The 230686-nt window shown below is 41.8% G+C and carries 200 protein-coding genes, 2 tRNA genes and 1 pseudogene (1 of these 203 cut by a window edge); 136 read left to right on the top strand and 67 right to left on the bottom strand.

All coding sequences use genetic code 11. The features are described 5' to 3' along the window. The first annotated feature begins 9 nt into the window (after positions 1-9). The 6 genes from FLL45_RS22685 (at position 10) to FLL45_RS00025 (ending at position 16193) form a co-directional block, all read left to right on the top strand. The gene (locus FLL45_RS22685; protein ID WP_210247073.1) at positions 10-9417 is read left to right on the top strand and encodes a beta strand repeat-containing protein; all 9408 of its coding nucleotides are present in this window, start codon (positions 10-12) and stop codon (positions 9415-9417) included. Between the two features lie 133 nt (positions 9418-9550). Continuing rightward, on the top strand, positions 9551-11473 hold the full coding sequence (locus FLL45_RS00005; protein ID WP_185964268.1) for a ShlB/FhaC/HecB family hemolysin secretion/activation protein: 1923 nt from the start codon (positions 9551-9553) through the stop codon (positions 11471-11473). Between the two features lie 503 nt (positions 11474-11976). After that, the gene (locus FLL45_RS00010) at positions 11977-12408 is read left to right on the top strand and encodes a DUF6795 domain-containing protein (protein ID WP_142887748.1); all 432 of its coding nucleotides are present in this window, start codon (positions 11977-11979) and stop codon (positions 12406-12408) included. A 5-nt stretch (positions 12409-12413) separates the two neighbouring features. Continuing rightward, positions 12414-13589 (top strand): lipase family protein, encoded by a 1176-nt coding sequence (locus FLL45_RS00015; RefSeq protein WP_142887749.1) that lies wholly within the window; start codon positions 12414-12416, stop codon positions 13587-13589. 209 nt (positions 13590-13798) lie between these two features. Then, complete coding sequence (locus FLL45_RS00020) at positions 13799-14281, top strand: Hcp family type VI secretion system effector (protein ID WP_142887750.1); 483 nt, start codon at positions 13799-13801, stop codon at positions 14279-14281. A 190-nt stretch (positions 14282-14471) separates the two neighbouring features. After that, on the top strand, positions 14472-16193 hold the full coding sequence (locus tag FLL45_RS00025; protein ID WP_142887751.1) for an ATP-binding response regulator: 1722 nt from the start codon (positions 14472-14474) through the stop codon (positions 16191-16193). A 16-nt stretch (positions 16194-16209) separates the two neighbouring features. Here the strand turns inward: FLL45_RS00025 and FLL45_RS00030 are convergent, their stop codons facing one another. Continuing rightward, the gene (locus tag FLL45_RS00030; protein WP_142887752.1) at positions 16210-16833 is read right to left on the bottom strand and encodes a LuxR C-terminal-related transcriptional regulator; all 624 of its coding nucleotides are present in this window, start codon (positions 16831-16833) and stop codon (positions 16210-16212) included. Positions 16834-17284: 451 nt separating this feature from the next. Between FLL45_RS00030 and FLL45_RS00035 the strand changes: the two genes are divergently transcribed. The 10 genes from FLL45_RS00035 (at position 17285) to FLL45_RS00080 (ending at position 27809) form a co-directional block, all read left to right on the top strand. Next, complete coding sequence (locus FLL45_RS00035; protein WP_142887753.1) at positions 17285-19339, top strand: type VI secretion system Vgr family protein; 2055 nt, start codon at positions 17285-17287, stop codon at positions 19337-19339. A gap of 32 nt (positions 19340-19371) precedes the next feature. After that, positions 19372-19953 carry a DUF6484 domain-containing protein gene (locus FLL45_RS00040; RefSeq protein ID WP_142887754.1) on the top strand — a complete coding sequence of 194 codons (582 nt, stop codon included), beginning with the start codon at positions 19372-19374 and terminating at the stop codon, positions 19951-19953. A 70-nt stretch (positions 19954-20023) separates the two neighbouring features. Next, the gene (locus FLL45_RS00045; protein ID WP_142887755.1) at positions 20024-21016 is read left to right on the top strand and encodes a DUF2169 family type VI secretion system accessory protein; all 993 of its coding nucleotides are present in this window, start codon (positions 20024-20026) and stop codon (positions 21014-21016) included. Between the two features lie 25 nt (positions 21017-21041). Continuing rightward, on the top strand, positions 21042-21425 hold the full coding sequence (locus FLL45_RS00050; RefSeq protein WP_142887756.1) for a DUF4150 domain-containing protein: 384 nt from the start codon (positions 21042-21044) through the stop codon (positions 21423-21425). A 14-nt stretch (positions 21426-21439) separates the two neighbouring features. Next, positions 21440-22717, top strand: a complete 1278-nt coding sequence (locus tag FLL45_RS00055; protein WP_142887757.1) for a TIGR02270 family protein — start codon at positions 21440-21442, stop codon at positions 22715-22717. Next, a complete protein-coding gene (locus tag FLL45_RS00060) occupies positions 22714-23772 on the top strand; it encodes a hypothetical protein (protein WP_142887758.1) in 1059 nt (352 codons plus the stop codon). The genes FLL45_RS00055 and FLL45_RS00060 overlap by 4 nt, the downstream gene beginning before the upstream one ends. Positions 23773-23795: 23 nt before the next feature. Beyond that, a complete protein-coding gene (locus FLL45_RS00065) occupies positions 23796-24593 on the top strand; it encodes a 3'-5' exonuclease family protein (RefSeq protein WP_142887759.1) in 798 nt (265 codons plus the stop codon). A gap of 19 nt (positions 24594-24612) precedes the next feature. Further along, a complete protein-coding gene (locus FLL45_RS00070) occupies positions 24613-25179 on the top strand; it encodes an imm11 family protein (RefSeq protein WP_142887760.1) in 567 nt (188 codons plus the stop codon). 200 nt (positions 25180-25379) lie between these two features. Further along, positions 25380-26066, top strand: a complete 687-nt coding sequence (locus FLL45_RS00075) for a hypothetical protein (RefSeq protein WP_142887761.1) — start codon at positions 25380-25382, stop codon at positions 26064-26066. Between the two features lie 324 nt (positions 26067-26390). Beyond that, positions 26391-27809 carry a type VI secretion system contractile sheath domain-containing protein gene (locus tag FLL45_RS00080; protein WP_142887762.1) on the top strand — a complete coding sequence of 473 codons (1419 nt, stop codon included), beginning with the start codon at positions 26391-26393 and terminating at the stop codon, positions 27807-27809. Positions 27810-27941: 132 nt separating this feature from the next. On the opposite strand, the gene FLL45_RS00085 is transcribed toward FLL45_RS00080, so the two are convergent. The 15 genes and pseudogenes from FLL45_RS00085 to tssA form a co-directional block, all read right to left on the bottom strand. After that, complete coding sequence (locus FLL45_RS00085; RefSeq protein ID WP_142887763.1) at positions 27942-28502, bottom strand: hypothetical protein; 561 nt, start codon at positions 28500-28502, stop codon at positions 27942-27944. 4 nt (positions 28503-28506) lie between these two features. Next, positions 28507-28869, bottom strand: coding sequence for a L,D-transpeptidase family protein (locus FLL45_RS00090; RefSeq protein ID WP_142887764.1), 363 nt, complete (start codon positions 28867-28869; stop codon positions 28507-28509). A gap of 2 nt (positions 28870-28871) precedes the next feature. Further along, complete coding sequence (locus tag FLL45_RS00095; RefSeq protein WP_142887765.1) at positions 28872-29225, bottom strand: hypothetical protein; 354 nt, start codon at positions 29223-29225, stop codon at positions 28872-28874. Positions 29226-29244: 19 nt separating this feature from the next. Beyond that, on the bottom strand, positions 29245-29868 hold the full coding sequence (locus FLL45_RS00100) for a tetratricopeptide repeat protein (RefSeq protein ID WP_142887766.1): 624 nt from the start codon (positions 29866-29868) through the stop codon (positions 29245-29247). 18 nt (positions 29869-29886) lie between these two features. After that, positions 29887-32685, bottom strand: coding sequence for a tetratricopeptide repeat protein (locus FLL45_RS00105; RefSeq protein ID WP_142887767.1), 2799 nt, complete (start codon positions 32683-32685; stop codon positions 29887-29889). A gap of 6 nt (positions 32686-32691) precedes the next feature. Beyond that, complete coding sequence (locus tag FLL45_RS00110) at positions 32692-34131, bottom strand: tetratricopeptide repeat protein (protein WP_142887768.1); 1440 nt, start codon at positions 34129-34131, stop codon at positions 32692-32694. 56 nt (positions 34132-34187) lie between these two features. After that, entirely contained in the window at positions 34188-36881 is a 2694-nt protein-coding gene (gene tssH / locus FLL45_RS00115) for a type VI secretion system ATPase TssH (RefSeq protein ID WP_142887769.1), read from the bottom strand. A gap of 107 nt (positions 36882-36988) precedes the next feature. Continuing rightward, positions 36989-38125, bottom strand: a complete 1137-nt coding sequence (gene tssG, locus FLL45_RS00120; protein ID WP_142887770.1) for a type VI secretion system baseplate subunit TssG — start codon at positions 38123-38125, stop codon at positions 36989-36991. Continuing rightward, positions 38089-39924, bottom strand: a complete 1836-nt coding sequence (gene tssF / locus FLL45_RS00125) for a type VI secretion system baseplate subunit TssF (protein ID WP_142887771.1) — start codon at positions 39922-39924, stop codon at positions 38089-38091. The genes tssG and tssF overlap by 37 nt, the downstream gene beginning before the upstream one ends. After that, entirely contained in the window at positions 39924-40415 is a 492-nt protein-coding gene (tssE, locus tag FLL45_RS00130) for a type VI secretion system baseplate subunit TssE (RefSeq protein WP_142887772.1), read from the bottom strand. Before tssE ends, tssF begins: the two co-directional genes overlap by 1 nt. Positions 40416-40431: 16 nt before the next feature. Next, complete coding sequence (locus tag FLL45_RS22940; RefSeq protein WP_281282188.1) at positions 40432-40785, bottom strand: hypothetical protein; 354 nt, start codon at positions 40783-40785, stop codon at positions 40432-40434. Between the two features lie 33 nt (positions 40786-40818). Beyond that, positions 40819-41943, bottom strand: a pseudogene (tssC, locus tag FLL45_RS22875) (type VI secretion system contractile sheath large subunit); the annotation flags it as partial. 62 nt (positions 41944-42005) lie between these two features. Continuing rightward, the gene (gene tssC, locus FLL45_RS00140; protein WP_142887773.1) at positions 42006-43496 is read right to left on the bottom strand and encodes a type VI secretion system contractile sheath large subunit; all 1491 of its coding nucleotides are present in this window, start codon (positions 43494-43496) and stop codon (positions 42006-42008) included. Further along, positions 43496-44020, bottom strand: coding sequence for a type VI secretion system contractile sheath small subunit (gene tssB / locus FLL45_RS00145; RefSeq protein WP_142887774.1), 525 nt, complete (start codon positions 44018-44020; stop codon positions 43496-43498). The genes tssC (FLL45_RS00140) and tssB overlap by 1 nt, the downstream gene beginning before the upstream one ends. 31 nt (positions 44021-44051) lie before the next feature. Continuing rightward, positions 44052-45167, bottom strand: a complete 1116-nt coding sequence (gene tssA / locus FLL45_RS00150) for a type VI secretion system protein TssA (RefSeq protein ID WP_142887775.1) — start codon at positions 45165-45167, stop codon at positions 44052-44054. A 1239-nt stretch (positions 45168-46406) separates the two neighbouring features. Here tssA and tagH point away from each other — a divergent pair. The 15 genes from tagH (at position 46407) to FLL45_RS00225 (ending at position 68789) form a co-directional block, all read left to right on the top strand. Beyond that, entirely contained in the window at positions 46407-48011 is a 1605-nt protein-coding gene (tagH, locus tag FLL45_RS00155; protein ID WP_142887776.1) for a type VI secretion system-associated FHA domain protein TagH, read from the top strand. Positions 48012-48035: 24 nt separating this feature from the next. Then, on the top strand, positions 48036-48524 hold the full coding sequence (tssJ, locus tag FLL45_RS00160) for a type VI secretion system lipoprotein TssJ (RefSeq protein WP_142887777.1): 489 nt from the start codon (positions 48036-48038) through the stop codon (positions 48522-48524). 53 nt (positions 48525-48577) lie between these two features. After that, entirely contained in the window at positions 48578-49912 is a 1335-nt protein-coding gene (tssK, locus tag FLL45_RS00165) for a type VI secretion system baseplate subunit TssK (protein ID WP_142887778.1), read from the top strand. A gap of 70 nt (positions 49913-49982) precedes the next feature. Beyond that, the gene (gene icmH / locus FLL45_RS00170) at positions 49983-50879 is read left to right on the top strand and encodes a type IVB secretion system protein IcmH/DotU (RefSeq protein ID WP_142887779.1); all 897 of its coding nucleotides are present in this window, start codon (positions 49983-49985) and stop codon (positions 50877-50879) included. 122 nt (positions 50880-51001) lie between these two features. Then, positions 51002-54583 carry a type VI secretion system membrane subunit TssM gene (gene tssM, locus FLL45_RS00175; RefSeq protein ID WP_142887780.1) on the top strand — a complete coding sequence of 1194 codons (3582 nt, stop codon included), beginning with the start codon at positions 51002-51004 and terminating at the stop codon, positions 54581-54583. Next, the gene (gene tagF / locus FLL45_RS00180; protein WP_142887781.1) at positions 54584-55324 is read left to right on the top strand and encodes a type VI secretion system-associated protein TagF; all 741 of its coding nucleotides are present in this window, start codon (positions 54584-54586) and stop codon (positions 55322-55324) included. Between the two features lie 119 nt (positions 55325-55443). After that, complete coding sequence (locus FLL45_RS00185; protein WP_142887782.1) at positions 55444-56235, top strand: PP2C family protein-serine/threonine phosphatase; 792 nt, start codon at positions 55444-55446, stop codon at positions 56233-56235. 14 nt (positions 56236-56249) lie between these two features. Next, positions 56250-59138 (top strand): protein kinase domain-containing protein, encoded by a 2889-nt coding sequence (locus FLL45_RS00190; protein WP_142887783.1) that lies wholly within the window; start codon positions 56250-56252, stop codon positions 59136-59138. A 195-nt stretch (positions 59139-59333) separates the two neighbouring features. Next, positions 59334-59957 carry a MotA/TolQ/ExbB proton channel family protein gene (locus tag FLL45_RS00195; protein WP_142887784.1) on the top strand — a complete coding sequence of 208 codons (624 nt, stop codon included), beginning with the start codon at positions 59334-59336 and terminating at the stop codon, positions 59955-59957. A gap of 9 nt (positions 59958-59966) precedes the next feature. Continuing rightward, complete coding sequence (locus FLL45_RS00200; RefSeq protein ID WP_142887785.1) at positions 59967-60545, top strand: ExbD/TolR family protein; 579 nt, start codon at positions 59967-59969, stop codon at positions 60543-60545. Continuing rightward, entirely contained in the window at positions 60545-61048 is a 504-nt protein-coding gene (locus tag FLL45_RS00205; RefSeq protein ID WP_142887786.1) for an ExbD/TolR family protein, read from the top strand. Before FLL45_RS00200 ends, FLL45_RS00205 begins: the two co-directional genes overlap by 1 nt. Then, positions 61049-62002: an AgmX/PglI C-terminal domain-containing protein gene (locus tag FLL45_RS00210; RefSeq protein ID WP_142887787.1), complete on the top strand. Its 954-nt coding sequence runs from the start codon at positions 61049-61051 to the stop codon at positions 62000-62002. It begins immediately after the preceding gene. Positions 62003-62288: 286 nt separating this feature from the next. Continuing rightward, entirely contained in the window at positions 62289-63638 is a 1350-nt protein-coding gene (locus tag FLL45_RS00215) for an SWIM zinc finger family protein (protein ID WP_142887788.1), read from the top strand. An 11-nt stretch (positions 63639-63649) separates the two neighbouring features. Next, positions 63650-66742: a DUF6493 family protein gene (locus FLL45_RS00220; protein WP_185964269.1), complete on the top strand. Its 3093-nt coding sequence runs from the start codon at positions 63650-63652 to the stop codon at positions 66740-66742. A 415-nt stretch (positions 66743-67157) separates the two neighbouring features. Further along, positions 67158-68789, top strand: coding sequence for a sigma 54-interacting transcriptional regulator (locus tag FLL45_RS00225; RefSeq protein WP_142887790.1), 1632 nt, complete (start codon positions 67158-67160; stop codon positions 68787-68789). Between the two features lie 133 nt (positions 68790-68922). On the opposite strand, the gene FLL45_RS00230 is transcribed toward FLL45_RS00225, so the two are convergent. The 3 genes from FLL45_RS00230 to FLL45_RS00240 all read right to left on the bottom strand — a co-directional run bounded on the left by FLL45_RS00230 (position 68923) and on the right by FLL45_RS00240 (position 70470). Then, positions 68923-69420 carry a hypothetical protein gene (locus FLL45_RS00230; protein WP_142887791.1) on the bottom strand — a complete coding sequence of 166 codons (498 nt, stop codon included), beginning with the start codon at positions 69418-69420 and terminating at the stop codon, positions 68923-68925. Positions 69421-69527: 107 nt separating this feature from the next. After that, positions 69528-69830, bottom strand: a complete 303-nt coding sequence (locus FLL45_RS00235) for a hypothetical protein (RefSeq protein ID WP_142887792.1) — start codon at positions 69828-69830, stop codon at positions 69528-69530. A gap of 55 nt (positions 69831-69885) precedes the next feature. Continuing rightward, a complete protein-coding gene (locus tag FLL45_RS00240; protein WP_142887793.1) occupies positions 69886-70470 on the bottom strand; it encodes an EndoU domain-containing protein in 585 nt (194 codons plus the stop codon). Between the two features lie 670 nt (positions 70471-71140). On the opposite strand from FLL45_RS00240, the gene FLL45_RS22880 reads away from it, so the two are divergent. The 9 genes from FLL45_RS22880 to FLL45_RS00285 all read left to right on the top strand — a co-directional run bounded on the left by FLL45_RS22880 (position 71141) and on the right by FLL45_RS00285 (position 77169). Beyond that, positions 71141-71503: a hypothetical protein gene (locus FLL45_RS22880; protein WP_210247075.1), complete on the top strand. Its 363-nt coding sequence runs from the start codon at positions 71141-71143 to the stop codon at positions 71501-71503. A gap of 138 nt (positions 71504-71641) precedes the next feature. Next, positions 71642-71959 carry a RebB family R body protein gene (locus tag FLL45_RS00250; RefSeq protein ID WP_142887794.1) on the top strand — a complete coding sequence of 106 codons (318 nt, stop codon included), beginning with the start codon at positions 71642-71644 and terminating at the stop codon, positions 71957-71959. A gap of 21 nt (positions 71960-71980) precedes the next feature. Beyond that, positions 71981-72292, top strand: a complete 312-nt coding sequence (locus FLL45_RS00255; protein ID WP_142887795.1) for a RebB family R body protein — start codon at positions 71981-71983, stop codon at positions 72290-72292. 16 nt (positions 72293-72308) lie between these two features. After that, positions 72309-72806, top strand: coding sequence for a hypothetical protein (locus FLL45_RS22885; RefSeq protein WP_210247076.1), 498 nt, complete (start codon positions 72309-72311; stop codon positions 72804-72806). Positions 72807-72866: 60 nt separating this feature from the next. Beyond that, the gene (locus FLL45_RS00265) at positions 72867-73223 is read left to right on the top strand and encodes a R body protein (RefSeq protein WP_142887796.1); all 357 of its coding nucleotides are present in this window, start codon (positions 72867-72869) and stop codon (positions 73221-73223) included. Between the two features lie 8 nt (positions 73224-73231). Continuing rightward, positions 73232-73507 (top strand): hypothetical protein, encoded by a 276-nt coding sequence (locus FLL45_RS00270; RefSeq protein WP_142887797.1) that lies wholly within the window; start codon positions 73232-73234, stop codon positions 73505-73507. 12 nt (positions 73508-73519) lie between these two features. Further along, a complete protein-coding gene (locus FLL45_RS00275; protein WP_142887798.1) occupies positions 73520-73726 on the top strand; it encodes a hypothetical protein in 207 nt (68 codons plus the stop codon). Positions 73727-73805: 79 nt separating this feature from the next. After that, positions 73806-74507: a hypothetical protein gene (locus tag FLL45_RS00280; RefSeq protein WP_142887799.1), complete on the top strand. Its 702-nt coding sequence runs from the start codon at positions 73806-73808 to the stop codon at positions 74505-74507. Between the two features lie 67 nt (positions 74508-74574). Then, complete coding sequence (locus FLL45_RS00285) at positions 74575-77169, top strand: serine/threonine-protein kinase (RefSeq protein WP_142887800.1); 2595 nt, start codon at positions 74575-74577, stop codon at positions 77167-77169. On the opposite strand, the gene FLL45_RS00290 is transcribed toward FLL45_RS00285, so the two are convergent. Together FLL45_RS00290 and FLL45_RS00295 are read right to left on the bottom strand one after the other, a co-directional pair. After that, entirely contained in the window at positions 77159-77647 is a 489-nt protein-coding gene (locus FLL45_RS00290) for a hypothetical protein (protein ID WP_142887801.1), read from the bottom strand. The two genes, FLL45_RS00285 and FLL45_RS00290, sit on opposite strands and share 11 nt — an antisense overlap. A 667-nt stretch (positions 77648-78314) precedes the next feature. Next, complete coding sequence (locus FLL45_RS00295) at positions 78315-79133, bottom strand: hypothetical protein (RefSeq protein ID WP_142887802.1); 819 nt, start codon at positions 79131-79133, stop codon at positions 78315-78317. A gap of 289 nt (positions 79134-79422) precedes the next feature. On the opposite strand from FLL45_RS00295, the gene FLL45_RS00300 reads away from it, so the two are divergent. Continuing rightward, positions 79423-80358 (top strand): hypothetical protein, encoded by a 936-nt coding sequence (locus tag FLL45_RS00300; RefSeq protein ID WP_142887803.1) that lies wholly within the window; start codon positions 79423-79425, stop codon positions 80356-80358. Between the two features lie 147 nt (positions 80359-80505). On the opposite strand, the gene FLL45_RS00305 is transcribed toward FLL45_RS00300, so the two are convergent. Then, a complete protein-coding gene (locus FLL45_RS00305; protein ID WP_142887804.1) occupies positions 80506-81441 on the bottom strand; it encodes a hypothetical protein in 936 nt (311 codons plus the stop codon). A 377-nt stretch (positions 81442-81818) separates the two neighbouring features. Here FLL45_RS00305 and FLL45_RS00310 point away from each other — a divergent pair, with 377 nt between their 5' ends. From FLL45_RS00310 to FLL45_RS00330, 5 genes are all read left to right on the top strand, one after another. After that, entirely contained in the window at positions 81819-83162 is a 1344-nt protein-coding gene (locus FLL45_RS00310; RefSeq protein ID WP_142887805.1) for an ATP-binding protein, read from the top strand. A 2-nt stretch (positions 83163-83164) separates the two neighbouring features. Continuing rightward, positions 83165-83578 carry a hypothetical protein gene (locus FLL45_RS00315; RefSeq protein ID WP_142887806.1) on the top strand — a complete coding sequence of 138 codons (414 nt, stop codon included), beginning with the start codon at positions 83165-83167 and terminating at the stop codon, positions 83576-83578. Further along, entirely contained in the window at positions 83578-84498 is a 921-nt protein-coding gene (locus tag FLL45_RS00320; protein ID WP_142887807.1) for a tetratricopeptide repeat protein, read from the top strand. The genes FLL45_RS00315 and FLL45_RS00320 overlap by 1 nt, the downstream gene beginning before the upstream one ends. A 213-nt stretch (positions 84499-84711) precedes the next feature. Beyond that, positions 84712-86031, top strand: a complete 1320-nt coding sequence (locus tag FLL45_RS00325; protein ID WP_142887808.1) for an AAA family ATPase — start codon at positions 84712-84714, stop codon at positions 86029-86031. Positions 86032-86055: 24 nt separating this feature from the next. Next, a complete protein-coding gene (locus FLL45_RS00330) occupies positions 86056-86946 on the top strand; it encodes a tetratricopeptide repeat protein (RefSeq protein WP_142887809.1) in 891 nt (296 codons plus the stop codon). A gap of 39 nt (positions 86947-86985) precedes the next feature. On the opposite strand, the gene FLL45_RS00335 is transcribed toward FLL45_RS00330, so the two are convergent. After that, complete coding sequence (locus FLL45_RS00335) at positions 86986-87714, bottom strand: 1-acylglycerol-3-phosphate O-acyltransferase (RefSeq protein WP_142887810.1); 729 nt, start codon at positions 87712-87714, stop codon at positions 86986-86988. 863 nt (positions 87715-88577) lie between these two features. Between FLL45_RS00335 and FLL45_RS00340 the strand changes: the two genes are divergently transcribed. From FLL45_RS00340 to FLL45_RS00390, 11 genes are all read left to right on the top strand, one after another. Beyond that, positions 88578-88922 carry a hypothetical protein gene (locus FLL45_RS00340; RefSeq protein WP_142887811.1) on the top strand — a complete coding sequence of 115 codons (345 nt, stop codon included), beginning with the start codon at positions 88578-88580 and terminating at the stop codon, positions 88920-88922. 63 nt (positions 88923-88985) lie between these two features. Further along, complete coding sequence (locus FLL45_RS00345) at positions 88986-89342, top strand: hypothetical protein (RefSeq protein ID WP_142887812.1); 357 nt, start codon at positions 88986-88988, stop codon at positions 89340-89342. Positions 89343-89415: 73 nt separating this feature from the next. Continuing rightward, positions 89416-89766, top strand: coding sequence for a hypothetical protein (locus tag FLL45_RS00350; RefSeq protein WP_185964270.1), 351 nt, complete (start codon positions 89416-89418; stop codon positions 89764-89766). A gap of 68 nt (positions 89767-89834) precedes the next feature. Continuing rightward, a complete protein-coding gene (locus FLL45_RS00355; protein WP_185964271.1) occupies positions 89835-90179 on the top strand; it encodes a hypothetical protein in 345 nt (114 codons plus the stop codon). Positions 90180-90257: 78 nt separating this feature from the next. Then, on the top strand, positions 90258-94208 hold the full coding sequence (locus tag FLL45_RS00360) for an RHS repeat domain-containing protein (RefSeq protein ID WP_142887814.1): 3951 nt from the start codon (positions 90258-90260) through the stop codon (positions 94206-94208). Between the two features lie 14 nt (positions 94209-94222). Then, positions 94223-95440, top strand: coding sequence for an RHS repeat domain-containing protein (locus FLL45_RS00365; RefSeq protein WP_142887815.1), 1218 nt, complete (start codon positions 94223-94225; stop codon positions 95438-95440). Between the two features lie 3 nt (positions 95441-95443). Continuing rightward, positions 95444-95839, top strand: coding sequence for a hypothetical protein (locus FLL45_RS00370; protein ID WP_142887816.1), 396 nt, complete (start codon positions 95444-95446; stop codon positions 95837-95839). 331 nt (positions 95840-96170) lie between these two features. Then, on the top strand, positions 96171-96506 hold the full coding sequence (locus FLL45_RS00375) for a hypothetical protein (protein ID WP_142887817.1): 336 nt from the start codon (positions 96171-96173) through the stop codon (positions 96504-96506). 159 nt (positions 96507-96665) lie between these two features. After that, complete coding sequence (locus FLL45_RS00380; protein ID WP_142887818.1) at positions 96666-97007, top strand: hypothetical protein; 342 nt, start codon at positions 96666-96668, stop codon at positions 97005-97007. Between the two features lie 190 nt (positions 97008-97197). Beyond that, the gene (locus tag FLL45_RS00385) at positions 97198-97545 is read left to right on the top strand and encodes a hypothetical protein (RefSeq protein ID WP_142887819.1); all 348 of its coding nucleotides are present in this window, start codon (positions 97198-97200) and stop codon (positions 97543-97545) included. 71 nt (positions 97546-97616) lie between these two features. Then, entirely contained in the window at positions 97617-97958 is a 342-nt protein-coding gene (locus FLL45_RS00390) for a hypothetical protein (protein WP_142887820.1), read from the top strand. A 401-nt stretch (positions 97959-98359) separates the two neighbouring features. On the opposite strand, the gene FLL45_RS00395 is transcribed toward FLL45_RS00390, so the two are convergent. After that, positions 98360-98436 (bottom strand) — tRNA-Met (locus FLL45_RS00395). 341 nt (positions 98437-98777) lie between these two features. On the opposite strand from FLL45_RS00395, the gene FLL45_RS00400 reads away from it, so the two are divergent. Then, entirely contained in the window at positions 98778-99953 is a 1176-nt protein-coding gene (locus FLL45_RS00400) for a tetratricopeptide repeat protein (protein ID WP_142887821.1), read from the top strand. A 148-nt stretch (positions 99954-100101) separates the two neighbouring features. On the opposite strand, the gene FLL45_RS00405 is transcribed toward FLL45_RS00400, so the two are convergent. Then, entirely contained in the window at positions 100102-101115 is a 1014-nt protein-coding gene (locus tag FLL45_RS00405; RefSeq protein ID WP_142887822.1) for a class I fructose-bisphosphate aldolase, read from the bottom strand. 264 nt (positions 101116-101379) lie between these two features. On the opposite strand from FLL45_RS00405, the gene FLL45_RS00410 reads away from it, so the two are divergent. The 4 genes from FLL45_RS00410 to FLL45_RS00425 are packed head-to-tail and all read left to right on the top strand — an operon-like array spanning position 101380 to position 105950. Next, on the top strand, positions 101380-102654 hold the full coding sequence (locus FLL45_RS00410; RefSeq protein ID WP_142887823.1) for an efflux RND transporter periplasmic adaptor subunit: 1275 nt from the start codon (positions 101380-101382) through the stop codon (positions 102652-102654). A gap of 30 nt (positions 102655-102684) precedes the next feature. Continuing rightward, positions 102685-103401, top strand: a complete 717-nt coding sequence (locus tag FLL45_RS00415; RefSeq protein ID WP_142887824.1) for an ABC transporter ATP-binding protein — start codon at positions 102685-102687, stop codon at positions 103399-103401. Between the two features lie 13 nt (positions 103402-103414). Next, a complete protein-coding gene (locus tag FLL45_RS00420; RefSeq protein ID WP_142887825.1) occupies positions 103415-104728 on the top strand; it encodes an ABC transporter permease in 1314 nt (437 codons plus the stop codon). Between the two features lie 10 nt (positions 104729-104738). Next, entirely contained in the window at positions 104739-105950 is a 1212-nt protein-coding gene (locus FLL45_RS00425; RefSeq protein WP_142887826.1) for an ABC transporter permease, read from the top strand. A 133-nt stretch (positions 105951-106083) separates the two neighbouring features. Here FLL45_RS00425 and FLL45_RS00430 read toward each other — a convergent pair whose 3' ends face one another. The 9 genes from FLL45_RS00430 to FLL45_RS00470 all read right to left on the bottom strand — a co-directional run bounded on the left by FLL45_RS00430 (position 106084) and on the right by FLL45_RS00470 (position 117469). Beyond that, entirely contained in the window at positions 106084-109587 is a 3504-nt protein-coding gene (locus FLL45_RS00430) for a diguanylate cyclase (RefSeq protein ID WP_142887827.1), read from the bottom strand. Positions 109588-109883: 296 nt separating this feature from the next. Continuing rightward, a complete protein-coding gene (gene ychF, locus FLL45_RS00435; protein ID WP_142887828.1) occupies positions 109884-110975 on the bottom strand; it encodes a redox-regulated ATPase YchF in 1092 nt (363 codons plus the stop codon). An 82-nt stretch (positions 110976-111057) separates the two neighbouring features. Beyond that, entirely contained in the window at positions 111058-111642 is a 585-nt protein-coding gene (pth, locus tag FLL45_RS00440) for an aminoacyl-tRNA hydrolase (RefSeq protein ID WP_142887829.1), read from the bottom strand. 36 nt (positions 111643-111678) lie between these two features. Beyond that, complete coding sequence (locus FLL45_RS00445; protein ID WP_142887830.1) at positions 111679-112317, bottom strand: 50S ribosomal protein L25/general stress protein Ctc; 639 nt, start codon at positions 112315-112317, stop codon at positions 111679-111681. Between the two features lie 382 nt (positions 112318-112699). Further along, positions 112700-113647 (bottom strand): ribose-phosphate pyrophosphokinase, encoded by a 948-nt coding sequence (locus FLL45_RS00450; protein WP_142887831.1) that lies wholly within the window; start codon positions 113645-113647, stop codon positions 112700-112702. A 174-nt stretch (positions 113648-113821) separates the two neighbouring features. Then, a tRNA-Gln gene (locus tag FLL45_RS00455) sits at positions 113822-113896 on the bottom strand. 7 nt (positions 113897-113903) lie between these two features. Then, positions 113904-114872, bottom strand: a complete 969-nt coding sequence (gene ispE, locus FLL45_RS00460; protein ID WP_246075719.1) for a 4-(cytidine 5'-diphospho)-2-C-methyl-D-erythritol kinase — start codon at positions 114870-114872, stop codon at positions 113904-113906. Then, a complete protein-coding gene (gene lolB, locus FLL45_RS00465; RefSeq protein ID WP_142887832.1) occupies positions 114848-115453 on the bottom strand; it encodes a lipoprotein insertase outer membrane protein LolB in 606 nt (201 codons plus the stop codon). The genes ispE and lolB overlap by 25 nt, the downstream gene beginning before the upstream one ends. 54 nt (positions 115454-115507) lie before the next feature. After that, the gene (locus tag FLL45_RS00470; RefSeq protein WP_185964272.1) at positions 115508-117469 is read right to left on the bottom strand and encodes a tetratricopeptide repeat protein; all 1962 of its coding nucleotides are present in this window, start codon (positions 117467-117469) and stop codon (positions 115508-115510) included. 472 nt (positions 117470-117941) lie between these two features. Here FLL45_RS00470 and FLL45_RS00475 point away from each other — a divergent pair, with 472 nt between their 5' ends. Genes FLL45_RS00475 through FLL45_RS00500 form a run of 6 tightly spaced genes read left to right on the top strand, consistent with a single transcriptional unit; the run spans position 117942 to position 123117 of the window. Further along, complete coding sequence (locus FLL45_RS00475; RefSeq protein ID WP_142887834.1) at positions 117942-118169, top strand: hypothetical protein; 228 nt, start codon at positions 117942-117944, stop codon at positions 118167-118169. A 12-nt stretch (positions 118170-118181) separates the two neighbouring features. Continuing rightward, on the top strand, positions 118182-119489 hold the full coding sequence (hemA, locus tag FLL45_RS00480) for a glutamyl-tRNA reductase (RefSeq protein ID WP_142887835.1): 1308 nt from the start codon (positions 118182-118184) through the stop codon (positions 119487-119489). Positions 119490-119525: 36 nt separating this feature from the next. Further along, a complete protein-coding gene (gene prfA, locus FLL45_RS00485) occupies positions 119526-120614 on the top strand; it encodes a peptide chain release factor 1 (protein ID WP_142887836.1) in 1089 nt (362 codons plus the stop codon). A gap of 9 nt (positions 120615-120623) precedes the next feature. Beyond that, positions 120624-121523, top strand: a complete 900-nt coding sequence (locus FLL45_RS00490) for an aspartoacylase (RefSeq protein ID WP_142887837.1) — start codon at positions 120624-120626, stop codon at positions 121521-121523. A gap of 5 nt (positions 121524-121528) precedes the next feature. Continuing rightward, positions 121529-122362: a peptide chain release factor N(5)-glutamine methyltransferase gene (gene prmC / locus FLL45_RS00495; protein WP_142887838.1), complete on the top strand. Its 834-nt coding sequence runs from the start codon at positions 121529-121531 to the stop codon at positions 122360-122362. Further along, the gene (locus FLL45_RS00500; protein WP_246075721.1) at positions 122350-123117 is read left to right on the top strand and encodes a HesA/MoeB/ThiF family protein; all 768 of its coding nucleotides are present in this window, start codon (positions 122350-122352) and stop codon (positions 123115-123117) included. Before prmC ends, FLL45_RS00500 begins: the two co-directional genes overlap by 13 nt. A gap of 38 nt (positions 123118-123155) precedes the next feature. Here FLL45_RS00500 and FLL45_RS00505 read toward each other — a convergent pair whose 3' ends face one another. Together FLL45_RS00505 and FLL45_RS00510 are read right to left on the bottom strand one after the other, a co-directional pair. Then, the gene (locus tag FLL45_RS00505) at positions 123156-124199 is read right to left on the bottom strand and encodes a hypothetical protein (protein WP_142887839.1); all 1044 of its coding nucleotides are present in this window, start codon (positions 124197-124199) and stop codon (positions 123156-123158) included. 223 nt (positions 124200-124422) lie between these two features. Continuing rightward, positions 124423-126285 (bottom strand): DUF1631 family protein, encoded by a 1863-nt coding sequence (locus FLL45_RS00510; protein ID WP_142887840.1) that lies wholly within the window; start codon positions 126283-126285, stop codon positions 124423-124425. A gap of 498 nt (positions 126286-126783) precedes the next feature. Here FLL45_RS00510 and accA point away from each other — a divergent pair, with 498 nt between their 5' ends. Together accA and tilS are read left to right on the top strand one after the other, a co-directional pair. Continuing rightward, positions 126784-127749 (top strand): acetyl-CoA carboxylase carboxyl transferase subunit alpha, encoded by a 966-nt coding sequence (gene accA, locus FLL45_RS00515; RefSeq protein WP_425456665.1) that lies wholly within the window; start codon positions 126784-126786, stop codon positions 127747-127749. Between the two features lie 42 nt (positions 127750-127791). After that, on the top strand, positions 127792-129168 hold the full coding sequence (tilS, locus tag FLL45_RS00520) for a tRNA lysidine(34) synthetase TilS (protein ID WP_142887842.1): 1377 nt from the start codon (positions 127792-127794) through the stop codon (positions 129166-129168). Between the two features lie 282 nt (positions 129169-129450). Here tilS and FLL45_RS00525 read toward each other — a convergent pair whose 3' ends face one another. The 4 genes from FLL45_RS00525 to FLL45_RS00540 all read right to left on the bottom strand — a co-directional run bounded on the left by FLL45_RS00525 (position 129451) and on the right by FLL45_RS00540 (position 134470). Beyond that, complete coding sequence (locus FLL45_RS00525) at positions 129451-130749, bottom strand: PstS family phosphate ABC transporter substrate-binding protein (RefSeq protein WP_142887843.1); 1299 nt, start codon at positions 130747-130749, stop codon at positions 129451-129453. 139 nt (positions 130750-130888) lie between these two features. After that, complete coding sequence (locus tag FLL45_RS00530) at positions 130889-132040, bottom strand: patatin-like phospholipase family protein (RefSeq protein WP_142887844.1); 1152 nt, start codon at positions 132038-132040, stop codon at positions 130889-130891. 79 nt (positions 132041-132119) lie between these two features. After that, the gene (locus FLL45_RS00535; protein ID WP_142887845.1) at positions 132120-132713 is read right to left on the bottom strand and encodes a transglycosylase SLT domain-containing protein; all 594 of its coding nucleotides are present in this window, start codon (positions 132711-132713) and stop codon (positions 132120-132122) included. 44 nt (positions 132714-132757) lie between these two features. Then, on the bottom strand, positions 132758-134470 hold the full coding sequence (locus FLL45_RS00540) for a proline--tRNA ligase (protein ID WP_142887846.1): 1713 nt from the start codon (positions 134468-134470) through the stop codon (positions 132758-132760). Positions 134471-134723: 253 nt separating this feature from the next. Here FLL45_RS00540 and FLL45_RS00545 point away from each other — a divergent pair, with 253 nt between their 5' ends. The 3 genes from FLL45_RS00545 (at position 134724) to waaA (ending at position 136982) form a co-directional block, all read left to right on the top strand. Then, on the top strand, positions 134724-134969 hold the full coding sequence (locus FLL45_RS00545) for an FmdB family zinc ribbon protein (protein ID WP_142887847.1): 246 nt from the start codon (positions 134724-134726) through the stop codon (positions 134967-134969). Between the two features lie 236 nt (positions 134970-135205). Then, a complete protein-coding gene (locus FLL45_RS00550; RefSeq protein ID WP_142887848.1) occupies positions 135206-135664 on the top strand; it encodes an OsmC family protein in 459 nt (152 codons plus the stop codon). Between the two features lie 46 nt (positions 135665-135710). Continuing rightward, positions 135711-136982 (top strand): lipid IV(A) 3-deoxy-D-manno-octulosonic acid transferase, encoded by a 1272-nt coding sequence (gene waaA, locus FLL45_RS00555; RefSeq protein ID WP_142887849.1) that lies wholly within the window; start codon positions 135711-135713, stop codon positions 136980-136982. A gap of 130 nt (positions 136983-137112) precedes the next feature. Here the strand turns inward: waaA and FLL45_RS00560 are convergent, their stop codons facing one another. Beyond that, positions 137113-137859, bottom strand: a complete 747-nt coding sequence (locus FLL45_RS00560) for a 3-deoxy-D-manno-octulosonic acid kinase (protein WP_210247077.1) — start codon at positions 137857-137859, stop codon at positions 137113-137115. Between the two features lie 129 nt (positions 137860-137988). Between FLL45_RS00560 and FLL45_RS00565 the strand changes: the two genes are divergently transcribed. From FLL45_RS00565 to FLL45_RS00615, 11 genes are all read left to right on the top strand, one after another. Beyond that, the gene (locus FLL45_RS00565; protein ID WP_142887850.1) at positions 137989-139068 is read left to right on the top strand and encodes a glycosyltransferase family 9 protein; all 1080 of its coding nucleotides are present in this window, start codon (positions 137989-137991) and stop codon (positions 139066-139068) included. A gap of 272 nt (positions 139069-139340) precedes the next feature. Further along, the gene (locus FLL45_RS00570; RefSeq protein WP_142887851.1) at positions 139341-140291 is read left to right on the top strand and encodes a hypothetical protein; all 951 of its coding nucleotides are present in this window, start codon (positions 139341-139343) and stop codon (positions 140289-140291) included. Between the two features lie 24 nt (positions 140292-140315). After that, positions 140316-141212, top strand: a complete 897-nt coding sequence (locus FLL45_RS00575; protein ID WP_142887852.1) for a DUF350 domain-containing protein — start codon at positions 140316-140318, stop codon at positions 141210-141212. Positions 141213-141308: 96 nt separating this feature from the next. After that, positions 141309-143057, top strand: a complete 1749-nt coding sequence (locus tag FLL45_RS00580; protein ID WP_210247078.1) for a polyamine aminopropyltransferase — start codon at positions 141309-141311, stop codon at positions 143055-143057. A 100-nt stretch (positions 143058-143157) separates the two neighbouring features. Continuing rightward, positions 143158-143574: a DUF2170 family protein gene (locus FLL45_RS00585; protein WP_142887853.1), complete on the top strand. Its 417-nt coding sequence runs from the start codon at positions 143158-143160 to the stop codon at positions 143572-143574. Positions 143575-143592: 18 nt separating this feature from the next. Next, positions 143593-144276, top strand: a complete 684-nt coding sequence (locus tag FLL45_RS00590; RefSeq protein WP_142887854.1) for a PspA/IM30 family protein — start codon at positions 143593-143595, stop codon at positions 144274-144276. Between the two features lie 56 nt (positions 144277-144332). Beyond that, positions 144333-144971 carry a hypothetical protein gene (locus FLL45_RS00595; protein ID WP_142887855.1) on the top strand — a complete coding sequence of 213 codons (639 nt, stop codon included), beginning with the start codon at positions 144333-144335 and terminating at the stop codon, positions 144969-144971. A 4-nt stretch (positions 144972-144975) separates the two neighbouring features. Next, the gene (locus FLL45_RS00600; protein WP_142887856.1) at positions 144976-145302 is read left to right on the top strand and encodes a hypothetical protein; all 327 of its coding nucleotides are present in this window, start codon (positions 144976-144978) and stop codon (positions 145300-145302) included. Positions 145303-145741: 439 nt separating this feature from the next. Then, on the top strand, positions 145742-145990 hold the full coding sequence (locus FLL45_RS00605; protein ID WP_142887857.1) for a DUF2164 domain-containing protein: 249 nt from the start codon (positions 145742-145744) through the stop codon (positions 145988-145990). Beyond that, on the top strand, positions 145987-146520 hold the full coding sequence (locus FLL45_RS00610) for a GNAT family N-acetyltransferase (RefSeq protein ID WP_210247079.1): 534 nt from the start codon (positions 145987-145989) through the stop codon (positions 146518-146520). Before FLL45_RS00605 ends, FLL45_RS00610 begins: the two co-directional genes overlap by 4 nt. Before the next feature lie 8 nt (positions 146521-146528). Then, entirely contained in the window at positions 146529-146936 is a 408-nt protein-coding gene (locus tag FLL45_RS00615; RefSeq protein ID WP_142887858.1) for a hypothetical protein, read from the top strand. Positions 146937-146944: 8 nt separating this feature from the next. On the opposite strand, the gene FLL45_RS00620 is transcribed toward FLL45_RS00615, so the two are convergent. Beyond that, positions 146945-147973 (bottom strand): CDP-glycerol--glycerophosphate glycerophosphotransferase, encoded by a 1029-nt coding sequence (locus FLL45_RS00620; RefSeq protein WP_142887859.1) that lies wholly within the window; start codon positions 147971-147973, stop codon positions 146945-146947. 333 nt (positions 147974-148306) lie between these two features. On the opposite strand from FLL45_RS00620, the gene FLL45_RS00625 reads away from it, so the two are divergent. The 9 genes from FLL45_RS00625 to FLL45_RS00665 all read left to right on the top strand — a co-directional run bounded on the left by FLL45_RS00625 (position 148307) and on the right by FLL45_RS00665 (position 154851). Next, positions 148307-148654, top strand: coding sequence for a DUF2956 domain-containing protein (locus FLL45_RS00625; RefSeq protein ID WP_142887860.1), 348 nt, complete (start codon positions 148307-148309; stop codon positions 148652-148654). A 6-nt stretch (positions 148655-148660) separates the two neighbouring features. Further along, positions 148661-149353: a hypothetical protein gene (locus FLL45_RS00630; RefSeq protein WP_142887861.1), complete on the top strand. Its 693-nt coding sequence runs from the start codon at positions 148661-148663 to the stop codon at positions 149351-149353. Between the two features lie 74 nt (positions 149354-149427). Continuing rightward, positions 149428-149832, top strand: a complete 405-nt coding sequence (locus FLL45_RS00635; protein ID WP_142887862.1) for an NUDIX domain-containing protein — start codon at positions 149428-149430, stop codon at positions 149830-149832. Positions 149833-149841: 9 nt separating this feature from the next. After that, positions 149842-150249 (top strand): response regulator transcription factor, encoded by a 408-nt coding sequence (locus FLL45_RS00640; protein WP_142887863.1) that lies wholly within the window; start codon positions 149842-149844, stop codon positions 150247-150249. A gap of 87 nt (positions 150250-150336) precedes the next feature. Further along, positions 150337-150867, top strand: coding sequence for a DUF4199 domain-containing protein (locus FLL45_RS00645; protein WP_142887864.1), 531 nt, complete (start codon positions 150337-150339; stop codon positions 150865-150867). A 14-nt stretch (positions 150868-150881) separates the two neighbouring features. After that, entirely contained in the window at positions 150882-151256 is a 375-nt protein-coding gene (locus FLL45_RS00650) for a VOC family protein (RefSeq protein WP_142887865.1), read from the top strand. Positions 151257-151474: 218 nt separating this feature from the next. Further along, positions 151475-152434, top strand: a complete 960-nt coding sequence (locus FLL45_RS00655) for a threo-3-hydroxy-L-aspartate ammonia-lyase (RefSeq protein WP_142887866.1) — start codon at positions 151475-151477, stop codon at positions 152432-152434. Between the two features lie 79 nt (positions 152435-152513). Then, complete coding sequence (locus FLL45_RS00660) at positions 152514-154325, top strand: hypothetical protein (RefSeq protein WP_142887867.1); 1812 nt, start codon at positions 152514-152516, stop codon at positions 154323-154325. Positions 154326-154485: 160 nt separating this feature from the next. Then, the gene (locus tag FLL45_RS00665; protein WP_210247080.1) at positions 154486-154851 is read left to right on the top strand and encodes a DUF5329 family protein; all 366 of its coding nucleotides are present in this window, start codon (positions 154486-154488) and stop codon (positions 154849-154851) included. 30 nt (positions 154852-154881) lie between these two features. Here FLL45_RS00665 and FLL45_RS00670 read toward each other — a convergent pair whose 3' ends face one another. Then, a complete protein-coding gene (locus FLL45_RS00670) occupies positions 154882-156549 on the bottom strand; it encodes an amidohydrolase (protein ID WP_185964273.1) in 1668 nt (555 codons plus the stop codon). A 339-nt stretch (positions 156550-156888) separates the two neighbouring features. Between FLL45_RS00670 and FLL45_RS00675 the strand changes: the two genes are divergently transcribed. The 4 genes from FLL45_RS00675 to FLL45_RS00690 all read left to right on the top strand — a co-directional run bounded on the left by FLL45_RS00675 (position 156889) and on the right by FLL45_RS00690 (position 161634). After that, positions 156889-157593: a DUF3667 domain-containing protein gene (locus FLL45_RS00675; protein WP_142887869.1), complete on the top strand. Its 705-nt coding sequence runs from the start codon at positions 156889-156891 to the stop codon at positions 157591-157593. A gap of 10 nt (positions 157594-157603) precedes the next feature. Further along, entirely contained in the window at positions 157604-158890 is a 1287-nt protein-coding gene (gene bioA, locus FLL45_RS00680; protein WP_142887870.1) for an adenosylmethionine--8-amino-7-oxononanoate transaminase, read from the top strand. Positions 158891-159085: 195 nt separating this feature from the next. Then, on the top strand, positions 159086-160987 hold the full coding sequence (locus FLL45_RS00685) for a serine/threonine-protein kinase (protein WP_142887871.1): 1902 nt from the start codon (positions 159086-159088) through the stop codon (positions 160985-160987). A gap of 14 nt (positions 160988-161001) precedes the next feature. After that, a complete protein-coding gene (locus tag FLL45_RS00690) occupies positions 161002-161634 on the top strand; it encodes a hypothetical protein (protein ID WP_142887872.1) in 633 nt (210 codons plus the stop codon). Between the two features lie 146 nt (positions 161635-161780). Here the strand turns inward: FLL45_RS00690 and FLL45_RS00695 are convergent, their stop codons facing one another. The 3 genes from FLL45_RS00695 to FLL45_RS00705 all read right to left on the bottom strand — a co-directional run bounded on the left by FLL45_RS00695 (position 161781) and on the right by FLL45_RS00705 (position 166886). Further along, positions 161781-164291 carry a DUF305 domain-containing protein gene (locus FLL45_RS00695; RefSeq protein WP_142887873.1) on the bottom strand — a complete coding sequence of 837 codons (2511 nt, stop codon included), beginning with the start codon at positions 164289-164291 and terminating at the stop codon, positions 161781-161783. A gap of 342 nt (positions 164292-164633) precedes the next feature. Beyond that, positions 164634-166088 (bottom strand): capsule assembly Wzi family protein, encoded by a 1455-nt coding sequence (locus tag FLL45_RS00700; protein WP_142887874.1) that lies wholly within the window; start codon positions 166086-166088, stop codon positions 164634-164636. A 36-nt stretch (positions 166089-166124) separates the two neighbouring features. Then, a complete protein-coding gene (locus FLL45_RS00705; RefSeq protein WP_142887875.1) occupies positions 166125-166886 on the bottom strand; it encodes a glycosyltransferase family 25 protein in 762 nt (253 codons plus the stop codon). Positions 166887-167267: 381 nt separating this feature from the next. Here FLL45_RS00705 and rpsF point away from each other — a divergent pair, with 381 nt between their 5' ends. From rpsF to FLL45_RS00740, 7 genes are all read left to right on the top strand, one after another. Further along, the gene (rpsF, locus tag FLL45_RS00710; RefSeq protein ID WP_142887876.1) at positions 167268-167705 is read left to right on the top strand and encodes a 30S ribosomal protein S6; all 438 of its coding nucleotides are present in this window, start codon (positions 167268-167270) and stop codon (positions 167703-167705) included. Positions 167706-167719: 14 nt separating this feature from the next. Continuing rightward, the gene (gene rpsR, locus FLL45_RS00715; protein ID WP_142887877.1) at positions 167720-167947 is read left to right on the top strand and encodes a 30S ribosomal protein S18; all 228 of its coding nucleotides are present in this window, start codon (positions 167720-167722) and stop codon (positions 167945-167947) included. 29 nt (positions 167948-167976) lie between these two features. After that, entirely contained in the window at positions 167977-168429 is a 453-nt protein-coding gene (gene rplI, locus FLL45_RS00720) for a 50S ribosomal protein L9 (RefSeq protein WP_142887878.1), read from the top strand. Positions 168430-168702: 273 nt separating this feature from the next. Then, positions 168703-170070, top strand: coding sequence for a replicative DNA helicase (dnaB, locus tag FLL45_RS00725; protein WP_142887879.1), 1368 nt, complete (start codon positions 168703-168705; stop codon positions 170068-170070). 6 nt (positions 170071-170076) lie between these two features. Next, positions 170077-171150, top strand: coding sequence for an alanine racemase (gene alr / locus FLL45_RS00730; RefSeq protein WP_142887880.1), 1074 nt, complete (start codon positions 170077-170079; stop codon positions 171148-171150). Continuing rightward, positions 171138-171551: a secondary thiamine-phosphate synthase enzyme YjbQ gene (locus tag FLL45_RS00735; protein WP_142887881.1), complete on the top strand. Its 414-nt coding sequence runs from the start codon at positions 171138-171140 to the stop codon at positions 171549-171551. The genes alr and FLL45_RS00735 overlap by 13 nt, the downstream gene beginning before the upstream one ends. A 255-nt stretch (positions 171552-171806) precedes the next feature. After that, a complete protein-coding gene (locus FLL45_RS00740; RefSeq protein ID WP_185964274.1) occupies positions 171807-173810 on the top strand; it encodes a methyl-accepting chemotaxis protein in 2004 nt (667 codons plus the stop codon). 769 nt (positions 173811-174579) lie between these two features. Here the strand turns inward: FLL45_RS00740 and FLL45_RS00745 are convergent. Further along, positions 174580-175008: a DUF3718 domain-containing protein gene (locus tag FLL45_RS00745; protein ID WP_142887883.1), complete on the bottom strand. Its 429-nt coding sequence runs from the start codon at positions 175006-175008 to the stop codon at positions 174580-174582. Positions 175009-175539: 531 nt separating this feature from the next. Between FLL45_RS00745 and dusA the strand changes: the two genes are divergently transcribed. The 8 genes from dusA (at position 175540) to FLL45_RS00785 (ending at position 183437) form a co-directional block, all read left to right on the top strand. After that, a complete protein-coding gene (gene dusA, locus FLL45_RS00750; RefSeq protein WP_142887884.1) occupies positions 175540-176511 on the top strand; it encodes a tRNA dihydrouridine(20/20a) synthase DusA in 972 nt (323 codons plus the stop codon). Positions 176512-176748: 237 nt separating this feature from the next. Continuing rightward, on the top strand, positions 176749-177414 hold the full coding sequence (pspA, locus tag FLL45_RS00755; protein ID WP_142887885.1) for a phage shock protein PspA: 666 nt from the start codon (positions 176749-176751) through the stop codon (positions 177412-177414). Between the two features lie 90 nt (positions 177415-177504). Then, on the top strand, positions 177505-177711 hold the full coding sequence (locus tag FLL45_RS00760) for a PspC domain-containing protein (RefSeq protein ID WP_142887886.1): 207 nt from the start codon (positions 177505-177507) through the stop codon (positions 177709-177711). A 223-nt stretch (positions 177712-177934) separates the two neighbouring features. Continuing rightward, positions 177935-178369: a copper chaperone PCu(A)C gene (locus FLL45_RS00765; RefSeq protein WP_142887887.1), complete on the top strand. Its 435-nt coding sequence runs from the start codon at positions 177935-177937 to the stop codon at positions 178367-178369. A 44-nt stretch (positions 178370-178413) separates the two neighbouring features. Beyond that, a complete protein-coding gene (locus FLL45_RS00770; protein WP_142887888.1) occupies positions 178414-179415 on the top strand; it encodes a DUF2333 family protein in 1002 nt (333 codons plus the stop codon). A 495-nt stretch (positions 179416-179910) separates the two neighbouring features. Beyond that, positions 179911-180345: a hypothetical protein gene (locus FLL45_RS00775; protein WP_142887889.1), complete on the top strand. Its 435-nt coding sequence runs from the start codon at positions 179911-179913 to the stop codon at positions 180343-180345. A gap of 13 nt (positions 180346-180358) precedes the next feature. Then, a complete protein-coding gene (locus tag FLL45_RS00780; protein ID WP_142887890.1) occupies positions 180359-181252 on the top strand; it encodes a DUF4097 family beta strand repeat-containing protein in 894 nt (297 codons plus the stop codon). Positions 181253-181316: 64 nt separating this feature from the next. Further along, on the top strand, positions 181317-183437 hold the full coding sequence (locus tag FLL45_RS00785; RefSeq protein ID WP_142887891.1) for a tetratricopeptide repeat protein: 2121 nt from the start codon (positions 181317-181319) through the stop codon (positions 183435-183437). A 133-nt stretch (positions 183438-183570) separates the two neighbouring features. Here the strand turns inward: FLL45_RS00785 and ppa are convergent, their stop codons facing one another. Continuing rightward, positions 183571-184119 (bottom strand): inorganic diphosphatase, encoded by a 549-nt coding sequence (gene ppa, locus FLL45_RS00790; RefSeq protein ID WP_142887892.1) that lies wholly within the window; start codon positions 184117-184119, stop codon positions 183571-183573. Positions 184120-184488: 369 nt separating this feature from the next. Here ppa and FLL45_RS00795 point away from each other — a divergent pair, with 369 nt between their 5' ends. The 3 genes from FLL45_RS00795 (at position 184489) to FLL45_RS00805 (ending at position 188655) form a co-directional block, all read left to right on the top strand. Further along, positions 184489-186516, top strand: a complete 2028-nt coding sequence (locus FLL45_RS00795; RefSeq protein WP_142887893.1) for a sodium-translocating pyrophosphatase — start codon at positions 184489-184491, stop codon at positions 186514-186516. Positions 186517-186717: 201 nt separating this feature from the next. After that, positions 186718-187794 (top strand): Hpt domain-containing protein, encoded by a 1077-nt coding sequence (locus FLL45_RS00800; RefSeq protein ID WP_142887894.1) that lies wholly within the window; start codon positions 186718-186720, stop codon positions 187792-187794. Between the two features lie 234 nt (positions 187795-188028). Beyond that, positions 188029-188655: a TonB family protein gene (locus FLL45_RS00805; protein ID WP_185964275.1), complete on the top strand. Its 627-nt coding sequence runs from the start codon at positions 188029-188031 to the stop codon at positions 188653-188655. A gap of 110 nt (positions 188656-188765) precedes the next feature. Here the strand turns inward: FLL45_RS00805 and FLL45_RS00810 are convergent, their stop codons facing one another. Next, on the bottom strand, positions 188766-190037 hold the full coding sequence (locus FLL45_RS00810; RefSeq protein WP_142887896.1) for a 6-phosphofructokinase: 1272 nt from the start codon (positions 190035-190037) through the stop codon (positions 188766-188768). Positions 190038-190395: 358 nt separating this feature from the next. On the opposite strand from FLL45_RS00810, the gene FLL45_RS00815 reads away from it, so the two are divergent. The 5 genes from FLL45_RS00815 (at position 190396) to FLL45_RS00835 (ending at position 195404) form a co-directional block, all read left to right on the top strand. Continuing rightward, complete coding sequence (locus FLL45_RS00815) at positions 190396-191517, top strand: beta-ketoacyl-ACP synthase III (RefSeq protein WP_142887897.1); 1122 nt, start codon at positions 190396-190398, stop codon at positions 191515-191517. Between the two features lie 103 nt (positions 191518-191620). Beyond that, complete coding sequence (gene mpl, locus FLL45_RS00820; RefSeq protein WP_142887898.1) at positions 191621-192988, top strand: UDP-N-acetylmuramate:L-alanyl-gamma-D-glutamyl-meso-diaminopimelate ligase; 1368 nt, start codon at positions 191621-191623, stop codon at positions 192986-192988. Positions 192989-193032: 44 nt separating this feature from the next. Beyond that, a complete protein-coding gene (locus FLL45_RS00825; protein WP_142887899.1) occupies positions 193033-193647 on the top strand; it encodes a flavin prenyltransferase UbiX in 615 nt (204 codons plus the stop codon). Between the two features lie 28 nt (positions 193648-193675). After that, positions 193676-194599, top strand: a complete 924-nt coding sequence (locus FLL45_RS00830; RefSeq protein ID WP_142887900.1) for an ABC transporter ATP-binding protein — start codon at positions 193676-193678, stop codon at positions 194597-194599. Between the two features lie 31 nt (positions 194600-194630). Further along, a complete protein-coding gene (locus FLL45_RS00835; protein WP_142887901.1) occupies positions 194631-195404 on the top strand; it encodes an ABC transporter permease in 774 nt (257 codons plus the stop codon). Here the strand turns inward: FLL45_RS00835 and FLL45_RS00840 are convergent. Continuing rightward, positions 195401-196057, bottom strand: a complete 657-nt coding sequence (locus tag FLL45_RS00840) for a TIGR01621 family pseudouridine synthase (RefSeq protein WP_142887902.1) — start codon at positions 196055-196057, stop codon at positions 195401-195403. The two genes, FLL45_RS00835 and FLL45_RS00840, sit on opposite strands and share 4 nt — an antisense overlap. A 571-nt stretch (positions 196058-196628) precedes the next feature. On the opposite strand from FLL45_RS00840, the gene FLL45_RS00845 reads away from it, so the two are divergent. Continuing rightward, entirely contained in the window at positions 196629-197009 is a 381-nt protein-coding gene (locus FLL45_RS00845) for a response regulator (protein ID WP_142887903.1), read from the top strand. Between the two features lie 6 nt (positions 197010-197015). Here FLL45_RS00845 and FLL45_RS00850 read toward each other — a convergent pair whose 3' ends face one another. The 9 genes from FLL45_RS00850 to pheA all read right to left on the bottom strand — a co-directional run bounded on the left by FLL45_RS00850 (position 197016) and on the right by pheA (position 206868). Beyond that, entirely contained in the window at positions 197016-198035 is a 1020-nt protein-coding gene (locus tag FLL45_RS00850) for a GGDEF domain-containing protein (RefSeq protein WP_142887904.1), read from the bottom strand. Positions 198036-198259: 224 nt separating this feature from the next. Next, a complete protein-coding gene (locus tag FLL45_RS00855; RefSeq protein ID WP_142887905.1) occupies positions 198260-199606 on the bottom strand; it encodes a hypothetical protein in 1347 nt (448 codons plus the stop codon). Positions 199607-199638: 32 nt separating this feature from the next. Then, positions 199639-200943, bottom strand: a complete 1305-nt coding sequence (locus tag FLL45_RS00860) for a M20/M25/M40 family metallo-hydrolase (protein ID WP_142887906.1) — start codon at positions 200941-200943, stop codon at positions 199639-199641. Between the two features lie 52 nt (positions 200944-200995). Then, positions 200996-202237 carry a cyclic di-GMP phosphodiesterase gene (locus FLL45_RS00865; protein WP_142887907.1) on the bottom strand — a complete coding sequence of 414 codons (1242 nt, stop codon included), beginning with the start codon at positions 202235-202237 and terminating at the stop codon, positions 200996-200998. Positions 202238-202328: 91 nt separating this feature from the next. Next, positions 202329-203120, bottom strand: coding sequence for an LOG family protein (locus FLL45_RS00870; RefSeq protein ID WP_142887908.1), 792 nt, complete (start codon positions 203118-203120; stop codon positions 202329-202331). 70 nt (positions 203121-203190) lie between these two features. Then, on the bottom strand, positions 203191-203697 hold the full coding sequence (locus FLL45_RS00875; protein WP_185964276.1) for an RDD family protein: 507 nt from the start codon (positions 203695-203697) through the stop codon (positions 203191-203193). A gap of 187 nt (positions 203698-203884) precedes the next feature. Further along, the gene (locus FLL45_RS00880) at positions 203885-204634 is read right to left on the bottom strand and encodes an SDR family oxidoreductase (protein ID WP_142887910.1); all 750 of its coding nucleotides are present in this window, start codon (positions 204632-204634) and stop codon (positions 203885-203887) included. 100 nt (positions 204635-204734) lie between these two features. Then, positions 204735-205514: a substrate-binding periplasmic protein gene (locus FLL45_RS00885; RefSeq protein ID WP_185964277.1), complete on the bottom strand. Its 780-nt coding sequence runs from the start codon at positions 205512-205514 to the stop codon at positions 204735-204737. A gap of 121 nt (positions 205515-205635) precedes the next feature. Beyond that, on the bottom strand, positions 205636-206868 hold the full coding sequence (gene pheA, locus FLL45_RS00890; protein ID WP_142887912.1) for a prephenate dehydratase: 1233 nt from the start codon (positions 206866-206868) through the stop codon (positions 205636-205638). Between the two features lie 313 nt (positions 206869-207181). Here pheA and FLL45_RS00895 point away from each other — a divergent pair, with 313 nt between their 5' ends. The 5 genes from FLL45_RS00895 (at position 207182) to FLL45_RS00915 (ending at position 212018) form a co-directional block, all read left to right on the top strand. Beyond that, complete coding sequence (locus FLL45_RS00895; RefSeq protein WP_142887913.1) at positions 207182-208399, top strand: tryptophan--tRNA ligase; 1218 nt, start codon at positions 207182-207184, stop codon at positions 208397-208399. A gap of 33 nt (positions 208400-208432) precedes the next feature. After that, on the top strand, positions 208433-209443 hold the full coding sequence (locus FLL45_RS00900; protein ID WP_185964278.1) for a segregation and condensation protein A: 1011 nt from the start codon (positions 208433-208435) through the stop codon (positions 209441-209443). Positions 209444-209535: 92 nt separating this feature from the next. After that, positions 209536-210606: an SMC-Scp complex subunit ScpB gene (gene scpB, locus FLL45_RS00905; protein ID WP_246075724.1), complete on the top strand. Its 1071-nt coding sequence runs from the start codon at positions 209536-209538 to the stop codon at positions 210604-210606. A gap of 12 nt (positions 210607-210618) precedes the next feature. Next, a complete protein-coding gene (gene rluB, locus FLL45_RS00910; protein WP_142887914.1) occupies positions 210619-211446 on the top strand; it encodes a 23S rRNA pseudouridine(2605) synthase RluB in 828 nt (275 codons plus the stop codon). Further along, the gene (locus FLL45_RS00915; RefSeq protein WP_142887915.1) at positions 211443-212018 is read left to right on the top strand and encodes a hypothetical protein; all 576 of its coding nucleotides are present in this window, start codon (positions 211443-211445) and stop codon (positions 212016-212018) included. The genes rluB and FLL45_RS00915 overlap by 4 nt, the downstream gene beginning before the upstream one ends. 65 nt (positions 212019-212083) lie before the next feature. Here FLL45_RS00915 and FLL45_RS00920 read toward each other — a convergent pair whose 3' ends face one another. Continuing rightward, positions 212084-213004 (bottom strand): 6-carboxytetrahydropterin synthase, encoded by a 921-nt coding sequence (locus FLL45_RS00920; protein WP_210247082.1) that lies wholly within the window; start codon positions 213002-213004, stop codon positions 212084-212086. A gap of 157 nt (positions 213005-213161) precedes the next feature. Here FLL45_RS00920 and FLL45_RS00925 point away from each other — a divergent pair, with 157 nt between their 5' ends. The 4 genes from FLL45_RS00925 to prmB are packed head-to-tail and all read left to right on the top strand — an operon-like array spanning position 213162 to position 216342. After that, the gene (locus FLL45_RS00925; protein ID WP_142887916.1) at positions 213162-214169 is read left to right on the top strand and encodes an adenosine kinase; all 1008 of its coding nucleotides are present in this window, start codon (positions 213162-213164) and stop codon (positions 214167-214169) included. A 24-nt stretch (positions 214170-214193) separates the two neighbouring features. Continuing rightward, entirely contained in the window at positions 214194-214649 is a 456-nt protein-coding gene (gene sixA / locus FLL45_RS00930) for a phosphohistidine phosphatase SixA (protein WP_142887917.1), read from the top strand. 24 nt (positions 214650-214673) lie between these two features. Then, positions 214674-215423, top strand: a complete 750-nt coding sequence (locus tag FLL45_RS00935; RefSeq protein WP_142887918.1) for a lysophospholipid acyltransferase family protein — start codon at positions 214674-214676, stop codon at positions 215421-215423. Position 215424: 1 nt separating this feature from the next. After that, positions 215425-216342 (top strand): 50S ribosomal protein L3 N(5)-glutamine methyltransferase, encoded by a 918-nt coding sequence (gene prmB / locus FLL45_RS00940; protein ID WP_142887919.1) that lies wholly within the window; start codon positions 215425-215427, stop codon positions 216340-216342. A gap of 85 nt (positions 216343-216427) precedes the next feature. Here the strand turns inward: prmB and FLL45_RS00945 are convergent, their stop codons facing one another. From FLL45_RS00945 to FLL45_RS00960, 4 genes are all read right to left on the bottom strand, one after another. Further along, positions 216428-217684 (bottom strand): acyltransferase family protein, encoded by a 1257-nt coding sequence (locus FLL45_RS00945; RefSeq protein WP_142887920.1) that lies wholly within the window; start codon positions 217682-217684, stop codon positions 216428-216430. A gap of 72 nt (positions 217685-217756) precedes the next feature. After that, positions 217757-218431, bottom strand: coding sequence for a hypothetical protein (locus FLL45_RS00950; protein ID WP_142887921.1), 675 nt, complete (start codon positions 218429-218431; stop codon positions 217757-217759). Then, positions 218428-219384, bottom strand: coding sequence for an ABC transporter ATP-binding protein (locus FLL45_RS00955; RefSeq protein WP_142887922.1), 957 nt, complete (start codon positions 219382-219384; stop codon positions 218428-218430). Before FLL45_RS00955 ends, FLL45_RS00950 begins: the two co-directional genes overlap by 4 nt. A gap of 17 nt (positions 219385-219401) precedes the next feature. Beyond that, positions 219402-219806, bottom strand: a complete 405-nt coding sequence (locus FLL45_RS00960) for a GntR family transcriptional regulator (RefSeq protein WP_210247083.1) — start codon at positions 219804-219806, stop codon at positions 219402-219404. A 559-nt stretch (positions 219807-220365) separates the two neighbouring features. Here FLL45_RS00960 and FLL45_RS00965 point away from each other — a divergent pair. Further along, a complete protein-coding gene (locus tag FLL45_RS00965; RefSeq protein ID WP_142887923.1) occupies positions 220366-221631 on the top strand; it encodes a DUF2235 domain-containing protein in 1266 nt (421 codons plus the stop codon). A gap of 76 nt (positions 221632-221707) precedes the next feature. Here FLL45_RS00965 and FLL45_RS00970 read toward each other — a convergent pair whose 3' ends face one another. Next, positions 221708-222682: a DMT family transporter gene (locus FLL45_RS00970; RefSeq protein WP_142887924.1), complete on the bottom strand. Its 975-nt coding sequence runs from the start codon at positions 222680-222682 to the stop codon at positions 221708-221710. Positions 222683-222904: 222 nt separating this feature from the next. On the opposite strand from FLL45_RS00970, the gene FLL45_RS00975 reads away from it, so the two are divergent. Beyond that, complete coding sequence (locus FLL45_RS00975; protein ID WP_142887925.1) at positions 222905-224347, top strand: aminotransferase-like domain-containing protein; 1443 nt, start codon at positions 222905-222907, stop codon at positions 224345-224347. Positions 224348-224507: 160 nt separating this feature from the next. Beyond that, positions 224508-225371 (top strand): CPBP family intramembrane glutamic endopeptidase, encoded by an 864-nt coding sequence (locus FLL45_RS00980; RefSeq protein ID WP_142887926.1) that lies wholly within the window; start codon positions 224508-224510, stop codon positions 225369-225371. Positions 225372-225396: 25 nt separating this feature from the next. Here FLL45_RS00980 and FLL45_RS00985 read toward each other — a convergent pair whose 3' ends face one another. Next, on the bottom strand, positions 225397-226866 hold the full coding sequence (locus FLL45_RS00985; protein ID WP_210247084.1) for a serine hydrolase: 1470 nt from the start codon (positions 226864-226866) through the stop codon (positions 225397-225399). Between the two features lie 359 nt (positions 226867-227225). Between FLL45_RS00985 and FLL45_RS00990 the strand changes: the two genes are divergently transcribed. Together FLL45_RS00990 and FLL45_RS00995 are read left to right on the top strand one after the other, a co-directional pair. Continuing rightward, the gene (locus FLL45_RS00990; protein ID WP_142887927.1) at positions 227226-227669 is read left to right on the top strand and encodes a zinc ribbon domain-containing protein; all 444 of its coding nucleotides are present in this window, start codon (positions 227226-227228) and stop codon (positions 227667-227669) included. Positions 227670-227876: 207 nt separating this feature from the next. Then, positions 227877-228848, top strand: a complete 972-nt coding sequence (locus FLL45_RS00995) for an NAD(P)-dependent alcohol dehydrogenase (protein WP_142887928.1) — start codon at positions 227877-227879, stop codon at positions 228846-228848. A 160-nt stretch (positions 228849-229008) separates the two neighbouring features. Here FLL45_RS00995 and FLL45_RS01000 read toward each other — a convergent pair whose 3' ends face one another. Further along, positions 229009-230160 carry an acyl-CoA desaturase gene (locus FLL45_RS01000; RefSeq protein ID WP_142887929.1) on the bottom strand — a complete coding sequence of 384 codons (1152 nt, stop codon included), beginning with the start codon at positions 230158-230160 and terminating at the stop codon, positions 229009-229011. Between the two features lie 253 nt (positions 230161-230413). Between FLL45_RS01000 and fabR the strand changes: the two genes are divergently transcribed. Then, on the top strand, positions 230414-230686 hold the beginning of the coding sequence (fabR, locus tag FLL45_RS01005) for an HTH-type transcriptional repressor FabR (protein WP_142887930.1). It continues 348 nt past the right edge of the window; only the first 273 of its 621 coding nucleotides appear in the window; the start codon lies at positions 230414-230416; its stop codon lies off the right edge, out of view.

Consider the following 230686-nt stretch of genomic DNA (forward strand, 5'->3'; position numbering starts at 1 on the left):
TTTAGTGGTATGGAAAACCTGGTTGGTAACGATGCGAGTGATGACTTTACGGTTGCTGATGGGGCGAGAATATCGGGTCTGATTAATGGCGGTAATGGCAGCAATAGTTTAACCAGCAACAACAGCCTGGCGAATAGTTGGATCTTAACCGCACTTTATGCCGGGACCCTAAATGGTGATGCGTTCAGTAATATCCAAAGTCTAGTGGGTAACAGTGGTGTTAGCGATACCTTAACCGGGATCAACCAAGCGAATGATTGGCAAATCACGGGAACCAATGCGGGTACTGTTGGCGAAGATGGTGTTGGGACTTCGATTGCCTTCAGCGGTATGGAAAACCTAGTAGGTAATGAGGGTAATGATCGCTTTACTTTAAATGCTCAAATAGACAGTCTGAATGCCGGTAATGGCGACAATACGATCACCGTTAATAATGCAGGCACAGTGGTAGGTGCGATTACCGCAGGTACTGGTATCGATACGGTGACGTTTAATGGTGCTGGTACGGCGGGTTCATTATCAACCGGGGCGGGTGATGATGTTATTACCATTGTAGATAACAGCTCGGTAAGCGGCTTAATTGATGGTGGCGCCGATAATGATTCGGTAACGATTACCGGAAGTGATGTGACGATTACCCTCGGTACCGATGTCGCGAATACCGAAACGCTGACCGCGGGTGGTGGCACTAATACCTTGGTTGGTGCGGATAATGGGGGCAATACCTGGTTGGTTGATGCAACCAACTCAGTGAACGACGGCACTACGACAACTGTCTTTAGCAATTTTTCAATATTAACCGCTGGTAATGGCGGTGATGACTTCACCGTTAATGTTGCCGGTATTGATACGATTAATGGGGATACGGGTAATGACGTATTTACCCTGGACACAGCAGGTTTAGTCAACACGATTAATGGCGGTAATGGCGACGATAGATTATCGATTGTCAATGGCAATAGTATTTGGACCGTTGACCTTGCCGATGATGGCAGTGTTGCTGTTGACGGCTCGCCTTTAGTGGTTACCAATTTTACTTCGATTGAAACTCGAGAAGGAAGTTTAGCGGGTACCGACAGTATAGATTTAACCAGTTTCGGCAATGCCATTATTCAATTAGCCAATTATTTGAACTTCGATTTAATTATCGGCAACGTGTTAGGCACGTTGCAGGGCTTGGATGGTCAGCAAAACGATTGGGATATTACTGGCGCGAATGTCGGAACGGTTACGGTTGGTGCGACGACCTATGGGTTTAGCGGATTTGGTAACTTGTTGGGCGGCAGTGCAATCGATAACTTCGTTTTACAAAACGGTGGGTCGATATCAGGACTAATTGACGGTGGTTTGGGTAACAACAGTTTAACCAGCAATAACAGCTTGGCTAACAGCTGGGTTTTAACCGCACTTTATGCCGGTACCTTAAATGGTGATGCGTTCAGTAACATCCAAAGCATTGTGGGTAACAGTGGCGTTAGCGATACCTTAACCGGTATCAATCAAGCCAATGACTGGCAAATAACTGGCGTTGATAGTGGTACTGTTGGCGAAGATGGTGTCGGGACGTCGATTGCCTTTAGTGGCATGGAAAACCTCACGGGTAATGATGGTAGTGACGATTTTACGGTTGCTGATGGGGCGAGAATATCGGGTCTGATTAATGGTGGTAATGGCAGCAATAGTTTGACCAGCAATAATAGCCTGGCGAACAGTTGGATCTTAACCGCACTTTATGCGGGCACCTTAAATGGTGATGCGTTCAGTAACATCCAAAGTCTTGTGGGTAACAGTGGTGTTAGCGATACCTTAAGCGGGATCAATCAAGCGAATGATTGGCAAATTACTGGGGTTGATAGTGGTACTGTTGGCGAAGATGGTGTCGGGACTTCGATAGCCTTTAGTGGTATGGAAAACCTGGTTGGTAACGATGCGAGTGATGACTTTACGGTTGCTGATGGGGCGAGAATATCGGGCTTAATTAATGGCGGTAATGGCAGCAATAGCTTAACCAGCAACAATAGCCTGGCGAATAGTTGGATCTTAACCGCACTTTATGCCGGGACCCTAAATGGTGATGCGTTCAGTAACATCCAAAGTCTAGTGGGTAACAGTGGTGTTAGCGATACCTTAACCGGGATCAACCAAGCGAATGATTGGCAAATCACGGGGACTAATACGGGTACTGTTGGCGAAGATGGTGTTGGGACTTCGATTGCCTTCAGCGGTATGGAAAATTTAGTTGGTAATGCCAATGATGATAATTTCCAATTTGTTCCTGGTGGTTCAATATCTGGGTCCATCGATGGCGGCGCTCACATTAACGCCGACACCCTTGATTACTCGCTGTTAGCTTCGGTTGACATTGACCTTAATACCGATCTTGCGAACGTCAGCAATATCGAACAAATACAAGGTAACAACACTGCAAGTTCGTTGACTGGTAGAAACGTTAGCAACACTTGGTTAATCTCCGGTGCGAATATCGTTGATATTGATGGCATTACCTTTAGCGGCTTTAATAATCTAGTTGGTGGCTCCGTTGCTGATTTGTTTGTGGTCGCGGAAGGCGGTTCAATCAGTGGATTGATCGATGGTGGACTTGGCACTAACACCCTTCAACGAACCAATACGAGTGGCAGTAATCTTTGGGAGATAACAGGGCAACATCAAGGTACCTTGAATGGAAACGCATTCAGTAATATTCAATCTTTAATCGGTAGTGCCGACGCGGTTGATACTTTAACGGGGCGCAACCAAGATAATAACTGGGATATTTCAGGAACTAACTCGGGCAGCGTTTCTGAGACTGGTAGTTCACCCACTGATTTAATTTCATTTAGCGAAATGGAAAATCTTAATGGTGGTAACGCTGATGATAGATTCAGGTTTGCTACTTCCGGTTCGGTTACCGGATTAATCGACGGTGGTGATCATGTCAATGGCGATATTGTTGATTACTCGTTACAGACAGACGTCAATATTACCTTGGCGAATGCGTTCAATGGCGTGCAAAACGCAGAAATTATTCAAGGAAATAATGTCAATAGCACGTTAACTGGAGATGACGCCGCCAACACTTGGCTTATAACCGGTGAGAATGAAGGCTCGGTCGCTAGCATTACTTTTATCGGCTTTAACAACTTGATTGGTGGTAATGGCAACGATCTCTTTAATTTAGCTCAAGGTGGATCAATCACTGGATTAATAAACGGGGGAGGTGGAAGTAATACCTTGCAACGTTCAAATACCAGTGGCGATAACACTTGGGTAATTACTGGGCAGCATGCAGGAACCATTAACGGAAATTCGTTTAGTAACATGCAAACGTTGACCGGTAGCGCGAGCGTTACCGACACCTTAATTGGGCGTGATCAAGATAATGATTGGGACATCACCGGTAATGACTCTGGAACTGTCGCTGAGGCAGTGGTTGGTCCGAGTGATTTAATCAGTTTTAGTGAGATGGAAAATTTAACGGGGGGAAGCGGTGATGACCGATTCCGCTTTGCTACTGCCGGAGCGATCTCTGGAATCGTCGATGCGGGCGGTCATGTTAGCGGCGATATCGTAGACTATTCACTGCAAGCGGTAGTCGATATTACTGTCTCAAATGCATTTAATGGCGTTCTCAACGCTGAGTTTGTTCAAGGCAATAATACCAACAGTACGTTGACTGCCAATAACGTAGACAATACATGGTTGATTACCGGGGTTAATGATGGCTCGGTTGCAGGTATCAATTTTATTGATTTCAACAACTTGGTTGGTGGCTCTGCTGACGACTTGTTTAATTTAGCAGAGGGCGGTGCTATAACAGGAATTATCAATGGCTCGGGTGGCGCAAATACACTGCAACGTAGCAACACGACTGGCGATAATGTTTGGGTAATTACGGGCCAATACAGCGGAACGTTGAACGGCGGTAGTTTCTTGAATATTCAAACCCTCACTGGAAGCGCTAATGCCAATGATACTTTGACCGGACGCGACCAAGACAATAACTGGGATATTAGTAATACCAACTCTGGGACAGTCGCTGCCGCGGTCGTTACGCCGACCGATTTGATTACTTTTAGTGAAATGGAAAACCTTAATGGCGGCAGCGGAGATGATAGATTCCGTTTTGCACCCAATGGGTTGATAACCGGTTTAATTGATGCCGGCGCTCATGTTAACGGTGACATCGTTGATTATTCGCTCCAAGCCCAAGTAAATGTCAATATCGCTAATGCCTTAAACGGTGTACAAAATGCAGAGATTGTACAAGGTAATAACTTTGACAGTACCTTGACCGCAAGTGATGTGTCGAATACTTGGATCATTACCGGTGAAAATGATGGCAGTGTCGCGGGCATTACTTTTATCGATTTTAATATTCTCATTGGTGGCTCTGCTGATGATTTGTTTAATTTAACCGAAGGCGGTTTTATTACCGGTCTGATTAATGGTGGTGCAGGGACCAATACCTTGCAACGAACCAACACGACCGGAAATAACGAATGGATTTTAACCTCTCAGCACAGCGGTACAATAAACGGTGATGCTTTCAGTAACATCCAAAACATCATTGGAAGTAGCAGTGTTGTTGACACATTGACTGCTCGTAATCAAAACAATAACTGGATGATTTCCGGTACAGATTCTGGTTCTGTGTCAGATTCAAGTGACACGCCATTAGACACAATCACTTTTTCTGATATCGAAAACCTCAATGGTGGGACTGGTGATGACCGATTCATCTTTACAGATGCTGGGTCGATTTCAGGCGCCATCGATGCCGGCGCTCACACGACAGGGGATGTTGTTGACTACTCGTTACGAACCTCAGTTGATGTTGATTTGACGAATGGTATTAACGGCATTCAAAACGCGGAGATTGTAGTAGGGAATAATCTAGCAAGTACATTAACTGCAGCTGACGTCGATAATACTTGGCTAATCACTGGCGAGAATGATGGCAGCGTTGGCGGTATCAGTTTTGTTGACTTTAATATCCTTAATGGTGGCTCGGCGAATGATTTGTTTAATTTAGCTCAAGGTGGTTCGGTTACTGGTGCCATCAACGGCGGAGCTGGAGCAAATACGCTGCAACGTAGTAACACGTCGGGCACTAATGAATGGATCATTACAGGGCAATACCAAGGTACGCTGAATGGCGGTGACTTTGTCAACATTCAAACCCTAGTTGGAAGTGCAAATGCAATCGATACATTGAGCGGCCGAGACCAAAACAACAATTGGGATTTAAATGGGGTCAACTCTGGAACGGTTGCCGAAGCAGTGAGCTCTCCGAGTGATCTGATTACCTTTAGCGAAATGGAGAATCTAATCGGTGGAAGTGGCGATGACAGATTCCGCTTCGCTGCTGGCGGTTCAGTGACGGGTTCTATTGATGCCGGTGATCATATCAATGGCGATATCGTCGATTATTCGCTACAAACTGTGGTAAATGTCTCTTTGGATGACGCATTTAATAGCGTGCAAAATGCAGAAATAATCCAAGGTAACAATACCGACAGTACTTTAAATGGTGCTGATATTACCAATAGTTGGCTAATTACTGGTGAAAACACAGGAACTATCGCCGGGATAACTTTTATCGGCTTTAACAACCTTCTCGGTGGCTCAGCGGATGACCTGTTTAATTTAGCAGAAGGTGGTTTTGTTACTGGCACTATCGATGGCGGCGCAGGAAACAACACTTTACAACGTAGCAATACTAGCGGCAGTAACTTGTGGGTTATTTCTGCGACCCACAGTGGGACCATTAATGGCAATGCGTTTGCTAATATCCAAAACTTGGTTGGTAGCGACACTGCGGTTGATACTTTAGTCGGAAGGGACCAGAACAATAACTGGTTAATCACGGGGACAGATTTGGGCTCGGTAAGCGAGGCTATTGATTCGCCAACCGATCTCATTAATTTTTCATCGATGGAAAATTTAACCGGTGGCAATGGAGATGATCGATTCAGTTTTATGACTGGCGCATTGATTTCTGGAATTATTGATGCTGGCGACCATATCAATGGAGATATCGTTGACTATAGTCTGCAAGATACTGTGTCTCTGACCCTAGCGGATGCTTTCAATGGGGTTCAAAATGCCGAGATTGTTCAAGGTAATAATGTTGACAGTACGTTAATCGGTGACAACATCGCTAATAGCTGGTTAATCACCGGGGAAAATGATGGTACTGTTAATGGCATAGTCTTTATTGATTTCAATAATATCACCGGCGGAACTAACGTTGATGTGTTTACCATTCAAGATGGCGGTACCATCACTGGAATTATCAATGGTGGTAGTGGCGCCGGTGTGATCGACATTCTAGATTTAACTGCGTTGACCACGGGTGTCACGGTTGGTGTTGATGAATCGATCAACGCTGACTTTACTATTTTAGGTATTGAACAATTAGATGCCAATGCTAACGACACTGTCGTCAATACCATCATCGCGAGTAACACCAGCAACATTTGGAACATCGATGGGACCAATGCCGGCACTTTAAATTTACCGACGCAAAGTATTTCGTTTTCTGGCTTTGCTAATTTAACTGGTGGCACATCCGCAGATATCTTTAATTTAAACAATGCCGATCATATTACTGGTCTTATTGATGGCGGCGGCGGTGTCGGTGATGAACTCAATATGTTGGGGCTAGGTAGAGATATTATTGTGCAACTGGGGGCTGTTGCTGGCGTCAGTTCGAGCGATACGCTTTACGTGAATAATATCGAAACTATTCTTGCCAACTCAAGTAGAAACAATACGATTAACGGTTTGGATGTCGCGAGTCGTTGGGCAATTGATACCACCGGTTTGAGTACTGTAGAAAGCGCTTTGACACCATCACCGGATTCAACGGTTGCTTTTAGTGGTTTTAGTGTCATCTCGGGCGGCATCGCAGATGATACATTTGAAATCATCGACGCGACCGGAATCGTTCAAATAAATGGTGGCGAAGGCTCTGGAATCGATTCAATTGATTACTCTAATACGATGGCTGATGTTAATGTTGTCATTGGTGATTCAATAGTGCCTGATACCGTTAATATCACTGGCATTGAAGGGTTAATCGGCAATGGTGATGGAACCAGCGGTTTTAACAGCACGATTTCTGTTATTGACGGCGATAACGTTTGGACCATTTCGGACTTCGATGGAGCGGGCATGGCTGATGGTATCAATGATGGTCAGTTCCAAGATGCCGACGGAAATATCATTTCATTTATTGATTTCAATATCATCCAAGGTGGCAGCGGGAATGACTTCTTCGATATTCAAAATGGTGGCAGCGTTACCGGATACATTCATGGTGGTGCGGGTAATGATGAATTGCGTTTGTCGTTTAATACGTCAGGTCAGGTAAGTTTTATCGGCGGCGAAGGCGATGATTCGGTTCTCTTGTCTGGCGGAGGAGACGACTTTGATGCGACCTACACCTCTAATGTTAATGGCGCAGAAGTACTAAATTATCAAAACACCAGTGGTGTAACTTACGCTTTCAGTTTTGATGAAGTTGAGTCGGTTGTTGATAATGTTGAAGCGGTTAATTTCACCATCTTTGGTTCTACTGGGGCTGATTTAATTGATATCAGTACGGGGAATGTAACCGTCAACGGCGGTACAACTGTTCAGTTTAATAACAGAACGAACTTGATATTGTCCGGAGAAAGTAATGACACATTTGATTTAGTTGGCGATCTTGATTTAGGTAACGGCAACTTAACGCTGCTCAATTCGCTGTTAACCAATTCATCGGGGTCATTATTATCAGCTGATGCGCTAGTACTTGACTCAGTTGCCGGAGCCGGGACTCAAGGGAGTCGTATCAATACGGATATTAACACGCTGTCCATAACAAATGCGGTCGGTGATGTTTATCTGGCGGAGGCCGACTCAATTGTACTCGATTCAATTGATACTTCAGGTGTTTTTGATTTAGTTGCTAATGGCGCTGTATCACAACTGGCCGGTACTGTTTTAACTAGCAGTAATAATTTTGCAGTTAGCACCACTGGAAGCATTGATTTGGATAACTCAAATCAATTATCAGGTGCGGTTAGTTTGAGCACAGATGGTGACATCACTTTTAGAAACGCCGTTGCTACAGATTTTGCAGCAATCAATGCGCGAAACTTCAATTTGAATGTTGTTGGAGATATTACCGATAGTGGAACGATTATCGTCACTGAAACATTGACCATAGAGGCAAACGGTAACGATATCATTTTGGACAACGCAACCAATAATTTTAATATTATTAATGTTACTTCTGCGAATAATGCCACTTTCAGCGATATCGAAAGTTTAGTGTTAAATGACATCAATGTTGATAATTTGCTTCAAGTCAACGCTGAGAATCTTTCGACTGCAGCGGATATTTCAGTCGGTGCAATTACGATTAACGCTACTGGTGACGTGCAAATTAATAATAACCTGCAAAGTTTGCTAGGTAACATTGTAATTAATGCAGGCGACTTTGTTCAAAACGCCAACATTGAGAGTGTCGCTGATATTACTTTAGTTTCTGAACAATCGATCACCATGGCGAGTAGTACCAGTAGTACAGCCAATGCGGGTAATATTTCTTACACAGCAAATGGTAATGTAGACCTCGCTTTGTTAACGACTTCTGGAGGCACCGTCAATGTTACCAGTTCAACTGGTGAAATTGTTGACAATAATGATGATGTCGACAATATCGTTGCCAATCGAGCCGAATTGATTGCACAGAATGGAATCGGTGCCGATAATGCTTTAGAAACTCAATTAGCGAATCTGTTTGCCGAAAATGGTCAAGGGCAAATTCGAATTGATAATCGGGGTAACATTATCCTAGAGCGTCTCGCGACTAGTGGCGATATTACCTTCAATAATGCAGACTTTGAGGGAAGTGATATCAGCTTTATGCCCGGTAGCGTCGACGCAGGATATGATGTGGGCTCCCTGGTTATGACGACCGAAGGTGGTAGTTTCCTCGGAATTGGTGAAACCCCTGATTTTGAAAATGCCGATATCGTTGCGCGCGATGCAGCCTTTTTAGATTCAACCCTGTCAGGAACTTTCGGGTCAATTACTCGACCTTTAGTGCTTCGAATTCGAGACTCGGTGTTAATTACTGTACGTACAAGTTTAAATCCACAATTTGCGCAACCGTTACCTGAAATTGATGACAGTGGATCGCTGTTTAGATTTAGCTCTTTTGATGCGGTATCAGCTATTGCTGGTGGTCAGCTAGTTGAAGTCGAAGAGCTAGTAGAAGTCGATCCAGCCATTTTTACGGATTTAACGAATTACTATTCTGACGAAGTTGCAGTTCGCCTTCCTCGTGATCAGTTATATGAAGAGGATGATGAAGAGGAGGATGAATATCCACTTATTGAGGCGGATGCTGCTGCGGGAATGTAATGGGTAAGTCGGCGCATGTCGCCGGCTTAACTTGATTAGAAGAATAAAAATGCTGTCATTTAGCCATTCTAAGTTTATTATCCCAGAGCGTCATTTATTGAATTGATAACGTTTAAGTTGTTTATGTATGTTTATGTTTGAGTTGAGTTTTAAAAATCGTTTTTACATTTTAGCTTTAGGCCTGTTGCTTGCGCGCTTTGACGCGTCAGCAGGCGAAGTCGATTTGCCACAAATTACAGAAGTACCCGATTTAAAAAGAGAAACATTGTTAAAAGATATTGATATCCCGTCAGTTAGAGAAAGGGATCCTGATCCAAATGCTGGGCCCAGATTATCGGTCACAGAGTTTCGTTTGCAAGGAATTGTAGAGTATCCGGAGCTGGGGATTACTCGAGCCGAAATCAGTAAAATCGTAGAAGATATTCGATTTGACATGATGGGCGAAGGCAAGCTTTTAGAGTCGGGTTACACGCTAGACGAGCTTGGCGAACTGTCAAACTTGTTGGTTAACATTGAAAAAGATGTTCAAGGGCGCCATGTCGGCGCGTTGGAAGTTCAAAGGCTTGTTTGGTTAGTGAGGGACCAGCAGCTAAAGCGCGGTATCACACTAGGGATGATCGAAACGGTCGCCGACAGAATAACAACTTACTATCGAGAACATGGATTTATTTTAGCGAAAGCCTATATTCCCGAACAACAAGTTCGCGACGGTGTAGTCAATTTGACATTACTACTTGGCGTACTCGGCGAAACTAAGGTCAATGATAGTGAACTTTATGATGATGAGATCATCAGTTCTGTGTTCGATGACATGATGACCAAACCAGTAACGAGCGCTGTAGTCGAAGAAAAGCTCTATTTAATTAATGACCTACCTGGACTTAGTACCCAAGGCTTTTTTGAAGCGGGATCGCAAGTAGGTGATACTCGCCTCAACATTAATGTGAAAAATCAAAACTCATTTGTTACTAATTTCCGTGTTGATAATCATGGCACGGAAGAAACCGGTGAGAATCGTTTGTACAGTGAGTTTTTCTGGAACAACATGACAGGGACTGCCGATCAACTTCAGGTCGCAGTTTTAGGCGCAACCAGTCCCGCAAATACTGCATATGGTCAGGTACGGTATAATACCAATTACTTTGGACCGCGCTTTAAAATCTCGTTAGGTTACGCCCAAAATGCGTTTGTATTGGGGAGAGGAAGCTCAGAAGCCATCAACGCATTGAACCTGGAAGGCGATACCACGATAAACGACATTAGTTTTTCTTATAAGCACAAACGCAGCCGAGTAGAAAACTACTCATATAGCTTAAGTTATGAAAACGTCGACTCGCGGATTCGGTTAACCTCTTTCGTGAATGATGGCGGTCGAATTCTTGATGATGAAGTCAACAACGCTGTGATTAGTTTTAACTACGATATTTTGCAAGAAACTAACAAGATGCTCCACAAAGGTAACGTCAGACTGACTCAAGGGGAGTTTGTTTTCGGAAAACAAGAAAATCAAGATGAAAACTTTACCATTCTAAATTCTGAATATTCTTTACTGTCGTTCTGGAATTTTCCTTTTACCGATGTGGAAACGCGCTCAATTGTGCGTGGTGCACTGCAGTATTCCGAATCGTCCTTGTCTTCGATTAATCAATTCTCGCTGGGTGGGCCCTCTAGAACTCGTGGGTTTGAGGCAAAAGAATTTTCTGCCGACCAAGCGATATATCTTGGTGCAGACTTATTTTTTAACTTACCAGAATTTCTTGATGTTGAAATGGGGAGCACTTCGCTTGCTAACGTGATCTCACCCTTTGTGTTTATGGATGCAGGTTTTGGTCGCTCCTACACAACTACCGACGATGGCAGTTTTTTTGAGTCAACGTTAGTTAACCTAGGTGTGGGTCTTCAGTTTTCTTATTCTGATAACATGAGTGGGACATTGCAGTTTGCTTATCCTGTTGAGAATAAGTATTCATCGCCAACAACGGATGGCATTGTGGATACTGAAGATGATTTTGACAAAGACGTTAAGATACTTTTTGACTTTCAGTATATATTGTAATTCTATTTCAAACCTCGAAGATCTTTTTAATTTAAGCCTGAGCATTAATCAATAGCTGAGGCTTAAACAATTGAGTTGGTTCTCTTTAAAAGACCAGATATTAAAGACTATATTAAAAAGTCCACTAAAAAATATTAAAAAGTTAAATGCATAATTGCACTGCGACTCAATCGTTTTGGTGGCTTTTAAGTTTTAGCATTCATCACAGGAAAATTCTCTCCTTTGACCTCTCTCCATTGACGGGCTTATGGTATAGTTGAGGAGATAATATTTATCACATATTTAAGATATCTCAATAAAGTGAGAAGAAGATTAAATATTCAATAAAATACCTAAATTTAGTTATGTATCCAACTATTGATTAATAGTAGATTATCTGGTGACTCTAGCGTTTATCTCTAGAATTTGATTTCCAGATCAGGTAATCGGGAGAAATAAAAATAAAATACTTTAAAAAATCCTTAATTGTTTTAATTGCGTTTTTTTCGTTAGGAGCTTGTGAAATGGCAATATCTGATGTCGGAAAGGTTTGTTTGTTTTCGAATATCTCTGGTGTGATTTTAATCGACGGTAAACCCGCCGCAAATGCACTAGTTGTTCGAAGAGCTAATTTAAACAAAGAGTTGAAAGACGAGGTTACCACTGATGAAAATGGCTACTTTGAAATGCCTGCAGTGTTCACCAATACGGTAACTAAATACCTGCCCCAAGAGTTTGCACCGAAACAAAATATTGATGTTATTTTCAATGGTACTGAATATGCAATCTGGTCCGCAGTGAAATCCGGTCCAGAAGAAAATACCGAGTCGAAGGGTAAGCCCTTAGTAGTCACTTGCGAGTTAAATAGTGAAAATACAACAATAGTGGTAGATGGTGCTTTTATATACAGCCGCTGTACTTGGGACGTTGAACCGGATCCTAAAATGGAGTTTTAAGCTTTATGTTACAGTTGAGCCCAGTTTTTTCTTCTAACCTAGCCAAAGATGTTTATCAGCTCACCAAAACTGATTCGCTTGAGCAAGCAGTCAGCGCGCTTAAAGCCAAATATGGTGATATCTTAACCGTTGCCGACAAAAACATGATTACCGGTAAGACCGGTGGGCCGGGAATAATCAAATCTAAGACCGCATTTGGCTTTGTCATGTTAGGCAAAGGAAAATACGATAAACATGCCTTTATTCTATTTCGCGGTACCCAATATTTAGGAGATTGGTTAACCAATTTTAATATTGGTACCTCTCGCTCATATTTCGCACAACCCGTTCATGATGGCTTTAATACGTCATTCAAATCAATGCTGCCGAAAGTTAAAGAGTTTGTAAATGGACTTGGAAAAGATATCATTGCAGTGCATTGTATCGGCCACTCTCTAGGTGGCGCGTTAGCAACGATTTGCGCAGAATGGATTAAGAGCTCGACAAGTCGGAGCCCTTATTTATATAGCTTCGGTAGTCCAAGAGTCGGATTTCACGGTTTTGCGGATAAGTGTACTAAGAATTTAGGCGCAGAAAGAATATTCCGAGCCTACCATAAAACCGATATCGTACCCTGTATTCCATTTTGGCCATTTGTTCACACGCCCAACGCAGGAGTTGATTACTATCTTCCGTCACCAGGTGCAGTACCTGCGGCAAAATATCACGATATGGATGAGTATATTAAGTCGGTGAAAGATAAAACATGGCCTCAATTATCTAAACTAAAGGAACCTAAGAACAATGCCAGTATTGAGAGGTGGCTTAAAAAAGGTGGACCAGTCGGTTTTACCATGGCAGCCCTAGAATGGCTTAATGATGCGCTTTTGTATGTTCTCAAGAAGTGCTTAGATGTGATTAAAGGGACGCTCTGCTTAGCCTTGTCTAGTGGTTTAACCCTTATGGATCAACTCGCCTATATTTTCAAAAAAGGTATCGATATTTCTGAAAAGGTTTCTGGCTGGGTGGTTTACCTTATTCGCAAGATTATGAGCTTTTTAGGCTTAAGCAAAGTCGTGCAGGCGGCCGATATGACAACAAGCTTTATTCGCAACATATTCCACGAGTTATCTAGACGAGTTGGAGAGTTTTGCCAGCGGACGCTCGATAGCGTGTTGGTTGATGGTCGCGGGCTTAGCTAAACTTTTGGCAAGCGAGTTTAAAACTTTTTGTTTAAAAACGCGAAAATACCCAAGATTGGTTATGTAATCACAAAATGTAGGTTGTTATAGTACATACCATGATGATTGAGGAAGGCAACAGAGTGGTTAGAGTTGTTTTCTAAGACTCGAAAGATAAACTTTAACTTTTTATTTAAGATATTAATTAAACACAGAAAGGAGCATTAACAATGGCGATTTATTTAGAAATTCCAGGTATTAAAGGTAACGTTACCGCTGATGGTTACAAGGATCAAATTCAGCTAGACTCTGTTAGTTTCGGCGTATCTCGTGGCATCACTATGACACCAGGTGCTATGTCTAATCGTGAAGCGACTCGTCCTTCTCTTAGTGAAGTGTCTATCTCTAAAACTTGTGATTCATCGGTTATTAACTTGTTTAAAGAAGCATCAGTCGGTTCTAACGGTAAAGATGTGAAAATTCACTTCGTCCGTACTGGTGCTGATAAAGTAGTTGAGTACATGACTTACGAGTTGTTTGATTGCCTAATTAGCAGTTACTCAATGTCTTGTCCTGGTGAAGGCGAAGCTATGGAAAATCTTACTTTAAGTTACTCTAAAGTTGAAATCTCTTACACTAATACCGATAAGGATAACGCTAACGGAACGGCACAACGAGTTAGCTACGACCTTACTCAGGCTAGAGGCGGTTAGTTCTAGTCTACTTAAAGTCGAATATAAAGGCCCAAGATATTTTATCCTGGGCTTTTTCTTTTTATACCATTTCTTATTTTACCCCTTTGTATTTATCTCAGGTTTATTTCTCTTGTCTTAACCATTAAACTATTTGTTAAAGTGGGTGCGTAAATAAGAGCCTGATTGATTTGTGTTTAAAGAGCCATAATTGAGTCCTGAGAATCTAAAAAATAAAGTCGAAGTTAATATTCTTAGGCAGTTTTTCAATAACTTGCCTTTTATCGCTATCGGTGGGTTGTTACTTGTTATTGTTTTTTCAATAGGAATAAGCGAAGAGTTACCATCCAGTTACCTTGTTATTTGGGGAGCTCTCGCAATCATAACAAGTGGTTTTTTTCTGGTTTTTGGCTATTTTTTTAAAAAGATAACCGATATTAACGACAAATTAGTTCGGACTTGGCGGATCATTATCTTGGCTAACTTTTTGTTAGTTGGCCTATCTTGGGGGGTTGCAATTAGCTATTTTAACGCCCTACTTCCTGCAGAGTATAAATCACATCTTCTTCTGACAATTGTGATCGTAATGTCGGTTTACTTTCCGGTTTTGATGAATTACTTCAAGTTCTACAGTGCTTTAGCCTTTTCAATTATGGTTCCAGGAGCTTCGACTGTTTTGTATTCAGCTGGTAGCGGTGCCATTTTTTGGGGCTTTGTTTTGTTTGGATATTTATGTTTAATGTTGATGTTTGCTAGTTGGTCCACTAGAAAAGAGTATGAACGAATCCAGCTTCAATTCGAACTTTTTGAGCAAAATCAAAAGGTTAAGGAGGCAAATGATAGCAAGTCACGTTTCTTGGCCTCGGCAAGCCATGATTTGAGACAGCCTTTACAAGCGTTGGGTTTTTACATTGTTACCTTATCTGACTTTTTGAGAGAACCTCATAAAAAGTCGATATTTGATAAAACGTTGAAAGCCTATCAAGCACTCGAAAATCTATTAAACCAGCTGCTTAATGTCTCGAAGCTCAATGCTAACCTGATTGAGATCGTTCACTCTGACTTTTCTATGAAAGAGCTATTTAACAAGCTCAAAAACGATTATGAAATGCGCGCTATCGATAGAGGTTTGTCGATAGACTTTACAACACAAGATCTCTATGCCCACAGTGATATCGTAAGCGTGGAGCGAATTCTACGAAATTTATTAGAAAACGCGCTTCGTTATACGAAAGAAGGGTTTATTTTAGCCAGATGTTTTGAAGAAAATGATCACTTAGTGGTTCAGGTCAGTGATACCGGGATTGGAATTGATCAAGAACATGTGAATAAAATATTTGATGAATTCTATCAAGTTAAAAACCCAGAAAGAGATCGAAATAAAGGCTTTGGTTTAGGCTTGTACGCGGTAGAAAAACTCGCTAATTTATTGGATACATCGATTAAAGTCGATTCAACCCTGGGTAAAGGAAGTACTTTTTCGATCGTTTTACCAATAGGTAAACAGCCTTCTGAGAATACTACCGTAACAATAGAACGAAGTGTTGAAGACGATGTTTTAGTCGACAGAACAGTATTACTCGTTGACGATGATGATGTTGTTTTGGATAGTATTAGTCAGTTGTTCTTTTCTTGGGGATGCCAGGTGCTGACGGCGAGTAACTACCAAGAAGCGGTTAATATTGTTACTGTAGAGGAGATTATTCCTGAATTATTGGTTGTCGATTATCGATTACCACAACATAAAACAGGCGTTGATCTAATTAGAGAAATTCGTGAACTGAGCGAAACTTCAATACCGAGTATTATATTAACAGGCGACACTGGTGAAGAGAGCTTAAGTCACATAAATAGCTCTGGTTTATCTTTTATCCATAAGCCTGCCAACCCAGAGCGGTTGAAACGGAAAGTAAAGCAGTTCTTGAGCGATTAACACTGCCGGTTTAAGCTCAAACCAAACCGTATTTTATGGCAATAAACCCAGCTTCAGTGCGATTGGCTGCATTGAGTATTTTCAGTATATTTTTTACATGAACGGTGATGGTGTTTCCGGAAATATTCAGTCTATCCGCAATTTCTTGATTACTTATGCCTTGCGCCATTAACGCCAAGACTTGCTTCTGCCTGTCAGTTAAGCTGTCGAATGAAGGGGTACCTTCTTCTTCGGAGCGTTTTATTTCTTCAGCGACACCTGGCGGCAAATATGGCTTACCCCCTAAGACTAGTTTAATCGCTTCGACAAACTCATTATTTTCGATACTTTTAGGGACATAGGCTTTTACCCCGTAATTAAGAATGTTGCGAATAAACTCTGGTCTTTCTTCGCCAGAAATAACCGTGATCGGCACTTTGGGGTAACGACTTTTGATACTCTTAATATTCTCGTGAGGAGATGATTCTTGAAGATGAAGATCGAGAAGAATCATCTCAATATCGGGATGTTCTTTTAATTGTTGTAGTGCAAGAAATAAGTCAGGCGCCTGCAATATTTCGACATCTGGCCGAGCTTTAGCCAACAACATCGAAATCCCATCACGAAACATTTCATGGTCATCTACGAGCAGTATTTTCAATGAGGTTTCTCTTTATTCGCCGTATTCTTTGATAGACATAGATTATCACCTATGCGGTTAAAATTGAATGACAAAAGTGCTTTAAAAACCGTGATTTAAGATTAACCTACCATAATATCTCGGATCGGCGCTTTTATGTGTTCTAGGTCTCAAAATATTGGACTTAAGATACCAGAAATAACTATTTATGAGTATTGTTTTGAGTGTCAAACGACGATAACATCTTGTTAATATACTGTTTCTACTATTAACCGCTATGGCAAAAGAAGCGTTATAATATTAAACGCGCAAAATGTGGTCGCAAGGGAAGTAAAATAGTCAACAAAAGTAATACGGGCGCAAGATATCGGGTGCCGTTATTGGGTTTTAACGGTGTGGGTTTATGCTGCTATCAGACGCATGCTAGTAATGGACACAAGTGCTAATTGATTAGCCAAATGCAGAGTATGTTATGAGTCAAATCACTCAAGATAATCACATAATGTCAATTTCCGACTTTTCATTAGGGAAGGACACATTTTTGTTAACCAGTTTTCAGGGCGATGAACATATTTCTAAATTGTTCAACTTTCATATCGAAGTGCTATCTGAAAACCATGATGTGTCTGCCGATGATGTTGTTGGAAAGTCTGGAACTATAACCATTCAAAACGAGCATAAACGTAAATTCAATGGTTATATAAGCCAGTTCTGGGAAGGTGAGCCGGAAGCAAATAATCTACGACGATATAAAATGACCATGGTTCCTTGGTTGTGGTTTTTGCAGAAGACCAACAATCATAGAATTTTCCAAGAGAAAAATACCAAGGATATCGTCTCGCAAGTTTTTAGTGATTTAGGTTTTAATGATTTTGATTTCAAAGCCAGTGGCGGAGAAAAGCGAGAGTATTGCATTCAGCACAATGAAAGCGATTTTGACTTTGTATCTCGTTTGTTGGAAGAAGAAGGCATTGCTTATTATTTCAAACATCAAGACGGTAAACATATGCTTCAACTGGTTGATAAAAAGAATGCATATGAAGTTTGTGATGAAACGGATTTAGATTATAGCCAAGGGCAAAACCCGAATTCCCAAATTACCAGTTGGGAAAGAATCCATGAATTTCGCAAAGGCCAATGGAGCCTAAACGATTATAATTTTAAAGAACCCACAAACTCGCTTTTAGCTGGCGAAAAAACTACCAGCAAGTTTGCTAAAAATAAAAATTTTGAACACTATGAATACCCTGGATTGTATAAAGCTGGTATTGGTAGCAACTTAGTCAAAGTTCGCCTTGATGCTGAAGAAGTTCAGCGCGATACGGCCGAAGGAGCGAGCAATTGCAGTTCGTTTTATGCGGGCGGTCGTTTTAATGTCAAACGTCACAGTCATAAAAATGAAAAAGGTGAATATATACTGACCGATGTACATCATAGTGCGACTGATGAAAGTTATTACAACGACGATAATCCAACTGTTGCTTATAGTAATTTCTTCGCCTGTATTCCATCTTCAGTTCATTTTAGACCGCTTTTGGAACATAAGCGTCCCGTAATGAGAGGACCGCAATCTGCAGTGGTTGTTGGACCGAGTGGTGAAGAGATTTATGTTGATGAGTTTGGCCGAATAAAAGTTCAATTTATTTGGGACAGAGAGGGCAAGAAGGATGAAAATAGTTCTTGCTGGATTCGTGTCTCACAGAGTTGGGCGGGCAATCAATGGGGAGCTTCCTTTATTCCTCGAATAGGGCACGAAGTGATTGTCAGCTTTATGGATGGCGATCCCGATCGTCCGATAGTTACCGGCTGTGTCTACAACGGAAAAAACAAGCCCCCTTATACCTCAAAAACGCAAAGCGGTATTAAAACGCGTTCGACCAAAGGTGGTAATGCGCAAAATTATAATGAGCTACGCTTTGATGATAAAAAAGATAGCGAACAAATATATATCCATGCTGAAAAGAATATGGATACGCAAATTGAAAATGACGAAACCCTAACGGTTGATAACGATCGAACTAAGCATGTTAAACATGATGAAAACTCGACAATTGATAATAATCGAAATAAAACCGTTGGCAAGAATCAATCTGAAAACATTGGTGATAATAAAACCATAAGCGTTGGTAAAAATCACTCTGAGTCAATTGGAAAAAATTCCACTATTGACGTGGGTGAAAATCATACAGAGAGTGTCGGCAAGAATGTCAACTATAGCGTTGGTAAAAATATAGATATCAGTATCGCCGAAAATCACAGCGAAAGTGTCGGCAAAAACATGACTATCACGGTTGACAAAGATTTGGATGAAACGGTCAAAGGAAAATATACCGAAGATGTCACCAAAGAGTATGGGTTGAAAGCCAAAAGTATTACCATGCAAGCTGATGATCAAATTACCTTAAAAACAGGATCAGCCAAAATCGTCATGAAGAAAAATGGCGATATCACTATCAGTGGTAAAAATATTAATGTCAAAGGTTCTGGGAATGTAGTGCTTAAGGGAAGTAAAGTCACTCAGAACTAATTGATTTATGCAGAATAGGAATAGAGTAAATTATGGATAATAAAACAAACGATTTTTTGAGCGAGCAATCGTCATCGGTTATTGAACAGTCAATTGCACCTGGCGAAGTAATTATTGGGCAATTTCTAGGCTTTAATTCTGATGGTGAACCACTGGTCAACCATGTTGCCTCTGACTCGCCAGTGATTGCTATGTCAACGGTTGCGATCACCCATGAGAATGTTGGTCGACAGGTAGCCTTGCTATTTGCTAATGGTGATTTTAAAAAGCCGGTAATAATGGGTTTTATTTATAGTCCACTCATGGACATTTTAAACAATGCGGAAGTTATTCCTGAGGAAAGTAGCCAGCCTCATGTTGTCGAAGCTGTTAACCTTGAAGACGATCGGCTAGAAGAGCCACAAAAAGCTGAAACGGTCGAGTCTGAAGTTAGTACCGCTTTAGTCGATGGCAATAGAGTGGTGCTTGAAGGCAAAGATGAAATTGTCTTAAAGTGTGGAGAGGCAAGTATTACATTAACTAAATCGGGAAAAATTTTAATCCGAGGGAAATACTTGTTGAACCGTTCCAGTGGCGTCAATCGTATTATGGGCGGCTCGGTACAGGTCAATTAGATGCAAATGAACAGCCGCCGGCTTCTCAGCAATTTTATTTTTATTAGTAATGTAATTTTTAAATAACATTATGCTACAGCTAAAGAACGCAACGCCTTTCGCCGCTGAGATTGCGGTTTTTCCTAATGAAAAAGGAATAGATACGCTTTACTCGATCGTAAAAGCCACATTCCTTTTGCAAAATGCTTGGGTTTTGGCTGATGAACAAGCGCCACCTCAAAAGGAAGACGAATACTGGGGTGAACCTGGGTTGTCGAGCATAAAAGTCGCGTCGGATTTTCATATAGGGAAAAGCTCCACTGATATCGTCATGATTGGTGCTGCATGTGCACCAAACCAAACTCCAGTTCATTCTCTCGATGTTCAATTAAATGTCGGTCAGGTAAACAAGACGGTTCGAGTGACCGGTGATCGCGTATGGATGGATGGTCGCGTGAGCGCGCCAAAGCCATTTACTTCAATGCCTATCGTCTATGAGAAGGCATTTGGTGGCCGCCATCAAATTACCGAAGATCAATACATGGCTGAAGAGAAAAACCCTGTCGGTTGCAGTTTTAAAGGTAAACAAAGTTCGAGCGATTTGAACAAAACACCACTGCCAAACATTGAGGATCCAAGTGATCCTATCCAATATATCGGCGATAGTCCTAATCCAGCAGGATTTGGTTTTTGTTCACCTGATTGGCTTCCCAGAAGAATGTATGCGGGCACCTATGATGAGAACTGGCAAAAAAATCGAGCGCCTTATTTGCCAGCTGATTTCGACAGGAAATTTTTAAATGCAGCTCATCCAGATTTAATTTATCCTGGTTACCTCCAAGGAGGGGAGCCCTTATTTATCAGCAATATGCATCCAGACGGTGAAATCCGTGCTCAGCTTCCGCAGGTGAGCATTAAATGTGATATCAATTTAAAGGGCAGCACGCACTCGCCGCAAATGAATCTAGAAACGTTAATTCTTGAACCTAATCAGAGACAGTTAGCAATGGTCTGGCGATCGGAATTTGAGTGTGACAAGCAAGTATTAGACATTAATGAAGTTGTTTTAAAGTTAACTCGATAAAAACGAGACAATATAGGGTATTTTCATGGGACAAACTACATTTGCAAACTCAAGAGGGATTGCTCACAAGGGCAGTGGCGGAATGAGCCCCGTTTTTCCCGACGTGTGTAAAACACCTACGCCAGGTGGCCCTGTGCCAATCCCATACCCTAACATCGGGATGTCTTCTAATACTGATAAGGGACCGAAGTCAGTTAAAACAGACAAGAAAATGCCTATGGTAAAAGGTGCTGTCTACACGATGAGTACCGGAGACGAAGCTGGAACAGCTGGTGGCGGAGTTGTAAGCGGAAAAACAAAAGGCGAATGTGAATACATGATGTACTCATTTGATGTTAAATTTGAAGGGAAAAATGTTTGTAGAATGGGGGATCCACTCTTTCATAATAAGAAAAATATAATGGGATAATATAATTACTCAGTATGGACATAATAAAAAGACTGACTACCAAAACCCAAACCATTCCAGAGAATGCGTTTCGGGAGGTTTACGAGCAGTATGTTACAGAAGCCTCTTTTTTGTGGGTTTTACGCTCAATTGGTGTTCGCCAGCCACACTATGATCTTGATGATATCGCTGACCTAGAAAAAAGAATAGAGGCTAATTTAGATGGTTTAATGACATCGCTTGATTTAGCATGGGAGCTCTGTTTAGAAGCACTTTCGATTGGTCAACCGGGAGAGATTTTTACCGTCGCTGTAGTTGCCTTTAGGAGCCGCGATGTTGAAAAAATAAAAACGGTTGTTTTAGAGGCGTTGCAAGAAGAAGAAAACACTAAAGCGCTAGTTTCAGCGATTGCCTGGCTTCCCGAAAAATTAGTCCGCGACTGGATTACCAAGTTCTTGAGTAGTAAAAACTTAGAGCATAAGTTTTTAGCAATCGCAGCATGTAGTGCACGAGGTGAAGCGCCTGGAGAAATTCTCGGTAGTTTGCTTAAAAGAGAAGATTGCTTAAACCATAAAAAACTGAGGGCGAGAGCGCTCAGATTAATCGGTGAGCTTAAACTCCAAGACTATCGATGGGCAATTGATGATGCTTATTCTGATGAGGATCCTGAAGTTAAATTCTGGGTTAATTGGTCAACAATAATGTTAGGCGATCCAACGGCTGTTCGTCAGTTGGAAACTTACGTGCAGGAACCTGGCGACCTCCAAAGAAAAGCCGTTGATGTTGCGTTTCGTGTTTTACCAATCGATCAAGCCAGAGCATGGATCTCAAAATTATCTTCTCAGCCAGAAAATGTAAGAATTGTAATTGAAGCGGTTGGTATTCTTGGTGATCCGCATGCGGTCCCCTGGTTAATTGAAAAAATGCGTCATATGGAGACAGCTAAACTAGCCGGACAATCTTTTACATTGATTACTGGAATCGATCTGGAAAAGTATGAGTTGAATATTGAAGCACCAGAAGAAATTACCGCAATTCCGAACGATGATCCACAAGATACTGATGTCAGTTTGGATGAAGATGAGAACCTACCTTTTCCAGATGTCGATAAAGTTGCCTCGACCTGGCAAAAACATGGCCACAAATATTTACCAGGTCGAAGATATTTTATGGGGGCCGAGATTTCCGAAGCCACATTGCAAGATAAGTTGCTAAACGGCTTGCAGCGACAGCGCAGTGCTGCCGCAATCGAGTTAGCCATTAAATCTCCCCAATCGCCGCTAATCAATGTTGCAGCAAGGAGCTTCACTTGAGTAAACAAGATAAATTGTATATCGCTGCGACTGGAATGATTACGCCGGTAGGTATGAATACTGATATGACTTTAGCTTCGGTAAAAGCAGGTATCAACGTTTATCAAAACTCGAGCTTTATCAACAAAGATCAATATCGGATGAAATTGGCACAGGTTCCTGACGAAGCTTTTGTTGAACTAAATGAAAACATCAATGCTGCTGCAATGAGTGGGCAAGAAAAAAGAATGTTATGCCTTGCTTCTTCTGCCGTATCACAAGTTTACGAGTTGTTTTCTCCTTCCAAACCCATTCCACTATTCCTCGCTGCACCAGAATCAATTCCGGGTAAAGATATTAAAGTTTCTGAGCACTTTATTGAGAATTTACAACGTCAAACAGGTGTTGCTTTTGATCAAGCAAATAGTGTGATTGTTAATGAAGGAAGAGCGGCAGGTTTAAAAGCACTCGATTTGATTTTTAACTATATGGAAAATAGTGAGAGCAAGTACGCTTTGTTAGTCGGTGTTGATAGTTATGTTGACGCCTCCTTATTGAGTGCTCTGGATGAGGAAAACCGAGTCCTAACAGAAGTCAGTACGAATGGATTTGCGCCGGGTGAAGCGGCTACGGCAATTTTGTTAATTCACCAAAGAGTGCTCGAAAAATCACCTGATGCAATTGCTGCGGTCGCTCGACCTGGAGTAGCTGAAGAGAAAGGACATCGATACAGCCAAGAACCTATGCTAGGTGATGGTTTGGCCGATGCGGTAAGAGGAGCAATCGATGGTAGCAATAATATAAAAATAGACTCGATTTATTCTTCCTTTAATGGAGAATCGTTTCATAGTAAAGAATATGGCGTTGCAATGATGAGAAATAGTGCCTCGCTGGTCGAAGGGTATAAACACGAACACCCTGCGGATTGTTTTGGAGACCTAGGCGCAGCTTTTGCGCCGACTTTAATGGCGATAGCTGCGCGCACCATCGAAGCAGATAACAGTGATTATGCAAGTTTAGTGTTTTGCGCTTCAGAAAAATCACTCCGCGGTGCTATTTGTTTAAATAAAATTTAGGGAGGCCTTAGGGAAGTACAACGATGACCCAGATAGGTGAGTTAATAGCGATTTCAAACATTGCCGATGACAAAGTGAAGTGTCCTTTTTGTCCGGATAAAAATTTGGATGATTGTAAATCCAAAGAAGATGAAAAATTAGACTTAAAAGTTAAGAGTAAACCGAGCCAGTTGAACGTTACCCGACTCAGTCCTAAAGGCGATTTTGATTACACAACGGCACAACATCATTTAATTTCGGCGAAACAATGTTACGCCAAGTTAAAGCGGTTAGTACGAATGGGCGCAATAGCCAAATATGATATCAATGATCCGCCAAATGGAATTGCGCTACCAACGGTTGCCAATAATCTCAGATACACAGTAGGTAACTCAACTAAGAAAAAATATGGCGGTCTATCACCAGCCGAGAAAAAGACAGTTGCGTTTTCTGTGATGCAAACGGAAGGCGCTCAGTGGCACGTAGGACACCATGCAGTCACCGTTGAATTACATGAAAATTGGGCCAATGAAGAAGAAGACACGCCCTGGCGTCGTGGACATTTGGTCTCTTATGATAATGAAGTGATCAACAAACTATTAAAGTTACTCGCTAAATTTGAGCCAGAAGGTCACTGTGATGAAGAGAAACCAGACAATTTTAAAAAGGAAATGGATGCGCTAAGTAAGGAAATTAAGGGCAAACTAGAAAAATTTAAGACTAAACGTCCTGGTGATAGCTCGCCATTTTTTGTTTCGCAGCTTGCTGCAGATTATGCGAAAAGCACAGAAACTGTACCTCAAGTTAACGTTAATCAACGCAGTAGATCAAAGAAAAAATGATTGAATTGGAGTTTATAAATTGAAATATTACATTATGAGGCAGTACACCTTAATTGAAGGAAGTCCTGCTATAGACGGCGTACCTGATAATGTCGATTCTCTTGAATGGATTCAAGGCAAAGCAATGACAAACCCTTCAGATGAGGGGCCATTAATATTAGATCTTGCCTTAGAGAGCGGAGATTATCGAGGAGATATTATTGACGGATTTCTAACGTTGTATTCTGACGAGTTAAAAGACGCGCTTGAGAAATTCGGCATTGACAACGTTAAATTCTATCCAGTTCGACTAAGGGATCAAGACACGAATGAAACTGAAGGTGGATATTGGCTAGCAAACATACTAGGTTTACTGGATTGCGTTGATTTAAATAAGAGCAAAGTCAAACCATGGACAACGGGCATTGGTTATGATTTTTTATCAATGGTAATTGACGAGTCTAAAACTAATGGGTTGAAAATATTTCGGCTAAAAGATGACCCGACTAAAGTGATAATTAGCGAAGAAGTAAAAGCTCATCTTGAAAGTTCTGACTGTCTTTATGGCGTTGAGTTAACTTTAACCGAAGATTATTCGGATTGGTAAAGCGACTTGGTATGAGAGATATACCTGTTTGAGTCAAAGCTGGTTTACCGAGATACTTATAAATGGGTATTGAGAATCGTTCAGGGTTTGTGGACAATACCGTCAAAACCGACGCATAGAATATTCTGTCTGTGTGTCGAAAATCGATATAACAATCATGGAAATGAGCTTAAGCACAGTATTAAGACGAGGAGAATTCAATGACAACTAAGAGAGTACTGGCAACTAATGATCATGGAGGGCCAATAAAGCTATCTCCAGGTGATACTATTTATGCCAACCATACTGGCGCAAACTTGAAAGTACTTAAGACATTGACGGTTAATTTACAAGAGTGGCCGCATTTGTCACAAGAAGTTTTGGCCAAATATGAACAAGCCGTTATAAAAGATCCAAATTTGAGTGGTGTACCAGCTGAAATCCGTGACCATCCTGTGCACGGTATGACTTATCAATTTCCACTTAATGAGTCAAAATATATCGAGGGGTTCGATATTTCAAAGGGTGGACGAGCTTTCACAATGTATCCTCGATTAGCCAATTCTACCACTAACCAACTTGAACGCTTTATTCAAGGAACGGCGTTGAGAGGCTCAACAGGAGATATGCGAGAAAATCATGTGCAACATTCGCATATTCATCCGAAAGGACTACCACACAAAGTCCATATAAGTGCTCACAAACATTTTGTTTTTCCTAATGGCGCAAAAATCGAGCGAATGCAAGTTGCTCAAATTGTGCAAAAAGCTGTAGAGCTTGGCCTCATTTACCCTCCTGGCTATGAGTCTACACTTGTGGGCAGAGATATTCAGAAAAACCCAAGATTGGGGAATGCTCAACGTGGTTCTTATGAGCAAAAGTTGATGGCTAGTATTATTATTCAATAACCAATGAGTGAAGAAAGGTTATTTTATCTAGTATTTAATTGATTTTTTAGTATTAGATTAATGACACCAAGTTTCACTGCTCTTATGAAAGCCTAGCTCGGAATAGCTGGGCTTTTTTATTGTGAATGCTCTTACAAGGCGAAACCACAAGCCTAGGCGCAACTGATAATCAAGTCAAAGCGATTATCTCTCTTTATAAAATAATAAAAGCAAAGTTTATTATTTTAAATCATGGATTTAACCCGTAGCAATCAGTGAGTCGCTGCGCTAATATGAAACAACTCATCATCATTCAATTTTAAAGAACGAGGTCGAAAAACTATTATGAGCAGAGATAATAAATGCCATATCTTGATCCTTGGGGATTTTAGTGGTCGAGATAACCTTAGTTTGAATGACGTTCAGTCTTTAAAAACGAGAAAGGTATTTGAAGTCGACAGAGACAATATCGATGAAATTTTTCAGCGAATGTCAGTTAAATACCATTCACCTCTCGCAGAGGAGGAGCTCGTATTTAAGGAAATGGATGATTTACATCCTGATTTTATTTACGAGAATGTAGAATTATTTAGTCGTCTGCGAGTTTTGAAAAGAAAATTAAATAATCCGCAAACTTTCAATGCGGCCGCCGATGAGATCTATCAATGGTCTCAGCAAAAAGAGACTCAGCCTGACGATAAATCGTCGAGTATTGTTGCCCAGCAAAATGAAGCCAACCAAGGAGAGGGCTCTATCCTTGAGAATGTATTGAGTAATAGTCAGACGAGTAATGACAATTCCGCTTTTGATATTCAGGCGCTTATTAAAGATATCGTCGCGCCTTATGTACAGCCCAAACCCGACCCGAGATTAGAGGAACTGTTAGCAACGATAGACGACGCTACCAGCAACTTAATGAGACAACTGCTACACGATGGTGCGTTTCAAAATATTGAGTCTGTATGGCAAAGTCTAAATTTGCTAGTAAGGCGAATTGAAACGACCAACTCGATGAAGATCTTTATCGCAGATGTTAGTCAGAAAGAGCTTATCGAAGATAGCGTTAATGACTTTGAACAAAGTGGTTTATATCAACTTATCGTATCAAGCCGAAGCTCAATCGGTGATACACCATATAATCTGGTCATGCACACTGACCGATTCGGGCAGGATATCAAAGATATTGAAGCTTTGCAGCACCTCAGTAAGGTTGCTTCAAAAGGTAGTGCTGTCGCAGTTACCTCGGTAACCGAACGGCTTGCGGGCTGTGAAAGCCTGGCGCTTACCCCTGACCTTCAAGAATGGGGCTATACGCAGAATCAAAAAGAACGAGAGCTATGGGAAGCGTTCAGAAAAACGCCAGAAGCAGCACATTTAATCGCTGTTGCTCCAAGATATTTAAGCCGAATGCCTTATGGTCAGAAAAGCATGCCAATAGAAAGTTTTCGCTTTGAGGAGCTTGATGTTGATAATCGGCAATCGGGTTATTTGTGGAGCAGTGGGGCTTGGTTAGTCGTTTTACTTATGGCTCAAAACTTCAGCACACGGGATAGTTTACTGGCGATCCGTCAATGTGAGGTCGATAATTTACCGTTGCATGTTTACGATGAAGATGGTGAGTCAATGGTAACTCCGTGTGCAGAAGTTAATATGTCTGATAAGGTATTTGAAGCACTTAAAGAAGTCGGAATCTGTTGTATTCGTTCAATAAAAAACAAAGATAGCGTGTTGATTCCTGGAATTAATACGGTTGGTTATAAGTAGGCTGTTAAACAATCAAAAAAGACGAATGAAAAACAACTAATATAACAATAGCCTCGCGGGCCACTTACTTTTTTATCTGCGTAATTAAAAGCTGTTTTTCTAATAGGACGAAACTAGAATTCAATTTTGCGCTTAATTGAAGTGCTTTAAACAGCGGTTCGAGTTTTCTGGGGTTAGTTCGCGGGAAAAAATCGGTTGATTATCTTGTAAAAAATCATTCCGGTTAATCTTTTGTTGATCTTCAAAACTAAAATAAGCATTTAATCGCGAACAGTTGGCATCAATTAAAAAAGGGGACTGCTCTAAGACCACTAAGAATGCTTTTCTATTTTTTAAGTACAGGGGCAATAAATCAGTAGCTAAATACTCTTGAAAAGCGGCAGAGTTTCTTTCTTTTGCGTAAAACGCGAAGAACATAATAGCCTTTAAATTTTTCTCACTAAGTTGACCATTGGCGTCTTTCATTTCAATATTTTTAATATAGATAGACTCTAGTGCTTTGAACTCTTTAAGCTCGTCAAATTTTTGATTACCTTCTGCATCGGTATAGGTAAAGCGTTTTTTATTGTCATCGACTAATGCACTAAGCAGTATCTCGTAATCATTAAGTTGACTTTGATTCGTCTCGGAGACTGGGTTATTTTTGCACGCTGTTGTGAGTAATAAAGCGAAAAGTAAGAATACGCCCTTCATAGGATTATCCTGTGACTGTTACGGTAACATTCCGTCCATCTTTCGGTGTGATTAAATTATATATTTCAATCATCTTTGCTTCATCGATAACGATACAGCCATCGGACCATTTCTGATAAGGCACCTTACCCATATGAATAAAAATCCCAGAGAATCCGGGAACGCCAGGAATAAATACGGCTTCACGAGGATCGCCCTTAGAGTTTTTCTTTCTCGACATTCTAGTTGCCGAGCAGTCTTTATAAGTTTTTGCTGGTATTTTCTTATCTTTATTCCAATAGCACTTAGTGGTGATAGTCTTGTTTGCACCAGTAAAAGTTAGTACACCGCTATCTTGCGACCGATTGACATTGATAAGGTAAGTCATTATCACTCCTGTGTTTGATTGTCCGTTTTCAAATCGAGATTAAATTCCGATGGTTTCATCGGGTCAAATAAATCACCATATAGACTATGCAAAACCAAACGTTGTTGGCTTTTGCTGCCTTTTTTCTTTTTAGGGTCTTGCCATGGGACGATAAATAGTACTTTAGGTAACTCTTTATTACCTTGTATTGTAAGTGTTTTAAGCTTGATATTGTCTTTATTATCTCGATTTTTACTTTGATTTTCTTGTATATCGGTATTGTCAGATGATTCTGCGAGGACAAAACTCGAGCCACAAATTGATAATGTAACCATTAGCAATAAGCTGATATATCTTAGATTCGTTAAATTAAACATAATACTTTTACTGTTTCTGTTATCGCAAAGTCGCTTCCAATTGTTCGAGCCAATTGAGCGTTTCTTCGTCGGTGTTTTGAGTGAGTTCAGAATATTTTCGATAATGTAAAGCCGCTTTATTTATATCTTGTAAGTAAATATCGTACAACAATGCTAAGTTATAATGCGCATTCGAATAAGTATCATCGATATCAATAGCTTGCTTAAAGTAACTTTCAGCCTCAGCCAATTGTCTGTCATGAATCGCGATAAGTCCCAATAAATTAAGTGCTTTGGTTAGTTTTGGATTGAGCTCCAAAGATCTTGTTAATAGCTTCTCGGCTTCGTCAGGCTTTTTCTGAATCAGTTTGATAAGCCCAAGGTTAGCCCATGGGCCAGAGAGTTCGGGGTTACTTTGGTTTAGGTCTTTCAATATGAACTCAGCCTTGGCATAGTCTTTCTTATCAAGCGCAGTCAATGCTTCATTATAAGCTTCTTTTTGTTGTGCTGTTGGGCCTAACTTCTCAGGGGTGCCTTGACTTGCTTGCGATTCAGTCAAAGTCTTATTTGCACTACAGCCGCTCAAAATTAACATAGTTATCAAAGATAACCTTACTAGTGCTGCTCTTAGAACCATCAACTTTGTACTTTTTATCTCATTCATTTCGATACACTTAAAAACTTATTCTAATGTTTCAATATATCCGTCAATTTTACTCTTTCTCCCATATTTTACAGGAAACAATGTTTTTAGCTCTGACAGACTTTTACTTACCCAGTCATCAAAAATATTATTCTTAATACGAGATAAGTTGACTTCATAAAATTCAATCGCTTTATCTTCAAACGGAAACGCCTGGTCTTCTAACAAAATATTGTATTGTTCCAGTTCTTCACCTTGTAAACTCTTAGGTCTTTCGGAGTTTAGCAAGGCTTGACTAAAGTCTTGATAGATTCTTGCGATTGCATAGGTAGATTCGGTTGTCGCATCAGGAATACCATAAGAAGACGCTCGCCCAAAGAGCTTTACTGCAGACTGCATGGCATTTTTCTTACGTCGCAAATTCACTTTAAAGGGGGCGACAAGTTTGTGACTGCGGAACTCATTATTTTTGTCTCTTGCCATCTGCAGTGCTGTCATGGATGCAATATAGTTCGTCCTGTCGGTTCTATCTTCTTTGGATGAGCTTTTATCTGCTTTTAGAATTCGACTTTGCCACTTGGATACATTTTTTGAATTTTTTGATAATGCAAAAAGCTCGACTAACTTTGACATCGCTTCCATATTTTGCGCGTAGGGCTGTCGATAAGTGTCTGCATATTTTGAATAAGAACGGATAGCAGATGCAATATCACCCTTAGATTCGTAAAGCTCTGCGGCTTGCCATAAAGCAGTCATTTGTATGTCTCGACTCTTTTCGAAGCTAGAAATCTTTTCAAACTGCTCTGCGGCTTTGATTTTTTGATCGGAATTTAAATACGCAATTGATAGTTTTTTGGTTAAATCTTGATTGTATTTACTTTTGGGATAAAGCTTTTGGAATCGTTGAATTGAGCTAACAGTTTGTTCCCATTGTTGAGTATTTACCATTAGCGATATGCCATCATACATACCCGTTGCGGCTATTTCTGATGTGTTTGCGATATCGGAAATTCGCATGAAATGATGGATCGCTTCACCTTTATCGGTATCTTGTATTTTAGTCCCTTGTCGATAAATAGATAGCGCAAGTCTGTTGGTAAACTCTTTTTTAGTTTTCGACGTAATTTGAGGGTAAGTGAGTAACGATTTATATGCTGACTCGGCCTCTGCATATTGGTCGAGTCTGAAATAAGCCTGTGCTTTTAGAGTATGGATTTTATAAGCATCTTGGCTGTTACTGATTTCGTTCTTTAGTAAACTGGCTAATTTAATGGTACTTTCAAATTGCGAATTGGTATAGGCGAGTTGCGTCGCATTGGCGATAATATTACTAATGCGATTATCTTCTGGGTATAGCTCTGCGAAACGCTCAACGTATCTCAGATGTTTATTTAAAATCACGCCCTTTTCAGCTGACTTAGTTGTTTTGTAAAGTTTATCGGTTAAGGTAATCGTCAGATATGAGGATTGTTTATCGAGTATCAGTTCATCGTCATAGGCAGCTAACTCATAATAATTTAGTGCCTTAGTTAGGTTACTGTTCTGACGTAACAGTTCTGCGAAGTTAAAATAAACTTTATCTTGACGAGCATAGGACTCATAGTCGTTTAAGTAGCGTTGATACCAAGTTGCAGCTTTAGTATAGTTTTCTGTTAATTCATTCTTTTGGTAGCGAGAATGATAATACTCAGACATGAGTAACACATATTCTTTTATCGATTGGTGAATTCGCTTCTTCTTATTCACATCATCAAAATTTTTCCAATAGGTATTGTTGACATGATACTTCTGATATAGCGCTTCTATCGCACTAAATAAATTCTTCGAGAATCCTCCTGCTTGCCAGTTGTTGACGATTTTTAATTGTGCAGAGGGCAGATGTATCGATTGAGGATATTGTTTAATAAACTCGTTTAAAACGTTCACGGAATCTGAATACCTTTCTTGCTTCAGATAAATATCACTTAAAACCGAATAGGTGTGATACAAATATTGATTATCAGGTTTATCTTGAAAAAACTCATGGAGGTAACTTGCACCACCTAGGTTGGCAACGGTTAGTGCTATTGCTCTAAAGTATTCATCAAAACGCTCTCGCTCTGATTTATTTAGAGTCTCGATTTCCCCAAAATTATGATAGGTTAAAGCCTGAGAATAATCGTCGATCGCGTCTTCATAATAGGCTTGCTTAAACCGCGACCAGCCACGCTTAAAAAGGGCTTTTTCGTAAAAAATTTCATTTTTAGGCGCAATGATGACTTCGGTATATGCGCCTTCCGCTGCATCGTAATCCGTAAGACTAAAGTAGTGCTCAGCTATTCTAAACTGAGTTTCAATGTAATAACGTGAATTCGGATACTCCGTAGATAATTGTAATAATTTGGAAAATGATTTTTCACTTTGGCCTAGTTGATCATAGGCTTTCGCGAGTTGATAAAGGATTTTATCGTTGCCTTTTGCTTTTGGGTAGTCGCGTAATGATAGAGTATATAATTCCACCGACTTTTTTATTTGCTGAGTATATCGCTCGTCTTCCAGTTGTTCAGCATCAGAAGGCTGCTCTTCAGATTGCGAAAGTGAAATTCGATTACTTACATCAAACTCGAGCTCGGCTAAACGCTCTAGCGCCAATTTACGCGATTTGTCGGACTTCGGGGTAGTTGATAGATATCTTTGGTAAGCTTTTCGAATTTCGTCCGCAGACTTGGGCGCGGTGGCCTGGTTTTTAAGAAGACTGGGATTTGCGACTTTATCTACAGAGCGAAGTGTCGGTCTGATTTCTTGTGAAGTACAAGCCGATAAAAGCACGCTGAAAAATAGTATTCGGGTAAATTTCATTAAAGGTTACTCAGGCTCTTTATCGTATAGTTGAGCAACACCGAAATGTGCTTGACTTAAATAACTTTGGACAGCGTCTATTCTATGCTGAATAGTTTTGTTGAAAATCTCGACTAATAGTTCGGACTGCTTTTTTTCGAGTATATCTAGCTTTTTAGAAACAGTGCTAACCTGACTGAGTTTGCGTAACTTTTTAGTTTCAGCAAAATTTGAAAAAAAGTAACTTGGATAGTGTTCACTCAGATTGTAATCGATTCCACCGATAGTTAACTTGCCGGAGACTGGCTCAACAAGATGGTCATTCAATATTGCTTGACTGTTATCCATTAGCTGTCGCAATACACTAAGTTTATTTTGATAATGATTTATTGCCAGCGTATAGCTGGAGTTCGCTGTCTCATATTGCTCTAAGTTTTTATAAATATGTGGCAACAGTAGGTATGATTCTTCAACGACAAGCTCTTGAGTCTCTTTTTTATTTAAAATGGAAGCCGCATTGAGCGCTCCGAGACTATCTTCTTGACCGATAGCCGCTAAGCTAATTCCCAGCAAAGCCATACTCGCATATTGACTATCCAGGCTGATATTTCTAAACGACTCTCTGGATTCACGATAATACTCTTTATTCAGCAGTGAAAACCCCAATATTAATGATAATCGGTTAACTAATTCCTCGTTATTAGTAATTGCAGGCTGCTTTAACAAACGTTTAATCAGAATATGGGCATCAGTCCACCAATCTTGTCTAATGTAAGCCAGTGCAGTATTGAGCTGGGCTAGCGGGAAGTGTGTCGAGCTTTCAGGAATGTTTTCGTAAGATTTAATCGCTTTTCGGTGCTGTTTTTGTTTTTGCAGTGCGATACCAACAAGCAGAGCGGCACGGTGAGCGTTTTCAGGGGTCAATTCTTCGAAATCAATATCAAGTGAGGATAGTACCTGTTGCCATTGGTTTCTATGATCGTAATAGTCAGCAAAAATTAAGCCGAGATTTGAAACATAGTACTGCTCTCCAACTGAATCAATAATCCCTTTAAGTCTAATTGCCGTTTGGTAATCATGATTATCGAGTAGTGTTTTAATGACTTGTAGAATGACATCATCATTAATGTTTAATTCGAGCATATTCAAGTTGGCGTGGATAAAGGAAACCGCTTCGACATTATCTTGGCGAGCAACCATCGCGGAAAAGGTTGATGAAAAAGTCTCGAAATTTTGCGCTAAGTTTTTTTCTGAGATCATCGCCCTAGCTTGGTGATTGTAAAACTCGGTGATTAAGCTTTTAAACTCAGCATCTAACTGACTGATTTTTTCGGCCGTTTCATCTGACGCATTTAAATTAAGCGAGTAAAACGAGAGGCATACTAGCTGAAAAATGAATAACAGTCTTAGCGTAAAAATATTGTTGGGACGACAAACAGAAAAAGTCATACAGGTTATAGGATTCATGCTTTTGAAAGTAACCGATTTGGCCCTCGCTTAGAGAAGCGAGGGCTTTTTTTAGCTTAACTAATTTCGTAGTTAAACGCACCTTCTTCAGTTGCAGTTATATGGATATGGCTAATCGAATCGCCGTTGGCCATTTTTGACAAACACTCGCTAGCCAAAGCAGGTAACACAGTTCTGGTCAGTATATTTTCGATATTTCTTGCCCCTGTATCAACTTCCTGACTTCTGGCAACAATGTGAAGTAATACATCATCATCATAGGTGAAGTCCGCATCATAATGATTGCGAACACGTTTTTTGATTTTAGACATATTAATTTTGCAAATTTTCAATAGATTTTCATCGGAAAGCGGATAGTACGGAATCACCGTTGAACGCCCGAGGAAAGCTGGCTTGAAATACTTAAGCAATTGCGGTCTAAAGTTGTCCAACAGAATTTCTGGTTCTGGCAACTCTTCACCTGCAGCACAAATCGCACGAATATGCTCTTCACCTGCATTAGAGGTCATAATGATCACCGTATTTCTGAAATCAATGTCGCGACCTTCACCATCTTTAATGGTACCTTTATCAAACAGATTGTAGAAAATATCTTGTACGCCTGGATGTGCTTTTTCCATCTCATCTAAAAGCACAACGCTATAAGGTTTTCTGCGTACTGCTTCGGTTAGCACGCCACCTTCACCATAACCGACGTAGCCTGGAGGAGAACCAAGGAGCATTGAGACTTTATGTTCTTCTTTGAATTCTGACATATTAATGGTAGTGATGTTTTGCTCTCCACCGTACAACATGTCAGCCAAAGCCAGCGCAGTCTCGGTCTTACCGACACCACTTGATCCCACCATAAAAAAGACACCAATCGGCTTTCTTGGATCTGTTAAGCCAGCTCTTGAAGTACGAATGCTCTCTGCAATCGCATTCAGTGCGTGGTCTTGACCGATAACGCGCTCTTGTAATTTTTCACTTAAATTCAGAATAGAGTTTATTTCGTCTGAAACCATTTTACCGACAGGAATACCGGTCCAATTTGCGACGACTTCAGCGATGGCTTGGCTGCCAACGTTCACTTGAATCATTGGATCTTCGCCTTGCGTTTCTTCCAACTTAGACATCAAATCATGTAAGTCTGACTTAATTTTTTCTCGATCGGCTTCTTCGAGTAAATTGGGGGCATCTTCTTTAGCTAACTCTTCTTCAGAAAGCTTCTGCGCGTGAAAATCTTCTTCAATTTGTTTTTGCAATTCATGAATATTGTTAACGATATTATTTTCTTCTTCCCACTGGGCTTCCTGAACTTTTAAAAATGCTTCTAACTCTTTTTGCTCTTCTTTAAGCGCATCAATGCGTTCGTCATTATTGCCTAAGGTCGCATTTTCTCTTTCCAGAGATGTGATAGTGGTGCCGCATTGAGTGATACGTCTTCTGGTGTCATCGATAGCAGCAGGTGTTGCGCTTTGACTCAGCGCGACACGCGCACAAGCGGTATCAAGCAAGCTAACTGATTTATCGGGTAGTTGTCGTGCAGTAATATAACGGGCAGAAAGTTTAACCGAATCGACGATAGCTTCGTCCATGATGCGCACCCCATGATGAGCTTGGAGCATTTCCGAAATCGAGCGCATCATGTTGATCGCTTTATCTTCCGAAGGTTCTTCTATCTTAACCACTTGGAAACGTCGTGTTAGTGCAGGGTCACGCTCAAAATATTTCTTGTATTCAGCCCAGGTAGTTGCGGCTATGGTACGCAATTCGCCTCGAGCTAGCGCCGGTTTCAGTAGATTAGCTGCATCACCTTGACCTTCTTTTCCACCTGCGCCTATCAAGGTATGGGCTTCGTCGATGAACATGATGATAGGTTCTGGTGAGCTTTTAACTTCTGCAATAACTGATTTTAAACGGTTTTCAAACTCGCCTTTGACACTTGCGCCCGCTTGAAGAAGGCCCAAATCTAGTGAGCGAACAGTGACACCTTTTAAAGGCGTCGGGACGTCACCGGAGGCAATCCGCAGGGCAAAGCCTTCGACAACAGCTGTCTTACCGACACCCGCTTCCCCGGTTAAAATTGGGTTGTTTTGTCTGCGTCGAATCAAGATATCGATTATTTGTCTGATTTCCTCATCTCGACCTAAAATTGGGTCGATTTCGCCGTTTTTAGCTTGTTGGGTGAGGTTGGTGGTAAATTTGTCTAGCGAAGGGGTTTGGCTAGCAACGCTCGGTGCGCCAGCTTGATTTGGTGCACTACTATCGGCTGTTGCTAATGCAGCAGCGGACTCTTCGGTGGATCCGACTATTGATCTTACAAGCTCGCGAATAGATTCTGGTGGGATTTTACTCAGTTCTTTTGAAGTAACATCAGTCGAGCGACGGAGACCGTCATCGAGTAACAAGGCGGCCAGTATATGGACTGATGTCGCCACACCGTGCCCATATTCGACAGAGGCTAAAACCCAGGCGTTCTTCGCTAGGTCGACAATTGTCGGTGAGAGTGCTGGGGCGCGAGAATTACCCGACTTAATCTTGTCGAGCTCTTTGTTGAGCTCTTGCTTTAGTTTACCGGGGTCTACCTCAAATTTACTTAAAACCGCATTGATATCACTGTTGGGAATTTCCAGTAACTTTAAAAGCCAATGTTCAACCTCGACATTGTAGTGGGTTCTCGCCATACATAAGCCTGCGGCTCCTTCGAGCGCCTGTCGGCAAGGTTCATTAAGCTTGTTGACTAGCGATTTTAAGTCTATTGAAACCATAGTATTCCCTTGTATTTATATTTCTAATGAGCCTAAAAATTTTACTCTCATTTGTATTAAAAGATAATGTCGTTAACTAATTTTTTGAGATATTCTTTGCTAATTATTTAAATAAATTGTCTCGATGAAACCGCAATATCGAGTGTTTCTTTTTCCGCATACTCTTGCTTGGACTTACTCACTAACCAAGTATTCCAGCCAATAACCGGTGGTTGTTTTGGATCTAGCTGCGCTTTATCTAAAGTTTCCCGGCGAGTGATTCGAATAATAAAGTCATAATCGTATTCCATCCGAACATACAGTTTAACGATTTCATCTAACGCGAGCAAAGCTTTGGTGCCTGGCCGGAAAGTTTGCGCTTGTTGTTTGTTGAGCGGCCCCAAAATGATGCGAAACTTGCCTTGGGCATGCCAGCCTTTCTTGCCTAGCATGGTTGACTTACCCAATGCATTATTTTGACCTTTTGGGTTAGAACTGCTCGGCAACCTGCTCCTCACGTCATCAATTAAGTCCTGCCATTGACCAACAAACTCTTCTATTTTCACCGGGATATTAAAATGACGCTTTATTATTTGTTGTAATCCGCTTGCAGTTCTGATTTGGTGGGTCAGTAAACCGCTATAAAAAAGTAGAGACTCATCTCGTGTATAGAGTCGGTTGTTTAAAGTCTCGGTTCCTAGGCCGATTAATGACAGCAAAACTTGGGTCGAGGTATCTCGCTTAGCAAACTGTGGTGGATTAAGCTTTTTTCGCTCATACTCAATCGGCAAGTGGTATTTGCTTGATGCTTGGTAAAACAATGAAATGATACGATGATTAAATAAATCTAAAAAATTCTTTAAAGATTCATCTTTCATTTTTAAGCGCTGCAGTATCAATTCAGTGTAGTGATAGGGCAGAACGCCTTGAGTACCGGTTAATCCCATAAAGTTAATGACAACTTGCCACTGGTCGATTCCGTGCTCATCATTTTTATTCAGTTGCTTGGTAATTTTGTTGATTTCGGCCGAAGAAAATCTCAGGGTTTGGCTAGTACGAAAACGCACCGCCTCGGTACAAGGTTGAAAAAAACGTGCTACCGGAAAACCTTTAGTTGATCTCTCTGTAGGCGTTTTACCCTCGGTTTGATTAAATTTTGTTACGCGCTCGAGTAAGCGTACAGCTTGGCTAAAGCTGTATTTGTGGGGTGATGAGGCAAGATCTTGGCTTACAGCAGTATTTTTTCGCCGGCGCGTGGTGGACATTTTTTTAAATAACCTTCTTTACCTTTTAATTTAACTAAAAGGCGAGTAAACGAATTAATAGAGCAGTAAAGTGCAAAAAAGTGCTCTAACACCATTGCAAAAAGATAGCTACTACTACCAGTTAAGTGGGTTCCATCAAGTTCTATTTCGACCTCAACACCTCGGCACATGGTTGCACGTCCGTCGATATTTAACGGGGCGCTGATGGGCTGGGCTGTTACTTTTAGGATCGCCGAGATTAATCCTTGGGTAACCGATGACTCTTTAAAGTCATATAACCTCAAGATTTCTTTTAACGCATTAGTCGGGTCATCGCGACCGGTTAGTGACAGATGATTTAAATTTAAATGAGAGATGAGCCGCCAACGTGCTTGATTTCTTAATGGAGCTCTTACTGTTGAGCTTGGTTGAGTGATACATCTTATTTTTGAACAAGGAGGAGCACTATCCACACCTTGTAATTTGGGTTGATCAAGGTTGTAGGGCAGTCGACTGGGTAAATCTCGATTACTACAAGTGGTTTCCACGGTTAAGGTGTAGTCTTCTGGCAAATTAGGGTTAAAGTGCAAGTCGACCAAGTTTAAAAATACATTGGTGCCTTCGTCTCTTTCGTCGCTACTGAATTTAGCACTGCGCCGATTGGCAAACCAAAAAGCCTCCGAATCGGAGTCTTGGACTTCATGGTTGAGGCCATAAAACGGATAAAATTCTTTAGGGTCACCCGTAGAAGTAGAGCCTGTAACTTTATCAATCGAATAAACTTCATAGCCCATAGGACGCCGATTATCGGCTGTTACTTGGTATTCTATTTCACGATGATCGAGTTTGATCGGTTCTGCTAGATGCTGAAACAAATTAACTACGGGTGTGCAACCCATAGCAAAGGTTTGCTCGGTAATACTATGTTCCAGTTCCACATCTGAAGACTTTAAATAAATATACAGTTCAAGCTGTGATTCTGCATTCTCGCTAATAAAATCGGCGAGGCCTTCGATATCAATAAACATGAATTTCTCAGGAAAGACGAAAAACTCCGTAAGTAATCGGTATCCTTTAAAAGAAGACTCAGGGTAGGGAAGTAAGTTGTCTTCTGGCTCAAACCCGACTGGCTTTATGACATCTTTACCTAAAAATACGCCATGAGTATCTTCTTCACTTAAAGTCATCACTACTTCTAAGCAATCATTTAACAGTAACTCATAAAGTGGGTTAACATGTTGTGATTGACCTTTTAGATAAAAGCGAAATTTATTCGGTTTTAATTCCGAAAAGGTAATCGCATCTGAGAAAGTTTTAAGGGTTAATTTGAGTACTCCGCCTGCACCACGAATATCAGTTGAGCCTGGTGTAGTAAAAGGTCGTCCCATTAAGCTTGCGGCGGATACTTCAATCGGTAACAGCTCAGAATCATAGCAAGTTGAGAAGCGACAGGTTTCCCCTTGAAAAGATTCCGTTTCAATAAGCGTGTCTTTGGAGACCGTATAAGAAGCGTCCAGCTGCTCTGGATCGGGTGTAAATTGTACGATAGACATCGATGGAATAGGGCGCTGATAATGCGGAAACAAAACGCTTAACATTCCGTCACTAAGCTCTGGAAAATCATCATCCAGTTTATGTTGTACCCGAGCGTTTAAATAGGCAAAGCTCTCTATCAGTCTCGATACATGCGGGTCTTCGATGGTATCGGTGCTAACGCCCAGTCGACTCGCAATTTTAGGATGCTCTTTAGAAAACTCCGCGCCCAACTGGCGAATAAAAGCAAGTTCTTTTTCGTAATAGGGGAGTAATTCGTCTGCCATTATCTTACTTCTTCAACATTGACTATTCTGGTAACGGGTTCTAGTAAAGAATCAAAAACAATTTTCTCGGGATGCGGATCCGCATAAACAGTTGCTTCAATACTAAACCTAAGTGTTCGATCTGCGTTATTCTGGTTCTCAACAAATTTAACATTGACAGACTTAAATCGAGGTTCGAAGTCTTTTAATAGCTTCTCTAGGCTTTTTGTGAATTCATTTTTCTTTTGCAAGTCTAAGGTGTTTACTGTTGCCAAATCTGGTAGTCCGTAGTTCAACAGTGACAGTTCCAGTTGTTCCAGCTCTTCTGGTGGCTCTACAACTCGGTAACGAGTATTGAGTAATTTTTCCAAATCGCGTCTGACACTATTTCTTAGTTGCGCTAATTTTTGTTCTCTTCCAGTATCGATTTCCGATTGATTATATGGGTCATCGTCGATCAAACGGTCGAGAATAGAAGGTCGCAGTTTTTTATTTTTATTAATATATGCCATTGATAGTTTTTATATGCTATGTTTTCTGGGTGAGTTCCGTGACTAATTCAAGTTCAGAAATCATTTGATCGAGTTGATAATGCGGTCGTAAATAAATTGAGCAAAAATATTGTCCTGGTTTCTCAGGGTGTTCTTTCACTCTCACGGCAGCTTCATTGAGCGGGTACCTTGCTTGCTCTTCCCAGTCCATTCCCTGATTTCCGGTTGTATATTTGTTAATCCAATTAGTTAAAAAAAACTCACAGTCATCCGCGCTTAAAAACGAGCCGACCTTGTCCCGTATAATCAATTTAATATAGTGTGCAAATCGAGACGCACATAACATATGTTGCAACATAGCTGACAACTTTGCGTTAACATTCGCTTCCATTGTCGCAAGTGATTTTGGTTTTTGTACCGATTGATTACTAAAAAAAGATGCATAGGGTGTATCATAACACTGGCAGAGTGGCATGAAACCTAAATCGCTTAATTCTCTTTCATAAGAATCTGTTATCACGATTTCAGCAAAGGGCTTGTGAATAAGCCCTTCGGCATCTGTTTTAAAATAATCGGCGGTTAACTCGGAAACTAGGCCTCCACCTACATGATTTCTCGGAACTCCACGAATATGACCAAACTAACCAACATTGTTAAACTCCCGAATTAGAATGCCGCCAAAGGCATAACAGGCGTTTCCCCATAAATAATTCTCATTGTTCGGTGTTGCTGATTTTTCATAGAAATACAATCCTTTGTAGCTACCTGGCTTGGTTCGATAAGGCAGGCGCATCATCATCCTCGGCATTGTTAACCCGATAAACCTTGAGTCGACTTTGTCGCGAAATGATCGCCATTGGATGTATTCTTTTTGGCCAAAAATGGTCTCAAGATTTAGTGGTGGTCTTAGTGCGGCAAAATCATCGAGACCGAATAATTCGCAAGAAGCTGATGCAATAAAAGGTGAAAACGCAGCGGCAGCCACCTCAGAAATTGATTGCAATGTTGTAATATCATCGTGTGGGTGACGAGCAGAAGGGCGATGGCTAATTTCATAATCACCGAGAATAACGCCGTATGGCTCGCCACCCGGGGTTCCGTATTCTTCGCTGTAAATTTTGTCAAACAGTTGGCTTTGGTCAAATTCTATGGCGCGTGACATATCCTTGACCACTTCACTCCACTTAATATCAAGGAGTTTAATTTTGACATTTTTAGAGTCTGCAGACTGCTTGACCAAATACTTTAAGCCGCGCCATGAAGCTTCCAATTGTTGAAATCGTCGATGATGAATAATGAGATTGAGTTGCTCATTGATTAATTCATCAATCGTAGAAATCGATTCTTGAATTGCAAAAATGATATCACGAGAGTGCTTTATTCTTTCTTTATTGACATACTCGCTTAGCCAGTAAATTAGTGAATTCTTATCGTTAGTCTCGGTTAGGAAGCTTTCAAGGTTAGTAATATAAGGCGATCGAAGATATAGACTATCAATATCAATTTTTGACTGCGACGGTTTTCCCGTTGATTGTGAAGAAGAAGACATTGATTGCACAAATTAATCCATAATTTGATTGAAAAGGGAGGGCAAAGCCCTCCCTCTAATGCTTATCCTGCTGACGGAATGTTAGCTACAAGTCTTAAGGAAGCTGTCAACTCTTCCATTTGTAACCAAGGGCGTAAATAAGCGACTGCATTATAAACACCGGGTTGGCCTGGGACTTCTTTAACTTCCACTCGAGCATCAGCAAGCGGATAACGCGCTTTCATCTCGGGGCTGGCGCCGGGTGTTCCGTTGACATACTTCTGAACCCAATCGTTTAGCCAACGCTCAGCATCGTCTACTTCCATAAAAGAGCCAATTTTATCTCTCGCCATCACTTTTAAGAAGTGGGCTATTCGCGAGGTGGCCATAATGTAGGGTAGGCGAGCCGAAATTTCCGCGTTTGCTGACGCGTCTGGGTCATCAAATGATTGGGGTTTCTGTGTAGTTTGTCCACCGAAAAATACCGCGTAATCGGTATTTTTATAATGACATAATGGTAAGAAGCCTAATTTACTTAATTCAGCTTCACGGCGATCAGTAATTCCGACTTCTGTCGGACACTTTTGATCCATATCACCATCATCACTGACAAAAACATGGCTAGGTAAACCTTCAACCTTACCACCACCTTCTGCGCCGCGAATACTAGTGCACCAGCCGTACTCTGCAAATGCTTTGGTAAGAGTGGTACCCATAGTATATGCCGCATTCATCCAGCAATAAGAGTCATGAGTACCTTCTAGGTGCTCGCCCTTATCAGTTAAGTTAGCTTCTTCATAATTAAAAGCTTCAACCGGCTTGGTAGACGAACCATAAGGTAAACGCGCTAAAACGCGCGGCATAGTTAGAGAGACGAACCGAGAGTCTTCACTCTCTCTGAAGCTGCGCCATTTAATGTATTCGGCAGAATCGAATATTTTTTCTAGGTCGCGTGGTTTAGAAAGCTCCGTAAAACCATCAAAACCGAACATTTGTGGTGCTGCTGCGGATATAAAGGGACAAAAGCCCGCTGCCGCGATATTAGACATATTGGATAACATATCAATGTCATCCGGGTGAGCAGAAAACTCGTAATCACCAATTAGAGCCGCGTAAGGCTCACCACCAGCAATGCCAAATTCGCTTTCGTAGATTTTTTTGAAAGTTTGGCTTTGGTCGAACTCAACAGCTTTAGCAAGGTCTTTGGAAAGCTCTTTTTTGGTGATATTCATCATGCGAATCTTAAGACCAGTACCGGTTTCAGAATTATGCACCAAGTGATGAAGTCCTCGCCAAGAGCCCTCAAGCTTTTGGAATTTTTCATCTTGCATAATCGCAGCGACTTGTTTTGATAATGTTTGATCAATCGCTTTGATTGCAGCATTGATAGTCACAGTGAGGTTTTTATCCCATTTAACTGTGCCTTCCATTGCTTGCTGCGTAAGATTTTTTAACAACTCTTGTGTTTCATCACGCTCAGTTTGCTTGGTTGCACCGATCGCTTGCTCAAGAAAACTCGCTTCTTGTGCTTCGGCCGCTTCTTGGCCTTCAACTTGTTCTTCGGAATTTGCCATTATTCATCACCCTTATCTTCTGAGTCTTTACCAACGCCTAACTCTTCACTTAATGAAGCTAATGCATCAGTATTACTTAATACTTCTTCAAGAACGCTTTCGAGTTCATCTGAACGATCTGCTTTAGTTAAGAGATCACGCAATTTATTACGTGTTTCCATTAACTTTTTCAGTGGTTCGACGTTCTCAACAACTTTTTGTGGTTCGAAGTCTTCCATATTATTGAACTTAAGATCAACGGAAAGTTCACTGCCATCGCCTTCCAGCGTGTTCTCGACTTTCATATTGACGCCAGGTTCAATTTTATCCATTACTTCGTTAAAATTGTCACGATCGATTTGAGAAAATTTTCTATCCTTAAGCGGCTTTTTGTTTTCGGTATTGTCACCAGAGTAATCTCCCATGACACCCATAACAAATGGAATTTCCTTCTCTGAAACGGCACCATTTGTCTCAACATCATAGGTGATATGGACTCGCGGTTTGCGCACTCGTTTTAATTTATCATGAATACTTTCAGCCATTGTTTTTCCTCTGTTTTTGCATAGTTAAAAATTAATCGTCTTGACTCTTTACGCCAGTTAAATGTGAGTAATGTTGGCGCGAGCTACCATCTGGAATAAGTTCGCTAATAAGTTCGGTTAAAGACATGTCACCCCATTTAATGACTTTATCTAAGGTGTATGATATTGGGGAGTGCGGTTCTGTCTTTAAAAAATATTCTGAAATAACTTTAAGCTGCTTGAAAGCATGCTCTCTTGATTGAATTGGTCCCGCGACACCTTGTGGTTGTTGCACTGGAGTGCTGGCTGAGGAATCTCCCTCTGATTCGCCGCCTTCTTCAGCAGTTGTTTCCTCTAACTCGACTGGGAACTTATCTTGTCCAAGATGTTTAACTGCCCCTAAACATTGTTGCAGGGTATTAATTATGTTGTTTACTGATGGCGCTTCTTGCGCTCCACACAGCTCATCAAGTTTTTTACCTACTTCACGGTAAGTGTTGATCGCTTCTTCAAGGTCGTCGCGCTGGTTGATAAAAAACTCTTGACTTGATTGAGCGACAGCCTTTTCTATATCTTCTATTCCAAAGCCATTGGACTGAACCTTTGACTCCCTTTCATTTTCATCAACAATTTTTTGGACATCTAGTGCTTGATGATACTGCCAAAATCCAAAGGGACCGGGGTCATCTGCATCGGTAATTGGTACCCTTCGAATTGGCGCGATAAGCACGCCTTCTGAGCCTTGACCATTCAAACCAGAAAGCGGTGCGACTGTTGTCTCGATACCGTCTTCATCTGGTAATGGGTAAATATTTTCCCAATACTGCTCGATTAATTGTTGCAGTAAGTTAAATCCATCACGTAGTCCACCGAAACCTTTCAGCCGAATCAAAGCTTCGATATACCAACTGGTAATTTCTAAATCTTTTGCATCTTTTTTTAATATTTTCGGCGCGACTTCTAATACGGTTCTCCAGCAATCATTGGCTTCTTTACTGAATTCGAACATGCTGCTTCGTTCATGTGCGCGTGCCGAATTTCGAGCATCTTTAATTTTATAATAAGGCGAGTCTGCGGATGCGTTTTCGCGAATATCTGTGCCTGTCGGTTGCTCTTCTGAAATGGGAGCAAGTAATGCGTCTATATCGAATACTGCCGGTGAAGCCATTGGTATTTAGTCCCTTATTTTATCACTGCTTTATACTTTCAAGTGCGTGATTATTATTGTAAACCTCAGAAATAGGAATTAAGTGCGCATATCGCTAACAATTTTTATAACAGTCTTTTTTATAATGACCCTGCATTTTATAAGTGTTTAAGTTGTTTAAAGTAAAACACATTAACGTAGCGATAGGCTCATTTTGCCGAAATTAGCCGGTAAGTCAATTAGGCATTACAAGAATAATTCGAATATCTCATTTTAAACCTATTTATGCATTCTTACCCAATATATACATAAGATTATTTACAGCATAGTTGGTTTTGCTTGACTGAGTCTCATTTTCTCGTTTAAAGAGTCCGTTTTTTAGTCAATAATTTGATTTCAAAGCGATTCTTCGGCTGTTCAATCGTGAAGTGAACAGGTTGCAGACAACAGATAATAGGTAATAGATTGGTGCTAGAACTTATTTTGGGAAGCTTTGAAACTTAATAGTCAGGTATAAAACCGGTTTATCAATCTGATTAGGTGTCTATGGTTTAGTACTAAGACATGTGCTAATACATAATGTTGAGTTTTAGCGCTCAATTGTTTTATCTCGCTCTGAACCACTTATTACAAAACGAGCTGTTTGGTTTGTGAATAATGACAATGAGTTTTCAGTAAACTAATGAAAGTATTGCTAATTGAGATAATGTTTTTGGGTTGGCAGCATAACCCAAACTCATCATTTGGTTAAATTATTGGTTTATTTAGACTCAGTTTATAAAATAAAAAGAAGATGCAGAGTTTAACGGGATTTGGTATTTTTCTATGAGGGCTTCACAAATTGGTAAACTCTAGACTGTAACCTTAATAATCAAAACCTTAGGTAGTTATTTATCTTTATCGTTTGGGTGTTAATTGTACAGTAAATCTTTAATTGCGATTTAATTAATAATTTTAAAAGTATTTTCTAGCAGCTTATCGATTTAGTCATTTAAACTTCTGGTTTATAAATAGTTCACATTCTGACGCTGAAAGGCCTGTTTTCTCTTCCAAAAACAATGATGTCGTTTGGATCGAAAAACTCAATGGGTTATATTCCCACAGTTAACGCTATTTAAACCCAAGCGTTAAAGTGAGCAGACAATAATTACTAGAGGGTAAAAAGTAATCAACAACACAGCGAGTTCTATGCAAAACATAGAGTTAAACGCGATGAAAGGAATATATGCTTCATTTTAAAAACACAAGGATTATGCGGTAATGTCGATTGTAGTCTCTATTTTAGAGTATCCAGAAGGAGTCGAGCTAGCTCAATCAAGTATGACTTTTAGCGATCAAGGCGGAACCCTGGGTCGTGGACAAGATAACACTTGGGTACTGAGCGACCCTGAACGTTTTTTATCCGGTTGCCACAGCCAAATTGTTTTTGAAAACGGCAATTACTACCTCATAGATACCAGTACCAATGGCACCTATGTGAATAACTCCGGTGAACCGCTCGGAAAAGGGAACAAAGTCCAACTAAAAGATGGCGACCTTTTTGAGCTCAGTGACTATAAATTCCAAGTCAACATCACCGCTGCCGCCGCTAGCGCGGCTGATCCAAATCTCGGTTTTTCAAGCGCACCGCCGAGCAATATTGATATTGACGATCCTTTTGGCGCGCCACCAATGCCGGCAGCGGCAGAGCCTGCGCCCATTGCTGCCGATCCGTTTGCGGCGTCGTTTGGATCGTCTCAACCTTCGACTGATTTACCGTTTAACACTGAGCTGGAGGAAACTGATCCTCTGGCCGCACTCGACAAATCGAGAGACTCGCTTACCAGTGAACCGACGCCGGAAACTTTTGCGAGTAGTTATTCTGATAATGCAGCGGCGACTGGGCAAGCAGTATCCTTTCCGAGCCCAGAACCGTCTCATGGCTTAATTCCGGAAGATTGGGACGATGATCTTCTCGAAGACCCTGCGCCGGTGGCTCCAGTGCCTAATGTGGCTCAATCTCCAGTGCCTATTCCTGCAGAACCTACACCTGTAGAACCTGTGCCTGCAGCTCCTGTTTCTGTGCCGCCACAACCGGCCGATGCAAAGCCGACGGCGGAACCCCTGGCTGCCGAAACGCCGGCTACAGTCTCTTCTGACGCTGAAGCGATTAGCGTCTCTGAGTCCGAAGCGCGTCGTAAAGCGCTTGAGCAAGCCTACAAAAAGTTAAAAGCGGAAAACGCAAAGTTAAAAAAACACGCACAAGCGCTGAAAAAACGTTCGTCCTCCGGAGTCGACAGCAGCATCGTTGATGGTTTTGGTTTTGCAGAGAAGAATCTAGACAATGATAAAATCGCTGAAATAAATGAAGTATCCGGCAAATTTATTCGTTTGGTTGTAGAAGGAATGATGCAAACTTTAGCATCACGAAATAATATTAAAAACACCTTCAGAATGAATATGACCACCATCCAGCCGGTTGAAAATAACCCGCTCAAGTTTTCGGCCAATGTAGATGATGCGCTCGAAAATATGTTTTTGAGAGAGGGCAATTCATACAAAAAACCATTGGAGTCAGCGCAAGAGAGTTTTGAAAGTATTGCTGACCACCAAGTCGCAATTTTAGCGGGAATTCGATCCGCTTTTAAAAGTATTGTAGAACGATTTGAACCGGCTGTTTTAGAAGCTAGGTTCGAAAAACAACAAAAACGAAGCCTAATCCCACTCAATGAAAAAGCTAAATACTGGGATGCTTACAGCGAATATTATGCTGAGTTGTTTGAAGATTTAGACAAATCATTTCAATATGTATTTGGGGATGAGTTTTCGATGGCTTATGAAGAGCAACTCCAGAAGTTGTCAATGGCGAGAAAGACGAAAAATTAACTACAATTTAGGGACCTTGTGAACATGATAACACTCAACAATAAAATCGTTAGCTTAGTAGTCATTTTATCCGTCAGTATAATGCTGTCTGGTTGTCAAACTGTTGGTAAAACGTTAAACCTCGATACCGACGTTTTGTTAACCTTTGATGTACAAGCCGACGTAAATCCAGACGACACTAAAACGCCATCGCCACTGTTTGTGCGATTCTATGAGCTCAAGTCAAATAGTGTTTTTGAGAAAGCGGAATTTATTGATTTGTATGAGAGAGATAAAGAAGTTTTGGGACCTGACTTGATCGCCAAACAAGAGCTTAAAAGACTCACTCCGGGTGAAAAAAGAGAGCAAACTTTCGTTCTCAACCCCGAAACACAATATATCGGTTTATTTGCAGAATTTTACGACTATGCCGACTCCAAATATCGTTTAGTCGTGCCGGTTAAAGTCAATAATATTTTTGAGGACGAAGTTCTAATCAGTATTAGCGGCAACACTATTAGCCTCAAGGAATAAGCTGAAGCTTTCGCGATACGCAACTGATAAGAATAATTGATTAGGTAAACAATATGTCACTAGATAGTAAGGTCGTTTGGGGAGAAGGGATGTTTTTAAACCCCCAGCATTTCCAGCAACAAGAGCGATATTTTGAACGTTATATTGACGGTAAATGTTCGGCATTTGGCGCTTATGGTTGGGGAGTTCATAGTTTAGAGGTTGATAAACAACTTTTAAAACTCGGTAAAATCTCCATCGTTAAATCGAAAGGCGTGTTCCCTGATGGCACGCCTTTTGACTTTCCAGAGATTGACAATGCACCGCCGGTGCTTGAATTACCTGAGTCTGTTCACAACCGTACAATTTACTTAGCGATTCCCGTGAGACGCGCCGGAGCGGTTGATGTATTACCTGAGGCTACTTCACAAGGGCTTGCTCGCTACTACATGGCAGAGCAACCAGTAAGAGATGTTACTGTTGAAGGCAGTGACAATTTAAAACTCAATATTGGAAAATTGCGAATTCGAATCCTAACGGATGAAGATGATCTCAGCGGATATGCTTGTATTGGGGTTTTACGTGTCGCAGAAACGCGCGAAGATAAAAATATTTTACTCGATGATCAATTTATTCCCACTTGTATCGATTGCAATGCCTCGATAAAGCTGAAGAACTTTCTCTCTGAACTTAATGGTTTGTTGCATCATCGCGCCGAAGCGATCGCCGGAAGACTTGCCGACACAAGACGAGGAGGAACGGCTGAAATTGCCGACTATATGTTACTCCAATTAATCAATCGGTTAGAGCCGCTGACTAATCATTTACTCAACATCGATTGCTTACACCCACTGGACTTATATCGAGAAGTCGCTCAAATGCTCGGTGAGCTGTCGACATTTTTCGCAAAAAACAAACGAGCACCGAGTTTGCCCACTTATTTGCATCATGACCTGGAAAGTACATTTACACCAGTTATGGCCAGCTTGCGTCAATGCTTGAGTATGGTATACGAACAAACTGCAATTGGCCTAGAGTTGGTTGAAAAGAAATATGGTATTCGAGTCGCGCAAATTACTGACCGCAGTTTGATAGATTCAGCGGTATTTGTATTAGCTGCACGAGCCGACTTAGCGGATGACCATTTAAGAACCCATCTCCCTGCACATATTAAGATCGCTTCCGTAGAGCGAATTCGCCAGCTGGTTAATGCGGCTATGCCCGGAATCGCGTTAAAGCCATTGCCAGTTTCACCGCGCGAAATTCCGTTCCGCTCCGGATACCATTATTTTGAATTAGAAAAACATAGTGAGTTTTGGAATGAGTTAAAAACATCGGGGGGTATTGCGCTTCATATCGGCGGTGACTTCCCTGGACTTGAATTGGAATTCTGGGCGATAAGGCAGTAAATCGCTTAGAACCTGTGCCATTTATAAATATGTGCCAGTAAATATTAATTGAAAAGAGGCTCGATTTGATATGAGTTCTGATAACGATAAAACGGTTTTCCGACCCCGGGCTGCGAATAATCCTGACAGTACGATTTTACGCCCGACACCGGGTCGCAGAGGTGGTGGACAGCGCGAAGCCCGTCCGGCACCACCGCAACCATCAAGTTATGAACCTGCGCCAAGGACAGATGTAGAGCCTAGTTATTTTAGGCACTCTAATGGTTTGAATCCTCTCGTAAATGCGGCTTCAACCTTAATTGCTGTTATTGAAAAAACTCGCAATACCGCAACTCACCCGGATATTGCAGGGCTTCATCAACGGTTAATTAATGAAATCAATGCTTTTCAGAAGCGTGTTCAGGAAATTGGCATTAAGTCAGAGATTTGTTTGGCTGGCCGATATTTGTTGTGTTCTGCTCTCGACGAGATGATATTGAACACGCCTTGGGGAGCGGAAAGTCAATGGCCACAAAAAACATTGTTAAGTGTTTTTCACAATGAAACGTCAGGTGGTGAAAAGTTTTTTCAAATTTTAGACCGCATGCGCCAAACACCCTCAGAAAATTTAGATATGCTCGAACTGATCTACATCCTGTTAAGCTTAGGGTTTGAAGGCCGCTATCGGTTTGCGAATCGAGGCAGAGACGCGTTAGAGCAGTTGCGTGACGAACTTTTCTCTATCATTCGCAGGCATCGCGGCGAATACGACAGAACGCTATCGTTAAAATGGCAAGGGCTAGGAAAGTCGAGAAGCAGTCTCACTCAATATTTACCCATGTGGGTGGTTGCGAGCGTCGTCGCAGCGATTTTGGTGGTGAGTTATTCGGGATTTCGCTATTGGCTTTACGATGCCTCGGCTCCAGTAGTTTCGCAATTAAATGAAATAGTCGAAGCTGATAAAAAAGAAAAAGAACCAAAACCATAAGCTCTGTAATACCCATCGCTCTTCATGGGTTGCTCAGTTATATAAGAGCCAAGTTGCACACGTCCAGGAGTTAAGAGACGTCTGTTAAAACAATTAGATACTAATTAATAAACGAATTAATCATGAAAAAAATTATCAATTTTTTTAAGAATAAAATTGTAATATCGATTTTTGGGCTTATTGCTCTGTGCGTATTAATTTGGTTTGTTGGACCAAGCATTAAGTTTGGAGAAGATAATACCGCCCCCTTGAGTAGTTTAGTTGGTCGGTTGATCGCTATCATCATAGTTGTCGTTATTTGGGGGTTGAATAACCTGAGAATTCAGCTCCAGAACAAAAAGAATAATGATGAGTTTGTTGAAGAGCTTGAGAAAAATCAACAGCAAGTTGACAGTGGTGCTAACGAGCAAAGTAGCAAAGAAGTTGAGCAAATTAGTGAGCGGTTTAGTCAAGCATTAGCAACGTTAAAAAAGACCAAATTTAATTCTGGCGATTCTAACAAAGCGCTTTATGAACTTCCTTGGTATATCATTATTGGACCACCAGGCTCGGGTAAAACGACTGCATTGGTTAACTCATCGCTTGATTTTCCCTTAGCAAAACAGTTTGGAAAAAATGCTCTGCAAGGCGTTGGTGGTACTCGTAATTGTGATTGGTGGTTTACCGATGATGCCGTGTTAGTTGATACCGCTGGGAGGTATACCACTCAAGATAGTCATCGAGTCATTGATAGTACTGGATGGGAAGGCTTTCTCAACTTATTAAAGCGCAACCGTAAGCGACGCCCAATCAACGGTGCGATCATCGCAATTAGTCTACAAGATTTGTTAATTCAATCGGAAGAAGAACGAATTGTTAATGCCAAAACTATACGTACTCGAATTGATGAATTAATGGAAAAACTTGAAATAAGGTTCCCGATTTATCTGATGTTTACTAAGACTGATTTAGTATCGGGTTTTTCTGAATTTTTCGAAGATTTAAGCATTCAAGAGCGCGAGCAGGTTTGGGGGATTTCTCTACCGAGACAGTCGAAACCTTCTGAGAACCCCGATTTTGAGTTCTTCGAAGAAGAGTATGATGCTTTGGTGCAGCGACTGTATGACCGCGTTTTATGGCGTGTTCATCAAGAAAGAGATATCAATCGACGCGGCGTTATTCAAGGTTTTCCGTTGCAGATGGAAAATTTAAAGTCGATTGTTTGCGGCTTTATTCGCCAAACTTTTGTTAAGAACCGCTATCAGAATCAGCCGCACTTAAGAGGTATTTATTTTACCAGTGGGACCCAGGATGGCACGCCGATCGATAAATTAATGACGTCGGTAGCGTCTAGTTTCGGCTTCTCACGTGATGTCGCGCATATGCCTCATCAACAAGGTAAAAGTTATTTTATAGGTAACTTATTTAAACAAGTTATTTTTCCTGAATCTGAATTAGTGGGCTCCAATCAACGCTACGAAAAAATGTTGTATTGGGCACGTAAAGCGGGTTACGCCAGTATGGCGGCTGTTTTAGCTGGGCTGTTGTTTGTCTGGACCGGCAGTTTAACCCAACATGAAATTTATATGGCTGAAGTTGAGCAGAATGTTGCCGAATTTAACGCCGAAAACAAACGCCTCAATAGAATCAGCAAAGATTTGCGCGCTACTTTGCCCGTACTAAATACTTTACTCAATGCGAGTCTAGTGTATGACAAAGAAGAGCATCCTTGGCTTTCTGGGATGGGACTTTATGATGATGAAGTTGATGTTGCTGCTGACAAGGCTTATCACGCTAAACTGCAAAGTGTTCTTCAACCACGATTGCTTGATTACTTAAGTGCGTATCTAAAACAGGGCCATCGCGGAGGTGATCTTTACAATACATTTAGAGTTTATTTAATGTTTAATAAACTCGACAAAATGGATAAGGATATTGTTTTAAAGTGGTTTAAAGAAAGTCTTGACGAAAACTTACAAGGCGAAGCTTCAAAACGCCAACAAATTTTTAAGCACATTTCTAATCTTTTAGCATTAGAGCTAGAGCCAGCAAAATTAAATGAACGATTAGTGTCTTCAACTCGTAAAGTGCTTTTGAGAGTTCCGGTTTCACAGCGAATTTATTCGCGGATTAGAACTAATCCAGATTACACTCAAGAAGTCGATCTACTCAACATGTTCGGCGAATCGGTGCGTGATAGTTACAAGATAAACCCCACCGTTAGCGCTGCTTTAAATATTCCTTGGATGTTTACCATTGACGGATACAATAGTATCGACTTCTCAACTGACTCTGATGTGATTAAAGATGTCATGAGTGATCGCTGGGTGTTAACGGATTCAGATAAAGAGAAAGTTGACTTTATCGAAGAAGACTTTGAAGAAATCAGTCAGCAAGTTAAAGAGCACTATCTAGCTGAGTATATGCAGGTGTGGAAAGATGTCTTTAAATCACTAAAAATTGATGATTTTGACAACATGCGACACGCTGCAGAAATTTTGGCAAGCATGACTGATCCGGTTTATTCTCCGTTGCTTGCGATTTTACAAGTGACTAAAGAAAATACAGAGTTAACACCAATCCCTGACAATATTCCCGGTTCGCAGTTAGCGGGTAAATCAAAAGTTGCGGGGAAAGCAAGTAATGCTGCAGGAATGGTTGCGTCAAGTATTGGCTCTAAGTTTGATACCGTTGTAGACAAACAGTTTAAGACGCTAAATCTACTAACGCGTGATTCTCAACAAAGGGCTGCCCCGGTCTATCAGATTGTTCAAAATATTCAGCAGCTGCACGATTTTATCGATTCAATTTTGGTCGCTCCAGATCCATCAAAACAGGCTTTTGAAATCAGTAAGGCACGTTATAAGAACAACACCGTTAACGCGATTACAGCACTTGAGGCTTATGCGAAAAAAGTTCCTGAACCTGTCAAAGAATGGTTAGAAACACTAGCCGATCAAAGTTGGAAGGTGGTATTAAACTCTGGCCGACAACATTTAAATAATGAATGGCAAAATCAAGTATACAGTAGCTTTTCCAAAGGACTCGCCAATGGTTATCCTTTAAGGCGTAGTGCGCGATCGGAATTAGCGGTATTAGATTTTGCTGAGTTTTTTAAACCTAACGGCACCATCGATAAGTTTACTCAAGAACTCATCGCTCCGTTTGTTAACACGCGCACCTGGCAAAATAAAGCAGTTGCGGGTCGTCATATGAGTATCTCTAAAGAAGTACTTGCTCAACTAAGACGTGCACGTATGATTAGAGATGTATTCTTTAAGCTCAACCCTGAGTCTCCGAGTATTTCATTCCAAATGAAGCCTGATGTGATGAATAAGCAAGATGCTCGGTTTACTTTAGAGTTAGGGCAGGAGCGCATGAGCTATAGTCATGGTCCAAAATTTTGGAAAACCTTGACATGGTCCGGCGACAATGAGAACAACCGAGTAAGATTGGTCTTCGAAGACCTCAATGGTGACTTCCATACCAAGGTTTATGATGGCCCTTGGGCTTGGTTTAGATTACAAGATAGCGCCGAGCTTAAAGCAACGAATACGGCGAAAGTGTACAGCGCAAAGTTTTCCGTTGACCAAGAGCTCAAGGGTGATAGTGGTCGAAGTATGAAAATATCCCACTACATCACTTATCAGATTAAAGCGAAAAGCGTTAACAATCCGTTTAGCAAAAATTTACTCGGTGCATTTAATTGTCCGGAGTCAATTTAAGTGAGTAATTTAGTCACCGGTGTTTTTGGCAAGTTACCATTGCATGGAGACTTCGTATATCGGAATTTGCCCAGCAACTGCATGCAAAGTTGGGATGAGTGGCTGCAACGATTTGTAGCAGGCTCTCAAGAGCAACTAAGAGATGACTGGTTGAATATTTATTTAACCAGTCCTGTGTGGCGATATGGATTATCTGAGGGGATTCTTGACGAAAATGCGTGGCTTGGAATGTTTATGCCGAGCGTAGACAAAGTCGGTCGATATTTTCCGATTTCTGTTCTGACTCAAGTTCCAGCAAGTGTTAGCTTATTAGAATTTATGTTACTCCAAAATGATTGGTTTACGAGCATTGAAGAACTGATGTTCCAAGCATTAGATGCTGAGTTAGATGTTGATGAGTTAATGACAAGCGTTGAGCAAGTTGCACTCAATTATGATGCTAATTATTTTAAGCGGGAAACGCTCGGCCAATCGAGTGCCGTGATTAATTTAGAGTTTGAAGAGCAATCGCCAGCAATCGCATTTCCACATATGTTAGATAGCTTTTTAGCTAGCTCGTTAGCGAGCTATAGTGTGTGGACTACGCCGGGTTCCGAGTTAGTGGAGCCTTGTTTAACGGTTTTGCAAGGGTTACCAAAAATTGGCAATGTTGCGGCGATGCTCGATGGGCAATGGAGTCACTGGCAATGGCCTAAACCCTTTGAGTTAAACCCACTTGAATCAAGTGGTAGCGAATCATAATTAAAAGGATTTATTCAATTCTATTTGAGTGGCAAGCCTGTGGTGAGTTGGCTAGATATTAATGAACGATTTTTTATGATTCGAGAAGTGAAAGTGTTACAGGAAGAAAAACAGCGTTTATGAGTGACTCAACGATCCGCCGAAAAGTAAAATGGGAGAGCGCTGCCGATACCAATGTTGGCATGGTGCGGCAAGCAAATGAAGATTCGATATTGTCTCGACCCGAGGTAAACCTCTGGGCGGTTGCTGATGGAATGGGAGGCCACGCGGTCGGTGATGTCGCAAGCCGAATGATAAAGGAAGTGCTGGAGAGAGTGTCTTGTGAAGGTGCTCTTGATAAAGTCGTTGACGAAATTGAAGATGCACTGCTCACAGTAAACCAACAAATCCTACAGTATTCTCAGACCGTTTTAGATAATAAAGTTATCGGCAGTACGGTTGTTGCCATGATTATCGTGGGTAAAGTTGGGATATGTTTTTGGGTGGGAGATTCTCGACTCTATCGATATAGGAAAGGGGTGTTAGAACAATTAACTCGTGATCATAGTCGAGTAGAAGAACTTGTTCAACAAGGGGTACTTAAACCAGAAGAGGCTCAAAACCACGCAGAATCGAATGTCATTACCCGGGCGGTTGGCGTAGATGATGACTTCGTCGTTGACGTTCAAGCATTTGATGTACAAGTTAAAGATACTTTTTTGTTGTGCAGTGATGGTTTATATAACATGTTGACGAATGAAGAAATCGCGCTGCATTTAACGGAGCCTTTCTTGGAAGATAGGGTTCGTCATTTAATTGAAAATGCTTTAGATAATGGTGCGCCTGATAATGTATCTGCAATTGTCATTAAAGGTGGCTTTGAGAAATCAGTGACTAGAGAATTTGTGTTTGACAGTTCGCAGTTGTTTTAAAAGATGTTGTTAAAGTGAAAAATTCTGATCAAGATAAAAATAAGCCTGTGGTCGATTCGGCTGTTTCTGCGGATGAGTCAGCGGATAAGACTCGCATAGCACCTTCGGAGAAAAAGCGTGACTCTCAGTTATCCAACACGGAAAATTCCAATCAAATTCGAGACGATAAGACTCGAATAGCGAAAAATCCTAAAGTTCAAGGTGGAGCGGATGATAAAACTCGGTTCGCACCGGGCAAGTCAAGGCAAAGTCTTTCGGACGCCCAAGGTTCATCCGATATACACGATCAATCAATGACGCAAGACGACTCGAACAGTCAGGATTTATCGGATGATAAAACGCGCATAGCGCCCAATAAACCGTCGGACCCCGATGCGACACAATTCAGGCCGAGCGAGCGGCGAGGTTCTAAATCAAGTGCTGCTCGACATGAACCAGCGAAAGCCGACGAACCGTCCGCTAATGCGACACGTAACCGGCGTGCAAGTGACTCCGAACAAGAAGACGCCAGCCCACGACAAGGAAATCTTCTTAAAAAACGGTTTATATTGGAAAAAGTACTCGGTGCCGGTGGGATGGGGGTAGTTTATAAAGCCAAAGACTTAGTAAAAGTTGAGGCGGGTGATAAAGATCCTTATGTTGCCATCAAAGTTTTAACAGAAGAATTTAAAGAACATCCAGAAGCATTTGTCGCACTTCAGCGAGAATCAAGAAAGACCCAAAGAATCGCTCATCCAAACATCGTGAATGTCCATGACTTTGATAAAGACAAAAGTCAGGTATTCATGACAATGGAGTATCTAGAGGGAAAACCACTTGATCAATTGATTCGTCAATATAAATCCACCGGTTTGCCATCTGATGACTCGATTAATATTTTACGAGATTTGTGTCAGGCGCTTATCTATGCGCATGAGCAAAAAATAATCCACTCTGACTTTAAGCCGGGAAATATATTTGTTACCGATAAAGGGGTTACCAAAATATTTGATTTTGGAATCGCGCGCGCTGTTGCTAAGGCAGAGCACTATGAAGAGAACTTAGATGACAAAACTATCTTTGATGCGGGTGATCTTGGCGCTTTGACTCCCGCATATGCGAGCTTAGAAATGCTCGATGGTTTAGAGCCTGACGTGCGTGATGATATTTATGCGCTGGGATGTGTCGCCTATGAACTCTTTACAGGGACGCATCCATTCAACAAAATTCCTGCTGATGAAGCTCATAGGCAAAAGCTCAAACCGAAAAAAATTAACGGTATTTCTCGCCGCTTGTGGAAGGCAATTGAGAAATCATTGTCTTTTAAGCGAGAAGATCGATTAGCGTCAGCTGAGGAATTCCTTGAATTAATGAGTGAAGATAAATCTTCCTATAAAATTCCAATGATGATGCTTTTCACTTTAGTCGTTTTATTTGTGGTCTACTTTCAGTTTTTTAGGGAGCAAGCGCAAATTGCCGATGAGTCTGAAATAAGAAATGAACTTGAATATACCTTGCGAATTGAAAATTATCGAGATGCTCTCGAGGAGCTTCTAGTCACCCAGTCTTTCACCGAATCTTGGGAAACCGATTTGTGGACTGAGTTTGATGGTGTTAGTCAGCTATTAGGAAGTAGTGATACTTGGTTAGCCTCGAGTACTAATCAAGAGTTTATCCAATTTGTTGAGGGCAACAAAGCATGGCAGCTCTCGACGCGACAAACGATATACGCAAGTTATCTCGAAAAAATTCGTACAAGCTTAACAGATAAGTCTTTTGAACAAGCGGAATCATTGATCACTAATGCCTATCGATACGTTCAAGATACTGCGGAGCTTGATGCTGAACGAAAGCAACTAGATGAGTTACTTGCTCAGCAAAAAGAAATGTTAGCAGAAGAGCAGCGTAAAGCAGCGCTGGCTGCAGAACAAGAAAAGATACGTAAAGCCAATGAAGCCAAATTCGCTGCTGAAAACGCGGCGCGTCAAAAAGAAAAAGAAGCGGCCGCTAAGAAGCTTAGAGAATTTAATCTTGCCCTTAGTAATGTCGAAGAGCAGCTTCAATGTACTTCGACGAGTTTAACGATGCGTAATTTAACAACCGCTGTAGAAAAGTTACGCTCGGTTGATATGAATCGATATAAAAAGGCGGAAGCGAATTTAGTCAGTTCGCTAGCCAGTTGTATTGGTCAGATCGGCAAGACGCAACCTGAAAGAGCGACTGAATTAAAGAAGGGATCATTGCGCCTATTTAATCGCAACAAAGTTATCGCCGCTGTTGAAATTATACCTCGAGACCCTTGTGATAAATCGTTAGCTGGCCTTGGTGCGAGAGGAAAAAGAGCGACCTGTAAAGATCCGATTGCGAATCTAGGCAACGGACCGGATCTGGTTGTTATCCCTGCGCAACGAGGAATTAAAGCGTTTGCGATTGGTAAATATGAAGTCTCGGTGGCAGACCTGAACTTATTCTGTAAAGACTCTAAAAGCTGTCCAGAGGAAACGACTACCAATCCAGAAATGCCCGCAACCAATATTAACCTTAGCAAAGTGAATAGTTACTTAACCTGGCTGAGTGTAAAAACCGGTAAAAAATACCGCTTGCCCACTAAAAATGAATGGTTGTATGCCGCTAAGAGCAAGCGAGTTGCTCTCGATCCCAATCGAAATTGTCGTCTTAATACACGTGGCATTACTAAAGGTGATTCGCTGGTTCGCACTGATTTAGGACGACAAAATGGTTGGGGGTTAGTCAATTATGTCGGGAATGCCAGTGAGTGGGTGTATGACAAAGGTAGAAAATTAACCGCAATTGGCGGTTCATATAATATCTCAATGGAAAAGTGTAATATTTCTACCGCTGTAACACATAATGGTGAAGCCGACTCATATACCGGCTTTCGTGTATTAAGAGAATTAAAGTGATCCCCATGAATAGACCTGATTTGCTCGCCCAAGTGGAAAAGTTATCAAAGGATTATTACTTTAATCGCTTGTCCTTTTTCGAGTATAGAAAATTAAGAAGTGAGCTATTAAAAGAGATCGACAAAGCTTATAATTCGCAAAAATAGTCATTACTAAATAAGAATGAGATAACTACCCAAAGAGGTTTTACTAATTATGGAAATAGCGAAAATATTTCAGTCAGGTGGGCCATTTATGTACCCAATCCTGATTATTTTTGCGTTAGGTTTAGCAATCACCATTGAAAGGTTTTTGTTTTTATTGAGAACACATAGTCAAACCCAGAAAATGTGGTCGCAATTAACGCCCATGTTAAAGGCGAGTGATTACGAGCGAGCAAAAACGCTGACCCAAAATAATAAGACACCCTTAGCGGTTATCTTGAATTATGGCTTTGCCAGACAGAAACCAAATGTGAAACGCAAAACCGTCGAATTGGCGATGGAAGAGGGCATGATGGAGTCATTGCCGGCGCTGGAGGAACGAACTCATTATCTAGCGACATTCGCTAACATTGCAACCTTGCTTGGTCTACTCGGAACGATAGTAGGGCTTATCCAAGCATTCACCGCGGTAGCAAGTGCTGATCCCGCAGATAAAGCAAATTTACTCTCAGCGAGTATTTCGGTCGCAATGAATACCACCGCATTCGGCTTAATTGTCGCAATACCATTATTATTAACGCACTCTTACCTGTCGACGCGAACGGCGAAAATAGTTAGCAGCTTAGAAATGGCCACTGTTAAGTGTCTCAACTTAATGGGCTTGGATGAAGATTAGCAGGCAATTATGAAGTTTGTGCGCAGAAATTACATTCAAGAAGCCAAAGAGCTAAACATTACGGCTTTTATGAATTTGATGGTGATACTAGTACCCTTTTTACTAGTCACAGCGGTATTTTCTCGGCTAACCGTTTTGGAACTGAACCTTCCTGCGCTCGACGCGGCGGCAAAGCAACAAGAGAATGTGAAGCTTCAACTTCAATTGATTGTTCGTTCAGAAGAGATTGTTATTCAGGATGTTAATTTAGGGGTAATTCAGCGGCTAGCGCGCGATGATATTGAGCAGTCTAATTGGAAAAAGTTCAGTGATATTCTGCTAGAAATAAAGCGTCGGTTCCCCGCAGAGGATTCAATTACCTTGCTGTTTGAAAAGGATATCAGTTACAAAACACTCATCCAAATTATGGATTATGTACGTAGTACTGATGTGGTGCAGATTACTGAAGTGCAAACAGTGGAGTTATTTCCCAATATCTCTATCGGTGATGCCGAAGATATTCTAACTGATAGTCCTGCATCTGAGACAGTTCCTGATGGCGCGGCTCAAAACAGTAGCGATACAAATAATACGACGGAAGCGCAATAATGGAAATGTCAGCTAGAGCGAAAAGAATGCAGCGCTCCAACAAACTCCGCAAGCAACCGGCATTAAATTTAGTGTCATTGATGGATATCTTTACCATACTGGTTTTCTTTTTGTTGGTGACTTCTTCAAGTTCTCAACAGTTACCCAATACAAAAGATTTACGTCTACCGAATTCAACCGCAAAAAAAGCACCTGAAGAGACCTTGATAATTATGGTCACCGAGCGAAATATTTTGGTTCAAGGACGCAATGTCGCCAATCTTCAAGACGTCGTTGCAAGCGACGATAAAGTAATTGGCGGGCTTAAGAAAGAGCTCGAATTTCAGTCAAGTAATAAAACCCAGTTAACTAACGATGAAGACAGTGCCTCTGATGGATTTGCTGTAACTATTATGGGTGATGAAAATTTGCCATTCGAGGTGTTAAGTCGAATCTTAGCAACCTGCCGACAGGCTAACTATACCAAAATCGCATTTGCGGCAAACCAAAAAGCGAAACAGTAAATGGTTGCAAATCCAGACTATAACACGCTTGCGTATGATTGGAGGCCTCTCGGTAGGCAGGATAATCGATTCTTGATTATTCTGGTAAGCTCTTTGGTTTTCGCTTTAGTGATTGGCTTTGTACTCTCATCGATAGAAGTACCGGTCGAAGAGCGACAAAAACAGAAAGCCATTCCTGAGCGGATCGCAGATTTTATTTTAGAGAAAGAGAAAGAAAAGCCTAAAGTCGTTCCGCCCCCCAAGCCTGAGCCCAAGCCACTACCTAAACCTGAGCCTCGGGTAAAAAAGCAGCAGGAGCGTAAATCGGATAAGCCTTTAACTGAGGAACAAAAGAAAGCAAGAGAGAAAGCCCAAGATACCGGTTTACTCGCATTAACCAGCGAGCTAGCCGATCTGATAGATACATCAGAAATCGACAGTATGGTTGCCACATCCGTGAACAAACAGTCAGACCCAACCAAAGTGGCTGCTTTGGATAAATCGGTTTTGACGAGTGGTGTCGGCAAAGGTAGTGGCGGTGTTAACTCAGATAACTATGGCGACGCAACCATTGGCTCTAGTTCTTTGTCGCAAAAAGAAATTCTTGCCGTTCGCCAGTCGCTTTTAGCGAGTGATAAAGTGCAAGATGTCGCGGACTCAGATGATCAAAGCGAAACGTCTGGTAGTTATCGATCCGAAGAAGAAATTACATTAGTGTTCGATCAAAATAAAAGTAAACTGTATTCAATTTATAATCGAGAGAGACGTAAAAATCCTGGGCTCAAAGGCAAGGTTGTAATTGAGCTAACCATTTCTCCCGAAGGCAAAGTGGTTGATATCAACATTGTTTCTAGCGAACTGAATAACCCCAGATTGGAGCGCAGCCTTGTCGCACGAATAAAACTCTTCAAGTTTAGTGCAGATAAATCTCGAGAAATAACCGTAACTTACCCGATAGAGTTTTTGCCCTCTTAGTATTCAGAGTTCTTCATTGGTAGGACGCGTTTCTTGATTGATGCATAATAGGTTTGTTTAAGTAGACTGCTTACTCTTGAAAAAGAGACGACATTTTAACAAAAATACCAATCGTAGGCATTCGTTAGTTTCTAGCCGATATAAAGAATATAGCTCAGTTTACTACCCAGGTTTGATGAGTGCTGCTTGAGTAGAATTGTTCTCTATGATTTTTGGCTTGTTAGCGGGTAAATAAATTTCGTGAATTTACAATGTCATTGTGCCCAGTTTATCAAAGGAGTGGAATGTGTCTACCGCAATTGATTATACATACGAATATGCCTTTCCATCGGCAATACATACAAAAAATGCCACTCAGCAATTCGCGCTAGCAACGAGTAGTCCCAATCAGGTAAACCCTTACTTTTTCGAAGGGCGTGTGCGCTCTCCAAAAATATTTGGAGATATGTTGCTTACTTTAAGTGAGGTTGTAAGAACTCATTTCTTTCTACCAAGGCCTGCTCTACTTGATCCAGTATTAACCAGTAGTGAGAATTTACTGCGACTTGAAGGATTCAGTGGATGTTGTGGTGTTTATGCGAGAGTCGATTTGCCAAGCAATTTTTTTGATGGTGAATGTCTCGGAAGAGGAACAACTAACGTTGATTTTAATACGCCAATGAGAAATGCTCTGATGCGGCTAAGAGACTCAGAGAATGTTCAATTTGCTGTCGGGAAAGAAGAAGTGGCACTCACAAAAAGTGAAGAATCTATAATAGAAAAAAAAGTTAAACTTCCGTTGAGATGGATAAAAGGATTTAGTGAAGTACAAGCGTATCAACCCAGGTTAATGCCAAAAATGGAAGTGACCGCATTAGAGGGACTAAAGTTTATTAGAAGTCTCCCCAAGACGGCGGTACCAAAGCAGCCAAGTTATGCTATCAGTAGGGGCCGAAGCGTGCGCTTTAGTCAGAGACCGCAAACAGATGCCGTAAAGATAACCGGTACTCATCGAGTTAGGATTATTGAGCCTCTGCTATTGCGAGCTAAATCATTAAGAATTTGGACCGATGAAACAAATGAGACTAGTGCTTGGGAAGTTCGCTTCCCTGTAGGCTCATTTTTTCTCATGATTAGTCCTGAAGTATACCGAGGATTCTCTGGGGAGGGCCAGGTGCTTTCCGAATTGGCACAACCACCATCTGAGCAAGTTATCGCTCAAGTTAGAGCGCAGCTAAAATGGCAAGCGCAAATTCAAACTGCGGATATTGCCAACCAGCTTAATTTGTCAGTACCTGAAATTAATAAGGCTTTGTCAGTTCTTGGAAGCCGCGGTTTAGCTGGATTTGATGTTGTCAATGGGTATTACTTTCACAGAGAGCTCCCTTTTGAATTAGAAAGAGTTGAAGAAATGCAGCCTCGACTCAAAAATGCTCGTAAGCTCGTCGAAGCTGGGGGGATAACGGTTTTGTCTTCGAGCTGCGCTGAGTTTCGAGAGTATGAAGTACCTGGTAAAGAGGTTTTACATCGAGTTAAACTCACTGAAAGTAAAGATACATGCACTTGTGTTTGGTTCAGCAAACATCAAGGTAGCAGGGGACCGTGTAAACATATTTTAGCAGCACAAATAACAGAGGACTCGAGGGATTTAAGTTAAGGAATAAGATGATGACTCCAGAGAAACTCGAAACTTTGATATTTAACAACGACAGGGAAGATTTGTTCGTCTCTGCAGTATCACAACTTAGTGAAAAGGAAAGGAAAACACTCTCGACACACACGAATAAATTGAGAAATCAAATTACCTCTGGAAAAGCTAAAGCCGATGCCTCTAAGTTAGTTAAGCGATCTATTGAAAAACATTCTGCTAACTATTGGGGAACTCAAGCCTACTCAAACGTTCAGCTCGCAGTCTTGGCTTTTTGTCCATTATCGACAGTGAAGAGAGCAATTGATTTTTTTTCTTGGCGTGATAACTCGGCAGCGTTTCAAATCATATTAGATAGAAAACCAGCTTGGTTGGACGACTGGTTAGCTTTTAATCTTGATCAAGAGTTTGCTAATGTTCCTTTTGAATTAGTGCGTGGTTGGATGAAAGAGGGAATCTGTAATAAACCGACGGTCGAGGGGTATACTCGCCAGTTCGCGTGGAATTTGATGGCGATAAATCATAGAAAAGATCAAGCACCTAACAAGCCTATTAGCGAACGGCTAATAAATGAGCCTGATATGATAGACGACATTTGGCGTCTTTTTGAGGTCGAAAATCAAGCATTTAATACTGAAAGCTGGTTGACGAACAATGCGCCGGCGAACTATGAAACCTGGCCCGAAGCTCTTACTAAACTCGCCGATAAGGGGATCATTGATCGCGCTAAACTACTAGACGCTTCGCTGCAAGGGTTGAGTAATGATTTAAAACAGAATCAATTATCTGGTTTCCATAAATTTCATGAGCAGTTAGCACCAACCAAAACTGAAAGATCTCAACGAAGAGCTGAATATATGGCGTTGCTGTTTCATAAAACAGGCCATGTATTAAAGTTCTCGCTAAAAATGTTAAGTCAGCTGGAACGTGACAAATCCTTGGAGTTAACAAAGTTTTTGATTGATGTCGCGGCTGTATTTGCGCACGAGGCGAAAGGAAATGCTATCACGGCTCTAAAGCTTATTGCACGCATCCTAAAAAAGGAAAAGGATCGAGTTCCTTGTGCTTTACCTACCATGGCGGAAGCGCTGCGCCACCCTAATGCCGATGTACAGGCTTTAGCGATAGAATTGTTAACCACTTATAATGAACAAATGTCAGATGATTTTAAATCTGAATTATTGATCACAGCGGACTTTGTCGCTGATGCGAACAAACCGTTGTTAATGTCTCTTTTGGGAAAAACAAATAATACATTAGGTACAATTAGTGAGTTAAACAAAGTCGATTCGAGTGTGCTTAGTCGACAATTAAGCGAACTCTCCGTCTTGCAGAGAGAAACATTAGGCTTAGGAAATATTGATTTAGAAGATGACTTAAAAGGCGATATTCAGCCGTTGAAACCTGAAATAATTAAGGATAAGCATTTTCATATGCCTGATTTATTGGAGCCGATAACTGAGTTTGATGAACTGATTCAAGCGCTTTCACATGCTGTTGAAATTATTGATGAGCCCGAAGATGTAGAGCGAATTCTTGATGGAATCAGTCGTCTATGTGGTGAATACCCGAGAGAATTTGATAAAAAAACTTCGCCTTTGTTAAAAAGAATAAATGATGGTGGGAGTTTTGAGACAATGAAAGGCCTTCTCGGTTTTGGGGGTGGGTTACTCTTATCAATAACAGATTTAGTACTTACTTGGCTGACAGGTGAGTTCTATCAATCTAAAGATACAAGCTACTTTTCTCGGACGCCTTCGTTAGATCCGATGATAGTTAAGGTGAATAATATAAAGCGAAGAGTCTATGCAAAAAAACCTCAACAACTCCTTTCTTTTCCAACTCATAAAGGTGGATGGATCGATCCGGTTACTTGGGTAAATCGTTTGAATATAGCATTCGCGAATGATGCAGAGTTTGATAGAATGGACTTTAATCACTCAATGTTAAGATTGATGCCGTATGGCAGAAAAACGGCACTTCAGTTAGTAAGAAACTTACCTGAAAATATCGAAACAGTAGTCAAGTTTGTATTGGGCGAGAGTTTGACACCTGAATACAAGGATCGAAGAGATTATGATTTATGGATTAGTGCTTGTAGGTCATTAGATCCTAATCAAGATTGGTCAAGCTATTTATCGCCATTGAAGCTAAATGATAATTATCCAAATAGTATTAAACCAGCATACTATGAGTGGAACGCTTTAACCAAGGTCGAGAGAGGTTATAAATTTCCAGGCTTGAAAGTGACTGCTTTTGCGCAAAGTCTTATAGAACCTGATGCCGATATACAAAAAAATAAAACTGGGTTTCTGTCGAGTTTAGGCCGTAAACTCACTGGTGAAGTAACTGTTGATCGCAAATTAATACCGAGTGCCGGATTCAATGCTACTGAAAAGCTAAAGTATATCTGGTCTTGTGACTTAGGATGTTTATGGATTAATCAATGGTTGTCTACTCTATGGCCAACAAATCCAGATGCGTTTTACGTGTTGGCCGTTACACAACAAATCAGTAGAATCGATATGGATAGTAGTAGTTTTGAGCCTAATTTTGGGTTCTTAAGCGGCTTATTCGAACCAAATCGTGTTTGGTCAGAGCTTGCTCATTTAACACTATTCTTAGGGTTAGTTGGTAAGGACTCGGACTCACGAGCGCTGGCAGTAGACGCGTTTATAGAAGCGGTCGATAACGACTTGGCGTCACAAGAAATAATGGCAGGAATTTTAGTTAAATTAACTCAGGCTGGCTGGTTAAAGTTTAATAGGCTTGCCGAAGGATTAAAGCAAGTTACTCAAGTGTCGGCGACTCATCGATATTTTGTAAGTCGAATGCTACAGATTTGGTTGCCGCAGATTGATCTTAAATTACGAAACATTCATTTAGTTCTAGAGGTATTGCTTGATGTTCAAACTGCGTTGAATCAGAAGGTTTCCACTCATGTGTCAGAGTCGCTCAAAGATTTGAAAGGTAAAACTAAAGCCGCTATCACTGCCAGTCGTATTGTTAAAGCCGGCAGTGAAGCGAGCGAAATAGTTCGTCAGATCAAATTAAACTTAATCGCGTCTAGGTTGGCATTAGTGGAGGTAACTGAAGCTCAAGTACGTTGTTAGGTTTAGCAAACTGCCGAGTTTGCATTCGCTTTTCACCCGCAAAATTCATTGAACGTTTTTTCATTTCCAATGGTTAATTAAGTATCGCTATTTTTGTGCATGGTCGGCGCAGCTATTGACAAATGAAACGGATAGTTTTGCGCTAATGAATTCAATCAGTATCCGAGCTATTAAGGCAAGCTAGAGTAAGTTTCATACGCAAGTAATCCTTACTTTAGATTTTTAAATCGATCTCTCGTTCCTCTTCCTACTGGTTCTGTTGATACGCCTCAAGAATGAGTTGGTATAAAATCTGGCGTTAATTATCTCGTAACGAGGTTTTGTATATTCGCAAGCAAAAAAATGCTAATGTATAAACGTTTCTTGAAGTTTATTATGGAAGTACTGACGTCAACAAAAGGATTTGTTTTTAGACATGGAACCGAATCAAACAACACTTGAAACCAAAATGCAGGTTGCGAAAAGCTCGCTGCATGATCAGCACGGACTCGCGATTAGTATTATTTATCACACCGATCTTTCTCGAATTGGTGAACGACATTGGTTATCACCTCTCTCTGGAATCGGTCAGACAGAGATTTCTCGCTTATCGCCACATTTTTATCCTCCCCAAGATGAGCATTCCATTAACAAAGGTCGCGCCCTCGAAGATCCCTATATCAGTCGCAAACCGGTAAAAATTTACTTCGAACATGGCGGCATTAAAGTTGAAAGTAATCAAGAAGTATTCATAAATGGCGATAAAAATACAGGTAGTCTGATCAGTATAGGACAAGGCGTACTAATAAATATCGCTAACCGCGTTTTGTTGTTGATTCACACCCAAAAGCTAACGAAACATTCTAATAATCTTGCTCACGATTTTCTTGGATTCAGCGACAACGTGACTGAAGTAAGAGGACAAATACAAAAGGTGGCAAGTCTTGATGTGCCCGTGTTGATTCGTGGTGAGTCTGGAACAGGGAAAGAACTCATCGCGAAAGCAATCGCTCGCAATAGTCATCGAAATCAAATGCCTTTTGTGGTAGTTAATATGGCTGCAATCACAAGTTCGCTGGCGCCCGCCGAACTTTTTGGTACTGCGAAAGGTGCTTTTACGGGCGCGACTTCGAGCCGTAAAGGTTATTTTGAGATAGCAAATAATGGTACGCTATTCCTCGACGAGATAGGTGAAGCCGCAGAAGAAATACAAACCACACTTTTGAGAGCGCTCGAAACGGGCGAAATTCAAGCTGTCGGAAGTTCGTCGACCCGTAAAGTGAACGTCAGATTGATCTCAGCAACTGATGCAAACTTAGAAAGTAAGATTGAAAACGAATCATTTAAGAATCCGCTGTTACAACGAATTGCTGGCTATGAAATTATGCTCGCCCCGCTGCGTGAGAGAAAGGTAGATATCGGCCTACTCATGGCGCGATTCTTAACCCAAGAGCTCGACAATATTAATGAAAAGATTAAAAGTGAAACACCAGCGGAGGTCGAGAATTTGTGCCGTATTTTTGAAACTTTCGCATTGTATCATTGGCCTGGTAATGTGAGGGAACTCAAAAATTTAACCCGGCAGTTAGTTATCGATAATCGCGGTGAGGATTCGATTGTTCTCTCATCCAAATTGCGTAGTAAGTTACAAGTTGGTCGAATTCAGCGAGATAGAAAACGAGGTTTGGCTGACTCTATTAAAGACCTGATTAACGAAAACTCAGCTTCGATTCAAAAGCATTTAACTAGACGAAAACCAAATGCCGTCAGCAATGATGAACTACTCACAGCATTTCAAGAATGCGAATGGGATATTCAGGCGACAGCAAGACGTTTACGTATCTCACGAGCTTCTCTCTATAACCGAATTGATAAACATCCTGAACTTAGACGGGCAACAGATATTACTCAGGATGAATTAAAACAATCTTATGTTAATGCACAAGGTGATCTTGATCAGATGACGCAAGCACTTAGAGTGTCTAAAAGTGCAATAAAGCGTCGTCTTAACGAAATACCTGATTTAAAGTTAATTAAATTAACCCAAAGTGATAATGCTCGTTTTTAATCGCGATACGAAAACCAAGCTAGTGTAAACGAAACGCGTTAAGATTTATAACAATCAACCCTGTTGATATTGTCCGGTATAAACGAATGACGACAATCAATACTCTTACAGGTACAATGTTTATTTCGCTTAATTAATAATAACGACTTGGTGGAATAACTGGGTATACACCGCCATCAAATCGCATTGCGACTGTACCACTAATGCGACCATAAGCGCTGGCTGTAGCGTAAATGTTTTGTATCAACTTGTCGAATGATTCGGCAAAATCAAGTGTTGTTCTTTCGCTCTCTGTACAGGCATTAATGTATATAACTCCCGAATATTCACTTGGTAGCAAAGGGGTTAGTTTATCAAATAGCTGCTTTGGATTGAGTAAAATAGCCGAATCCTTTTGACAATCTCCTATCACCTCTCCATTTAAACATTCCTCAAAGTACACATTCTGAGAAGCAATAAAAATGTTCTCACTCATTTGAACTTTAGGGGGAGGGGGGGACTGGGAAAGTATATTATAGGTAAATCCATACTCCATCGGTTTATAATCGAATGAGTATTGAGCGAGTGATGCGAGTGAATAGTTTCCCTGGTTAAAGCGTTCAGAGCCGGGTTTACAAACAAGTAAGATCATAGATGGTCCTTAATGAATAGTTTGTTAAATGAAACTTCTGGTGTAATAGATTTTGCTTTTCTACGGTACGATTGTTTATCGACTGTATTGAAGCGTTTTAAAATCAGCTAGGTGTTCTTTATCAAGCGAATCCAATTGACAAGCTCATATTCGAATTGTTGTAGAGAGAGTGTAATTTGTGTCTCATCATATTCATCAAAAAGCGGTGAGATTTTTACATTGTCTTCGCTCATATAGAGCTCATAAGCATTCATCGACATTCTCCAATGACTTTGCTTTTTTTGCTTGATTAATCGTAATTGCTCATAGATGATATTTGCCCACTCTTCTTGCGTTTGAATATCCATAACAAAAAATGCTCTTAGGATCTTTCCTTCTTCGAACGAGAGGTTTCTTATATTCTTATCCATGCGTATACCGATACTGGTTTTAATAACCTCTGACTTAACAGAGGTTAGAATTATATTACCGAACAGGAAAACCTGTATTGACGTTGCCGTTAGCGGTTAAGCCCATAGCAACGGTAAGTCGACTCTCGTCATCACCTTCGCAATAAGGGCCTTGGGTTGGTAGTACCGGGTCGGGACGACTGTAGCCGCATACCGCCCAGTTTGGCGCCGCAGCTGGACATGCGATTTGATTGACCGCAGCATAGGAAATCGAGTTATCCACTTCTTCCTGGGTACAGCTGTCTGGAAACATTGTTGAAAACTTCTGTGCGGTCGCTCCATGGATATTAAGCGTGACGATTCCGCCATAAACGCCTGCTGCGTTGGGAGCTTGTGTAATGTTGAAATTGGTTACTGTCGCTGGGTTATCTCCGTCAGGTCTCGAGTGAAAGCCTTTAGCATTCCCATTTCGAATTTCACCACAAAAAACATGGTCATTGTTGACCTGCGGTGGATTAGGAAAGTTCGTCCATCCTATCCCAGGACAAGGGCCGACAGCTAAAACACTATTGGATTGGTCTCCCGATGGAGAACGATCGTATGTTGTGCAACCCAAAATCAAGATGGCGGATAGACAGCTGATTAAAATATGTTTAAACATAGTATGCTCCTTCTTTTAAGTTTAAGAATTATGTTGGTGTTTATTTGTGCTTAACAAATTAACAAGAGAGAGTCCTTTCAAAATTTTCCAACTTAAAAATCATTCATCATTGAAAAGTATTGTGTGCTCAATCATTAGAGTGAAATTTGTAAAGTCAGATCGCTCTCAGCAAGAAACGAACCAAAACAAAAAAATATCAATGAATAACAACTAAGAGTAATTAAATTTAAAAACTAAACGATAAAATTAATGAGTTTTTTATCTTGTGGGGCAACGTACATTTAAGCCAGCCGTAAATGAATACTCAATAGCATTCTGAGCTTGGTCGCATGCACTTCGATACGTTAGTAGCAAGTTATTCAGATTACGCTAATGGTCTCAGCAAGCTATTGAGAAAATAGAAACCAACCCAATTTTGTATTTCTTCTTTTGCAGAAACGATAAGTGGATTGATCCTTGCTTATCGCTCGACACAACCAAATATCTATTAATCGATATAAAAATTCATACGGTGACATGTCAGAAAAAAGTGGTGACATGTCAAAAAATGAATTTTCCTAGAATTCACCCTGGTCTTTGTCGAAAACACCCAAGAAGAAGCAGTTTTTTTAACCTGGCACGTAAGATGCACTAGCTCGATAAAGGACAATTAAGACACTGGAGAATAAAAATGGCCGATGAGTTACCACAAGATATCGTGCAATCTATTGCGATTTCTAATGCTAAATCTATTGGTGAGCAACCTGCGATACTTGCCAATCTCGCTTTAGCTGGCGAAATATTTAATTTGAATATGCAGCAGCAAGCTCAGATTGCACAACAACAGGCAATGAACCAGATAGCGGTTGCAACCGCAGCGACCACTATTCCTCATCAAAATGCCGGTAATACCGATGGTAGTACTGACGCTTTAGCGAAAATCTTTGAGCTTATGCAAGATGTACTCAAGCATAAAGATAGTACTAACGACAATAGCGATGAAAAATCAGATATCGATAACTCAACTAAACCTAGCGAAAACAAAAACAAATAGTTTGTTTTTTAAAAGGAATTATTAAGCGGATTGGTTTGAACAATTACCTAACTAATCAGCAACAACAAATAGTGAACTATTTTTCTGTTTGCCAGTGAAATAGCTCGTTATAACCAACCACTAACAGAGGAAAAAACTATGGCTGATAAATTACCAGAAGATATTATACAAAGTGTAGCAATCGGAAATTTGAAAAGTATTTCAGAGCAACCTGCGATGCTTTCAAATTTGGCTTATTCAAATACTGTGAACAACACTAATTTGAGTCAGCAAAATGCAGTTTCATTCCAGCAAGCGATGAATGATCTAACACTTTCTGTTGTCGCTAAAGCTTCAAATACGATATCTAACTTAACACCCTTGGAAGCTCGTTCTGCTGTCGATATTCTTAGCAACAATGAGCTAGCACAAACGATAGCTGATCTAAAATCAACAGTTCAAGCTTTCGCCAACTAAATTAATTAAAGGATTAAACAAATGGCACTTCCAGAAGATATTATTCAAAGTGTAGCGATTGGCAACCTAAAAAGTATTTCAGAGCAACCTGCGATGCTTTCTAATTTAGCTTATTCAAACACAGTAACCAATACGAATTTGTCACAACAAAATGCAGTTTCATTTCAGCAATCAATGAACGATCTAACGCTTGCGGTTACCGCTAAAGCGACTAATACGGTCTCTAACCTAACTCCACAAGAAGCGCGTTCTGCTGTGGATATTCTAAGCAACAATGAGTTAGCACAAACGATCGCCGATCTAAAAGCAACACTTAAAGCATTTAACAGTTAATTAAGGAGAATCACAAATGGCAGATTTACCTGATGAAATTATCGAAGGAGTGGCCATCGGTAATTTAAAAAGTATATCTGAGCAGCCAGCTATGTTGTCTAATTTGGCTTATTCAAACTCAGTCACAAACACCAACCTATCGCAACAAAATAGTGTAAGTAATCAGCAGTCGATGAATGATTTAGTACTCTCTAGTACGGCAAAAGCGAGTAATACTATTTCAAATCTGACACCGCTAGAAGCGCGTTCAGCGGTAGATATCTTAACCAATAATGAACTTGCGCAAACTATTGCGGATTTAAAGAGTACGCTTCAGGCATTTTCTGATACAACCGATCCATCGACGGGCGGTAGTAGTGGAACCAAACGAAACCCGATAGCAATCGATTTTGATCCGCCGATTGACTCTAAAAGCGTCAAGGTTGTTAAGGATGCTGGGTATAACTTAGTGCAGGTGCCGGATCCGAAAGATGCATCTAAGACTGTGGAGATACTTTTAGTACCAGCAAAGTAATAACACAGATTAATGGCTCCGGCGAGGAGCCATTCTTTAACACTGAATGGAGAAATTACCGTGGAAGTCGAACGTATCAAAATTGGAGAGCCGGACAATCCGCCGAACAAGCCCGAGGACGGTAGTGGTAGTATCAATATCTTAAAAACGATCGCTGAACAATCGTCGATGCTATCTAACCTCGCTATGTCTAATCTGATCAATAACAATAATCGATCTCAGCAGAACACATTGCAGAACCAGAGCTCAATCAATCAAGTGTTTATTTCAACCACATCAAACTCGGTTAATTTAGTTAATAACCTCAGTCCGTCTGAAGCAAGGTGTGCGACCGATGTAACGAGCAATAATGAAGTGGCACAATCGATTGCTGACCTCAGTGCAGCACTTAAAGTTAAACAAAAGGATAATAAATAGGCAATGTTATGGATAATACAAAGTCAGCAGAAAGCGCATATGATTTAACGTTACAGATTAGCGAAACGATCTCTCAATTAGGCGTCAGCGGCGATCCCGTTGTATTACAAGATAGGTTAACCGAATTGAATCGACAACAGATAGAAAACGTTAAAAAAACGGTTTTGCCAAGAATCCGCAATGGTGCGACAAAAGATAGATCACCGCAACAGTCGCCTGTCGAGGATGAGTCGCAAGTCTTTAAGGATCAAACTAACCTTTTAAAACGAATCTTTAACCGGTAATGAGGCAAGCAAATGGGTCCAACAGAAGCGCTGGCACAACCCGCTTATGAATTAACCAGTAAAATGTTAAATGATAAGCAACTTCCTTTGTCTATACCGTTAATAGCGATATCTCTTTCCGCGTATGGTATTGCACTAGCGCAATATCAACAAACGGTTATTGAGTCAAAACTAGCTTTTGCCACGGTAGACAAAGGGCAAATAGCACCGCCAACTTAATCTTTGCGAATCGCTTTAGGTTTAATCAGCTGCTCACGCAGGTCTAAAGCTGATTCAGTCTTGAGTTAATTCTATTCAAATGATGAATAATTTATCTTTCCCGAAAGTATCCCCCTTTACAGAGATTATCGCGTTACCCAATCCTGTCTTTATTCCGGCGTTTCTCGATGCCTTTACTTTCTCAGGGCAAAAATACACCGGAACCGTAGTTTTGGTGACTGGACCTTTAAAGCAAGTTAAGCAACTTTCGGTAACAACCCAAAGTTCTTGGATTCAAGTGACCGAGTTAAAGTGCAAGGTGAAGTATCTCAAAGCTTTTATTATTCATGTTATAAAAGGCAATAACTACGGTCCAACTCGCTCGGCTGAATTAGTACTGTCTGTGGGTAGCCAACAAGTGTCATCGGTTCCAGTTGTTCAAGCGGCAGGTGAATTGGTTAGCGAGACGATGACTAATTTAGTCAAAGCACCGATGGTAATGGAAGCAGAAATCTTAACGAAGTTCATCGCGAGTGAGGTCAAGAAGCTTCCTCCACCTATCAAAGCTATCGCAATACCAATTATTAATGGACTCTATGTCGTTGCGGCGTTGCTGCTAATAAGTATACGCTCAGCTTTCTTTTTAGTCCCGAACCCAACGGACTGGAAACGATTTGTTGATCCGTCTAAACCGGAAAACCAACTGTTATTAATCAGCCCTCTACCAACCTTTACCGACTATATTATCACCCAACAGAGTATTCGATTAATGGAATATTTTGATCAGCAAGTACTCAGTTAGCGAGCGTTTCCAATTCATAGTTAAACTGTGTACCATGGAATTAAATCATGAACTTTAAATTTCAAAGATGCTCGAGGCGAAAGTTTCTAAATTAGGTCCCTACCAAATACAAAGACAACTTGGCAGTGGCGGTATGGGTGAAGTCTTTTTAGCACGAGATCCACGATTAAATCGACAAGTCGCGATTAAATGTCTGAAGAATGACTCTCCTCAAGAACTTAAGCAGCGCCTCTCGACAGAAGCTGAAATCCTCGCTCAACTTGATAGTGAAAATATTGTTAAAATTTTTGATGTCTTCGAACAAGATGAGCGGCTTTATCTCGTCATGGAATATGTTGATGGCAAAACGTTAACTGAATGGTTAAAACAGAACCAACCAGACCTGCAAAAAATTTTAGATATTTCACAACAAATATTAAAAGCACTCCAAGTTGCCCATCACGCCGGTATTATCCATCGTGATCTAAAAGCAGATAATATTTTAGTTGCTCGCGGCGGGCAGATTAAACTGACTGATTTCGGTATTGCGAAGTCGCTCAACAGTGTGTATACGGACTATACAATGGCTGGCCGAGTTACGGGCAGTTATGCAGCGATGTCTCCTGAACAGGCCCTGAGAAAAGCGCTTGATCAGCGCACTGACTTTTTTTCCTTTGGGCTATTGCTCTATCGAATGCTTACGGCACAACATGCATTTGGTGACGGCGCTAGTCCTGCGTTAGTTGAGGGAACTAGTGCTGTCGGAGTTGAAGGGACTAGTGCTGTCGGAGTTGAAGGGACTAGTGCTGTCATAGTTGAAGACTCTAACCCTATCAAGATCATTGACCGCATTATCCATGATAAACCGACACCGATAACTCGTTATCGACCGGATTGTCCGATTAAATTGCGAAAGCTAATCCTTCAGTTACTGGAGAAGTCACCTGCAAGAAGACCACCAAATGCACAAGCAATAATGGATGCTTTAGCGGATTGCACAACAACAGAAACCAACGACTATGGGCGCGGCTTAGCTGAACAGACAACCAAAGAGTGGCGCAAACCTCAATCCATGGGGCATGCTGGTCGGCTTATTGTTAGCGGTGCTTTTATCTTTTTAATCGTTATTACCTATGTTGTCTTTAGGCCGTCAGCGAAGCTGCCTGCGTTATTGATTGAGCCTATTCAAATGCAGAGTTCAACACTCGAAAAGCAAGAGCTAGCCTTACTCAATATGGCGATACACACCTCGCTGAACGAATTAGCCATAGACAGTAATCGCTATGAGGTTGTTGAAAATCGTGATTGGTTACCGCTTGATGCGCAGTCAGATCGTGCCTATGCCGTAGATGCTGACCAAGTATTGAAGACCATGGCACATTGTAGTGAATACAATTGCGAATTAACCTTTAAACTCATCTCAACTCAAAATAGTCGCCTTATTCAAACATCGACGATTAATCTTCTATCAGATAATTTGTTGGCTTTTAAACAAAATCTGATGCAGTCAACCAATGAGATACTTCCCACAGCCAGTAAATCGCGAAACGCCAATTTGATCAGCAGTCAAATCTATCAGCAATTTTTGGAGATAGAACTCAAAGTAAAGCAGAGCGGCACCTCCGCTGCTTTGTTGGCGGAAGCGAAAATGCTTGTCGAGCAAGCTCCGTTTTTTGTACCTGGATACCTGAGTTATAGTCGGCTATGTCTCAACTACTTTTGGGACACCTTGAATAAGACTCACCTTGGGGAGTGTGAGGCCTCATTAAACCAAGCATTAAAGCTCGATGAAAACCACTACCAGTTAGCCATTGCGTATTTTGAGTTGATGCTCGCCAAGGGCGATTTTGTTGAAGCGAAAACTTGGTTGTCAAAATTACAAAAAAAATATAGTGGCAATAGCCGAGTATTGGTTGCTGAAGCGGAATGGTACTTTGAGCAAGGAGAGACTAATAAAGCGCTATCGCTAATTGATAAAGCCATCGCGAGCCGAGAAAATTGGATGGTATTGCTGAAGAAAGCCCGTTTCCTTTGGCAAACTAACGAGCTACCCGCTGCACTTGAAACCCTGAAACGATTGTTAGACCGTGTACCGGGTAATTTTACGGCCTTAAGAATGAAAGCCACTATTCATAGTTATTTAGGTGAATTCTCACAAGCGGCAGCTGATTTTCAATTATTACTCGATCACAATCAAATGAATTCCGCTTTACTGAATGATTTAGGCACTAACCTTATTTATAGTGGACAGTATTCGAAAGCAATAGCAGTGCTTGAGCAAGCTTATGAATTAGATAAGAACGACCCTTATGTCAGTTTAAACTTAGCCGATAGCCTCTCACTGAATAATCAGCCCGAGCGAGCGAAGTTTTGGTATGAGAAAACGCTAGAGCTGAGCAAAAATTCTCGCCAGGATTTTCGGCTGCATGCAATCAATGCGCAAGCGCATGCGCAATTAAATAATATCGCCGAAGCAATCCATGCAATCCAACAGTTTCAGAAACTAAATAGCAATGAGGCTGAATCTGCTTATTATTCCGCTCTCGTGTACACCTTAATTGGCGATAAGCATTCTGCGAAGGTCAATCGAGAGCGGGCGATTGAGCTTGGTATCAGCCCCAGCTGGTTTCAACTTTCTTGGTTTGAAACCAGCAGTGTCGATACCGATAATTCTACTGAATAGAGCGGGGTATTTTAAAAATAGGGTCCCAGTAAAACTCATAACCTTTGTACTGAAACAGTATCCGGTAGTCCCAACCTTTTTCACCCGTATCAACGTTATTGGCATAGGCAGTTAAAGTACGTCCGAGTATGATGATCGGTTTTTTGGGATCAAACACAATCTTACTCGGATCGGTGGCACCAACCCCGCGCATAAAAATATCTCCATCTGCATAGGCCTGAGAATCAAAACTAATTAAGCGGATTTCAACCATTTCGTCAGGATTTAATGGGGTCTCAAGGTTATATTGTCCTTCCAATTCTGGTTTAGGCAAATACTTGGGGCGCTCACTATTTGGAATATCATCGACCATTCTAACCGGTATTTCTGTTGCAACCTCTGTAAGATTAATCGAGACGTCTCGAGGTGGATTGTTCTCTCGTAAATAGCGATCGATAGGATTGGTTTGTATTGCGCAGAGTATAGTTACTTTTGACATTTTAATACCTTAATTATTATAGAAAATGTATTTGAAAAACCTATTTACAGGAAAATGAGTTTTGCTGACGTATCAAAACTATGCTGGTGCAAAATCTTACCAGAGTCCATCAAGATAGCTATGTTTAGTCACGCCTTTTTTAGCGATTGATTTGACGCTAATTTGATTCTGGCTACAAGAATGTCGTAAGCGCCACGATTAATCTTCTCTTGTACGTCGCATTAGATGATTTATTCGATGGTATTATCGAAAGCGTTTTCGATGTTACATTTGATTTAGCATTCGATACAGACACCATGGGTTCGCTCGGATTTAAGAGATATATTAATGCAAAGCGATTAAAAGCTTGAAGCGGATAGTTGGTGTGATGGTTCTATAATACAGGTAATATTAATTGAGATATTGCATTGTGAGATTTATAAAGAAAGATAAGTCTTGATGTAAAAAATGTACGCACTTCTCTATCAGACTTTTGACCATGACCCGACCTTTTAACCAGACAGTCCTTAAAGAAATGTCACTAATAGACAGTCTGGTTTTGTGAGACTAATAGACAGTCTGGTTTTGGGTCGCAAATAGGCTGGGCCGCAAGTAAACAATCGGGTAATTAGCCGGATTCACCTGCCAGAGTTTTTGCGCTTTTACGCTTGCCTGGCAAGCGTCATCGTCAACCACTAAAGTTTTTAAGGGAACGTACGTACAAGATATTCCCACGAGTCACAATAGTGGAAGCTGGCACATCTAAACTTATATTTTTATGGCCAATTGCAAATCGACGTTGAGTATTTCCGATTTCTAATACCAGTGTCTTGATACCTCTGCGTCCTTGACCGGCTGACACTGAAATTAACCCCGGACCTATTTTTTGTCTGTATTTGATACTAAACCCACCGTCGAGGGTATAAGATATTTTGATTGGTGAAAATGAATTTTGTACCGAGATACCGCCTTCCCAGGCAGGTCCTTTGTATAGTGATTTTCTTTTTCGCCAGTTATAGGCTAATTGACGATCGGCTTCAACCACGGCCGCTGCGAGTCTAATTAATTCTTTTTCTTTTTCGACAGATAGCCCATTACTGTAGCGGCTATATTGGAAACCGTAGAAGTTATAGAGTGCCGTAAACAAAGGGTACATAGAACTGGGATAGAGCAGTTTGAGATGTTTAGCATGAGTGAAATTTGCACTAGTAACTGCCAATAAAAGCCTATCTCGCGATTGATAGTACTTTTTAAGTTGAATATTCATCGATTGAGTCTTATTTTGCTGCTGATACCTAAAAAACTTTTCGCGGCTTGAAACAAGCTTGCTGTAATTATTAATGATTTTGTTTAAATCTTTCTCGATGTATTCAATCACGCCTTGCTCTTCAGCTGTTATTTTGCGTTCCGTCACCTTTGAGCTGGCAGCTTCCTTGTCACAACCAATAAGAAGAATTGTAATAAGTATTACGAAAAAATATCGGATATATTCTTTAGGATAGTGCATAACATAGCTCCTCTCTGTGAGTATTCAATGATTCTGTATATAGCCTCCTTTGGCTTATTAAGTCTTATGCCATAAGTTTTTAATGTCGACGTCGAACATGCGCTAAGCTATTGAAAATAAATAACTATAATGCGTATTCTTTATACTAGAGATATATTTAAAATAAAGCTAGGCGCTAAATTTTCCGGGAAAAAGTGTTTAAACTCTTCTTTGCTAGACTAAAGGCGAAAAATTATTTATAACAAGACTTGTTAAGGGCTCGTCATATTCAATACAGGGAAGGGAATCAATGAAAGGTGACAGAAAGACTAAGTTTGCGGATAAAATAATTCTAATTTCTTCGCTCGAAACACCTATTGCAAAAAAACTATTTAAAAAAGGTCGATTTAAAGAGTTTAAAAAGGATTCATTTTGTAGTGACGTACTTGGTGTGACCAAGGTGACAATCAATAACTGGATCCGTGATGGGGATGCGCCGGGATATAGCTTGAATCGTTTTGTCGAACGATTGAATCAACAGTTTTCTGAAATTGGAAACTGGAAAATTGAAGACTTTGATGATGCTTTTTCAACGTATCATTTTGCGGAAAGGCTGGGTTTAGAGTTTGAAGAAACTCAGCGACTTTTAGATTTTGAAAAAATTATTCAACGAAAAAACTATCCTTTTTTTATCCATGAATTAGAGGCGTCTAAATATAATGAGCAGTACAATGGACTCTATTACATGTTTCATATTTATCCAGGTACGGCCGGGGCGGATTTAGTCGTTCGCTCAACTTTGCGGGTCAGATATATGGTTGGTCAAGGGGAGCGTACTGCGATTCGCTGTAAGTTAAATGTCCCGATCTATGAAAGTGAGACACCCGCTAACTTGAATTATGATGGTTTTTTATCGCGTAAAGAGCAGTGCTTATTTTGGTTGTTTGAATCTCGAGTTCAGGGAGGCAATAAGATCAACGATTCGATTCAGTTTGCGACTAAACAGGCTTCTAAACAAAGCTCATTGATGCATGGCTTTTATATATCGGCATCAGAAAAATTTAATCTGTTCCTATCACCGGTTGTACTGCTGAAACACTCATCGCCTGATAATAACAACGCATCGGAAATTATTAATTTCATGCATAACCAGCAGAAAATTTATCCTGGTGGTGTTGAAGCGCTAGAAGATAAGTTTTCAGCGGTGAAGAATATCCTGAAAAGCGAAGTAAAAATAATTGAATAATAAAAACGCTGATAGCCTTGGTCGTTGTCAGAAAAAAAACAAGTAAGTATTGCTGTGTCACAATGCTTATTTGTTGTTAAGTATATACTTGTTTAAAGTTCTCAAAAGTACTGTCGCTTGGTTGATACAATTGCAACAGGGTTATTTTTAAAGACATTGATGGACGTAGATTTTATAAACTAGGCTTCCGTCCAAAATAAAGATTGTGTCACCTCTCGCACAAGCGAGATCGATCTGCTTTATATTCCCTAGAGTAATTCTGGATTGATATTTTGCAACGTTATTATCTGAAAGCTTAAATAGGTGGAGCGTGTCTCTATCATCATAACCACCTTTAAATAAGGCATAGTTTTGGTGAATTGCAAAAGTATCGCAACCACTCAGTGGGATATCCCAGTAATTGACAAGCTCATGATTCTTAATCTTTGCCAGTGGGAACTCGGTATAGTAGTAACACCAAGTGGTCGTAGCTGATTCGACATTTAATGCATAGCAGTCACACATAAAATCCAATCCTAGCCGCGGTTCAAAGGCGTATTGTTTTTCGCCTTTGTCATTCCAGGCGATTAACCCAGAAGAACCAACAGGTTCGTTCCACCCGTAATTACCAAAAATACCCTCGTCAAAATAACTCGTCCAAATGTCACCAGTTTTGGTTGTTTGAACATTTTGAATACCATCACCGAGTAAAATTTCATCAAGGAACTCACCTTGATGGGAGTAGATTCGACCATTTAAATCGTAGTCATTCTCACCTCTGTATAAACATCGACAACACACTAATAAAATTCGATAGTCGGGCAGGAGTTGAACGTCGTGGATATTTAAAAACTCATTATCAATATCTGTGAGGTGCACTATTTCATTATTGGTCGAATAGTAGATGCCATAGGTTTGACCTTCCTCGGATTTTATTTTTGGGAAGGTGCCACCAGGCCCAACATCGGTGTAGTCGAGTTTTTTCTTGGCAACCGCGAAAACTAACTCTCGGTTGTGAGTTGTGTTAAAAGCAATTAGCTCTCCGCGCACTAGGAATTCGGCGATATCAAAGCTTGCTTCCAGTTTTAGTTCTTTTTCTCTCATGTACGACTAAGTTTCAATGGTTCTAGCGGTTAGTTTACACCATATCTTAAGTCACTTTGTGAGTTTATTGATAGAAGTTAGATAGCTTTTGTGGGAGAAATGCTGATAGGAGCGGCGTCGAATGGCTAATGGTAAATAGTTACGGTCTGGAATTGTTTCTACGATTGGCGTCGAAATATTTGTGAAAGTACCTGACTAAAAGTGGCCGACAAATACTTGTCGAATATCCATTGAACAAAACACTTCGATCCATTACGATTTCCTCAGTATACCAATGACTGAGTTGGTACTTGAACCAATCTTGCATTGACTCGAACTAAAATAATCAAAAACAATCATTAACGCGACTGAACGTTATGAGTTAGAAGTTAGATAATATGGATAAAACAACCCTAGAAAACTTAGAGTTAGCCTATAAGGCTGCGCCTTCTGCCGAGCTTGCCAAAGTGATTATTAATACCAAGGCTGATTTAGGAGCGCTGTCAGACATCGAGGCTTATATCGAAAGCTGTAAGCATCTACTGTCCACTGAGGAGTTAATGACCTTTTGTAACAAGCTTTGTGATGATGGCGAGTATGAAATTCCGCTCTCTTTATTGGATGAGACCAATTCTGAACAAGCGACATTAAAAGCTCAGTGCTTCTATCAAATTGGTGAACAAGACAAAGCGAGAGATCTTTATCAAAAGTTGATAATCAATAACCAAGTTTCATCTAACGATGAATTTGTAAAGCAACTCGGTTTAGATGAGTCGACACCGCCGGAGTCGAATGAGCAACAAGGCGCTGAAAAGCCCAAGCTAAAACTCGTTGAAAAGACGGACGTGGCGGAAATAACGGATCTGATTCGATACAGAGAGGATACGACAGATTTTAACGATGTGGTCGGTCTCACCGATATAAAGAAACAGATAAACAAAAAGATCATCATGCCGTTTCAAAGACCGAGCTTATTTCAGCGTTTTAAAAAGAAAGTCGGTGGCGGTGTGCTACTTTATGGTCCGCCTGGGTGTGGTAAGACGCTACTGGCTCGAGCGACGGCTGGTGAATGTAATGCTTCTTTCTACAATGTTGAAATCTCTGACGTGCTCGATATGTACATTGGCGAGTCGGAGCAGAAACTGAGGGCTATTTTTGAAAAAGCTCGAGCAGAAACGCCTAGTGTGCTTTTTTTTGATGAAATTGAAGCTCTCGCGGGTAAGAGAGAGCATAGTAGAAATGCGACCTCTGCAAATTTAGTGAGCCAATTCTTAACGGAACTCGATGGTTTTTCACAAAACAATGAAGGTGTTTTAGTGCTCGCTTCAACCAATGTTCCATGGGCTGTTGACGCGGCGTTCTTGCGTCCCGGACGATTTGATCGAATGTTCTTTGTACCCCCACCTGATAGAACCGCAAGAGAAGCGATTTTAGTCCATCACATGAAAGATCGGCCGGGTGAGGGTACCATTGATTTCAAGTCGATTGCGGCTAAGGCAAGTGGTTATTCGGGCGCTGATTTATACAATCTAGTAGAAATGGCTGCAGACGAAGCAATTGATGATTCGATCGAGTCGGGGGAAGAGGCTTCAATTACTTATTCACATTTTGAATTAGCATTAAAAGGCGCGCGTTCAACGACCGTAGAGTGGCTTACCACTGCGAGAAACTATGCCAGATATGCCAATGATGGTGGTCGATACGATGATGTTTTGGATTTCTTAAAGAAACACGGAAAATAGTCATGAGTCGTTATCAAATTATTGATGAGCCCAAAGTGAGGGGCCGAGAACAACTTATCGTTAATCCAATAATCATCCTTTTTGTCGCGATATTTTTGCCTTTATTCTGGATGCCGCCTTACTTTGGACGTTGGTGGATGCCATTGGTTTGGCTGGGGATTAATGGCTATCTATTGGGAAGCTCAACCTTGAAGAAAGAGATTTTAACCTCGGTGATTGGTGTCCTGTTAATGCTTGGTTTGTTCTTTACCTTTATCTTCTTTAAAAGTGCTGAGCCTTTTAAGCAGTTTGATTCTTACTATCGATATATGCATATCATTCTTAACGGTCTATTTTTCTTAATACTTTATCTGGTTGTCTTTAGACAATCTGTAGCTTTTGAAATTTATTCTTACATCAAGGAAGGCCGATCGTAATGGATGATTATTTGTATTCACTTGCACAAGATTGCTTTGATCGTGGCCAGTATGATCGCGCCATTGACTATCTTAAAGAACTATTATCTGAAGATCCTAATGATGCTGAATGTCATGGGCTGTTAGCGGCATGTCTGTTAAATAGTAATCGATTATTTGCCGCTGAATATGAGCTAGGTATAGCCCTTCAGCAATCGCCTCAAAATCCATTTTTTCATTTATTGCTTGCGCAGATTAGTTTGTTAAAAAATGACGTTAAAAAAGCCCACGAGTCTTGTGATGAGGCATTAAGGCTTGAGCCGGAATATGTGAGTGCTTTTCTTTATAAAAGCGATATTTATCTTGTTCATAGAGAATACGAGCAAGCCAAGTCTTTTATCGACAAGGCTGCATCATTTGAGCCAGATTCGGCGAGAATTTTACAAGCTTATGGTAGTTTTTATTTTGCCAGAAATGATTTGGAACGCGCGGAAAGTTGTGCGCTAGAAGCGTTAAGTGTTGATCCCCAAGATGAGGAGTCAAATATCCTTATGGGTAAGATCCGGCTGAGACAAGGCAATATTAAGGAAGCCGAATATCATGCAAAATTTGTGATAAGAAACAATCCAGACAATTCGAGTGCTTTGTCGCTTTTTTGTGATATTAAGCTACGAAAGAATTTATTTATTGGTTTGTGGTGGAAGTTTAATTCGTGGATAGCGGGGATGTCACACTTAAGATCAGCGGTGGTTTTAATTTCAGGCTATCTAATCTTTACGCTCGCGGCGCAAGTATTGTCAGATTTGGACTTTAACTTTGCTTCTCAATTCACTTCCTATGCGTGGTTTGCGCTGGTGATTTATTCTTGGGTCGGTATTCCATACTATTATCGACAACTAAAGAAAGAGCTCTCCAAATTTGAGTTTAATCCAGATTTTTGATAGTCCGGTATTTGCTGAGTTGACCAATCGGGAAGTTCAAACTGACGCCAATAGTTACTCCTCTCTTATTGACTTTAAGTATAAAATAATTCCCATTTTGTGTATGATTCATCGCGCAGAGCAACAAAAAATGGATAATAAACGCAAAGTTTAGGCCGGATAAATAATGTTAGCTGCCGTTAATAAAAAGTAGGAAATTAAGGGAATCAGACAATGAGCGAAATACTAATCCAGACCTTGCTCCAGGGATTACAGAACAATCCTGATGATTTGGGATTGCTGACCAGTCTGGGAGATGCTTATCGATCACTACAAAACCACGAAGAAGCTTTAACTACCTATCAAAAAGCGGTTGCGATCGATAGTAGCAACACGGGCATAATTTTGAAGGTTATCGATTTGGCAAAACAACTGGATAAGCCTGAACTGATTACCGCGTATCAAGCGCTACTCAATGCAAATGGCGTAAAATCCAACTCGCCAAATGAAGTCGATGACGTCAAACCGCCTGAGGAGAATGCTTTTTCTCGTTCAAATGCGTCCGATGATTCAATTAAAATCGATTCGCCGCAAGTAGACCAAGACGATAGTGTAAAGCGAGTGAGAGGACAAAAGCTAAAGCTTGTCTCTGATCATGGCACGCTCAATACCGACGATATCATTGAGGCAGAAGACAGCAGTATCTATCTCGATGATGTCGGCGGAATGCACCAGGTTAAAAAACGCCTCAATCTGACATTTTTGGCGCCATTAAAAAATCCAGAGCTGGTTAAAAAATACGGAAAGAAAACTAGCAGCGGACTTATCCTTTATGGCCCGCCGGGATGTGGTAAAACTTTCATCGCTCGCGCGCTTGCCGGTGAAATTGGCGCTAAGTTCTTTACCGTCAGTCTTGCTGATATTCTTGATATGTATATCGGAGAAAGCGAAAAGAAGCTCCATGAAATATTTGAAACGGCGCGCCGAAATACCCCGGCGATTTTGTTTTTTGATGAACTTGATGCCATAGGTCAGAAAAGAAGCAACCTTAAAAATTCTGGCATGCGGACATTGGTTAATCAATTACTCAACGAGATGGATAGCGTAGAAGGCAACAATGAGGGCTTGTTTATTTTGGCGGCGACCAATTTACCTTGGGACATTGATAGTGCATTAAAACGCCCTGGTCGATTCGATCGCGTAGTGCCTGTTTTTCCACCTGATCAAGAAGCGCGAGAACATATATTACGCTACCATTTGCGCGATACGCCCTTTGAAGATGTCGATGTTGAAGCAATCGCTAAACAGACCGAACAATTCTCCGGTGCCGATCTGGCTCATTTAGTGCAATCCGCGATAGAAGTCGTGTTTGAAGAGTCATTAGAAACCGGTGAGGCTCGCGCGGTAAGCAATACTGATTTTGAGCAGCCACTAAAAGAAGTTAAGCCGAGCACGCGTCAGTGGTTTGAAAGCGCCCGCAATTATGCCATGTTCGCCAATCAATCAGGCGCGTATGACGACTTACTCGAATACATTCGTAACAATAAGCTCTAGCAGTTAGTCAGGGGTAGGTGATGTATGAGTGAACATGAAGCTGATCTCGGATTGGGGCAAACGCTAGAGCGGAACATTGAGTCTCGCATTGAGGCGTTGATCGATATTTCGCGTTATGAAGATGCTGAAAAGCTATCGCGAGAGGCATTAGCCAGTGAACCTGAAGACGCCTATTTGTTGTTCCTGCTTGCGCGCGCTCAATTTGGTCAATCCGCTTACGACCAGTGCGAAGCGACGCTTCACGCCTGTCTTGCAGCGGATCCAGAATTTTCCTGGGCATATTACCTGTTAAGTTTACTTCATCATATTGAGAAACGTTTCAATTCTGAAATCCAATGTGCTGAAAAAGCGGCCTCAATGGCGCCTCAAGAACCCACATTTATTCAGCGATTAGCCGAAGCCTATCTGACATCGGGCGAGGTCAAGCAAGCGAAAGCGGTGCTTCAACAACTTTTAGAAATTGAACCAGACTCAAAAGCTGCGCATCAATTAATGGGGGATATCGATTTTCGATTAACCAATTATGCGGCGGCAGAAACTCATTATCGTCAAGCGCTCACATTTGATCCTGAAAATATAGAACTGCTCAACGATCTCGCTCGCAGTTTGTATGGACAAAAAGGCAAGCATCAAGAAGCATTAGACATGTGGTTTAATATGGTTCAACTCGACCCAACTAATCCCGTACTCACCGACAATTTAATCTCGTCGATAAAAGATTGGCAAGGTGAGAAATCTGCTTCAGGAAAAGGAAAGAATCAGTTGTCTGATTTACCACAGGCGTTGCAGTATTTTTACGAAGATCATCAAAAGCGTCAGTCTTTTATGCAGAAGTGGGGATACATCGTTTGGCCGGTTATTTGGATAGTGGTATTGGCTGGCGTTAGTTTTTTATTTTCGCTTGCAGAGAAGTAGGCGGTTTGTTGCTATAAAACCGATAACTACGCTCGGGTACTAGCCTTTTTGACGATTGAGTTCCGCAACTTCAGCATCCAATTCTTCAATCTTTTGCAACATCTTATCGCGAGCAATTTTCGCTAATTCTTTCACCTGTGATTCGTTGAAATCGCTTGTTTCAATTGGCTCTAGGTAGTCAATGATGGCATAGCCATTATCCCAACGATTGATAGAAAATGAATTCAAGCTGCTCAATACAATGGGAAGCAATGGTACTTTCGCTTGTAAGGCAATGTGAAAGGCGCCCATTTTGAAAGGTAACAAACCACGGCCTTTACTGCGCGTCCCTTCAGGAAAAAACCAGATAGATAAGTTTCTTTTTTTCATATGCGCTAACAAATCAGTCATCGTTTGTTTCGCTCGAGACTTGTTGCTCCGATCGATGAAAATATTTCCGCTCAGCCAATATAACTGTCCGAACAACGGGACCCATTTAAGACTTTTCTTACCCACACTAACCACCCCAGGGGTGACTCCGCCTGACATGGTAATCACATCATAGTTACTTTGATGGTTAGCAATAATGACCTTTGGGGAGTCTGTTAAATGCTGAGGGACTCTAATGATTAACTTGATACCCACAAAGCGGGCGAGCTTTGAAAGCAGCCTAGCGACGAAATAAGTGTTGTTTCGATGGAATGGTCGGACCAGAGAGGTAAGCGTGCCAATAATACAAATGATAATAAATAAAGGAAAAACAAGTATCAGTCTTAACAATCCAAGCATGGAACCATTGCCAACAACAGCATGAGAAGGTGAGCATTATCGGCAAAGTCCACTCAAATGTATATAGGTAGCGGAGGTAAATGGTGACTGTCTAGTTTTGTTTGTAGGGCATTTGCTTAATTGTTTGTAAGAGTTAGGATGAATAGTGCCTCTCTGGAATTAATTGTTTTTTCAGACTTAAGTACTATTCCCGTACGTTGGAGTAGTCGCCACAACAGCGTCGGATGAATTAATCGATCTGGTGACGGTAATATTCGAAAACTGTTAACCAAAACATATCGAGGTTTTTGTCTCACCTCAACCACTTTTATTTTATCTGTGTTTTTAACGTGATCAATTAACAACCAACTGTAAACTTTGGTCTGCCTGAAAAAGCGACGCATAATTTTTTGTCTAACTTGGCCGGCGGAAAAATGTGCATAATTTCCTATTTTTTGTAACACGTTTCGGGCATTATCCACACCGCTAAAACTCGATGCGAGATTGTAAATGTTCGCGCGGGTGAATGATGCCAATGTTTATGGAGCTTTCCTTTAAAAGGATTTTTATATCGGTGAAACATTAAGTTTGCCGTGACCTTTTTCTTTGTAAGTCGCTCTTGTTAAACACTCTTGTTAATTTGTCATGTTGATTAATAAAGATCCAGTTTATGGGTTTTTAGGATGTTTTTTATACAAATATAACAAAATGTCCGATTTGTAATAGCTTTTGGCGGAAATGTGATAGTTGTTTTGGCTAAGAAACTGCCAAAATCGCGTCGTTGAAATAAACGGTTTATAGAACACTGAAAAAATAAACCGATTTGTAGGTTGGGGTGAGGTACGAACCCCAACAATTTAGGAAGCTGTATTAGGGGATAAAAGATGAAGAAGTTCGCAATAGCCATCTTTCTCAAACTGGCTATGTTCACATCGGGCAATATTCGAGCACAGTCTACAGGTAATGTCGCAATTACCAACATTGGTTGCCACAACCATGATGATACTTGTTTTGTTGAAATAGCCGGCCCTGCAGTTGGCCCAGAAAGCTGTAAGTCGAATTCGATAAGATGGCGCCGCACCGCTGACGCAAATGGGGAAGCGACTTTTTCGATGATTACTGCCGCTTACTTCGCTGGAAATAAGGTGAGAATCACTACTAGCGGTTCGTGTTTTTCCAGACAACCGAATTATCCAACTATTGCTTATATGTCAGTAGTCAAAAATTAAGAATTAATTGTAGGTTGGGGTGAGGCATGAACCCCAATAATTGAGATCCAGAGTATTAAGCTTATGAAAAACTATACGATTAAAGCCCTAATTCTACTTACAACTCTACTGGTAGCAATGCCAGCCTTAGGTGTAAACCGATACTGTAGCGGAAAAATTCAGCAAGTATGGGTCGACAGCTCTGGTGGAGTACTGATCCGTTCAACTTGGCGAAATGATCATACCCAGATTTGCGACATTGATAGCGAATGGAAAGGAGTGACTGCAGAAGTTTGTAAAACTTGGTTTTCTCTTATTCAAACGATTAGCGTTTCAGGAGAGGATGCAAAAGTCTATTACGCAGATGCTCCTACGTGTGACGCCTTGCCTACTTATAGAAACGCCCCGGCTCCAGGTTATGTAATGTTAAACCTTTACTGAGTATCGAATTAATTTTTTAGAGCGATACAAGCTCAGAAATGAATGAACTAAATATCAAAATTAAGAGAATCAAATGAACAAATTAAAAGCACTATTCCTACCAACCTTTGCGATTTTGGCCATTATTTTTTCTAGTGATGCTTTCGCAGGTTACAACGCAAATTTTGACGGTAAAGTGAAACGGGTGATTACTTACACCTACAGTACTCAAATTTTAATAGAAGTAGAGAATCAGCCAACTTCTCATCCTGAGTGTACTGTTTTTGGTCTTATGGTTATTGACCCAGACACACCAGATAATATTCGACAGTTGGTTTTAACCCGTTTAATGACAGCATATGCAACCGGTGAAGTAGTCACTATTGGTTATGACAATAAAGGCAGTTGCGTCAATGGAAGAATGAAAGTTTTTAGAGTCGGTTAGAACTCTAAGCTTCGAAAGTACGCAAATCTAAACAAGAAAAGAATTTAAATATTAAAAAGTAGAAAATGATGATTTATTTAAAAAGAGTTTTAATTTTATTGACTGTCGCTGTTGCGGTTACGTTTTCGGGCGAAGTTTTAGCGAATTGTAAAAATGGTCAGTGCACTAATGTGAAAATTACGCGAATGTATGTCACTCCCAGTGGTAAAACTGTTATCGGGACATCGGGCGACGAATCAAAACTTTTATGTGATGCTGGAAGCAGCGGTCACATCTCGATGGAACCTGAACAGAAAAATTATGAAGCGACTTATTCTTTAATCTTAATGGCGCACACAACTGACCATAACATAACTATTAGAACCTCAGAAAGTGGTTCGTGTTACGTGAAATATGTCGTTTCAGATAAATAGTGATGTAAGTTTGGGTAGGCACTATGCCCAAAAAAAGAAAAGAATTTAAATATTAAACAAAGAAACTGGAAGAAAATAATGAGAACTTTTAAAAGTTATTTATTAGGGATTTTAGGGATTTCTGGCTTGGTGTTATCGAAAAGTGCAGTATCAGGTATTGATCAAGAATTAACTTTACCTAGCACAGCTTGGCAAGTTGAAGTCAAAGGAGAGTTTACCGTCCTTGATGATTCACTTGGTGGCGAATCTATAGATTTTTCAAATGGCGGGTTATCTTTTCGTCATGTTGATGTAAGTATTCCCGGAAACAGTGGTCCAGCGATTGAGTTCGCTCGCAATTACCGCATTGATGGCATTGACTATTCTGGAAATGTTCTTGGAGGTTGGACTCCGGATATTCCATTCATTACTTACCGACTTGATAGAGATGTGAGTTCTAGTATTGATAATGGAACAAGCACTCCGGATACTTGTTTTATGGAAGTTTTGCCTAGGCTAGCAGGTGCCGCAGACGGTGTTGGACACAAAAAAATTTGGGGCAATATTCGAATGTCAATTCCCGGAGCAGGGATGAAAGTATTAGTCAAACCTGCAACCAACTCTGTAAACCATCCATATGATGATGATGTGACAACTTGGCTCAGCAAAACGGGAACTACCAGTGATAATTGGAAAATTTATTGTGGTGGCGCAATTAAAAATGTAACTGGTACTGGAATTATCGCTGTATCTCCTGAGGGAAGACAATTTCACTTCGACCAATTTACAAAACGTTATGCGGGATGGGAAAGCCATTTTGAATCGAATACACGTGGCGGCGGAGATGACTCTGATGCATTGCACTTTAACCACACCTTTCATCACTTGCTCTACGCGACTAAAGTAGTTGAACCTAATGGTAGTTATGTAGAGTATAACTTTGATAATTTTGGTTATTTAGCTTCAATAACTGCTAGCGATGGGCGACGAATTGATATTAATTATAATGCTCCTCTATTTGAATCTATTCCAGCTTCCACATATGATCTTGTCGCTGTTCCGTATGAAGCCGCGACAAAAACTATTAAAGAAGTTAAAGCAAATGGTCGTACTTGGAAATACGAATACGCAGCTTCAACTGACGCTAATTATCACACCGGCTACCAGCGTAACTTGAGATCTGTAGTACTACCGGATAACAGAAAGTGGACTTTTAACTTACCACTTCAAAACAATCGTGCTACAGAATACTACAATAGCTCCAGATGTTGGGAACCTGATAAGTACCAAGGACAAACTCACTATGGATCCTGGGTGAAACGTTTTCCTAGCACTATTTATGTAGAGCATCCTCATGGTGTTAGAGTGGACTATGAGCTTGAAATGATTAAAGATGCTGGCGGGAGAAAAAACACTTCTAACGCTCCGGAAACCGAAGTTGATGAAAATCTGAATGACCCTACTAAAAGTTGTGAGTCCAAATTCTCTAACTTCACATCCTCATTGGCAGTAATCAGTAAAAAAGTTAGAAATACTGATGGTTCTCAATATGAATGGAGCGCTAGTTATGACGAAAGCAATCAATGTCGCGCACCGTCTATTTCGACAATACCTACCAAGTTGCGCACGGTTATTGATCCCGAAGGTATAGAACGTCGCCAATATTATTATTGTGGTTCAGATCAATATGGACACGATGAACATGGGAAATTGGCAAGAGAAGATATTTACGAAGGTACTACGCTACTTGAACGGACTGATTATTCGTATGTTTCAGAGAGCTTTACTAAACCGTTTGGTTATGGTTTTCCAAATTCAGGTTTTGAACAAACCAACACTGTTCTTAGCCAAAAAATTATCAAAAGGGGGAGTGATGTTTATACAACGAGTTTAGCCTATGATCTTGACCCATCTAAAACTGAATATGATTTTGGATTACCAAAACAAGTTACCACTTCGAGCACATTACAATCAGGAAATCGAACAGCTATATACGATTATCGCTTTGATAAAACCAATTGGATATTGGGCGATATTTTAAGTATTAACAAAAATGGAAAGTTGTTTGACCAAGTTGTTTACGATGACATTGGTCGTCCAACTGAGCACCGTCGCTTTGGAGTGCGAGTCGCAAGCTATAAATATAGCACAGTTAATGGTACGCAACTCGGTACGCTAACCGAATACACAGATGCCTTGGGTAATAAAACAAAGTTTTCTAACTATCATCGGGGAGCAGCGAGAACTGTTATACGCCCTGATAATAAAACAGTTATTAGAACCGTGGATGATAATGGTTGGGTTACCTCAGTGACTAATGCACGAGGAGATCTCTTTAGCTATCAATATAATAATGTAGGTTGGTTAACTAACATCGACAGACCAACTCCATGGAACGACACACTAATCACATATTCAGGCTTGGGTAATGGGTTGATGCAATCGACAACACGGGGTGATCTACGCACAACTAAAATTTTTGACGGCTTTTTGAGGCCCGTTCTTGTTAAAAATGAAGCCGTATCTGGTGTTGGTATAAGTTCATACATTGCAACCCAGTTTGACAATAATGGTAGAGTTTCTTTCTCGTCGTTTCCATCGACAAACTCAAATCCGAGCGATGGCGTTAACAATACCTATGATGGTTTAGGTCGGCTCACTCAGGTTAAAGAAAATGTAGCGCCAAACGCAACTTCGACTTTCACTTTTTTGTCAAATAATCGAATTCGCGAAACTAACGCTAATGGTCACATAACAACAATGACTAAATCGGGGTATGGTCATCCTGATGATGGCCATGTGACATTAATCCAATCGCCTGAAAACACCAATACGGCGATGACGTACGATATCTATGGCAATATGCTTTCAGTACGCCAATATGGTACACACAATGGTGTAACTACAGATCAAACGCAGCTTTACTCTTATGACGCTCGAAACCGCTTATGTCGTCACTACGTGCCAGAAGTGAATAGCACTCTATATGCTTATAACAATGCAGACCAAATGATAGGTTATGCTGCTGGACAATCTGGGACTTCCGGTTGTGCCTCTTTGCCTGCCGCTGCCAAAATCGAGATGACCTATGACTCAATGGGTAACAATACTGCTGTTAATTTTCCAGATAGTACTACGAATATTACTAAGACATACGATGTTAGCGGCAACCTTGCTACTATAAATCGTGGAGGAGCAAACTGGTCTTATCAATACAATGCTCTCGATTTAATCACTCAAGAAAGCTTATCAATTGATGGTCGCAGTTTTTCCGTTGATTATGAATATGATTCATTAGGCCATTTGAAGTCGATCCTTTACCCATCTGGCAAAACTACCTCTGTAACGGTAAATGCGTTAGGTCAAATGACTAAAGTTGGTAACTATGTCACTGATGCTAATTACTTTGCTAATGGCAGCCTAAAAGATTTCACTTTTGGTAATGGAGCTACTTATAGTGCAACACAAAATAGCCGGTTGCTACCTACGGCAATGAAATTACATAACGGTGCAGGGACTCAGTTGGCCGCACAGCGATTTGAGTGGGACAGTAACCGAAATATTGATCGCATCCTTGATGATGTTGACTCTCAATACAATATCAATATGACCTACGATGGTCTTGATCGACTTGTAAACGCAAATGGATTCTGGGGAACCGGTACTATTTCTTACGATTCGCTTGGTAACATTCGTTCAAAAATCATGGGTTCTCAATCTTTAACATACAACTATGACAGTCTTAACCGCTTAAGTAATGTTAGTGGCGGCGTGACTAGAAGCTTCTCTTACGATTCTAGAGGCAATGTTATTAATAATGGCGTTAGAAGCTTTACTTATAACTTAGGCAATATTATGACTGATTCTGGAACACTCAATTATGTTTATGATGGTCATGATCGCAGAGTTTCGAAGACTAAAGATGGGAAAACAGAGTATTCGTTTTACAGCCAAAGTGGCACCTTAATGTATCGGCAAAAATCAAATGGTGATCATTCTGATTATATTCGTCTTGGCGATCGGTTAATCACTATTTTAGAAAGTCGATAAGGGAGGGCTTTAAAATGACTAATAATTTCGTGAAAACATTGATAACTAAATTTGCTCTATTTATCTTATTGAGCATTTGCTTTTCTAACGCGCTAGCTAACGAAGAACAAACGGGTAAGCAAGTCTTTGTTCCTATCTCAGTCGGTGATATAACGATATTTATTCCTATATTAAGTGCTCCTACGAATGTAGGTTACTCGCCTCAGCAAACTCCAGTTGGTGATGTTTATGACGTTAGCTGGAGCGCCAATAACGATGCTGCTTATTATCAAATTGAAATCATTGATGAGGAAGGTAATAAACGAATCATCACAACAACAAACCTAAGCTATTCATTGTCAGCACTACCCTTAGGTAATAGTACGGTTAATGTTTTAGCGTGTAATAGTCAAAACCAGTGCGGTGGTTCTTCACTAGTTGGAAACTTCACCACTAGTGAAAAAATACGGTATGTGCATACAGATATATTAGGTTCACCTATTGCTGAAATGGATTCTGCGGGTAATTTACTTAAAGAGTTTCACTACAAGCCTTTTGGGGATACTGAAGAGCAGAAAAATGAGGATTTAGGTTTTACCGGACATTTAGAAGATACCGATATCGGCTTAACTTATATGCAGGCTCGGTATTATGATCCTGCGATTGGACGCTTTTATTCTAATGACCCAGTACATATTGATGAACATTTAAGTAGTATTCAGGGGATTCAAGGGTTTAATAGGTATGCATACGCAAATAATAATCCGTACAAGTATGTTGATCCAGATGGGCGAGCTGTTTGGTTTTTGCTTTTCGCTCCTGAAATAGTTGCCTTAGGAAAAGCAGCGCTTTTTGTTGGGTCTGCTGGTGTCGCAGCATACGGGGTTCATGAAGCGACAAAGCCTGACGAAGATAGTGGTGATGAAGATAAGGGAAGTGAAGAGTCTAACGACCCGGTAGAAGATATATTAGACGGAGCTACAGAAGGTAATAAAACTAAAGGACGGACAAAAAATTATGATAAACCAGGTGGAATCGATCAAGCTAATGAGGATTTTGAAGAAGCTGTAGATCCAGATAGTGTCGCGCCAATTACTGACGGAAAAGGCGGCGAAGGTCGACGAGGTCTTGTAAATGATGGTAGTGGTCGTAAAATAAATGTCCGTCCTAATAGTAGTGATGGAAGGCCTACGGTTGAAATACAAGATGGAAAGAACAAAACGAAAATTAGGTACGATGAGGAGAGTAAGTAGACAATGAAAGAAAATATTTATTCGATATGGTCACCGTTAGATGGAGTAGAAGGAAGGGTTTATGTAGATCACATTATTGATGATGAAGAAGGATTGACTATTTATCTTTATCTATCAAGTAATGGAGGGGAAAAGAAGTTTAAAATGACTTTTGATCCATACATTGCTTACCGAAATATGGATGAGAGCTTTAGGAGTAAAGCTTTTTCTGAACATGGTGGATTTGACAATAGCTTAAATATTGTAAGCAATTCATCGTGGATTAGGTGGCTACAATCTGAGAGTCAAGGGTATTATCAGGAGGCTAAAATAGTTCATTACTGCATAATAACCGACGCAGACTTTATCGACGTTCTAGCTGAATTTCCGCCAGAAGTAGAGTGGGTTTATGGTTCTTAAAACTAACTAAATTAATTCAAGAAGCAGTTTGGTTGAGTTGGTATGTCGTGCTCGTGCAAGAAAAAAACAATGCATTAAGGTCGAAGCAATTTTTTATAGTTAGAAAATAGCCAAGTTATTGAAAATCTATTAATTACTGATTAATAGTTGGAAAAACTAAATAGAGGTAAGGACACTAGACCCTAAAAATTGTTTGTAAAGCTCGGTAGGTTGAGGTGAAAGCTCCAACAACACTGGTTGAATTATACGACAAATCATCGGGCGTAAACGAAAACTTTAAATACAACACGTTGGGGTTCGTACCTCACCCCAACCTACGAGATTTTATGATATGAAAAAATTAATACTGATTATTCTATTATTCGCACCACAACTCGCGATGGCGGCTAATCCAGGATGGCAGGGTTATATGAAACCTGTTGAACTATTGTTTGAAGGTAATGACGATGGTTCAAGAGTTTATGTAACGTTTTCAGAATCTCTCGCGTTAGCCGAGTGTTCTGGTGGTGGAGCTTATATCAGAGTGCATGGGAAAACAAAGCGGGGCGAATACATGATAAGTGTTATTCTCGCGGCGATTGCTGCTGGAAAAAATGTTAGCCCAAATATTAGCGGTTGTGACGATTGGAACCGACCAATACTTAAGGGTATTAGAATTGGTCGATAAAGCGATAAGCTTCAGACAGACCAATAGCTTGGTGTAAAAAAAACATTAACATTAGTTGGGTAAAACGACTGATTATCGGGCGCAAACGAAAACTTTAAATGCAACACGTTGGGGTTCGTGCCTCACCCCAACCTACGAGATAATATTTTGGGAACTAAAATGAAAAAATTTTTAATGATTTTATTAGCGACTTTAACGCTACCAACATTAGCTACAGACTGGGGTGGTAAGAGTGCGCCGATTGAAATTATGTATGTTTATCCAACGCGCGTTATTGTCGTCCAAGGTGATAACTATGCGGGAACAGCAAACTGCGAAAATAATAACAAGTGGAGTTTTGAATGGAACTCATTCGATGAGAAAACAGCCGAAAGAGTTTATAGCGCATTGTTAACCGCATATACCTCAAAAGCGCCAATTCGTCCAATATTCCATGCAACAGAATGCGGTCCGGAGAATGCGAAAAAATTTATCGGTAGTATTGTTTTTGAACGCCATTGAGGCTTGTCGAATTTAATCTGATAGCCCGGTAGGATGGGGTGAAATACCCAAAACGTTTCGCGGGGCAAGCTTACCCCAACGACATTGGTTGAATAAAACGACTAATTGTCTGGTGGAATCAAAACTTTAAATGCAACACGTTGGGGTTCTTACCTCACCCAACCTACGAGATAATATTTTGGGAACTAAAATGAAAAAAGTATCGATATTTATTTTACTTATGTTGTTTTCTAACACGGTTTTTTCAGCTGGGTTAGCTAACTGTGGAACTGTTTCAATTCAAAACCTTTATGTTCAAGGTGATCGTGGTGGCGATAACTCATTTCACGCTAACAAAATGCTTGTAATTATGGGACCAGAAAAGTTGGCTGCTTGTGACGATTTTACGTTCGCCTATTTGGAGAATACTGATGACGCGTATGAAAGTACGTTATCAATGGTTTTGGCTGCGTATATGGCTGGTAAGAAAATTAGAATTCAAATTGAAAACAACCCTGCACAAAATGCTTCTAAGCGAATCGCTTGGGTGAATTTTTAGTTTACTTACTGGTTTAATTAAACTCATTGGGATTTATACAGCGTCCCAACCTACAAAGAAGATGAATTAAAATGAAGAAACTATTTTTAATCGTATTACCTATTTTGTGCATATTTGCAAAAACTACCTTCGCGTCAGAGTCTGGGAGCATAACCAAAGTCGACAAGATCTACATCGCGACTAGTGGTACAAAACCTTTCATCTATTTTGGTGCTGATAGTCTGCCTGGCTGCCATGCTAATAGTGGTGCTTACTTACCGGTTGTTAATGAAGCTGTCTTTAGCCGAATATACTCTACAGTTCTTTCAGCACAAGCATCACAGAAACCGGTAAAGGTGTATTACAAAGTCAAGGAAGGACAAACTGGTTGGGGAATGTGTGATATAGAAGCTATTTTTCTTTATAGCAACTAGTTAAATATGGGAGCCGAGCGTACTAGATTAGCGATGAGTATGGCTTTAACTGCATTTACTGCAAACAAAGAGTGGGGCGTTGTTGTTGAACTGCCGTCTAAAGCTGATTCGAAATGCTTTGCTTTATCGACAGCTAGTCAGGGGGCAGGAATTCGGTAACAAGGCCGCCGAGAAATCTCGTAAGCTCGGAGGGATTTCCTGATAACTTTGGTTGAATTAAATGACTAATTATCGGCAATAAATGCAAACTTTCAACGCTATCAGATGGATTTCGTGCCTCACCCCAACCTACAGGGACTGAGAATTCAACGAAATTTACGAATTTGGTGACTATATGCTGACTAATTGGAATTGCAAAAACACAAAAGCCGCCATAAAGCGGCTTTTGTGATTGATTTATATGGTAGCAAGGAGTGGATTTGAACCACCGACCCCATCATTATGAGTGATGTGCTCTAACCAGCTGAGCTACCTTGCCACAGGTATCTTGAGAGCCTCAGAGAGTGAGGTGGTCAAGTCTCAAGAGGCGCGTATTTTGCTGATTTGAGCGGCTTTTGTCAATAACCTTATTCAAATTACTTAGTTTTCTTTGGCTACATTTCCATAGCGACTGGTTATAAAAGCATTGATGGCTAAGTAACTCGTTGATATTAAGGCGAATGTTAGTCAATCACAGGTTCCATTTGGTGGTTGATAAGAATACCGTTAATATAGGTTTTATCCTGTTTTAGGTTATGGAATAACTTAAACCAACACCGCCAGCCGCTCATCAGGTTTGGCGAACTAAAAAAACGAATAAATCCGTCCAAAGGGAACAAAATGATCAATCAATCCACACTGCGCCTTTTCATCCTTAGTCTCGCTTTAATCGCAATCAATGTATCGGCGCAACCCACCCGCTCAGGCGATCTCGATAAGCAAATTCAAAGCGTCGGAGAGCAATTTGCGCGAGCACTCAACCAGCAAGATATCCGGGCAATGAAAGTCATACTCGATGTCGACCCACTAGCGATCGAAACCTACCAACTCGTCTTTGGCGACAGCGACCAGTCGGGCAAAAATAGCTTTATCAAAGGCTTCAAAGATACCTTTTTTAGTAAATCCGTAAGCGCCTGGTTTCTATCATTGCAAAGAAGCGGCGGAGTTGCTGAGTACCAAAGGAACATTCGTGTCGACGGAACCACGCGCGCTCTTATCAGACTCAATTTAAATGCCGAAGGCGTCAATTACATGGAGTTGATCTTCGATAAGAACAACAAACGAGTGGTTGATATGTTTGTCCACACCACAGGAGAAAAGCTATCAGATACCATGATCTCGATAGTTGCACTTGCAGTGCCCAACAACGAAAACTTGCTAAGCCGGCTACTCGGCACCAAAAAGCTCGACAATCAAGTCATCAAAGCAATTGGCCAAGTCGTCGAATTCAACCGCACCGGCCAGTTTGCCAAAGCACATGAAACCTTAAACAACTTACCCAAAGAGGTTCAAAACAGCCGTTATGTCACAGTCATGAAAGTGACTTTATCATCCTCAGTTTCTGAAGACGCCTACTACAAAGAGCTCGAAAACTTGGCGAATCTCTATGGAAACGAATCAACATTGGGCTTTTTGTTAGTGGATTATTATTTCATTAAAGGACAATTTGATCGTTTAGTTCAAACAATTGAAACCGTAGAGAAAAGGATAGGCGTTGATTCCATTTTAGAATCCTTAAAAGCGAACGCCTACTTTATGGCTCAGCGGCATAATCTCGCCATGAAACACATAGAAAAAGCGATAGCCATGGAAGCCAGCAATCAAGAATTTTATTGGATCAAGGCTGAAGTCCTGAATAAACAAAAAAAGTTTCAAGGTTTGACCGACTTGTTTGATGATATGGCAACGAGGTTTTCGTTAACTTTTGATCCTTCAGTGTTTGAGGGCGAGCCAGAATACCTCGAGTTTGCAAAGTCAGCCGCCTTTAAAACTTGGGCAAAGCAGTATCGTCCTTAAGAACAATTTTAAAACCTGAGTTTAACCCTGATTTTAACCCTGGCGATAACGCTAAACGAATCACGCAATAGCCACAAAGGCGAGCATTGCTCGCCTTTATAATCCATCACCAATTGCCACTAATGACCAGCAATTACTAAAGAGACTTCTATTCCAGAGACGGGGAATATTCGCCTTGCCGGGCCAAACTATTCAGTCTAGCGCGTTTTAATAGCGCATCTTGCCCTGCAGCTTTATTCGCATTATCACCCGCCCAAGCCTGCAATACCGGCTGCTGCAAAGCTCTGCCATAGGAAATACTCAACTGCCACGGCGCATGATTCGCTAATTGATTGATGGCATTGAGATTTTCCGTCGCTTCCTCGGGTGATTGACCGCCCGAGAGAAAGTTAATACTCGGCACTGCCGCAGGTACCGTTCGATTAAACACCCTCAAGGTATACTCAGCCACTTGTTCGGGCGAAGCCTTGCTACTTTCAGAACCCGGGGTCACCATACTCGGTTTCAAAATCATCTGCTCTAAAATCACATGATGACGATGTAAGGCATAAAACACCTCCTGCAACACCGACTCAATCACCCTAGAAGCACGCTCAATATCATGATGGCCATCCATTAACACTTCTGGCTCAACAATCGGTACTATTCCTGATTGCTGACAAACCGCTGCATAGCGGGCCAACATCTCAGCGTTAGCGGTTAACCCGAGTTGGGTCGGGTTTTGCGCACTGATGGGATAGACTTCACGCCACTTGGCAAATCGAGCGCCTTGCACTTTATAGCCAGCTAACCGTTCGGCAAGGCCATCTAACCCATAGGTAATCATATCGCCAGGCGCGCCAGCCAGGGGACCTTTACCCTTATCAACTTTGATACCTGGGACGATTTTTTGCGACCAAGCCGCTTCGGGGATCGTTGCACCTTCATCCGTCGACTGAGTGAGCGTCTCCTCAAATAAAATCACGCCGCTAATGTATTTACCGAGACCAGGCGTTGTCATCAGCATTGAGCGATAAAAACGCCGGTTTTCTTCGCTGGATTCGACATTAATGCTTTTGAATCGCTTGGCAATCGTGGGCGCGCTCTCATCGGCGGCGAGGATACCTCGGGTGTCATCAACCATATCGTTAATGGTGTCTTGCAGTTCTGTGTTAACCGTCATAACAACCTCCTTATTGGGATATTGTTGCCCAACTGAGCAAGCCATTTATTGATCTGATCCCCGATTCATTTACATTTCGTTACTTCCTCAAAGCCAACTATTTTTTTACAGCCGTCGTCATAGGTCGTGTTAGCCCAGCAAATCGTCGGCAAAATCTAACCCATTTGCGACAGGCTGTGCTGGGGCGGGTTACCAAGTTAGGACCCTCTAATACCGCAAAAACGGTGAAGGAGGGAAGCAGAAAACGGGGATTGGGGAAATAAAGTGAAAATATCAGACACCTCTGGTCAGGATATCATTCTTGAAAAACCAGCCGGGCGCCGTCGGCTGTTTTATATTATTGGTTCGGTGGTACTTTTAGCAATTGTGATTACTTTTGCCGCTCCAGCGTTTTCACGTTGGACTTCGGCCGATCACAGTGTTGCCTACGAACGGATTCGCTTGGCCAAAGTGAGTCGCGGTGATTTTATTCGTGATGTTTCCGTGCAAGGTAAAATAGTTGCCGCGGTTAGTCCAACTTTATACGCGAGTGCACCAGGCACTATTTCATTTACCGTGACTGCGGGCGAGCAGGTTAAAGCGAAGCAACTACTCGGTTCAATTGACAGTCCGGAACTGACCAATCAATTGCAGCAAGAAGAAGCGACTTTGCAAAGCATGGTTATTGATAAAGATCGCCAACTCATCCAATCAAAAAAGCAAGCTCTTGAAAATCAAAAAGTAGTTGATTTGGCTAAAGTCACTTTAAATGCAGCAGACCGCGAAATGCGCCGAGCAGAAGCCGCGTATCAGCGAAACGCGATCAGCACTTTGGATTATGAAAAAGCCCAAGATGATTTGCAAAACGCCAAGCTTGCCCACCAACATGCCGTACAAGATGCCAACCTTAATAAAGAAAGCTTAGATTTCGAATTAAAAACAAAACGACTAGAAGTTCAACGCCAACAGTTACTCGTTGACGAGCTCAATCGTCAAGTCAAAGAGTTACAACTACTCTCTCCGGTTGATGGCATTGTGGGTCAGTTAGTGGTTGAAGAAAAAACCGCAATCGCTAAAAACCAAGCGGTTATTTCGGTGGTTGATTTAAGCCAGTTTGAAGTGGAAGTTGCGGTGCCAGAATCATATGCCGATGACTTAGGCTTAGGTATGGCGGCAGAGATCCGCGCGGGTAATCAACTCCATCAAGCGACCTTAGTTTCCATTTCACCCGAAATTCAAAACAATCAAGTATTAGGGCGTGTGCGCTTTACTCAAACGCCACCGGAAGGTTTGCGTCAAAACCAAAGACTGACCACCCGTATTCTTTTAGAGAAAAAAGAAAATGTCTTAATGGTCAAGCGCGGACAATTTCTTGACTCAGGTGCCGGCCGAGTCGCCTATCGAGTCAATGGTGATGTGGCTGAAAAAATAACCATTAAAACCGGCGCGCGAAGTTTGGCTGCAGTGGAAATACTCGAAGGGTTACAAGCAAACGATCAAATTATCATATCAAGTACCGATTCATTTCAGGGCGCGGAGAACGTGCTGATTAACCGGTAAACATTACCGATAAAACGCGAGGATAAATACATGTTAAAAATGAATAATATTAAAAAAGTTTTCCGTACTGAAGTTGTTGAAACGCATGCGCTCAGAGATTTCTCACTGAATGTTGACGAAGGAGAGTTTGTGGCGGTCACGGGTCCCTCTGGCTCGGGCAAAACAACATTCTTGAATATTGCTGGCTTATTAGAAACCTTTACTGGCGGAGAATATTTCTTAGATGGCGTTGATGTTAAGGGACTGAATGACAATCAACGCTCTAAACTGCGTAATGAAAAAATCGGTTTTATTTTCCAAAGCTTTAACTTAATCCCTGATCTTAATTTATTTGATAACGTCGATGTGCCATTGCGCTACCGGGCAATGAATGCCAAAGAGCGCAAAGAACGAATCGAAAATGCCTTGGAGACAGTTGGTCTTGCCAATCGAATGAAACATATCCCTTCGCAGTTATCGGGCGGTCAGCAACAGCGTGTAGCAATTGCGAGAGCTTTGGCAGGATCTCCCAGGTTTTTATTGGCGGATGAGCCTACCGGTAACTTAGATTCGGAAATGGCGGAGAGCGTAATGAGCCTGTTGGAAGATATTAATCAAAAAGGGACCACCATTATTATGGTCACCCATGATCCAAAACTAGCGTTACGCACACCGCGTTCGATCGCTGTTAAAGATGGTCTGGTTAGCGAAGTGGTGCGAAAGGAAGCTGTGAGTGAGGCCAATGAAAATGTCGCGGCATTTGCTTAATTAGGAGACCATTATGTTTGGATATTATTTACGTCTAGCGATGCTCTCCATTAAGCGCAACCCGATTTTAAGTGCGCTAATGGTTGCCGCAATCGCGGTTGGCATTGGTGCTTCAATGACGACCATTACGGTGAATTATGCGATGGGCAGTAACCCGATTCCGCATAAAAGTGAGCAACTGTTTGCGGTCCAACTAGATACTTGGGATCCAAATCAACCCTTTCGTGAACCGGATACTCCACCGGATCAAGTGACTTACTTGGATGCAACTGCCTTGATGAAAATGGCCCCTGCGGCCAAGCAAACGGCAATGACTAAGACCTTTCAAGTGATTGAGCCGCAAGGGGAAGATGTGATTCCTTTTGATGCTTTAGGTCGTGCTGCGTTTGGTGATTTCTTTTCAATGTTTGACACACCATTTTTATATGGTAACGGCTGGGATAGAGACAGCGATGATTCACTGGCGATGGTCACCGTGCTGAGCAAAGAAACCAATGAAAAAGTGTTTGGTGGCGAAAACTCGGTTGGCAAATTTATCCGTATCGGTGGTAAAGATTATCGCGTTGTTGGTGTTCTTGATGACTGGAATCCGATCCCAAAGTTTTATGATGTGACCAATGGACCCTTCAATGATTCGGAAGATTTTTATATCCCGTTTAATTTAGTGGCGAGTCTCGAGCTACCCCGATCAGGTAATACCAACTGTTGGAAACCGAGTAATGAAGACGGTTATCAAGGCTTCTTAAATTCGGAGTGCGTGTGGATTCAATTCTGGGCTGAGTTGCCAACAGAAAGTGAACAGGAAGAGTACTTAAACTTTTTAAATAGCTATGCGACGCAACAAAAAGAGCTGGGACGTTTTCCGCGCCCGCTGAATAATCGAATTAACAATGTTATGCAATGGATGGATCAACAAGGTGTTGTCCAAGATGGTGCGAAGGTCGTGATGTGGCTATCGATCATGTTCCTGTTGGTTTGCTTGCTTAACACGATTGGATTGTTGCTGACTAAATTTACCACTAAATCGGGTGAGATTGGTTTGCGACGGGCGTTGGGTGCTTCTAAATCAACCTTGTTTGTCCAGCATTTAATTGAAGCGGGCATTATCGGATTAATGGGCGGATTGCTTGGACTATTTTTAGCCATGGGCGGCTTACAGGGGATAGCCATGTTGTTTGGTAATGATGTCAAGGATTTAGTCTCATTAGATACCACTATGGTTGCGACTGCGATTGGCTTGGCAATTGTCTCTGCGTTATTGGCCGGGTTATATCCGACTTGGCGCGCTTGTAGTATTCAACCGGCTGTTCAATTAAAAACGCAATAAGGAGCCTCAGATGGAAATTAAACCAATACTAAGCGCCTTATCGCGCAACAAAACTGGCGCTCTGTTGATTGCCTTACAAATCGCTTTAACGATGACCATCATTGTTAACTCAGTCTTTATGATCCAGCATCGTCAAGGACAAATGGATCGTGAGTCAGGAATCAATGAAGCTGATACTTTTATTTTGTCTTACATGGGATTTGCAGAAGATTACAACGAGAAAACCCAACTAATTGAAGATCTCAATTTTATCCGCGAACTGCCTGGCGTAGTCGACGCAGTGCAAACGAATTCTGCGCCTTTGACGGGGGGCGGTTGGTCAATGAGTCTTGCGACTGAAACTGGCCCCGATGCGGATGACGTTGGCACAGCCATCTATTTTGTTGATGACCATGGGGTTAACGCTTTTGGTGTTAATCTTATCGCGGGCCGTAACTTTACCGCTGATGAAATTATTTGGCGGGAAAGAACTTCAACGAAATGGCCAGGTCAAGGTGTAATTACTAAGGCGTTAGCGGCAGATTTGTTTGAAGATGACTGGCAATCAGCACTGGGTAAAACCGTTTATATCAGTGAAACTCAACCTATCAACATTGTTGGTATCATCGACAAAATGCAAGCGCCTTGGAATGGCTGGAGTGGTGTCGAGCGAACTTTGCTTGTACCGAGTTACACTGAGTTTGGTGGCGCGCGAATTTTTATTCGTACCGAACCGGGCGAGCGCGATCGATTGATGACTGAGATTGAAGAGCAATTGGTTGCCAATTATAAAGGACGTTTAATTCGTCGCGTGCGAAGTATGGAAGAGGTGCGCACGGACAGTTATCGTTCGCATAATGGTATGAATACGATCTTGAAAACCTTGATCATCTGTTTAACCGTAGTAACTGCTTTGGGCATTGTTGGTTTAGCAAGCTTCAGCGTTAATCGTCGTAAAAAACAAATTGGAACTCGTCGCGCTTTGGGGGCTCGCAAACTCGACATTTTACGCTACTTTATGGTGGAAAATTTCTTGATTACCACTTTTGGCGTTGTGCTTGGTGCAGTGATGACCATTGGACTCAATATGGTTTTAGTCGACATGTTAGATTTACCGAAGATTGATTGGTACTACATTCCGGCGGGGATGGCGGTATTGTGGTTTATCGGTTTGATGGCAGTATTTGGGCCAGCGAAAAAAGCCTGTCAGATTTCACCGGCTCTGGCAACGCGAAGTGTTTAGTGAGAAGTTCTAGATGAAGTGCTAAGTGCTAGGTTCTAAGTGCTAGGTTCTAAGTGATAAGTATTCAACTTAGTCCTTAGTTCTTAGCTGGAGCGCCAGCCCGGTCTAGCTCTTAGTTCTTAGGATTTTATATTTAGCTCTTAGCACTTTCTTTCTCTGCGATTTTAATTTGATTTCGACCAGCGTGTTTTCCTTCGTATAAAGCACTGTCAGCCAAATCGATCAACTCTTCAATCGTCAGTCCTGGTGAGTACTCAACGACGCCAAATGTCGCGGTGACGTTAATGGATTCACCTTTCAAATCAAAAGTTTCTTTTGACAGTCTTTGTCTTATTTTATCTAACGCTACAGTTGCACCTTGTGCGTTGGTATTTGGGAGCATAAACACAAACTCTTCGCCGCCCCAGCGAGCCGTCATATCTTGACTACGTAAGGTTTCATCAAAAACCTTTGCGGTACGCTGGAGGACGAGATCGCCACTGTCGTGCCCATAAGTATCATTGAAGTCTTTAAAATGATCGATATCAGCAATGGCAAACGCGAGAGGTTGACCTGAACGATCGTCGATACGAATTTGATAGCGTGCCTTTTCTAGGAAGGCACGTCGATTCGGTAAATCAGTGAGGTAGTCGGTGTAAGAGGCCTTTTTAAGCTCGTTATGGGCAATCACATTATCCAACGCAATACTGGTGTAGTTGGCTATGGTTCGTATGAACTCAATATCTTCCGCCGAGAAAGCATTCACTTTAGACGATTGAATCGTAATACATCCCAATTTAGTTTCGTTACGAGAAATCACCGGAATGTAAACAATACTCTGCATTTTTTTACCAACACGATCTTTTTCTTTGATCGTCAAGTAACGTGATCGATCGGTATATCGACTAAGAATCACTTCTTTACCGTGCTGGATACACCAAGCAGCCAGCTCAGAGGTTGTATCCATCGTTTTGTAAAAACTGGGTAAGGGCTCTCCATCTTCATAGGTACGCTCAAATTTAATGCGTTGCTCGATTGGCTCGTAAGTTCCAATACCGACGACACTAACTTTTAATGAGCGATTTAAGTGGTTATATAAGTTTTCGGAAAGGTCTTCGATTTCTAAAATCGACGTGATATCTCTGCCAATATCAGCCAAGGTATTAATATCCCGAGTCCGTTGTTCAACCTGTTTTTCGAGTAACAGGTTATATTCTTTTATTTTGTAGACTCGGTAACGATACCAGCCGATTATCAGGCTGATAAATAGCAATACCACCAGTGTTTTAAACAACAGAGTTTCATAGAAGTAGGGTTTGAGTACGATGTTTAAGTGAGTTGGTTCGCTCGCTATCCCATAGGCACTTGTCGAATAAACCTCAAACGTATAATTGCCAGGCTCCAAATTAGTATAAGTTGCCCGGCGGTTAGTCGCGCCTGTTTCACTCCAACTTTCATTAAAACCGACGAGTCGATAAAAGAACACCGCATCTTCCGGCTGACTCATATAAGGTGTGGTAAATTCAACGGTAAAGTCGCGGTACTCAGCGGGCAGTGCAATGGACTGACGGTGTGCAACGATTGCTGCATCTGTGTCTTGTGCGGGAGGTAAAAGTTTGTCGACACTTTCTTGACGTAAACCCGTCGATCGAATGAGTACATCATTGATAATTAATCGGTTGGGAATACGGTTGGCGTTAATTGTCGACTGGTCAATGATAGAAATACCGGCAGGTCCCAAGAAATACATGCGTTGTTTGAGATCTTTGGTAAATTGGCCGATAGAATAGTTTGATAATGCACCGGCATCGGTATCATACTGAGTAAAGGATTCGTTAGTTGGATCAAAGCGAATTAATCCGTCGGTGCTCGAAAACCACAATTTGCTGTAGTTATCGTTGATAGGGCCGGTCAGCACATCCGTTGGTAAACCGTTGTCTGTCGTCCAAGCACGATACTCTGGCGATTTGAAGTCGGTTAACAACTCATGGATGCCGCCTGATGTGCCGACCCAGGTTCTATCTTTGGCATCTCGATAAAAGCCAGTGATATTGGCGTTGCGCATCCCGTTGGCGTTACTCGGATTATGTTGGGTTGTTTCGAATGTATTGATATCGACAAAGTAAGACGACTGCTGGGTGCCAAATACCATGGTTGATTCGTCAATTTGTTCGGCAAAGCCTGCGATTGAGGTTTGCATTCGGTGGATAACTTTTGAGAGCGATGGATCCATGCAAAAAATACCCGCCGTTCTCGAGCGCAACCAAAGTTGCCCTTTGGTATCAAAAGTTGCATCGTACCAGCTCAGATTTCTGATTTCTTCGGGAATGCCTATTTTGTCAACATCCGCGGAAGAGCGAATTCGATAGATATCTTTTGTGAGTAAATACAAAGTAGTGTCATTAGCATTCCAAATTGGAATGGAGCGATTTTTGGTGAGGTTGATAGGCAAAATATCGTATTTGGTCAGTTGATTCTTTTGGGTTTTCAATTGAAACAGGGTTCGATAATTTGAAAACCAGATGTCATCATCCTTACCTTTAATAATTCGTCTCAGGTTCTCGCCTGAGCCACTGAGTAATTTTCGGCTCAAAGTACCGATTTGAGTTTGGTTGGGATCATATTGGTGAAGCCCTTTTGACCAAGTGCCTACCCAAATAGACTCATTGCGGTCTTCATAAAAAGCGACAATACCTTCGCTGATCGATTCATTATTGAAGATGGGCAAGAATGTTCGCTGATCGATTTGGTAGATACTTAAACCGCCATCGGTACCTATCCAGATTTCCTTACCATTTTTAGGTAGCAATAAGGCTCGAATATAATTTGAAGGCAATCTGCCTGCGGTATTTTCTTGAGTAAAAGTGACCAGCTGTTTATTAACGGTGTTATACAGAAGCAGACCATTTTGCTCGGTACCTATCCAGACTTTATCTGGCGATTGAAAGAGTAAGCTAGTAATCACATGACGCGAATTCGCATCTTTATTAATCGGTTGAAAAAAACTCGCCACTGCATCATCAAGTAAAATAAAGATACCTTCTTGCGACGCAATCCATAATTCGCCGCTGTCGCTTTGCTTAATATCCATAATACTGACTGGTTTATCAGCGACTTCTGTTGACGCATTCAACGAAATTTTAGTAAAAGACTCACTGTTACTATCGAAGCGATAAAGTCCGTTCTGGGTACCAATCCACACGTTATCTTGTTGATCAATGAATATTGATTGGATGTAGTCGTTATCCAGACTCCCGTCTTTTTCATCGCTAACGAAGTTTCTGAAAGTCTCACTGGGCAAGTGATACCGGCTCAGTCCGGTTGCCGTGCCAATCCAGAGTGACTGTTGACTTGCTTGGTAAGCGACCTTAGTCACAAAATTGCCTGCAATTGAATTGCTGTTTTTGGTTGATTTCACAAAGCGTTTGGATTCGTAGGCGTCTAATCTGATGAGCCCATCCTGGGTCCCAATCCATAGAAAACCTTTGTCGTCAGAGACAATATCTGAATTAGTAAGATCAAGTCCACGGTGACCGCTGATGGGCGCAAATCGATACTTTAACGCGTCGAGGTGAAAGTCGGTGGTTTCGGTTGTTAAAGTTTGCGATGCGACAGCGCAGACGTTAAAAAGTAAGAGGAATGCCCAGCAAATTCTCAAGTTATTGTATTTGTTGTCGAATGGTTTGTTAAGTATCGAACAAATATGAGAATTTTCAAGTTGCTTAGGGGAAATGAGTCCTTGAAACGCAAAGCAAAATTCAGATTTGAGAACTTGGTAGTTTTTATGCCCATGAGTATGAGCTCAAGGCTAAGGGTTAAACGCTCGGAGCAAAGCGCTAAGAACTAGACCGGGCTGGCGTTCCAGCTAAGAACTAAGAACTAAGTTTAGAACCTAGAACCTAGAACCTAGAACTTAGCACTTAGTATTTAGTATTTAGTATGCTTATGTAGACACTAAACGTTAAAGCGGAAGTGAATGACGTCACCATCTTTAACGATATAGTCTTTACCCTCAAGTCGCCACTTACCGGCTTCCTTAGCGCCACTTTCACCGTTGAACTCGATGTAATCGTCATAGCTTACGGTTTCTGCACGGATAAAGCCGCGCTCAAAGTCAGTATGAATAACGCCTGCGGCTTGCGGCGCAGTGGCGCCCACTTTTACCGTCCAAGCTCTGACTTCTTTCACGCCAGCAGTAAAATAGGTTTGCAAATTAAGTAAATCATAGCCAGCTCGAATCACGCGGTTTAAGCCTGGTTCTTCCAATCCCATTTCGGCCAAAAACTCGGTTTGCTCTTCAGCATCAAGTCCGGCAAGTTCTGACTCTACAGACGCACAGACTGCTACCACACTGGCATTTTCAGCTTGGGCGAGTTCGGTCACTTTGTCGAGGTGAGGGTTGTTTTCAAAGCCGTCTTCGTCAACATTGGCAATATACATTGTTGGTTTGCTGGTAATAAATTGCATGCCTTTAATGGCTTTGGCTTCATCTTCATCCCAGTCGCCTGAACGAATCGGTAGGGCTTCTTCTAGCAGTGCCTTGCACTTTTCAAGAATTTCCAGCAAAGCCTTAGCTTCTTTGTCACCGCTTTTGGCGACTCGAACGTTCTTTTGAATACGTTTTTCAACTGATTCTAAGTCAGCAAGCGCTAACTCAGTATTAATCACTTCGATATCATCGAGTGGGTCGATCTTGTTTTCTACGTGAATGACATCTTCGTTTTCAAAGCAGCGAACCACATGCGCAATCGCATCAGTTTCGCGAATGTTCGCGAGGAATTGATTGCCCAGTCCTTCTCCTTTTGACGCGCCTTTGACCAGGCCTGCAATATCGACAAATTCCATTGTTGTCGGCAAGATCTTTTCCGGCGAAACAATTGCCGCCAGCTTATCTAGGCGTGTGTCTGGCACAGGAACGACACCGGTATTGGGTTCAATAGTACAGAACGGGTAGTTTTGCGCGTCGATGCCCGCATCGGTTAAAGCATTAAACAGGGTAGATTTGCCCACATTTGGTAAACCAACAATGCCACATTTAATTCCCATGGAAATATACTCCGTCAATCTAGCATTAAGCCGCAAGTTACAGGCTTGTTGCTGAAGAACTATTAGGTTATAAAATTCTCAATTACGCTTTAAATGCGTGCATTGACTGCATCACTTTATCGTGTTCACCACGAATAATATCGCCTGTGTGGCGGAGAGCTTCATCAATGCTTTCATCAATAGCGCGCTGTTGATCAGCCGGTGCTTTACCTAAAACAAAATTATGAACTTTGTTTTTATCACCGGGATGACCAATTCCAATTCTCAATCGGTAAAAGTCTCTGCAATTGGCGAGACTTTTAATAATATCTCTCAGTCCATTATGACCACCATGGCCACCAGACTTCTTTAATTTTACACATCCTGGATCAATATCGAGCTCATCGTGTGCAACTAAGATCTCATCCGGTAAGATTTTGTAGAAGGTTGCTATTGCGCCAACCGCCTTACCACTTAAATTCATAAAAGTATTGGGGATGAGGAGACGGCAGTCGTTGCCATCAATTAGACCGCGACCAACATGGCCAAAAAATTTGGTTTCTAAAGTAAGCGGGATCGAGTACGCCCTTGCCAGCTCTTCGACATACCATACGCCAGCATTGTGTCGGGTCTGAGAATATTGAGGGCCCGGATTACCGAGCCCTACAATGAGTCTGATTTTAGACATAAGTTAAAAGCTCAAGGAAAAAGAGCTTTTCAAAGATTACTCTGCAGAGTCTTCTGCAGCATCACCTTCTTCGTCGCTACCAGTAGAAGCAGCACTGCGGCTCTTGTGGATGGTAACGATTGCATGATCGTGATCTTCACCGTGAGTCAACTCAACGATTTCAACCCCTTTAGGGAGCTTGATATCTGATAAGTGAACAACTTGGTCCATTTCTAAATCAGCTAGATCAACTTCGATGAACTCTGGTAAATCTTTTGGTAAACAAGAGATTTCCAAAGTGGTGTATGCATGGCTTACTACGCCGCCAGCTTTAACGCCTGGGCATTTTTCTTCATTTAAGTAGTGAAGTGGCACAGAAGTTGTCAGTTTTTCGCCGGCTTTTACGCGCATGAAGTCAGCGTGAGTGACTTTTGGCTTGTAAGGGTGGCGTTGAAGATCTTTTAAGATAACTTTTTCAGTTTTCTTACCTGCTTTCAAAGTCAAGATATGTGAGTAGAAAGCTTCGTCTTCAAGATGCTTGATGATTTCTGGGTGGCTGATAGTGATTGGCTGAGGCTCTCTGCCACCACCATACACGATGCCTGGGATTTTGTCTTCTAGACGACGTAGGCGGCGGCTCGCACCTTTCCCCATGTCTTCACGAAGCTCAACATTCAATTCAAATGAATCGCTCATTGTTTAATTCTCCAAAATATTAGTGTTACCTTGACCGCGACCAGTTCAAGGTCTGGCTCATTACCCTTGAATTAACCCATAAAGCGTTAAATTCCGGGGCTTTGAGTCGTATACCCTCACAAAAAGGGCGGCGAATTATAGGCTAGAGGAGGGCGTCAAAGCAAGTGATTTATTAAAGCCGACTGGATTATTCACCTACCTGCAGAACATCAGCCTGCTACTGCCAGGTTTTAATCGAGTAGTTATTGGGATAAGTCACATTAAATCAATGGCTTAGTGCTAATTTAAAAACGCGATTTAGGCAATATAACTCATCAACAAAAAAAGGCGCATCGAATGCGCCTTTTGGATGAAGGTATTGATTTAGCGTTTGACTAAATACCTACCCCATAAACATGGAGCTCAATGATTCTTCCTCGTTGACACGGCGAATAGACTCAGCCAACATTTCAGACAGGGTCAAAACTTCAATTCTATCGCAGTTGAGCGCATCTTCTCGTAATGGAATGGTATCCGTCACAACCAATTTGTCGAGGGTAGAATTGTTAATGTTTTCAATCGCTTTACCCGAAAGGACTGGGTGAGAAGCGTAAGCTTTAACACTCTTCGCGCCGTTGGCCTTCAAGGCGCCTGCCGCGGTACATAATGTGCCCGCAGTGTCGACCATATCGTCAAGAATAATACAATCGCGGCCTGCAACATCACCGATAATATGCATGACTTCTGATTTGTTGGCTTCAGGGCGACGTTTATCGATAATCGCAAGTTCTGCGTCATTTAATAGTTTTGCAACAGCGCGAGCACGAACCACACCACCCACATCAGGCGAGACGACAATCTCGTCGCCAGAGGCATTTTGTTGAATATGGTCGATTAAAACTGGTGTCGCGTAAACATTGTCAACAGGGATATCGAAAAACCCTTGAATTTGATCAGCATGTAAATCGACAGTGAGTACTCGATTAATGCCCACAACAGCCATCATATCCGCAACGACTTTAGCCGTAATCGGTACCCGAGCACTGCGCACGCGACGATCTTGACGCGCATAGCCAAAGTAAGGCACAACCGCGGTGATTCGACCTGCAGAGGCTCTGCGGAGCGCATCAGCCATGACCACTAATTCCATCAGGCTCTCATTGGTTGGCGCGCAAGTTGATTGAATAATAAAGACGTCCATCCCACGAACGTTTTCAAGTATTTCCACGGCGACTTCACCGTCACTGAAGCGGGCAACTTTCGCTTTACCCAGTTCAACATCGAGTTGTGCTGCGATTTTGTCGGCGAGATCAGGTGTGGCATTACCACTGAAAAGCATCATATCAGACATAATTAGACCCCAATTGTCTTTGTGTGCGATGGTTTATTAGAATTTGGATGAAAGAATAATACATCAGGATGGCTGATTTCGCTTTGTTATTTTTAGAAAATTGCGCCATCGATTGATAGGAATCAGTAGTTAGCTATCAGTATTTTTATGGTTATCTTACGATTAACAAGAAAATGGCAGGGGTAGCTGGATTCGAACCAACGAATGACGGGATCAAAACCCGTTGCCTTACCGCTTGGCGATACCCCTGTAGCAGTTAATCAGGCTTAATAAAGCCTTCTAGCTTTCGATGAAGTGGTGATTGGTTCACCCCTTTGGCAACAAAGTGTGGCCATGAACATCGGGTCGCTATTTTACGCACTTCTTGCTCATTGTCAAAGGGAATAAACAAACAACTTCCACTCCCAGTCATTCTTGCATTAGAACTAAATTGGACAAGCCATTTTAGCACCTCTGCAACCGCTGGATAATCCCTACAGACAATGTCTTGCATGGTGTTGCGACCTTTAAAAGGAAGCCCCAGTGCGTTGAGGTCGCGTATTGTGATGGCTTTGCTATTTCTTGTCAACAGTGGATTTGAAAAAATTTTTGCGGTTGATACATGGCACTCCGGCTGAACCACCAAGTACCAGATTTCTGGCATCTCGGTTGGGGTGATTATTTCCCCAATACCTTCTACAAATGCCGTTTGACCCCGAACAAAAATCGGTACGTCGGCACCTAATTTGAGACCGATTTGGGCCAGCTGGTCGAGGCTGAGGCCTAGCTGCCACTGGTGATTTAGGGCGACCAAAGTCGTGGCGCAATTTGAGCTGCCACCGCCGACACCACCGCCAAATGGAAGCCGTTTTGTTAACCTTATTGAAGCGCCCATTGGAGCTTTATTAGGTGTGGCTTGGTTTGTGGCTTGTGCCACATACGCTTTGAGGGCTTCAGCAGCTTTGACGATTAAGTTATCAGTATTGCTCAGTTCAGCGACATCACAATGAAACTCAATCTCCTGGCTATCGTTGGTTTCAATCAGAATATCATCGCCAAAATCAATCAGCTGAAACAAACTTTGTAATCGGTGATAGCCATCGTCTCGTTGACCGATAAAATGCAAAAATAGGTTTAATTTGCAGGGGCTTGGCCATAATATTTTAGAATGTTTAAGCATGATGATTGGTAAATGCAGTTGCCAGTGTCGAAGAATCTCGTTTACTGGTTTGGCAAAAACTCCCACTCTTTAACCACGACTTTAAGTGACATTTGCGGATGAGTCGCTTTAACGATTCGAGGCATGGTGTATCCAGCGTATTGCTTGTAACGTTGAAACTCAATCTGCCAATCATTAAGTAAAACCTCTGCTAATTGACCCGCTTCGTTACGGGAAACGATTTCTCCGGGTTTATAAGAGGGTAATCCTTTGATCCAAAAGGATAGGGCTTCGATGGGGAAATCCCAGCCCAGTGATTGGTAAAGCAATTGTTGGGCATCTTGATGATAGAAAATTTTATCGTCAGGGAGCTTGAGCACTGCTTGATTAGGTTCCTGAATTAACTGCGCGTAAGTAACACCGAAAGTACCGTATAAATGAAAATCAAACGCTTGTGATTGAGTTTGCCAATCCAAGGTCGCATTAACACTGTCTTCAGGGGTTTTTATCGCGACTCGCGCTTTTAATTGCCAGTTTTGTTGGTCGGCTAGGTTGCCACTGGGCGTATATAACTTGGGTTGTGATAGACAACCAGTTAGCGAGATAACCAGTAAAAAAGTGATCAGCAAACTAACAAGCTTAGTGGCAGTAATCATAGCGTTGGGCATGGCAATATTGACACCGTTTTAAAAAGGTAGAGGTTCAATTGGGCGACTTTCTCATCAAAGACTGATTTTGAGCCGCTCGAGTGTTTTAAGCAACACACTGCTGTCTCTCTCAAGTTCCAGACCCTCTTGCCAGACTTTAATAGCGAGCTCTTTTTGGTCATTAACCCACAGTACTTCGCCCAAGTGAGCAGCAATATCCGCACTTGGTGCCATTTTAAAAGCGCGAGTAAGATACTGGATGGCTTCAGTCATTTTACCTAAACGAAAAGCTATCCAGCCTTTACTATCAATAACCGCTGGATTATTGGGTAAGCCTTGAAAAGCCGCATTAATTAGGCTGTTCGCATAGTCCAGTTCGCGATTGAGGTCAGCGAGCGTGTAGCCCAAGGCATTCTGTATATTTAAGTCCTCGGGATACAATTTGTGAAGATGTTTAAATTCATCCACCATCTCATCGTAAAGTCCTAAAGGCTCTTTATAGAGAGCACGAGTGTAGAGTAAATCTTTATCATCAGGGGTTTTCTCCAGCGCTTGATTGAGCCATTCAACCGCCAGTTGTGAGTGGTTGTGATTGTTGAGAAGTGCTGCAGCCGCAAGATTGAAATCAATTAAACGGTCATTTTCGTCAAAAACATCCCTAGCTTCAGTGAGTACCGTCATTAATTCATTGGGTTTGTCTTGTAACTCGAAGAGTTCAATTTTTTTCAGTAATAGCACTAAATTTTGCGGATATTCCGTTAGCGCTTCGCTCAGCTTAGCTTGCGCTTGTTCTCGAGAAAAATATTGCAACAACAAGTCGATTTCAGCATTGATGAGTTTTATTTGATCATTTTCATTGAAGTAGGGGTTGTTGGCTAAACTGGCAAGGGCTTTTTCAAGTTCACCTTTTTCAGCATATAACTTGGATAAAAAGACCTTTGCATGGGCCTGAAATCTGCCTTCGTTAACCATCTCAAAACATTGAATGGCTTGCTCGGTCTCTTCGACTTTCATGGCTGAGTCGCCACAATAAAAAGCGACTTTGTCTAGTCGGTATCCCGATTCTGCCAGCAGGACAAAATGCGGATAGCCTGACTCCACCTCACCAAGGGCGTAATAGCTGGCGGCCAGGTAAAAACGAGATTCTTGATCATTGGGTTTGTTCATAAGCCAATCAGTAAAGTGGGCAATACTGGCTTGGTAGTCTTGGAGATCATAAAGCAGTTGACCGAGCATCAAACTGATCTCCGTTGAAGTCGGATTGCGGTTAAATAAGTCGTTAAGATAATTACGCGCAGCATCATCGCGCCCTAGTTGAACCAGAACGTGGGATTTATTGCGAATTGCTGGGTAAAAAAGTGGATTGATTTCAAGTGCGTCCTCGGCGTGACTGAGGGCTTGAGTAAGAATGTTTTCCGGTTGTTTACTTTTTGCCGCCAGGCGCATGAACAGCTTACTGATACCGGTCGGAATCGCGACTTCTTTTGGCATTTGATTTTGCAATTCTCGCAACAAATTAAAGGCAATTCTCGGCTCCTGAGGAACGATGCTCATTTCAATCAACGAAAGCTTTTGCTCACTGGTTTCGAGCATCGCCATAAATTTTTTCGCGTTATCCAACGCAGAGACAGCATTTTGCTGGGCAAGCTGAGATTGCAATATCATGGATTGTGCGGAAAGATTGTCAGGCTCTTTTTGCAACCACATCAAGGTGGCTTGTTCTAATGCTAATGGGTCCTGGGCTGCTTGCGCGCTTGCGACGCTTTTTTTTATGAGTTCGATACTTTGTGAAGCATCTGCCGCGTATAGGTAGTAACTGGTGGCGGTTTGGAAATCTTGCTGATGTTCGGCAATATCGGCCGCAATAATGGCCTCATAAAGATCTGCTTTTTGACGATTGTCTAAATGACTGATATCGGCGAACTGATACTCATTATGGGGAGTATTGAGGCTATCTTGTTTGGTGGATACACAAGCGGCCAACAATCCGCTGACGCTGGCAGCGATGATTAAATTTTTAACTAAATACTTCTTCATTCTGGCTATTTTGCCTCTTAATACTGCAAGCTTAGGCTTGTTATTATCATAGTCGATGTCAAAATAAATCATTCTCAATAGAGTCTGATAGTTAATGACTCAGTGAGCAGGTAGACTATTTTAATCCCTTTGGTTAACGCATTGGTTGTCCGCTTTGAATGCGAGCTTTTGCGGGTTTTCCAAATCATTTCTGGTTTTTGCTGCTTTTCAAATATTTTTGTATTGGCACGTACTTTAGTCATTTGTGCGACTGAATGACCTTACTAACGCAATTGTGCTTGATTTTCGCCTATCTCAAAAGACTAATTTGCGAATTAATTGTTAACGTTTAAGAACCGGTTGTACAAAATATGCACAAGTGCATTCTGCCAGCTGATGTCTCTCGCACGTCTTTGGACAACATAAATCAAAAATAATGCGATTTGTTTATCGCCTCTGTTATAATCACTCCAATTAAGGGGAACCGAGGTTTTTGGCTGCGTCAAGCGATAGTCTTACATTAGTCGATAGCGTGAATTGCTTTAGCGATGCCCAGTATGCAAAATACGCAGCTGGCACAATCAGCACTTCTCTCGACGGCTGGTCGTCTACGTCAATTATGTTACCTATGCGCAACTTCGATAACAATCAATATGCCCATTCTGCTGTGACTTCGGCAGAGTTGCAACCTGTTGAATTAGTCTTGGCTTCTCGCCACTAGCTGTATTTTCCTATGCCTGTCTCGATTTTTGGAATTAACCATAAAACTGCGCCTGTCGAAATCCGAGAGAAAGTTGCGTTTTCGCCTGAAAGTATTTCAGACAGTCTTAATCGTATGCTCGATGGCGTCGGCTTAGAAGAGGTTGCGATTATTTCTACCTGTAATCGAATGGAAGTGGTTTATCGAGATAAATCGAGCCAGGGTCAAGCTCCCGACAAAGCGCAAGAAGCTAGCGAAAATCTAGCGGATAAAATTACCCAGTGGCTGGCCGATGAACATAAAATGTCTGGCGAAACGATAAGCGAATATGCCTATAGCTATTCTGGCGAAGAAGCCGTTAATCATATTATGCGGGTGGCTTGTGGCTTAGATTCGATGGTACTGGGCGAGCCCCAGATCCTTGGCCAAGTAAAAGATGCTTTTGGGTATGCTAAAAATGCGGGAACCATTGGCTTAGTGTTAAACAAGCTATTTCAGCAAACCTTCTCGCTTGCTAAGCAAGTGCGTACAGATACTCAGATTGGTGAGAGCGCTGTATCGGTTGCTTATGCTGCCGTAACTCTTGCGAAACGGATATTCGCCAATTTTGGTCCGGTTAAAGCGCTGTTTATTGGGGCCGGTGAGACGATCGAGTTAGCAGCTCGTCATTTGTCGCGTCAAGGGGTTGTTCAAATGAGTGTTGCAAATCGCACGGTTGAGCGGGCGCAAAAGCTTGCTGATGAATTTGGGGCAACAGCGTACGGTCTTTCTTCGTTGCCAGAGCTGGTCGCGAGCGCCGACATTATTATCAGCTCGACCGCAAGTCCTGTGCCAGTAATCGGTAAAGGGTTGATGGAAAAGGCGATCAAACAACGTCGCCATCGTCCGGTATTTATGGTGGATTTAGCGGTTCCGCGTGACATTGAACCGGAAGTTAGTGATTTAAATGATGTCTACCTGTATACCGTGGATGATATGCAGGATGTGATCAAAGAAAATATCAAAGTCCGCGAAGAAGCCGCGCTTGAGGCGCAGGATATTATTGCTGTTCACGGACAAAAGTATTTTAACTGGCTGCAATCCTTGTCATCAGTGTCACTAATGAAAGATTTTCGGACTCAATTTGATGACATTAAAAATAGTGAACTAGAGCGTTCATTGAGTAAACTGAGTGGTAACCAGGAAGCGCAAAAAGTCCTAGAGGAATTTGCCAATCGGCTGACTCAAAAGTTTATGCATTCTCCAAGCAAAATGATCCGTCAAGCGGGAGAATCCAATGAACAAAAAGTATTAGAAATTTTGGCTGAGGCTTTTGACCTCAAGAAACAAGATCGTGAATAGCGTCTTTAATAAATTAACAAATGGTTAAAGTTTGATATGAAAGATTCAATGATTAAAAAGCTGGAAGGTCTGGCTGAACGTCATGAAGAGGTTGGGCATTTACTGGGTGATCCAGAGACTATTTCTGACCAGAAAAAATTTAAAGAGCTTTCAAAAGAGTACGCTCAGCTTGAGGAGGTCGTCACCACTTTTGCGCAATATCAACAAGTGCTGGAAGATATTGAAACTGCCGAAGAAATGTTGAAGGATAGTGATCCTGATATGCGGGAAATGGCAGAAGAGGACTATAAGGAAAGTAAAAAACAAGTCGAGCCACTAGAAGTTGAACTGCAAAAGTTATTGTTGCCGCGTGACCCGAACGATGACAAGAATATTTTCTTGGAGATTAGAGCGGGCACTGGCGGTGATGAAGCGGCGATTTTTGTTGGTGATTTGTTTCGTATGTATAGCCGCTTTGCAGAAAAAAATCGCTGGCAGATCGAAGTAATGAATGAAAATGTAAGCGATCAAGGAGGCTACAAGGAAATTATCTGTAAAATTTCCGGTGACAGTGTTTACTCAAAGTTAAAGTTTGAGTCGGGTGCGCACCGAGTGCAACGAGTACCTGAGACAGAGTCACAAGGGCGTATTCATACTTCGGCGTGTACCGTTGCTATTATGCCTGAAGCCGATGAGCTTGATGAAATCGAATTGAATCCTGCTGATTTAAGAATTGATACCTTTAGGGCATCAGGTGCCGGTGGTCAGCACGTTAATAAAACCGATTCGGCAATTCGCATTACTCATTTACCGACGGGGACCGTCGTTGAGTGTCAGGATGCTCGCTCGCAACACAAAAATAAAGCGCAAGCGATGAGTGTGTTGAAGTCTCGATTGTTAGCTGCGCAAGAAGCAGCTGCGCACAGTGAGCAAGCTGAAGCAAGACGTAATTTAGTGGGGAGTGGTGATCGCTCGGAACGGATTAGGACTTACAATTTCCCACAAGGCCGTATGACTGACCATCGAATAAACCTGACGCTGTATAAGCTTGATGAAATTATGCAGGGTGATTTGGCTCAAGTCGTCGAACCGCTAGTCAGTGAATATCAAGCGGATCAGTTAGCGAGTTTAGCGGATAGCGAGTAGTTTAAATTAATGGCTATGATCGAAACGATTGTTATCGCTGGAGGCACTCACGGTAATGAACTTACCGGCGTAAACTTGGTGCGTCATTGGCGAGATAACCACTATGCCGTGAATCATCAGCCGTTAACCATCGAATTGCTACAAGCTAACCCTGCCGCAATTAATGCGAACAAAAGATACCTTGAAAAAGACTTAAATCGCTGTTTCAAGTTAAGCGAACTTGCCGATCCGAAAGCCAACAATCAAGAACAACAACTGGCCAAGCAAATTAATCAGCAGCTTGGTCCAAAGGGTGATGCCCGAGTTGATTTTATTATTGACTTGCATACTAGCACGGCAAACATGCAAACCAATATTGTGTTAATCAAAATGGACGATTTTCACCTCAAGCTTGCAGCTTATCTAAAACAACAATTGGCTAATGTCGTGATTACCTCAGAATCTCGATTAATGGATGACCACCACTTTCTGTGTTCTATTGCTGATAAAGGTATCGTGGTTGAAGTGGGACCTATCCCGCAGGGCGCGATCGAATATGACGCCTATCAAAAAACTGAATCGGCGGTCAAAAAAGCCATCGAATTTGCCGATCGCTATAATCGCCAACAGTTACCTGATTTAGGTGAGTCGCTCGAGGTAATGAGCTACTTTTCAAAAGTCTATTTTCCGACAACTCAAAATGACGAAATTAATGCTGCTGTGCATCCCGATTTAATTCACCAAGACTACTCCCAAATTACAACTGGAACGCCAATTTTTAAATCATTTGATGGTGAGGATATTTACTATCAAGGTGAAAATGCGCATATTGCCTTTGTGAATGAAGCGGCGTATTACGATCAAAAAATTGCCTTGTGTTTGTGCAATCCAATTCGTTATTGTCTGACAAGCTTAAAACCGTTGGGCTAGGTCAGATGAGAGTTGATCAAGCGATTCAGCAAGCTGTAACCAAAATTAACAGTGAGTCTGCTCGTCTGGACAGTGAAGTACTACTTGCTTTTATTTTAGAGAGAAATAAGACTTGGTTAAAAACTTGGCCAGACTATCAATTATCAACGGTTGAACAAGACGGTTTTGCGCAACTGGTTGAACGTCGAGCAAATGGCGAACCTGTCGCTTATTTAACCGGACAGAGAGATTTTTGGACACTTGATTTAGCAACCAATAACTCGACCTTGATCCCCAGACCAGAAACCGAATTGTTGGTCGAACAGGCGCTTCAATTTCTTGAAGATCAACCAGTCGCGAAAGTTTTAGATTTAGGAACAGGAACTGGCGCGATTGCTTTAGCAATCGCTTCTGAACGACCGCATGACCGTGTGATTGGTGCGGACTTTAACGCGTCGGCGGTTGAATTAGCGGTGAACAATTCACAGCGGAACAAGCTTTCAAATGCGGAATTTGTGTGTAGCGATTGGTTCACTGAAATTCCCCAAATGAAGTTTGACTTAATTGTTTCCAATCCACCTTATGTTGCAGCGGGCGATCCGCATCTTCAACAGGGTGATTTAGTTTTTGAGCCTGATTCAGCGCTGATTGCTGGTGATAATGGTTTTGCCGATATTGAGCATATTATTGACTTAGCACGACAGTTTTTAACTAATGGTGGCGCATTGATGTTTGAGCATGGCTATCAGCAGGCGAACAGAGTAACAGAACTGTTTGTCAAAAACGGCTATAGTCAAATAGAAACTATCAAAGACCTCAGCGGTCTTGACCGGGTTACTCAAGGAATATGGCGAGATTAACCATGTTATCTGATGAGCAATTATTGCAATACAGTCGACAAATCATGCTACCCCAAATCGATATTGAGGGGCAAAACAAGTTACTCAATGCACGAGTATTAGTGCTTGGTTTAGGTGGCTTGGGATCGCCGGTTGCGATGTATCTGGCGACAGCCGGGGTTGGCTCGTTAACTTTGGTTGATGATGACCAAGTTGATTTAACTAATTTGCAGCGCCAAGTTATCCATCGAATCGACTCTATCGAAAAACCAAAAGTCGACTCAGCAGCAGAAACCCTAAAAGCGCTCGCGCCTACTTGTCGATTGCAATGCTTTAACGAAAGGATGGCTGAGTCTGATTTAAGCAAGCTGGTCAGTCAGGTGGATTTAGTCGTTGATTGCTGTGACAACTTTGAAACTCGCTTTATGATTAACCGAGTGTGTTTTTCAAATAAGACGCCACTAGTGTCGGGAGCAGCAATCCGATGGGAAGGCCAGGTTTCGACTTTTACCATGCAAGCCAATACACCTTGCTATCGATGTGTCTACGAAGAAGATGTACATAGCGATCAATCCTGTGCCCACAATGGAGTAGTCGCGCCGTTGGTTGGTGTGATTGGCTCAATGCAAGCATTGGAAGCAGTTAAAGTGATAACAGGGGCTGGTGAGCCCGCTTCAGGAAAGCTCCTGTTATTCGATGGCTTAAGTATGGAATGGCGGACGATTAAGTTTAAGCCGCGCAAAGGTTGTCCGGTTTGCGGTGATCATTTACGGTGATCTATCGTGCTTGTTCAATACTCTTTAAGCGAAAGTGATTAATCGACCTCCGCAGTGAAAACACTCGCACATTGATTCGCTGGTTCAAAAACAAATTCAGGTTGTTGCACTTTTTGCGGGTTGCGTAGTTCGACCCAATCACCGACACGAATATTTTCTTCTGACAGATTAATCGGGTAGGCAATCGCCTTGTTATGCATTGTCTTAATAATTTTTAGTTGTCCTGCAGGTATATCCGCAACACCATTTTTTTTATGATTGTACAAGAGGTTGACTACTCGCCCTTGGACAAATGGCGCATGCTCACTTTGCAAATAAATACTTTGACCGTACTTTCTTGTTACGCTTCCCAACGTTGATTCCTGACTTAATCGATCAATCGCTTTTAGGAGTAAAAAGTTGGTTGCCGCGAGAAAGGTTTGCCCTGGTGTTGTGCTTAAATAACGTTTGCTTTGTTGGTTATTATTGAAAGCTGCCGTTGTCGGTTGTGGTATGGCATTTAGGTCGCAATTCGATAAAACAATTTCAACAGAATCCATCCAGGGCTTGAGCGGACGTTTCCCCCCTGTTAATTTTAAACTGGCTTTGATGTAGGTTTTCCCCGGGGTTTGTAGCCATCTATCTGTATCATCGTGTAGCGCTTGCCACCAGGTATCATCGGGAGCGTATTTAAAGGGTAATTTATAGCTATCGATAGTGAGTTGAATATTAAAGTCTTCTTCGCTTGCCACTGCTTCGAATAGCCGACTCGCTTCAAAAGTATCCACTAAGATATTTTGTACTTCTGCAGGCATATTCCCATGCAGGTAATATTGCGAGTCTTCTTCACGATGTTCGATAGGCATGCCGGTGAAGTTTTTAATTGGTGCAAACTTAACTTTATATTTGGGCGATAAGGTGCTCGGCCAAACCAGGTGGGTAAACTGAGTGGCATTTTGATATTCAAAGTATCTTTGATTATCCGTGGCTTTTGATGGTGCTGAGCTAGCCACAGCAATGATGAAAGCTAACAGTGGATAAAGCCAGCAATGTTTGCGGAAAGCAAAAAACGTATCTTGAGAGATCATGTTTTGATTGTTCATAATTTCTACCAGTAAAGCGCCTTTTGACCGCTTATTTTAAGGCTGAGAATACACTATAGTTCCTTATCGGCTCTGAAATAGTCGAACTTTAATCTAAAACGAAAAAATACGTTTTAATGGAGGAAATACGAATCCTTGATAGTTTTAATTTCGACAAGATGAAGCGAGTAATAGGGGGGGCGACAGGCTTAGCAACCGCAACCGCGCGAGCAAGCGATTACCGTTATTGGGACAATTTTTGACGGCGCTCTTTCACTAGCGACGAGAGAGAATCTCGATTGCTCCCCGCTTCGCGAACGACTTTAATGCGTAACTCGCCGATTAAATCGAGCAGTTCTTGTTTGGTGGGATCGATGACTTTATTACCACTAGCGTCGGTAAAAATATGCTTGTTAGTCGTTTTGGATACCAAAGATAAACTCGCCTCGGTCCATCGACCTTGATCATTTTTGTAGGCAATAACGACGCCTGGAGTGAGTTTCCTGTAGATACCTTTGATATGAAATCTTTGGCGCGCATCCATCTCTTCAAGACGTCTTTGCTCAGCGGCTTTTTCCTCTTGAATTCGCAACTCTTCTTGGCGTCTTAATATTTCCTGGCGTTTTTCTTCTTCGATTCTTTTTTGAATTGCTTCACGTGCGGCAATCTCGCGTTTGTGTTGTTCTTCTTTATCTCGAGCGCGCTTTTTGAGCAACAACTGATATTCTCTTTTCAAGATATCGAGGCGAGCCGTTAATTCTCTTAATAATGAATCGACAGCATGAGTGTAGGTGATAGTTTCTTCAAGCTGAATTTCAGACATATTGTTCGCTAGAAAGTGGGTATCTTCGAAACCAACGGTGACTACCAACTCACCTGATAGATTGACGAAATATATCTTCCGCGTCAGGTGATTGACCATTAACAATCGGCAGCGGTAAATTTCATTTTCATCTTTATTAGCTAATAAATACCAGCTTTCTTGTTTGAGCGAATCTACATCGAAAAACGAACCATCTTTTTCATCGTACCAATGAAGCAGATCATCTTTTTCATATTCTTCATCGGCAAAGATATCGGCTGAAATCATGACATCATATTGGATTCTTTGGCCTTGAAGTTTTTTGCTATGATAATCTTCTATTTCGATGAAAAACTCTTTCACATAGCTTGTTAGCACATCATTGTCGATAAACAGCTGATACATGCGTTTCATTGCCGGCGGAACGTCTGCTTCATAACGGTCGTTGTAATCTGGATCGCCATGGGAGCAGACGATACTCCACACTAGGGTATCCATATCGGTGAGCAGCTGTTGACACTGTTTGCTATTTACACCGTGTAGAGCGATTGTCTTGTGGAGCAATGGTTTGATGAGGTTTTCAAAGAAATCCAATAGAAATATCGGCATTTCTTCATTTTTGGTTTTACTGCTGATCAACTCTTGAGTGTATTGATTGGCCTGCTGTTCTCGGGATTGTTTTTCGATTTCAGAGAGTATTTTGTTAACGCTGGTTTCTGATTTTTGTTCGAATCCGTCAAGATACTCGTTCAGTTTAGATTCTGCGCGACGAAACACGTCGCTCGTGACCGATTCTCGATTTGCCAATCGATCAACCAGCAAAACGATGGCTTGACTGAAAAATTGAGCCCTTTTTCCCGCTTTCGGGTCGAAATGGTGGCCTAAACTGATCACTTTCTCTAAGAATCGTACTGCTACATGCTTGTAGTTATCGAGAAAACTCAAGTCATTGAGCGAGAGACGGGTGAAAGATAGCTGCAAGCTATTCATCACTTTGGTAAACGCTAAATCATAATGATTGTGCTCACGCAAGTAATTAAAAATGAGCTCAACGACTTGGAGCGCGTTTTTCTCAAAGGAATCCAACGGTCGACCCTTGAGGTCGTCGAGATCGTTGATCATCTTTAAAATGCTGATTTCGCTCGATTCACTCTCAAGAATACGGGTGGCAAGACGTGACAAAGCCTCTGATAGTTCTTTCGAACTTATCAGCTCTTCGCGCCAATCCGTTGCCCTTGTATCATAAAAGATTTTCTCTTCAAGGTTCCGGTTCTGCTTTAATAGGTTTCGAAGCTGTCTGGACATAGAGAAATGATTAAAAGAATCCTAAATGAAACTATAGAACATGGATTTAAATTTATGAAGAAAGGGTTCTCAATCTTAAACATTGCCCTGAGAAAAACCTCAGTAATGTGAACTAGGCACAATTTGGCCAAAAAATAGAAGTATTTCAATGGTCTAATGAGCAGATTAAGGCTTTTATCTAGAACGAAAAAACCGTTAAAATGCCGTGGTTGCGCCACTAAGCATTTTGCTGGGTGTCAAGAATAGGGGAAAAACGGTGAATGGACTTCAATTTTACCTTTCTAGCCCCATTGAAAAAGCGTTTAAATGAGTTGTCAGTGTTACGGTTATTGATAAGGCTCGCAATTAGTTTCTTTACGCGTTTACCGGTCTAAACTCGTGTTAGAATTAGTCGTTAAGGCATATTGAGAAGAGGTTGCCTGTATATCGCAGCCTCTAAGCTGATATCAGTAAGTACCAGTAAGATTTGAATAAAGTAGATAAGAGTAGTTAATTACGATGAATTTCTTGGAATTTGAAAGACCAATCGCAGAAATGGAAGCGCAAATAGAAGAGCTCCGTTTGGTTGGTAATGACAGTGAAATCAATATCGGCGAAGAAATCGACCGACTGAAAAAGAAAAGCAAAGAGCTCACCGAACAGATTTTCTCGAATTTAGACGCTTGGCAAATTGCGCAAATTGCGAGACATCCGATGCGTCCTTATACCATGGATTATATCAATCTAATATTCACCGATTTTGATGAACTGGCTGGGGATCGCGCTTTTGCGAACGATAAAGCGATTATTGGCGGACCTGCGCGACTCGATGGTAAACCCGTGATGGTCATCGGTCATCAAAAAGGCCGGGATACCAAAGAAAAAGTTGCTCGTAATTTTGGAATGCCAAGACCAGAAGGTTATCGTAAAGCATTACGATTGATGGAAATGGCGGAAAAGTTTAACTGGCCGATTATCACCTTTATAGATACACCTGGCGCTTATCCTGGCGTTGGAGCGGAAGAGCGAGGTCAGTCGGAAGCCATTGCGAGAAACTTAAAAGTAATGTCTCGTTTGAAAGTCCCTTCAGTATGCACCGTTATTGGAGAAGGTGGTTCGGGAGGCGCTTTAGCGATAGGGGTCGGCGACAGGGTGAACATGTTGCAATATAGTACTTATTCAGTCATTTCGCCGGAAGGTTGTGCGTCCATTCTATGGAAGAGTGCTGATAAAGCGGCTGATGCGGCCCACGCCATGGGTATTACCTCAAATCGTCTCAAAGAGCTCGACTTAATTAACTCAATCGTTCCGGAGCCTCAAGGCGGTGCCCACCGTGACCATCCAGCAATGGCGGCTAATTTAAAAGCGCAGATTGTCTCTGATCTTAAAGCGTTGGAGTCGTTATCAGAGGACGAGTTACTGGATGCCCGTTATGAAAGATTGATGTCTTTCGGGGTTCAAGAAGAATGGAAATCTATCTCTTAGAAATACCTAGTTATTGCGTTTTGAAGAATTGAGGAGTGAATCTTGAATTCTTCAGAGCGCAACCTTTCTGCAACCGAAACCCTTGTTTTAGAAGAGCTGAGAGCGTTTAATGCCACCAAACATATAACGGTCGCGTTAAGTGGTGGAATGGACTCAAAAGTTCTCTTGAACATATGTTGGCGCCTACGAGAACTGGGGTTCGTTAGTCATGTATCTGCGCTGCACGTTGATCATGGATTACAGCCTCACTCACAAGATTGGAGAATGCAATGCCTGCAAGACTGCGAGTTTTATCGGATTCCATTTTCATACGAAACGCTAAACTTAGCGCCGCAAGCTTCAGCTAATGTCGAGGCGTTAGCACGTGATGCACGCTATCAAGTGTTTGAATCATATTTAAATACCGCAAACTCTGAACCTACTGGCGACTCTCATTATTTATTACTGGCTCACCATGAAGATGATCAGGCTGAAACGCTATTATTCAGATTGATTCGAGGTTGCGGTATTGCTGGCGCGGCAGCAATGCCGGTTCAGCGAAAATTAGGTGATGGATTTTTATTACGCCCATTGTTAAAAGTGACCAAACGACAAATTGAAGAGTACGCCATTGCCAACCATTTACAATGGATAGAAGATCCGAGCAATAATTCTGAAGCTTTTTCGCGAAACTACCTGCGGCATCAAGTGATGACTAAGCTAACCGCAAAATGGCCTTCAGTGGCTCATTCGTTTGCGCGGTTTGCAAGTGTCGCCCGCGAACAAAATGAATTACTCAAAGCACTAGCGGAGGAAGATTCTCAACTGGTATTGACGCCTCATGGAGAGTTGTTGGTTGAACACTTATTGAAACTTTCGCGGGTTCGACAGCGAAATTTATTGCATCAATGGGGGGCAAGTCATTTGGCTTTTGCGCCAACCAATAATGAGGTGAATCAAGTTATCAAGCAATTGCCTGCGGCTTTAGAGGGTGCACAAATCAATATTGATTTTTCGAGTGGGCGTATCAGAAGTTACCTCGGTCGCCTTGTGCTAACTCAAAAACATGAACCGAGTAATGACTTTGACTCTCAACAGTGGCTCGATTTTAAAGTTCCTTTGCGCTTGGCCAATGGTATTGAATTGTTTGCTTCGGTTCAAAGTGCGCCGGGGTTGCGCTTGCCAAAAGTCCATGAAGTCGTTTCTGTGGGTGCCCGTAAAGGGGGCGAAAGGGTTTGCCCCGATTATCGTACAAAAACCACGAGTCTAAAAAAAGTTTATCAAGAGCTTGCAGTGCCACCTTGGCAGCGAGAGTGGTTGCCGATTGTTTTCTATAACGATCAAATCGTCGCTGTCCCTGGTGTTTTCGTAGAGAAGCGTTATCTTTGTTCTGATAGTGAGAAAGCACTTGATATTCGGCTAAGAAAAGCAACCGATTAGTTTTTAGATTTGCCGCATAGATTTTTAATAAATGTACCAACTGTCTCAATAAAAAAGCCTAAAACCTTTTCGAGTTTTAGGCCAGAATGTTGTTCTTATTAGTTTCGTTTGACAATATTAAGCGTCAAGCGTTATTGGGTTTTATCGGTCCTAAATATTTAGACTTATGAAACAAATTATCACACTAAATAATAACCACAATGGTTACGCTAATATTTTCAACTGGGTCCACAATAATCAACGCAGTGGTTTTAGAACTAGTCGCAGTGGTTTTAGAACTAGTCAAAGTACCCAGACTTCAATGCTTTCGCTTCGAAGTGGGGCGTAGTCCACGCGCATAGTATCGAGGACTGAAATCGCGTTGTCTTCTAATTTAGTTCTTATCTCCGCTAGTCTCGGTGAATTAGAAAAGTCGACTAAAACAATTTTCTTTCCTGGATTGTTAAAAGCAAAATTTTGTAATCTTTGTAAGTCTCGGCTTTCCTTAGACTCTTCCTCAGCTTTTACATCATTAGCAAAGTTAACGGTAATACGACGACCTGTCGCGGCAAGTTCTCGATATCGTAAAGGGGTTTGTTTGTCGAGATTTTTAGGTCGATACGAGGTGGGGTAGTAGGATATTAAACCAACATCATCGGCGAGTTTCTGTCCTTCATTTTGGGTAACAAACTCGATAAATTTAAGGGCCATTTCTGAACGCTTTGTCCCTGTTGTATAAAAATACAACTTACGAGAGAGGGCGTAATCTTCGGTGCCAATAGTATAACCTGAAGGTTGAGTTGCTGGACTTTTGTCGTTAGCGGCAACTTTTAATAATTTTGATTCGCCGACATAGGCAACACCAACAAATCCAACCGCGCCTTTATTACTAACGACACGGTTAACCAATTCCGCGCTCGATTCGAAACGCGCAGAGCGGTCGGAAAGTTTCACGTCGAAGGGCTTCAACACCAAGCTCTTAAAAGTATCCCAGGTACCCGAATTGTTATCTCGACTAAATAAGTAAATAGCTTGATCTTCCCCACCAAGTTGCGACCAATTGGAAATTTCACCAGAGAATATTTTTGCAATTTGCTCTATGGTCAATGCCTCGATGGGATTATCTTGATAAGTCACTATCGCCAAAGCATCAAGTGCGATCGGGTGCTCATCGACTTTTCCAAAAGTTGCCGTCAACGAGTCAAGCTCGCTGTTTTTTATTGAGCGCGAACTCATTGCGATCTCTGTTGACTGTTCAGTCAATGCTTTAAACCCTGTACTCGAGCCATGAGCGCGAATATCGATTTGTAATTTACGTTTTTGTCCCGGTAAAACGCCTTCGATTATTTTTTCAACAGGACTTTCAAGTTGAATCGTCTTAATTAAGGTCGCACCTTGGCTTTTCAAAAAATTAGTTGCCAGCTTTGGCGCGAAACTTTCTCCGACCGTATTTGATCCTTTTAAAGTGAGCGTTTCGATTAGATATTCTTGTTGCGGTGTATCTGCTGGATTATCATTGATTTTATTTTGGTTGAGAAAAAAATATCCAGCGACGGCTGCGGTAATTATTAGTAAAACGGCGACTACGAGATTACGGCTCATTTTTACAAATTTCCATAGGCTTCAAAATTTGGGCGAATTTTGCCGGTAGTTTGTGACGTCAATGTGACAAAATAACTAACGGCAATACAGTGAGAAATATTCACTGATTCACGCGTAAAAATATATCGGTTATGCGATTTTAACGGAAAAATGCTTTGATATTTGCTTTTTGTGCGAGCGCGTCTTGGTAGCCAAGTTCGATAAGTTCTTGAGTATAACTGGACTCAAATAATAAATAGCTTAAAACTGTTGAACCTTCATCAGAGCCAATACCTAATCGTCGAAAGAAAAACTGAATGAGGCGAGGGAGCTGCTTAAAATGTTTGCTGGCGAGTTCACTAAGATCTTTACTGGGCGATATGGTAAAGGTTTCGATTTGTCTTAAATTACTTTGTAAGTCCCGAACCGCTTCGGGAATTAAGTTAATGGTTTTGTTGATCCGGTTGATTCGCTCAATGTCACTGTCAAGACTATCGATGAACACGCTATCTAATACATGACCGGCAATATCGGCAACCGATGGATATTGAGTCGACTTGGTTCGTTTGACTTCCTGTTGAATTGGATCAACGCCGATGACTAAAACTCTATCCGCACCGAGATGTATCGCTGGACTAATTGGAGCAAGAAATCGAACCGAACCATCGCCAAAGAATTCACGGTTAATTTTGATCGCTGGAAAAACCAGCGGTATTGCGGCAGAGGCGAGTAAGTGATCGCGGTTAATGATTGTTCGAGTCCCACATCGTCTGTGACGACGCCAAGGAGTTAGGCTTTCATGGCCCTGAAAAAATGAGATCGATTGCCCTGAAGCATAACCAGAAGCGGTTACTGACAAGGCATGTAAATGACCAGAATCAATAGCTGCTTGGATATTTTCATAATGAATGACTCTGGCGAGTAACTGTCGGAGCGGCGTATTGTTGAGTAACCCTAAATGATGGTCTCGATGGTAACTGTTGGAAAATAGCGACCGAATCCACCGCCCCGTGTTTTGCATTACACCTAAAAAGTCACTCCGAAAAATTTGTTCAACACTAAAGTTTTCCCAGACCTTTTGTAAACTTCTCACCCCAAGCCTTGGTGAACGGGCATAAGCTGCCAGAACTGTTGCGTTAATTGCACCCGCTGAAGTACCGGCAATGATTTGGTAGGGGTTGCCATACTCGCTTTCGTATGTGACATCGGAAATTGCACGAAGAACGCCAACTTGATAGGCGGCTCTGGCACCACCACCGGTTAGAACCAGTCCGGTTTTTGGGGTAACCAATTTTTGTTTGATTCCTTTCATTGATATTGTTATTCGGAATAAGGTTTTTATTGTTTGCTTGATTAACTCATTGAAAAAAGTGTCACTAGCGCGACCAAATTCAGGGGTGCCAAATTCTTCGCATCGATTTATAAACGCGCATTGGGTACCAAGTTTGTCCCCGGCTGCCATTGTAGCGCGCGAGTGCACGGGTCGTATCAGATTTTTCTTTTTCTAAATACAGGCTTAAAATCGCGCAACCATAGCGCAAATTGGTTTCGATATTAAACAAACTATCTTGTTGTTTGCCGATAACGTCTTTCCAAAAAGGCATGACTTGCATCAGTCCTCTTGCGCCGGCACTGGATATCGCATACTGGTCAAAGTCACTTTCGACATCGATAACTGCTAAAACCAACATGGGATCTAAGTTGAAATTAGTCGCCTCTTGATGAACATGACGTAAAATAGTGAGGCGCTCATCTTCGGGAATGTGAGGCGCGGCTTTTGCCAGCCGAATTGATTGCTCCACCAGCCAAACTTCTGCATCGAATTTATCTTTAAAAGAGTCTGGCGCATTAGCAATCGCTTTTGCTAATTTCATGCGAAACTCTTTGCTTGGTTTCTCCTGAGTCGCCGCTAAGCTGTCAGGGGCCTGCATGCTGCCGGCCCCAAAAACCGAAAGGATAAATAGCTTGATAAGATACTTTGTCATGGCTTTTATTCTAAACCATTATTTTTAAAAAGAAAAAGCTAAGATTACGCTAATTTTTCTTTTAGAAACGTCAAAGCGTTATCAATTTCGACATCAATTTTATCGTTATGACGACGATGCTTGTATTCGTAGTTTCCTGCATCGATGCCGCGTTCACTAATGACGATTCGATGAGGTACACCGATAAGCTCAATATCGGCAAACATTACCCCAGGGCGTTCTTTACGGTCATCAAACAGCACTTCAAATCCTGCTTCAGTCAACGCTTGGTAAAGTTTTTCGGCATGTTCAGCCACTCGATGTGAGCGATGCATATTCATTGGAACAATAGCAACTTGGAATGGCGCTATCGCATCCGGCCAAATAATGCCGTAGTCATCATGATTTTGTTCAATGGCCGCAGCCACAATCCGTGACACGCCAATGCCATAACATCCCATGGTCAGGGTAACTGACTTCCCGTTTTCGCTGAGCACATTTGCTTTCATCGCTTCGCTGTACTTAGTTCCTAGCTGAAAGATGTGACCAACTTCAATACCGCGTTTGACTTCTAAAGTACCTTTGCCATCTGGACTGGTATCACCTTCAACGATGTTACGGCAGTCGAACACTTCGCCGATTGTTGCGTCGCGACCCCAATTAACACCGACAAAGTGAAAGCCATCTTCGTTTGCTCCACAGCTAAAGTCGGCCATAACAGCCGCGTCTCTATCCACTAACATTGGAATGTTTAAATTAACTGGTCCAATCGAACCTGGATTGGCGCCAGTGGTTTGCTTGATGATTTCATCGCTTGCCATTTCCAAAGGTGCAGCGACAAGCTCATGCTTTTCGACCTTCAATTCATTCAGCTCATGATCACCTCGCAAGCAGATTGCGACAACAGGTTGCGTTTCACTGCTACCTTTGACGATCAACGTTTTTAAACATTGAGTATTAGGCATGCCGAGTTGCTGACTCACTTGATCGATTGTTTTAGCATCCGGAGTGGCGATTTTTTCCATCTCTTGGCTTGCGTTAGGGACTGTTTCTGATGGCGCAATCGCTTCCGCTTTTTCGACATTTGCTGCGTAATCACTACCAGTGCTGAAAGCTATCGCATCTTCTCCAGAGTCCGCGAGTACATGAAATTCATGAGACGTACTGCCACCGATCGCACCAGTATCTGCAATAACGGCTCGGAATTCTAAACCCAAGCGATTAAAGATATTACTATAAGCTTGGTACATTACCTGATAGGTCTCTTCAAGTGACTCTTCACTGGTATGGAATGAGTAAGCATCTTTCATCAAGAACTCACGGGCTCGCATCACACCAAATCGAGGGCGAACTTCATCTCGAAACTTGCTTTGAATTTGATAATAAACCGCCGGACATTGTTTATAACTCCGAATTTCGTCGCGAATCATCGCCGTGATAACTTCTTCATGCGTTGGGCCGAGACAAAAATCTCGATGATGTCGGTCTTTAATTCTCAAAAGCTCTGGGCCAAAGTCGCCCCAACGCCCCGATTCTTCCCAGAGATCAGCCGATTGAACCATAGGCATTAATACTTCGCTTGCACCGGTTGCGTCCATCTCTTCGCGGACGATTTGCTCGACTTTCCGCAGTACCTTTAAGCCCGTCGGTAGCCAGGTATACAATCCAGAAGCTTGTTTACGGATTAATCCCGCGCGTAACATTAGCTTGTGGCTGATCAACTCAGCGTCACTTGGGTCTTCTCGCAAAGTAGCAAGTAGATATTGCGTTGTTCTCATGTAAGTATCTCTTATTGCTTAATTTTTACGGTAGTGCCGTGTACTACCAGCTTTTCAATTGGGTGGCGTATTTTAGCAGTCAATTGGCCTATCTCATATTGCCTAAATGTTATTTAGCGAAAAAAAACTATAAAATTATTATCTAAAGGTTTTATTTTTCATAAAAATCCTTATATTTACGGCCAAGAAAGCCAAACTGGCTGGAAAATAAACAATTCATGACATTGGTTTGTCAGTTAGTCGAGTTGATGCTATGCCCATATATGAATATAAATGTAACGCTTGTGACCACCGTTTAGAAAAGTTGCAACGAATGAGTGATGACCCATTGAGAGTCTGTCCAGATTGTGGCCAAGAAGAACTAACAAAATTAGTTTCTGCTGCGGGTTTTCGCCTAACGGGGACTGGTTGGTACGAAACCGATTTTAAGAATAAAGGTTCAAAACCAGATTCTGGTTCGTCCAGCGGTAGTTCTAGTGACAGTTCAAGTGATAGCTGAGGAAACGAGAGAGCCACTTCTTTTTGGGTGACTCGCTAGTCTCATAGGCGTATTTCTATTCTCTTGATAGCGGTCGAAATCATGTCGATTGATAAGGCCGCGCAGCCATCAGTAATGAGAGTTATAGCTACCTGATTACTCCCACCAATAGCCTCTAAATTATTGATATCAATAGCTTTTGAGGCTATGATTAGCGACCATTGTTCGTCAGTTTACATCCTGTTTAAGGAGACCTAATGTCGAGTTATTTTGCAGAAATCTATTGGCAGCGTAATTCGCAGGATTTTTTGGCGAATGAATACAGTCGCGGTCACGAATGGCGGTTTGATGGCGGCGTAACCGTGCCTGCTTCGGCTTCGCCTCACATTGTTCCTTTGCCTTGGTCTGTAGAGGAAAACGTTGATCCCGAGGAAGCATTTGCTGCCGCTTTATCCAGTTGCCACATGCTGTTTTTTCTTTCAATCGCAAGCAAAAGAAAAATTCAAGTCGAGAGTTATACCGATAAAGCGGAAGCGATAATGGAAAATAATAGTCAAGGCAAGATGGTGATTAGTAAAGTGATATTAAAACCGCAAATAGCTTTTTCTGGCGAAAAGATTCCAACTCAGGCTGAAGTTGACCGCTTGCATCACTTGGCACATGAAAGCTGCTTTCTTGCGAATTCTGTAAAATGCGAAGTTATTGTTGTCTCATGATGATAATCGGGCTGTTCAAAGCGACAAAATCCCGGATGCATTCTCAATGATTCGTTTTTGGTATTCATTGTTTTTCTATTCGATTTCACCATTAATATGGATCTATTTGCTCTTGCGCGCGATTAAAGCGCCTGAATATCGCGATGGGTTTTTACAGCGTTTGGGTATCGTTTCGTCGGATAAAAAAACTGGGGGCATTTTAGTCCACTGTGCTTCAGTTGGTGAGACTATTGCTGCGACTCCTCTGATTCAGCAGTTATTGGCAACCTATCCTGAAAAAATCATTACCGTTACTACGTCTACACCAACCGGTAAGAAGACGGTAACGGAGCGATTTGGAAACAAAGTGCAGCATCTTTATATGCCGGGCGATTGGTTGGGCGCCGTGAGACGCTTTTTAAACACGCTTGATCCGCAATTAATAATCTTAATGGAGACTGAATTGTGGTTTAACTTTTTAACCTGCTGCAACCAACAACGGAGACCGGTGCTGCTAGCCAATGCACGATTGTCTGAAAAATCGTTGAAGCAATATTTAAAGTTTCCCCGTTTCAGCAAGCAACTTTTTAATCGTTTAACTGTAATCGCGGCGCAATATTCGAACGATAAAAATAACTTTAAATCGGTTGGTGTGGAAGAATCTAAATTATTAGTTAGCGGAAGTATTAAATTTGATGTAAGCGTCTCCGAATCCCTTAAGCGAGCGCAAGTGTCTCTGAAAAATCAATGGGCAGGCGAGCGGCCGGTTTGGATTGCTGCAAGTATCCATCCTGGTGAATTTGAAGCGTTACTTAACACGCATCGAGAACTGTTAAAGTTAATTCCTAATTTACTGTTGATTGCCGTACCTCGACATCCTGAACAGTTTTCGGCATTTAAGAAGTCTTGTGAACAACATTCGCTTAGCTACGTCAATCGAAGTCGTCAGGAGAGCCCTGATGCCAATATTCAAGTGGTTGTTGGTGACACGATGGGAGAGATGATGCTGCTCTGCGGTGTTGCCGATATCGCTTATGTAGGCGGGAGTTTGATTGAACGAGGCGGCCACAACCCGCTGGAACCAGTTGCGTGTGGTATTCCTGTTGTGATGGGGCCACATGTGTATAACTTCTCTGAGATTACCGATAAGTTGCGTCATGCTGAAATTTTATCCATCGTTGGCGATGGAAAACAATTGACTCAGCAGCTAAGCGTTTTATTAACCGACGAGTCATTAAGGTTAAAGAAATCATCGCTATGCGAAAGTTTTATGGCTAAAAACCAGGGAACTGTTGAGCGAATCCTTGAGCAAATAAAAAGCTTAATCAATGCGCAGTAATTGATAATCAAATAGTAAAATACTCAAATTAAATATGCGGTACAAAACGAAGTCCGTTGACGCATTCCGCTAGACTTTTTGCAGGCTAATCGAGAGACGTTTGCGGATACTTGAAATAAATGCGGTGTAGTTAGAGTTTGAATTTTGTACCTGCGAATTGATTGTAACTTTGTAACAACCAGCGCCAGCTTTTATCGTCAAAATAAAATTTTTCGTGGATCAACGATTCTTTTTCAAATGATCGTTTGAGTCGTCTTAAATTGGCTAATTGCCATTTTTTTTGCGGGACTTTTTTACAACATTTATCAAAATCAATTAGCCAAAATTTAAACTCAGAATCGATTAAAATATTATGGGCATTTAAATCAGAGTGATAAATTCCAGCGAGATGAAATTTAGCAATCAATGAGCCAATAGCATGCCAGCCAGCTTCAGAGAGTTTTTCAGACTGTAGCCGAGCAACCAAGTCTTGTGCGTTGGGGATTTTTTCAATAAGAATATCGTTGCGATAAAAAAATCCCGATCTGGTCACTCGCCCGGCGATCGGTTTGGGGACAGGAAGGCCTTGCTGAAACATGGTCTCGAGTAAAACAAGCTCGGCGTAGCAGCGAGTATTTTCTAGACTGGTGAAAAAGTACTCATCTTTACTAAGCTTGGCAACAAGTCCCCCCCGGTAATAATGGCGTAATACCCATTCACCTTCTTGATGACCGATAAACCAAGTTATATTGCGGCCTTTTGATTGACCTGTTACAGCGCCTTTTAATTTCCATGTATCAATATCAAACCAATCAACAGACACGAGTTGACTCAGATGATGATTAAATTTTGGCAGAAGTATACTGTTTTCTTGGTGCTCGATTATCTCAATAGACAAAATCTAATTCCGAATATCATAGAGGCTAGCGCGATTTTACATTAGAATAGCGTCGAGAAAAACACTAAGCTGTTGTAGGCTGTGTGCAAACGGACTACAGCCTACCCAAGGAATCTTTTAGGAACACACATGGTCAGTCAGTTTTCTGAACCGCAATCAATCTGCATTTTACGGCTCTCGGCAATTGGTGACGTATGTCATGCCGTGGCAACTGTGCAAGCGATTCAAAAACAATGGCCTAACACAAAAATTACCTGGGTCATCGGTCGAGTAGAAAAAAAGCTTGTTAACGGGCTGAGTGGCGTAAATTTCGTTGAATTTGAAAAATACACGGGGCTCGCCGGTTTTGTTCGTTTTCGTAAACAAATTAAACATCTCAAATTTGATATTCTGCTCAATATGCAAGGGTCGTTTCGGGCAAGCCTTATCTCAACTCAGATAAATGCCGTCGAGAAGTGGGGGTTTAATAGAAAGAATACTCGAGAAGGACAGTGGCTATTTACAAATCGACAAATTCCTTTCTTGAAAACGCCACACGTGGCTGAGGGCTTTCTTGCTTTTGCCAAAGCGATCGGTGTCGGTGCTGATTATCAACTTAATTGGAAAATGCCTGTTTCGCCGACTGCCAGAAAATGGTGTGAAGAGCGTTTAGCGGGTGCCGGTCGATATATTATTATCTCGCCTTCAGCGAGCAAGCCCGAGCGTAACTGGCTCACTGAGCGATATGCGGAGATGGTGAAATATTCGCAAGAAAAAGGTTTTGCCGTGGTCATTTGCGGAGGGCCGTCACCTTTTGAAAGAGAATTAGCTGAAGAAATTGAGAAACAAAGTGGCAGCGCGATTATCAACTTAGTTGGAGAAACCGATTTGCAGCAAATGTTAGCTTTACTCGAAAAAGCTGAGTTGCTAATTGCCCCGGATACCGGACCTGCACACATGGCGGTAACGGTTCAAACCCCGGTAATAGGGCTCTACGTGCATAGTAACCCAGAACGAACGGGACCTTATTTATACCGGCACTATGTAGTGTCTCACTACGAGGCTTTATTAAAAGCACAAACAGGCAAGTCGGTAGCAGAAAATTCGTGGGGAGCGAGAGTTAAAGGGATAGGTTTGATGGAGCATATTACTGTCGAAGCGGTTAAATCCATGTTCGATAAAGTTATTGAAGACACAACCAATCAGTCACTGTCGATTCATCAAGCTTAAATTGAATAAGAACTGCACAGGGTCAACTCGATCTCGGGTTAGTTAAAAGAATTGGGCTAATCAAACCGGTAAATAGCGCTAAATAGAAAGCGCTTCAAATGAAATAAGTTCTTCAAATTAATCAATTTTTAGTCCTAACACGAGTTAGGCAAACTTAACAAAGCACTAATAATTTGAAATAAACCTATTGTGTTAATCGATTGGTGTAATAGAATCGCAAATCGGTTACCGCGCCAAAGAAGCGCGACCTTAAAGTTTCTAGGGGAGGATCAATGAAACACCCATGGATAATAATAGCCTTTCTATTTTTGGTTGCAGGGTGTACCAGTCGCAGTGAAGAACTGAATCATATGCTGAAACAGCGTTATAGTCAGATCGAGACTGCAATTAACCAACTGCAACTAAAACTCAACGCTAACCAAATTAGTAATGCCACTCGGCTTGGAATTTACTCGGATAAATTAGAGACGCTAAAGCCAGAGTATCAAGAACTAATTGATAGTTTGAGACGAAACGCGACAACCAGTGGACCACTATTTTTGGCCTTGGTTGATCGCTTTGAACAAGTGAAAAAGGCTCCCGGCGAGTCTGTTGCTCAGCTTGAAGAAAAATACATTGAAGCTTCCAACGTTTTAGAAGCGCTGCGCCCGGCAACCTTTAATGATGCATTGTCCGATACCGTGAATGTCATGGCGGATATTTCAGATGGCGAGCTGACAAGAGTCAATTCACTCAGTAAAGACTTAGAAGCAGCATCCAATAATTCGCAAGATTTTGGTGCTGGTTCTCAATATATTGGAAATCCGACCTATGGCCAATGGCGTACAGGAAGTGATGGACTGAGCTTTTGGGAATGGTATGGGATCTACGCGTTATTTGATAATTTAAGTGGTGGCAGGCGTCATTATTATCATAGCTGGTCTCGCTCGCGTCCTTATTCCTATTATCACGATTATGGGCGTTATCGTTATACCAGTCCCGCTAATTACAAGAAACAATCGCGTTTAGAAACGCGCACTCAAAAGTCTTTTAGAAGTCAGGGTAAGCGATTTAGCAGTCCTTACGCTAAGCAACGCGTAGGCGCAAGTCGACTCTCTAAGGAAAGCACTTCCCGACCTTCCTCTGGCAGCTTCAGGAAAGCATCAAGTTATCGAAATTCGGCGTCCAGCACTACCAGACGGGGCAGTTCCAGAACAAGCCGCGGGCCGAGCCGTGGTAAATAAGAATAATTGTGGGAGATTCAAAAAATGAACTTTAACGAAATAACAATCTGGGAATACCAAGTGCTGGCACTGGATTTGGTGGTTATTATTTTACTGTTAATAAGTATGCGGTTCTTAAAAGGCTTTTTCTCAAAAGTGCATACTTTGCAAGAGTTAAAAGAGCGTAACAATGCGGCATTTGGAATTAGTTATGCGGGTGGGATTCTGGCGCTCGCGATAATGCTAACAGGTGTTGCGTCAGGTGAAGTTGCTGACACGGTAATGAGTGAAGTCACCAGTGTTGCTGTATTTGGGTTACTTGGTTTAGTCATGATTATGGCTGGACGACAAATTCAGGATCGACTGGTACTACGTCAGCTCGACATTCATGGCGAGCTGGTGAAAGGCAACCTTGCTAGTGCGTTTGTCGATGTCGGTCACATGCTTGCGGTCGGTTTAATTGTGAGAGCCGCAATGCTTTGGATTCCCGTATCTGACTTTAGCATTATTCCAGTATTATTGGCGGCCTTCGTGCTGGCACAGGTGGTTATGATGGTAGCCAGCTTGTATCGAATTAAATTGTTCAAGGTTCGCAACCAGGGGGAGTTGAACTGCTTACAAACGGCGCTGGCTGCGGGCAACTCTGCACTTGCGTTGCGTTACGGTGCATTTATGGTTGGTGCTGCGCTTGCGGTAACCACCGCGACAGGATTAGCGCCATATAGTCTCGAAAATGTTTGGTTGTCGGTTGCTATTTGGTCTGCTGCTTCGTTGATTGCGATTGTCGCATTTGCTGTGATCGTTATGATAGTGCGTAAACTCGTATTGGCTGGCATTGATGTGGCAGAGGAAGTCGATCAAGAAAATAATGCTGGCGTTGCAGCGATTGAATCGGCGATTTTTGTCGGCATGGGGCTGATACTTGTTACGCTCTTTGGCTAAAACATCAGTATTATTTTTATCAGTTTGAGTCTCGAGAAAAATTTAACGAGGCTCAAGCTTGGTTTGATAGAACGTTGACCCACTCAAGAAACCATTTTGAAAACCGCGATTAATACCAACCGCTTTCGGCTCTTTGCTCATGATGCAATGTTAATTAGCATCATGGCGGTGCTAGCTGCTTGTGGATTGATCTATGAATATTTGCTGTCCCATTATGCAGGACGCGTGTTGGGGATTGTGGAAACCGCAATCTACACCATGATCGGTGTCATGATTGTCTCTATGGGCTTAGGGGCATTTGCTGCCAAAGCCTTAAAAAATCCGTTCAGCGCATTCGCGTGGTTGGAAGCGACGGTGGCTTTAATTGGTATGTCATCGGTGCTGGTCATTTCGGCAATCATCGGGCTTACCAGTGATTTACCGACAATTTTGACTGACGCTTTTAACTTGCCGCCTGACACCGTTCTTGAAGGCGGGATGCTCGAGCAAATTAAACTTTATGCGAGACACTTACCCTACATAGCCGGTTTTTTCTTGGGATTTTTTATTGGCATGGAAATCCCGCTCATTGCGAGAGTCCGAGAGCAAGTCTATGGTCGGCATCTAAAAAACAATGCAGGCACTATTTACGGTGCCGATTATATCGGTGCAGGCGTCGGCGCGTTTATCTGGGTTACCAGTATGCTGACAATGGATATCACCGCTGCTGCCGTTTGGACGGCTTTTTTTAATATCGTCGCAGGCTGCCTATTTTTATTTTGCTACTGGCAGGAAATTCGTCGAGCGGCCTGGCTCGTTGGATTCCATGTCTTCCTCCTAGTACTGCTATTTGTCATCGCTGATAGTGGTGCTTACTGGATGAAATCTTTTGCGAATGTGCTGTATAAAGATAACGTGATTTATCAGACGAACTCTAAATATCAAAACATTGTCTTTACCGAAAAAAAGATCGGTCATGACCAACAAATTATTGATATGTATTTGAACGGTAGGCTCCAGTTTAGCAGCGCTGATGAGCATATTTATCACTCAATGTTGACCTATCCTGCTTTATTGGCGAGCCGAAAAGCCGAGCGTGCCCTTGTCATCGGTGGCGGTGACGGGCTTGCTGTGCGTAATATTTTAGAGTGGGATCCTGATGAAGTTGTATTGATTGATCTTGACCGAGAGTTGGTTGGGCTATTTTCTGAAAAATACGCGCTAAAATCCGATGAAAAAACCGAAAACTTGAGAGCTCAGATGCTCACATTAAATCAAGGTGCTTTTGAAGATGAGCGAGTGTCGGTGATTTTTGGTGATGCGTTTATCGAAATAGAGCCATTATTGGCCCAGCAAAAACTATTCGATGTTATTGTGGTTGACTTGCCTGACCCCAGCCACCCAGATTTAAACAAGCTTTACTCCGATTACTTCTATGCTCGACTCAGGCAAATACTGAGTCCTGATGGCGCCATTGTCGTTCAGTCGACTTCACCTTATCATGCCCATAGTGCCTTTGTTAGCGTAGGCAAGACCATGAAACAGGCCGGCTATCAGCATGTAGAACAGTTTAGACAGAATGTTCCCAGCTTTGGTGAATGGGGCTGGACTATTGCGACTAAACAGGGAAGTACACCAAGCAGCCGGATCCGTGAGAAAACAGTCCTGCCGGTCAAAAATAATTATATTACTCATGATATCCTAATTGGCGCGTTTGCGATGCCTGCTAATTTTTATCAATCGATTGATGAGATTAAGGTGAATTATTTGGGTAGCGGTGTGCTTTATGACTACCATACTCGTGCCTGGCAAAAAGATGTTGGGGTGTTTACTAACCAATCAGCTAGCCGTATCGAAAACGAGTAAGTAAAAAGTTTTCCAATAAAAGGATTGACATTTTATGTCAGTCTTATTAACCTAACAGTGTCAATGACATTTTATGTCAAAAATATGAGGAACATCTAAAATGCAATTAAAGGACCTGGCAATTCAACTCAGTGGTTATATCCAAGACGGGTTTAAATTGGACGTACTGCCAATTCAAGAAAATGGCGACGGCGAAATTTCAGTCTTACAAGTAATCGTTGAGGGGTTTGACGAACTACCTATTTTTGTTACTGCGACAGATGAACAGATTCTTTGTGTCACTAACTTGTTTGTTCAAGATGAAGTGAAACCTGAGTTACTTCAAGAGTTGCATCAAACGATGTTGAGACTTTCGATAAATATTCCATTGAGTTCGCTGGGCTTAATTGATGATCAGTTCGTTTTGTTTGGTGCGATGAGTACTAATACCGTGTTAGATAACATTGCCCATGAATTGGTTACGCAATCAGAAAACGCGCTTGACTCACTGGAAGCATTAGAAGATTTTTTGAAATAGGTTAAAGGAGCACAAACTATGAGTATCTTAAAAAAGATTGTTACAGCCCTTCGTGGTGGTGCAAGAGAAGTTGGTGAGGCCGTTGTTGATGCCAATGCGATCCGAATTCTTGAACAGGAAATTAAAGACCAAGAAAACGCCATCGCTAAAGCCAAAGATTCCTTGACCGAGGTTATGGCTGACGAGTCTAAAACGGGCCGTCAGATCAATGCGATAAAAGATCGTATTGGTGAGCATGAAGGTTATACGCGTCAAGCATTGGAAAAAGGTGATGAAGCGTTAGCGCTTGAAATTGCTGAAAAAATTGCAGAGTATGAGAACGAATTAGCCGAATTACAGCCGGTATTAGAAGGTTACCGTTCGAGCGTTGCGATGCTGAAAGAGCAGATTCGAGGAGCTGAAAAGTCGGTACAGGAGCATAAGCGTGAATTATCAGTTGTAAAGACTACTGAAAGAGTCCAAAAAGCGCGAGTTTCTGTTAATTCATCTTTGTCTTCAGGGGTGTCAAAGTCATCAGCGGCACGCGATTCATTGAACCGAATAAAAGAGAGACAGCAACGTCTTGATGATAAAATAAAGGCTTCAGAAGAGTTAAATGCTGAAAACACGGATGCCAACCTGAAAGCTAAAATGGAAGCTGCGGGTATTGGCAATACCAAGTCGCAAGCCAGTGATATATTAGCGCGATTGAAAAACAAATAGTAAAGACAAATGCAACGGAGGAGCTATGCTCCTCCTTTTGCGTATAAGGAGCCTCAATGTTTAATAAATGGTTTGGGAAAAAGGAAGAGTCAGTTCGCAAACTTGAACAACCTGAAGATCTGATCCCTGGTGATATGTTTGATATGCAGGATTCATTTGGGCTTCCTCAAGCGGTTCGCGGTAAGACTTTTAAAGTTGTTAGTGTCAATACTTATGAGTATCAGTACGGCAAGGAAACTGAGTTTCTGCTCGAAGGTGAAAGTGGTGAGCCTTATCACATGACGGTTGATAATGAAGATGGAGAAAAGTACATCACTTTCGCAATGAAAATTGAACGCGACGAAGTTGAGTCACTATTTGATATGGCGGCTTTCTCTGAAATTTTCGAGGATGAACCTGGAAACGCGCCAATAGAAACGACCGCAAAACGCGATAATTATGAACGTTGGGTTGCTGAACGGTATAACCGAGACGGTGATTGGGTATCGGGATATTTTCACCAAGCAGATTTTCGTCATTCATCTTTCTCTCAGTTTGAAGACGATAAAGCTGAACCTTTTGAGGCTATTACATTGGTATCTGATGATGATATGTATTCTGTTGAGATTGAGGTTTGGCCGAACGGAGAGACCGACGTCAGTCTCTGTGTTTCTCGCCCCGTTGCTGATATAAAAGAACTCTACGGGAAGACTTAAGTCGATGAGTGATAAAAATACCAAGTGGAAAAAACAGGAAAAAGCGGCAAAAGCAACTCAAGTTGCGTTTGATGTCAGTGAATCGGTACACAAGTTCATTCAGAAAAGTTCCGTCGACGATAATTTAAAGTCCTCCGACTTTATTCGTAAGGTGCTTGGCCTCGAATATAAAGCCAAAAAAGTAAGACCTCGATTGACTTTAACTTTGAGCGATTCAGATTATGCGGTTTTAGGTAAAAGCTTTAACATTGACCCCAGCGATCATATTGCGATCAAACATGCGGTCACCAAATTACTCGTCGATTTAGCAAACAGTCATTCGAAAAAATAATTAATTATCAACATTCTCCTCTAACTCGATTCCCGTCGATCGGTTGCTGCAGTTGAACAACCTATTGGCGGAGAAGGGTATTACTGAAACACTCAAAATAACCTTCGTACTTACCTGTCAGCACGTCAACCCGTAAGTTGTGGAGAGATTTCATTGCTGCTGGAAGCGCAGCATCTTTCCTCAGTCAACATTTTCAAAAAAAGTTAATAGTCGACTTACGGTCCGACTTAAAGTAAATTGAGCCTCGATGGGAATGAGCTGAAGTCAATGAATACTCTAGCTATCTCGTTTAGCGAATATCAGCCCTTTTTTTAAAAGACTGTTTGCGGCAAGTGTTGTTTTACCAATGATGAGATATTGCTGGCGATGACCTTGTTTTAATCGAGAGATATCGCGAGCGTAGATAAATCGCTTTAATAGATAAAAGGTACTGAGAACTGTGACAGAGATTAAGTTTTCAAAGGAGCAGAAAGCGAGGCTGGTTCGAAGGATTCAACTTTATTTTCAGGAAGAGCTAGATCAGGAACTCGGACAATTTCCTGCTGAGTTTTTATTAGATTTTTTTACTGAAGAAATCGGTCCTAGCTTCTATAATCAAGGATTATATGATGCACAAGCTGTATTTGAATCTAAAATGGAAGGTATTGCTGAAGCAATTTATGAAATCGAGAAGACATCCGACTTATGAATGAGATTATCCAGGATCCTAAATTGGAAATCAGAGAAGTCACAAACATCTCTAGTATGCGAGAGCCACTGAATGAAGTTCTCATTGACTGTGTCGACAATGGCGCATCGATTGGTTTTTTACCGCCACTGAGTGAGGTTGACGCAGGACACTACTGGGCAGGTGTTAACGCAGACTTACAAGATCAAAATCGAATAATGTTAATTGCACTGGATAACCGCAGAATAGTTGGTTGTGTGCAACTTGCTCTGGTCTCTAAACCCAATGGAGACCATCGGTGTGATGTTGAAAAATTAATGGTCCATACCGCTGCGCGGGGAAAAGGAATTGGTCAACTACTGATGAAAGCGCTCGAAGAAAAAGCTAAGTCCTTACATCGAAAGTTACTTGTTCTTGACACTCGCTTGGGTGATGCAGCTTCTCACCTTTATCGAAAGCTCGGGTTTCTGGAAGCCGGTCAGATCCCCGACTTTGCAAAAAATGAAAAAGGTGGATTAGATCCGACGGTATTCTTCTACAAAAAACTATAGCCGATAGAATGTATTCAGAACTATTTCGCTCATACGCATCAGCTTTTACTGCAATGGACGTAAAAGCAATCGCGAGTTTTTACGACTTTCCAATGACCTTTTACTCAGAGACGGGAGAGAGCCTGCCGTTTGATGAAGATACCTTTAATCGAAATAGCGAATCGCTCGTTGACCTTTATAAAGACTTTCAAATTGCCACGGTAGACTTTGAATTAGAATCTCAAACGAATGTTTCTGATGTCTTAGAGCTAGTCTCTGTCATCTGGCATTTTAAAAAGGTTTCTGGGGAGTTAGTCTATTCGGCGGTTACCCGTTATTTAGTTGGCGTTAGTAACGGTCTATTAAAAATTAAGGCGGTTTTCGTTATCGATGAATCCGCTAAAATTCAACAGTTAAAATTATCGCTTCAAGCTTGAAAAGCGTTCTATCCTATTCTCCAATAGCCGAGTTTTTTTCGATGGATAAGATTATCGAAAAGGTTTAATGGTTTTCGCTGTGTTTGCGGAAGCTCGCCTTGTATTAACTTGTCTACCGCAAGTAGCACTCTCTCGCTCGATAAGCCATCTTTGTATGGATGAATTTCACGACAGCAAGTGTAAATTGCATTAAGGACTTCCGATGGTCTTGATAATGCATAGAGGATTGCTTGTTCTATCTGATGAGGTTGTTTGATATTAATTAAATATTGATCAGGTTTGGCATTATTATAACTAACAACAGGTTTAATGAGTTGCAGAAACTCACTGATTATCGAAGAAGTATCAGAAAGCATAACGTCAGCAGTGCGCAGCATTGGTAGTGTTTCAGCAATTTGGTCAACCATGACATTGTCAGAAGATAAGGTTTTAAACTTATCAGCCCAAATCGAATTCATTTGCTCGGGAAGTTTAATTAACCAGAAAAAATGTTTTTGTGCGGCCAAACTTTTAATCGTGCTAAAACAATCCTGAGCACTGGATAGGGCTGGGGAGGCCGAAGGTGCGTATAAAACTATCGGTAACTCGGTGTCTATATTTAATGATCGACATGAGTACAGAGGATCAAGTTTAGGCCAACCAGTTTCAACCACGTTGAAGTCCAAATGTTTTTTAGCGAGCTGATTAAAACCTAACGTACTAAACTTACCCTGGGTGCAATAAAGGTCAAAGGACTGACAAATCTCGAAAAATTTGGATTTTTTGAAATCAAGCCCATTGAAAATCTGTACTTTAAATCCCGGTATAAAACTGGGAAGGTTGTTTTGAGTGGCAAAAACGACATCGGGTTTAAATTGAATGGCTGAATAAATATCGGTGACATAGGATTCGTCTGGACCAAAAAGATTGGTATCGATAGTTTTGTTAGTGACAAACCAGCAGCAGTCGTCGCCGCGTTTGTAGATAGCATTCTGCAGGGGACGTAAAATTTCTACGGCAGTGTTTTGGCTTATATAGAATAAGTACTTTCTGGCCACGGGACGTCAATTTGTTATTTTTATCTGATTCTAAATCCTAATGTGGGAAAACTGAAGTGGCTTGCAGCACAATTTCTGGTTTCCTTCACTTTTGCTGAGTGATAGAAATACTGGATTTGAGAAAATACACTTTTCACCAAGTCTCGCAGTCGACATTATGCTAAACTCCGTTGCCTTCAGAATAAGCGGCTATGCGCTGAGACTGAGCGCCTTTTCCAATGACATCGCGCTGAAATAGCGTTGGCGTAGTGGTAGGAAACACAATTCTTTGGAAAGCACATGGCGTGCAAGTATTTTTGAATTTAGTTTTGATTGACGAGCAGTGTACATAAAATGAGCAAAAAGAAGAATATGCCCTCCAAGGAGACCATTCAAGAAGCCCATGCGATAGCGAAAGCGACGCAACGTCCAGGCCAAACTAAAGAGCAGACTAAGCTCATCGAAAAAGGAATACAAAAGGGGATAGCCGAATACAAGAAACGGCAAAAGTCTAAAGCGCGAGAATTAGATAAAAAGCTTAAACAATCTAGACGTGATCTAAACGCTACTAATGATAAGGAAACAAGCGGTTTTGCTGATAAGCCTCCTCAACAGCCACGGTCAATAAACGTATTGTTACCTTGGGCGCTGTTACTCGCTTCTTGGATCGGCTTCATCGGATTCATGATGTTTGAGGTCTAAACTGCGTTGACCGCTCTCTCATTGTTCAATATCGCGGGCACGATAAATTCACTGTTTGTACTGTTCAGTATCTATGGTGTATTTTTACAGCTTACATTGATCTGGCAGCGTGCCCAACAACATTGCAGCTCAACCACCGAACTTCTTTCTCTCAACCAATTTACCGTTACCTTTTTTGCTTATTTCTCTTTTTTTGTTTATGGCTACAGCGTCGAACCTTTCAACCACTATATGGTTTGGCCAAGATTAATGGCGTGCTGTTTAGTATTTCTTATACTGTTCGAAATGTTTAAAGATAGAAATCAATTGCGAGTAAGGATTGTCTTCGGGTTAGTCGGAATATCGCTCATTTTAGGACTGATAGGGCTGCTAGTAGGGCCGAAAGTGGCTGATGAAAGTCATCTTATATCGACGGTCTTGATTCTAACGGTAAGCGGTGCGTTGGCACAAGGGTACTGGCACCAGATTCGATTGATTGTCAAACATGGCAAGACCGGCGCCGTTAATATCAAAATGAATCAGTATATTTTAGCGATGGATTTTTCAACGTTATTTTTGGCCTACACTATGGGCTTTGAGAATAGTTGGCCAATGGTTGTACTCGCGACAGTTTCAGGTTTAACAAAAGCCATTATCATGTACCTTTTTCGGTGGGTTAGAATAAGTCCAATAGCGGCTTCACGGCGTCAAGTCGGTTAAATAGTTTTTTAAGCGGGTCATACCTGTTAAAGTAATTTACCCGTATGGTGCGCAAATACTGCTAGGGAAAAGTTTTGTCGAAATATCTTAAACTGGTTTCAGGTGTATTACAGCAAGCTGATAACGTACTTCTCGGATTGCGTAAAAATACAGAGTATTACTCTGGCTTTTGGGCATTTCCCTGCGGCCGTCTCGAATCAGGAGAAAATTTTGTTGATGCCTTGAGGCGTGAGCTTTTTGAAGAAACCGGTATTCAGATGATTGATGGTGAAAATTTGACTACGCTTTTTGATCATGAACAACAAATCGAACACGAGGTATTTCAAGTTACCGAGTGGCGGGGTGAGCCAATAAACAGGGAGCCGCAGCTTTGCCAAGAATTGCGTTGGTTTCCACTAACCCAATTACCGACTCCTATTACGCCTGCAACCTTAAAAATTTTAATGAGCCTTGTTGGCGAAAATTCAGCGGATCAGTAGATAGCAGTCATGTGGCGAATAGTTGTTAAATATGGAATGATTCTATTTGGCGCCTTGGCCGCATTTAAATTCTTAGAATATCAGTTTTTTAGTTACAAACTATCGCTAGAAATCTACCTTGCAATCGTCGCCACCGCCTTTTTGCTTATTGGTATTTTATTGGCGAGATATTTCGCTGGCTCTAAACCGCAGAACCTTTCAACAATCGACGAAGAGAAATTAGCCCTATTTAGTCAACGAGAGCAGGAAATGTTGCTATTTCTAGCACAAGGATATACCAATAAAGAAATCGCAAAAAGCCTTGATATCTCTCCCAATACGGTGAAAACTCATCTTAAGAAGCTCTTTGATAAACTGGATGTCAACAATCGCACGCAAGCAGTGGCTGAAGCTAAGTCTCTGAATTTAATACATTAGTTATAATGTCACCCATTTGGGTGATAACATTTGCGGGCCTTTTTGCGGTAGTTTAAACCATCCATTCGAGCAGATAAGGAACAAACAATGCAAAATAACATTATTAAATACGGTCTTATCGCGGGAACAGTAATCGTTCTTATCCCTGTTGTGGCTGAGATGTTTATGGGCAGGGGACCTGAGACGTTTCGCATTGGCGAGATTATTGGCTATTCCACCATGATTTTGTCGCTACTACTGATTTTTGTTGCTGTGAATAATTACCAAAAGCTGAATCCACAAGAAGTCGTTACTTTCGGTCAGATATTTTTAATTGGCATCGGCATCAGTACTATCGCTGGAGTGATGTTCGGTCTATATAACTTAGTTTATGTCTATTATATTGCGCCCGATTTTATGGATCAGTACTTCAATTATTACATTGAGAATATTCGTAACAGTGGCGCCCCTCAAGCGGAGATTGAAAAGCAAATTGCACAACTAGAACAAGAGAAGTCTTTCTTTATGAGTCCAGTTGTTAACTTTTCGGCTATGTTTGTCACAGTATTTGGGATCGGCGTTATCGTTTCATTAATTGCCGGTTTCTTTCAACGAACAAAACAGGCACAAGCGGCCTAAAGGAGAATAAAATAATGGAATTACTGGGTATACGATTTTGTTCTGTTAATAATCAAGCAGAAAAAGAAATCGACTTTTTTGAAAACGGCTTGGGCTTAAAAAATAGCTTCAAGGACATGCAGGATGTAGAAGGCATGGAAGGTTTTTTTGGGGGAATTTTTTCAACCAAAGATGGCGCGAGTTGGGCTGAAATTTGGCCATCAGGCGAGCAAATGCCAGCTGGTCTGATGTTACAGTTGGTTGTTGATAACGCTGACAGTTTAGCTCAACATGCTGAAAAACAAGGTTTAGATCCGCAAGGTCCTGTCGATGCCCATGGCGAACGAATCTACTATATACAATCACCATCAGGCCTAAACATGAGCTTCCAGTCGAAACTCGAGCCTTAAACCATCAGCATTGATTGAGGGGGCTTTTCCTGTTTAAATAGTTGGCTTCCGAGGTTTTAAAACCGCTCAGATTTTTCTTTGAAGCGGTTTTTTTATTTTTTCATCCTGCTGTTGAATCAGTGCATCAATAGGCAGATAAAAATAAGCATTAAAAACCGAGATTAAAAACCAGGATTATAAAGTATCATCGGAATAGCTGAGGCCGAGGAAGTAACCACATGTTTGAACAAATTAAATCGGCGAGTAAACGCTTAAACGGAGTTGCTCATCATACTCCAGTACATACATCGAACAGTCTCAACCAAAAACTCGGTGCAGAAATATTCTTTAAATGTGAAAACTTTCAACGGGTTGGCGCGTTTAAATTTCGCGGAGCCTATAACAGTATTGTTCAACTCAACGATAAGCAAAAGTCACAAGGAGTGATTGCCTATTCATCCGGAAACCATGCCCAAGCGATAGCTTGTGTCGGTAAAATGCTTGGAGTGCCGACTACCATCGTCATGCCTACTAATGCACCAAAAGTCAAACTAGCTGCTACTAAAAGTTACGGTGCGAGAGTCGTTGAGTATGATCCTTTCACTCAAACTCGCGAAGACGTCGCGGCGGAAATTCTTGAAGGTAGTCAGCTACATCTAATTCCACCCTTTGATCATCCGCATGTGATCGCGGGTCAAGGTACTGCTGCATTGGAGTTGATGGATACGCATCCTGACTTGAATATGGTTTTAATCCCTTGTGGCGGCGGAGGTTTGCTCAGCGGCAGCAGTGTTGCAATAAAACACCTCAACGAACGTTGTAAAGTCTATGGTGTTGAGCCGGAGTTGGCCAATGATGCCAGTTTATCTTTTAAATCTGGGAAAATTGTATCTAAACCGAACCCACCGACTATCGCCGATGGAACTCGGACGGCTTCATTAGGCGAGCTGACTTTCCCGCTGATTCAAACTCATGTTGACGATATTCTTGAAGTGTCAGAAGAAGCGATTATGGAGGCGGTAAGGCATTTGTTTTACAGAATGAAATTAGTAGTAGAGCCGTCTGGGGCTTTGGGGCTTGCGGCGTTGCTCAGTAATAACCTCAAACCCTCAGGTAAAGTTGGGATTATTATCAGTGGTGGCAATATCGATAGTGAAACGCTTTGCCAAATCCTGAATCAGTCACCATTAATGAGTTAAATCAGTTATTATTGGTCGTTAACGAATTGTTAAAAACAAGACAAAATGAGAAGAATAAAGCCTGAACTAAGGAGCAGATATGGCATTTGAATACGGTTCCGATACCCTTGGTATAAAGAATCCCTTTAAATTTGAAGGCTTTGTGCTGACTATCCGAGGTCTCATCGTGACGATTCTTGGAATTGTGGCGTTACTCGCGGTTAAAGATTTAGTCGCTGGTGGCGCAAAGCTAGCAGGGTGGCTTTCTTTGGGGATAGGTGTACTACTCTTGGGAAGCGGGGTGATCGCCACTGGCCGCGGCTTATTTAAAGTCATGCGCTTTTTCGTCGGACGTGGCGTGCCTGCCAGCTTGTCGCAGAATATCAGTAAAAGTGAAGCTCATGTTCGGGAAGGGTATATCGCTTATCACGACAAAGATTTAGAGCAAATGTTGATGGGGCGTAAAAACCTGACGTTTGTCGAACCTCAAGGCTGGCTGGCGAGACTGATTCACACTGTAATGCCCAAGCTTTTATTTATGCCTTACCCGATTCGCACTGCTGCCCAGCAACTTTCCAGCGGATTGATTTATACCTTATTGGCGTTTCTCTGTTATGGGCTTGCTTGGTTTTCGGGCTCAACCGGGTTAACTGAGATTAGTAATACGCCGGTTCTCGATTGGTTAAGTATTGTTTTGGCGAGTTTTTTGTTTGTGATTTGGTTAGGGCGACGCTCGCCGCTCAAACGTGTCGTTCAAGTCTCCGTCAGCGGCGCAGGAACTGGCGGCGTTATTTTGATGGTACTTTTCTCAATCTTAGCGCCGGTGATACTAAGCTACATTCATCACAATGTTAAGCCACTTCCCGAGTTACCCATCTCTGCAGGCGCTTATATTGCAACCATGACTGGCTTGGGAATTTTAGCAACCGTTTATGGTTTGTTTTTAACATTTTTAAGAGCAAGCAAAGCGGATCCGAAAACCGAAGTATCTGAATTCAGGCATAACTGGCAAGAAAGTATTCACCCACAGGAAATCTTTATTAATTTTGAAAATATTGTTATGGCCAATCGCCGCTATAAAGAGATTCCTAATCGAGTTTATCGCGATTTTGACGCAAACCTAATCGAGCAAGGGAGTAATGATAAGGGAAAATTTTCTGGCGAAATGATTCAAGAAACACAGCCCGTATATCGCGAAATTCCGACTGTTCCTTTGTTTAAACAATTGCGTATTGCAGGCACTTTAATTGGTGAAACACTACTCGCTTTAGCCGCGATAATGTTTTACCTAGCGATTGAGCCTGTCACGCAAATTCAAAACGCGGTAGTTCCAGCGATTGATGCGCTAATTTATCCAACACTCATTTGGATTTTTGGCCGAATCATTGCCAACACGGCACACATTTTTTGGGCTGAGATGCATTTCCAATCCTTGATCGTTTTCTTCCAATGCCATGGTACTTATGCTGAGTCAAAGGTAAGTACGGGAGTGAGTATTCACGACAGTACTCGCTCAGAAAATGTCGTTGTGCGTTCAAGTATGACACCTTGGATTATCGCTTCGAGAATCGTTACTAGTTGTTTTGCTGAGAGCGGCACTAACAATCTTGAATATTATCGAAGAATTTTAGAGATGCATAAAGCGGATGATGATCTCGATAAAGTCACGGGCGAAATGCGAGAATTCCTTGGGGATCGTGAGACGATTGCAAGTGTCAATGAGAAAGACCTGGCCTCTGCGAGCGATATTTTTCAAATCAATCAAGAAACCCGCTCGGTTAATGCACAAGCAGCCCTTGAGAAAGACAAAAAACTTGAAATTCCTCATGAAATTGCCCGTGGTGAGACGACGACGTCAGGTGGTACTGACCTAGATAGCGATAGCGGCCTTGAGATTAAAGACAAAGAATAAGCTGGTTCAACCCAGTCTCTCACAAGGGGACTATCGCTGTAATAAGCAATTGAATCACAGCTGAAGTAAATATAGGGTTAAGTGCAACTAATGTGCTGGAGCGTGCGTCATAGTATTCATCGAGTGACTTTTCATTGTGAACTTATTGAGCGTTACTAAAGTGTTGAAATTAATTACGACCCTATTCTTATTGAGCTTGAGTCAAATAGCTTCTGCGGATATGCAATCTGAAATTGAGCATTTGCTTGGGTATGTCAAGTCGACTGACTGTGTTTATGAACGAAATGGCAAAAAGCATAATGGAGCCGAAGCTCACAAACATATTTTACGCAAATATGACTATTATGAAGATGATATTGAATCTACCGAGGATTTTATTAAGTACTCCGCAACCAAGAGTAATATGTCCGGAAAATTTTATTTAATTCATTGTCCAAACCAACCGACATTAACAAGCCAAGCGTGGCTGCTACAAGAATTAAGCGAATATAGACAAGAGCGAATTCAGCAGAGTAGAGCCGAGTGATGACTCGGCTCTTAGTGTGGACATCGAATGCTATTGTTTTTGGTATTTTTTCTCTCCTGCAATCCAAGTTTCTAGAACAGTCGTCTTCCAGATGTCCTCGTGTTTGCCATTGATCACATCGCGATCAACCAGAATAAAGTCAGCCCATTTTCCTTTTTCAAGTGAGCCGAGCGTTTTTTCTTGATGTGCTGCATAAGCGGCATTAATCGTAAAGGCTATCAGAGCCTGTTGCGGGGTAAGTTTTTGATCGGGTAACCAGCCGCCTTTCGGCAAATTATCTCTGTCCTGCCTAGTCACCGCTGCATGTAAACCATGAAAGGGGTTAGCGAGCTCTACTGGAAAGTCGGAACCAGCCGCGATAATCGTGCCCTGGTCAAGGAATTTTTTCCAAGCGTAACCGCCTTTAATGCGCCAAGGACCGACTCTATCTTCTGCCATATTCATATCACTAGTCGCGAAAACCGGTTGAATTGAGGCGATAACATCCAGTTCTTTGAATCTAGGGATGTCTTTGAGAGACACCACCTGTGAGTGTTCGTTACGATTACGTAACTCTCTACCGCCGATTTTCTTGTAAGTCTTTTCCAGCGCATCAAGAACTATCCGATTGCCTCTGTCTCCGATTGCGTGAACGTTAACCTGAAACCCTTTGGAAATAATCTTCTCGACGAGCTGGTCAAGGTCACGCGGTTTTGTGAGTAAAAGCCCCTTGTTGTCAGCGTCGTCAGAATAAGGCTGTAACATTGCTGCACCGCGACTACCGAGAGCGCCGTCGGAGTAGAGTTTTACACTGCGGATAGACAACATGTCCTTGTCATCTTTAATGTGACCAGCGTCTAACCACCGGTCTAAATCACGACTAGAACCGGCTAACATGCCGTAAATGCGTATCGGCAAGCGATTCTCTTTTGCGCGTTTAACGTAGGAGTCAATTTCCGGCTGAGTAATGCCTGCGTCGTGAATACCCACTAGTCCCAGAGCGAGCAAGTGCTCATAGGCTTTATCAAAAGCATATTCCAATTCAAGGCTGCTCATTGGGGGGATTTTCTTTTCGATAAGATACATTGCGGTATCAATAAATACACCGGTAGCATCACCATTTTCATCGCGAATAATCTTTCCGCCGGGTGGATCCGGGGTATCACGATTAATACCGGCAAGTCGCATTGCCTCGCTGTTAGCCCAAGCAGCATGGCCATCGATTCGCTCCAACCAAACTGGTCGCTTTACACCCGTTGCATCAAGTGACGTTTTAGTTGGAAATTCTTTAACCAGCCATAGTACTTGATTCCAACCTCGTCCTAAAACCCATTTCGATTGCGGGTTAGCATTGGCAAATTCTTTTACTTTAGCCGCTGAAGCGCTCTCCGATTCGACGCCGCGTAAATTAACGCGGGTCATTTCTTTGCCCAGGCCCGAAACGTGCGCATGCGCATCAAATAGCCCTGGAAGCATATATTGGCCCTTACCGTCATGCTTTTTGCAGTTTCCCAGGTTGTCAGTTAGATTTTGCTTGGTGCCGGTCGCTTCGACTTTACCCGATTCAAATTTAAGCCAATCAAAGCTTTTTAGCTCGGTCGAGCCAAAAACCGGGGTATAACCCTTGATGTTGTGATAAATATGGCATTGGGCTTTGAGGTTTGAGGAAACTAACAGACAAAGTGAAACCCCAAGCGCTCTTATTATAGATTTTCCCATTGAAGGTCCTTGGATGTTGTAACGATATTTGGGCCCACAAGTTTACTCGATTTTGCGCATAGTTGTCTAAGCGTTCGGCTCGCTTGTATCAGGGGATTTCGAAGTCAAAATAGACAAACTTAAAAAAACTGTTATTTGAGGGAGCAAAATCTTATTATTTGCAGCAGTGATTCTAAATGAGAGATATTGGTCGTGATTAAGTGCGTCAATTGTAAAAAAACTGTTGAGCATACTTATTGCGCTTATTGTGGCGAAAAGCGGTTCGATCAGCGACAGCTGTCTATCAAATCATTATTAAACCAATTGATAACTTCGCTCACTGACGTTGATGCCAAATTTATGCTCAGTTTAAAGTTACTCGTGACAAAGCCTGGTCAGTTGGCTCAAGATTATTTGAACGGCATAAGAGTTCATCGAATTAACCCTTTTCAATTATTTTTAATTATCAATGTCATCTATTTTGTATTTATTGTATTTGTTCCCCAAAATGCATTTACAACACCACTCGAAGTGCATTTAAACGCGACTAATTTTCCGCATCATGCGCTCGCTAATGATATGGTTGCTCAGGCACTCAGCGAACAAAATCTTTCTAAAACAACTTATGCGCAAAAATTTGATCAACTCATTCAAGTTCACTCCAAGTCTCTCGTCATATTATTGATACCCATGGTCGCGTTGATTAGCCTTCCATTGCTAAAAGAATGTTCTCATAAGATGATCGCTAGTGTGGTCTTTGCATCTCACTTTGTGAGCGCTTTATTGCTATTTATGATTGTTTTTGGAAGCCTACTGTATGCTTTGGGTGGGGTAGTGGATTGGCTTGGCGTCCCGCATATTAAAGCAATCGTGTTTTCGGAGGCGTTTGGCTCAATTGTTATGGTCGGTTTTTGCTTGAGTTATTTTGCCAGCAGTTTACGAAGAATCAATGGCATTCGCTGGCCGCGCGCCATAGGGCTGGCCACGTTTTTAGTTTTCGCTTTTTATTGGATAATATTAATTTACCGTATGATATTATTCTTTACTACCTTTTATAGTTTGTAGAACCGCTACTATGAGTTTAACTGACAGCCAACTCGCTTTTGATCGTGAGCATATCTGGCATCCGTATACGAATTTAAAAAATCCTACCCCGGTGTTTGGTGTTGAGTCTGCCGAAGGTGTCTATCTAAATCTTACAAATGGCCAAAAAGTAGTCGACGGTATGGCATCATGGTGGTCCGCTATTCACGGATATAATCACCCGTTTCTCAATCAGGCGATTGAAAAGCAGACTAAGAAAATGTCGCATGTGATGTTTGGCGGACTCACTCACGAGCCTGCGATAAAGTTGTCGCAAACCTTGGTCAATATCACTGCAGCTAAGCTCGATTGTGTTTTCCTCGCTGATTCCGGTTCAGTCGCTGTAGAAGTCGCCTTGAAAATGGCGTTGCAGTTTTGGTACTCGCAGGCACGACCAGAGAAGAATAAATTCCTGACGGTTCGTAATGGTTATCATGGTGATACCTTTGGTGCAATGTCGGTTTGTGATCCAGAAAATGGCATGCATGCGATGTTTGCAGGCGTATTACCCAGTCATATTTTCGTCGATGCACCAGGCTGCAAAGATGATGATTCGTGGAATGATGAGGATATTGCGCAGCTTAAAAGCACGGTTGCAGCACGTCACACAGAGATAGCGGCAATTATCCTTGAGCCAATTGTTCAAGGTGCTGGGGGAATGCGAGTATACGCGCCCGAATATTTACGCCAAGTGCGCCAGATTTGCGATGAATATGGCGTGCTCCTTATTCTAGATGAGATCGCCACCGGATTTGGTCGTACGGGGAGTTTATTTGCCTACGAACAAGCGCAAATTGTACCGGATATATTGTGCTTAGGTAAGGCGATTACGGGAGGCTATATGTCCCTTGCTGCAACACTAACGACGCAAAATGTGGCGCAAACTATCAGTCGTTTCGGTGGCGGAAATTTAATGCACGGGCCGACTTTTATGGGCAATCCACTTGCCTGTGCTATCGCTAACGCGAGTATTGAGCTATTGCTAGCTTCACCATGGCAAAAAAATGTACTGGCTATAGAGACACAACTCGAAGCCGAACTCCGTCCTTTAGAAAGCTTGCCCTCTGTCCATGAAGTCAGAGTTAAAGGGGCTGTCGGCGTGGTTGAAATGGTTCAAACCCTAGATATGCATACCATTCAACCGAGATTAGTCGAGTTGGGCGTTTGGATCAGACCATTTGGTAAATTGCTCTATATTATGCCCGCTTATTGCATGCCCTCTGATGAGCTCAGTAAGTTAACTCGAGCGATGCTAACTATTGCAGAGGAATCAATCTAGGCTGTATGATAGGTCAAGAGGGTAAACACGGGGAATTTCGAGACTGGTTAAAAAAGTTGCCGCTTATCCTGTCGCAAAATAACGGTTGTTGCGACTGATTGAGGAATCTAAAGAGACACATTGCCTCAGGCGTCAACGCTTTCGAAAGTTCGCATCGGATCCGAGAAGTTATGGAACTAATAATGGAATCTTGCGATGAGTAACAATAATAATAAATCGTCTCATCCAGAGTCAGAGCAATATAAAAGCAAATCAGAAACTCTAGAAGAAACAGAGATTACGGATTCGACTGAGGAAGCGTTGCCAGCCGAGGATGCAACGGTAATTGCGCCTGAAGTTGGAGCCCGTCGTTCGGCTAGAACAAATACCGAAAACACCAGCCAAAAAAATTACAATGAGCTCACCAGGATCAACTTGATTTTTCAAGATCAACATAGTGAGCATGGATTTCGTCGCGCGCAAAATGACGTCAATGAAGCCCTCAGTAAAAAAGAAATTTTGCTTAATAAGCGCTTTGTACTCGACTCTGTACTGGGTTCTGGTGGTATGGGGACTGTTTATAAAGCTAAAGATTTGCGCAAAGTTGAAGCGCATGATGCCAATCCCTATGTCGCAGTAAAAGTATTAAATAGTGACTTTAAACAGCATCCCAATGCGTTTATATCTCTGCAGCGAGAAGCGAGTCGCTCGCATTTATTGTCTCACCCTAATATTGTTACGGTTCATGATTTTGACCGTGATGGTAATACGATTTATATGACCATGGAGCTGTTGAAGGGAGAAGCATTAGACAGCTATTTGTATCGCAATCGTGATAAAACCATTAACAAAGAAATGGCGTTAAAAATAGTCGGACAATTTTGCCGAGCACTTCAGTATGCGCATCAAAAAGGCATTGTTCATTGCGATTTAAAACCAGCCAATATTTTTATTTCGGACAATGGGGTTAAAGTACTCGATTTCGGGATCGCGAGACTGGCGAGTGAATCAAAATTAACGGATCAATTTGACGCTGGCTCGTTAGGTGCGATGACCCCGGCTTATGCGAGCCTCGAAATGATGCAACAGAAAAAACCTGAAGCGAGTGATGATGTGTATGCGGCAGCGATAATTACCTACAAATTATTGACTGGTCGGCATCCTTATAATGAACAGCCAGCGGTGGCGGCACTTGGTTTAAAGATGCAGCCAGAAAGAATAGATGGTCTAACAAAACGCCAGTGGAAGGCTTTGCTTAAAGGTCTCGCTTTAAAAAGAGAAGAGAGAACGCAAACGATTCAAGAGTTCTACCAAGAACTGACTGAACCGGTCAAATTTCCCGTTTTCCGAGTTGCCAGTGCTTTATTACTAGGTGTTGTTGGTTGGTTCGTTTATAAAAATTATTTTGTTCCTGATGAACTGGCGGTTTTTGTCGAAACGACTAAGAATAATGCGCAGCAGTGCTATCAAGCGAAAGACTATGTTTGTGCGATTACGAGCGCAAACGCAATACTCAAGGTCGCACCAGACGATGATGAAGCGAAATCGGTTTTAGCCAATGCGGAGCGAGATTTAAAGCTCACTGAAATTAATGAGTTGTTGATGGCCGCCAATAATTGCTTTTTAAGCAATGACTATAGTTGTGTCGAAACAACGCTTGAACAAGTACTTTTACTGGACTCGAATAATCAATCCGCATTAGCGCTGCAACAAAAAATGGAAGCAGAAAAATTAGCAGAAGCAGAAGCTCGTGAACAGGAATCAAAACAGCTTGCTGAACTATTGAGCAAAGCTAATGATTGCTTAGAAAGAACAGATTACCAATGTGCAATAGAATTCGCGAGTGAAGTACTTGTGATTAAACATGATGAAGCTCAAGCAGAAGCGATTATTCGAAATGCCAACTACGCAGAGCAGAAACAACGAGAAAATTTTTTAAAGGCAGAAAAGATTTTAAAAGATGGGCAAACGTGCTTTGAAAAACTGAACTATAGTTGCGCGATTGCTAAGTCCGAATCGGCTTTAGAATTTGTTCCTGGTCACAGGCGAGCTTTACGCTTAAAGTCTGCCGCGGAAAGGGCCATTGCCGATGCCAAGAAAAATATTACGATAGAATAGCTGGAGGGAATCCAATGAATAATTTACTTTCTCAAAACAAACCAATTAATTTTTTGATTACAATGGGTCTCTGTTTGCTGCTTGCAACCAACTTAGGTTGTAAGAAAAAAGACTTGCAAACTTTGGGTGCAATTATTGCGATCGGTATCGCAGCGAAAGTCATTTATGATATGACGATCGAGCACGAAACCCAACAAGTCACTAATGAAAAAGAAGTCGTTAACAAATATAAAAAGGAACATAAGAAGCTCCCCAAAGAGCCTACTATAATCGCTTATCAATCCAATCTTCAACCGGGCAGCATCGTTAATCCTGGCGATAAAGTTACCGTTGTTTCTAGTCTCGAAGTTGTTCGTGGAGAAGCAACCAATCAGATGAAAATTGAAGAAAAGATTGTTATTTATGATAACGAAGATAGCAGTAAGGAAATTAAAAGCCTGACAAAAGTCGTTAATGCAGAGACAGGTCGCAGCGGAGAGTTTGCCAATGAATTTAAATTCACCTTACCAAAAGGTATGCCTCAAGGTGTTTACCCGATTAAAACTGTAGTTATCATCGATGGGAAAGAATCAACACCTGTTGAGACTCAGATGCAATTGGTGATGAACTTTGAGGCGACGCAAGAAGCGCTAGTCGCTTCTTTGTAATTGAAGTCAAGTTGCCCGAATAGTCTAACTAGTCGCAGCAACGATGTGCAGTCTTTCAATTTCATGTGAATGTGAACTTGAGAGACTGCACTGGATAAACAAAACAACGATTGAAAGCCTTCCTTAGCTTCGGGTAACTAATGGCCCTAAACTTCCTCAAGTGAGCGTACAACCTCGAGCAGTGCAGCGGAAAGCGTTTGTACTCTTGAGTTACCTGATTGACTCTCTTGTACTAGCAATTCAGCCAATTTGATAGCCTGGTTTTTATTTTCCTTGCTTGATGGGGTAATGCTTTTAATCAAGTCTTTCAATTCACTGAGTTTAGTTTTATTCACCGTTTCGAGACGTGCCAATTGGTCGGTATAGGCAAGAGCAACCTCGGGCTTAGCTGGCCATTTAAACATTTTCTGATATTGGGCGTTCACTATTTTGCTATCGATAGTGTTGGCCGCGGCAAGCTCATTCGCGGTAATAAATTCACTATCAGACAGTTTTAGTACATCAAACCCTCGCGCAATTTCCGAGCCGTACACGAGTCCTTGATGCCAATAAACAGACCAATAACCTGCGACGATTAAGTGGTCTTTATTAACCGGACCGCGGTCAAAGTGACCAATTTCAATCGGATTTGATGAGTCGGTGAAGTCGAAAAGTGACAGGCCGCCTTGATACCACGCTTGGACCATAATATCCCTGCCCGGAACTGGAACGAGTGAACCGTTGTGCGCGACGCAATTTTCCTTATCAGATTGGGGTGCGGGTAACTTATAATAACTTCTAAACTCGAGTTTGTTGTCAACGATGTCAAAGATAGCGTTGGCTCCCCAGCTAGCAGGATCATTCGCTCGGCAACGTGGCTGACCACCGCCGCCCCATTCATCAGTGAAAATTACCTTGGTTCCGTCGTTATTGAAGGTTGCTGAATGCCAGTAAGCGAAGCCTTTGTCGGTGACCGCGTCGAGCCGCTTCGGATTCAATGGGTCTGTGATATCCATCAAGATACCATTACCGGAGCAAGCACCTGCGGCAAGTTTTAGCTCTGGGAACACAGTGATGTCATGACAATGATCGGTGACCGCAGTATCTTGCGTATTTCTGCCATGATCACCACCTTGCCACAGTCCGGCAATAGAGCCACTGTCAAAGTCGGCAAAAATGCGAGGTTGATTAACAATCTTCGCCGCTGCAGGATCTTTTAAGGAGATCTCAACAACATCTATGCTAAATAGGGCCGAGTTTGGATCCTGCTGCGCATCGCTGCAACCAGCTAGTTCCTCACCTTTGCGGACGGTTGCGATACCAGAAACATAAACATAAAATTTCCCTTCTGTATCTGGATCGGTAACCACCGTATGAGTGTGTGAACCGCGACATGTCTGCACCAATCCAACCTGTTTTGGTGTGGTGAGATCGCTGATGTCAAAGATTCTGATTCCACGCATTCGTTCATCACTGACCACATCTGCAACACCTTGTAAACCACAGTCGATTCGACCGCGAGTTTGTTCAACAGACATAATCAACAAGTTTTCTACAATGGACACATCCCCCTGGCCGCCAGGACAAACAACTGACGAAACGAGTGATGGTTTCTCGGGATTGCTAATCTCAAAGATATTAAAACCGTGGTAGTTTCCGACAACGACAAAATCCTCGGCAAATGCTAAGTCAGTATTTGCAAAGTTAAAGAGTGCCGAACTCGCTTCGCGCTCTTTACCTTCTTGTCGAAATTTTTTGCTCTGTGCTTCGCGCTCCTCGGCATCAGCGTCTTTTTCTTCTGGTTGGCTGCTGGTTTTAGGGGCATCATCTTCTTGTTCTAATACGGCAAATCCAGCGGGATTTTGCGGAGAGAAAAATCCAGGGGGCCTTGGAATTGACACCTTGAGCTCGATATTATTAGCGGAAGATTCCGCGTCTAAGTAACCAGCGGTCAATCCGACGCGAGGGTCAGGGGAGAGACTTGCGAGCATCTTTGCCATACGCTCTATTTCCATCTTTTGGTCAGCGTTGATATCTGATGCGAAGGTGTACATCATTGACTCTTGAGCAGCACCGCTATTCTCGAGTAGCTCATCAACCATAATCAAAGCGCCGTAGTGATGCTTGATCATCAACTCGAGAAATAATTTATCAAAGGCGTTGGTTTTCGCATCAGCCAATTGTTGCATTTCTTCTGGGGTTAGCATTCCTGGCATCATTTCTGCACCATGGGCATGGTGGGCATGCTCGCTTGTTACATCTTTGTCACGCGCTTTCAGCCAATTTTGCATTGTTTTGATTTCGTCTTTTTGAGAGATATCGATTCGTTCAGCAAGTTGGATAAGTTCCGGGTTCTCACTGCGATCAGCGACAAGGTTCGTCATATCAATCGCTTGTGCATGATGCATGATCATGCCTTGCATAAATTCAACATCCGCGTCAGTGTAGAGGATATGAGCTAGGTTGCTGGCTGCTTCGGCGCTAATTGTGCGCGTTGGTTTACCGGGGGCGTCCGGTTGGACTATCTTTGCATTTTGGGTAAGTGGATGAGGAGAATTGTTTACCGCTTGGTCGACACTATGTTGCGCTTTTGTGTCTTGCTTTTGTATTTCATTGTTTGGTTCGTCAGAACATCCAATCATGACGGTCAAGACCGTTAAAAAAGTGAGCAGACGCATGGAGTATTCCCTGTTTTATTGATTTTCTTAGGGAATCAACGCTAGCAGATAAGCGGTTTTAGGGCAATGCTTCTCAAGCTTAGGTTGGATCGATTATGTTTACAAAAATTAGAGAGAGTGGACTGCTCACAAGTTTCTCAACTGAGGCCGTTGATAAGTTTTTTTTTCAGACGGTGAAACCATGAAAGAATATGGCCGCTGAGTAATACGCATTGACCGGTTACACAACAGCCAATGCTTGCAGGTTGTTCGTCAGAGAATCATTAGGTCAGCATCAGAGCCAGGTTACATTGAGAGTGCTACCGTATTGGCTGTTGCCGAACTTGTCAGCTACCTTGGGGTTTAAAAATGATAGTCCAACTCCAATGAAACAATATTTTCGTCGTCGGTCGTTCCATCATTTAACTCTGAGTCTTCAAAGATAACGCCGACTTTTGCAGACCAGTCACTAAATCGATGTTTGTAAGTTACACCCAGTCGTTTGAGTTTCTCTCGTTCACTTTTCACTACGGGCGTAGTCAGTTGTGCGTCATAATTTAAATCTGCATCATCAAACCGAATCTCTAGCCGGTGGCCTTCTGTGAAGGTGCGCGAATAGCCGATTGAAGTGACTTTGGCATCGCTATCAAAAGTACTTCCCATCGAACGGCCAAAATGTCGGTAGCCGGAGCGATAGTCGCCGTGCTCATAATAACAATTTAATATCGTCGAGGTAGCACTTCCACACGCCACTCCGGTATCGCTTGCCTCGATAAACCATTTACCGTTAAAGGCATATCCAGACAGGCCAAAGAGGTCGGCTTTGTCGGTAACCTTTATGTAGTCAGTGGCATCTTCGCCAATTCTTTGACCATAAATATTTAATGGCATATCGAATAGATGAAACGTATATTTCAGATCAAATCCAGCGAGTTGATTACCCACTTTGGTATCCAATTCATCGTCACAGGTTGCAGCGCCATTTGCGCAAACTGGATCAAAGGTAATGACATCGATGAAATCAGAAAGGCTATTGCCAAAGCCTTCCCCGCCCCACATAGCACTCCATGAAACCCCGAATTCGAGGTTTTCCAGTGGACGCATGTTAAATCTCGCGCGCCATAATTTTACGTCGGGAACGATGCGGTCAGATTCCAGTTGACCTAAATGAAATGAGAGATACCAGGGACCAATATAACTTAACCAACTATCCTCAGCTGCGGTGCCACGACTAGTAATTACCGAAATCCCAGGAACCGGACGTGCATTATTGGTCAATATTAAGCTACTCGATTCTGCCGGTCCCCACCAGCGGTTGATGGAATCAATGGATACTTGCCACTGTCCCATACGATAAGCGAGGTAGCTATTATCAAGTCCATCATTTTCATCGTTATCGGCATAAATACCAAGTTGCCCTGCCCAATTTTGAGTTTCAAATCGAGTATTAAATTCAATTTCGCCTTTGGCTTTGTGCGACTCGTGGAAGCTGGTAAACCTTGGCGCTTCAGATATTGCTTTAAGTTTTAGTTGGCTAGAATGATTTTCTCGGAATCTGAGTTGACGCTGTAATCGATTGAGTGCGGACTGGGCAAGGTCATGCTGTGATTTTATTTCCATATTCTTTAACTGAGGAGCTATACTTTGCCACGGTAAAGGATAGCTAATCGAAACCGAGTCAAGATAACCGAACTCAACGAGCGTTTTCACATCGTCATGCAAACTCACATCGTTTGTACCGATCCATGGGGAAGCGTCAGTTTGATGGCTAAATGCTAACAATAAACAACTAGCAATGAGCTTTTTAGCGTGAAACATTAGTTATAAATCCTCTTTATTCCTTTGACTCGTTTGTTACTTTCCTAGGTTCTGCTTTAGACGTTCAACTAAGCGTTGGGTTTCTCGTCGGTTTTTAATTTTGAATGCCAGCCGTTGCTTAAACTGTGCCGCTCTGCTCAATCGGACCGATTTATTTCGACCGAGTTCACTGATTTCGCTTTTTATAGCCAGGTTGGGCGTCACCGGGACTTGGCTTAACCCAAAGATTGATAAGTCTTTTTCCCACCAATGTTGGAGATCAATATCGATAGGGCGGGTAATTTGTTCGCTGTGAACCAAAAGCTTTTTTGCGCCAGTCAAACTTACTGCTTGAGCCAGAGTTCTCGCTGGTACTTTATCGTAAATGCACAAGGATAAGTGGTCTTGTTGCCATTCAAAGACCGAGTTGCGTTTGCGCGAATGCTCAGCAAGTTTAATGTAATCCCACGGATACTTAAGATTCTCAAGCGCCCTAATGACTTCACCCAGCTGACCGCAACTGGCAAAGTCATCTTCAAGGATAACCGCAAAATCGAGCTGTTCCGTAACTATCTTTTGCCAGGCTTTACGGTGACTCAAATAACAGCCGATTTCGCCTTTTGATAAGGTTTTGTAATATTGCGCCCCTTGGTTGAATTGATAAATCTTATCGATCTGCGATTGACTCAGCAGTGAGCCATTTACAGCGTCAAGCCTTTCAAAGTCAACATTGGCGGCCTTTAATAGTTGCTGGCTATTGAGCAAACGTTGTTTTGAGCTTTCTAAATTAATCAAAAAGACTTTGAAGCGAGCGGCCATGGAAAGTATTGGGGGCGATAAAATAGTAGATAAGATTTTTATTGCGGTGGAGTATATCGTATCTAGAAAAAATAAGAAGGATTAATTCCCGGGATACACAGTGGCTAATCGCGACCAGTGGTGCCTGAGCGGTGTTAGGATTTAAAAGCGGTATCTTAATAAATCGCTGAACAGTCGCAAATGAGACTTATCAGGGAGTTAACTCTACAGAAAAGCGGTAAAGCATTGCATTTATGGGCTCAGGCCAGTATAATCGCGCGCTCTTGAAAGAGACGGGTTTAACTTTTAAGCCTGAATTATTTGACAATCAGACCTAACTCCTTGTTATTAAAGCGTTCTCGAACGAGACCTTTGGTGACTGGAAACCGGAAGGAGATCTTAATGCGACATTATGAAATCGTATTCTTGGTGCATCCTGATCAAAGCGACCAGGTCCCAGCAATGATCGAAAGATACAGTGCTGTAGTGACTGACGCTGGCGGGAAAATCCATCGTTTAGAAGACTGGGGACGTCGTCCTCTAGCTTACGCAATCAACAATGCTCACAAAGCACACTATGTTTTGATGAACGTTGAATGCGAATTTTCTGCTATTGAAGAAATTGAAAACTTATTCAAGTTCAATGACGCAGTATTACGTCACCTAACAATCAAGCAAAAAGGTGCCATCACAGAGCCTTCTCCTCTAGCGAAAGCTAAAGAAGAAGCTGCTAAGAATTTCGATTCTGCCGACAAGAAACCAGCGCCGGCAGCAAAAGAAGAAACTCAAACTGAAGCGCCAGCAGAAGAGAAGACTGCTGACGAGTCAGCAGCGGAATAACGGAGGAATAACTCATGTCTAGACATTTCAGACGTCGTAAGTACTGCCGATTCACTGCTGAAGGCATTACTGAAGTTGATTACAAAGACTTAGCTACTTTGAAAAGCTACATCACAGAAACTGGTAAAATCGTTCCTAGTCGTATCACTGGAACTCGTTCTAAGTACCAACGCCAGCTTTCTACAGCAGTTAAACGTGCTCGTTTCTTGGCTTTGTTGCCATATTCAGACGCGCATAAATAAGCATTGATAACGAATTAGAGGAAAGACTAATGCAAGTCATTCTACTTGAAAAAATCCGTAATCTTGGCGAACTGGGTGATAGCGTTACTGTAGCAAACGGTTATGGTCGTAATTACTTGCTTCCTCAAGGCAAAGCGGTTCCAGCGACAAAAGACAACCTGGAAAAGTTCGAAGCACGTCGTGCAGAATTAGAAAAGAAAGCTGCTGAAGAGTTAGCTGCTGCTGAGAAGCGCGCAGAGCAATTCGCAGAGCTGACTGTTACCATCGAAGCTTATGCTGGTGACGAAGGTAAGCTTTTCGGTTCTGTAGGCACTAAAGATGTTGCGGATGCAGCGTCTGCAGCTGGCGTTGCGCTTGAAAAGCACGAAGTTCGTATGCCAAACGGTGCAATTCGCCACACTGGTGAATTTGATATCGCTATTCACTTGCACTCAGACGTAGACGCAACTTTGAAAGTTGCTGTTGTGGCGCAAGCGGAATAATCTGGTTTAATTGAACTAGATATTGTTTTTAGCGTTGCTTTAAAGCGACGCAAATGCAAAAATAAAACACCTCGCATCTTTATGATTCGGGGTGTTTTTTTATCTCTGAAAAGACCTGCTAGAATTACTGTCAAGTTTATCTAACGCTTTGTAATTCATAATAATTATTAAGGTGTATTGGTCGATTTTAAGCTTATATAAGCGCAAAATCGTTTTAAAAACTCTCATTGATAAAATCAAATTTTGCGCCTGCATTATTATTGGAATTAGTTAATGCTCGAAGACCTTCAAGTTAACAATATAAAAATGCCCCCTCATTCAATAGAAGCAGAACAATCTGTTTTGGGGGGATTACTGCTCGATAACGATGCCTGGGAGAAGATCTCAGATAAAATCGTTGCGGAAGATTTCTATCGCAAAGATCACCGATTAATTTTTAGAGCGCTTAGCTATCTCGCAGAAAATGCTCGCCCGATGGACGTAGTGACTCTCTATGAATTTTTAGAGCAAGAAGGTGAAGCTGACGAAATCGGCGGATTAGCGTACATTGCAGATTTAGCAAAAAACACCCCTAGCGCTTCCAATATAACGGCCTATGCAGAAATTGTCAGAGAGCGAGCAGTACTACGGGAAATGATTGCAGTATCCAATGAAATCGCCGATGCTGCTTACGAACCGAAAGGCCGAAACTCTGATGAGTTGCTGGATATGGCTGAGGCCAAGGTTTTCAAAATTGCTGAACAGCGAGAGAGTAAAGATTCTGGCTTAGTCTTGGCGGCAAATTTTCTAGAGGAAACCCTTGATAGAGTTCAGTTTGCGGTGGAGTCAAAAGGTGGAATTACTGGGTTAAGTACTGGTTTTAACGATTTAGACAAAATGCTTAACGGCCTACAAAACTCGGATTTATTGATTGTCGCAGGACGACCCGCAATGGGTAAAACCACTTTTTCGATGAACATTGCTGAGCATGCTTCGATACATGGCGGCAAGCCGGTTTTAGTTTTCAGCATGGAGATGCCGGCAAATCAGCTATTGATGCGTTCATTTGCTTCGATTGGCGGCATCGATGCAACCCGACTTAGAAACGGCGCGCTTGATGATAGAGATTGGGATAATCTCTCTGTGGCGACCAACATTCTTAAAAATAACTGCAAAATGTTTATAGACGATTCCGCTGGCTTGTCACCGTCTGAAGTGAGATCCCGCTCAAGACGCGTTGTTAGAGAGCATGGCGAAGTTGGCTTGATTGTTATTGACTACCTGCAATTGATGACAGTTCCTGGGCTAGGCGATAATCGAACATTAGAAATATCAGAAATTTCGCGTTCCTTGAAAGCATTAGCAAAAGAACTGCATGTCCCTGTGATTGCATTATCTCAGTTGAACCGTTCTTTAGAGCAACGAGCTGACCGTCGACCGGTAATGTCGGACTTACGTGAATCGGGCGCCATTGAGCAGGATGCTGATATCATCATGTTTGTCTATCGGGATGAAGTTTATAACCCAGAAAGTGAAGACAAAGGGACTGCCGAAGTGATCATCGGAAAGCAACGTAATGGTCCTATCGGAACCTGTCGGCTTGCTTTCCAAGGACATTTTAACCGGTTTGCTAATTTGGCTAACACCTACGAAGAATATTAAGATTTTATGCGGGAGACAAAAGCAATCATTGACCTTGCTGCGATCCGGCATAACCTTGAGATCGCAAAGCAATTAGCACCGAATACGAAAATGATGGCGGTAGTCAAAGCCGACGCATACGGTCATGGAATTGTCCAGGTTGCGCGAGCGCTTGCCAGTGCAGATGCAATCGCTGTGGCTTGCATGGATGAAGCACTTACTTTGCGTGAGGCCGGCATATCTACTGATATCATCTTATTAGAGGGCTTCTTTAGTGAGCAGGAATTACGCCAAGCTTTTGAATACCAATTACAAACCGTTGTTCACCAAGAAAGTCAACTCAAAGCACTTGAAGATACGTCGAACGATGCGAAAATTAAAGTTTGGTTAAAACTAGACTCTGGCATGAACAGGCTGGGGTTTGAGCCAGAAGACTATCAAACTGCTTATGAGCGATTAAGTCAGCTTAAAACCGTTGAAAAGATCTATTTAATGTCACATTTGGCTTGTGCTGATGACATTGATAACGCAAAAAGCGCGGCACAAATTAGCGAATTTAAACAGTATTTACAGGTAATCAAGGGCGAAGCCAGTCTAGCGAATTCTGCTGGGGTAGTTGCTTGGCCGGAAAGCCATCTACAGTGGATTAGGCCCGGAATTCTTTTATATGGTTGTTCGCCAATGCTTGATTTCACCGGCCCTCAGCATCAACTGAAGCCGGCAATGACCTTAGAATCTCAACTGTTTGCCATCAAGCACCTCAAACCGGGAGAAACGGTCGGCTACGGCGCGACTTGGCAGGCGCCGCAAGAAACGCGGATTGGCGTTATTGCGATTGGCTATGGCGATGGCTATCCACATCATGCAAAATCTGGGACGCCGGTGCTGATTAATGGCAAGACCTACCCATTGGTTGGGAGAGTGTCAATGGATATGATAACGGTAGATTTGGGGCTTGAAGATCAGTTTGAACTGGGAGACAAAGCAATCCTCTGGGGGAATGGCTTGCCCGTCGAAATCATCGCCAAGCATGCAAATACGATTCCTTGGTCATTATTGTGCGGGGTTACCTCAAGGGTGAAATTCCTATGGCAGGACTGATAAAAAAGATTTCTCTCGCGACTCGTGGCCAAGGCTTGTACGAGTTTACTCGCGAAGTTGAAAATGTAGTTTCGCAGTCAGCGGACGAGATTGGTCTTTGCACGATTTTCACTCGTCATACTTCTTGTAGTCTGTTAATTCAAGAAAACGCTGATCCGAGTGCACGCCATGATCTTGAAAACTGGTTAAATCGTTTAGTTCCGGAGAATGATTCTCTCTATACCCATATATACGAAGGCGCTGACGACATGCCAGCCCATATTAAATCGATGTTAACGGCGACCCAACTGTCAATTCCCATTGAGCGCGGACAACTGGTTTTAGGGACATGGCAAGGGATTTTTTTGTGGGAACACAGACATGCCCAACACCAGCGACAAGTAATCTTGCATTTAATTTAGCCCCCTCAAGCTCACACTCACAAACTATTGCTTAATCATATCGCCGGGATTAGTTCGCACTAATTTTGCCTTCTCAGTCAGTTTACTCAAAGAATTCAATTGATTAGCGGATATTTCTCTGCAGTTATTGAGATTTTTTACTATGCTTTAACTACATTTGCTGATTTTGGTGCCGATAACCATAAAAAGAAACGCAGAATGCGTTAAAAAAAATCAAAATCTAATGTTAAACAAACACAAAAAATGAGGATCCAAATGAATTTGACTGTTACTGCACGTATAGTTGGTGGTGCCGGCTTAGTCATGTTGTTGTTGGTTATGCTGTCGTTCACGGGGCTAAGTGGGGTTAGCTCGATCGAAGATGGTTTAAATTCGGTGACTGATAAATCAACCCCGATGCTGATTTCTGGTAGTGAAAACTTGTCGTCATTGTTGGAGGCTTCTGTTTCCGTCAGTCGTTATCATCAGACTCGCCAGTCCGGGAGTTTAAGTGAAATCGAGTCGAACTATAATGCAAGCATGACTGAGAATGAAGAGTCGGCGAGAGAGTTACAGGCTGTAGCGGCTGGTTATCCAGATATTCTCAACTCCTTAAATGCGAGTCGCGAAAGCATTGAACAGTACAAACAAGTGGTTCCTCAAATGTTCGCTGCGCACAAAAGCGATCTCACCCTCGGAGAACGAATCGAGGGAATGCGGGGTGATTTCGAAGATGTTGCAGATGAGTTGGACACCTACTTGTTCGATTTTTCTGACGACCTTGGCGGCGGAGCGACCGCCGACAGTTTACAGTCGATGTCCAATATGATTAGAGAGGGCACAGTGACTATCACCGATACATTAATCAGTGATGACGCGAATATTTTAAGCGCCGCGATTAAGGACATTAATGCGCTCGTTAAAGATTTGGATTCGAGCTTTTCTTCAGTCCAACAAGATTCGACCGCAACCAATAATGAGTATTACTCTGATACTTTAGCCTCGATTACCAAATTTAAACAATTAACAACCGGTAACGATAATATTCTTTCGGTTTATCAGCAGCAATTGAATCGGAGAGATGAAGCAAAAAAATTACTCGCCCAGTCTTCGCAAATTGCCAATGAAGGGAAAGCCCATTTACAAAATGTGTTTACCAAAGTGAAAGGCTTAACCCAAAATATTAAAAATGATGCTGCCGAGAAAGTGAGTAGCAGTAGAACCTTATTAATAGTTATTGCGCTTATCGCTATTTTGTTTGCCTTGGGAATTAATCTTTGGGTTGTGCGCTCCATTACTGGACCATTAAATGAGGTACTGCGAGTGATCGGCAAGGTCGCTGAAGGTGATTTGACTGACAAAGCGAAGGTTTATCGAAAAGATGAGCTGGGCCGTTTGTCGCACGGCTTTAATGCTTTGATCGATGCGTTAAGTGGTATGCTGAAGGAAATCAGCTCGAGTTCTCAGCAGCTTTCTGCATCGGCCGAACAAACGACAGAAATTTCGCGACAAGGCAACGATAATATTAATCATCAGAAAGAACAAACTGAGATGATTGCGACAGCTATGACTGAGATGACTGCAACCGTTGATGAGGTCGCAAACAGTGCGAGCAATACGTTACTTGAAGTGCAAAAAGCTAACGATGAAGCGATTGATGGTAAGCGAGTTGTTCAAGACAGTATTGAGACGATAAATCGACTCGCAGAAGAAATTGAACAAGCGGCGCAAGTAACCGATAAACTCGACCAGTACAGTACCAATATCGGTGCGGTGTTAGATGTTATTCGAGGCATTGCAGACCAAACCAACTTGTTGGCGTTAAATGCTGCTATCGAGGCTGCGCGAGCGGGTGAACAAGGGCGTGGGTTTGCTGTTGTAGCCGACGAAGTTAGAACGCTGGCGAGCAAAACACAAGAATCTACCTCAGAAATTCAAGAAATGATTGAGCGACTGCAGGACGGTACTCGTGAAGCCGTGGCGGTTATGAAGTCTAGTCGTAACGAAGCGCAAAATAGTGTTGAGAAAACCGCTGTAGCCGGCGAAAGCCTTCATAAAATTACCGAAGCGGTTAATGTAATCAATGATATGAGTACTCACATTGCTAGCGCTGCGGAAGAGCAAAGTTCCGTGTCACTAGAGATGAATCAGAATGTAACTTCGATTTCAGAAATGGCCGACAAGACGGCGCAGGGGTCTAGTGAAAACTTAGCTGCCAGTCAGGAGTTAGCTCGTCTTGCAGAGCATCTACAAGTGCTGATCGGTAAGTTCAAATACTAGTTATAATTAAGTTGCTAATTTAAATTTAAAGCCGGTCTTATCGACCGGCTTTTTTGTATTTAGTTTCCATTAAAAATAAATACCTACGGACGAGGCGTTCTTATTGGTTTGTGACTAATAGTTATTGATTACTAAATTAGTCTATCGACATATCAATTAAACGGTACGTCAGAAAAGTGGCCAATCATTAATCGGTTGCGTTAATAGTATAGAAAAAAAAACCGGAAGGGGGACTTCCGGTTAGTAAGGAAACAACTTCAACATATAATTCGCGGGAGTAAAAATTGAGTAAAAAATTACTAGCAGATGCAAACTATATGTAGATTTTTTCGGCCAATTTGAAAAAAACTTTAGGTTAAAAAGTGAACACACTTTAGTTATTTGTAAACAAGTTTGTTTACATTACCTTGTCCATGTTGGTTGCTAACATTGGTGGGGGGTGATGCTTTATCGAGAGGAAGTTGGTAAATTATAGCCGGTTTCAAATCAGTAATCGGTGGTTAAATAGTAAAGTCACGGAGTGACAAATAAACGATAAATTAAGTGCTAAGTGCTAAGTGCTAAGTGCTAAGTGCTAAGTGCTAAGTGTTAAGTGCTAAGTGCTTAGAGTTAAGTCTAAGGCGTTAGGAAAGGGATTACTAGTTTGTCTAGGTAAAATGCGCATTTGTTTGTCGGAGTTAGCTTTCGAGTTGATAAAATAGAGTGGCCGAAGCCACTCACTTGTCTCGAGAGGAGCTAACTCTACGACAACAAACGGGGAGAAATTGAGTTACATTTTTGAGTTGTACAGGTCAACAAAAGCTTGTTTGCTCGCGTCGCCTGCTGCGACTAAACCTTGTGCAAATTGAACGATATTTTTGCCATCAGATTCAGCCATCGCTAGGTTATCTTTACCAATCTTGGTTGCGATAAATGTCGCCGCGTTGAGTGCACCCGCGTTGGTCGCTGCGCGAAGCAAGCTACCTTGGTCACCGCACTGAACACCAGAGTAGATTTTCTTCAAGCGAATTTTAGCTGACTTTAACTTTTTGCGCATGCCGGTTCTATCATCTGCTTTCGCAGCTTCACACAAACTGTTAACCAGGCGTTGTACGTCATTAGCTTGAGTCACTGTTGAAAAACTTAGGGTAGTCGCTAGAACTGCAGTAAGGGTAGCGCCTTTGAATAGTGAAAATACTTTATTACGTCTATTAGTCATTGTTTAAGCTCCTCTCATGGTTGGTCTTTCGACCGGCAAAACTATACTGTTATCGGTTATCTCCGATTTGAATAAAATTTAAAAAGTTAGTGTACTGCCTGCCGTGGCGTTCATACTTCGAACCCAGGTTGTAGATGAAAAATACAACACATGTTCAAGTGACACTTAGATTATCGACGCCTTCTAAAATTTCTTTATAGTTTTTTTGCGTATTTTGCTAAAAAAACGATTAAGTTGCTGATATAAAAGGAAATAAAAATCTCAAAATATGATGTTAAGTCCTAGCTTTCATTCAATTTAGCGGACTTTTAATTGGTTTTTGACGTAAAATTGACGATATTTGATTTAGTGTCATTATTTTTACAGTTTAATGTATTTCCGAACTCTGTTTATGAAAATTAGACGATATTGGGCTGAGTGCGTAAACCTGAGAATGGGGTTGTGCGAGAAAACCATGAAAGATTCGAATCATTCAAAGCATCCAGTTATAATGCGCCACTTCAATCCTAAAGAGAATCTCGTATTTCTGTCATGAGTATTAACCGCAGAGTGTCTGTTGCCCCAATGATGGAGTGGACCGATCGTCATGATCGCTTTTTCTTACGTCAGATCTCCAAACACTCTGTTCTGTATACCGAAATGGTGACCACGGGTGCAATTTTGTTTGGGGATAAGGACAAACATCTTAAGTTTCATTCGGCAGAACATCCTGTCGCAGTGCAATTAGGGGGGAGTAATCCCACTGATTTAGCTGAATGCGCTAAGATTTGCGAAGACTATGGCTATGATGAAGTTAATTTGAACGTTGGTTGCCCTTCCGATCGTGTTCAAAATGGAAAAATAGGCGCTTGTTTAATGGCTGAACCAGAATTGGTTGCGGAATGTATTTCAGCAATGCGGGGAGCTGTGTCGATTCCTGTTACGGTCAAACATCGTCTGGGGATTGATGATCTCGATAGTTATGAGCTTTTATCCCGGTTTGTGGAAATCGTTGCCGGTGGCGGTTGTACCACTTTTATTGTTCATGCGCGAAAAGCCATTTTGTCGGGACTAAGCCCCAAGCAAAATCGAGAAGTTCCGCCATTGATCTATTCTCATGTCTATCAGTTAAAAAATGATTTTCCGCAATTAGAGTTCATATTAAACGGTGGCGTCAAAAACTTAGCGGAAGTTGATGCGCACTTGAAATACGTTGATGGGGTCATGATTGGACGCGAAGCTTACCATAATCCATTTATCTTAGCCGATGTCGATAAGCGGTTTTATGGCTGCAATCAGGCTGCTCCGACTCGTCAGCAAGTAATTGAGTCGATGGAACCCTACATAGTGAGCGAATTGGCTAATGGAACCCGGTTGCAACATATTGCACGTCATATCTTGGGACTCTTTCATTCACAGCCGCGGGGCAAATTGTGGCGGCGTTATCTAAGCGAAAACGCCCATAAGAAAGATGCGGGAATAGAAGTTATTCACGCGGCCCGCGATTTGTTATTAGCCAAATAATAGCGTTGCCAATTTCACCAAATGTTGGTGAAATTGGTTAATCCGATATGGCTAAGATTCCCTCTATTATTTTCACTTTTTTAAAATCAACCTACTCGCCAATCAAAAAAACCTAATAAATACAGTTGCTTATAGACCTATATTGCAAACTTGGCACGATCTGTGAAATGGGTAAGACAAATAGCAATACTTAGTTTGCTATTGAATTAAAGTTTGCAGAGATAAGAGAGGAAGCTAATGAGTGTATTTAAACGATTTTCAGATATCGTCAACAGTAATGTATCAGCAATGTTGGACAAAGCGGAAGATCCAGAAAAGTTGGTGCGCATGATCATTGCAGAAATGGAATCTACTTTATTTGATGTTCGCACTCAATCAGCCAAGACGATTGCTGAGAAAAAAGAAATGGAGCGTCAGCTACAGAATTTAAAAAGTGAAGTTGATTTGTGGCAAGGCAGGGCAGAAAAAGCGTTGGACAAAAACAGAGAGGATTTGGCAAAACAAGCACTGCAGGAAAAGCACAGAATCGAGGCTGCTGTTGAAGCACAAGAGAAAGAACTCAAGGACTTGGATGGAGCCTTGCTACGTTTAGAGCAAGATGTCAGTAAATTACAGGTAAAATTGAACGAAGCGATTGCGCGACGTGATGCTCTCGTCGCTCGTCATGATACGGTTAAATCAACTATTCATGCTCGTCGGAAAATAGATGATTCAGCAATTAACGAAGCGCTTTCAAAGTTTGAACGTTTTGAGAAACGTATGGATGAACTTGAAGCAGAAGTAGAAGCGATGGACCTGGGACGCAATGTGAGTTTAAGCCAGCAAATCGATTCACTCGGCGATGACGAAGCACTCGATGCCGAATTGGAAGCTTTGAAGAAAAAAGTAAAAAAATCGGCTTAGTTTGGACATTACCTAGTTGTTAACTCGGTCAAACGGGTTAATAAGTAGCACAAACTAAAGGTCGGCAGTCGTATTGTTAAGGAGAAAGTTATGAGTAAGTACAGTCACTACAGAGATAAATATTATTATCGTAAACCACCGAGAGCGCGTTCTAAAATAATGGGGGTATGCGCTGGTATCGCTCATCAATTTGACTGGGATGTAACGCTGGTAAGAATTGTTGCGGTTTTGAGCTTATTAACTTTTACGGTGCCAACCTTTATCGCCTATGTTCTTGCTGGGGCCTTGTTTTACTGAACGATGATAAAACAATTCAATTGAGTGAACTTGGTATGAGTTTTAGGTCTAATTAAAAAACAACCATAAATTCTGAGAACTTCTTCAATTTTGATTAACATTTTGCGGAAGTTCTCATGAATGTTTGAGGTTTTGAAAGTGTTATCTTGCTACAATTTAAGCTTGCTTATCATCTAGATGACCTTTTTAACAGTTAGAACTGAAAACAACCAAGGCAGAACCTATGCAATTCATAATCCCACGCAGTATTTTCATTTTTTGTTTAATGGTTATGGCAAGCCTTCCGGCTTTAGCTGAAAGCCAAAAAATACTCGTTAAAGACCCAATAATGCCTAAATTGCCTGAGGTAGCTCGTACAGCAGCAATATACATGACAATTGAGAACACCAGTGACTCTGATGCAGAAATTATTGGCGTTAAGACTGAGGTTGCGCACCATACGATGATTCACAAGACTGTTGAAAAAGATGGTCTAGCGAAAATGGAGCACCTCGATAGTGTGATAATCCCGGCTAAAGGAACGCTTGAGCTAAAGCGGGGTAGTTATCACATTATGTTGATGGGGTTAGACAAGAAAAAGCTTGCGAAACCGTTTTCACTGTCGCTTATGTTTGCTAATGGCGATCCAATACAAGTTGAAATTACACCGCAAAGATAAGAGGCTTTTGAGAGATGCGTAACTTATTGAATAGATTTTCAGTGATGAACATACTAGAAAACCGATCGATCCTAAAAATAGCCGGATACAGTTTATTAGGCTTGATCATATTACTCTACATCGTGGGAATTTTTTGGAGTTCAGAGCCTGATGTATTTGAAGTTAGTGACGCTGATGCTTACCTGACGAGCGGCCAGAATAAAACATTTGTTGTCGGATATACCACGGTTGCGACTACTGAAAAAGTAGCGCGGACTTTGCTTGAAAAAACGGGCGGTTATTTGAGCAATGATATTACGCCGCCCTCGATCTTTTTGGACAATATACCTTCCTGGGAATTTGGCGTTTTAGTGCAAGTCAGAGATATGGCATCAGCACTTAGAAACCATATGAGTCGTTCACAATCTCAGTCCCTCGAAAATCAATTTTTAAAAGAAGCTGAGCCACGTTTCAATAACGATCATGATATGTGGATGTTTCCAGAATCTGAAAGTAAATACCGCGAAGGGATTGAGTTACTATCGAAATACAAGCAAAGCCTTGCCGAAAAAGACAGTCCAGAAAATCAATTCTATGCTCGAGCAGATAATTTAAATGCTTGGCTATTGTTGGTAGAAAAAAGATTAGGTGGTCTCTCTCAACGTCTAGCTGCATCGGTAGGACAAGAGCGATTAAATACTGATCTATCGGGTGATTCGGCAGCAGCTCAATCAACTCAAAGTTCTTCGAGCTTACAAGTGAAAACGCCTTGGCTTGAAATTGATAATAACTTTTATGAAGCGAGAGGTGCTTGTTGGGCACTTATTCATATGCTTAAGGCCATTCAAATCGATTTTAAACCGGTACTCCAAAAAAAGAATGCTGAAGCGAGTTTAGCGCAGATAATTCGTGAACTTGAGTCAACTCAAGAGGGTATTTGGAGTCCGGTAATTTTAAATGGAAGTGGCTTTGGATTTGTCGCTAATCATTCCCTGGTAATGGCTTCATATATTAGTCGTGCTAATGCAGGACTAATCGATTTACGAGAGTTGCTGGCTAAAGGGTAGCACCGATTGGTTAGGAGTAAGTAATACAACTTTTGTTAGTGACTCATTTTGGATTTTCGATTTTGGTTTTTGGACAAAATAATAATTGCGGAACTTATATCGAAATATTATTGAAAATTTTACAACCTTTTAACGGTTTTCTTCGTCTCAATGGGATGAATCGGTAGGCTTCTGAATGTTGTTCTTGGGCTGAAGTTAGCGAAAATGCCAAGATTGAGACAAACTGATAGAAACATAAGATCAGTTGCGAAATTATGCGAGATAATTGCAGTCATACAGTCAATAATAGATAAAGACAACGAATTTTAGTATTTAGGAGCGGGTTTAAGTAACACCAATGGTTCGGAATGTCGCAGTGAGTTTTTAGCTAAATCTCGTTGAAAAAACATTTGGCGATCGAAATTGGCCGCAGTTTCTGCTTAAAAGTTAAAGTGAAATAACGCTAGGTTAAGAAGCTGTTGAGGAAATTAGTGATCATAAAATAGGTCTTCTCTGATGGCTGACACAAAGACGTACAATCTGAGTTGGATGAAATTAGCCTTAACCGGTAGCTTAATTGTGTGTGCACTGGTTGTGGGAGCGAGTTGGTTCTATTTGCAACACACTGAGAATACTTATCAAGCGTTTAGCGATGCGCAAGCTGTCGAAGTGCGTTCTACAGCCGCTAGACTAGACGAAATTGAGAGCCATTATCAGTCTGCTAAAATGAGCCTTCTTGCCCAAATCGGTGCTAACAGCGTGCAAATAGATCGGGATTTGTTAGCAGATGTTAAAGATAGTTTAGAGACTATCGAAAAAGCGACAGACTCGTTGCGTTCTGCCATAATAGCCCAACCGCAAGATCCTAATCTATATCACCTGTTAAATTCGGTCTACCAACAAGAATTGATGGTGTTATATCAGCTTTCAAGGCTGAACTCATTATCCTAATTGAGGAATTTTTATGAAAAAACTGGTTTCATTAATCCTGGTCAGTTTAAGCTTTTCGGCGTTTGCAGGTGATAAGGTCGATAAAGAACTTTCGGCGCCGCTTGACGGTGTAGTCGAAATTCACAACGTCAGAGGTGAAATCAATATTATCGGTTGGGACCAGCCTAAAGTGACGGTCAAAGGAACCTTGGATGATCTAACCGAAAAATTTGTATTCGCGTCAAAAGGCAGTACAACTTATATTAAGGTCAAACTACCGAAAAACTCGCGACATCATAATCGAGACGGCTCAAATTTAAGCATTAATGTCCCACAAGGATCGGAAGTGGTTTTTTCAGGCGTGGCGACCGATCTAACCATCTCGAAGATTGATGGTGGTTTGGATATCAAATCTGTGAGTGGTGATATCTCGATCAATGAAACTAAAGGTCGAACTCAAATTAATAGTATCAGTGGGATCCTAAAGCTTAAAGATGTTGTAGGGTCACTTGAAGTATCGACCATCTCAGGCGATTTGGACGCTGATGTTAGCTGTGACAAGGTCAGAGTGAGTGGTGTATCAGCTGACCTAAAAGTCAAACTAGACTCAATTCAGTCGGCCAAGGTATCAAATGTATCAGGTGATACGACGATTTCCGGTGTATTGAACTCCGATGGCGAGCTAGATATGGGGAGCGTTTCCGGAACGGCTGTATATGTTGTAGACGGAGAACTCGACGCTCGAGTTGTAATGGAAACTGCGCCGGGTGGCGATATTGTCAACGATTACACTGACGACAAACCGATTAGCTCTTTTATTAACTCGCAAAACCTAAGGTTCACTGCGGGAGAGGGAAAAGGGCGAGTGAAAATGTCGACCGTAAGCGGAGACGTAGGTCTAAAAGCCAATAAAAAATCGAAAGACTGATCGGTTTGCTAAGCTTTTAGAAAGGTTAAATGATGTTATTCATGCGGAATCAAGGGCGAGACCTGTGAGTATTTGGGAAGAACTGAAAACGCGGAAAATATTCAAGGCTGCGACAATATATGCTGCAGTAGCCTGGGGTATCATTCAAATAGCTGACATTTTATTTCCAGTTGTCGGGGTCGATGATTGGGTCATGTCGTCAATGGTCCTTTTGGCATTTTCGGGCTTTCCATTGGCACTTATCGCCGGATGGATGTTAGATCTGCGACTTGAAAAGCGGCGAGCGCTAGAGACTGAAGGCGCAGAGCGAATGAGCTTTGGCTCCCGAATTGCGGAGATCGCAGTGATTAGTCTTTTCGGTATCGGCGCGGCAACTTTATATTACAACTCTGCCAGCGAGCCAGTGCAAGCCAGCATTACCCCAATTACGACTGACGTTGATAAAATCTTAAACCCGGTTACCGATCAAAAAACAATTGCCGTTTTACCTTTTGCTAATTTTAGCGACTCTACGCAAGATGAGTTTTTTGCCGACGGACTCTCAGAGGAACTATTAAACGTATTAGCGCGAAATAAAAAGCTAAGAGTAGCTGCGAGAACTTCAGCGTTTCAATATAAAAACACCAATATCAATGTAAAAACTATCGCTAGCGAACTAGGCGTTCAATACATACTGGAGGGTAGCGTCAGACGCTCGGGCGACCTTATTCGAGTGACGGCGCAGCTGATTAAAGCAGATGAAGATGTCCATGTTTTCTCTCGCTCTTGGGATCGTAACATCAATAATGTTTTTGAAGTCCAAGACGAAATTTCTCAATCGGTTTTAGAAGAATTAAAAGTAAGTCTATTGGGTGAAACAAAGACTGAAGAGACAGAAATTGGCACAAAAGATATTGCGGCCTTTGCGGAGTACTCGAGAGGATTAAGTGCGTTAAGAAATCGAACTAAAGCAGACTTTGAAATTGCAATCGCGAGTTTCAAGAAAGCACTTGAGCTTGCGCAACCACTGATTAAAGAAGCATTGAATTTGAACCCCAAACTCGCTTCAGCGCATGCGGTAAAAGGATTAATGCATTGGCAATTAGCAGACGGTTCAGAGGAAGCCCCCAAAGAGCTTGCTAACGCTAAAAAGCACTTAACAATGGCAATCGATTTAAATCCTTCTATTGCTGAAGCATACATGTGGTACGGTTCGATTCTTCAAAATGAAGGAAAGTTTGCCGATGGCGCCAAGTTCAGGGCAAAAGCTTTTGAAATCGATCCGCAAGCGGCGGTAGTGGGTTATAACCGCGCGAAAGATCTTGTCCAGTTTGGTAATTACAAAGAAGCCATGGATGTGTTTAACACCGTCGTCAGGAACAATCCAAACTATCCAAATGCGTATGATATTGCAGGTGATGTTAGTTATCGTGTGGGCCAGTTAGACCAGGCTTACGGGATGTACTCTCGAATGGCGCAGCTGGGCGATGACAATATGGGGTGGCTGGTTAATTCGACAAGAATTTACATCCCAATTGGAAAATATGATTTAGCGCAACAGAATTATGATCGATTACAGGAGACGGTGGAAAAGAAATACGCAAGTAAACTGGATTGGTTGCAAGCTCAAATTTGGTTGGCTAGCGGTGATGAGCAATCTTTTATTGATTGGACTCAGAAAATTGCCGAAGACACCCGAGATTGGGGGCATTTGCTTTGGCGTGGGATAGCTTGGTACAAACAAAATAAACTTGATTACGCCGAGGATGATTTCTTAAAAGCCTTAGAGGTTATCAAACAAGAAACACCCGAAAGAAAAGATTCTGAAACGGTGCACATCAATCTTTTACTCGCGAATATCTATAAAACTAAGGGTGACAAACTAAAATCCGAATCGCATATTGATGTCGCCAACAGTCAGATCGCTCAGCTCAAGAGTGAGGGCTTTGGTAATCAGGAACTTCGGTATTTTGAAGCGGCAATCGCTGCTTTGAATGGACAAGAGGAGCAAGCGTTTACATTGTTACGACAGTCGATTCAAGAAGGTTTTGTTAATTACTGGTGGATTGATTCTGATCCATCATTTGATACTGTCAGAAAAAATCCATTGTTTATCACTATCAAGGATGAGTTTAATATCAGGATGCAGTTAATGCGCAACAGTATCGAGTCACAGTATCAAGAGCTGGTCGCTGCAGAAGTCTAAAGCCTTGGTTAAAGGTAAAACAGTTTTGCGGCTCTAAAGCCAATCGCTTCAATAGAATAAGTCGTCTTAATACAAAAAAAGCCAGTGATTAAACTGGCTTTTTTGATTGAATTTTGAATTTCTGTCGAAGGTTTTAGAAAGCAGGTTTTTCAGGTGCTTCTTCGTAACGAGTTACGCTGTCGACGATTTCTTTCTTGGCTTCGGCAGCATCACCCCAACCATCAACTTTTACCCACTTACCGGCTTCTAAATCTTTATAGTGTTCAAAGAAGTGTTGGATCTGGTTGAGTAATAATTCTGGCAAGTCGCTGCACTCTTTAACACCTTGATAAATTGGGCTAAGTTTGCGAAGCGGCACGGCTAAAATCTTAGCGTCAGTACCTGACTCATCGGTCATCTTGAGCACGCCAACTGGACGACAAGTAATTACAGAGCCCGCCAAAAGTGGAAATGGTGTCGGCACCAAAACATCCACTGGGTCGCCATCTTCAGATAAAGTGTGTGGTACGTATCCGTAGTTCGTTGGATAGTGCATACAAGTTGCCATGAAACGGTCAACAAAAATAGCACCAGACTCCTTGTCTACTTCGTATTTAACCGGATCAGCGTGCGCTGGTATCTCGATGATGACATTAATTTCTTCAGGAATGTCTTTTCCTGCAGGGACTTTATTTAAGCTCATTTTTCCGTTCTTGAGTGTCAGTAGTCAATTTGGGCGCGTATTATATCGATACTGCAGTGCAAAATAAACACTCAAAAAAAAATAAAAAAACAGCTTAAAAATCAATGCTTTAAAATAACCAGCAATCCTGTATTTACCTACAGAATGAATATTGTTATACAGGTCCTTGCTAAACAGCAACCTATGACATCCGGGCAACCCTCAAAGAAATGAGATATTAAAAGCTTGAGGATCCATGTCATGTAGTTGGTTCGCCCAAAGAGTAATGGGTGTCGATGACACCTGTAGTAATCTTTCTCAGGCCAACCGAGCAACAATAAATATAGCCAGTCGGTCAGCTTGCGAAGTAACCTTTATGTTGGGGGAAGTATGACCGATCTCGTGCAGTTACCACCGATCCTCGGTGTTGTTGGGCTGGTTGCAGCCTTTATTATCTATTTGTTAATCAAGAAATTTTCTGGTGGAGAAGGAAAAACCGCAAAAATAGCCGACGAAATTCACAAGGGTGCGATGGTTTTTATGCGGCGTGAGTATACGATCCTTTTTGGATTTTTAGTGGTTTTAACCGTTTTATTATTTATTGGGTTTGGTTCTTGGCATACGCCGACCGCATTTGTTGCGGGCGCATTGAGCTCGGCAATTGCTGGTTACATCGGAATGTATACCGCGACCCGTGCCAATGTGCGAACAACAGTTGCTGCTGCTGAACAAGGGCCTGCCTCTGCGCTAACCGTCGCGTTTTATGGTGGTTCGGTAATGGGATTAGCGGTAGCGTCAATGGGACTATTAGGACTTGGAAGCATGTATTATGCGTTTGGTGGCGACCCCGCACACGCTGAAGCGATCCATGGTTTCGGAATGGGAGGCTCGGTTGTCGCTCTATTTTCGCGCGTTGGTGGTGGTATCTTTACCAAGAGTGCTGATGTTGGCGCAGACCTCGTTGGTAAAATCGAAGCAGGAATTCCTGAAGATGACCCAAGAAACCCTGGGGTAATCGCAGACAATGTTGGTGACAATGTCGGTGACGTTGCGGGAATGGGCTCGGATATTTTTGAATCCTATGTTGGCTCTATGATTGCTTCGATAGCGATTGCGGCAACCATGGCTGGAACTTCAGTCGCGATTTTAACCGGCGGCGATAACCGAGAAACCTTGATGTTCTTGCCTTTGGCACTAGCTTCTGTCGGGCTAATCTGTTCAATCGTTGGTATCTTCATCGTTAAATTAGCTTCGGGTGCAGAACCTGCACAAGCACTAAGAACCGGTACCATTGGTGCGACAATTTTATTAATCGTTGTCGCTTACTTCTTAATTGATTGGTTTGGCTTGTCAGTTAATATCTGGTACTGCGTAATTAGTGGTGCAGTCGGCGGCAGTATTATTGGCTTAGTGACTGAGTATTATACGGGTGGAAAGCCAGTAAAAGATTTAGCGAGAGAAGGTGAAACCGGTCCGGCGACTGTGATGATTGCGGGCCTAGCGGTCGGCATGGAGTCGGTGGTTATTCCGGTATTAACGATTGCTGGAATCATTTTTGCGAGTGCTCAATTTTTAGGTGATGCCGGTGTTTACGGGGTTGGAATTGGTGCCGTCGGTATGTTGGCTACTGTTGGTATTACGATGGCCATCGATGCGTATGGACCTGTCGCCGATAATGCAGGTGGTATCGCTGAAATGGCCGAGTTAGGCGAGGATGTGCGTGAAATTACTGATGGCTTAGATGAAGTTGGTAACACCACTGCTGCGATCGGTAAAGGGTTCGCGATTGGTGCTGCCGGACTCGCAGCGTTAGCAATTATTGCGGCCTATATTGAAACCGTTTCGAAGAACATTGATAACTTTAAATTAGAGATCAGTGATCCATTAGTGTTAATGGGAATGTTCATCGGCGGTATTTTTCCATTTCTGGTGTCGGCTATCACGATGAGAGCTGTAGGGAGCGCAGCATTCGATATGATTAAGGAGATTCGTCGTCAGTTTAAGGAAATCCCTGGACTGCTCGAAGGCAATGCTGAGCCTGATAACGCGAAATGTGTTGATATTGCAACCCAGGCCGCGCTAAAGAAAATGGTATTACCGGGGGCGCTCGCGGTCGCCGCGCCGGCAGTGATAGGTTTTTGGCTTGGTGCTGCCGCGCTTGGTGGAATGTTGGCTGGTGCCTTAATTACTTGTGTTCTGCTCGCGCTGACAATGGCGAACGCGGGTGGTGCTTGGGACAATGCTAAAAAGTATGTAGAGAAGGGCAACTTTGGTGGTAAGGGCTCTGATGTTCATAAAGCTGCGGTGGTTGGTGATACCGTTGGCGACCCCTTCAAAGATACCTCGGGTCCGTCAATGAACATCCTCATCAATGTTATGGCTATTGTCAGTTTAGTTATTGCTCCTTTACTTTCATAGTTCGTCATTTATCGACCTAAAAGAAGGGCTCTTTGAGCCCTTTTTTATTCCTATCTCATTAATAATTCACATTTTTTATTAAACTTTGCCATAATTAAACCGGAGCTAAAAATCGTTCCTGGCTGCCTGTCGCTTGCGAAATAGCAGTAGATGGAGCCGATTAATTTCAAACAATGATAATAATACTAGGGTTAGAAATCAGTGAACCAGATAAGCTGTGAAGCGTTCAATGAACTTGAAGATGAAGTGAAGCAAGAGTTCTATGAAGACGTACAATCAGCCATCAAAGACATCAACGAATGCGCGTCAACACTAGAAACTGGTGCTGATGCGGCGGTAATCGATCGTATGTTTCGAGCGTTGCACACTGTCAAAGGTAATTGCAAGATGGTGTTTCTCGAAGAGTTTGTAACCTCTTCTCACAAGCTCGAAGATTTATTCTCTGGCATTCGCAGCGGTGAAATTGACTATCAAGATATTTATGGCAAGTTTGCAGTAACCGCAGTCAACGCCATTGATATTCAACTGAAGACCTTGGTTGAAACCGGAAGTGCAGACGCAGATACGCTCAAGAAGTTAGAAGATATTATTGACCATATCGAAGTTGCGCCGGTTGAAGACCGACCGCATTTAGCGGAAAAAGCGATTATCGCTATTCAAGACGGACATTTTAAATTAGATTTAGTGGCATTGGATGAAGGGCATGGAAGAGCGTTCAGTTTTTTAGATGCAACCGACTTTGAGTTTTTCGAATTTATTTCCGATAAAAAAGCCTTGATTGATCCCTCTCATCAAGCGTTTATTGATATTTGCGAGCCACTCGCGATGAAGTTAAATGCAAAGCTGGGTCAGTCAATTGATGAACAACAATTAAGAACCGCGGTGATTTTTGTTGCTTTTTCTCGCGCCTTAGCGAGTGATTCATTGGCAACAATGTTAGAGGTAGAACAGGTCTTTTTTGTTTCAGGTTTGCTGAATCGAATGGCTGGTTGGTCGACTGCAGCGGAAATAGCACTACAGATGATCGAAAAACATGACGGTACTGGTGCTCCACTCGGCATCGAGGGAGATAAGATTATGCCGGCAGCGCAAGCGCTTGGTTTGGCTACAGAGTTTGCTTTGATTGTGCTGCAAAGTAAAACGAAAGGGTACAAACAGTCTTTGTTTAGCGCGGTTAAATTAATCAACGCTCAAAAAGATTCTCGTTACAAGAGTCGTTTGATCGAACGGTTTAATGATGTGATTAAGTCCGAATATTTAACCACTCAAATGTGGTGATGATAGGTCTAAATGCTAAATACTAAATACTAAATACTAAGTCTAATATCTTGGGGCTCAATTGAATATTCTAATCAATAATGTGATGCCAAGTTACTTGCCAACTGTGATGGTAAACTCTCTAATGTCTTTTAAACCCAATTCAATGTTTTCTTATATTCCATAAAACTTAAACCCTGATTAGAATTATTCACGTTGGTAATGACTGTCGAGACGATAAATAGGAGACAGTCAATGACAAGAATAATTTCAATAATGTTAGCCAGTTTATTTTCACTTTTTTTATTTGCGCTGATGAATCTTTTAATTGATTCTGATGCAAAAGCGATCGAGCCCGGAGAGCAAAAGGGTGTTTATATTGTTGATTTCAAGCCGAGTGATTTGACACCTGAAAACAAATCTAGAATAAAGCCAAAGCTACCCAAACGACAAGAGCCCGTTAAAGAGCCGAAAATTTCTCAAAATCGCGAGCAAACTTCTCGTGCAAAACCAATAAGAATTGCTTCAATTAAACCAACACTTGAGTTTACCAATCAATCTGATAGTTTCATCGAAACAAATTCAATTTCGCAGAGCATTTATGGCGGTGGCTTAGATAAAGCACCATCAATTCGAGTCGAGCCTCATTATCCCATGAAAGCAAGATACAAAGGAATCGAGGGAAGTGTAACACTGCAGTTTGATATTAATGAATTAGGCGAAACAACCAATATAGTCGTGGTGGAGTCCAACCCCAAGGGCGTTTTTGAAAAAGCCTCCAAGAAAGCACTTAAGAAATGGCGGTATAAAAAGAGTGAGAGTGAGGAAAGCGTGGCGGCTAAGAACCAAATAGTGACACTTTCTTTTAATATGCAAGAGTGAGATTGGGTTGAACTGTTTAGAAAAGTAAAGTCACGTTCGATGAGGCGCTTGCAGATTACGGAGTGAGACAGAGTAGTCTGTTTCACTCCGCATTTTGTTATCATAAAAGTTTATACTTTAAATTTTGTTTTTAATTTTTTTGCGACAGCTTCGTTCTTTAATGTCACGTATTGCGGTAAGCCATCTTTATAAGGCGGGTAAGATTCGCCTTTAATCAAAGGTTGTAAATAATCTCGGCAAATATCGGTAATATGGAAGCCATCGCGCGAAATAAAATTACGAGGCATCATTTTCTCGACATTTGCGACGTCAGCTAGCTTTGCCTCTCCAATTGTCCAACTATATCGTTTAGTCTTTTTACGAACAATAGTCGGCATGACGGCATTCTTTCCTGCGACAGCAAATTCAACCGCTGCCTTTCCCATAGCGTAGGCTTGTTCGACATCAGTTTCGGAAGCAATGTGCCGAGCGGCTCGCTGGAGATAATCTGCAACTGCCCAATGATATTTGTAGCCAAGCTTATCTTTGACCATTTGCGCAACGACCGGAGCGACCCCGCCCAGTTGTTTATGTCCAAAAGCGTCGACTGAGCCTGCGTCAGCTAAAAAGGTACCATCTTTGTAAGCCGCACCTTCAGAAACCACAATGGCACAATAGCCAAACTTTTTCACACAACGGTCGACCTTTTTCAAGAATTTTTCTTGGTTAAAAGCGATTTCAGGAAAAAGAATAATATGTGGAGCATCACCTTCGTTTTCAGCTGCCAAGCCGCCAGCAGCAGCGATCCAGCCTGCATGGCGTCCCATGACTTCCATCACGAAAACTTTAGTTGACGTTTTTGCCATAGAGGCCACATCAAAACCGGCTTCTCTAATTGACACCGCGACATACTTTGCAACACTACCGAATCCAGGGCAGTTGTCGGTTATCGGTAGATCATTGTCAACGGTTTTAGGAATACCGACACAAGTGATGGGGTAACCCATCGTTTCGCTGAGTTGTGACACTTTGTGGGCTGTATCCATCGAGTCACCGCCACCGTTATAAAAGAAATAGCCGATATCATGCGCTTTAAAAACCTCGATTAAGCGTTCGTATTCAGCGCGGTTTTCCTCGATCGACTTGAGCTTGTAACGGCACGATCCAAAGGCTCCTGAAGGTGTAAACTTTAGGCCTGCGATGGCTTTTTTAGATTCTTTGCTGGTATCGATTAGGTCTTCTTCAAGTGCACCAATAATGCCATTGCGTCCTGCATATACCTTGCCGATTTTGTCCTTATGTTGTCTTGCAGTTTCAATTAAACCACAAGCTGATGCGTTAATTACAGCGGTTACACCGCCGGATTGTGCGTAAAAAGCGTTTTGCTTCTTTTTTCGCGCCATTGTCGACTCCAGATGATTGGGAAATTTTGAAGCGCGTATTATAAATCAAGAAAGTGACAGTTTTGCAGTTTTTTGAGCAAGAAAGTCCAAATCAGTGACATTCCTTGCAGGTCGCGGCTTGAAGTAACGGTATTTTTACTAATTCGGCTGCCGAAAGTAGTTGTTTGGGTAGCTGATTTAGGAAGGGAAAAGTTGCCGTCTTAACGCACAGTTCAAAGTGGCACGACCAGGCTAGTGACTTGTTACTGAAACTCCAGAATCTGCTAAGATATCGCCGCATAATTAATAAAAAACTAACACAAGTAAGCGGTATTCAAAGGTTTTCGACCTTGGTTCGTGAGAAACCAGGAGCTCCCAAATGTATTGCCCCGTGATATCGGCAACAGGATTATTTACGCCTGAGCAAAGTATTTCAAATCAAGAGTTAGTCGACTCGTATAATCAGTATGTTGAACAAACTAACCACGACAATGCGGATAAAATTGCCGCTGGTGATATAGAGCCGCTGCAACCCTCGAGTGTTGAGTTTATCGAAAAAGCATCGGGAATCAAAAGCCGTTTCGTGCTACAAAAAGACAGTATTTTGAATACCTCAACGATGGCACCGATTATGCCTGTTAGAGAGGATTACGAATTATCCTATATGGCAGAAATGGCGGTTAAAGCGGCGAAAGAGGCACTGTTAACTGCAAAGCTAGAAGCCCAAGAAATCGATCTGGTCATTGTCGCTGCGTCAAATATGGAGCGGGCGTATCCTGCCATCGCGGTTGAAATCCAGTCCGCGCTGGGGTGCGGTGGTTATGCGTTTGATATGAATGTAGCGTGTTCTTCAGCAACCTTTGGAATTAAAACTGCGGCCGATGCCATTAAATGCGGAACGGCAAGCAAGGTGCTAATGGTTAATCCCGAAATTTGTTCCGGTCATTTGAATTTTAGAGATAGAGACTGTCATTTCATTTTTGGTGATGTTTGCACAGCGGTTATTATTGAGCGAGAGGAAGATGCGGTTGCCCGAGAAATTCAAACGGTCTTTAAAATAGAAGACTTCAAGCTAGTCACAGAATATTCTAATAACATTCGGAATAACTTCGGGTTTTTGAACAGAGAAGCTGATGACCCACAAAAATTGTTATTCAAGCAACAAGGCCGCAAAGTCTTCAAAGAAGTTGTTCCAATTGTTGCTGATTTAATTCAAAACCTGCTCGATGAGAACAATGTTGATGCGCAAAAAGTAGCCAGCTTTTGGTTGCACCAAGCCAACATTAATATGAACCAATTGATCACGAAAAAAGTTTTGGGAGAATTACCCGACAATTTGATTGCGCCAATTGTTTTGGATGAGTATGCCAACACGAGTTCAGCGGGGTCGGTTATTGCCATGCATAAGTATCATTCCCATTTAGCTTCTGACGATTATGGCGTGTTATGTTCTTTCGGTGCTGGTTACTCTGCTGGGGCAATATTACTTAAAAAGAATTAGCTTAGCGCCTTATTTGGTCATTATCTCTACTTAGCTGTGACTAACAACCGTGATACAATGCGGAGCAATTAATCACAGAAAAATGACGGATAGAGTTGTCTGAATGCATTTGCACATTTTAGGTATTTGCGGAACATTTATGGGCGGTATTGCTCGCTTGGCGGTCGAAAAAGGATTTAAAGTCACCGGTTCTGATCGTAACTGCTATCCGCCAATGAGCGACCAATTAGAGCGTTTAGGCATTTCGCTGCATGAGGGATACGATGCTGAACAATTAGCGAGTGAGCCGGATTGTGTTGTTGTAGGAAATGCCATGACTCGCGGTATGCCCGTTATTGAATCTTTACTTGAGTCGACACAAGTTTATCGCTCGGGACCTCAGTGGTTAAATGAGAATATTTTACAGGACAAATGGGTTATCGCTGCTGCCGGTACTCATGGAAAAACGACAACTGCCAGTATGATCGCATGGATCTTGGAGGCTAATGGATATAATCCCGGCTTTTTGATCGGCGGCGTCATGGAAAACTTTGGTGTATCAGCGCGTTTAACCGAATCGCCTTTTTTTGTGGTAGAAGCCGACGAGTACGACACCGCTTTTTTTGATAAACGCTCTAAGTTTATTCACTATCGCGCTAGAACGATAATTGTCAATAACCTTGAGTTCGACCATGCGGATATATTTGATAGTTTAAGTGATATTGAAAAGCAGTTTTCTCATGTAATCAGAACGATTCCCAAGAACGGATTAATAGTCAAGCCGAACAATTCTACAGCTATCGAGCGCGTTCTTGATAAAGGAATTTGGACGCCAGTAGAGAGTTTTGGATTAACGGGGCGTACCGACAGTGATTGGTTTGCGCGAAAAGTTAGTGAGGATGGTAGCCAAGTCGAGGTATATTTTAAGGGGCAACTGCAGGGTACCCTAAATTGGCAGCTGATCGGTGATCATAATGTTTCCAATGCGCTTGCTGCTATTTCTGCATGCCGTCATGTTGGTGTTACCCCGGAGTCAGCGATAGCGGCTTTAGCTGGTTTTAAAAATGTCAAAAGAAGGATGGAGTTAAAAGGTGAAGTCAATGGAATAGCGGTTTATGATGATTTCGCGCATCATCCAACGGCCATTGAAACAACCGTATCAGGCTTAAGATCTAAAGTTGGCAAAAATCGTATATTAGCAACAGTCGACCTGCGCTCAAATACCATGAAGCGCGGAGTCCATAAAGATACCTTAATCGATTCCGTTAAACAGACTGATTATTGTATTTTTCATACTCCCGATGGAATTGACTGGAATTTTAATTTTGACAAAAACACCGATAGAATAACGGCACTAAATTCACCAGAAACGATTGGTGAACGATTGGTGAAAGAAGCAAAACCTGGCGATTCCATTTTAGTGATGAGTAACGGGGGCTTTGGCGGAATTCATGATAAAATCCTTGATGGCTTAAAGAGCAAACGAGTTTAGTTCAGTCACTAATAATAAGCCCCGCGGATAATGAGTTTATTGATATGATAGCTGAAAAAAGGGTTACATTAGGCATTACCGGTGCATCGGGTGCGCCTTATGCGCTGCATCTTTTGACAAATTTGACCCGTCACTTCGACGAAGTTCATTTGATGATTACTGATGCGGCTCGAGTCGTCTTGGCAACAGAATCTGCATTAAAAATTCCTGAGAGCCCCGCCAAAATTGTCAAGACACTGACAGATTATTGCCAATGTGAAGAGGGCATCATTAAAGTCTATGCGAAAGAAAATTGGTATGCCCCGGTAGCTAGCGGCTCCGCAGCGCCCAAGCAAATGATCATATGTCCTGCGAGTATGGGGTGCGTCTCTGCAATTGCGACTGGCGCGAGCAACACGCTTTTAGAACGAGCGGCAGACGTAGTCATCAAAGAAAAAGGGCAATTGATACTTCTACCGAGAGAAATGCCATTTTCGACAATTCATTTAAGAAATTTACTTTCACTCAGTGAGGCAGGGGTAACGATAATGCCAGCAGCTCCTGGTTTTTATCACAATCCAGATAACATCGACGACTTAGTGAGCTTTGTTACCGGAAGAATCTTAAATCATTTAGGCATTAATAATAACCTGAGTAAAGCTTGGGGATACAAGAACTAGTCGCAACACTTTATTTTAGAGCAGTCACATGTCAGAAAAAGCGATCGAAATTAATAACTTAAAGAAAGTTTATGGTAAATCTTTACATGCACTCAAAGGGATTTCTTTTAGTGTAGAGAAAGGTGACTTTATTGCCTTGCTTGGTCCTAATGGCGCTGGCAAATCAACAACGATTGGAATCATTTGCTCATTGGTCAATAAAACTTCTGGAGAAGTAAAAGTCTTTGACCATTCCATTGATAGTGAGTTAGAGGCAGCTAAACGATGTCTTGGTTTAGTACCTCAGGAGTTTAATTTTTCTCAATTTGAAACGCCGTTACAAATTGTGGTGAATCAAGCCGGTTATTACGGGGTACCGCGCAAGATAGCGTTGCAACGAGCTGAAAAATATTTAAAACAACTCGATCTTTGGGATAAAAAAGATACCCCTTCAAGGACACTTTCTGGCGGTATGAAACGACGTTTAATGATTGCCAGAGCGCTTATCCATGAACCTAAAGTTTTGATTCTTGATGAACCCACTGCTGGGGTTGATATCGAGATAAGACGCAGTATGTGGGAGTTTTTAACCGAACTGAATGAGCAGGGAACAACCATTGTCTTGACCACTCATTATCTGGAAGAGGCTGAACAATTGTGTCGTAACGTCGCGATTATTAATCATGGTGAAATTATTGAAAATACGTCAATAAAAGATTTGATATCCCGTTTGGATATTGAGACTTTTATCCTTGATGTGGATAAGCTCCCGAGTGAATTTCCTAACATTACTGACGTTGAGTTTAGACAAAGAGATGAGTCTTCGCTTGAAATCGATGTTGCTAAAACGGTCTCATTTAACCGAGTATTTGAATGGTTGTCGCAACATAATATTCAAGTGATGAGCATGCGCAACAAAGCAAATCGACTCGAAGAATTGTTTGTGAGAATGACCGAGACGCAATCGAACTAGTGACAGTTATCAATCGTAAATGAGAACAAATATGTACGATAAGCAATCTTTTATTGCACTACAGAGCATTATTATCAAGGAAGTGACCCGCTATTTTAGAATTTGGGTGCAGACCCTGCTACCGCCAGCGATCACTATGACTCTCTATTTTGTTATCTTTGGACAACTAATTGGTTCACGTGTTGGTCAAATGGATGGCGTGAGTTATATGGAATACATTACGCCGGGAATTATTATGATGTCGGTAATTACGAATTCTTACTCGAACGTCGTTAGTTCTTTTTTTAGTGCGAAATTCCAACGCAGTATCGAAGAAATGCTGGTCTCTCCCGTGCCAACCTTGTTTATTTTATTAGGCTATGTATTGGGTGGTGTTAGTCGAGGGTTGCTAACAGGTATCATCGTGACGATTGTTGCTGCTCAGTTTGTCGAGATTAATGTTAACAGCTGGGGAATCTTACTGGTTGTCGTATTGCTAACCTCAATGTTGTTTGCAACAGGCGGGCTAGTCAATGCAGTATTCGCTAAAAAGTTTGATGATATTTCAATTGTTCCAACATTTATTTTGACACCCTTGACTTATCTCGGCGGCGTTTTTTATTCAATAAAACTTTTGCCGGAGTTTTGGCAGTCTGTTTCGCTTGCTAATCCAATTTTATACATGGTCAATGCTTTTAGATACGGCTTTTTAGGTTTTTCCGATATTGAAATTAGCACAGCGCTAGGTTTGATCTTGGTGTTTATTGTTGGATTGTTTTCTTTAGCTTATTATCTGTTAGCTAAAGGAATCGGTATTCGCTCCTAAGTATCTAAGGATTCAAAACCGGCTAAAATAGTCTTTAAGTTTTGATGGTCAAAAAGCTCTCCTGTATCAGGCGTGCAAGTGATTTTGATATCGTCACCACGCCATGCGAATTGAATCTGATAAGCGTGTAAGTAGCCTCTGTCAGCTTCACTTGCTCCGTATCTGACATCGCCTAAAATCGGTGAACCAATCGATTTTAATGCGACTCTTATTTGATGAGTTTTACCAGTTGTTGGCGTGACCCAAAATACTCTAATCCCGGGCACTAATGCTCGAGATGTAAATTGAGTAATCGCCGGATTATCGCGAGAATGGGTTAATTTCCAACTTCCATTTCTCGCTTTCACCATGTCACCAATTACCTTTCCTTGTTTCTTTTTGGGCTTTTTGGCAGATATGGCAAGGTATTTTTTGAAAACATTTTTATTGGCAAATAATCGGCTGAGGTCTCTCGCTGCATTTTGGCTTTTGGCAAAGAGTAATACGCCCGAAGTCATTTTATCTAGGCGATGCACTGGAAATAAATCGCACGATAAGGATTTCTCTAACAATGCAGCAATACCCGGTTGGTCGTCTTCCGTGTGAAAGTTAACACCAGCTGGTTTATTAATGGCAATAAAGTCAGAGTTGTTCAAGAGAATTTGGTATTCCATGCGCAGCGTCGGATTGGGTTGGCGTTTGAATGATTACAAAACTGCAATGAAGTATTTGTAAATGAGATATGTGTCGATTAAAAATGCCGTCATTGATTTGTTTGCTTAAGATTTAATGTCGTTATTGTAGCATCGATGATGGTTCCGCAAACAATTGATGAGGAATAACCGAATATTTTATCGTTTTTGCTGGATAGGCGATTTAAGCAACGTCGGAAAAATACTCACCGTAAAGCTAAACCGATGAGATGTTTCAACCGCTAGGCGCCCTAGCTAATATTTTGAGCGATCAGATAAATCTTTAAATTTTACTTTTTCTACTATACTTCAGTTACTTAGCAAAACTTGCGGGATGGCCTTAGCAAATTTGAAAGATAAAAGATTCGATGGAATTCACAATTTTGCTATTAAAAGTCATTTAAGTTAGCTTTTCAATTTGTATACAATAAATAATCAGCTATAATCGCGGGGTTCGAGCACCTTGAAATTTATGATTTTTGTATAATAATAAATTGAGGAAGCGACGGAAATACTAATCTGATGAAAGGGAAAGTTTAGGGAGCAGTAGAGAATGGCACTGGTTTTGATCGTTGATGACGATCCTCAAATGTTGCGCTTGTTGACTGACGTGGTTGAGTTAGACAATCATGATGTATTGTTGGCGCAAGATGGTGCTATGGCCTCCGAATATTTTGATCATCAAACGCCTGATTTAATGATTACTGACATCCTTATGCCTAATAAGGAAGGTTTAGAGCTCATCTCAGAGGTTCGCGAGAAATTTCCTAAGATGAAAATCATCGCCTATTCTGGTGGTGGTTCTTCCGATCCGCAAAGTTACTTAGAATTCGCCAGCGGAATGGGCGCAGATAGAGTATTCAGTAAACCTATGCCACTTGCCGAGTTGCGTCAGGAAATTCAAATTCTACTGGCTGAGTCGGTTGAGCAGTAGACCTTTCTAATCATTCTCTCGCTCAATGCGATTACGCCCAGCGTTTTTTGCCCGATACAACGCCTTATCCGCACGATCAATACAGTCGATAAGCTCATCACTATTGCTCAGCAAGGCGACACCAATTGAAAGCGTAATTTGGCGAAGATATTCCGCAGTATCTCGACGCTTAACTTTTAACGCTGAAACTTCTTTTCTAAGCGATTCGGCAACGATTAATCCATTTTGTAAACTTGTCTTCGGCAATATAATAATAAATTCCTCACCGCCGAATCTTGCAAGAATATCACTGTGTTTAATCTGTTTTAGTAAGGTAGTAGCAACAATTTGAATAACATTGTCGCCGACCAAGTGACCGTACTCATCGTTAAAGGATTTAAAATAGTCAATATCAGCCATCATAACCGACATTGGGTACATTGATTCATTTAGGCTAATTAAATCAAATTCATGTTGCAGACCCGCTCGATTGAGAATTTGAGTCAGCGGATCGCGATATGCCCTTTCTCGGAATGCCATATGCTCCTGTTGCAAATGTTTTATTTCTCTAGTGGCATCTGACAAACGATCCTCTAGCGAATTAGAATAAACGTAGATCTTTTTAGTTTCTTCAAGAAGTAATGCGATGACCTTGATCTTTGCATCTTCAGAAGTCCCTTCGAGTACTGGAGTGGCTTCTTCTAAATTACCTGAAAAGTCTTTGAGTTTCTCATTGGTATTTGACACCGTGACGAGCGTTTTACAAGCCACATCATCGATACGCTCAGAAAACTGAGAGAGATTCGAATCAAGCTTACCGATAATATACTGTCGATAAACTTGCTCTATTGTTGCCAATTTATTTTCGATTGGGCCATCAACTGCAGCTATAATTTGCTTAAAATCGTCGCTCGGGTTTTGAAAGAGTTCAAATGCCACATGATAGCAAATCGGCGTGTTAGGTAAATTCTGATCTCTCAGCCAGGCTAGTGCTGCGCGAGAAATTTGTCCCGTTTCTTTCAGATTTCGCTTGTGTAATTCAGACATCTTTTCATCCTGAGATATCTTTTAAAACGATGGGTCCTTAAGCCGCATTGTTGGTTTTATTTAATTGCTCGTGAGTAACCAAGGCTTATAGATAACTAATGCGACATTAATCATTCATAAACTATATTAGCACCAATCGGGGAAGGTAGGTGCAATTTATTCTAGTTCAAGCCGTGTAAGCGAGTTCTATAAAAAATGTTGAATAAAATTGCTTCGTAAATAAATTAAAATGATTCTTGGATAATTTTGAGATAAAAGTTTTTTACCATCGAAATGGCTTCTTGTTCGTCCATTGACTTTTCTCTCGCTATTTTTTTTGCGATTTGCACAATTGAGTGTTTGCCATCGATTTTACCAGCTAGTTCAGCGTAGAGTTGATGACTAAAAGCAAATGATTGAATCTCTCTAGTTGCAGGAATTGGTTTGTTTATATCCAAAATCCAGTTTGGCAAGTTTTGCAATGATTCCGTTTGCTTTACCTCTTTAACTTTTCTCGCCCTCCAACTAAAAACAGTTTCCATGCGATAACCTGCGTTATGAGGAGATTTTAAATAGGGGATCACTTGAGATTCAGATTCTTCTATCTCGAAGCCCGCTTCATGCGCAAGGGCTTTGATTTCGTCGATTGAGTAACACAAGGCTTCTCGACTCTGATTAAACACTAAGCTACCAAAATTGACCCAGTGACCACCCATTGGAAGGTAGTGGTTTAAACAGGTCATAAATTTACGTAGTTCAAAAGGCTGGATATCAATTAGCCAAGGTGTGACCACTAAATCTATCGCAGCCGATTTTATGGCTGGGGTAGCTGCATCACTGAATAATAAATAAAAGTTGTCTGGCCATTTTTCTAAGCCTGCAATTGAATGAGATAATGCGACTGATTCTGTGTTAATTGGGTGTGCGGGAAACTCGACGATCTCAAGTGCTTCACCTGATAGTATTTTGTTTGCTGCGAATAACAAAAGCGGGTTTATGTCATTTGCAATTGTCGTGGCTGAGCCTAGCAGACGATGAATATCATAGGCAAGACGGCAGGAACCTGCGCCTAACACAAGCACATTTTTTGGCTGTAGTGTACCTATTCGTTGCATGATTATTTTCGCTGAAAGTTTGTTTTCTTCATCTCCCCAGACCCAATCTCGATATAAATTCGCTTCATAACTCAGTAAGTTTTGCGTGTGTGGCGCGCGATCACTTAACGCATCGTAGACTGGTTTACTGGCAACTTTCGCACTTAAGATAGGTGAGACTAACTCGATAACGGCTTGCTGAAATAACGTTTTACCACTAAGTAATTTTTCTAAGCGAGGTTGAGTATAGTCAGATGCCTTTTTGAGTTCATTTTTGAGTTGGCGAATATCATCTGAGAAAATTTGATTAAAATGATTTAGTTTTACACTCCAATCGACCATTGAATGCAAAGGATGGCGAAACAACCAAGGGATTCCATTGATCACTGGATAGTGGCATTTACTTTGCTGGCTGACTAGCTGATTATCTTTAAGCGATAAATTTTCACCAGATTCGGGACACGCCATTAAATCAATAAATTGAGGAGTGATGTTCATAACTCGCCTTATGCCCAGTTAATAATTATTTTCTAATAAAAACTTCCATTCGGTCTGACTTGGCTGGTATCAACTCGAGTAGGAGTCAGACTACCATCGACGAGACCTTGAGAAGCTTTGGCAAGAGTTTGGATTACTTGGAACATCGAATTGAGATCGAGCGTGTCAACCTCATCAGTCACCTGATGATAATGTTTATCGATATCTATTTGAGACGAAGAAAAGCTATGCGCGGGTACCCCAAGCTTTGCTAATGTTGCGTTATCTGAGCGATAAAATAAGTTTTCGTCTGGATAAGGGTCGGCTTTAATTTTCTCAGAGCCATACGATTGGTTTAGCAATTCAGCAAGATTTGATCGTTCATAGCCTGTCATCCATAATTGCCCTTCACCAAACTTGGACGGTTTGCCAATCATCTCGATATTGATCATTGCTTTTATCTTTTCTGGCGCAACTTGTTTTGCAAAATACTTAGAGCCGAAGCCGCCGATTTCTTCAGCGGTAAAAGCAACGAATATGAGCGTTCTTTCATTGGATCTTTTTGCAGCATAATATTGCGCAAGATTGATAACCGCTGTGGTTCCAGAAGCGTTATCATCGGCACCGTTAAATATTTTATCTCCTTGTAAATCTAACTTGGTACCTACATGGTCGTAATGCGCTGAAAAGAGAACATATTCTTCGTTGTGTGATTTTCCAGGAAGTACGCCAACCACGTTCGCCAGTTTTTTAGTTTCAACTTTAGTTGTGAGCGAAAGGTTAAGCGATTCAACCTTTTTTGTATCAGTGAGAACGAGTAGGGCGGAGGGACCCTGATTAATATTAAATTTTGATTGTTGTCGCGAAAAGAAACTCTGGTATCGTGCAAACATCGCTTGATGGCTTGGATCAATTAAAACGAGTACATCTGATTGCTTTTGGTTGACTGCGGTCATCGCTTTTCGAAAATCTTGTTGTTTATCGATCATAACCGTTTCAAAAGTGGAGTCGGAATTCCAATTCAACTTCTGATGGCTGGTCAGTGCAATAAGAGACTTTGCGCTGACGCTTGCCCCATTAAGTTGGAGCTTAACGCTGTCGACGGTAATGCCAAAAATTTCAAATGATTGTTTAAACCCTTTTTTCTCATCAAGCGGTTGGAGCCCAATCGACTGAAAGCGGTTCGCGATGTAATCAGCCGCGATATCGATTTGCTTGGTATAAGTTGCGCGCCCCATTAGTTTATCATCAGCAAGAAAATGAACGTCCTTGGAGACTTGTTCAAAATTTAGTGCACTTGCTAGTGTATTGGGTATAACAATGATTGCTAACGCAAAAGCTAAAATCAATTTCTGCATTTAATATATTCTCTGTTTGAGGTCGGGCTTGTGACCTATTGTTGATGAGGCTCTATCTCCTGAGCAAGAGTCCTTGTTGAACCAACTGTTGAATGTCGATATCAAATGAGCCATTAGGGTGAACTGTTTTGATTTGATAAGCTTCACCACTTGAATGCACTGTCATTCTAGCGAGATCAACGACTTTTTGAAAGCCTTTGACTTTTTCTTCATCGGTCACTAGCAAAACCCGTGGTTTTAACTTTTGCTCTTGATGAACTCTAATGACCACACCGACTTCGCCGGTTTGCATTTCCACTATTGAGCCAACGGGGTAAACTCCCATCCACTTGATAAATTCCTTAGCAATGGTTTTGTCGAATTGTGTACCTGAGTTTTCGGTGAGCACCTTAAAAGCTTGGGACGGAGTTTCCGCTCTTGAGTAGACTCGCTCACTGGTAATCGCGTCAAACGTGTCAACGACAGTGACAATTTTTGCATAGCGAGAAATCTGATGAGCAAGCAACCCTCTGGGATAGCCGGAACCGTCAATTTTTTCGTGATGAGAGTGGGCAATATCGATAACACCGGGCGAGAGTAGCTTTTTATTTTTTAAAATTTTATAACCTTCTACCGCATGATCTTGCATAACACAAAATTCTGCCGGAGAAAGCTTACCGGGTTTGTTGAGAATTTTTTCGGGAATTTTCATTTTGCCAACATCATGTAACATAGCGCCGATACCAACACACTGAAGTTCCTCTTTACTCATTCCAAGATATTTACCGAACGCGATAGACATTATTGAAACACGCAGACAGTGTTCAGCAGTGTATTCGTCAGCATTCTTGATGTTACTTAGTAACATCAATGCATCGGGATTGTGTAGGATAGAGTCAACGCATTCTTCGACGGTATTTTGTACCGGCTCGAGTTCGAATTCTTCCTCTGCAATAATCTTCTGCATGATGTTTTTCACCATTTTGGAGGAAGAATTAAAATTTTTCTGAGCTCGAGGAAGTTCTTCTTGGAGGGCTTCTAACTCGGTACGCCGGTAGGTTTTCTTCTGACTCGGCGCTTGACCTTCAACTGACTGGAGATAGGTCTTGTAGGCTTTTTCCGATTGAAAATCGACATAAACCCAGTCGCATTCTTCTTGGATCGCATTCAATGTGTCGGTGTCGTTTATCGGGAAGCCTTGGAAGGTAAATGGTGACTCGTCCCAGGGTTTATCGAGTTCAGCGACATACATTCCTAAGCGCAAGTTATGCGCTTTTATTTGTACTTTTTTTAAGTAGGAATATTGTCCAGACATGCTAACTGTTATCTAAGTATGCGATTTTTTAACGTGTTACTGCAAAGATACCGCGATTTATAGGGGTTGGAAACCTCTTAATTGTCAAATTTTATGGCTGTTCACATTTTATGATGGAGGTAACGCGCGCTAGCGCGCTGTCAACATCATTGACGTGCTCGATTAATTTCAAGTCGTCTTCATCGATAAGTCTTTGTTCTGCAAGGAATTCGAAGTTAATTGCTTGCTTCCAGAAATCATTGCCGTAAAGCAAAATTGGAATAGTGGGCATTTTGCCTGTCTGCATCAATGTCAGCGCTTCCATCAATTCATCCATAGTGCCAAAACCACCCGGAAAGACGATAATCACCCTTGCGCGTTTTAGAAAGTGCATTTTTCGTAGTGAGAAATAATGAAAGCTGAACGATAATTCCTCGTGGATGTAAGGATTTGGAATTTGCTCTTTCGGAATATTAATATTAAGCCCAATACTCGGTTGTCCAATTTCTGAGGCGCCGCGATTGGCCGCTTCCATGATGCCTGGACCCCCACCCGTGATCATTTTGGTTGTCTGATATTTGCAAGTATAGAGATATTGGCCAATGGCTTTCGCCAATTGCCGGGCGTCTTCGTAATATTGGCTTTGTTGCTTGGAAAGCGAAGCGCTCATTTGGGCCCACTTGGCAACATGATTATGAGGTTGTTCAGAGGAAAGTTGGTCAGCTTTATCTTTTGACAAGGCGGCGCCATAAGCATCATCGATGCGAGCGCTGCCAAAGAATACGATAGTATGTAAAACGTTGGCTTTGTCTAATGCACTCTCGACTGAAAGCCATTCTTCAGAAATCCGCTTTGCGCGTTCCTTGTCTTCATCTTCAGGAATGTTGATTAAATTTTCGGCCATCTTAAACGCAACTATTTAATGCTGGCAATTTAAAATTTAATATATAACTCAATGATTTATTGCGCAAGGCTTATATTATTGGCTTGTTTTCTTTGGTGTAATCTTTAGGTAACTCCACAACCCGTGTATCGAAAATGAAATCATGAATCCCGCGGTTTTCCTTGTCAACAATCCCCCAAATTTGACTTAAACCGCCGAGGGAAGCAAAAGATCGGATATAGGCTTCTTTCCAGGTAAGGTGACTACCATCTGGCTTACAAAGCTTTAGGCGCCAAGTTTTCATTCCCATGGTTTGCCCGCCTTTTACCCAACACCAGACGTAGTAATATTGAACGCTGGCGAATAAATAAATCGACCAAAGCGGATTCATATAGAGTGCTTTGGAAAGGGCTTGGCCATTTTCTATCCACGGGATAGTCATGATAAAAATAATCACGTAGCCAACGACCATCGCAAGAATAAACACTGCCAGGGCGCCAAGTAAGTCGTAAACCCATGCGCCGAACTTTTTCCAAAAGGGTGCTAGCTTAACCGTTAGTTTGGGAGATGACTGTTTCTGATCTAGGGTTTGACTCACAATGGGCTCTTCAATATTTAGTCTTCATTCGGCGGGGGAGTTTAGCAAACTATTGAGTCAGCTGTCATTGCCGCTTTATTTCTCCTGCAAACACAGTTTGTCATAGCCAAACAAAGGCGAATGCTAGTGGAGTTAAAGCGACTTCGATGCCTTTGTCTGACAGAAAGAATGGTGGCGATAAAGACAATTACCAAGGTATCGACTTTCCATTGAGATCGTAGAATTGGCCTGAGTCTTTAGTCGTTAAACCTTCAATGACTTTAATTAAACCTTGCACGCTTTGAGTCGGCGTGTAAGTCGCATTAGAGCCGCCCATATCCGTTTGCACCCAGCCGGGATGAACCACTGTAAAAATAAATCCTTGGTCTTTGTACTCTGTACTGAGGATCTTATTGATTTGATTTAAGCCGGTTTTGCTGGTTCGATAGGCATACCAGCGACCGGTCGATTTTTCGATGCTACCAAGACCCGAAGACATACTAATAACGGTTTTTCGCTGACCTTTTTCGAGGTTACCAATGAGTGCTTGAGTAACACGGAGAGGACCTAGGGTATTAATATCCAGGGTTCGAGCAAAAGTGTTAAAGTCTACTTTATCCAAAGTAACATCTTGGCGATCAAAGTAGCCGGCGTTGTTGATAAGAATATCAATTGCTCTGCCTTTGAGGGCCGCTTTTAAATCAGCGACACTTTTTTCATCGGTCACATCGAGTTGCAAAACCTCTGCGCCTGACTTTTTTAGTTCTGTTGCTGTTGCTGGTTTACGCGCAGTACCAATAACTTTGTAGCCTTTTGCCAAAAACTGTTTTGCATATTCTAGACCGATACCGCGATTGGCGCCTGTAATCAGGACTGTCTGGTCACTCGATGAATAAGCAAATTGAGGAAATGCGAGTAAGCTGAATAATACAATAGCAAAGGAGAGATAGTTTTTCATTGTCTAAACCTCGGTTTGGTTAACTGCGGTTAAGTTACCCAAAGCCCATGATGAGTGCAAGTGGTGGCGTTAAACCGAGTGGTGCATAAGATGGATAATCTTACCAGCGCCAATATTTTTGATATTCACTAGATTGGCGCACGGCTTGAATCGCTTGGTCGAAGCGTTTGACAATAGCTGGGGAAACCGTTTTTTTGCTAAAAATGAGTGAAACGGGTGAAGAGGAAACGACGATTTGACAAGAATACAATTTATCTTGGTTGGTTGACATCCGCGCTTTGTACGAAATCATCACAGGGTCCTCGACGATACCGTCCAAATTGTTTTCTTTTACAAACTCGATATCTTGGCCGGTATGTTCAAAATAAGTGATCTTTTTATTCAGCGCCGGTGTATTTTGAATTCGAGTGATTGCTGGTCCATAGACCATTCGTTTTTGAAGGCCCAGACGAAAGCCTTCTTTGAGGAGTTTTTCGATTGACCCTTGGTTACACTTTTCACGAAAAGAGCGTCTTGCGTAGAGCACTAGAATTTCGTTTCGATAGGGAACGCTAAAGAGACCGAAACGTCTTCGTGAATCGGTCTCTGTCGCATTTAACGTAAAGTCGATAGTTCCATCTTCGACAGCTTTCAACGATTGAAAATAGCGTTTGTTTACGATTTCCAACCGGCAATTTGCGGCTTGAGCGATTTGTCTAATCAGTTCGACTTGAATTCCTTTAGCTTTGCCTTTTTCGAAGTATTGATAAGGTGGCCAATCGGCGACACCGACAGTGAGATTGCAGGAAGAAGGGCTTGTTGTCTCGTCAATCGCGTTGCTGGTTGGTGTTAAAACCAACAAAACCGCAAAGCAAAGCAATTGTAGACGATAAAACTGCACTGATTTACCTAAATACACGAAAGACAATAGTCGAACGAATTGTCGTAATTAACAAGTAATGACTTAAGTCTAGTCCAAATTGAAGGCTTTGGCTGATTTTGTCAGGTTTAGTGGAATAACATTAATCCTGCCCTCGGTAATACTCCGTTGGTGAAACGCGGGTCGGTTTAATTTGTTCGGCCGGGTAACTACCGAGAATCTTGATGAAATTACAAATGTCTCTGATATCTTCGAGTGACTGAATAACTGTCGGATCATCGATATTTCCCTCAAAGTCGATGTAAAACATTTGCTCCCACGGCTTACCAACAATAGGTCGAGACTCAAGCTTTGTTAGTGGCAAACGGGCATCGCGAAAAACGAGCAAAACTTCAGCCAACGATCCCGGTTTTTGTCCGGTTGAAATAATGACCGAGGTTTTACAAGCAACTTGAGGTGAGACGATTTGCGGTTTTTTTGTCACCACCAAAAAGCGCGTGGCATTTTCTGCAAGGTTGGTGATGTCTCGAGTAATGACTTTTAAACCAAAAGCGTCTGCTGACTGTTCTCCGCCAATAGCTGCGATGGTGCCCGACGTGTCATCGGCTGCCAATCTTAATGCTTCCGCGGTGCTTGATGAGAGTTTGACGCTAATGCCTTGCTGTTTGCCAAGCCAGTGATGGCACTGCTTTCGAGCTTCAGGGTGAGCAATAACTTGTTTTACGGTTTCAAGAGTGGTTGTCTTCTGACCTAATAAACAGTGATTAATCGACTGACTGACTTCGCCAATGATCGATAATTCAGAATGGAGAAGTAAATCATAAACCTCGGTGATGCCACCGGAAGTTGTATTTTCGATGGGTAATACGCCAAATTCGTTTTCGCCGGATTGGACGCTATTTAATATGCCTTCAAAACTATCAAATGCCTCGTAGGTGGCTTGTTGTCCATCAAAGTATTTTTGTGCGGCGAGATAGGAGTATGCGCCTTTGCCCCCTAAGACTGCGACGGTTTTATTGCCGCCGTCGAGTAATCCCGGGTTCGAGTGATTCTGCAAAAACTGCCCTTGAAGAATAACCGAATCCTCAATGATTGTGTGGAACAAACGAGTGATGTAATGCGGTGCAAGACCCTTCGCAGCGCCCTTAGCAATTAAAATATCGAGCAGTTCTTTTTCCCGCTGCTGATCTCTGACCGGCTTGAAGTCACCCAGTTTATTGATCGCTACTGAGCGACTAAAGTCTCGCCTTTTTGCCAGTAAATCAATGAGTTGGTCATCAATTTCAGTAATTCCTTGGCGAATTTCGGCTAATGAAAGCTTCTGAATATCGCTGAATTCTTTGGTATGCGATTTTGGAGCCGGTTTTTCAGTCATAGTGAGTTTTCTGGTTTTTTCAAAGCGACATCATAGTAGCGTTGATGATATTTTATTGATTTATGTGATTTCAAACGCTCGTGAACATTCTCAGCGATTGCTGAGTTAATCGGTTGCCATTGCGAGCTAAAAGCTTTATAGCTCAACAACATAGCTACAGTCCAGTTGTGCGTCAAATGCTTAAATGTTATTTACGCCATAAGGCTCTTAGCAGCAAATTTTTAGGGGCTAATTTAGTATTAACTATTTCCCTTCAGCTTGGGTATAATGCTGCGTTCTATTTTTTATAATTTACCAGCTTGGGGACATCAATTTGAGCAGTTTAGGCCTGCAAAATCAACGCGTTCTGTCAGGGATGCGCGCTTCGGGACGATTACATTTAGGACATTATCACGGCGTACTGAAAAATTGGGCGAAGTTACAGCACGAGCATGAGTGCTTTTTCTTTGTTGCAGACTGGCATGTATTGACAACTCACTATGACAGCCCAGAAATTATCGAAAAATCAGTATGGGATATGGTCGTTGATTGGTTGGCTGCGGGCATCAATCCAGGCTCAGCAACGCTATTTGTCCAGTCGAAAGTGCCTGAGCATGCGGAACTCCATTTACTTTTATCGATGCTAACCCCGTTAAGCTGGCTCGAACGTGTACCTACTTATAAAGAACAACAAGAAAAGCTTACGGAAAAAGACTTAAGCACCTACGGATTCCTTGGGTATCCCTTGTTACAGACTGCGGATATCTTATTGTACAAGGCTGGCGGCGTTCCAGTGGGGCAAGATCAGGTCCCACATGTGGAAATGTCTCGAGAAATTGCACGACGATTTAATCACTTTTATGGAAAAGAGTCTGGTTTTGAAGAGAAAGCCGAAGCGGCAATCAAGAAATTAGGTAAAAAAGGTGCCAAGCTGTATAACAACCTTCGCCGCGACTTTGTGCAAGAAGGTAACGAGGAATCCTTAGATAAAGCCAGGGCGCTAGTTGACGGACACTCAAGTATTACCATTGGTGATAAAGAGCGCTTAATTGGTTACTTGGAGGGGGGCGGTAAGATTATTCTGCCTGAACCCCAAGCCTTGCTCACGCCGGTTTCAAAAATGCCAGGACTGGATGGGCAAAAGATGTCCAAGTCTTACAAAAACATCATTGAGATGCGAGAAGAACCGGAGTCGGTGGAGAACAAAATCAAACGAATGCAAACTGATCCGGCACGCGTTCGCTTAAGTGATCCGGGGAATCCAGATAATTGCCCTGTATGGCAGTTGCATGAAGTTTACTCACCTGAGGATGTTAAATCTTGGGTAAAAGAAGGTTGTACGACCGCGGGCATCGGCTGCTTGGAATGTAAGAAACCAGTTATCGACTGTGTTCTCAAGGAAACGGGAGAGTTCAGAGAAAGAGCCAAGGAGTTTGAAGAAAATCCAGAAGTCGTTAGAGGTATCATTGCCGAAGGTTCTGAGAAAGCGAGAGACATTGCGAAAGAGACGATGGACGATGTTAGAGAAGTTATGGGACTAGCTTATCGCTAAGTGCCCGGTTTATTATTGATTTAGAATTGATTCATGAGTGAAATAGAAACACCTGACGAAAACCAAGATGAGCGTCAACAGAACGAGACGGATCGTGTTGATCCTGAAGCGGTTGATACGCAACAAAATTCTGAGGTTTTGTCCAGTCAAGAAGCACCATCTGAAAACCAAATCAGCGAGCAAGAATCGGCTGATAATGAGTTGGCGAAAGTCATTAGCGGCGAAACCCAAATGCAAGAGGAAATGCATTTTGCGGTCGTTGAAGGTGAACCGGTAACCGATGTTCCAAAAGATTTATATATCCCACCCGATGCGTTAGAAGTTTTTCTCGAAGCGTTTGAAGGGCCGCTTGATTTACTACTTTACCTGATCAAACGACAGAACGTTGATATCCTAAATATCCCTATTGCTCATATTACTGAGCAATACATGGAATATGTGGAAATCATGAAGGCGATCAACCTTGAGCTAGCCGCGGAATATTTGGTAATGGCTGCAATGCTTGCCGAAATTAAAAGCCGGGTCTTATTACCACGGCCAAAGCTCGAAGAGGAAGAAGATGACCCACGTGCCGACTTAATTCGAAGACTTCAAGAATATGAACGATTCAAAAAAGCGGCGCAAGACATCGATACGTTGCCTCGTATGGAACGCGATACGCAACAAGTCGACATAGAGACGCCAGAGCTTCACGTTAACAAGCCTTTGCCAACGGTGGAGATGAAGGATCTGTTGCATGCGCTTAAAGATGTGCTGGTAAGGGCTGAAATGTTTACTCACCATCACATCCAAAAAGAAACTTTGTCGATTAGAGAAAAAATGGGCAATGTTTTGGCCATTTTATCGGCCGATGGTTTCACCCCCTTTGTTTCTTTATTCAACGTCGAAGAAGGACGCATGGGGATTGTTGTCACCTTTCTGGCAGTAATGGAATTGACTAAAGAATCAATGGTTGAACTTGTACAGAGCGAACCATTTGCGCCAATTCATGTTAGAGCGAGAATGAGTGATAAAGTCATTGACGAAGTTGAAGTGACCGAATAAACCAGTCTTTTATTAGGAAAGCCTGGTACTAGAAAAGCCAAGTAGCAGAAATGCCAAGTAGTAAAAAAGATTAAAGCTGAGAAGTTTAAACAATGAGTATTGAAGATAATAAATTAAAAAATATTCTGGAAGCCGCATTGATGTCGGTTGGTAAACCGATGAGCATCGAGCAACTGATGAAATTATTCGATGATGAAGAACGTCCCTCTGCAACAAGAGTGAAAGATGCACTAGAAGTGTTAGCGGAAGAATGTGAGGGTCGTGGCGTCGAACTAAAAACCATTGCGAGCGGTTATCGTTATCAAGCTCGCCAAGACTATTCCGAGTGGTTGAGCAGACTCTGGGAAGAAAAGCCTGCAAAATATTCACGCGCTTACCTTGAAACGTTAGCGTTAATAGCGTATCGACAGCCGGTAACACGTGCTGAAATTGAAGAAGTTCGTGGTGTTAGTGTTAGCAGTAATATCATAAAAACCATGTTAGAAAGAGAGTGGATTAGAGTTGTTGGTCACAGAGATGTACCCGGCAGACCAGCTTTGTATGCGACTACGAAACAGTTTCTAGATTATTTCAATATGAAAAGTTTAGAAGAGCTACCTTCGCTAGCAGAAATTAGAGATTTAGAAGACCTTAGCCCAGAACTTGATTTGCCCGAACCGGGACAACAAGATGAAGAAAGTAATCTGCCACCGGGTGAAAGTGAGGGATTAGATTCGGTTGAAGCAACTGCTGGCGATGAGGAAAATCAAGTGGATATCGAGGAAGCTATCGCGCTCCAATCGGATGAAGATACTCCGCAGTTAGCGTCCGAAGATGGAGCCGATCGTAATGAAATGCCAGAAGGCTCGCAACAAGATTCAGCAGTTGAAGCTGAGCTTGGAGATGAGGATGAAATGAATGGTGAACTTGATGGCGAACTGGTCAGTGAACTCGAAAGCGAATCGTTAGATCATGAAGAGTCACTGAACAGCGAGACGGAAGACGACCCATTCGAAGAGCCTGTCTATGAGGAAAATGAAGCGGTGACATACGATGACGACATTGATGCTTATTTGAATGAAGGGCAAGAGTCAGAAGCTGTAGACAGTCATACAAATGAAGCAGAAAAAACACCATCTTTTGAGCCAGAGACCGCTGCTGACTCTGACGAATCAACGCACTAGTAAAAGATAGCCATGGAAAACGAAAAGCTACAAAAGATAATTGCTCACGCTGGGTTGTCATCGCGCCGCGAAGCTGAAGTATGGATCAAAGCAGGCAGAGTAAGTGTTAACGGCAGTATTGCAGAGCTGGGAGATAGAGCTGGACCGAAAGACAAAATTCGAGTCGATGGCAAACTCTTGCAAGTTACTGCAAAAGAAGACTTTGTTCGCCGAATGCTTGTCTACCATAAGCCGGAAGGTGAGATCTGTTCGCGTAAAGACCCTGAAGGACGACCAACAATCTTTGATACCTTGCCTAATATCAAAAATGGTCGTTGGTTAAATGTCGGCCGTTTAGATATCAATACTAGTGGACTAATCTTTTTTACGAACGATGGTGAATTAGCAAACCGATTAATGCACCCATCCCACCAAGTTTTGCGTAAATATGCCGTAAGAGTCCGTGGCGAAGTAACGGAACAAATTTTGGCACAGTTGGTCAAAGGTGTTGAGTTAGAAGATGGCATGGCGCATTTTGAAAAAGTCGAAGATGCCGGTGGTGAAGGTACTAATCATTGGTACAACGTCATCTTAAGAGAAGGGAAAAACCGTGAAGTAAGACGTTTGTGGGAAGCGTTTGATATTCAAGTGTCTCGGCTTCACCGCATACAATACGGCAACTTTAACCTGCCGCGTTCGTTGAAAAGAGGTCGTTGGCGTGAGTTGACTCATCAAGAGTTAGGGCACTTTGAGGAAATGGTCGGGCTAAAAAAGACCGTCGCCTCAAAAGTTATTCAACAAGCGAACCGCAAACGACAAAAGAATAAGACTTTAAAAGCGAGAAAGACTTTTAGAAAATGAGAAAACTCAGTGTAGTCGTATTAAGTAGTTTATTAATTTCATGCGGAGATTTTCCGAGTTATTCATATGACCAATCAGAAGACTATTGCGTGATGGATTTTCCCTTTGCAGGTGGTTTGATTGGGCGAAAGTATGTTGGATACTTTTATATTACTTCGACACTCCAGTATTTAGACCACGACCCCGAAGTAGAAATTTTTATCGGTGGACCTTCTGGTTTAGATATGGAAGTTGGTAGTGTGCAAAAAGTTGAAATTGATGACCAAACTTTTTTTCCAAAATTTCATAAAAGTTATTTACAAGGTGAGCTTCAATATCTAGGCCCTGCATTTACTTTTACTAAGTCTCAATCAGAGAAAATTTTTCAAGCGCTTCAAGATGGCTACGACCTCTCAATTCATGGTCGTCTAGAAGTGGGCAAACAATACGAAACCGAGATCTATAATTTCTTTTTTGATAGTAACGAGGCGCCTTTTAGAAGCTGCATTAATCGCTTGCTAAACGAAGAAGACCTTGAGCAAATCGCTGAGCGTAAGCGAACAGCAAATACGACCAGCACTCCCTCGAGTTAGTGATTGTAAACGATTAAAGAATATTTAAGAGAATTACCGGCTAACGTTTACCCCGATTACGAAAGTTAACGTATTGCAATCGCGCCCTTATCTACGCCCTCATAGGCTTTCACTTTAAACTCCGCCTCTGGGACTTGTTGTTTTAAATAGTTCGCTAGGAATAGCGCAATCAGTTCAACAGTCGTGTCGGTATTCATAATAAAACACTTTTCAGCGGGCATGGTCAACTTGAAGGTGCCTTGATTTGCGTGGTATTGAAAAGTTAAATATTCCGCGCCTTTGATAGTGGGCCTTTCGATGATGTCGTCCTGGGTGGCAAGGTATATGTCTTGCCACATTTTAGCAATGTGCGACGACCATTTTGCTGAGAAGTAATCATTTTCCCATACTTCGATTTTCGAACGGTGGCCGTGGGCGATTCGTTGACAGTCACCAAAGTGCTTTTTAAGACCATGACTGTAATGATAAAAGTCGCCCTCGATTAGTTCTGCTCGAAGGTTTAAGTCAACTCTAGTGACGTTTTCGGGTAATATTTTTTTTATTTCGTGGTTAATCGAAGCAGCGATTGTTTCAGGGGTCACTTCATCAGAATCAACAAAGTAGACAGCCTGTTCTGGACTCACGTGAGTGTAATGTTCACCAGTTCTAAGCACCAACTGTAGTTCAAGTTGTTGAGGCGACTCTGTGACCTTTAATAGCGGAGTTTTTCTCGCGACGAGAAACTTGTGGTCGACAAGCGAATCAACACAAGACTTAATCCGCTTCTTTACAAAAGAAAAATCAAACAACATTCCTTCTTCATTGAGCTCGCCATGAAGAATAACATCCAAAATAAGACTCTCTCCGACAATCCCACGATGTGGATGGAAATAAGAGAAATCAATAACGGTAAGGTTGTCTACAAATAAGGCCTGCATACTCGGTCGGGCGGAACAATGAATTTGAGGGAATTCTAGCATATTCAACCGATAAACTGAGCTTTTCATATCTTCAATTCCTGATTAATCTAACGGGATGTTGTACCTGTCGTCGATTTTTAGGGTAAAATGCGGCCTAAATTTGGCTGGACGGCTAATCTTAGTCGTTTCTATTAATGGTTTGAGCCGCTTTAATGCTTAAGGCGCGATTTCAAAAGGAAACTCAATGAATAAAACATATCAGGTTTACGGTATTGGCAACGCTCTGGTGGATTTTGAAATCGAAACAACTGCAGAAGAGTTGACGAGTCTAGATGTTGAGAAAGGCGTTATGACGCTTATTGAGGAGTCGCGCCAAATTGAGTTGTCAAAAGCTTTTCATGGTAAACATCACTCAAGAGCCTGTGGCGGATCGGCAGCCAATACAATCATAGGCGCTCAGTCATTAGGCTCTCAATGTTTTTATTCTTGTAAAGTCGCTAACGACGAAACCGGTATTTTCTATCGCGATGACCTTTTGGCCCACGGTGTACACAGTAACTTGTCATCCAGAGAGTTGGAAGAGGGCGTTACCGGTAAGTGTTTGGTGATGATCAGTGAGGATGCCGATCGGACAATGAATACGTTTTTAGGAATAACCGGAGACATTGATTATCATCAAATTGATGAGGGTGCACTAAAAGATTCCCAATATTTGTACGTCGAAGGCTATTTGTCGAGTGCTCCGATGGCACTTGCTGCTGCAGTAAAGGCGAAAAAATTTGCCGAAGATAATGGCGTTAAGACGGCTTTTTCATTATCGGATCCCAACATGGTTAAGTTTTGTCGCGATGGACTTGAAGCGATTATCGGTAATGGCGTTGATTTATTGTTTTGTAACTTTGATGAAGCCACCATGTATGCGCAAGAATCTGATTTGGCTGCTGCAGCAACAAAGCTCAGCAAAGTTGCGAAAACGTTGATTGTCACACTTGGGGCTGATGGCGCATTAATCAAGCAAGGCGATCAGGAAATTAAAATTTCGGGCAATCCGGTGGATGCGATCGATACCAATGGTGCTGGTGATCTATTTGCGGGTAGTTTTTTGCATGGAATCAACTCAGGATTGAGCGTTGAAAAAGCTGGGGAGTTGGCTAGTTTTGCTTCGGCGCAACTAGTCACCCAATTCGGTCCGCGGCTTAGCGAAGAAAAACTTGAAACCGTGAAGCGTTTTGCGCAAGAGCTCGGTGCCTAGCGAAAAAAATTCGAGGATATTGAATTGCGAACACTCTGGATAATGCGACATGGCTTGGCAGAAAGTCAGTTTGAGACTGACTTTAACCGGGCATTGTCTCCAGTTGGAGAGCAACAAGCGGCATCTGTGGCCAGGCAAATTCTCAATGATAGCGCTCCTCTTCCACAACGAATGTTAGTCAGTCCATTTAGGCGCACTCAAGAAACGGCTCAAATTGTCCACCCTATTTTAGCGATTGATAATCCTTTTGAAACCGAAGACTTGCTAGTTCATTATGGTGATCACAGAATTCTTGGCGATTTTTTATTAGCGCTTCCTGATGAGCGAATAATGATTGTCAGTCATATGCCTATAGTGGCTAGTCTCTGTCAATACTTATCACCTGGGTGCAATATTGTTGGTTTTCAAACCGCGCAGGTGGCTAAGCTTAATTTTGAAAATGGTATCGGCCATTTAGAAACGGTATTTCTAGCACAATAAAAAATAAAAGCTTTAGGTTTTTTTATGAGCGGAAGACGAATTAGTAAATTACATTTCTATTGGATCTTAGTGATGACTGGGGTCTATACTTTTTATCACTGCATCATCGTTATTGCAGGGTCTTTCTTAGCCAGTAAAAAACGAGCACTCGTGGATAAGCAGCTGTTTAATTGGTCGAAGCATTTATTAGGGTTGGTGAAAGTTCGCGTCAATGTTATTGGGTTGGAAAATATGCCTCAAAAAGGCGATAGACCGATAATCGTGATGTGCAATCATAGTAGCTTGTACGATATTCCGATAAGCGCGGTAGCGCTTAACACGAGTTTACGGATGTTAGCTAAAAAAGAACTCTACAGAATTCCTGTTTTCTCAGCAGCACTTCGACGTGGAGAGTTTCTGTCGATCGATAGACAAAACCGAGAACAATCTGTCAAAGACTTGCAAATTGCTAAAGAAAAGATGCTTGATGGAATCATTCTTTGGGTTGCCCCAGAAGGGACACGGTCAAGAGATGGAAAAGTTGCTCCTTTTAAACGTGGTGCGTTTCATGTTGCACTCGATACGGGAGCATTGATAGTGCCGCTAGCAATCAAAGATATTCATAAAGTTCAGAGTGGAAAAGATCTGACACTATACATCGACCAGGATATTGAAGTTGAAGTGTGTAAACCTGTTGATGCTACTCAATACTCAGCGGATGAACGTCGGAAATTAGTGGATACAGTTAGGAACAAGATTATTGAAGCTTTAGAACATGAAAAAGAGGCAGCTTAGTATGTCATTCACTTTGTCCAATGAGTCAGTAAATAACGCTGTTGATGATCTCAAAACCATTCAAGATTTTATTCGTTGGTCATATAGTTGTTTTTGCCAGTCAGAAATTTATTATGGACACGGCACTGATAACCCCTGGGATGAAGCAGTCAATTTAGTCTTACAGACATTTGATTTGCCGGGAGATACGCCCGATGCAATTTTATTATCACGTCTAACTCGTGAAGAAAAGCGTGTAATTGCCGAGCGAGTCGCAAAACGTATTAATGATAAAGTGCCTGTCGCATACCTCACTAACCGTGCTGTATTTTGCGGTAGTGAATATTATGTTGATGAGCGTGTTTTAGTTCCTCGCTCACCAATCGGAGAGTTAATCGAAAACCAATTTCAGCCATGGATTGATGCGGATAGCGTCGACAATATTTTAGATCTTTGTACTGGAAGTGGTTGTATCGCCATTGCTTGTGCTCAGCATTTTCCACATGCAATGGTCGTTGCAGGCGACATCTCTGCGGACTGTATTGACGTTGCCAACATTAACCGTCAGAGACTCGCTCAAGACAATGTCGAGTTTTATGAATCCGACTTATTTGAAAACATTCCTCAAATACAATATAACATTATTGTTTCTAATCCACCCTATGTAGATCAAGAAGACTTCGATGAAATTCCAGAAGAGTACTTAGCAGAGCCTAAACTCGGTTTAGTCTCGGGAGTTGACGGTTTAGATTTGACCCGCCAATTACTTGAGCAAGCAAATGACTATTTAGCCGAAAATGGTATATTGATTATTGAAGTCGGTAACAGCGCAATGGCTTTAGAAGCGGCTTTTCCTCATACTGAATTTTTGTGGCTCGAGTTTGAGAGAGGTGGTCATGGTGTATTCTTGCTTACCAAAGAACAGCTCAAATCGCTCTAACGGCTAATTTTATCGACTAGTTAAACAAACACCGAGAGATTTCAATTCGCGGTGTTTATTTAGAACCTATCTAAAATTAGTTTGTTTATTTTTTGCCATTAAGCATCCAACCAATAGGCGTCCATTTTACCAAGACGAAGTAGCTCACTAGACCAATCATGAGAGTTCCCAAGCTACTTATCAAAAACTCTACCCATATATTCCAATTAGTTTCCAAAAGTAAAAACTGAATATAAAACAATACCGGTAAGTGAACTATATAGATCCAGTAAGACGAGTCTGATATTAACCGCATAGTTTTACTTTTATCATTGAGCAACTTTCGGCCGACCACTAAACAAAAGAGAGTCATGTAAACAGCCACAAGCGCCTCAAGAAACGCAATAACAAAATGGTTTAATGAAAAGCCCTGATCCACTTTTGGTAGCATATCCATGATGGTTAAGGACTCTGGAAAGGCGAGATACACGAATCGATAAGCTAAAAGGCTTCCGCCGAAAAGCAACCAAATGTAACGATTGAGAGCGTCAATGACTGACTGGTTTTTGAATATTGAAACGCCGACTAAGAAAAATAACCCATAAAATCCAAAGGACCAAATTTCTGGATAAATCCGCTCTGGTGCAGGGTGAGGCAGCGCCTGAGAATACAACGATGGTGTGATTATTAGTGGTAGAACTATCAAAAGAAACGGAATAGATGTTGTCAAATGATATAGCTTGGCGCGGATTACAGTAAATCTCTGAAGCAGTGCGAGTACAATTGTAAATTGAAGCAAATTAAATAAAAACCAAAGGTGCGTAGTGCTGAATGGCGGCTGCGGAATATCCGGATTACTTTGTGTCGCAGCTATCATTTGTAGCATCGGAGATAGTGGCTGAATTTCAGCTAAGGCGAAACCTACCAAAGCGATAAAACTTATAATAACCAGGGGAAGAAAAACAATAAATGGTAGACCAATTCTTAAAAATCGATTTTTTAAGAAGCCACCGATACCCCGTTTATCGATTAGCATCATGGCAAAAAAGCCAGAGATTAAAAAGAAAAGTGGCATACGAAATAAATGGCTAAACCATGCTACGGCATCAAGGGACATTGAATTTTGTGGGTCGGCCGATAGCCACAAGTTTTGCATCAGCGGACTATAAGCCAGCGCGGCATGAAAAAAGACTCCAGCTACCATTGCTATTGCTCGTAAGTTATCCATATAGTGATAACGAACAACTCCGACACTATCAATGTTGTTGTCTTTGCTAGAGACATGCTCTATTACTTTCTGAGGATTTTTGTTTTCATTTTTATTAGGACGAGCGAAACTCTCGCCAATATTGGCGTTTGACATAATGTCCTCCGGCTAGTCTAGACTAGGTTAAAAAATTTAGGTGGAATAAGATTTAAATGTAAAAGGTGACCGTTAGAGAAATTCGGTTTTCCTAGACTGGAAGTAGAAGACCAGTCCTATCATCGTCGCAATAATGCCTATTTCGATGGCGATAAATGCGAAAGCAGTCGAATTCCATACTGCAACTTCACCCTCGATGTATTTTGCGATTGATTCAAAGCTACCAAGGAAGTACCAGAATAATGACACGCAAACATTTGTTAATGTCATCACCACAATTGTCCACGCTTCGGATTCTGTAACGATCGCCACCGAAAGCACTAATACGTATGCAACGATTAACTCTATCAATGCGATTGTTGCATAAGGAACTAAACCATTTGGCAACGTATCGACAGAGAAGATAATTCCCATCATTCCTGCAACAAGAACGAACCAAATCGTCATAAAAGCCCCCAGATTGACTAGTAGCTTTGCCATCGTAAAATCCATGAACGAGATAGGTAAGCTCATAACAAAAGGCAACGTTTGCTCTTTTCTTTCTATCACGACAGTCACAAATACTAAATGGGCGCCAACAACAATAACGCTTGAAATCAGTAGCACCATACTGACATAAAATAATCCCTGTTGATTAAAGGGTAACATTGCCAGCGCGATAAATCCGACCAACGTATAGAGCATCAACGGAATTCGGTTAAAATGCCAATCCTTGGCAATCAAGTGTTTTATCATAATCCAGTTCATGCGGCAGCTCCCTTATTCATATTATCACCTGTAGTCGCGGCATCTAATGAGCTATTGAAAGCTCGACTTGATTGAACTTCAGAAACAAATATTTCTTCTAAGGTCATATTTTCTATCGAGTGAATATGCGCTCCACAATTTCGATAAGTTTCAGCCATATTTTCCGAAAAAGATTTAGCGGTAATAATGGCTTGAGTTCCACTTCTCCTCTGTTCTACCATGCCTGTTAATGAAGGCAACTGTTTGTCACTTGATATCTCTAGTCGAATTCTGCGCCACTTTTCTAAGTAAGACTCTTTATTTTCCGAGCTGATAATTCGTCCTTTATCAATAAAAGTAATTTCGTCAGAAAGCTGCTCGACATCCTGAGTATTATGTGAAGAAAACAGAATACTTCTTTCCTCGTCTAATAAAACATCCATTAATTCATTAATTACTTCATGACGAGCAACAGGGTCTAATCCTGTCGTAGGCTCATCGAGTAGCAATAGCTTTGGTTTTCGGGCCAACATGAGTAATAAACCTGCTTTAACTCTCTGACCGTGCGATAGTCCTTTAACTTTCTGATGGCGAGTTAAATCAAAACGTTTGACTAATTGTTTGGCATAGTTTGTGTCCCAGGTTGGATAAATGGATTTGATGTAATCCATATGCCATTGAATAGTTTCATTCTTGTAAAGTCGCATATCTTCAGAGGCGAAACCTATATCCCATTTGGCGGCAATTTGATGGGTTGGCATTTGGTTACCAAGCACGTTCACAATACCGCTATCTTGCTGAACTAAACCCATCAGAATACGGATAGTTGTTGATTTGCCTGCGCCGTTAGGGCCAATAAATCCCATTATGCTACCTTTAGGTAATTCTAGGCTGATATTCTGCAAATCGAAATGCGGATAATGCTTACATACATTTCGCATCTGAATTGCCATAGAATTGTCGTAATCTTTCATCGGTGTTTTCCTATGAACTAAGACTGATTCGTCGTTTTTGGTTTTGAGCTTTGACGGTAAAGTTGTTCGATTCTTAATTTAATTTCTTTTTCACTGAGCCCTAATGACTCTGCGATTTTAATTGCTTCTACTAAGTGCTGATTCATATCTTTCTCTCGTAACTGTTCATCTAGTTGGCTATCGATAGAAACAAAAGAGCCTTTGCCGTGTTGGGTAGTAATTACGCCTTCGCTTTCTAGTTCCTGATAGGCACGCTTAACCGTAATAACGCTGACTCTCAATGACACCGCAAACTCTCTGATCGAAGGCAGCTTGTGTCCAGCTGGCCAATCGCCGATTGATATGCGGCGTTTTATTTGCTCGATGATCTGCAAATACATTGGGCGACCATCGGCTTGCGACAAAATAAATTCGCTATCCATTAATATCTTCAAATAAATAAACTAACTGTGTATATTGTGTATATACAGTATACACACATATACACAGTGATCAAGGTGGGTATACAAAAAATGTTCAAAAAGCGAGCAGGTAAGCAGAGAGCTGAACATGAATAAGTCCTTGTTGCTTTATAAATCAATAAGTTAGCTTTTTCTTTACATTGCCTTTTCATAGGTTTTACAGGAGTTGGCGAGCCACTTCAGTCAACCATCGCTTAAATTAAGATTGAGTTGTATCCATGCTGAGGTTTAAACAGGCGAAGATTTGTCCAATCGGATTTCGAGAGCTATTTGATTTAGAGTGGCTTTTATAACTTCTGTTAATTAGCTTGCTGCTGATTAATCCTTCTATTTATCAATGAATCTCATTTCTGAATAAAATTCTGAATTTATGATTTAGCATTAGCCAACGAATAGCAAATCAATCTATATTACTAGAGTCGTTTCCTGTATTTCTTTTAATGTGACATGAAAGATATCTTGTCGCACTTAGGATGGAATCTAATTTAACGCAGTCGCAATGACTTGATGGAGAAATGTGATGGAAAGTCGAAATAAGCGTTTAATCATATGCTGTGATGGTACTTGGAATACTCCCGAAAAGATAACTAATGTTATTAAAACCGTTCGAGCGATCAAACCGATTGCTGATGATGGAACACCGCAAGTTGTGTTTTATGATCAAGGTGTTGGCACTTATAATTTGTTTGACAAGTTTATTGGCGGAGCATTTGGTAAAGGGGTTGAACAGAATGTCTTGGATGCCTATCGTTTTATCGCGCATAATTATCAAGCGGGTGATGAAATCTTTTGCTTTGGGTTTAGCAGAGGCGCATATACCGCTCGGGCGCTCGGTGGCATGTTTCAAACAATTGGTTTGCTACCGAAGAACAGGCTTGATGAATTAAGGGTTGCTTACAAATATTATCGCACGCCGCCTCACAAACGCGATGCTCAAGTTTATAGTGAGTTTGTAAGACCGAGCATCCAAATGATGGGAGTTTGGGATACTGTCGGCGCATTGGGCGCACCAACGCCGTTTCTCGGCAAGCTAACTAAACCACTTGTCGGCTTCTTTAATACTCACCTAAGTCCAGATATCAAAAATGCCTTTCAAGCTTTGGCGATCGATGAAAAACGCGCGCCCTTTGTACCGGCACTGTGGACGGGTAAAACTTTGCCTGAACAGACCGTTGAACAGGTTTGGTTTTCAGGCGTGCATAGTGATGTTGGCGGCGGCTACAAAAATAGTGGGTTAGCCGATATTGCTTTGATGTGGATGCTGCATAAAGCAAATTGTCTCGGTTTGGATTTTGATCAAGCGTACCTTTCTAACCCTGACAATGTGAATGCCAACGTACATGATGAACTTCATGACTCATATAATTTATTTTATCGAGTAATGGAAAAAGTTACCGGTATGATTGGTGTCAGAAATTTAAAAGGCGATCCATCAGAGGAACCGATTAATGTCGCTATTCATGATTCCGTCATTGAAAGGTTAACCAACATTGAAGATTATCGGCCTGAAAACTTTGATGAAACTTTGCCGATTTCTCGTACCGATGATCGTAGACATTTTGCACGCTTTAGCACGCGACACTTGACTGGTAGTGTGCAGACTGAAAACCAAGTTGCATCTTGCCGAATTTTGGATTACTCGCCACTTGGTGGTGTCAGAGTTGAATGTGAAGAAGACCTAGAATTAGCCGACTCAATTGTTATCAGCTCATCAAAATTTGCCAAAACTGTCGCTAATTGTGCATGGAAAAGGGGCAACACGTATGGATTGAGGTTTGCTGTTTAGTCGCGTATAGAAAAAAGCCCAACCCGTGACGAGATTCTTACGTTGGGTTGGGCAAAGGGTGCACTTTAAGTGCAGGCTAACTCGGTTCAAACTGCTTAGAAGGAATGCAAGTCGATTCGGATGGGTTCTTAGCTGATTTTTTGGGAAGACATTTACACTTTTCCCAAAGCAAAGTAAGTTTATGGAGCGGTGTTAGCACCAGCAGGTTGCCGCTTGCAACAAACAAAAATCCACCAATAGTAAAAATATTCCACTCAAAACCTTCGTATAAACTACTCAAAATTACGGCGACGACAGGAAATAATACAATGCTATAACTGGCTCTCTCCGGACCAATGTTTTTTAACAGCATAAAGTAACTGTAAAAAGCGATAACCGTACCAAAAATAGATAGGTAGCCGAGAGAAATTAAATAACTGGGTTCATAACTGATTGTGAAGGTGGCGCCATTTAGCATTGCTGCAATCGTTAGAAAAATCGTCCCGTACAACATTCCCCATCCGCTCGTCTGAAAAACCGGAAGATCATTATTCGAGTTTCTTACACTTACCATATTGCCGAGCGAAGCAATGAGGGTGCCACTTAAGACAAGTATCGCACCAGTTAGCACGCCCGAGTTACTTTCAAATTGGCTGACTTCTGGCCAGAATAAAACAACAATTCCAAAAATACCTAGCGCTGCGCCAAAGTAGGTTTTAGTCTCAATCTTTTTTCCAAAAAATATCCGTGTGTTAACAATGTTAATCAATAGCAGCATTGAGAAACCAATGGATGTCATTGCCGAGGTAAAATAGGCTTGGGCATGATAAAGCGTGACGTAATTCATACTAAAATTTAATAAACCGAGTAGTGCCATAAAGAAATGCTGCTTAACATTAAACTTCAAATTTAGGCCACTCAGTTTACTGATAACCAAGATAATCGCTGCAGCTAAAGCGAAGCGATAGACCAGAGATACTTCGACGGGTACTTCGCCGAGTTGAAATTCAATGGCAAACCAGGTAGAGCCCCAAATTAATACTGTGGTTGCATATAAAAAGATATTTTGCATGGGTGCTCTCCCAATATTTAACCGAATTAGGCCGGTAAAAATATTCATTGTGTTAAAGAGGTTTTAAATATACGTGTAATGTGTATACTAAACATATACAGAAAAGATGAAATGCGACCTATACAGATATTCTAGGATTGAGCCCGGTAGACGCAACTCTTGAATATTCTGGGGTTACCTGATTGTCGTTAATGTATTGGAAATATAAGAGAACTTTTAGTTATGTCGACAGTTATTTCAAAAAGTGGAGAGCAGTTTCTCTATCAACAGGTCATTGAGTTAATTGGAGCCATGCAAGAGAGCGGTACGCTCAATCCAGGAGATAAATTACCTTCCTTAAGAAAATTAAGTGCTCAGCTGAGTGTCAGTATTCCAACCGTAAAGCAGGCTTACATTGAGTTAGAACGTCTAGGGAAAGTAGAAGCGAGACCCAAATCCGGCTATTTTCTTAGAGCGGCGAGCTTTGAAATATCGAGTCCGAAACGACCTAGATTTGTGCGCCGGCCGGTTCCAGTTCGTTGTCAAACATTAATTGAAGAAGCGTATGAAGCGGTTCACGCGCCGAATACAATACCGCTAGGCGTTTCCCACCCCGTCATGGCGAGTCCACCCGATAAGACCTTAGCGAGAATCATGCGACGAGTGCTTGCCAATGCCGGCCCTAAAGTAATGGCTTATGGACCAATGGATGGGTACTTGCCACTAAAACGGCAGATTGCTCAACGTTATTTAGAGCGCGGAGTAGAGGCGCGTCATGAGGATATCATTGTTACCAATGGGGCTCAGGAAGCATTAGCAATTGCATTGCAAAGTGTTGCCAAGGCAGGTGATATTGTCGCGGTAGAATCACCTACCTATTTTGGTATTTTGGAGCTTATTGAAAATCTCGGCATGATGGCGTTGGAGATCCCTACCTGCGCTGACGGAATCTGTCTAGATGATTTACAAGAATCGTTAGATGAGCACCGAGTCACTTGCTGTGTGTTTTCTTCCTTGATCAATAATCCAACTGGCTCATGTATGAGTGATGAAAAACGTCAATCAATTGTCGAAATTCTAGAAGCAAAAAATATTCCGTTGATTGAAGATGATGTTTATGGCGAGCTCCATTTTGATGATGAAGACGTTTTACCTATGCAGGCGTATTCAAAAAAAGGTTTAGTAATAACTTGTAGTTCTTTTTCAAAAACTGCCGCACCGAGTTATCGGGTCGGATGGATTTTATCTAATCGGTTTGAACAAAAAGCGAAAGGCTTGAAACGTGCTTTATCTTGCTCCTCATCTTTACTCAACCAGTGGGTGATTAATGAGTACTTGCGCAGCGGTGACTATGATAGAAATATAAAGCGGTTACGCCAAGTTTTACGAACTAACAAAGAGCGCATGCGAGCTTTGATTGCGGAGTCGTTTCCAGAGAAAACCTGTATTTCTGATCCACAAGGTGGGGGAGTCGTCTGGGTTGAGCTGCCTGTGGGCTGTGATTCAACCGACTTATTTCATCTGTCCGTCGAATCTGGGATTAGTATTACGCCGGGCGTTTTATTTTCAGCTTCTGGAAAATACAAACGCTGTGCCAGAATTAGTTATGGACTACCTTGGGATGAAACAGTGGAGGACGCAGTTAAAAGAGTGGGCAAGTTAGCTCATCAATTGCTTAATGATTAATCGCGCACTCGCTGCTTGTTTAACAAGGGAATGTCAACTAAGTATCTAATAAATGATATGAACAACTTGGGACAGCAATAGTTAGAATAAAACAACTATTGATGCGTTAGCGTATTCAATTTAACAATTATAAACCTCTCTAAAGCGGGAATTTTTAACTATGCAGGCTAGCACCGATCGGGTAAAACAAATCATCGTATTTTTAGTGGTTACTTCGATATTGAGCGGAGTTGCTTTGTATTTCATGAAGCAATCAAACAGTATTGAGTACATTATTTTATATATGTTGTGTCCTGGGCTTGGGGCGATTACGACTAAGCTATTGTTCAAGGATTCGCTTAAAACATTTGCTTTCGGGTTCAACAAACTAAAATACTTGGCTGTTGGTTATCTATTACCGCTGGCTTATATTCTGCCTATTTACTTTTCCGTTTGGATATTTTTTGATAATTTTCCTAATAGTGAATACTTAAGTCAACTTACCTCAGCTGTGCCGGGGTTAACTGAAGGCTCTGCCATTTTACTGATCGTTGGTACGAGTGCGACAATTGGAGTATTGGGAACAGCTGTAACCGGTGCGCTCGGAGAAGAGCTTGGTTGGAGAGGGTTTCTGGTTCCTAAATTATTAGCGTTTAACTCTTTTCACAAGACTTCTTTGCTAGTGGGCGTTATTTGGGCATTCTGGCACCTACCTATCATTCTCTACACACCTTATTTTACAGGTGACAATATATATTTTGGGATAGCCTGTCATTCAATTTTAGTTATTTCACTCAGCTATTTACTGACTTGGCTTTACCTTAAATCTCAGAGTATTTGGCCTGTTTGTTTATTTCATGCTAGTCACAATGTTTTTATGCAACAGGTATTATCACCGTTAACCACTAATACCACAGATTCTTCTTTTATCACCGGGGATTTCGGGATTGGTATTGCTTTGTTAAGTTGTCTCGTGACTTTTTTGGTCATTAAGTTGTCGGGTGGTGCTAAGGCTGAAAAAACTTTTCCGATTACCCAGTCTTAAGTTTTCAATAAAGCCAATCGAGTTGTCAGCGGGGGCGATAAATAGAATGGTCATATTTAGAATGACCGTAATTGTCGCTTACATAATCACTATTGAAATTGGGGTTTATCGCAAGCGCTTTTTCAAATATGGTTTTGGCCATGGCAGTTTCGCCTTTAGACAAATGAGCAAAGGCAAGACTATCATAAGCCTGCGGTGCCTCTGGAAAGGTAGCGACTAAGTAATTAAAAATATCAAACGCTTCATTCCATGACTCAGTATCCATTAATTGCATGCCCAGCTCATTAATAGTACGACCGATAAACTGAGTATAGCCGTCTTGTTCATAGTGCTGTTTAAAGTTTTTATAAAAACGATTTTTGCCTTGTTCTTTGTAAATTCGGTAGGCATAGTTAATTGCTCGTTCACGAGCAGACTGATAGCTACCCGTTTTTATAAACGAATGAACTCGCCCAGATATCAACTCGGCGACTAAATGATCAGTATTAGCGAGTACCACAATTTCAATACCTTCTACCAAATTGATTTCTACTGCAGAACTTACGCCTAAGCCTCCTCCATAAGCGCCCCAATGCTCACCATCCATATTGAACGCTGCTCTGATTGTCGGATGTGACCGGTCGAGCAATTTGTCGCCATAAAAGAGCTCTCGGTAAAACGTTAATACATCAGCGGGTGTTGACTCGATACCACCATCAGGGCTGGGATGTTCTGTCACGCCAACTTCCTTGAGTGAGCCATCATAAAGGTAGGTGTAGCGGATGGATTGGTTACCATCCAGCGCATTTACTTTGAAACTCGTGTTATTTAACGCTAATGGTTTAAATATTTTTGAGACCAGAAGCTGTTCGAACGCGCTCCCAGTCACCTTTTCCAAAATCGCGCCGAGGACAATATAGCCATAATTTGAATACTTGCTGTCGCTACCAGGTTCAAATAATAAGGGTGTGTTTTTATGTAATTCTAATTTTTTATTTAGCGTATCAAAGCCTAATTGATTTTCTCGATATCCAGCAGTGAATATATCGGGAAAACCAGAAGTATGATTAAGTAAGTGTTTAATCGTGATTTTTGTCGCAATGTCTTCCTTAAAGCCTAATTTGAATTTATCTAAAGTATCGTTTAAAGACAGGGCGTTATGCTGAATCTGTTGAAGCACGAGGACACGAGTAAAATTCTTCATAATCGAGCCTAAATTAAACTTTGTAACTCGAGTATTTTTATTTTGGGTTTTTAAATTTGAAAACCCATATGATTTCTCTAAAATAATACCGCCATCTTTGGCTACCAGCACGCTTCCGGAGAACCAGCCCATTTTGAAGTATGATTCTGCAATATCTTGGGTCGCTTGAGCAATAATATTTAATTGTTGCGGATTAACTTGCTTTATCGCCGGAACGGGCTGTTTATGTGTATTATCACTAGACTGTCCTATTGCTGCAGTCGTTAAAAGTGAACAAGTCAGTAATCCAACACTCATCAAGATTAATCTCATTTAAATTTCCTTTAAAACTGAGTTACTATTTTTGCTATTGATTATTATCCATACAACACATTGATACATGGCAGTTCGTACATTTTAACTCGCTGTTGGTACAATTAACTAATTAAAAATTCAAGATAAAACTAACGAGTTGAAGATTATTAAGGGGCCTTAAAGACCAAGTGAAAAGATGATCCGGTGAAAATATTACCAGGTGAGAATGTAACCAGGTTAGAATGTAACCAGAGGAAAATATGGACAAGCACTTAACCGGCCGATATAGTCAGATTAAGCGTTTGTTCAGAAGCCTATTCTTATAAAAACTTAAAGTTAACGACTACAAAGTCGACTAACAATAAAAAAGGAAAGCTATGTCACGTCAAGTATCTAATGCTCGAAAAATAATTTATTACACTGGTATGCTGTTAATTTTTATTGGAATAATATTATTTTTGTCAAAATTTGTTTTTATTTTCTCGAATCTATCAGGTGAAACTTTTAAGGAGTCTGATCTAAATTCAAGTTTTATCCGAGCCGTGATTGGGATTTTGTTAATTTTTATCGGCTCGGCTCTCAGAACAATGGGTAAAGGTGGACTAGCGGGATCGGGCTTCGAATTGAATCCAGAAAAAGAACGAGCAGATTTAGAGCCATTCAGTCGAATGAAAGGCGGCATGTTAAAAGATGCTTTAGAAGAAGCCAATATCGACCTAGGTAATAACCGTAACCGAGTAATAATGATAAGATGTACCGCCTGTAAAAAGTTAAATGAGGAAGATTCAAAGTTTTGCCAAGAATGTGGCAAAGCGATTTGACAAGTCTTAAGCGGTAGAGAGAAATCGTTCTAGAAATTCAATGACTGGCGATTTCCCGATATGAAGGCTGATGGACAATGATTGGAGAATGGTAAAGACAGTTCAAAGTGAGCGGTGAAATATATCGTGTTTGATTCAGTTCCCGTTTTGAGTGTTTTATTGACCGAACACTGACAAGATACCAGCAAACCGTATGGACTAGAGCCTATGAAAGCATTGAGCATTAAGAAATACGGGTCCCCTGACTTTTTGCAAATTCGAGAGATTCAGCAGCCGAGTCCTCGCTCCGAGCAAGTGCTGATAAAAGTCCACGCTGTATCCCTCAATGATTGGGATTGGGGGTTGCTGCATAGCTCGCCTTTTGTGCCAAATCGTTTTATGGCAGGGCTATTTAGACCGAAAATCATCTTAGGTTCCGACATTGCTGGAGTGGTCGAAAAAGTTGGTAGTGGAGTAAGCGCATTCAAGGTTGGAGACCAAGTGTATGGTGATTTGTCTGGATGTGGTTTTGGGGGATTTGCTGAGTACGTGTGTGCGCCACAAGATTCGATTAGATTAAAGTCTGCAAAGATGACCTTTGAGCAAGCCGCCGCCATTCCGCAAGCTGGAATGCTTGCATTACAAAGCGTAATGGCAGCCGGTATTGATAAATCAGGGCTATCAGTTCTTGTAAACGGAGCAGGAGGTGGAGTAGGAAGTATCGCTATTCAACTCCTCAAGCTTCATAACAATCATGTAACGGGCGTCGATAGTGGGGAAAAACTAGCGGCAATGCGAGCCTGGGGTTTCGATCATGTGATCGATTATAGCGTCACAGATTTCACCCAAAACAGTCAGCGTTACGATTTGATTATCGATGTTAAGACGGAACGGTCACCAGCAGATTATGAGCGTTGTTTAAAACCGAATGGCGTTTATGCAACTGTTGGAGGGTCTTTGCTATCACTGTTGAAAATTGCTCTTTCAGGTTTACGTATCAATCGCGCGCGAAACAAAAAACTCAAAGTGATAGGGCTTCACGCCAACAGTGAGCTTGAGTATTTTAATACTCTTTTTGAAGCGGATCAGTTTAAGCCCGTCGTTGATTCCAATTTCTCATTTAAAGAAAAGGATGTCCGCGAAGCATTTAGTCGATTTGGCGCTGCCGCTCACAAAGGAAAGATAGTTGTGCTTATTTAATCGTTAATGGAGCGAGTAAGCTTGCGCGGATCAACATTTAGCGCTTTAAAGATATTTGTCGTGGGCCAAGATTAACTAGCGAATGAATCTAACAAAAATAGGTTTAATAAAAAAATGCCCATCAATTGACGGGCATTTTTTAAAGATACGCCAGTTAACCTTAAGCATACTGACCGATTAACACTCTCCAGCTTTGTTGTTGAGCCACAAAACTTTCTTTTAATTCGTGATATTGTTTTGAGAGCTGACTTTTCTCGACACTTTCAATTAAGTTATCTTTAGTCGCTTCTAACCATTGCTTTTTCAAACGGTAGAACTCATTCATTTTTACTTGAAGCTCTTCGTATTCTTTTTCGATTCTTTCTAGCAGCTCGTCTTTGTTGGGCAAGCTCAAACTATGTAGTTTTCCTTGCGCTTTGCTGAGCTGTTGTTGAGCGATAGACCGCGCAATTTTCTCTTCTGGAATCTTTTTTAAATTTCTAGCTAATCCCACCAAGCTTAATGATTTTATCCACCATTTGGTGGGATCAAATTGCCACCATTTAATCGCATTACGGTAATCGTACTGAAATGCATGATGGAAATTGTGATAGCCCTCGCCATAGGTTAATAGTGCGACAATTGGATTATCCTTTGCTGTATTTTTATCACTGTATGGTTGACTTCCCCACATATGAGCGAGCGAGTTAATAAAGAAAGTCACGTGGTGGCTAATCACTAATCGCATAAAACCAATCAATAATAAGCTTCCGAGCACATTACCGTTGATTAAACCGAAAACGATTGGAATACCAAAATTAGTCAATAAAACCAGTGGCAGATAATGCTTGTGCTGCCACATGACTATCGGGTCACGCTGCAAGTCTTTGACGTTTTTATAATCATGGTAACGGTGCGCTTGATATTCCCGCAGCATCCAACCGATATGCGAATACCAAAAACCTTTTTTTGCGGAATACGGGTCATGGTCGTTGTCATCAACATGCTTATGATGAATACGGTGATCTGATGACCAATGTAAAGCACTATTTTGAATAGCAAATGCGCCACCAATGGCGTAGAAAAAGCGGATAACAGCATTGGTCTCATATGAGCGGTGTGACCACAAACGATGGTATCCTGCGGTGATTGACATCCCACAGTAACCGGTCGCAATAACGAAGGCGATAATCGTCGCAGCATCAAAATCATAAAAGTAGCTATAAACAGGTACGCCGATAAATGCGATAAGAAAAGTGATTGAGAAAACCAAAACATTCAGCCAAATAATCTTAGGCTTACTGTTGACGGCTGGTTTTAAATCGCTATGCATAATTAATAGTTTCCAAAACAGAAGACCACGTAAAGGGCGCAAACAATTAGGTTCGTGCTCAATTTGCTATGGTCAAAAAAATACCAATTGTTCAGCGTACGCGTGTACGCTTAAATTGAGAGCAAGTATACGCATCGGAAGTGCTTAGTGCAATTGAGAAAACAGATGTTAGCTGAAACAGTGTTGCGCAATTGTGACAAATTCGATGTAATGTGGGTTATATCGGCCGAAACTTGAATAACACCACTAAAAAATGCCTATTACCCGATCACAACAAAAAGAAAAAACCCGCCGAGCGATCATTCAAGCCGCTTTGAATCAGTTAAGCGCGGATAAAAGTTTTGCCAGCATTAGCTTGCGTGAGGTGGCGCGTGAAGCAGACATCGCGCCAGCGTCTTTTTACCGACATTTCAAGGATATGGAAGAACTCGGGCTCACTTTGGTCGATGAGTGTGGACTCGCGTTACGCCAGCTTATGCGCAAAGCCAGAAAACGTTTTGCCGAAGGGGGGAGCGTTATTAACACC

Source organism: Aliikangiella marina, from assembly GCF_007004765.1.
Taxonomy (GTDB): domain Bacteria; phylum Pseudomonadota; class Gammaproteobacteria; order Enterobacterales; family Kangiellaceae; genus Aliikangiella; species Aliikangiella marina.

Coding starts and splice junctions, on each gene's coding strand:
- FLL45_RS22685 (WP_210247073.1), top strand. CDS start 10: ATGGAAAACCTGGTTGGTAACGATGCGAGTGATGACTTTACGGTTGCT.
- FLL45_RS00005 (WP_185964268.1), top strand. CDS start 9,551: ATGTTTGAGTTGAGTTTTAAAAATCGTTTTTACATTTTAGCTTTAGGC.
- FLL45_RS00010 (WP_142887748.1), top strand. CDS start 11,977: ATGGCAATATCTGATGTCGGAAAGGTTTGTTTGTTTTCGAATATCTCT.
- FLL45_RS00015 (WP_142887749.1), top strand. CDS start 12,414: ATGTTACAGTTGAGCCCAGTTTTTTCTTCTAACCTAGCCAAAGATGTT.
- FLL45_RS00020 (WP_142887750.1), top strand. CDS start 13,799: ATGGCGATTTATTTAGAAATTCCAGGTATTAAAGGTAACGTTACCGCT.
- FLL45_RS00035 (WP_142887753.1), top strand. CDS start 17,285: ATGAGTCAAATCACTCAAGATAATCACATAATGTCAATTTCCGACTTT.
- FLL45_RS00040 (WP_142887754.1), top strand. CDS start 19,372: ATGGATAATAAAACAAACGATTTTTTGAGCGAGCAATCGTCATCGGTT.
- FLL45_RS00045 (WP_142887755.1), top strand. CDS start 20,024: ATGCTACAGCTAAAGAACGCAACGCCTTTCGCCGCTGAGATTGCGGTT.
- FLL45_RS00050 (WP_142887756.1), top strand. CDS start 21,042: ATGGGACAAACTACATTTGCAAACTCAAGAGGGATTGCTCACAAGGGC.
- FLL45_RS00055 (WP_142887757.1), top strand. CDS start 21,440: ATGGACATAATAAAAAGACTGACTACCAAAACCCAAACCATTCCAGAG.
- FLL45_RS00065 (WP_142887759.1), top strand. CDS start 23,796: ATGACCCAGATAGGTGAGTTAATAGCGATTTCAAACATTGCCGATGAC.
- FLL45_RS00075 (WP_142887761.1), top strand. CDS start 25,380: ATGACAACTAAGAGAGTACTGGCAACTAATGATCATGGAGGGCCAATA.
- FLL45_RS00080 (WP_142887762.1), top strand. CDS start 26,391: ATGAGCAGAGATAATAAATGCCATATCTTGATCCTTGGGGATTTTAGT.
- FLL45_RS00085 (WP_142887763.1), bottom strand. CDS start 28,502: ATGAAGGGCGTATTCTTACTTTTCGCTTTATTACTCACAACAGCGTGC.
- FLL45_RS00090 (WP_142887764.1), bottom strand. CDS start 28,869: ATGACTTACCTTATCAATGTCAATCGGTCGCAAGATAGCGGTGTACTA.
- FLL45_RS00095 (WP_142887765.1), bottom strand. CDS start 29,225: ATGTTTAATTTAACGAATCTAAGATATATCAGCTTATTGCTAATGGTT.
- FLL45_RS00100 (WP_142887766.1), bottom strand. CDS start 29,868: ATGAATGAGATAAAAAGTACAAAGTTGATGGTTCTAAGAGCAGCACTA.
- FLL45_RS00105 (WP_142887767.1), bottom strand. CDS start 32,685: ATGAAATTTACCCGAATACTATTTTTCAGCGTGCTTTTATCGGCTTGT.
- FLL45_RS00110 (WP_142887768.1), bottom strand. CDS start 34,131: ATGAATCCTATAACCTGTATGACTTTTTCTGTTTGTCGTCCCAACAAT.
- tssH (WP_142887769.1), bottom strand. CDS start 36,881: ATGGTTTCAATAGACTTAAAATCGCTAGTCAACAAGCTTAATGAACCT.
- tssG (WP_142887770.1), bottom strand. CDS start 38,125: ATGTCCACCACGCGCCGGCGAAAAAATACTGCTGTAAGCCAAGATCTT.
- tssF (WP_142887771.1), bottom strand. CDS start 39,924: ATGGCAGACGAATTACTCCCCTATTACGAAAAAGAACTTGCTTTTATT.
- tssE (WP_142887772.1), bottom strand. CDS start 40,415: ATGGCATATATTAATAAAAATAAAAAACTGCGACCTTCTATTCTCGAC.
- FLL45_RS22940 (WP_281282188.1), bottom strand. CDS start 40,785: ATGGAAGCGAATGTTAACGCAAAGTTGTCAGCTATGTTGCAACATATG.
- tssC (WP_142887773.1), bottom strand. CDS start 43,496: ATGGCAAATTCCGAAGAACAAGTTGAAGGCCAAGAAGCGGCCGAAGCA.
- tssB (WP_142887774.1), bottom strand. CDS start 44,020: ATGGCTGAAAGTATTCATGATAAATTAAAACGAGTGCGCAAACCGCGA.
- tssA (WP_142887775.1), bottom strand. CDS start 45,167: ATGGCTTCACCGGCAGTATTCGATATAGACGCATTACTTGCTCCCATT.
- tagH (WP_142887776.1), top strand. CDS start 46,407: ATGTCGATTGTAGTCTCTATTTTAGAGTATCCAGAAGGAGTCGAGCTA.
- tssJ (WP_142887777.1), top strand. CDS start 48,036: ATGATAACACTCAACAATAAAATCGTTAGCTTAGTAGTCATTTTATCC.
- tssK (WP_142887778.1), top strand. CDS start 48,578: ATGTCACTAGATAGTAAGGTCGTTTGGGGAGAAGGGATGTTTTTAAAC.
- icmH (WP_142887779.1), top strand. CDS start 49,983: ATGAGTTCTGATAACGATAAAACGGTTTTCCGACCCCGGGCTGCGAAT.
- tssM (WP_142887780.1), top strand. CDS start 51,002: ATGAAAAAAATTATCAATTTTTTTAAGAATAAAATTGTAATATCGATT.
- FLL45_RS00185 (WP_142887782.1), top strand. CDS start 55,444: ATGAGTGACTCAACGATCCGCCGAAAAGTAAAATGGGAGAGCGCTGCC.
- FLL45_RS00195 (WP_142887784.1), top strand. CDS start 59,334: ATGGAAATAGCGAAAATATTTCAGTCAGGTGGGCCATTTATGTACCCA.
- FLL45_RS00200 (WP_142887785.1), top strand. CDS start 59,967: ATGAAGTTTGTGCGCAGAAATTACATTCAAGAAGCCAAAGAGCTAAAC.
- FLL45_RS00205 (WP_142887786.1), top strand. CDS start 60,545: ATGGAAATGTCAGCTAGAGCGAAAAGAATGCAGCGCTCCAACAAACTC.
- FLL45_RS00210 (WP_142887787.1), top strand. CDS start 61,049: ATGGTTGCAAATCCAGACTATAACACGCTTGCGTATGATTGGAGGCCT.
- FLL45_RS00220 (WP_185964269.1), top strand. CDS start 63,650: ATGACTCCAGAGAAACTCGAAACTTTGATATTTAACAACGACAGGGAA.
- FLL45_RS00225 (WP_142887790.1), top strand. CDS start 67,158: ATGGAACCGAATCAAACAACACTTGAAACCAAAATGCAGGTTGCGAAA.
- FLL45_RS00230 (WP_142887791.1), bottom strand. CDS start 69,420: ATGATCTTACTTGTTTGTAAACCCGGCTCTGAACGCTTTAACCAGGGA.
- FLL45_RS00235 (WP_142887792.1), bottom strand. CDS start 69,830: ATGGATAAGAATATAAGAAACCTCTCGTTCGAAGAAGGAAAGATCCTA.
- FLL45_RS00240 (WP_142887793.1), bottom strand. CDS start 70,470: ATGTTTAAACATATTTTAATCAGCTGTCTATCCGCCATCTTGATTTTG.
- FLL45_RS22880 (WP_210247075.1), top strand. CDS start 71,141: ATGGCCGATGAGTTACCACAAGATATCGTGCAATCTATTGCGATTTCT.
- FLL45_RS00250 (WP_142887794.1), top strand. CDS start 71,642: ATGGCTGATAAATTACCAGAAGATATTATACAAAGTGTAGCAATCGGA.
- FLL45_RS00255 (WP_142887795.1), top strand. CDS start 71,981: ATGGCACTTCCAGAAGATATTATTCAAAGTGTAGCGATTGGCAACCTA.
- FLL45_RS22885 (WP_210247076.1), top strand. CDS start 72,309: ATGGCAGATTTACCTGATGAAATTATCGAAGGAGTGGCCATCGGTAAT.
- FLL45_RS00270 (WP_142887797.1), top strand. CDS start 73,232: ATGGATAATACAAAGTCAGCAGAAAGCGCATATGATTTAACGTTACAG.
- FLL45_RS00275 (WP_142887798.1), top strand. CDS start 73,520: ATGGGTCCAACAGAAGCGCTGGCACAACCCGCTTATGAATTAACCAGT.
- FLL45_RS00280 (WP_142887799.1), top strand. CDS start 73,806: ATGATGAATAATTTATCTTTCCCGAAAGTATCCCCCTTTACAGAGATT.
- FLL45_RS00285 (WP_142887800.1), top strand. CDS start 74,575: ATGCTCGAGGCGAAAGTTTCTAAATTAGGTCCCTACCAAATACAAAGA.
- FLL45_RS00290 (WP_142887801.1), bottom strand. CDS start 77,647: ATGTCAAAAGTAACTATACTCTGCGCAATACAAACCAATCCTATCGAT.
- FLL45_RS00295 (WP_142887802.1), bottom strand. CDS start 79,133: ATGCACTATCCTAAAGAATATATCCGATATTTTTTCGTAATACTTATT.
- FLL45_RS00300 (WP_142887803.1), top strand. CDS start 79,423: ATGAAAGGTGACAGAAAGACTAAGTTTGCGGATAAAATAATTCTAATT.
- FLL45_RS00305 (WP_142887804.1), bottom strand. CDS start 81,441: ATGAGAGAAAAAGAACTAAAACTGGAAGCAAGCTTTGATATCGCCGAA.
- FLL45_RS00310 (WP_142887805.1), top strand. CDS start 81,819: ATGGATAAAACAACCCTAGAAAACTTAGAGTTAGCCTATAAGGCTGCG.
- FLL45_RS00315 (WP_142887806.1), top strand. CDS start 83,165: ATGAGTCGTTATCAAATTATTGATGAGCCCAAAGTGAGGGGCCGAGAA.
- FLL45_RS00320 (WP_142887807.1), top strand. CDS start 83,578: ATGGATGATTATTTGTATTCACTTGCACAAGATTGCTTTGATCGTGGC.
- FLL45_RS00325 (WP_142887808.1), top strand. CDS start 84,712: ATGAGCGAAATACTAATCCAGACCTTGCTCCAGGGATTACAGAACAAT.
- FLL45_RS00330 (WP_142887809.1), top strand. CDS start 86,056: ATGAGTGAACATGAAGCTGATCTCGGATTGGGGCAAACGCTAGAGCGG.
- FLL45_RS00335 (WP_142887810.1), bottom strand. CDS start 87,714: ATGCTTGGATTGTTAAGACTGATACTTGTTTTTCCTTTATTTATTATC.
- FLL45_RS00340 (WP_142887811.1), top strand. CDS start 88,578: ATGAAGAAGTTCGCAATAGCCATCTTTCTCAAACTGGCTATGTTCACA.
- FLL45_RS00345 (WP_142887812.1), top strand. CDS start 88,986: ATGAAAAACTATACGATTAAAGCCCTAATTCTACTTACAACTCTACTG.
- FLL45_RS00350 (WP_185964270.1), top strand. CDS start 89,416: ATGAACAAATTAAAAGCACTATTCCTACCAACCTTTGCGATTTTGGCC.
- FLL45_RS00355 (WP_185964271.1), top strand. CDS start 89,835: ATGATTTATTTAAAAAGAGTTTTAATTTTATTGACTGTCGCTGTTGCG.
- FLL45_RS00360 (WP_142887814.1), top strand. CDS start 90,258: ATGAGAACTTTTAAAAGTTATTTATTAGGGATTTTAGGGATTTCTGGC.
- FLL45_RS00365 (WP_142887815.1), top strand. CDS start 94,223: ATGACTAATAATTTCGTGAAAACATTGATAACTAAATTTGCTCTATTT.
- FLL45_RS00370 (WP_142887816.1), top strand. CDS start 95,444: ATGAAAGAAAATATTTATTCGATATGGTCACCGTTAGATGGAGTAGAA.
- FLL45_RS00375 (WP_142887817.1), top strand. CDS start 96,171: ATGAAAAAATTAATACTGATTATTCTATTATTCGCACCACAACTCGCG.
- FLL45_RS00380 (WP_142887818.1), top strand. CDS start 96,666: ATGAAAAAATTTTTAATGATTTTATTAGCGACTTTAACGCTACCAACA.
- FLL45_RS00385 (WP_142887819.1), top strand. CDS start 97,198: ATGAAAAAAGTATCGATATTTATTTTACTTATGTTGTTTTCTAACACG.
- FLL45_RS00390 (WP_142887820.1), top strand. CDS start 97,617: ATGAAGAAACTATTTTTAATCGTATTACCTATTTTGTGCATATTTGCA.
- FLL45_RS00400 (WP_142887821.1), top strand. CDS start 98,778: ATGATCAATCAATCCACACTGCGCCTTTTCATCCTTAGTCTCGCTTTA.
- FLL45_RS00405 (WP_142887822.1), bottom strand. CDS start 101,115: ATGACGGTTAACACAGAACTGCAAGACACCATTAACGATATGGTTGAT.
- FLL45_RS00415 (WP_142887824.1), top strand. CDS start 102,685: ATGTTAAAAATGAATAATATTAAAAAAGTTTTCCGTACTGAAGTTGTT.
- FLL45_RS00420 (WP_142887825.1), top strand. CDS start 103,415: ATGTTTGGATATTATTTACGTCTAGCGATGCTCTCCATTAAGCGCAAC.
- FLL45_RS00425 (WP_142887826.1), top strand. CDS start 104,739: ATGGAAATTAAACCAATACTAAGCGCCTTATCGCGCAACAAAACTGGC.
- ychF (WP_142887828.1), bottom strand. CDS start 110,975: ATGGGAATTAAATGTGGCATTGTTGGTTTACCAAATGTGGGCAAATCT.
- pth (WP_142887829.1), bottom strand. CDS start 111,642: ATGTCTAAAATCAGACTCATTGTAGGGCTCGGTAATCCGGGCCCTCAA.
- FLL45_RS00445 (WP_142887830.1), bottom strand. CDS start 112,317: ATGAGCGATTCATTTGAATTGAATGTTGAGCTTCGTGAAGACATGGGG.
- FLL45_RS00450 (WP_142887831.1), bottom strand. CDS start 113,647: ATGTCTGATATGATGCTTTTCAGTGGTAATGCCACACCTGATCTCGCC.
- lolB (WP_142887832.1), bottom strand. CDS start 115,453: ATGCCCAACGCTATGATTACTGCCACTAAGCTTGTTAGTTTGCTGATC.
- FLL45_RS00470 (WP_185964272.1), bottom strand. CDS start 117,469: ATGAAGAAGTATTTAGTTAAAAATTTAATCATCGCTGCCAGCGTCAGC.
- hemA (WP_142887835.1), top strand. CDS start 118,182: ATGCCTGTCTCGATTTTTGGAATTAACCATAAAACTGCGCCTGTCGAA.
- prfA (WP_142887836.1), top strand. CDS start 119,526: ATGAAAGATTCAATGATTAAAAAGCTGGAAGGTCTGGCTGAACGTCAT.
- FLL45_RS00490 (WP_142887837.1), top strand. CDS start 120,624: ATGGCTATGATCGAAACGATTGTTATCGCTGGAGGCACTCACGGTAAT.
- prmC (WP_142887838.1), top strand. CDS start 121,529: ATGAGAGTTGATCAAGCGATTCAGCAAGCTGTAACCAAAATTAACAGT.
- FLL45_RS00500 (WP_246075721.1), top strand. CDS start 122,350: ATGGCGAGATTAACCATGTTATCTGATGAGCAATTATTGCAATACAGT.
- FLL45_RS00505 (WP_142887839.1), bottom strand. CDS start 124,199: ATGAACAATCAAAACATGATCTCTCAAGATACGTTTTTTGCTTTCCGC.
- FLL45_RS00510 (WP_142887840.1), bottom strand. CDS start 126,285: ATGTCCAGACAGCTTCGAAACCTATTAAAGCAGAACCGGAACCTTGAA.
- accA (WP_425456665.1), top strand. CDS start 126,784: ATGAATTTCTTGGAATTTGAAAGACCAATCGCAGAAATGGAAGCGCAA.
- FLL45_RS00525 (WP_142887843.1), bottom strand. CDS start 130,749: ATGAGCCGTAATCTCGTAGTCGCCGTTTTACTAATAATTACCGCAGCC.
- FLL45_RS00530 (WP_142887844.1), bottom strand. CDS start 132,040: ATGAAAGGAATCAAACAAAAATTGGTTACCCCAAAAACCGGACTGGTT.
- FLL45_RS00535 (WP_142887845.1), bottom strand. CDS start 132,713: ATGACAAAGTATCTTATCAAGCTATTTATCCTTTCGGTTTTTGGGGCC.
- FLL45_RS00540 (WP_142887846.1), bottom strand. CDS start 134,470: ATGAGAACAACGCAATATCTACTTGCTACTTTGCGAGAAGACCCAAGT.
- FLL45_RS00545 (WP_142887847.1), top strand. CDS start 134,724: ATGCCCATATATGAATATAAATGTAACGCTTGTGACCACCGTTTAGAA.
- FLL45_RS00550 (WP_142887848.1), top strand. CDS start 135,206: ATGTCGAGTTATTTTGCAGAAATCTATTGGCAGCGTAATTCGCAGGAT.
- waaA (WP_142887849.1), top strand. CDS start 135,711: ATGATTCGTTTTTGGTATTCATTGTTTTTCTATTCGATTTCACCATTA.
- FLL45_RS00565 (WP_142887850.1), top strand. CDS start 137,989: ATGGTCAGTCAGTTTTCTGAACCGCAATCAATCTGCATTTTACGGCTC.
- FLL45_RS00570 (WP_142887851.1), top strand. CDS start 139,341: ATGAAACACCCATGGATAATAATAGCCTTTCTATTTTTGGTTGCAGGG.
- FLL45_RS00575 (WP_142887852.1), top strand. CDS start 140,316: ATGAACTTTAACGAAATAACAATCTGGGAATACCAAGTGCTGGCACTG.
- FLL45_RS00585 (WP_142887853.1), top strand. CDS start 143,158: ATGCAATTAAAGGACCTGGCAATTCAACTCAGTGGTTATATCCAAGAC.
- FLL45_RS00590 (WP_142887854.1), top strand. CDS start 143,593: ATGAGTATCTTAAAAAAGATTGTTACAGCCCTTCGTGGTGGTGCAAGA.
- FLL45_RS00595 (WP_142887855.1), top strand. CDS start 144,333: ATGTTTAATAAATGGTTTGGGAAAAAGGAAGAGTCAGTTCGCAAACTT.
- FLL45_RS00600 (WP_142887856.1), top strand. CDS start 144,976: ATGAGTGATAAAAATACCAAGTGGAAAAAACAGGAAAAAGCGGCAAAA.
- FLL45_RS00610 (WP_210247079.1), top strand. CDS start 145,987: ATGAATGAGATTATCCAGGATCCTAAATTGGAAATCAGAGAAGTCACA.
- FLL45_RS00615 (WP_142887858.1), top strand. CDS start 146,529: ATGTATTCAGAACTATTTCGCTCATACGCATCAGCTTTTACTGCAATG.
- FLL45_RS00625 (WP_142887860.1), top strand. CDS start 148,307: ATGAGCAAAAAGAAGAATATGCCCTCCAAGGAGACCATTCAAGAAGCC.
- FLL45_RS00640 (WP_142887863.1), top strand. CDS start 149,842: ATGTGGCGAATAGTTGTTAAATATGGAATGATTCTATTTGGCGCCTTG.
- FLL45_RS00645 (WP_142887864.1), top strand. CDS start 150,337: ATGCAAAATAACATTATTAAATACGGTCTTATCGCGGGAACAGTAATC.
- FLL45_RS00650 (WP_142887865.1), top strand. CDS start 150,882: ATGGAATTACTGGGTATACGATTTTGTTCTGTTAATAATCAAGCAGAA.
- FLL45_RS00655 (WP_142887866.1), top strand. CDS start 151,475: ATGTTTGAACAAATTAAATCGGCGAGTAAACGCTTAAACGGAGTTGCT.
- FLL45_RS00660 (WP_142887867.1), top strand. CDS start 152,514: ATGGCATTTGAATACGGTTCCGATACCCTTGGTATAAAGAATCCCTTT.
- FLL45_RS00670 (WP_185964273.1), bottom strand. CDS start 156,549: ATGGGAAAATCTATAATAAGAGCGCTTGGGGTTTCACTTTGTCTGTTA.
- FLL45_RS00675 (WP_142887869.1), top strand. CDS start 156,889: ATGCTCAGTTTAAAGTTACTCGTGACAAAGCCTGGTCAGTTGGCTCAA.
- bioA (WP_142887870.1), top strand. CDS start 157,604: ATGAGTTTAACTGACAGCCAACTCGCTTTTGATCGTGAGCATATCTGG.
- FLL45_RS00685 (WP_142887871.1), top strand. CDS start 159,086: ATGAGTAACAATAATAATAAATCGTCTCATCCAGAGTCAGAGCAATAT.
- FLL45_RS00690 (WP_142887872.1), top strand. CDS start 161,002: ATGAATAATTTACTTTCTCAAAACAAACCAATTAATTTTTTGATTACA.
- FLL45_RS00695 (WP_142887873.1), bottom strand. CDS start 164,291: ATGCGTCTGCTCACTTTTTTAACGGTCTTGACCGTCATGATTGGATGT.
- FLL45_RS00700 (WP_142887874.1), bottom strand. CDS start 166,088: ATGTTTCACGCTAAAAAGCTCATTGCTAGTTGTTTATTGTTAGCATTT.
- FLL45_RS00705 (WP_142887875.1), bottom strand. CDS start 166,886: ATGGCCGCTCGCTTCAAAGTCTTTTTGATTAATTTAGAAAGCTCAAAA.
- rpsF (WP_142887876.1), top strand. CDS start 167,268: ATGCGACATTATGAAATCGTATTCTTGGTGCATCCTGATCAAAGCGAC.
- rpsR (WP_142887877.1), top strand. CDS start 167,720: ATGTCTAGACATTTCAGACGTCGTAAGTACTGCCGATTCACTGCTGAA.
- rplI (WP_142887878.1), top strand. CDS start 167,977: ATGCAAGTCATTCTACTTGAAAAAATCCGTAATCTTGGCGAACTGGGT.
- dnaB (WP_142887879.1), top strand. CDS start 168,703: ATGCTCGAAGACCTTCAAGTTAACAATATAAAAATGCCCCCTCATTCA.
- alr (WP_142887880.1), top strand. CDS start 170,077: ATGCGGGAGACAAAAGCAATCATTGACCTTGCTGCGATCCGGCATAAC.
- FLL45_RS00735 (WP_142887881.1), top strand. CDS start 171,138: ATGGCAGGACTGATAAAAAAGATTTCTCTCGCGACTCGTGGCCAAGGC.
- FLL45_RS00740 (WP_185964274.1), top strand. CDS start 171,807: ATGAATTTGACTGTTACTGCACGTATAGTTGGTGGTGCCGGCTTAGTC.
- FLL45_RS00745 (WP_142887883.1), bottom strand. CDS start 175,008: ATGACTAATAGACGTAATAAAGTATTTTCACTATTCAAAGGCGCTACC.
- dusA (WP_142887884.1), top strand. CDS start 175,540: ATGAGTATTAACCGCAGAGTGTCTGTTGCCCCAATGATGGAGTGGACC.
- pspA (WP_142887885.1), top strand. CDS start 176,749: ATGAGTGTATTTAAACGATTTTCAGATATCGTCAACAGTAATGTATCA.
- FLL45_RS00760 (WP_142887886.1), top strand. CDS start 177,505: ATGAGTAAGTACAGTCACTACAGAGATAAATATTATTATCGTAAACCA.
- FLL45_RS00765 (WP_142887887.1), top strand. CDS start 177,935: ATGCAATTCATAATCCCACGCAGTATTTTCATTTTTTGTTTAATGGTT.
- FLL45_RS00770 (WP_142887888.1), top strand. CDS start 178,414: ATGAACATACTAGAAAACCGATCGATCCTAAAAATAGCCGGATACAGT.
- FLL45_RS00775 (WP_142887889.1), top strand. CDS start 179,911: ATGGCTGACACAAAGACGTACAATCTGAGTTGGATGAAATTAGCCTTA.
- FLL45_RS00780 (WP_142887890.1), top strand. CDS start 180,359: ATGAAAAAACTGGTTTCATTAATCCTGGTCAGTTTAAGCTTTTCGGCG.
- ppa (WP_142887892.1), bottom strand. CDS start 184,119: ATGAGCTTAAATAAAGTCCCTGCAGGAAAAGACATTCCTGAAGAAATT.
- FLL45_RS00795 (WP_142887893.1), top strand. CDS start 184,489: ATGACCGATCTCGTGCAGTTACCACCGATCCTCGGTGTTGTTGGGCTG.
- FLL45_RS00805 (WP_185964275.1), top strand. CDS start 188,029: ATGACAAGAATAATTTCAATAATGTTAGCCAGTTTATTTTCACTTTTT.
- FLL45_RS00810 (WP_142887896.1), bottom strand. CDS start 190,037: ATGGCGCGAAAAAAGAAGCAAAACGCTTTTTACGCACAATCCGGCGGT.
- FLL45_RS00815 (WP_142887897.1), top strand. CDS start 190,396: ATGTATTGCCCCGTGATATCGGCAACAGGATTATTTACGCCTGAGCAA.
- mpl (WP_142887898.1), top strand. CDS start 191,621: ATGCATTTGCACATTTTAGGTATTTGCGGAACATTTATGGGCGGTATT.
- FLL45_RS00825 (WP_142887899.1), top strand. CDS start 193,033: ATGATAGCTGAAAAAAGGGTTACATTAGGCATTACCGGTGCATCGGGT.
- FLL45_RS00830 (WP_142887900.1), top strand. CDS start 193,676: ATGTCAGAAAAAGCGATCGAAATTAATAACTTAAAGAAAGTTTATGGT.
- FLL45_RS00835 (WP_142887901.1), top strand. CDS start 194,631: ATGTACGATAAGCAATCTTTTATTGCACTACAGAGCATTATTATCAAG.
- FLL45_RS00840 (WP_142887902.1), bottom strand. CDS start 196,057: ATGGAATACCAAATTCTCTTGAACAACTCTGACTTTATTGCCATTAAT.
- FLL45_RS00845 (WP_142887903.1), top strand. CDS start 196,629: ATGGCACTGGTTTTGATCGTTGATGACGATCCTCAAATGTTGCGCTTG.
- FLL45_RS00850 (WP_142887904.1), bottom strand. CDS start 198,035: ATGTCTGAATTACACAAGCGAAATCTGAAAGAAACGGGACAAATTTCT.
- FLL45_RS00855 (WP_142887905.1), bottom strand. CDS start 199,606: ATGAACATCACTCCTCAATTTATTGATTTAATGGCGTGTCCCGAATCT.
- FLL45_RS00860 (WP_142887906.1), bottom strand. CDS start 200,943: ATGCAGAAATTGATTTTAGCTTTTGCGTTAGCAATCATTGTTATACCC.
- FLL45_RS00865 (WP_142887907.1), bottom strand. CDS start 202,237: ATGTCTGGACAATATTCCTACTTAAAAAAAGTACAAATAAAAGCGCAT.
- FLL45_RS00870 (WP_142887908.1), bottom strand. CDS start 203,120: ATGGCCGAAAATTTAATCAACATTCCTGAAGATGAAGACAAGGAACGC.
- FLL45_RS00880 (WP_142887910.1), bottom strand. CDS start 204,634: ATGAAAAACTATCTCTCCTTTGCTATTGTATTATTCAGCTTACTCGCA.
- pheA (WP_142887912.1), bottom strand. CDS start 206,868: ATGACTGAAAAACCGGCTCCAAAATCGCATACCAAAGAATTCAGCGAT.
- FLL45_RS00900 (WP_185964278.1), top strand. CDS start 208,433: ATGAGTGAAATAGAAACACCTGACGAAAACCAAGATGAGCGTCAACAG.
- scpB (WP_246075724.1), top strand. CDS start 209,536: ATGAGTATTGAAGATAATAAATTAAAAAATATTCTGGAAGCCGCATTG.
- rluB (WP_142887914.1), top strand. CDS start 210,619: ATGGAAAACGAAAAGCTACAAAAGATAATTGCTCACGCTGGGTTGTCA.
- FLL45_RS00915 (WP_142887915.1), top strand. CDS start 211,443: ATGAGAAAACTCAGTGTAGTCGTATTAAGTAGTTTATTAATTTCATGC.
- FLL45_RS00920 (WP_210247082.1), bottom strand. CDS start 213,004: ATGAAAAGCTCAGTTTATCGGTTGAATATGCTAGAATTCCCTCAAATT.
- FLL45_RS00925 (WP_142887916.1), top strand. CDS start 213,162: ATGAATAAAACATATCAGGTTTACGGTATTGGCAACGCTCTGGTGGAT.
- FLL45_RS00935 (WP_142887918.1), top strand. CDS start 214,674: ATGAGCGGAAGACGAATTAGTAAATTACATTTCTATTGGATCTTAGTG.
- prmB (WP_142887919.1), top strand. CDS start 215,425: ATGTCATTCACTTTGTCCAATGAGTCAGTAAATAACGCTGTTGATGAT.
- FLL45_RS00945 (WP_142887920.1), bottom strand. CDS start 217,684: ATGTCAAACGCCAATATTGGCGAGAGTTTCGCTCGTCCTAATAAAAAT.
- FLL45_RS00950 (WP_142887921.1), bottom strand. CDS start 218,431: ATGAACTGGATTATGATAAAACACTTGATTGCCAAGGATTGGCATTTT.
- FLL45_RS00955 (WP_142887922.1), bottom strand. CDS start 219,384: ATGAAAGATTACGACAATTCTATGGCAATTCAGATGCGAAATGTATGT.
- FLL45_RS00960 (WP_210247083.1), bottom strand. CDS start 219,806: ATGGATAGCGAATTTATTTTGTCGCAAGCCGATGGTCGCCCAATGTAT.
- FLL45_RS00965 (WP_142887923.1), top strand. CDS start 220,366: ATGGAAAGTCGAAATAAGCGTTTAATCATATGCTGTGATGGTACTTGG.
- FLL45_RS00970 (WP_142887924.1), bottom strand. CDS start 222,682: ATGCAAAATATCTTTTTATATGCAACCACAGTATTAATTTGGGGCTCT.
- FLL45_RS00975 (WP_142887925.1), top strand. CDS start 222,905: ATGTCGACAGTTATTTCAAAAAGTGGAGAGCAGTTTCTCTATCAACAG.
- FLL45_RS00980 (WP_142887926.1), top strand. CDS start 224,508: ATGCAGGCTAGCACCGATCGGGTAAAACAAATCATCGTATTTTTAGTG.
- FLL45_RS00985 (WP_210247084.1), bottom strand. CDS start 226,866: ATGAGATTAATCTTGATGAGTGTTGGATTACTGACTTGTTCACTTTTA.
- FLL45_RS00990 (WP_142887927.1), top strand. CDS start 227,226: ATGTCACGTCAAGTATCTAATGCTCGAAAAATAATTTATTACACTGGT.
- FLL45_RS00995 (WP_142887928.1), top strand. CDS start 227,877: ATGAAAGCATTGAGCATTAAGAAATACGGGTCCCCTGACTTTTTGCAA.
- FLL45_RS01000 (WP_142887929.1), bottom strand. CDS start 230,160: ATGCATAGCGATTTAAAACCAGCCGTCAACAGTAAGCCTAAGATTATT.